Here is a 230,686-nt window from a genome sequence, read left to right on the forward strand (position 1 = left end):
CTTCATATGCTGTCTCCAATCTCCGGGCGGCAGTGCGCTACCCCCGAATTCAATGAGAATGACTGACATACGGGAGGCTAGCGCAATCCCGATTTTCGCGGCCTCCGCGACAAGCAGGAGACAAGTCGAAGACAAGAAATCCCGAAATTCTGCAATGCCTGACGACGGCCGCGCGGAAAGGCCGGTTCTCAGGTGTGTTCCTCCGCCGGAGCGACGTGGCCCCCGCCCCGCACCGACTCCAGCATGCCGTCGCAGTCGCGCCATACGACGAACAGCGCGCAGCCCGGCACCACGGCGAGACCGAGCAGCGGGGCCTGGTTGACGAGCGCCAGGGACACGCCCAGCAGGCCCAGGTTCAGCAGCGCGAGCGGCCAGCGGCGCACCGAGGCGTAGCAGGCCGCGAGCAGGGTGCGCCGGGAGACGGTCGGGTTTTCGGCCGGGTCCTGGGCCAGGCCGGCCATGGCGACGACTCCGGAGCTGAAGGCGAGGAGGATCACCACGGTCAGCAGCGGCGCCAGGGCCGACCCGAGGGCGGATCCCCAGAGGGCGGCCAGGTCGGCGGCCGCTACGGCGACCAGCAGCACGAACGGGGTCCAGCCGAGGAGCGCCCGGGTGAACAGGCGCCGGTAGCCGCGGAACAGGTCGGCCACCGGCGCCCGCTCGTCGTCGGCGGCGCGCCTCAGGTAGGCGAACACCGCGGCGAGCGAGGGACCGGCCCCGAGCGAGAGCAGCCCGAAGAAGACCGGGTACCGCCAGGGTTGGTGTTCGGCGGCCAGGGCCAGCAGCAGCGGCAGGTTGGTGACCGCCATGCCGAGGTTGACCACCAGGACCCGGTGGACATGGGACCAGATGAGATCCCACGAGTCGTGGCCGACGTTCAGCCGGAGCCTGCGGCCGCTCGCCTGCGTACTCGGTGTGCTCATCCCGGCCGCCTCACTTCATCCCGCTGGTGGAGATGCCCTGGACGAAGTACCGCTGGCCGAGCAGGAAGACCACCAGGATCGGCAGGACGGACAGCACCGAGCCGGTCATGATCATCGCGTACTCGGAGCTGTACATGCCCACGAACGACCGCAGGCCGAGCTGCACCGTCCACAGGTTGTTGTCCGTCAGATAGATGAACGGACCCATGTAGTCGTTCCAGGTGTTGACGAAGGTCAGCAGCGCCAGGCTGGCCAGCGCGGGCTTGGACAGCGGCAGCACGATCCGCGCCCAGATGCCGTACTCGCTCAGCCCGTCCAGCCGCGCGGCCTCGCTCATCTCGTCCGGGATGGTCAGGTAGTACTGGCGCATCAGGAAGACGCCGAACGCGCCGAACGCCTGGAGCAGGATCAGCGACAGGTGCGTGTTCACCAGGCCCAGCTTCTGCATGATGATGTACTGCGGCACCATGTACGCCTGCCACGGCACCGCGATGGTGGCGATGTAGGCGAGGAAGACGGCGTCGCGCCCGGGGAAGCGGACCTTGGCGAAGCCGTAGGCCGCGAAGCTCCCGGTCAGCACCTGGAGAGCGGTGATGACGACGCTGAGGAACAGCGAGTTCCCCATGTAGGTCCACAGCGGGACCTCGGTCCAGATGTCGGAGAAGTTCTCCCAGCGGAAGGACTCCGGGATCCACTGGATCGGGACCGTGAAGACCTCGTTGTCCGCCTTCAGCGAGGACACCAGCATCCATATGAACGGCAGCAGGACCGCGGCCGAGAGCACCGTCAGCACCACGTACAGCAGGGCCCGGCCGACGATCCGCCCCGGCCCGCCCGGACCGGCCGGCCCGCCCGGCCCGGCCGGGCCCCGGCGGCGGGGCCCGGCGGGAGCGATGCCGCCGCGGCCACCCGGCCGCGACGACTCGGCCGTCTTGCCGTCCTTCGGCAGCACGGTCGTCTTCATCGCTCGTTCCTCCGCTGGAATCGGAACTGGGTCACGGTGATGATCAGGACGATGAGGAACAACACCAGGGAGATGGCCGAGGAGTAGCCGAACCGGCCCTGGGTGATGCCCTCCCTGAAGATGAGCTGGGACAGCACCAGCGTCGAGCGGCCGGGGCCGCCCTCGGTCATGACCTGGACCAGGTCGAAGACCTTGAAGCTGGAGACGGTCAGCATGACCAGGACGAAGAAGGTCGTCGGCCGCAGGGACGGCACCGTGACATGCCAGAACCGCTTCCAGGCGCCCGCCCCGTCGACCCGTGCGGCCTCGTACAGCTCCGCCGGGATGGCCTGGAGCCCCGCCAGGTACAGCACCATGTAGTAGCCCATGTCCCGCCACACGCTGGTGATGATCACCGCGGGCAGCGCCCAGTCGGTGTCGGTGGTCCACCCCGGCGGATGGGCCATCCCCACGGCCCTCAGCAGCTGGTTCACCGGACCGGCGTCCGGGCTGAACAGCATGTTCCACACCACGGCCACCGCGACCAGCGAGGTGATGTAGGGGAAGAAGAAGGCCGTACGGAAGAAGGCGACACCGCGCAGCTTCTGGTTGAGCAGCACCGCGAGACCCAGGGAGGCCGCCATGGTGAGCGGGATGTGCCCGGCCGCGTACCAGGAGGTGTTGGTCAGCGCCGTCCAGAAGTTGTCGTTGTCCCACATCCGGCGGAAGTTGTCGAACCCGATCCACTGGGGAGTGTTGTACGAGTTCCAGTCGGTGAACGCCAGCAGCAGCGTGGCGACCACCGGGACCAGGGTCAGGGCGGCGAAGCCCAGAAGGTTGGGGAGGATGAAGCTCCAGCCCACCAGCGCGGTGCGCCGCCGTCGCCGCTTGAGCGCCGTAGCGCCGGAGACCTCGCTCATTCGACTTCGGACTTCACACGGGACTCCATCTCCTGGATCCCCTTGTCGATGGACTTCTCACCGGACATCACCAGCTCGTGCTCCTCTTTGAGGATCTGGTCGATGTCCGAGGACTTCGGGCTGACCGGCATCTCCAGCTTGACCTCGTCCGGGCTCATGGCCTTCTTGGACAGGGCGTCGCTCGGCATGCCCTTGACGCCGAAGAAGTTCTTCATGACCGCGGCATCCGTGTAGGACGGAACGACGCCGACCTTGGCGATCGCGGCCGCTCCCTTGGGGCCGGAGGCCCACAGCACGAACTTCTTGGCCGCCTCGGAGTTCCTGGCCTTCTTGTTCACGGCGAAGGCGGTCGGGGAGCCGAAGCTGACCGTCTTACCGCTCGCACTGGTCTGCGGCAGCGGTGCCATGCCCCAGTCGACGTCGTTCTTGCCCTCGGCCTTCAGCTGGAGCAGACGGGCCGCGAGCCAGGTGCCCATGGGCACCATCGCGGTCTTGCGGGTGGAGAACATCGCGTCGTAGGTGGTCTGCTGGGTCTTGGCCGTGGAGAACGGCATGGCGGCGCCGGCCTTCTGGAGGTCCAGGGCCACCTCGTACTGCTTCTTGAAGAACCCGTAGTCACCGCTCAGCTGGTCCCCGCCGGTCTGCGCGGCGGCGATCGCCTGCACCACCGAGCGCCAGGTCTGGTGGTAGGTGCCGTAGACCTTGGAGGAGCCCGAACCGGTGGTGAGCTCCTTGGCCAGGTCGGCGTAGTCGGACCAGGTGAGCTTGGACAGGTCCGCGTCGCTCTTCTTGAGGAGCTCCTTGTTGTAGAAGAGCACCCAGAAGTCCTGCCGGTACGGCAGGGCGTAGTAGTCGCCCTTGAGATCGAAGGCGTCGAGGCCGGAGTACTTGGCCTTGTCGAGCTTGTTGGCGTCGGTGGTGAGCGACTGGAGCTGGCCGCGCGTGCCGTAGCGGGCGTAGTCGGTGACGTTCTTCATGGTCAGCACGTCGGTGCTGTCACCGCCGGAGAGCATGGTGGTGATCTTGTTGGAGTAGTCGGCGGAGAGGATGTCGACCGGCTGCACGTCGATGTCCTTGTTCTCGGCCTCGAAGCCGTCGATCAGCGCCTTGAACTCGGGGGTCTTCTCGTAGTCCCATACCGCGACCTTGACGATGGTCTTGCCGTCGGCGGTCTTGCCGCTGCCGCCGCTGCCGCCGCAGCCGACGGCGAACAGGGACAGCGCGACGGCCGCGGTCAGGCTTCTGACGGCACCTTTGCGGTTGCTTATCACGGGAGCGGCTCCTTGTGATGAGGGGTGTGTTGCGGGGGGCGTTACGGGGGGGTGGGTGTTGCGAGGTGTCCTGGGGGGGCAGGGGTTCAGGCGCTCAGGCCGAGCGCCAGCGCCTCCGCCGTGATCTCGGACTGGAGGGGCTGTCGCGCGATCCACCGGGCCAGCTCGTCCATGGCGTGGTCGGTGAGTCGCCCGATCTCCGTGCCGAGCGAGCCTGCGATATGCGGGGTGATCATCACGCTGGCCTGGCGCCTCAGCGGTGAGTCGAGGGGCAGGGGCTCGGGGTCGGTGACGTCGAGGATGGCGAAGAGGCGTCCGGAGGCGCACTCGGCGGCGAGCGCCTCGGAGTCGATGAGGCTGCCGCGCGCCGTGTTGATCACCGTCGCGTGATCGGGGAGCAGACCGAGCTGGTCGGCGCCGATCAGATGGTGGGTCTCCCGGAGTTCGGGAGCGTGCAGGGACAGTACGTCGACGCGCGGAAGCATCTCCTCCAGCGGGACCAGGGTGGCGCCGGCGCGCTTCACCTCCTCCGCGTCCGCGTAAGGGTCCGCGACCAGGCAGGTGGTGTCCCCGAGGATCTTGAGCAGGTCGACGACCTTGCGGCCGATCCGCGAGAAGCCCACGATCCCCACGGTCCGGCCGAAGTTCGACAGGTCGCCGTACCCCGTCACCGTGCCCCAGCCCTGGTAGGCGCGGTCCTCGTCGGCGGCGAGGAACGGGGCCTTCTTGCCGGCGAAGATGATGGCCGCCAGCGTGTACTCCGCGACCGGGATCGCGTTGGAGTCCGCGCCGCTGGTCACCCGGATCCCGCGGCGCCACACCTCCTCGCCGACCAGGCCCCGTACGCTCCCGGCGCAGTGCAGCACCGCCCGCAGCGCGGGGGCCGCGGCGACCCGCTCCGGCGTCAGCGTCGGCGCGCCCCAGGACGTCAGCATGACCTCCACCTCCGCCAGTCGCGCCCGCACGGCCGGCTGGTCGAGGTCGTCGGCCCAGACCGGGTCGCCCAGGGTCACCAGTTCCGCGAGGCGCGCGAGGCGGGCGGAGTCGAAGTGCGCGTCGAAGCTCTGCCTGTCCATGACGACCAGCGCTTGGGGTTTCGCCTGCACGGGCGTCGAGTCCTTCCCTAGGCCGGTCTGGACCGGCACCGTTGCCATCTGGCGCGAAGTTGTTATGTCCTGCTAAATCCCGTGTTGCGTAGAACACATTGGAACCCGTCGAACACGTTGGAACAGGGATAGTGGTCAGCAGCACAGATTCGCTATAGAGCGAACACAATCGAAGCGATTCGTTCAGACTCGAACAGGCCATCAGGCCGTCGACCGAGGGGGCCCGATGAGCGCAGACCGACCTTTCGCCCTTCAACGCAGGGAACGGCTGATGGACGAGTTGCGCCGGCACGGCACCGTGCGCGTGCGTGACCTCGCCCAAATGCTCGACGTCAGCGAACTGACCGTACGGCGCGACATCACCGCCCTGGCCGCCCGCGGCCTGCTCACCAAGGTGCACGGCGGTGCCACCCTGCCGACCGACCTCGACCAGGCCCCGGCCCGCCGGCCCCGCCCCACGTCGACGCCCTTCACCATCGGCATGGTCGTGCCCTCCCTGGACTTCTACTGGCCGTCGATCGTCAGCGGCGCACGCGCGGCGGCCGCCGGGCTCGGCGTCCAGCTCCAACTGCGCGGGTCGAGCTACAACCAGGCCGAGGACCGCCGCCAGATCAGCCGGCTGATCGAGGCCAAGCAGGTGCAGGGGCTGCTGCTCGCCCCCAACCTCGAGGGCAACGGCGTCGACGAGTTGCTCGACTGGATCGGCAATCTGCCGGTGCCGACCATCCTCGTGGAGCGCCAGACCTCGCAGTGGACGCCGACCCCGCGCCAGTTGGAGTGGGTGCGCAGCGACCACGCGCTCGGCATGGAGATGGCCGTACGCCACCTCCACGAGCACGGCCACCGCCGGATCGGTCTGGTGCTGTCCAAGGGCAGCCCGCACTCGACCCACCTCGCCCAGGGCTGGCTGAAGGCGTGCACGGAACTCGATCTGCCCAGCGAGTTGGTGGTGCGCGAGAGCGTGGCCCTCGACCAGCCCGGCCACCGGCAGATCATCGAGGGCATCCTCGACCGGTGCCGCGGATCCCGGATCACCGCGCTGATCGTGCACAGCGACCCCGACGCGATGTCGGTCGCCCAGTACCTCGCCGAACGGGGGGTCTCGATCCCGGACGACATGGCTCTGGTCAGCTACGACGACGAGGTGGCCCATCTCGCGGAGCCCGCGATGACGGCCGTCCGCCCGCCCAAGGCCCGGGTCGGCCGGGTCGCGGTCGAGATGATGGTGTCCCGGCTCATGGAGGGCAAGCGCCGCCCGGCGCAGCGCGTCGCCATCCTGCCGGAGCTGATCCTCCGCGACTCCTCGGTCAAGCGGGCGCGGGCCGTGTGACGGCGGCCGCCGCGCGCGCTACGGGCCGGAGGGCAGCTCGACCTCGGTGGTGAGGCCGTCCGGCCAGGTCAGCCGGGCCCGGTCGGCGCCGTCGGGCCCTGGGCGGACAAAGACGACGGGGTCGGGCCCGGTCTGGTCTTCGCCCTCACCTTCGAGGGTCACCGCGGCCGCGAGCACCTCGCCGTACGGGACGCCGTCCGTGGCCAGCCACGGCGTCGCGGTCCGGGCGCCGAGAGGGCTGTCGTCCTTCCCGATGGCGACTCCGCCGAGCCGCAGGCCGCATAGCCCGCGTAGCGACGAACGCAACGACGTGGTGCGCGCTTCGGCGTACGGCGCCGCGTCCGCCGGGCCGGCGCCCACCCGGGTCCCGGGCAGGGCGTCGGCGGCGACCGGCCAGCCGCCCATCCGTACGCAGTCCCACGCCGGATCCGGGTCCGGCGCCGGACCGTCCCCCGACGCCGGGGCGTCCACTCGGACGAGCCGGACCTCAACCCCCGCGCGCAGCACCGAGGCCACGGTGACCACGGGCCCGGGCGTCGTCGGCCCGGTCCGGCCGGAGCCGTGGTCGGGCGAGTCGTCGGCGCCGCTGTCGACCCAGCGCACCGGCCCCCGGGAGGCGGCGGCCAGCACACCGCCGGGGAGCTCGCGGGCGAACAGCGTCTCGAACCCGGTGCGGTGGCTGGCCCGGCCGGTGTCGTCGAGCAGCACGACCGCGTTGTCGACCGGGTCCGCCGCCGACGCGGCGGTCAGCGGGGGCACCGTGGCGGTGGAGTAGCCGAGCCGCGCGTACAGCGGCGAGTCCGCGCTGGTGTCGCCGGGACGCGCGTGGTCGGTGCCGTGGTTGAGCACCACCGCGATGCCGTCGCGGCGCCGTGCCGAGACCAGCCACCCGGGGGCCGCGACCACCCGCGCGACGTCCCCCGTCTCCACCGGCAACGGGAGTTCCGGCTCCGTCCACACCGGGTGGTCCGCGGGCAGCATCAGGCCGAGCAGGCCCTTGGCCGCCCAGTACGGCGAGCCGGGCCCGGAGTAGGACTGCCGCATCGTCGGCCAGGCTGCGTGCCAGCCAAGGTTGAGCAGCCCGTCCCGGTCGGGGGCTCCCCGGTCGGTGAAGTGCCGGACGATGCCGGACGCCGCCCGGCGCACCAGTCCGGGCGGCTGCCCGCCCGCCCCCGTCACCGCGCCGACCCAGAAGGGCGCGGCGGCGGCGAAGCGGTAGCTGAGGCTGCGTCCTTGCAGCAGCGGGGAGCCGTCCGCGCCGACCAGGCGCACCGCGTCATCGAGGTAGCGGGCGAGGTCGGCGCCCCAGGTCTCGCGGAGGGCCGGCGGGCACAGGGTGCCGGTGACGTCGAACAGGTGGGTCCACAGCAGCGGGTACAGGTGCAGCGCCCAGCCCGTGTAGTGGTCGAAGGCCCGCTCCTGCCCGTCGCTGAGCCAGCCGCCCGGCCGGCGCAGCGAGGCGTGGACGGCCAGGTCCTCCTCGATGTCGGCGGCCGACCACGGCCCGCCCGCCTCCCGCAGGAACGACTCGACGACGATCCTGAACCAGACCCAGTTGATGGGCGGATAGGGCTGCCCGACGACGGTCCCCAGCCAGGCGACGACCCGCTCGCGCACCCCGTCGTCCAGTTGGTCCCACAGCCAGGGCTTGGTCAGCTGGAGCACCAGGGCGAGGGAGGCGGCCTCGACCTTGGCCTGCCCGAGCTGGTCGGGGCGGGGCCAGGCCTCGGGCGAGTTCGGGTCGGTGCCCGCCGCCAGGCCGCGCGCGTACCGCTCCAGCAGACCGCCGGGGTCCGCGCCCCGCTCCCCCGCGACGCGGAAACCGGCGATCAGGAAGGTGCGGGCGAAGCCCTCCAGGCCGTCGGAGGTCGCACCGTTGCGACTGGCCGGGCCGGGCAGGTCGATCCGGGCCCCCTCCGGGGAGGCGTACGGGTGGGTGGCGGCGAGCATCCGGTCGGCGAGCGCGGTCCAGTGCGCCCTGGTCCAACCGGTGTACGGGGCGAGGTCCCGGTCCTCGTCAGGCGACACTGCTTCCTCCGGAAGTGGGGTTGGTGGGTGGTGGATGGATGGCGTTGCCACCTCACCCCGTGACATAGTCCCGAGTCAACGAATCCGAACAGAACCGATCAGGAGAGATAATGGGCCTGGTAGAGCCGGAGCCGGTTTCCCCCGCGTACCGCTCCCTCCGGAGTCGGCTGGCCCCCGCTCTGAGCCCCTCTTCCGACCCCGATTCACTCGTCGAGCTCCTGCGCGACGCCCCCGCGCGGCTGCCCGTCCCCGACGTCACCGCGCGCCCGGTGTGGGAGGCGGTGGACGCCGCCACGCGCGAGGCGCTGCTGGACGAGGCCGCGGCCGAACTCCGCCGGACCGCACCGGTCCTGACCGCCTCCGCCTGGGCGCGGACGTTCCGCGACGGCGTACGGACCGCGTACGAGGACTCCGCCCGGCGGCTGCGCGAGCGGGCCACGCTGCTCGTGCTCGCCGCCACGCTCACCGGCGAGGTGGCCCCGGCCGACGCCCCGCCCGGGGCCGCCCCGTATCTGGACGCCGCGGCTGACGCGCTGATGGCGCTGGCCGAGACCAGCACCTGGTGCTGGGCGCCGCACGACCGCTTCACCACGGCCCGCGGCGAGGTGCTGCCGGACCCGGACGAGCCGTTCCTCGACCTGGGGGCCGCCGAGGTGGTGTCCCTGCTGGCCTGGGCCGATCACGTACTGGGCCCGCATCTGGACACCCGGGTCCCCGGGCTGCGCAGGCGACTTCGGCGCGAGGCGGACGTGCGGGTGCTGACGCCGTTCGAGCGCACCCGGGACTGGCACTGGATCGGCCTGGACGGGGACGCCCACAACTGGAACCCCTGGATCCATGGGGCGGTGCTCGCCGCGGCCCTCCTGCTGACCGAGGACGAGGAGCGGCGGGCGCGGCTCGTCCGGCTCGTCGTCGAGGGCCTGGACCACTACCTCGCGGTGCTCCCCGACGACGGCGGGATCGACGAGGGCGTCGCCTACTGGTGGCAGGGCGCCGGCCGGCTGCTGGAGGCCCTCGACCTGCTCGCCGACGCCGGCGGCGCCGCGCTCGACGCCCGCGACCTGCCGGTGTTCGGCCCGCTCGGCAAGTTCCCGCACCGCATGCACCTCGCCGGCGACTGGTACGTCAACGCCGGTGACGCCCCCGCCCGCCTGTGGGCCGACCAGCCCTGGCACATGCTCTTCCAGTGGGGCGAGCGGCTGGCCGACCCCGAGATCCGCGCCCACGCCCTGGCCTGCGCCCGCGGCGGCCCGGCGGTACGGCCCCGGGCGGGCCTTGGCCGAGCCCTGGCCGGACTCCGCGACCCCCGCTGGCGCGATGCCCTGGCCACTGTCGATGCGGCTGACGCTGATGCCCCCTGGGCGGCACGGGAGACCTGGCTGCCCCGGGTCCAGGTGCTCGTCGCCAGGGAGGCCGCGGGCACCGCCGCCGGGCTGACCCTGGCGGCGAAGGCGGGACACAACGGCGAGCGCCACAACCACCTCGACGTGGGCTCGTACTGGGTCGCCCTCGACGGCCGCCCGCTGGTCGTCGACATCGGCCAACCCACGTACACCGCGGCCAGCTTCGGCCCCGACCGCTACCAGGCCTGGCCTCTCCAGAGCGCCTGGCACAACGTCCCCGAGCCCGGCGCCCCCCAACAACCGGGCGCCGCCCACGCAGCGCACGACGTACGGGTCGACCTCACCCCCGCCACGGCCGCCCTGCACGCCGAACTCGCCGGGGCATACCCGGCGGGCCTCGTCCAGACCTGGCACCGGTCCCTGCGGCTGATACGCGCCACGCCGGACACCCCGGCCCACGTCCTGATCGAAGACCACTGGACCCCGCACCCCGCCGCCCCGGTACTGCTCCGGCACGTCCTGGCCGGAGACGTCGAACTGGCGGAGGGGCGTGCACAGGTCACCGTCGACGGGCACTCGTTGTTGATCAGCTGGGATCCGGAGCGCGCCACCGCTCAGCTCGAACACCGTGACCTCGACGACCCGTTGCTGCGCGAGTCGTGGGGAGAGCGGCTGACGAGGCTCACCCTGACCGTCACGGCTCCCTCCGCCGGAGAGCCGTTCACCGTCCGCATGGATAGCCTCGGCCAGGTTGCCGAACGGTCTTTTCAGGGTGCCCGCCAGGAGCAGGCCATGAGTGACGGGTAGCCCCCCGTCCCGGAGCGCGGGCATATGCCTTCGCCGCGCGGGTATCCGAGGGAGCGCTCACTGCGGTATCGATTCCGCGCTCGAAGGAGGCCCCATGCTGATGGCACACCCCGCGGTCCTGACACGCGGACGGCTGACGGCGGGAACGGCCTGGCAATGAACGGCATGCCCCCGCGCGAAAGCCCACTCGGGCCACACGATCTCGAGGAAGCGGCCGCCAAGCTGTCCGATCAGCGGGACCGCCTCCGCGCGGAGATCGCCGCCGCGCGGGAAACCGAGTCGGACCTCCGCCGCGACTGCGCCCTGGACGCCGCGGACGTCGGCGCGACCACCCTCGCCATCGAGGAACTGCACACCCGCATCGACACCGCCACCACCCTCCTGGAACGGACCCTCGCCGCGCTCACCCGCATCCAGGACGGCACCTTCGGCACCTGCGCCACCTGCGGCGCCCCCATCGCCCGGGAACGGGTCATGGCCATGCCCCACGCAGAGCGGTGCGTCGCCTGCACCGAGCGGCAGAGTGGGCCCTGAGCGAGGCGCTAGATCTGGCCGAGGTCGATCTCCACCGGGAACGGAGCCGCGACCTTCACCACGCCGGTGAACACGTCCCCGTCCCGATAGGTCCTGGTCGCCGGGTCGAGGACGTAGGTGTACACCAGTGGAACGCCATTGGCGGCCTGCTCAACCCGCCAGTAGAAGGCGATTCCCGCCGTCGCGTACTGCTCCACCTTCACGATCCGGTCAGTGGTCTCCGACCCCGGGGACACGACCTCGACGACCAGCAGCACGTGCTCGGGGCGGGTGGGCGTGATGTCGATCGTTTCCGCGCGGTACACCACGACGTCCGGACGGCGATTGGTGAGCGGCACGTCCTGAAGCCGTACATCGAAGTCCGTATCGGCGTTCCAGTCAGGCCCCGCGGCGACCTCCAGGGCGTTCGCGAGGATCCGGGCCAGGCGGTTGTGCCGCTTGGACGCGCTGGGGCGTACGACGACCATCCCGTCCACGACCTCAATGCCCGCGCACTGCTCCTCGGACCAGGAGTCGTACAGATCGGGCGCGATCTGCTCGCGCATATGCGCCGCCCCGGCCCCGTCAGGCGCTCGCGTCGGGCGCCGCGTCACCCTCGGACTCCGCCGCACTCGCCGGGGTGTCGCTCATGCCGAGGCGCAGGTGCTCCACGTGGTAGAGGGCCTGGTCGAGGAGTTCGGCGACGTGGTTGTCGTACAGCGTGTACACCACGGAACGGCCCTTGCGGGTGCCGGTCACCAGGCCGAGGTTGCGCAGCAGGCGGAGTTGGTGGGAGCAGGCCGACTGCTCCATGCCCACCTCGGCGGCCAGCTCGGTCGCCGCGAGGGGACCCTCGCGCAGCCGGGCGAGGATCAGCAGGCGGGATGGGGTGGCCAGGGCCTGCAAGGTGGTGGCCACCTTGGCGGCGCCGGCCGCGTCCAGGCGCGCACGGGGGACGGTGCTGGCAGGGGATGCGGCTCCATGACCCATGGCGTCATCGTACGACTCCCCGAATGCATGAATCCTTGTTCATCTATTCCTGTTACGGTGGTGACGTCGGATGCGATTACTCCCGCCCGTGAAGGACCACTGCCGCGATGACGTCCACGCTCACCCGCCCCGCCCCCGGCGCCACCCGCGACGCGGTGGCACCCAAGCGCCGTACGCGGATCTTCGCCCTGCCCGAGGCCCGCTGGGCGGCCGCCGCGCTCGCCCTGTTCCTGATCGGGCTGCCGCTGTATCTGCTGGACGCGCCGGGGTGGGCGTGGGGCCCGCTGTTCGCGCTGGTCTACGTCACCGGCGGCTGGGAGCCCGGCTGGGCGGGCCTCCAGGCACTCAAGGACAAGACCCTCGACGTGGACCTGCTCATGGTCGTCGCCGCACTCGGCGCGGCGGCCATCGGCCAGGTACTGGACGGCGCCCTGCTGATCGTCATCTTCGCCACCTCCGGCGCGCTGGAGGCCATCGCCACCGCCCGCACCGCCGACTCCGTACGCGGCCTGCTCGACCTCGCCCCAGCCACCGCCACGCGCCTCGCCGACGACGGCGGGGAGGAGACCGTACCCACCGAGCAGTTGCGCGTGGGCGACACGCTTTTGGTGCGACCCGGGGAGCGCATCGGCGCCGACGGCCGGGTGCTGGACGGGGCGAGCGACGTCGACCAGGCCACCATCACCGGCGAGCCCCTGCCGGTGGCCAAAGAGACCGGCGACGAGGTGTTCGCCGGCACGCTCAACGGCACCGGCGCGCTCCGGGTCAAGGTCGAGCGCGACCCGTCGGACTCGGTGATCGCCCGCATCGTGGCCATGGTCGAGGAGGCCGCCGAAACCAAGGCCCCCACCCAGCTGTTCATCGAGAAGGTCGAGCAGCGCTACAGCCTCGGCATGGTCGCCGCCACGCTCGCGCTGTTCGCGCTCCCTCTTGTCTTCGGCGCCGCCCTGCAACCGACGTTGCTGCGGGCCATGACCTTCATGATCGTCGCGTCTCCCTGCGCGGTGGTGCTGGCCACCATGCCCCCGCTGCTGTCCGCCATCGCCAACGCCGGACGCCACGGCGTACTGGTCAAGTCCGCCGTGGTGATGGAGCGCCTCGGGCAGATCGACGCCGTTGCGCTGGACAAGACCGGCACCCTCACCGAGGGCACCCCGAAGGTCACGGACATCCGCCCGCTGCCCGCCTCCGGCCTCACCGAGGACGCGCTGCTACGGCTCGCGGCGGCGGCCGAGCACCCCAGCGAGCACCCCCTGGCCCGCGCCGTCGTGGACGCCGCCCGCGACCGTGAACTCGCCCTCCCGCCCGCCGAGGACTTCACCTCCGCGCCCGGTACGGGTGTGACCGCTCGTGTCGACGGCAAGACGGTCGCGGTCGGCAGCCCGGCCCGGCTCCTGGACGGCCGCGCCGACCACCCCGCCGCCGCGCTCGCCGAGCAGCTGGAGAGCGAGGGCCGCACCGCCGTCCTGGTACTGGTGGACGGCGCCCCGGTCGGCGTACTGGGCATCGCCGACCGCCTCCGCGACGAGGCCGCCGCCACGGTCACCGCCCTGGCCGCGCTCAGCGGTACGGCGCCGGTCCTGCTCACCGGCGACAACCCGCGCGCCGCCGCGCGTCTGGCCGACGAGGTCGGCATCGCGGACGTACGGGCGGGCCTGCTGCCGCAGGACAAGGTGGCGGCGGTGAAGGAACTGGAGACCGCCGGACGAAAGGTGCTGGTCGTCGGCGACGGCGTCAACGACGCCCCGGCCCTGGCCGCCGCCCACACCGGCATCGCCATGGGCCGCGCGGGCTCCGACCTCGCGCTGGAGACCGCCGACGCGGTGGTCGTACGCGACGAACTGGCCACGATTCCGACTGTGGTCGCGCTCTCCCGCCGCGCCCGCCGCCTGGTGGTACAGAACCTGGTCATCGCCGGGACCTTCATCACGGGCCTAGTCATCTGGGACCTGGCCGGGACCCTGCCCCTGCCGCTGGGTGTCGCGGGCCACGAGGGCTCCACGGTGATTGTCGGCCTCAACGGCCTGCGGCTGCTGGCCGATGGCGCATGGCGCCGCGCCCGGGGTTCGGTGGACGACGCGTAAGCGGCGAGACCGCCCCCGCGCGCTGTTGCGTGCCAGTATGGAAAGTCTCGACGGCGTGAGGGGGCGTCAGGTGAGCACGTGGAAGCGGTGGCTGCTGGCGGGGGTTGCGTCGCTGGCGGTGTTCGGATTGTTCGTGTGGCTGGGCGAGTTGGTGTTGCCCTGGGACCGGCCCGAGCGCATCGGGACGGGCGCGGGGGCGGGGGCTGTGGTGGCCGGGGTGCTGGTGGCGTGGGTGTCCTCGCTGTCCGGGTCCCCGGCTCCGCCGCCGCCCGCGCCGCCGTCGCCTGGGGCGGGGGCGGGTGGGCCTACGGCGTCCGGGGAGCGGTCGGTGGCCGTGGTGGACAACTCGGGTGCCATCGTGACGGGTGACGGAGGCACGGTTCAGCGGTGAGCGAGGAGATCGCGCCGTCCGCGTCTGGGGGCCGCTCGGCTGCGGCGGGGAGCAATTCCGGGGTGGTCGCGACCGGCGATCACAACCAAATCGAGTACCGGACGGTGGTCCTGCCTGCGGGCAGTGTGGGAGCCGCTGCCATACCGGATGACGCGGTAGCGCGCGTGAACAACCTGCCCACGCCGGACAGCGCGGTGTTCCGGGGCCGGGACGAGGCGCTAGCCGCGTTAGAGGCGTTACCGGCGGCTGGGGCGGGGGTGGTGGCGCAGAGTGTGCGGGGGCTGGGCGGGGTGGGCAAAAGCACGCTGGTGCTGCACCACGCCCGGCGGTTCCTGGCGTCGGGCGGTGGGCCTGTGTGGTGGGTTGATGCCGAATCCGCGCCCAAGGTGATGGCGGGGTTGGCCGGGCTGGCGACGGTGCTGAACCCGGTGCATGCGGACCTGCCGTTGGAGGAGGCGGCGCAGTGGGCGGTGGTCTGGCTGCAGGGCCGTAGCGGCTGGCTGCTGGTTCTGGACAACGCGGAGGATCCGGCCGACCTCGACCCGTATCTCGGGCGCCTGACGACCGGGCAGGTCGTGATCACCACACGCCGCGACCTGCCCTGGCGCGACCTGGGTACGCCACTTCGGCTGGACACACTCACCCCCGAGACGGCGGTGGATGTTCTGCGGGAGATCACCGACAGCGCGGACACGGAAGGGCTGGCCAGTCTGGCTGACGAACTCGGTTATCTGCCACTGGCGTTGCAGCAGGCCGGCGCGTATATGACCCAGACCCGCACCAGCCCCGGCGACTACCTCGCACGGCTCCAGCAGGACCCGGCCAGAGTCCTATCCGCCACCGCCCCGGGAGATCCCCAACAGCGCACCATCGCCCAACTGTGGAGCGTCACGCTGAGCGCCGTGGAGACCGCTTGCCCGCTCGCGGTGGACCTGCTGCGCAGCCTGGCGTACTGCGCCCCAGACCCACTGCCCCGTGCTGTGCTGGGCTTCACACCGGAGCTTCGACCTCGCGTCGACCACGCTCTGGGCCTGCTGGCCGCTTACAGCATGATCACCCTCACCGAGACCACCATCACCGTCCACCGCCTCGTCCAGACCGTCGTCCGCGCCACCACACCGCCCGCCACCCCGTCCGCCCGTCCCCAAGGCATCCGCCGACTGCTGTCCCGCCGCAGTGCACCCGCGTCGCCCCACCCCAGCTCCCTCACCCTGGCATTCCTGAGCGCGGCGATGCTGCCCGGCAGCCGCCAGGAGGTCCGAACCCGGCCTTTGCTGCAGGACCTCCTGCCACATATCCAAGCCGTAGTCAGCCACCCTGAGATCAACGACGGCGATCCCGGCCTCGTATTTGTGCTGGCACAGATGGCCTCCTACCTGCGGGCACATGGCCAGGCCGCACAAGCGCTGCCGCTGGCGGAACGGGCACTGGCCATCACCGAGACAGCTCTCGGCCCCAACCGCCCAGCCACCGCCCTCCACCTGAACAACCTCGCCGGCATACTCGGCAACCTGGGCCGACCCGCCGATGCCCTCCCATTAGCAGAGCAGGCACTAGCCATGGCCGAGGCAACCCTCGGCCCCGACCACCCCGACACCGCCACCTGCCTGAAAAACCTCGCCAGCACACTCAGCAACCTGGGGCGACCAGCCGAACCACTGGAAGAACGGGCACTAGGCATGGCCGAGGCAACCCTCGGCCCCGACCACCCCGACACCGCCACCTGCCTGAGTAACCTCGCCAGCACACTCAGCAACCTGGGGCGACCAGCCGAAGCCCTACCACTGGGGGAACGGGCACTGGCCATCACCGAAGCAGCCCTCGGACCCAACCACCCCGACACCGCCCTCCACCTGAACAACCTCGGCAGCACACTCAGCGACCTCGGACGCCATGCCGACGCACTACCACTGGCACAACGGGCATTGGCCATCACCGAAGCCGCCCTCGGCCCCGACCACCCAGGCACCGCAGCCTACTTGAACAACCTCGCGATCCTGCGATGCCGTCTCGCGGACGACGGCGATGACGACGCCTCGGCCTGAGCGGTGCGGCAGGGCCGCGAGTGCCGTGTCTCAAGCGGTGGGGAATGCCCCGGTCCGCAGAGCTGCCGTGAACGAACCCCACGCGGAAGCCGAGAAGACCAGGGCTGGACCCGCCGGGTGCTTGCTGTCCCGGACGGGGACGACACCGGCGGTGGTGGCTATGTCGGGAGCGAACTCAACGCACTGGCCTCCGTTGCCATTGCTGTAGCTGGACTTGACCCATTTGGCGCGGGACAGGTCGAGGGCGGTCCTCATCGGGTGTACTCCTCCATCACTCTGCGGATCACGGCCAGCGACTCATCCGGGTTCAGGGCAGCAGCCCGTAGCCGGTCGTACGTAGCAGTCGCGGGTTCCACTTCTTCCGGTGCATCGATCACCTGACCTGCGATCGCCGTGTCTGTGTAGACGATGTTCGGCCCTTCGTCGAACGCCAGAAGAGTGAAGCTGTCGCCTGCTGGGGGTGCCCCCACCTCGAACGGTAGTACCTGAAGGGTGATGTGTGGGGACTCGGCTTCGGTCAGCAGGTGGGCCAACTGTTCGCTCATGACCTCGGGCCCGCCCACGACTGTGCGTAGACATGCCTCGTTCAGGACGCACCACAGCAGCGGAGGAGCCTCCTTCTCCATCACCTCCCGCCTCCGCAACCGCCCATCAACCAACACATCGATCTTGGCCGCAGACTCTCGTGGTTGGACAGCCTGGAAGACGGCACGCGCATAGTCAGCCGTCTGAAAGATGCCCATGACGAGAGACGCGGAGTAGTCCAGGATTCCTGTTGCCTGCCGCTCCAACTGCACGTACGGCACGAACCACGCCGGATAGCCGTGCAGGCTGGCCCACTCCCGGAGCCGCGCAAACGTGCCCGGCGTACCGAAGACCTCGTCGCAAACCTTGGCGAACGACCGGCTGGCCAGCCTCTCCCCCGCCTCCACCTTCGCCACGTACTGCTGCCCGTAGTTGGCTCGCTCGCCCAGCTCCCGCTGGCTCATCCCCGCCCGCGCCCGCCAGGCCCGTACCTCCTTGCCGAAAAAAGCGGGTCCGCTGACCTGCTCCTGCTCCTCGCTCGTTGCCTCACTCATCGCATGGATCTCCCCTCACCCCAGGCCGACTTGGTGTGCCGCCACCCCTGTTGCCTGCCGCCCCTCAGCGCAACGCTTGGAGTACACACAGTAATTAAAGCCCGCAAGGCATATCCAAGTCAGAAAGATCCACCCAAACTAGCTAACACCGAACAGGCGACCGAATGAACGACCAATGCCCCCAGTGCCGTCACTACCGCGCGCTGCGCGAGCAGGCCAAGCAAGCCGGGGACTACAGCAAGGCGACCGACTACGAGGTGCTGCGCCGACGCCACCCCACCCACGCCGTCTACGTGCCCCGGCAGTCCGGAGGGCGACGCGCATGAACACCGGAAGGACTGCCCCCGGCCTCGGCCAGGAGGCGTACGACCCGATCAGCGACCGCACAGGAGTGGTCCAGGCGATTCACCCCACCACCGAGCTGCTCTTCGACCACAAAATGACGGGCAGCCGCGTCGCCTTCCTGCGCCCCGCCCGGGGCGGCGTCGAGTGGACGGCGGATGCCGCCACCCTCCGATTCCCTCCGGAAGCCAAACCGCGCCCGTGAAACCCTGTACCGCGTGACGGACACGACTCCCTACGACAACGACCGCAACGAGCTCTCCCGGTCCGCCCTGGCGCGCCTGGTAGTGAGTGACCGCGCCGTCGCCCTGGCCCAGACGGCCGGGACGCTCGCGGTGACCCGGTACGACGCGTACACCGGCCCGGGAGGGCGCGCCAGTGAGGCGCTGAGCCTGACCCGGATCGCGGATCGGCTGCTGGCCTACGCCGTCGTGTACGAGCGTGAGCGCGGGAGCAGTTGGGAGGAGATAGCCCAGTACCTGGACTTGGACGCCGTCACGGCGGAGGAGCGCTTCGCGCCCGAGATCGAGCGGTGGAACACGGCGTTCGCCGTGCCGTACCGCTTGGACGAGACCGGGCGCAAGCGCATCCCCAACCTGCCGACGGCGGCATACGACCCCCAAAGCGCCTGCCGACGGCTCGACCTGTGGGCGCACGTGCACCTCACCATCAGTGACAAACACGCCGTGAGTGACGGTCTGCGTCCGAGTTCCCTAAACGACAAGCCCTCCGCCTCGACGGCGCACGACATCGACGGGTGGATCTGCCGGCGGAACTTCTCCCCATTCATGGATTCGTTGTCCCGGTACGTCGGCACGGACTGGGAGCCGACCGACTGGGACGCAGTGGCGCTCAGCCTCGAAGGGACCGACGACAGCGCCCCGGACAACGGCTGGTACGTGCACCCGCTGGCCGGAGCTTGGCAGTCGGTCGAGGTCCGGCTGGCGAACGCCGCCGCGGCGACCGACATGGTGTCCGTCGTCGTCGCGGGTGCCGAGGCCTCCGAGCTGCGCTTGCGGATCGACACCCTGCTGTCCGCCTTCGCCATCGAGCACTGAGCGAGGCCGGATCGAGGCCCGATCCGCCGGATCGCGTCGACGAGTGTCTGTTCGAGGCACTGGTCGAACTACTAGATTTTTCCCCATGCCACCAGCCTCACAGTCACCACCAGCTATCCTCCGCGCTCGGAGGGTGGTCTGGCTGTGTCTTCGCGAGGCCCGCCCCATCGTGCTGGTGGTCTTCCTCGCGCGCTTCGCCGTCGGGGCCCTCGGGGCCGGGTCCGGTGACCGCTTAGGCCAGTTACCTTGGGGCCGGATCGCCCTCGGCGCCCTCGCCTGGTTCTGTGTGACCGCCTCCGCCTATCTGCTCAACGGGGTCATGGACCTCCCGGAGGACCGGGCCAACGGCTCGCGGCGACCACTGGCCTCCGGCGCGCTGCCGGCCCGCGCCGCCCGCTGGGCGATCGCCGCAGCGACCGCGGCCGCTCTTCTTCTCAGCCTCAGTGACCTGGGGCTTTTTCTATGCGTGGGCACGGGCCTGTTCCTCGGCTGGGCCTATTCCGCGCCTCCGCTCAGCGCCAAGCGGCGCAGCTGGTCCTCCTCCGTCACCGTGATCGTCATGGGCCTGTGCACCTACGGCGCCGGGGCGCAGGCCGCGGGCGGTGAGCCGCGACCGGGCTTCTGGCTGTACGCCGTCGTGATGTCGGCCTGGATGGGCCTGGTCGGCGCGATCGCGAAGGATCTGGGCGACATCCCCGGGGACCGGGAGGGCGGCCGCCGCACGCTCGCGGTGGTGCGCGGCGAGAAAGCGGCGCGTACGGTCACGGCGGTCTGCGCGCCGGCGGTGGCCCTGGCGTTCGTCGCGGGCGCCCTCGTATACGACCCGCCGCTGCTGGCCGCGGCCGTGGTGCTGGCGTGCGGTGCCGGCTGGATCTCCTGGTTGTGTCAGCATCCCGCCACCAGACAAGAACGCGCTCCCTACCGGGCCTTCATGGTCTCCCAGTACGTGACCCATCTGGTGATCGCGGCCGTGCTTCTGATCAGCCTTCTGACCGGCTGAAATGAGCGGCTATAGCAGACCGGCGAGGTGCGCGCCCGTGCATCGGGCAAACCTCCCGCTCCGGTTGAGCCGCGCCTGACGCCTCGTTAGCCTGCCCAGTCTGCGGTGCACACCGCCCCTCACCGGGCATGACAAGGACACAGACTCTTCCCCAGCCTCCCCCCACACTCCGTCTCTCCTCAAGGCAGGCAGCATGCTGCGCGGCATCGACGTCAGTTCGCATCAGAGCACATTCGACACGGACGGACTCGCCTTCGTCTTCGTCAAGGCGACTGAGGGCCGTTCGTACATCAACCCACACCAGTCCGCACAGGCGGCCCGCGCCCGCTCGGCGGGGTGCGTGGTCGGCTTCTACCACTTCCTGTGGCCCGGCAACATCGCGGCTCAGGCCGCCTATTTCGTGGAGAAGTGCGCCTCCCAGTCGCACGATCTGCTCGCCGTGGACTGGGAGACCACCTCCGAGGGCACCCACGCGAGCAACGCCGAGAAGGACCGGTTCATAAGGGAGGTCAAGAAGCTCCGCCCGGGCCACCGGGTGCTGCTCTACTGCAACCGCACCTACTGGCTGAACATCGACACCACGTCGTACGCCGGGGACGGGCTGTGGATCGCCGACTACGTGACGGCGGGCGAGCCGCGCATCAAGGCGACGTGGCGGATCCACCAGTACGCCGAGCACCCGGTGGACAAGAACGTGGCGCGCTTCGGCAGCAAGGCCGACCTGGTCGCCTGGGCCCGGAAGGAATAGCAAGAAGGAATCGGGGGTCCGTGCGCCCCGGGGCGCTGTCGGTGGCGGCGCCTACCCTTCCGGTATGAGCTACGCAGACCTGCGCGAACTCCGCAGCGCGCTGACCACCGCGTCGGACATCGCCTTCGCCCTGGACGCCGCGCCCTCCGGGCAGGAGGCCGAGCAGCTCGCCGACGCGCTGCGCCGGGCTCTCGCGGCCGCCGGGGCGCTGGGGGCGGCGCATGGTGCCACGGGCTGCCCGGAGCATCCGCGCGGCGCGGTCGACCCGCTGTACGGGGACAAGGACGACCCGCTGCCGCCGGGATACGGCCGCTGTCTGCTGTGCAACGACCGCCGGCGGCGGGCGAGCGCACAGCGGCGCGGCTGGCGGTGATCCGCCGGCCGCGCCGCACGCACCGCGGTCCCCGGACGCCGGGGCGCCGGGTTCAGTCCTTGTTCTGGGCCGCCCAGAACTCCTCGAAGGAGAGCAGTCCGTCGCCGTTCGAGTCGTGGGAGTTGATCACGGCCTGGGCGACCGGCTCCGTGACGTACGGGTCCCCCAGCTGAGCCATCACGCTCTTGTACTCGGCCGCGCTGATCAGTCCGTCCCCGTTGAGGTCGTACCGCTCGAACGCTTTCCGCGCCGCCTCGATGTCCGCCACGTGATCCGCCCCTTCTGCGCGCTTGTCTGACCCGCACAGATTAGCGGGCCGGGGGCCCTGAGCCCGCGCGGCCGCTGCTCAGGCCGACTTCACCAGGTCGATGTAACGGTCCCAGTCCCAGTACTGGCCGGGGTCGGTGTGGGTGGCGCTCGGCACCTCGTCGTGGCCGATGATGTGGGCCCGGGTCTTGGGCACGCCGTAGCGGTCGCAGACGGCCGCGGTCAGGGCCGCGGAGGAGGCGTACATCTCGTCCGTGAAGTACTCCGGCTTGTCGACCCAGCCCTCGTGCTCGATGCCGATGCTGCGGTTGTTGTAATCCCGGTTCCCCGCGTGCCAGGCGACGTCCTTCTCGCGCACGAACTGGCCGATGTAGCCGTCGGCCGAGGCGACCATGTAGTGCGCGGAAACCTGCTTGGCCGGGTTCTGGAAGATCTTCATCGCGTCCTGGAACGTCTCCTGCGTCACATGGATGACGACGAAGTCGATCGGATACGCGGTGGGGCGGCTGGAGACCCGGTAGTTGGAGGTGCTGGCCGGGATCCAGTGGGTGGGTGGGTAGGCGACGGCCGCGCGATCGCGTCTGGCCTCGGCGTGTGCGGGGGTCGTGGCGGCGGTGAGCCCCGCCGCGGCGGCGCCGAGGTAGGCGCCGGAGCGCAGCAGGGTACGGCGTGACGGGGTGCGGCCGTGCGTTTCCATGGGGGGTCTCCCGGGATCCATAGCCGTGACAGTGGGGGTGTGACGCGCGTAGCGCCGTTCCATGGTGGGGTGTCGACAGGGCCATGCCAAGGATTGCGAGGCAAAGAAAGAATTCGTGTCACGGTATGGACCTCTGAAAATCCGCCTTACGCAAAGACAACGCAAAGGAAATGCCTCACGACTGCCCACCATTACCAAGGCGGGTGTCATACCTCACCTTGGATTGAGTTGGTCGCGGCATCGGGCCTCTGCGATAGTGAAACGGGCGACCCCCATCGACCCGGGCCAGGTCGTTCACCCCTCTGCCACGGATGACACCCCTTTCCATCCGTGGCGCACACGAAAGAGGCCCCGCGTCGTCGCGAACCGACGGCAGGGGCCTCTTCGTCATACGGCGGGCATACGGCAGGCATCCGGCGGGCGCCCCGCCGGGACGGTCAGGGCTCGGTCACCCGCATCTCGAACCAGGTCGTCTTGCCGCGCGGCAGCAGATCCGCCCCCCACCGCTGAGAGAGCAGATCCACCAGCATCAGCCCCCGCCCGCTCGTATCGAGCTCGGCCACCGGCATCAGACAGGGCAGCCCGCGCGACGGATCGCGGACCTCCACCCTGATCCAGCCGCGCCGCCGCAGCATCCGCAGCCCGAAGGTGCGGGCTCCGGTGTGCCGCACGGCATTGCCCACCAGTTCGGATACCAGCAGCACGGTGTATTCGGCCAGCTGATGGGTCAGGCCCCAGTCACGCAGGACGACGTATTCGGCCAGCCGGCGGGCGGTGCCCGCCGATTCCGGACGGGAGGGCAGCCGCACCTCGTCGACCGCGGGATTTCCGAACAGGTCGACCGCCTTGGCGGCCGATTCGTCATCGACGGACGGCGCGCGCCGAGCCGCGGCCGTACTGATGCGCCGCTGCGGCTGCTCCATACCCTCCAAGCCCGCCATGCCCCCCATCATGGCCGCCCGACAGGCCCTTGGGGGCGGAACCGTGGGATTCCGAACACCCGAGCCCTAGGCTCCACAAACCCGGTCCAACATATGCCAGCGGCCGCGAGATGGCCCAAATACCCCACCTGACCAGCGATATCACGCCGCGTATGCGCGATCACCCAGCGTACCGGACCGGGTTGTCCAAGGGTCCGCGAGTGGCCAAACAAATTCGCTCGCACGGGGCATCCGCCGGGCCCGAACCCGCGCGGAAACCCGGCCCGGAACACGCGCGGAAACCCCCGCACAGACCCGGGCGGAAACCCTCGCACAAACCCCGGCGCAAACCCGGTCGGAAACCCGGGCGGCGGCCGCCGCCCGGGCCGCCGCTCACCGGAATTTGGCCTTCCCCGGCCCTTCCTCCACAAAGCTCCGCATCCCGATCTCGCGGTCCTCGGTGGCGAACAGCCCCGCGAACCAGCTGCGTTCGATGGCGAGACCCGTCTCCAGGTCGGTCTCCAGACCCGCGTCCACCGCCTCCTTGGCCGCGCGCAGCGCGATCGCCGGACCCCGCGCCAGCCGGGCCGCCCAGGCGTGCGCCTGCTCGTAGACCTCCTCCGGCGGCACGACGCGATCCACAAGACCGAGCGTCAGCGCCTCGTCGGCCTTGACCTGACGGCCCGTGAAGATGAGGTCCTTGGCGCGGGACGGGCCGATCAGCCGGGCCAGCCGCTGGGTGCCGCCCGCGCCCGGGATCAGGCCGAGCAGGATCTCCGGCTGGCCGAGCTTGGCGTCCTCGCCGGCGATCCGGTAGTCGGCGCACAGCGCCAGCTCGCAGCCGCCGCCGAGGGCGTAGCCGGTGACGGCGGCGACGACGGGCTTGGGGATCCGGGCGACGGCGGTGAAGGAGTCCTGGAGGGCGCGGGACCGGGCCACCATCCCGGCGTGGTCCATGTCCCGCATCTCCTTGATGTCCGCGCCGGCCGCAAACACCTTCTCGCCGCCCCAGATCACCACGGCCCGTACGTCGTCGCGGCCGGTCACCTCCTCGGCGAGCTCCCGCAACCGGTCCTGTGTGGCGATGTCCAGCGCGTTCATGGGCGGGCGGTCCAGCCGGATGGTGCCGACGCCCTCGGCGACCTCGAGGTTCACAGTCATGGCCGCAGGTTAGCGTCCGTTAGCACGCCGCCCACAGACCGGCCGTTTCTCCTACTGGTCGGCCTTCCACTTCGCCCACGACATGTTCCATCCGTTGAGCCCGTTGTCCGGCTGGATGGTCCGGTCGTTCGAGTTCTTCACCACCACCACGTCACCGATGATCGAGTTGCGGAAGAACCAGGCCGCCGGGGTCGACTTGTCGCCGCCGCCCCGCTGGTCGAAGAGGCCGACGCAGCCGTGGCTGACGTTCGCCGAGCCGAAGGTCGGCCGGCCCGCCCAGTAGTTGCCGTGGATGAACGTGCCCGAGGTGGACAGCCGCATCGCGTGCGGCACGTCCTTGATGTCGTACTCGCCGTCGTAACCGACCGTGGCGCCGTTCATCCGGGTCACCGCGAGCCGCTCGCTGATGACCATCTTGCCGTTGTACGTCTCGTAGCCGGGCGCGCCGGAGGTGATGGGGAGGGTCTTGATGGTCTTGCCGTCCCGCTTGATCACCATCTTCTTGCTCTTGGCGTCGACCACGGAGACCTGGCTGCGACCGACGGTGAACTTGACGGTCTTCGTCTGCTCCCCGTACACACCCGGCCGGCCCTCGATGCCGTCGAGGTTCAGCCGGAGGGTGACCTTGGTGCCCGGCGCCCAGTACTTCTCCGGCCGGAAGTCCAGCCGGTCGTTGCCGAACCAGTGGCCCTCGATGGGCACCGACGGGGAGGCCGAGACCTCGATGCCGCGCTCCACGGCCCCGGGGTCGGTGATGCCCCGGGAGAAGCGGATCGAGACCGGCATTCCGACGCCGACCTTGGAGCCGTCCTCCGGTGTGAAGACGCCGAGGAAGGTCTTCTTGGGGCGGAGGGTGGTGAAGGCGGAGTGCTTCGCGGCGGTCAGGCCCTGGGAGTCCTTGGCGACCGCGTCGACCGTGTATGTGGTGTCGGAGCGCAGATGCCGGGCGGGCCGCCAACTGGCGCCGTCCGCGGCGATCTTCCCGTCCACCTCGTTGCCCTTGGCGTCCTTGACCTTGACGGAGGTGAGCCGGCCCTTCTCCGAGGTCACCTTGAGCGCGCCCTGGGTGTCGACGCCCTTCGCCCCGTCCTTGGGCGCGATCGCCACGACGGCGCGCGAGGTCTTGACGCCGCCCCCGCCCTTGTCGCCGTCCTTCTTCTTCCCGTCGTCCGACCCGCCGTCACCGCCGCCGCAGGCGGCCACGAGCAGCAGCATCGCGCCGGTCAGCAGCGCGGGCAGCCCCCTGCGGCCCCGCCTCGTCAACGACCCCATCGGCCCCATCGACCCCGACGGCCCCGATATCGGCTGGTCTTCCACTACGGCTCTCCCCTCACCCCGCGCCGCGTCCCGCGGCACCCCCGAAGACACTGCGCGCATGCGCGCATACGCGCCGGTGACAGGTAATCACATGTCACCGACAATGGGCTGCCGGTCCAATGTCACGGTTGCGTCCCAGGTGGGAGGGGTCAAGACCGCTCAGCCCCGGGCGTGCGGGGCGAAACGTGATGCTTGACCCGATCGCGGGCAGAACAGGTGAGAGGGCGGCAGCACTCCGCGCGGCACGGGACGCCGCGCGGGCTCAGCCGCGAACGCCGGAGGCGCCACGTGTCGAACGCAGCCGACCACAGGACGGCGCACAACGGGCTGCCCAGGCCCCGCTCGGGCGCGGCGGCCATCGAACTCGGCGCCCGCCGCGCGGACTCGGGGCCGCCGCCCGCGCCCGCGGCCCTCCCCGACCCGCACGGCGAGCCCGCCGGGGGCGCCCCGGTGTGGCCGGGCAGCGCGCAGCCGCTCGGGGCGCGGGTGCGGACCGGGCCCGGCGGGGTGGTGGGCACCAACTTCGCGCTGTGGGCCGGGGGCGCGGAGGCCGTGGAGGTGTGCCTGTTCGACGACGACGGCGCCGAGACCCGATGTCCGCTCACCGAGCGGACGCATGAGATCTGGCACGGCTTCGTGCCCGGCGTGCTCCCCGGGCGGCGGTACGGCTACCGGGTGCACGGCCGCTGGGACCCGTGGACCGGCGCCCGCTGGAACCCCGCCAAGCTGCTGCTCGACCCGTACGCCCGCGCCGTGGACGGCGACTTCGGGGGCGCGGGGGTCGTTCCCCGCCCCTGGCACGGCCCCCTGCCGCCCGAGGTCTACGGCCATGTGCGGGACTGGCCGCAGCAGCACATCGCCGACACGGTGCGCGACGACCGCGACTCGGCGCCGTACGTCCCCAAGGGCGTGGTCGTCGGCGACGACGACCCGGGCGGCCCGCCCGACGAGTGGCTCGACGACCGGCGCCCGAAGACCCCCTGGGCCGACACCGTCCTCTACGAACTCCATGTGCGCGGCTTCACCAAGCGCCACCCCGGCATCCCGCCCGAGCTGCGCGGCACCTACGCCGGGCTCGCGCACCCGGCCGCGATCGAGCACCTCACCCGGCTCGGGGTGACGGCCGTGGAGCTGCTGCCGGTGCACCAGTTCGCCCACGAGGACCATCTGCTGCGGCGCGGGCTGCGCAACTACTGGGGCTACAACTCCATCGGCTACTTCGCGCCGCACGGGGCGTACGCGGCGACCGGCACCCGCGGCGCGCAGGTCGGCGAGTTCCGGCGGATGGTGCGCGCGCTGCACGACGCGGGCATCGAGGTGATCCTCGACGTGGTCTACAACCACACCGCCGAGAGCGGTGAGCTGGGGCCCACGCTCTCGCTGCGCGGCATCGACAACCGCGGTTACTACCGCCTCCAGCAGGACCCGCGCCGCTACGCCGACTACACGGGCTGCGGCAACACCCTGCATGTGGTGCGGCCCCACGTACTGCGGCTGATCACGGACTCGCTGCGCTACTGGGTGACCGAGATGGGCGTGGACGGCTTCCGCTTCGACCTCGCCGCCACTCTCGCCCGCTCCGCGCACGACGTGGACATGCTCTCCCCCTTCCTGTCGGTCATCGCCCAGGACCCGGTGCTGCGCCGCGTCAAGCTGATCGCCGAGCCGTGGGACGTGGGCCCCGGCGGCTACCAGGTCGGCGCCTTCCCCCCGCTGTGGACGGAGTGGAACGACCGCTACCGCGACGCGGTGCGCGACTTCTGGCGCGGCGCCCTGCCCGACGTACGCGACCTCGGCACCCGGCTGTCCGGCTCCAGCGACCTGTACGCGTGGGGCGGCCGGGGCCCGTACGCCTCGGTCAACTTCATCACCGCGCACGACGGCTTCACCCTCCGCGACCTGGTGAGCTACGACCGCAAGCACAACGAGGCCAACGGCGAGGGCAACCGCGACGGCACCGACGACAACCGCTCCTGGAACCACGGCGCCGAGGGCGAGACCGAGGACCCGGCCGTACGGGCGCTGCGCCGCCGCCAGCTGCGCAATCTGCTCACCACCCTGCTGCTGTCCACCGGCGTCCCGATGCTGGTCGCGGGCGACGAGATGGGCCGTACCCAGGGCGGCAACAACAACGCGTACTGCCAGGACAACGAGACCGGCTGGCTGGACTGGGCGCTGCTGGAGGACCCGGGCTGGCGCGGGCTCGCCGATCTCACCGCCCGTCTGGTCCGGCTGCGCCGCGACCACCCCGTGCTGCGCCGCAGGACCTTCTTCTCCGGCCGCGCACAGGGCCCCGACGGGCTGCGCGACCTGGCCTGGTTCACCGCGCGGGGCACCGAGATGACCGAGGAGGACTGGTACGCGCCGACCGCCGCGCTCGGCCTGTATCTGTCCGGCCGCCACATCGCGCAGCGCGACGCGCGGGGCGCCCCGGTCACCGACGACAGCTTCCTGGTGCTGCTGCACTCGGGCCCCGCGCCGGTGGACTTCACCCTCCCCGGCCCGCCCTGGGCCGCCTCGTACGAGCTTCTGCTGGACACCTCGCGGGAGGACCAGGACGCGCCCCCGAGCACCCCCCATCGCGCCGGCTCGCCGATCGTGCTCCCTGAGCGCGCGGTGCTGCTCCTACGCGCCGTCACGGCCACGGAGGCGGACCGGAAAACCGAGTGAGCGCTGTCAGTGCCGGACCGTAACCTCGGCAGGTGATGGCTGCGACAGATGAACGACTCAGGGGACCGGAAAGGGAAACGCACCGGAGCGACGCGGAGGGGGAGGCAGAGGGGGAAGCGGGAAGTCCGTCGGCGAGGAACGCGGGGCGCGGGCGCTCGGCCGTGCGCTCCCTCTCGCGCCTGTGGCCGTATCTGCGCCCGGTCAGAGCGCGCTTCTTCACGGCGGCCGGGGTCGCGGTCGTGGCCTCCTGTCTGGGCCTGGTCATCCCGCTCGTGCTGAAGTGGATGGTGGACGGGCCGGTGGCCGACCGGGACCCGGGCGGGGTGTGGCTGGGCGGCGCCCTGCTGCTGGTGCTCGGGATCGCGGAGGCGGGGCTGTTCGGGCTGCGGCGCTGGCTGGTGGGCCGCCCGCTGGCCGCCGTGGAGGCCTCGATGCGCACCGACCTGTACCGGCATCTTCAGCGGCTGCCGGTCTCCTTCCACGACCGCTGGTCGTCCGGGCAGCTGCTCTCGCGTGCGACGACCGACCTGATGCTGCTGCGGATGTTCCTGGCCTTCCCGCTCACCTTCCTGGTGGTCAACGGGGTCACGGTCCTCGCCGGGTTCGCCATCCTGTTCGCGCAGCAGTGGACGCTGGGCCTGGTCCTGCTGCTCCCGGCCGTGCCGCTGGTGATCCTCTGCTCCGTCTTCGAGACGCGGTACGCGGTCGTCGCCCGCGCCGTCCAGGACCAGACGGGCGATCTGACCACGGTGGTCGAGGAGGGGGTGCTCGGCGTCCGTATCGTCAAGGGCTTCGGACGCCACCGCAGCCAGGCCCGCGCGTTCCGGGCGCTGACCGAGCGGGTCCGCTCGACGGAGCTGCGCAAGGCGGGCCTGCTGGCCACGATCTGGGCGGTGATCATGACCCTGCCCGAGCTGGCCATCGGCACGGCCCTGGTCCTCGGCACGGTGCAGGTCGCCAACGACGGACTGTCGGCGGGCACGCTCGTCGCCTTCCTCTCCACGGCGCTGACGCTGCGCTGGCCGGTGGAGTCGCTGGGCTTCATGCTGGCGATGAGCCAGGACGCGGCGACCGCGACGGACCGGTTCTTCGAGGTGATGGACGAGCCGGCGGCCGAGCCGCAGCCCGCGACACAAGATGCCTCCGCGCCGCGGAACGGCAGCGCGCCGAGCAGCGGCGGCGCGCCCCGGGACGGGCTGCGCTTCGCGGGCGTGGAGTTCCGCTACGCGGACGCGCCGCCGGACGCCGCGCCCGTGCTGGCCGGGGTGGATCTGCACATCCGCTCCGGCGAGACGATGGCCCTGGTCGGGGCGACGGGCTCCGGCAAGACCACGCTCACCGCCCTGGTGCCGCGCCTCCACGAGCTGACACACGGCCGGATCACCCTCGACGGACGGGACATCACCGCCCTCCCCCGGGACGAGCTGCGCGAGCTGGTCGCCGTCGCGTTCGAGGAGCCCACGCTCTTCTCGGCGACGGCCGGTGAAAACGTCATGATGGGCGCGGCCGAGGTCACCGAGGCGGATCTCCTGCGGGCGCTCGACGTGGCCCAGGCCGACTTCGTACACGCCCTGCCGAAGGGCACCGACACCCAGGTCGGCGAGCAGGGGCTGAGCCTGTCGGGCGGTCAGCGCCAGCGCCTCGCCCTCGCGCGCGCCGTCGTCGGGCAGCCCCGCTTCCTCATCCTCGACGATCCGCTGTCCGCGCTGGACGTGCACACCGAGGCCCTGGTGGAGGCCGCGCTCCGCCAGGTCCTGGCCACGACGACGGCGCTGGTGGTCGCCCACCGCCCGTCGACGGTGCTGCTCGCCGACCGCGTCGCACTGCTCTCCGAAGGCCGTATCACCGCCGTCGGCACCCACCACCAACTGCTGCGCGACAGCGCGGAGTACCGGTCGCTGATGTCCGGTGACGAACGGGAGGAGGCCCGATGACCCAGACCGCTCCCGGCACCGGAACCGGCACCGGAACCGGCACGAAGGCAGACCGGGCCGTGGACAAGCCCGGGGCGACCCCGGACGGCGACCCCTTCGACCAGGACGTGCTGCCCACCCCGAAGGGCGCCTCCCTCACGCTGCTGCGCTCGCTGCTCGCCCCGCGCCGCGGCCGGGTCTGGTTCGCGGCCGTCCTGCTGCTCCTCCAGCAGGCCGCGGTGCAGGCCGGCCCGCTGCTCGTCGCGTACGCCATCGACACCGCCGTGCCCGCCTTCCGCGACGGCGGCCACGGCCCGCTCATCGCCGTCGGCGTCGCCTACCTCGGCTGCGCGCTGGCCTCCGGGGCGCTCCAGTACACCTTCATCCGCACCTCGGCCCGGATCAGCCAGGACGTGCTGCTCGATCTGCGGGGCAGGATCTTCCGCCATGCGCAGGCGCTCAGCGTGGACTTCCACGAGCGCTACACCTCGGGGCGGCTGATCTCCCGCGCCACCACGGACGTCGAGTCGCTGCGCGAGCTGCTCAACGAGGGGCTGGACGAACTGCTCGGCGTCGTTCTCTCCGGCTTCTACATCTCGGTGATGCTGCTGTATCTGGACTGGGGCCTGGGCGCGGCGGCCGTGCTCTCCTTCTGGCCGCTGTATCTGCTCGTCCGCCGCTTCCAGCGCCGCTCCATGCTCGTCTACCGCAAGCGGTCCACGGCCATCGCCGCCGTCATCGTCAAGTTCACCGAGACCATGAACGGCATCCGGCCGGTGCAGGCGTTCCGCCGCGAGCGGGTCAACGACGCGGACTTCCACGCGCTCAACCACCGCCACGAGCGGGTGAACGGGGACGCGCTCCTGGAGATGGCCCGCTATGTGGTCGGCTCCCGGCTGGTGGCCAACACGGCGGTGGCCGCGATCGTCCTGTGGGGCGCCTACCGGGTGGCCTCCGGGGGCCTGGCGCTGGGCGTGCTGGCCGCGGCCGCGCTGTATCTGCGCAGGCTCTACGACCCCATCGACCGGCTGGGGATGTTCCTGAACTCGTACCAGTCGGCGGCCGCGTCGCTGGAGAAGATCGCGGGCCTGCTCGCCCAGCGGCCCTCGGTGGCCGAGCCCGCCGACCCCAAACCGCTGCCGCCGCGCTCCGCCGAACTGCCCGGCCGCGAGGTGGTCTTCGACGGCGTGCGCTTCGCCTACCGTACGGGCGGCGAGGTGCTGCCCCGCTTCGACCTCACGCTGCCCGCCGGGCAGACGGTGGCCGTGGTGGGCGCGACCGGAGCGGGCAAGTCCACCCTCGCCAAGCTGCTCGCCCGCTTCTACGACCCCACCGGCGGCCGGGTCCTGCTCGACGGCGTGGACCTGCGCGAGCTGGCCACGCCGGAGCTGCGCCGCGGCGTGGTGATGGTCACCCAGGAGGCGTTCCTGTTCTCCGGCACGGTCGCCGACAACATCGCCATCGGCCGCCCCGACGCCACCCGCGCCGAGATCGAGCACGCGGCCAAGGCCATCGGCGCACACGACTTCATCGCCGCCCTGCCCGACGGCTACGACACCGATGTGCGCAAGCGCGGCGGCCGGATCTCGGCGGGCCAGCGCCAGCTCGTGGCCTTCGCCCGGGCGCTGCTCGCCGACCCGTCCGTGCTGATCCTGGACGAGGCGACGTCCTCGCTCGACATCCCGGGCGAGCGCGCGGTGCAGCGCGCCATGCACACGGTGCTGCACGGCCGCACCGCCGTCGTCATCGCGCACCGCCTGTCGACGGTGGAGATCGCCGACCGGGTGCTGGTGATGGCGGACGGCCGGGTCGTCGAGGACGGCTCGCCGCAGCGGCTGATCGCGGGCGAGGGCCGGTTCGCGGCACTGCACCAGGCGTGGCGGGAGAGCCTGGTGTGACCGCCGGCAGTGGGGTGGAGGTGGCGGCGTCGGCGTTCGCGGACGACTTCGCGTACGACCTGGACGCGCCGGGCGAGGCCTCCGGCGAGGCGCTGGATCTCCTGCTCGCCGACCTGGCGGGCGACCAGGCAGGCGACCTGGCGGCCGACCTGGCGCACGACCTGGCAGGTGCCCCGGTCGAGCGTCCGTACGAGTGGCTCGACGCGCTGGCCCTGGCCCTGGAACACGGGGTGGAGCCGGTGCTGCGCCGCGTGGCACACCCGGACCCGCGCATCGGGCGGATCGCCGCGCATGTGCTGGCGTACACGTGCCTGGACGCGGCCGCTCTCGCCGCCCTCCTCCCCCGGCTCCTGGCCTGCTTCGACCGGGTCGAGGACGAAACCGTCCGGGCCGCGCTGCTGTTGGTGATCAGCCGCGCGGCCGGGACCTCCGCGACCTCCGCGACAGCCGACGACCCGGCAGCCCGGATGCTCCGCGAGTGGCTGGCCGCCGCCGACCGGCCGGGGCTGCGGCTGACCGCCGCGCTGGCCCTGGAGCGCGGTGGAGCGTACGACGAGGCCGTCGCCGAGGCCCTGGTGTCGGGGGTGGCCGAGGGCGGCGGCGCGGTGCTGGAGCCGCTGGCCTGGGCGGAGTGGCGCAGTGTGGAATGGCTCGTGGCCTACGCCTTCGAGGAGCGCGCCGGATGGTTCGGACGGAGGTACGCGCCCTCCCCTGAGCGGAAGCGGACCCGGGTGGCGCACATCCTCCGGCTGATCTCCGAGGCGCCCACCCAGCTCGCCGTCGAGATCGCCGGGGGCATGCTCTACGACCGCCCGCGGTCCCAGCCGCTGGCGGCGGCGCTCGGGCGGCTGCTGAGCCACCCCGAACCGGCGCTGCGCTCGGCCGCGTTGTTCGGCCTCGCCCGGCACTACCCGCCGCCCGAGGTCGTGCGCGACGACCTCGCCCGCGCCCAGTCCGACCCGGTGATCGGCTGGAAGGCCTCGGTCACCCTGGGCCGGATGGACGACGCGCGCGCCCTCCCCGCGCTCCTGACGGCCCTGCCCGAACGGCGCAGGGAGGTCTACATCGCCCTGCGCCGGATGAGCGCCCACGCCGAGGTCCTGTTGCCGGCCATTCAGACCCGCCTCGCCGCCCCTGCCGACGAGTTGGAGACCTACGACCTGACCCAGGTGCTGCACGAGTGGGAACACCCGGAGGAGGTGCCGGAACACGGGTGGTGGCTGCCGTACTGAGCCACCGGCACCCGCTCCGCTCAGCTCACCTCCGTGCGTACGAGGCCATCAGCCCGGCGGCGAGCACCGGGTCCACGACCGGCACTCCCAGCCGGTCCTCCAGCAGCGGGCGGATCCCGATCGTGTTCAGGCCGGTGCAGGCCAGCAGCAGGGTGTCCGCGCCCGACTCGACCAGCCCGGCCGCGGCCTCCAGCACCGCCGCGGGGCCCTCGGGGGCCTGAAGGTCCGTCGTACGGTGCACGCCCCGCGGCCGTGCCTCCCCGGCGAAGCGCTCGCCGAGGACCGCGCGCACGGCGGGCGGCGCCTCGTCCCTGATGCCCAGCACCCCGACGCGGCTGCCGAGGCCGAGCGCCACGGCGGCGGCCGCCGAGCCGGCGCCGATCACCGGCACGTCGGCCGCCTCGCGGGTGCGTTCCAGCGCCGGGTCGGCGGCGCAGCTGATGACCAGGGTCCCGGCCCCGTCGGCGGCCAGCTCACGGGCCAGGGCCACGATCTTCGGTTCGGCGCGGCGCTCGGACTCGTCGTCGTGGATGCCGTGCGGCTGCCCGGGGATGCAGCGGGAGACGGCCGGAATGCCGTACCGCTCCTCGATGACCCTGCCGTGGGCCGCCACGGCCGAGGCGTCATCGCTGGTGAGGACGCGGATCACGCCGATGTGCGCGTTCATGAGCCGCTCCCGGGGCGGGCCGCGGACGTCTCGGCGGGGCGGCCGAAGGCGGCCACCACCTCGCCCGCCATGCGGACCGCGATGGCCCTGGCCAGGAGGACGGGGCGGCCGGCGGCGCGGACCGCGGCCTCCCGCATCCGCTCGGTGTAGCCGATGCAGTCCAGGACGATCCAGGAGCTGCCGGCCTCGGCGAGGGCGCGCGCGGCGGCCGCCACCTCGTCCAGGGCCTGCTCGGGCGGCGCGTAGGGATTGGCGGGGGCGGCCCGGACCTCGCCGGACAGCACGTCGGACCAGCGGCGGGTCGCGTCCTCGGCCTGGTCCGGGTGCGGGCAGACGATGCCCACCGGGTCGGAGCCGACGGCCGCCGCGACGCCGCGCAGCACCAGCGGTTCGGCGTACAACAGCGGCCGGTCCGCCCGTACGGCGGGGAAGTGGCCGGTGCACAGCAGCAGGGTCGCGGCGGCGCCGTCCCGCTCCGCGCGGGCGACGGCCCGCTCGATGCGCGGGACCAGCGCGGTGTGGCCGAGCATCACCGAGCCGCCGTCGCGCAGCCGGGTGACCAGCGGGGCCTCGCCGGGCTCGGGGGCGAGCAGCCGGCGGGTCTCCTGCTCGGCGGGGCCGTCGAACCGCTCGCCGTCGAGCGCGCCGTGTTCCACGAGGCGCACCCCCGGCAGCAGTGGTTCGGCGTCGGGCCGCAGGTCGGCGCGCGGGGCCTGGCCGATGGTGACGAGGCCGAGGGCCGGGGCGCTCGGGCGGACGGAGCGGTCCGCCGCGAGCTCCGGCTCCGGCTCCGGCTGCGGGTTCAGGACCGGAGCGGTCACGGGTGGGGCTCCTTCCGTGTGCGGGGCGTGTGGTTACCGGCCACGTGGCGGGTCACAGGGCCTTCGTGAGCTGGCCGACGTCGTTCAGCGAGCTTCCGGCCACCAGGCCCGCGCCCACGAGCGACAGGTCGTTCTCCGACTGCTCGTCGCACTCCTTGCGGGCCTTCGCATCGGTCAGCCCGCGCCGCCGCCACATCGTGTACGCCTGGCGGATGACCAGGGCGCCGAGCACCATCCACCCGGCGTCGGGCGTGGCCACCAGCAGACCGGTGGCCAGCAGGACGCCCATCTGCCGGGACGGGCCGCCGAGGAACTGGATGAGCGCTCCGGGGATCGCCCACAGCAGCATGGTGGTCATGGTGCCGGGCTCCAGGCCGCCCTTGATGGTGGCCACGTACACCTCGGACACCGGCGGCACCCGCCCGTCCGAGAAGAACGACTTCCACGCGACGGCCACCACGACGAGCGCGACACCGAAGCCGACGAGCTGGGCGAGGTACTGCTGGCGCCGCCCCTCGATCTCGAAGGGCTGCCACGGCACGGCGTCCCGGCGCAGCAGCCAGCCGGCCTTGAAGTCGTAGCCGAGGTCGGCGAAGGCGGGGCCGGTGGAGGCCGTGTAGCCGACCATCAGCGCGAGCGGCACGGTCGGGATGTGCAGGACCAGGCCGATGATCAGGAAGATCAGGGTGACCGCGAAGGCCGGGAACCACCCGGAGTGCATGGCCGCCAGCCCCACGATGAGCTGGTGCACGATGGCGGCGATTCCGGCGAGCGCCACCCAGCCGACCAGGGCGGGGACGGACAGCCGGCCGGCCACTCCGCCCGCGACGGCGACCACGATCGCGCCGCACACGAACAGCCCCATGCCCTCCAGCAGACCGCGGCGCAGCTGCGGGGCCTTGACCGTACGCTCGTCGTCATCGGAAGCGGAGACGGTGTCATGGGCGGACGCCGGGCCGTCGCCACGCCCCTTGCGGGTCCGCATCAGCAGCAGCGCCTGGATGAGAGCGACGAGCCCGGCGCCGACCATCAGGCCGTGCGGCACCCGCTCGGCGCCCAGGTCGTAGCCGAAGTCCGGGGCGTACTGGCCGGCGGCCAGCCCGATGCCGAACATCGCGAGCGCCCAGATGTTGCCGAGGAAGCCGACGCCCGCGGCGCTGGTGGGGAACTTGAACAGCGCGCCGACCAGGCCGACGAGCGCGCCCACGCCGAGCACCGCGGCCTTGCGCCCGCCGGTGTCCCCGGCCTTGATGGTCTCGGCCGCGGCGATGCCCGCGGGCCAGGAGCCGGTGGCGGGCAGCAGCTTGGAGTCGAACACCCGGTACAGCACCCAGCTGTCGACGGCCAGCCCGATGACGGCGCCGCCCAGCATGGGCCACACCAGGTCGGTACGGCCCAGGGCGAAGGGCACGGCGATGGGGGTGAGGAGGGAGTTGGCGGCGGCGAAGGTGGAACCGGAGATCGCCGACTGCACCAGGTTCTGCCGGTGCTGGGAGCGCATCCGGGTCAGCATGCCGACCGGGATGCGCCCGATCAGCATCGCCACCAGGGCGCCGATCACGGCCGTGTTGGGGGACACGCCGAGCGAGGTGATCAGCACCATGCCGATCAGGGCGCCGAGGACCGACATCAGGATGGTGATGACGAGGGTGACCGGTTCGAAGGCTCTGGGGTGAGCTTCGACCGGCGCGGAGGTGGCCTCCGCGGCGGTCTGGGTGTTCGGATCGTTCATGGGGACTCCTGGGCGCGTGGGCTCACTGCGCGGGGACGGGCGCCTGAAGGTGGGTCATGGGGCCGTACAGCTCGACCAGGCGCGCGAACTCCTCGTCGTCGAGGAAGCGCGCGACTCCGCGGCCGAACTCCTTGGCGGTCTCGATCGCGAACCGGGCGGCGGCCGCGATGTCGGTCTCGTGGCTGGCGCCGGTGGCGCAGCCGGCCACGGCGGTGGCGGCGGTGATGGCGAGGCCGACGACGGGGGCCTTGGTGGCGACGGCGGGCTGGAGGATGGAGTTGAGGTGGTGCACCCCGTTGCCGTACGGGGTGATGTCCTGCGTGGTGATGGGCAGCACGCGGGCGGGCTCCCCGGTGACGGTCTCCAGGATGGACACCAGGTCCTCGCTCACCCGGAGGATCCAGCCCTCGCGGACGGTCGGCGACAGGGCGAGGCCGCGGTGGTTGAGCAGCCGGTTTCCCTTGGTGGTGTCGATGGAGACGACCGCGTCCATCTCGGGGGAGATCTCCTCGCGGTTGCACACCAGGGTGTCCACCGGGGAGTCCATGAAGGGCACCGGGTCGTGCGGCTGGGTGGGGGCCCATCCGCACACATGGGTGGAGAGGGTCACATCGCCGTCCAGCACGTCGCCGCGGGCGTGCATGTCCAGCAGCTTGGCGGCGGCGGACAGCGCCGCGACCGCCCCGTCGGCGTCGGAGACCAGGCCGATCCGCTCCGGCCGGGCGCCGACTCCGCCGAGCCGGCCGAGGATGCCGAGGGTCGGCGCGTCGCCGCCCGCGGCCCGGCCGCGGCGGCCGGGGACGGTGACGGAGACGAAGTCCGTGCTGCCCTTGTCGCCCTCGACCGTGCGTACCTCGATCCGCGGCGCGGTCGCCGGGTCGGCTCCGGCCGCGGTCTGGACGGCCCGCAGGTGGTCGGCGAGCAGCTCCCCGCTGGTCTGCGGGCGGTCGAGGAGTTCGATGATCTCAAGGACGTGTTTGAGCACGGGGGCCTCTCAGGACGAGCGAGGTCGCGGGTGACGCGGTCGGACAGCCGGTGGTCCGGGCGAGCGGCGATGAGGAGGCCCGGGTTCCGGTCGCCCCAGAGTCAGCCGACCGTTCCGCCGAGCGCAATGTTTTCTCGATATGCGGGAATGTTTACTCTTCCTTCATGGCCGAGCAGTCACCCGTAACCGGTCCGCCGCCTTTGCAGACCGCGGACCGCGTCCTCAATGTCCTGCTGTCCTTCGACCGGGAGCGCCCCGAGTGGGGCGTCACCGAGGTGGCCGCGGAGTTCGGCCTGGACAAGTCGGTCGCGCAGCGGCTGCTGGCCGCGCTGGCGTACCGCGGCTTCCTGGTGTCCGACCAGCGCACCCGCCGCTACCGGCTGGGCCCGGCGGTGTGGCATCTGTCACGTGTGTGGGAGCGCGGCGGCGGCATGGCCAGCCTGGTCCGGCCCACGCTGGAGTCGCTCGCCGAGTCGGTCGGGGTCGGCGCGCTCTTCGCGGTGCCGGACGGGGTCCACATGCGCTGTGTCACGGCCGCGGACGGGGCGACCGGCCCGCTGCGCTACTACGCTCTGGCGGGCGAGCTGTACCCGGCACACGCCGGGGCCACCTCGCGGGCCTACTTCGGTATGCTGCCGCCCGGCGATCGGGCCGTCCTGCTGTACGGCCGCCCGATGGCGCGGTTCAGCGAGAACACGCTGACCGATCCGGTGCGGCTGGAGGAGCGCTTCGCCGAGGTGCGGCGCCTCGGCTACGCGTACTCCGAGGGCGAGTACGATCCGCAGACCGCGGCGCTCGCGGTCCCGGTGCTCGTCGGAAGGCGCCCGGTGGGCACGCTGTCCCTGACCGCGGCCCTCGAGGACCTGCGGGGCCGCCAGGAGGAGCTGACCGGCCCGCTTCAGCAGTACGCCGCGGACCTGGGCAGGCTGCTGACGCCGACCCGCCCGCGGCAGGTGCCGCCGCGCCGCGACGGGCGCTGAGCGGCTGCGCCACATGTGTGGCACCGAGCCGCTGCATCACATTTGTTCTGTCCGTCCCAGAAAGGGCCATCCACCATGCGGTTGCTGCTGCTGTCCAACTCCACCGCCCCCGGGCACGGCTACCTGGAGCACGCGCGGGAGGAGATCGGCGCGCTGCTCGACGGCGTACGCCGGCTGGTGTTCGTGCCGTACGCCCTGGCCGACCGGGACGGCTACACCGCGCAGGTGGCCAAGGCGCTGGAGCCCCTGGGCATCGAGGTGACCGGCGCGCACACCGCCGCCGACCCCGCCGAGCTGATCGGCGGCGCGGAGGCGGTGTTCGTGGGCGGCGGCAACAGCTTCCGGCTGCTGAAGGCCCTGCACGAGCACGGTCTGGTGCGGGCCATCCGCGAGCGGGTGGCGGCGGGCGCGCCGTACATCGGGTCGAGCGCGGGCACCAACATGGCCTGCCCGACCCTGCGCACCACCAACGACATGCCGATCGTGCAGCCGCCCAGCTTCGAGGCCCTGGGCCTGCTGCCCTTCCAGATCAACCCGCACTACCTGGACCCGCGGCCGGACCTCGGCCACATGGGCGAGACGCGGGCCGAGCGGCTGGAGCAGTTCCTGGAGGAGAACGACGTGCCGGTGGTGGGCCTGCGCGAGGGCACATGGCTGAGCAGGGACGCGGACGACCGGCTGACGCTCGGCGGGATCGCGGCCGGAGCCGTCCTGTTCCGCCGTGGCGCGGACCCGGCGGACCGCGTGGAGCCCGTGGAGCTGTCCCCCGGCGCGGACCTGAGCGCCCTGCTGGGCGAGCGCCCGCGGTTCGACAGCCCCGCCGGCTGAGCCACGCGGCTCACTCCCCGACCGTGCCGTCGGCCAGCTCGCGTACGACGTCGAGCCGGCCGGCGTGCCGGGCGTACTCCTGGAGCAGGTGGAAGAGGATCCAGCCGAGCGTCGGGGCATCGGCCTCGGTGGCGAAACGGCCGCCGGTGGGCGCCCGGCGGCCGAGGGGAACGTCCGCCACGGCCCGCCGCGACCAGGCGCACTGCTCCTCGAACCGCGCCCGGACCTGTGCCGGTGACATGTCCTCGGGGACGTGCCAGCGGTCGTCGGGGCCCGGTCGCCCCAGGGCGACTCCACCGGCTCGCCGAGGAACCCCCAGCGCAGCCAGCGCCGTTCGACGTGAGTGAGGTGGTGGAGCAGCTCCAACGGGGTCCAGCCGGAGGGCAGCCGGGAGGTGCGGAGCTCGCTCTCGCCGAGCCCGTCGAGCTTATGGAGCACAACGCTCCGGTAGTAGTCGAGATATGCGTCGAGCATCTCGCGGGTGTCCGCGAGCGAGTGCGGCGGCTCGTCGATGGGTTCACCGGGCTCACCGGGTTCTCCGGGTTCACCGGGTTCACAGGCGTCGGCATGGAGCGATGCTACGGACGGCCGGACGGACGGGCCCCGCCCCATCCGGAATGCGAACGCGCGCCGATTGTCAACGAACGCTTTCCGGCCAAGTTCTTGTCGCGCTCCTGACAGGACTAGTCCACCGATGACACCCTTCCCTCATTCGGCGCACAGCTCCCCCACAGCTCACGGCTGAGCTTCGACACCGTCGGCACCCGCATGCACACCTTCGCACCTTCCCCCCACGCGCTCTGCCCCGTCATGCCCGGGCGGCCTCACCCGGCCGTCCGGTCGTAACCGGTCGCGCCACCGCGCGGCCAGCGCAGAAGGAGTCAGTGTGAGATCGACCTCCCAACGCCCCCACAGACCCCACAGACCCCAGGCATCCCGCAAGCGCGCCGTCGCGAGCGGCGCGCTCGTCGCCGCGGCGGCCATGCTCGCCGTCGGGCTCCAGACCGGCACCGCCGCCGCCCGCCCGGACGGCTCCGCCCCGGCGTCCGGCACCGTCTTCGCCAAGCCGGACCCCGACGCCCTGCCGGTGGCCCTCTCCCCCGCACGGCGCGCCGAACTGATCCGTGAGGCCGACGCCTCGAAGTCCGCCACCGCCAAGTCACTTGGCCTCGGCGCCAAGGAGAAGCTGGTCGTCAGGGACGTCACCAAGGACGCCGACGGCACCCTCCACACCCGCTACGAGCGCACCTACGACGGCCTCCCCGTCCTCGGCGGCGACCTGGTCGTCGACGAGGCGAAGAGCGGCGCCGTACGGTCGGTCGCCAAGGCGACCAAGGCGCCGGTGAAGGTGGACTCCACCACCGCCACCGTCGCCCCCGCCACCGCCGGCAAGGCGGCGGTGAAGTCGGCCGACGCGCAGGGTTCGCGCAAGACGGAGACCGAGCGGGCGCCCCGCAAGGTCATCTGGGCGGCCAAGGGCACGCCCACGCTCGCGTACGAGACGGTCGTCGGCGGCCTCCAGGAGGACGGCACGCCGAACGAGCTGCACGTCATCACCGACGCGAACACCGGCGCCAAGCTCTTCGAGTTCCAGGGCGTCAAGGAGGGCACCGGCAACAGCCAGTACAGCGGGCAGGTCACCCTCGGCACCTCGGGCAGCTCGGGCTCGTACAACCTGACGGACGCCGGCCGCGGCGGCCACAAGACGTACAACCTCAACCGGGGCACCTCCGGGACGGGCACGCTCTTCACCGACGCCGACGACGTCTGGGGCAACGGGACGACGAGCGACGCCGCGACCGCCGGTGTGGACGCGGCCTACGGCGCCGCGCTGACCTGGGACTACTACAAGAACGTCCACGGCCGCACCGGCATCCGGGGCGATGGCGTCGGGGCGTACTCCCGGGTGCACTACAGCAGCAACTACGTCAACGCGTTCTGGCAGGACTCCTGCTTCTGCATGACGTACGGCGACGGCTCCGGCAACGCCAAGCCGCTCACCTCCATCGACGTCGCGGCCCACGAGATGACCCACGGCGTCACCGCCGCCACCGCCAACCTCACCTACAGCGGTGAGTCCGGCGGCCTCAACGAGGCCACCTCGGACATCTTCGCCGCCGCCGTCGAGTTCAACGCCAACAACGCGAACGACCCGGGCGACTACCTGGTCGGCGAGAAGATCGACATCAACGGCAACGGCACCCCGCTGCGCTACATGGACAAGCCCAGCAAGGACGGCGCGTCCAAGGACAACTGGTACTCCGGTGTCGGCAACGTCGATGTGCACTACTCCTCCGGCGTCGCCAACCACTTCTTCTACCTGCTGTCCGAGGGCAGCGGCGCGAAGGTGGTCAACGGCGTCAGCTACGACAGCCCGACCTACGACAACCTGCCGGTCCCCGGCATCGGGCTGGCCAACGCCGAGAAGATCTGGTTCAAGGCGCTGAGCCAGCGCATGACGTCCAACACCAACTACGCGGGGGCGCGGGACGCCACGCTGTGGGCGGCGGGCGAGCTGTTCGGCCAGGCCAGCCCCGAGTACAACACGGTGGCCAACACCTGGGCCGCGGTCAACGTCGGGTCCCGGATCGTCGACGGCGTGTCCATCACCGCGCCCGGCGACCAGACCAGCATCGTCGACCAGGCCGTCAGCCTCCAGATCGCGGCCACCAGCTCCAACCCGGGCGCGCTCACCTACGCCGCCACCGGGCTGCCCGCCGGGCTGTCGATCGACTCCTCGACCGGCGTGATCTCCGGCACCCCGACCACGCTGGGATCCGGCACCGTGACGGTCACCGTGACCGACGCGGCCGGCGAGTCGGCCACGGCCTCCTTCACCTGGACCGTGAACACCACCGGCGGCAACGTCTTCGAGAACACCACGGACGTCCCCATCCCGGACGCGGGCGACGCGGTCACCTCTTCGATCACGGTGAGCCGGGCGGGCAACGCGCCGTCCAACCTCCAGGTGGGCGTGGACATCGTGCACACCTGGCGGGGTGACCTGGTGATCGACCTGCTGGCGCCGGACGGTACGGCGTACCGGCTGAAGAACTCCAGCTCCACGGACTCGGCGGACGACGTGCGGACCACCTACACGGTCGATGCCTCGTCCGAGGTGGCCGTCGGCACCTGGAAGCTGCGGGTGCAGGACGTCGCCGCGCTGGACACGGGCTACATCAACAGCTGGAAGCTGACGTTCTGAACGGGCTGACGTTCTGAACGCTGCGCACATCCGGATGCGGCGCTGAGCCCTCCGGTCAGCGGACAGGCGCCGCCAGGGGTGACTCCGACTCCCCCTGGCGGCGCCTCTTTTGCCGTCACGGGGCGTGCAACTCCACTCCGGATAACGACCCCTCCGATTTCCGAAGACTGTTCAACACTAGACGAACATTTTCCCCTGGACCTGCCCCGAAGCGCGTGACATGTACGCGCCCTGTGTGACAGTCTGCCCACGCGATCGCATCCACACCTCTTGTTCAGGTCCGGGCAGCTCTTCCCCGCCGCCCGGGGCTGACCCCCCACAGCAATGAGGAGTCCGAGTGAGCGTGCGCAAGAGCACGAACCTGCCCATTTCCCCTGCCCATTCCCCCGCCCGCGGCAAGCGCCGCACAGCGGCCACCGCAGGCGCCGCCGTCGCGGCGGCCGCGCTGCTGGCCACCGCCGTCACCACGGGCCAGGCCACCGCCGCAACCACAACCAGCGACGCCAAGGCGCTGGGCCTCGGTGCCAAGGAGAAGCTGGTCGTCAAGGACGTCGTACGGGACGCCGACGGCACCGTCCACACCCGCTACGACCGCACCTACGACGGCCTTCCCGTCCTCGGCGGCGACCTGATCGTCCACAAGTCCGCGAGCGGCACCGTCAAGGGCGTCACCAAGGCCGTCAAGGCCACCCTCGCCGTCCCCTCCACCACGGCCAAGGTGACACCGGCGACCGCTGAGCGGGCCGCGGTCAAGCGCGCCCAGGCGGACGACTCCCGGCGGGCCGCCGCCGACGGCGCCCCGCGCAAGGTGATCTGGGCCGCCACCGGCAAGCCCGTCCTCGCGTACGAAACCGTCGTCGGCGGGGTGCAGAAGGACGGCACCCCCAACCAACTGCACGTCATCACCGACGCGAACACCGGCGCCAAGCTGTACGAGTACCAGGGCATCAAGACCGGCAGCGGCGAGAGCCAGTACAGCGGCAAGGTCGACCTCGGCACCACCCAGGAGGGCAGCGGCTACACCCTCACCGACGCCGACCGCGGCGGCCACCGCACCACCGACCTCAAGGGCGCCGAGTCCGGCGAAGGCGCGGCGTTCACGGACGACGACGACACCTGGGGCAGCGGAGCGCCCGACGACCCGCAGACCGCGGCCGTCGACGCGCACTACGGCGCCGCCCTCACCTGGGACTACTACAAGAACGTGCACGGCCGCGACGGCATCGCGGGCGACGGCAAGGGCGCGTACTCCCGGGTGCACTTCGGCCACGACTACGTCAACGCCTTCTGGGACGACAGCTGCTTCTGCATGACGTACGGCGACGGCCAGGGCGACAAGGCCCCGCTCACCTCGATCGACGTCGCGGCCCACGAGATGACCCACGGCGTCACCTCCGCCACCGCCAACCTTCAGTACAGCGGCGAGTCGGGCGGTCTCAACGAGGCCACCTCCGACATCTTCGCCGCCGCAGTGGAGTTCAACGCGAAGAACGACAGCGACCCCGGGGACTACCTGGTCGGCGAGAAGATAGACATCAACGGCGACGGCACCCCGCTCCGCTACATGGACAAGCCCAGCAAGGACGGCGCGTCCGCGGACAACTGGTCCGACTCCGTCGGCGACTTGGACGTGCATTACTCGTCCGGTGTCGCCAACCACTTCTTCTATCTGCTGTCCGAGGGCAGCGGCGCCAAGGAGGTGGGCGGCGTCCAGTACGACAGCCCGACCGCCGACGGCTCCAAGGTCGAGGGCATCGGCCGCGACAAGGCCGAGAAGATCTGGTTCAAGGCCCTGACCACCTACTTCACCTCCACCACCGACTACCACGCCGCACGCGAGGCGACGCTGAAGGCCGCGAGCGACCTGTACGGGGCGGACAGCCCCGAGTACAAGGGCGTGGATTCGGCGTGGGCCGGAGTGAACGTCAAGCCGTAAAACCGCGTCAAACAATGTGCACCACATAGCCGGTGCCCGGGTCCCGTTCCCGGGCACCGTCATGTTTCCGCACTTTGTTCTGCCGGGTGGCCACTTCGCCACCCGGCACCCCACAGCAACAGGAGACAACGTGACGCAAGGCTCGGCCTCCGGCAGACCCAGCACTTCGCGCATATCCCGCGCCGCGGCGCGGCGGCGCTCCCGCACCGTCGTCGCCGCGGGGGCGGCGACACTCGCCGGAGCCCTGATCGCGGGCGGCGCCACCGCCGGCACCGCGGGCGCGGCCACCCCGCCGCCCCCGCCCACCGCGACGGGCGCCCAGTCCCTCGCCCTCTCCCCCTCCGTCCGCGCGGAGCTGCTGCGCGAGGCCGACGCCGCCACGTCCGGCACCGCCCGCTCCCTCGGGCTCGGCGCCAAGGAGAAGCTGGTCGTCAAGGACGTCGTCAAGGACGCCGACGGCGCCGTCCACACCCGCTACGAGCGCACCTACGACGGCCTCCCCGTCCTCGGCGGCGACCTCGTCGTCCACGAGGCGGCCGACGGTTCGAGCGACGGCGTCACCAAGGCCACCGACGCCACGATCAAGGTGTCCGACACCCGGGCCGCGATCGCCCCGTCCGCCGCCGAGCGGACCGCCGTGAGCGCCGCCAAGGCCGCGGCGGGCGACGAGGCCGACACCACGGCCACGCCCCGCAAGGTGATCTGGGCCGCCTCCGGCAAGCCCGTCCTCGCGTACGAGACCGTGGTCGGCGGCTTCCAGGACGACGGCACGCCCAGCAAGCTGCATGTCATCACCGACGCCGACACCGGCAAGAAGCTCTACGAGTTCCAGGCCGTCCGCAACGGTACGGGCACCGGCCAGCACAACGGCAAGGTCACCGTCGGCTCCACCAAGAGCGGCACCCAGTACCTGCTCAAGGACACCGCGCGCGGTGGCCACATGACCTACAACCTCAAGCACGCCGAAGAGGGCAAGGGGTCGAAGTTCCTGGACGCCGACGACGTCTGGGGCAACGGCAAGCCGACCATCGCGCAGACCGCCGCCGTCGACGCCCACTACGGTGCGGCCAAGACCTGGGACTACTACAAGAAGGTCCTGGGCCGCAACGGCATCAAGAACGACGGCAAGGCCGCCTACTCGCGCGTCCACTTCAGCAACGAGTACGTCAACGCCTTCTGGGACGACGAGTGCTTCTGCATGACGTACGGCGACGGCGAGGGCAACAAGAAGCCGCTCACCTCGCTCGACGTCGCCGGCCACGAGATGAGCCACGGCCTCACCTCCGCCACCGCGAACCTCGAGTACAGCGGGGAGTCGGGCGGCCTCAACGAGGCCACGTCCGACATCTTCGGCACGGCCGTCGAGTTCTACGCCAAGAACCCCAAGGACGCCGGCGACTACCTCATGGGTGAGAAGATCGACATCAACGGGGACGGCACCCCGCTGCGCTACATGGACAAGCCCAGCAAGGACGGCCTGTCCTACGACTACTGGTCCAGCACCATCGGCCAGGACGACCCGCACTTCACGTCCGGGCCCGCCAACCACTTCTTCTACCTGCTCGCCGAGGGCAGCGGCCGCAAGGTCATCAACGACGTGACCTACAACAGCCCGACCAAGGACGGCCGCACCGTCAAGGGCATCGGCCGCGCCAAGGCCGAGAAGATCTGGTACAAGGCGCTGACCACGTACATGACCTCGACCACCAACTACGCCAAGGCGCGCACCGCGACGCTCAAGGCGGCGAAGGCCCTGTACGGCGGGACCAGCGTCGAGTACAAGGCGGTCGACAACGCCTGGGGCGGCATCAACGTGCGGTGACGCACTGAGCCCCGCGCTCGGTGGCCGGGCGGGCGCACCGCCCGCCCGGCCACCGGCGCTCCCCCGGCATCACGCCGCGCCGGACATCCGGGCCCGCAGAGCGGCCCCGGCCCAGCCGAGCACCGGCGCCAGGCTCTCGGGCGCGGGCCAGCCGTTGACCCGCGCGAGCAGCCGCACGTACCGCTCCCGGCGCGGGTCGTCGACGCTCTCCAGCCGGGCCAGCAGCCGGCGCCGCAGCGCGGCGTCGTCCGGTTCGCCGGTCAGCTGCGCGTAGTGCCCCACGAACCCCGCCACGACCGGCTCGGCCTCCCGCGAGTCCGGTTCGACCCCGGCCGCCAGCGCCGGCCCGACCCGCTCCCGTACCACCGCGGCGATGTCCCTGCGCGGCCCCGGCCCCGCGCCGTTGCGCTCGGCCGCCTGCTCCTCGGCCACCCGCCGCATCCCGGCCCGGAACTCCGCATCCCGCGACAGCTCCGCCAACTCCACCCACGCCCGGACCTGCTCGGCCTCCGGGCTCTCGGGCAGCTCGGGCGTCATCGAGCGCCTGACGCCCGCGAACTCCGGATTCGCCGCAAGACCACCGAAGACGGCATCCAGAAACTCCCCGATCAGGCTTCGACGCTCGTCCTCCGAGAGCCTGGCCAATGTGTGCATGAGTGCCATCTCCTCCGTACTCGCCCCGCGCTCCGCCACCGCCGTCAACACCGCCCGCCGCAGTCGCAGCGTCCGGATCTGCACCGCCAGCGCCTCCGCATGCGCCGCCGCGACCTCCGCCGCCGACAGCTCCCGGTCCACGACCTTCCGAACCGTCGCCAGATCCAGCCCCAGCTCGCGCAGCGTCCGCACCAGCTCAAGACGCTCCACGGCATCGGTGTCGTACAGCCGGTATCCGGCCGGGCTCCGGCCCGCCGGCGTCACGATCCCGCGATCGGAGTAGAACCGAATCGTCTTGACCGTGAGCCCGGTCCGCCGCGCCAGCTGACCGATCGAGTAGAGCGTGCCGCCGTCCATGCCCCCTAGCTTCGCGTCTCCCCTTACGGGAGACTCAACCCGGCCGGTCTTCCGTTCGTCGTCCAGCCCTTGCCGGTGCTGAGCACGGTTCACATAGGTTGGGCTCCCCGGAGAGAAGAAGGAACAGGTCAGTGGGCGGAGACGACTCGGTGGCGGCGCTGGCGCCGCTCATGCCGGTGGCGGACGGCGTGGACGAGGGGATCGACTGGGGCGAGATCGAGGGGATCTGGGGGAGACGGTTTCCCTCGGACTACATCCGCTTCATGGAGGTGTACGGGGCGGGGCTGATCAGCGGGGCGGTCGTGGTGCTGCTGCCGGTGCCGCGGCCCGGCACGTACACGGATGCGTCGGGTCTGGGGGACGAGACCGAGAATGCCCGCCTCGCCTGGGAGATGTGCAGGGACGAGGCCGACTTCGCCCTGGACCCCGGGTCCATCGTGGCGTGGGGCGTCACCACCGGCGCCGACATCTATTGCTGGCTGACCACGGACGAGGATCCGGACCGGTGGCCGGTGCTGGTGTGCGGGCGGCACACCAGTCCGTCCTTCCAGGTGCACTCGTTCGGGATGGCCGAGTTTCTTCGGCGGCTCCTCGGCGATGCCGAGTTCCAGGAGGAGACGATCAGCGTGACGCTGCCGGAGGAGGGATCCTTCGTCAACTGGCGCGAGCAGGAGCGCCGCCGCGAGGCGAAGCTGAACCCGGCCACCGGGCGGCCCTGGTACTAGGCACAACTTTTCACCGGGCTTGGCGGTCAAGGTGAACGACTGCCGTACACAGGCCCAACTGCCAGTGCCGAAGCGCCGTGGCCGATGGGCGAACCGACGTACCGGAGAAGGCCTGGATGTCCCGCACCACTCACCCCCGCCTCGCCGCCGTGGCCGCCCTGCTGACCGCCTCGCTGGCGGTGTCCGGCGGCCTCGCCACGCCGGCCGCCGCCACCGTCACTGCCACCGCCACCGCCGCCGCCGCCGCCAAGAGCCCGAGGCCGCCCGTCGTCGACTTCAACGGAGACGGCTACGCGGACCTCGCCGTCTCCGCGCCCGGCGGCACCGTCTCCGGCATTCCGGAGGCGGGCTACATATCGGTCCTGTACGGCTCCGCGGCCGGTGTCGACACCGCGCACCCGAAGCGGATCACGCGGGCGACCACGGGCGTGCCGGGGGACGTCGAGCAGTACGGCGCCTTCGGCCGCACCACGGCCGCACGTGACCTCGACGGCGACGGTTACACCGACCTCGTCGTGGGCGACTACAACGCCCCGGCGGTGCTCTGGGGCTCCGCGAACGGCCTGCGCTCAGGCACCGCGCTCCCCGGACCCGCCGCCACCCTGGCAGCGGGCGACGTCAACGGGGACGGCCACGTCGACCTCGTGACCAAGAACGACCAGGGCCTCCAGGTGCGCTACGGCCCCTTCTCCCGCGCCGCGGTTCCCGCCTCCGCTCAGACGCTCCCCTTCGAGGACGGGGACCACCCCAAGGCCATCGCCGTGGGCGACATGACGGGCGACGGCGCGGACGACATCGTCACGACGCACAGTTCCGACGATGTACCGGGCAAGTCGCGCTTCTGGGCGGGTGGGAAGGACGGCCTCAGCCGCACCTTCAAAACCACCGGCCACCTCACCACCGGCGGAGTCATCGCCGATGTGAACAAGGACGGCTACGGAGACCTCGTCGCCTCGCAGGTCGACCAGGTCTCGGAGGACCGCGACGCCGACGCCGGCACGATCCGCGTCGTCTACGGCTCGGCGTCCGGCCCCTCCACCCGTACCGCGAAGATCACCCAGGAGACGCCGGGCGTCCCCGGCAAGAGCGAGGCGGGCGACCACGACGTCAACTCCGGCGACATGTTCGGCTACTCCCTGGCCGCCGGCGACGTCACCGGCGACGGCTACCCGGACATCGCCGTGGGCGTGCCCGGCGAGGACATCGGCTCGGTCCGCGACACGGGCGCCGTCGTCCTCCTCAAGGGCAGCGCGGCGGGCCTCACCGGCAAGGGCGCGCAGGCCTTCCACCAGTCGACCCCGGGCGTGCCCGGCATCTCCGAGGAGGGCGACTACTTCGGCCGGACGGTGCTCCTCGCCGACGTCAACGCCGACAACCGCGCCGATCTGGTCGTGGCCACTCCTTACGAGGACGGCCGCTACGCGGACTCGGGCGCCGTATGGGTCCTGCGCGGCTCCAGGTCGGGCCTGACCACCGGCAACATCGCCTCATTCGGCCCGCGCGCGCTGGGCGCGCCCGAGAAGGAGGCCCGCTTCGGGGACAGCCTCGCCCGGTAGCGGGCGAGGCTGGGCTGGGCTCGGCTCAGCTCAGCTCGGCTCGGCTCAGCTGTAGAAGTTGCGCTGCCAGCGGTGGTTGGCGAGGGTGGCGAGCTGGGCGGCGGTCAGCGGGCGGCCGTCGCTCAGGGCCGTGTTGCGTTCGACGTTGCGCACGGTGCGCATGCCGGGGATGACGGTGGACACCGCCGGGGAGCTGAGCACGAACCGCAGGGCGGTCTCGGCGATCTCGTCGGGGGCGATGCCGAGGTCGGCGACGATCGCGGACACCCGCTGTTCGACCTGGGCCGGGCGGTCGTCGCGGAAGTAGCGGTTGCGGAAGTCGCCCTCGGGGAACGTCGCGCCGACGGTGATCCGGCCGGTGAGGCCGCCCTCGTCCAGCGCCACCCGCACGATGACGCCGACGCCGTGCTCCACGCAGGCCGGCAGCAGCGTGTCGGCGGGCGCCTGGTCGAAGATGTTGTAGATCACCTGCACGGTGTCCACGACGCCGCTCTCGACGAGCGCGAGGGCGTTGTCGGGCTCGTGGTCGTTGATGGAGACGCCGAACAGCCGGATCTTCCCCTCCTGCTTCAGCTCGGCGATCGTCTCCAGCCAGTCGCCGCGGCCGACCCACTCGTCGCTCCAGACATGGAACTGGAGGACGTCGAAGTGGTCCAGGCCGCTGACGCGCAGGCTGGTCTCCAGGCTTTCGCGGATGTGCGCGCCGGGGAAGGTGTCGGCCGGGTCCAGGCCGTCGGGGGCCGGCCAGACGCGGTTCTTCGGGGGAACCTTGGTCGCGACCAGCACCTCGTCGCCGGAGGCGGCCCGCTCGCGGACGACCCGGCCGACGATCCGCTCGCTCTCACCGTAGCCACGGGCGGTGTCGATGAAGTTCACACCGAGGTCGACGGCACGGTGCAGGGCGCGTACGGATTCGTCCTCGGTGGAACCCACCCAGTTGGACTCTCCGATGCCCCAGGCGCCGTAGCCGATCTCGGACACGGTCACTTCGCTGCGGCCCAGTTCGCGGTAGTGCACCTTTTTCCTCACCCTTCGGTCCGGGAATTACTCCTTGCGGCCGGTCGCGGCGACGGTGACGCCGAGACCGATCATGGCGAGCCCACCGACCCCGCCGACCATGGACAGCCGCTGCGGTGAGCGGGCGAACCAGCCGCGCGCGGTGGCCGCGACCAGGCCCCAGACGCTGTCGGAGGCGATAGCGATGATGTTGAAGACCAGGCCGAGCAGCAGCATCTGAAGCGCGACATGCCCCTGGCCGCGATCGACGAACTGGGGCAGCACGGCGGCGAAGAACACGATGGTCTTGGGGTTCGCCACGCCCACCGCGAACCCCTCCCAGAACGTGCGCAGGACGCCCTGCTCGGCCGGGCCCTCCCCACTGAACGCGGCGCGCAGCGAGCCCCGCTGCCGCACCGCCTTGATCCCGAGGTACACCAGATACGCGGCGCCCACCAGCTTCAGCGCCGTGAACACGAGGACCGAGCGCTCCACGATGGTGCCGACGCCGAGCGCCACGGCCACCACCAGCACATACGCGCCGACCGTGTTCCCCAGGACGGTGGTCAGCGCGGCCCGGCGCCCCTGGGCCAGGGCCCGCCCGATCACGAACAGCACGCTGGGGCCGGGGATCACAATCAGCAGGAACGACATCGCCGCGAAGGCGAGAAGGCGATCAGTGGACACCATGGGCCCATACAAGCACGCCCGGCCCCCGCCCTGGCAGCCCTTTTTCGCGTGGGGGCACAGTCGCGTGGGGGCACAGTCGCGTGGGAGCACAGTCGGGTAGGGCACAGGGTGACTTTCGTCAGGGGCGCGGCGGGTCCGTCGCCGGGGATGCTGGGGCGCATGATCCGGTGGATACGACACGGCGGTGCCGCGCGCACGGCCCTGCTCCTGTGGCTGACGGCCTGCGCGCCCGTCCTGCTGAAGGCCACCTCGGCGAGCGGGCGCGAGCTGTGGGTGCTGCTGGCCGGGTTTCCGCTGCTGGCGGGCGCGGCAGCGGTGGCGCGGACACGGCCACTGGCGGGGCTGGCGGTCGCGGTGGGGCTGAGCCTGGCCCTCAACGTGGAGCTGTACACCTCCTCGTACTGGGCGGCGCTGGCGCTGTGGGGCTGTCTCACGGGGCGGTGGACGGCGGGCGCACGGCCCGCGCTGTGGTTCTTCGCGGCCTGCTCGGTGGCGGGCGCGCTGCTCGCCTGGGTGACGGACTCCGGGGTGTGGGCCTGGTTCACCGCGCTGACCACCCTGCTGTTCAACGTCGTGCTGCCGTGGCTGCTGGGCCGCTACCGCCGCCAGTACGAGCATCTGGTCCGCGCCGGCTGGGAGCTGGCGGACCGGATGGAACGGGAACAGCGGGCCGTCGCCGACCGGGCGCGGCTGCGCGAGCGGTCCCGGATCGCCGGGGACATGCACGACTCGCTCGGCCATGACCTCGCCCTGATCGCGCTGCGCGCCGCGGCCCTCCAGATCGACCCGGAGCTGAGCGACCGCCACCGGGCGGCGGCCGCCGAGCTGCGGGAGGCGGCCGCGGCGGCCACCGGCCAGCTGCGGGACATCATCGGTGTGCTGCGGACCGGGGACGACCCCGCCCCGACGGCCCCCGCCGACGACGGCGTCGGCGCGCTGGTGGAGCGGGCGCGGGCCTCCGGCCTGGCCGTCGAGCTGGAGTACAGGAAGGGGTACGGGAAGGGGTACGGGCACGAGGGCAAGGGGCCCGAGGACAAGGGGCACGACGACAGCGCGGGCGACCCACACCACGAGACCGCCCCCGCCCTGCCGCCGATGGCCGACCGCGCCGTCTACCGCGTCGTCCAGGAGGCGCTGACCAACGCCACCAAGCACGCCCCGGGCGCCGCCGTCCGCGTCCGGCTGGGACGGGACCGCGAGGCGGGCGAGATCGCGGTGTCCGTCGCCAACGGCCCACGCCCGGCCGACGGCACCCCGCCGGATCCGGCCTCGGGCGGCAACGGCCTGGTGGGCCTGGACGAGCGGGTACGGCTGGCCGGCGGGGTGCTGGCCCACGGCCCGTCGCCGGACGGCGGCTTCGAGGTGTCCGCGCGGCTGCCGCTGACCGCCGGCGTCGCGCTCGTCGCCGAGCGGGCGGCGGCCCCGGCGTCCACATCGGCGCGGGAGCTGGCGCGCGCCCGGCAGCGGGTGCGGCGCAGGCTGGTGGAGTCGATCGCGGTGCCGCTGGCCGTGACCGCCGGACTGGCGGTCCTGTGGGGCGGGTTCGCCCTCTATACGCAGTACCACTCGGTGCTGGACCGGGGCACCTACGACCGGCTGCAGATCGGCGAGCCCCGCGCCGACGTCGAGTCGCGCATGCCGCCGTACACGATGGACGGGCCCCCGGACGGCGTCGACGCGCCGCCCCGCGGCTGGGACTGCGCGTACTACTCGGTGCGCCGGTACGAGGGGCGGTCCGCGTACCGGCTGTGCTTCGTGGACGGCCGGCTGATCGCCAAGGACGTGGTCACCAGCCGCCTCTAGGGGGCGAGGGCGGCGGTGCGAACGCGGGCGGCGGCGCGTCCCGCGCCCGGAAATCCGGGGCGGGAAATCCGTGGGGAGGGGCGGCAACCTTTCCGGTCAGAGCGGCGACCACACCCCGACACCCCCCGCACCCCCCACCCCCATCCCCCCATCCCTCCCATCCCCCAGGAGGTCCCGTGGCATCCCCGCACGGTTCGCCCGCCCCCTCCGCCCGCCACCGGGCCAGACGCGTCCGACGCGCCGCGCTCGCCGCGGCCGCCGCCGGGGCGCTGCTCGCCACCGGCCCGGCCACCCTGTCGCACGCCGCCTCCGCCGCCCCCGCCGCCCCCGCCGGCCCCGCCGCCCCCGCGGAGAGCGCCACCCCCAAGGCCGCCATCCAGGCAAGCCAACTGGAGAAGCTCGACCGCGGGCTGGTCAGCGTGCACACCGGCAACGACAACCTGGTCAGCTGGCGCTGGCTGGCCACCGACCCGGACGACGTCACGTTCAACCTCTACCGGGGCAGCGTCAAGGTCAACGCGTCGCCCATCACCACCACCAACTACCTCCACAAGGACGCCCCCAACAGCGCCGACTACACCGTCCGCGCGATCGTGGGCGGCACGGAGCAGGCCGCCTCGCCGAGCGCCATGCAGTTCCGCCCCGGCTACTTCGACGTGCCGATCTCGCCTCCGTCCGGCGGCTCGGACTACACCTACGAGGCCAATGACGCCTCGGTGGGCGACCTGGACGGCGACGGCGACCTCGACATCGTCCTCAAGTGGCAGCCGACGAACGCCAAGGACAACTCGCAGTCCGGCGTCACCGGGAACACCATCGTCGACGGCTACACCCTCCAGGGGCAGCGGCTGTGGCGGATCGACCTGGGCCGCAACATCCGCTCCGGCGCCCACTACACCCAGTTCCAGGTGTTCGACTACGACGGCGACGGCAAGGCCGAGGTCGCGATGAAGACCGCGGACGGCACGGTCGACGGCACCGGCAAGACCATCGGCAACGCCTCCGCCGACTACCGCAACTCCAGTGGCTATGTGCTGGACGGCCCCGAGTTCCTGACCATGTTCAACGGGCAGACGGGCGCGGCGGCCTCCACCGTCGACTATGTCCCGCCGCGCGGCACGGTGTCCTCGTGGGGCGACTCGTACGGCAACCGGGTGGACCGCTTCCTGGCCGGCACCGCCTACCTGGACGGCTCGAAGCCCTCGCTGATCGAGGCGCGCGGCTACTACACCCGTACGGTCATCAGCGCCTGGAACTACAGCGGCGGGCAGCTCACCCGCAAGTGGACGTTCGACACCAACAGCTCCACCAACACCGGCAAGGGCTACGACGGGCAGGGCAACCACGCCCTGGCGATCGGCGACGTGGACTCCGACGGCAGGGACGAGATCGTCTACGGCTCGATGGCCGTGGACGACAACGGCAACGCCCTGTGGACCAACAAGAACGGCCACGGCGACGCGGCCCACCTCGACGACCTCGACCCGTCCCGGCCCGGTCTGGAGTACTTCAAGGTCGACGAGGACTCCTCCAAGCCGTCGTCGTACTTCGCCGACGCCAGGACCGGCCAGGTGCTGTGGTCCACGGGGGCGAACGGCGACAACGGGCGCGGCGTGGCCGGGGACATCTGGGCGGGCAACGACGGCGCCGAGATGTGGTCCGCGAAGGACGACCAGATCCGCGACGAGGGCGGCGGCGCCAAGGGCCGCAAGCCGTCCTCGATCAACTTCCTGTCGTGGTGGGACGGCGACCCGGTGCGCGAGCTGCTGGACGACACGCACATCGACAAGTACGGCCCCTCAGCCGACACCCGGCTGCTGACCGGCTCCGGAGTGCACTCCAACAACGGCACCAAGGCCACCCCGTCGCTGTCCGGCGACATCCTCGGCGACTGGCGCGAGGAGGTGATCTGGCCGACCTCGGACAACAAGGCGCTGCGGATCTACTCCACGCCGTACGAGACCGACCGGAAGATCACCACGCTGCTGCACGACCGGCAGTACCGGACGGCCCTGGCCTGGCAGAACACCGCGTACAACCAGCCGCCGCACCCCAGCTTCTTCATCGGGAACAAGATGGCGACCCCGCCGCGGCCGAAGATCGCCGCGCCCTGAATCGCCGCCCCCTGAACGACCGTCCCCCGCACAGTTCCACTCGCACCTCCCACGCGTCATCGGACACAAGGAGAGTGACATGGCACTACCGGCACCGCGCACCAAGCACCTGAGCAGGAAGCGGGCGATGGCCGGCCTCCTGGGCGCCGCCGCGCTCACCACGGGCGCCATCACCACCGGTCTGACCCTCCCCACCGCCTCGGCCGCCACCTGGCCCTCGCCCAGCGGCACCCCCCAGGCGGTCACCAAGACCATCCCGGTCAGCGGGTCCATGGACGGCGGCATGAAGCGCTACTACGGCTCCGGTGACCTGGGCACCGGCGGCCAGAACGAGGACCAGGACCCGCTCTTCAAGCTCTCCGACGGGGCCACCCTCAAGAACGTGATCCTCGGCGCCCCGGCCGCCGACGGCGTCCACTGTGAGGGCAGCTGCACCCTCCAGAACGTCTGGTGGGAGGACGTCGGCGAGGACGCCGCCACCTTCCGCGGCAGCGGCAAGACGTTCAACGTGATCGGCGGCGGCGCGCGCAAGGCCGCGGACAAGATCTTCCAGTTCAACGGCGGCGGCACGCTGAACATCTCCAACTTCGCCGGCCAGGACTTCAAGACCTTCGTCCGGTCCTGCGGCAACTGTTCCACGCAGTACAAGCGCACCATCAACGTGAGCAACACGGAGCTCACCGCGCCCGGCAGCGTCGGTGGCGGGATCAACACCAACTACGGCGACTCCCTCACGCTGCGCTCGATCACCATCGTCGGCGACAGCAGCAAGAAGATCGTCCCCTGCCAGAAGTACATCGGGAACAACACGGGCGCCGAGCCGACGAAGAACGGCAGCGGCCCGGACGGCACGTACTGCAAGTACTCCACCTCCGACATCACCTACAAGTGATGACGGGCCGGCCCGGCGTGCCTGACCCTGGCAGGGGCAGGCACGCCGGGCCCGGCTGTCGCACACTGAGACCCGTGAACACAGACACGCCACCCGCCGCGCTGGGAGACTTTCTGCGCACCCGCCGCGCCCGCCTGCGCCCCGAGGACGTCGGGCTGGTCTCGTACGGGACCCGCCGCCGCGTGCCCGGGCTGCGCCGCGAGGAGCTGGCGCAGCTGGCCGGGGTGAGCGTGGCCTACTACACGCGGCTGGAGCAGGGCCAGTCGACGGGCGCGTCGGACGGCGTGCTCGACGCGATCGCCCGCGCGCTGCGGCTGAGCCCCGACGAACACGCGCATCTGCGCAATCTGGCCCGCCCGGCACGGGCCGGGCGCCGTCCGGCGCCGCGCGCCGAGGCCGCCAGGCCGAGCACCCGCCGGCTGATCGAGGCGATGGACGGGGTGCCCGCCCTCGTGCTGACGGCCCGCTTCGACGTCCTGGCCTGGAACCCGCTCGGGCACGCCCTGGTCGCCGGACATCTGGCCGCCGACGGCCCGGAGCGCCCCGCCGACCGCCCCAACACCCAGCGGCTGCTGTTCCTGGACCCGCACACCCGCGAGCTCTACCCCGACTGGGAGGGCGAGGCGCGGCGCGCGGTCTCCACGCTCCGGATCGCGGCAGGCGAGTACCCCGACGACCGGCGGCTGGCGGAGCTGATCGGCGAGCTGACCATGAAGAGCGGGGAGTTCGCGGCGCTGTGGTCGCGCCACCCGGTGCGCAAGTGCGCCTTCGGCGGCAAGTCCTTCCACCATCCGCTGGTCGGGCCGCTCGAGCTGACCTTCGAGATGACGCCGCTGCGGGACTCCGCGGGCCAGTGCCTGCTGATGTACGGCGCGGAGCCGGGCTCTCCGTCGGAGGCGGCCCTGCGGCTGCTGGCGGCGAGCGTCGCGTCGCCGACGCCGCCGCCGACAACGACGAGCACGGCCACGGGGCCCGCCACGAGGACGTCGGCGCCGCGCTAGGCCCCGTCCGGGGATCTGTTCCCCACCCCGCCCCTTCCCACAACTGGGGCTCCGCCCCAGCCCCCGGGGGTCCAGGGGCGAAGCCCCTGGAACGGGAAGGGGCGGGGTGGGGTGGGGTGGGGCAGTGTCCCATGTGCGGCTCCGCCGCGTGGGCCCGCCGCAGGCGCCCAACTCCCCCACCAACGACCGGAATTCGACGCAACCCACGCCATGGCCGATCTGGCCGATTCAACCCCCCAAAGCGGTCTTGTCCCGATCCTCCTCCCCACGAGAGGCTGACGCCGTCGAGTTGGGGCTGGGGAGGGGAACGATCCATGCCGCATACGAGTGCCGCCCGCCGGCACCGGGTCTCGGCCGTCGTCGTGGGCCTGGCCACGGCGGTCCTGGCGGCCGCGATGCCGTCGGCCGCGGCCGCCAGGGCGGACGCGGCGGCCACGGCGGACGGCAGCTACATCGTCACGCTGAAGGCGACGGGGGGCCTTCGCGCGGACTCCGAGGGGGGCAGGGAGCTCGCCGCGCGCTACGGGGCGAGAATCAGCCGCACCTACAGCACGGCACTGAACGGCTACGCGGTACGGGCGGACAAGACACAGGCCGAGCGGCTGGCGGCCGACCCGCACATCGCCTCCGTCACACCGGACGCCCGGGTGTCACTGCACACCGAGCGACAGCAACGACAGCAACAACAACAGCGGCAACAGCACCCGCCGTCATGGGGCCTGGACCGGATCGACCAGCCGCAGCGCCCGCTGGACGCCTCGTACGCCTGGCCGCGCAGCGCCGGGCGCGGCACGACGATCTACGTACTGGACACCGGTGTGCGCACCACTCACCGGGACTTCGGCGGGCGCGCCCGCTCGGGCTGGGACTTCGTGGACGACGACCCGGTCGCGGAGGACGACAACGGCCATGGCACCCACGTCGCGGCCACCGCCGCGGGGACGGAGTACGGGGTGGCGAAGAAGGCGGAGATCGTCGCCGTACGGGTGCTGGACGACAGGGGCGAGGGCACCACCGCCCAGGTGCTGGCCGGCCTCGACTGGGTGATGAAACACGCCCACAAGCCCGCTGTGGTCAATCTGAGCCTGGGCTCCACGCTGCCCGACCCAGTCCCCGAGTGGGACGAGGCGGTGCGGTCGGGCATCGCGTCCGGCCTCACCTTCACCGTCGCGGCGGGCAATGAGGACCGGTCCGCGGGCGCGTACTCGCCGGGCCGGGTGGAGGGGGCGGTCACGGTGGGCGCGACGGACCGGGACGACCGGCGCGCGGCCCTCTCCAACTGGGGCCCGACGGTTGACCTGTTCGCGCCCGGGGAGCGGATCGTCTCGGCGTCGAACGCGAGCGACACGGCGACGAGAGTCATGTCGGGCACCTCGATGGCCGCCCCGCACGCGGCCGGTGCGGCCGCGCTGTATCTCGCGGACCATCCGCGGGCGACTCCGGCCGAGGTGAGCGCGGCGCTGATCGCCCACGCCGCCAAGGGCAAGGTGCGCGATCCCGGAACCGGATCGCCGAACCTCCTGCTCCAGACGCATAACTGACATGGCGACAACTAGGAGGCTATAGCGGCGGATTTTTCCCCACCCCGCCCCTTCCCGCAGTGTCGAGCCCCTGCCGATGTGCGGCTCCGCCGCGTGGCAGGGGCTGCGCCCCAGACCCCGGGGCCCAGGGGCGAAGCCCCTGCCACGCGGCGGAGCCGCACATGGACAGGGGCCGGGAAGGGGCGGGGTGGGGTGGGGCGGGGTGGGGAATCTGCACCGATGCGCGGCCCCGCGCGATTCCTGTTTCAGGAAGCGCGCGGGGCCGAGCGCGTTACGCACGGGAAGTTAACGGGAACCCGGATTGTCCCCCCTCGCCGCATGGGAAGGCTTTCCGAACACGCCCCCCATGGCCGACCCCATCCGCCCACCAGAGTGAACGCGGACAGGAGCTGTCATGCCCGCAACCCGCCGCAAGGCGGCACAACCGATACAAAGGACAAAAGCCGCCAAAGCATATACGCCCGCAACGCCGTCAGGTGATCCTATGATCGGTCGCATCCCCGTCCTGGACATCCGCCCGCTCATCGACTGCGGCCGCCGCCCCGCGAAGGCGGTGGTGGGCGAGACCTTCCAAGTCAGCGCCACCGTGTTCCGGGAGGGCCACGACGCGGTCAGGGCCAATGTCGTGCTGCGCGACCCGGCCGGGCGCTCGGGCCCCTGGACACCGATGCGCGAACTCGCCCCCGGCACCGACCGCTGGGGCGCCGATGTCACCCCGACCTCGCCCGGCCGCTGGTCGTACACGGTCGAGGCATGGAGCGACCCGATCGGCACCTGGCGCCATCACGCCACCATCAAGATCCCCGCCGGGATCGACACCGATCTGGTCCTGGAGGAGGGCGCGCGGCTGCATGAGAGAGCCGCGGGGGCCGTCCCCAAGAGCGACGGCCGGGAGTCGGTGCTGCGCGCCGTCGACGGACTGCGCGACGAGCGGCGCCCGGTGGCCGACCGGCTCGCCGCCGCCCTCGCCCCCGAGGTCGCCGAGGTCCTCGGCCGCCACCCGCTGCGCGAGCTGGTCACCGCCTCCCGTCCGATGCCGCTCCTGGTGGAGCGGGAGCGCGCGCTGTTCGGGTCCTGGTACGAGCTGTTCCCGCGCTCGGAGGGGGCCAGGGTCGCCGAGGACCGGCGGCCGGTGAGCGGCACCCTGCGCACCGCGGCCGAGCGGCTGCCCGCCGTCGCGGCCGCGGGCTTCGACGTGGTGTACCTCCCGCCGATCCACCCCATCGGCAGCTCATTCCGCAAGGGCCCCAACAACGCGCTCTCCGCGGGCCCGTACGACGTCGGCTCCCCCTGGGCCATCGGCTCCGCCGACGGCGGCCACGACGCGGTCCACCCCGACCTCGGTACCCTCGCCGACTTCGACCACTTCGTGGCCCGCGCCCGCGAGCTGCGCATGGAGGTCGCGCTCGACTTCGCCCTCCAGTGCTCGCCCGACCACCCCTGGGTGAACAAGCACCCGGAGTGGTTCCACCGGCGGGCCGACGGCACCATCGCGTACGCCGAGAACCCGCCCAAGAAGTACCAGGACATCTACCCGATCGCGTTCGACACGGACTTCACGGGGCTGGTCCGCGAGACCGAGCGGGTGCTGCGCTTCTGGATGTCCCGCGGCGTGCGGATCTTCCGGGTGGACAACCCGCACACCAAGCCCGTGGTCTTCTGGGAGAAGGTGATCGGCGACATCAACCGGACCGACCCCGACGTCATCTTCCTCGCCGAGGCCTTCACCCGGCCGGCCATGATGCACACCCTCGGCGCCGTCGGCTTCCAGCAGTCGTACACGTACTTCACCTGGCGGAACACCAAACAGGAGCTCACCGACTACCTCACCGAGCTGTCCGGCGAGGCGGCCGGGTCCATGCGGCCCAATCTCTTCGTCAACACCCCGGACATCCTGCACGCCCACCTCCAGCAGGGCGGCCGCCCCGCCTTCGAGGCGCGGGCCGTGCTGGCCGCCACCCTCTCCCCCACCTGGGGCGTCTACGCGGGCTTCGAGCTGTGCGAGAACACCCCGCTGCGCCCCGGCAGCGAGGAGTACCTGGACTCCGAGAAGTACCAGCTGCGGCCGCGCGACTGGGCGGCCGCCGAGCGCGCGGGGCGCACCATCACACCGCTGCTCACCTGTCTGAACCGGCTGCGGCGTCGCCAGCCCGCCCTGCGGCAGCTGCGCAACCTGCGATTCCACCACGCCGACAACGACTCTGTCATCGCCTACTCGAAGCGAACGGGCGACTCGTGCGTGCTGACGGTCGTCAACCTGGACCCCCACCACACCCAGGAGGCGACGGTCTCGTTGGACATGCCGGAACTCGGCCTCGACTGGCATGAGTCCGCCCCGGTGCGCGACGAGCTCACCGGCGAGACCTATCACTGGGGCAGGGACAACTATGTGCGCCTGGAGCCGGGCCGTCCGATGGCTCCCGCGCATGTGCTGTCCCTGCGACCGTCCTCACCGATCGGAGGGTCACCCACATCATGATCTTCAACGAGCCCGTCCCGGATAAGTTCGAGGACACTCCGGCCAAGGACCGCGATCCCGACTGGTTCAAGCGCGCCGTCTTCTACGAGGTGCTGGTGCGCTCCTTCCAGGACAGCAACGGCGACGGCGTCGGCGACCTCAAGGGGCTCACGGCCAAACTCGACTATCTCCAGTGGCTGGGCGTGGACTGCCTCTGGCTGCCGCCCTTCTTCGCCTCCCCGCTGCGCGACGGCGGCTACGACGTGTCCGACTACACCGCCGTGCTGCCGGAGTTCGGGGACCTCGCCGACTTCGTCGAGTTCGTGGACGCCGCCCATCAGCGCGGGATGCGGGTGATCATCGACTTCGTCATGAACCACACCAGCGATCAGCACCCGTGGTTCCAGGAGTCCCGCACCGACCCGGACGGGCCGTACGGCGACTACTACATGTGGGCCGACGACGACAAGCAGTACCAGGACGCCCGGATCATCTTCATCGACACCGAGACCTCCAACTGGACCTTTGACCCGGTACGCAAGCAGTACTACTGGCACCGCTTCTTCGCGCACCAGCCGGACCTCAACTTCGAGAACCCCGCCGTCCAGGAGGAGGTACTGGCCGCCCTGCGCTTCTGGCTGGACCTGGGCATCGACGGTTTCCGGCTGGACGCCGTCCCATATCTGTACGCGGAGGAGGGCACCGACTGCGAGAACCTGCCCCGCACCCACGAGATGCTGAGGCGGGTCCGCGCCGAGATCGACGCCCACTACCCGGACACCGTGCTGCTCGCCGAGGCCAACCAGTGGCCAGAAGACGTCGTCGACTACTTCGGCGACTTCACCAAGGGCGGCGACGAGTGCCACATGGCCTTCCACTTCCCGGTCATGCCGCGCATCTTCATGGCCGTGCGGCGCGAATCCCGCTACCCGGTCTCGGAGATCCTCGCCAAGACCCCCGCCATCCCCTCCGGCTGCCAGTGGGGCATCTTCCTGCGCAACCACGACGAGCTGACGCTGGAGATGGTCACCGACGAAGAGCGCGACTACATGTACGCGGAGTACGCCAAGGACCCCAGAATGCGGGCCAACATCGGCATCCGCAGACGACTGGCGTCCCTGCTGGACAACGACCGCAACCAGATCGAGCTGTTCACCGCGCTGCTGCTGTCCCTGCCCGGCTCACCGATCCTCTACTACGGCGACGAGATCGGCATGGGCGACAACATCTGGCTCGGCGACCGCGACGCCGTGCGCACCCCCATGCAGTGGACCCCCGACCGCAACGCGGGCTTCTCCTCCTGCGACCCCGGCCGGCTGTTCCTGCCCACGATCATGGACCCGGTCTACGGCTACCAGGTCACCAACGTCGAAGCGGCCATGAGCAGCCCCTCCTCGCTGCTCCACTGGACCCGCCGGATGATCGAGATCCGCAAGCAGAACCCCGCCTTCGGGCTCGGCTCCTTCACCGAGCTGTCCTCCTCCAACCCCGCCGTCCTCGCCTTTCTGCGCGAGGCGCCGCCGACGGAGGACGGCGGGGACGACCTCGTGCTGTGCGTGCACAACTTCTCGCGCTTCGCCCAGCCCACCGAGCTCGATCTCCAGGCCTTCACCGGCCGCCACCCGGTCGAGCTGATCGGCGGTGTCCGCTTCCCCGCCATCGGAGAGCTCCCGTATCTGCTGACGCTCGCCGGCCACGGCTTCTACTGGTTCCGGCTGCGAGCGGGCGACGCGGCGGGGCACTGAACGGACTGACCTCCCGGGCGCGCCGCTCTCGTCCGTACGCGCCCATCCCGGGCGCGTACGGGCGTTTTCGGCACCACATCATGGGCAGCCTCCCTACTACCACACGGGCGGAGCCGATCGCGTACTCCGTACTGCTCCGTACTCCTCCGTACCGCTCCGTACTCGCCGTACGGACGATCCTCGCCCGACACGTCCCGCACCGTCGCACAGTCAATGCCGCAATCCGGGACACTTTGCCCTGATCTGTCGTGTGCCCGGGGAAAGGACGCGACGCCATGCCGGAAGCTTCATTCTCCCGGGGGGCACAGCACCCGCCGACGGCTGTACCGCGGGCCGACCCCCCGCCGTCCCCTACCCGTGTCACTCGCGCCAGCGCGGCCACGGGCCCCAGCGGGCTGCTCGCCTCCCTCGCCCCCCTGCTCACGGAATGGCTGCCCCGACAGCGCTGGTTCGCGGGCAAGGGCCGCCCCGTCACCGGCTTCGCGCTCGTCTCCGCGACCGAACTGCTGCCGTGCGCGACCGGCGGCACCACGCCCGGCCTGCTCCATCTCCTGGTCCGCGCCCAGCAGCCCGAGCCGCCCGGCCACCGCCACGGCTCCGGCTGCGGGCACCGGCGCGGCGCGGCGGCCAGCGACTGCTACCAGCTCCTCCTCGGGGTGCGCGCCACCCTCCCGCCCCGGCTCGCCCCCGCCCTCATCGGCCGCCCGAGCGGCGGGCCGCTGCACGGCCTGACCGTCTACGAGGCGCTGCTCGACCCCCGCCTCGCCACGCTCCTCCTCGAACGGCTGCGGATGCCCGGCACCCTCGGGCCGCTGCGCTTCTTGTGCGAGCCGTCCGCGGCCATCCCCTCGGGGCTCGCGCCCCGGCTGCTGACCACCGAGCAGTCCAACTCCTCGGTGATCTACGGAGATACGTATATCCTCAAGCTCTTCCGCCGGGTGAGCCCCGGCACCAACCCCGACCTCGAGCTGCCCCTGGCCCTCGCCCAGACGGGCTGCACCCGGGTGCCCGCCCCGGCCGCCTGGTTCGAGGCCGCCCCGCCCACCGAGGGCGCGGGCCCGCGCGCCGATCCCTTCACCCTCGGCGTGCTCCAGCCCTATCTCGCCGGCTCCACCGACGGCTGGCAGCTCGCCCTCGACGCGCTGACCACCGGGGACGACTTCACCGAGGCCGCACACGCCCTCGGCCGGGCCACCGCCGAGGTCCATCTGGCGATGGCCCGCACGCTGCCCACCTCTGTTCTGCGCAGGCCCCAGATCGAACATCTGGCGGCCGTGATGTCCGAGCGCCTGGACTCGGCCGCCGCGGCCGTACCCGCCCTCCACCCCTACCGCGCCGCGCTGCACACCGCGTACGAGGACCTGGCCGCGCTCGGCCGCGCCGGGCGCACCTGGACGGCCCAGCGCATCCACGGCGATCTGCACCTGGGCCAGGTGCTGCGGCAGTCCGCCGGGGGCGGCACCGGCAGGGATGGAGGCTGTGGTGGGGGCAGTGACGGGGCCGGGGGCGGGGTGCGCTGGTCCCTGATCGACTTCGAGGGCGAGCCCTCGCGCCCGCTCGACGAACGCCGCCGCCCGCAGCCACCGGTGCGCGACATCGCGGGCATGCTCCGCTCGTTCGACTACGCGGCGGCCGTGGGCGGCCACGACAGCCCCCCGGACTGGGCCGGCCGCACCCGGGCCGCGTACTGCGCGGGCTACGCGGAGGCGTCGGGCACCGACCCGCGCGACGAACCGGAGCTGCTGCGGGCCCATGAGACCGACAAGGCGGTGTACGAGGTGGTCTACGAGGCCCGCCACCGCCCCGAGTGGCTGCCCGTCCCCATGTCCGCCATCCGCCGTCTGGCGGCCGCCCGCACCTGACACACACCCAGTCCCCTGGGAGGACACCCCCGTGACCGCACGTCCGCCCTCCGACCAGACCCCGCCCGACCAGCCCCCGCCCCACCCGTCCGCACCACTCCCGCCGGTCCCCGCCACCTTCCGCCCGGACGCCGCCCACCGCGCCGCCGCGCACGGCCCAGGAGACGGCCCCATGTCCCGCTCCTCGTACACCGCCCCGCCCACCCCCCGGGCGCCCAGGCCCGACCCCGCCGACCCGCCGACCGCCGGCCCACCGACCGCCGACCGACCGACCGCCGACCCGCCGCGGGCCGAGGCCACGCCGCGCCCGGAGCCCACGCCCTGCCGCGAGGCCGCGCCGCACTCCGGCGGAGGTGTGCGCGCCGCGGCGCCGCTCGGGGACACCGACCGGGAGCGGCTGCTCTCCGGCTCCCACCACGACCCGCACGCCCTCCTCGGCGCCCACCCCGTGCGCGGCGGAATCCTCTTCCGCGCGCTGCACCCGTACGCCCGGTCCGTGGCCGTCACCGCCACCGGGCTGAGCGCCCGGCTGCGGCCCGAGGGGGACGGGCTGTTCTCCGGGGTGATCCCGCTCCGGGAGATCCCCGACTACCGACTGCTGGTCGACTACGAGAACGGGGAGGACAGGGGGTACGGGGACAGGGACGGGCGGCACGACCCGTACCGCTTCCTCCCCGCCCTCGGCGAGCTCGATCTGCATCTGATCGGCGAGGGCCGTCACGAGGAGCTGTGGCGCGCGCTGGGCGCGCATCCGATGACGCACCAGGGCGTGGCCGGGACGCGGTTCACGGTGTGGGCGCCGGACGCGCGCGGGGTGCGCGTGGCCGGGGACTTCAACTACTGGGACGGCACCGCCTTCCCGATGCGCTCGCTCGGCGGCAGCGGCGTATGGGAGCTGTTCCTGCCCGGCGTGGGCGAGGGCGCGGTGTACAAGTTCGACATCACCCGCCCGGACGGGAGCCACACCCAGCGGGCCGACCCCATGGCGCGCCGCACCGAGTGCCCGCCCGCCACCGCCTCGATCGTGCACACCTCCCACCACGAGTGGCGCGACGAGGAGTGGCTGGCGCGCCGGGCGGGGCAGCGCGTCCACGAGTCCCCGTTCTCGGTGTACGAGGTGCATCTGCCCTCGTGGCGACCGGGCCTGAGCTACCGCCGGCTGGCCGAGCAGCTCCCCGCGTACGTCAAGGACCTCGGCTTCACGCATGTCGAGCTGATGCCGGTGGCCGAGCATCCCTTCGGCGGCTCGTGGGGCTACCAGGTCACCGGCTTCTACGCGCCCACCGCCAGGCTCGGCACCCCCGACGACTTCAAGTACCTGGTGGACGCCCTGCACCAGGCGGGCATCGGGGTGCTGGTCGACTGGGTGCCCGCGCACTTCCCCCGGGACGACTGGGCGCTCGCCGAGTTCGACGGCAGGCCGCTGTACGAGCCCGCCGACCCGGCCCGGGCCGCGCACCCGGACTGGGGCACGCTGGAGTTCGACTACGGCCGCACGGAGGTGCGCAACTTCCTGGTGGCGAACGCCGTGTACTGGTGCGAGGAGTTCCATGTGGACGGCCTGCGGGTGGACGCCGTGGCCTCCATGCTCTACCTCGACTACTCCCGCGAGCCGGGCCAGTGGACACCCAACGTCCACGGCGGCCGGGAGAACCTGGACGCGGTCGCCTTCCTCCAGGAGATGAACGCCACCGTCTACCGCCGCTGCCCCGGTGTGCTGACAATCGCCGAGGAGTCCACCGCCTGGGACGGCGTCACCCGGGCCACCCACCACATCGGCGCCAGCGGCTTCGGCGGCCTCGGCTTCGGGCTGAAGTGGAACATGGGGTGGATGCACGACTCGCTCGGCTACATCGGCCACGAGCCGGTGCACCGCAAGTACCACCACCACGAGATGACGTTCTCGATGGTGTACGCGTACAGCGAGAACTACGTGCTGCCCATCTCGCACGACGAGGTGGTGCACGGCAAACGGTCGCTGGTGTCGAAGATGCCCGGCGACTGGTGGCAGCAGCGCGCCGACCACCGCGCCTACCTGGGCTTCATGTGGGCGCACCCGGGCAAGCAACTCCTCTTCATGGGGCAGGAGTTCGCGCAGGGCGCGGAGTGGTCGGAGAGCCACGGCCCGGACTGGTGGCTGCTCGACCCCTCGTACGCCGCCGAGCCCGACCACCGTGGCGTACGCGACCTGGTGCGCGAGCTGAACCGGGCGTACCGGGCCACGCCCGCGCTGTGGCAGCGGGACACCGTCCCGGAGGGGTTCGCCTGGGTCGAGGGCGACGCGCGCGAGGACAATGTCTTCGCGTTCCTGCGCTTCGCCGCGGACGGTTCGCCGCTGCTGGCCATCAGCAACTTCTCGCCCGTCGTACGCCCCGACTACCGCGTCGGCGTGCCCGACCGGTTCCCCCTGTGGTGCGAGGTGCTGAACACCGATGACGCCCGCTACGGCGGCAGCGGCGTGGCCAACCCGGAACCGCTCAAGGCCGAGCCCACCGCCTCGCACGGGCGGCCCGCGAGCATCCTGCCGGTGCTCCCGCCGCTGGCCACGGTCTGGCTGCGGCCCGCCTGACGTCGGCGCGGCGCTCCCCTAGGCCGCCGCCCCGCCCTCAGGCCGCCGGCCCGCCGTCAGGCCGCCGCCGCCCGGCCCGGTTCCGCCAGTGTCGCCGACGCCGCCGCCTCCAGTACGGCCACCCGCTCGGCCGGGGACGGGACGCGGCGCATGGCGGCGCTCAGCCGGGCGGCGGCCCGCGCATGGCGGGGGTCGTCCAGCAGCGCCTCCACGGCCTCGCCGATGACGGCCGGGTCGGCCTGTCGCTCCGGGGGCGGGAGCAGCCCGGCGCCGGCGTTCCGCAGCCGCTCGCCGATCTCGGCGGTGACCGGGATCCGCGGCAGCACCAGCTGCGGCACCCCGGCCGCCGCCGCGGTGAGGCCGGTGCCCGAGCCGCCGTGGTGGACGACGGCGGCGCAGGTGGGCAGCAGCTCCGACATGGGCAGGCCGGCGGCCACCCGCACCCGGTCCGGCAGCCCGTCCAGCCGCCCGGCCAGCCGCCCGGCCTGGTCCGCGTCCACGGCCAGCACCACCTCCAGGCCCCGGCCGGCCAGCGCGTGCGCGGCGCCGGTCAGCAGGTCCGGGGGCGCGCCTGGGCCCGTCTTGGCCGCGGACGCCCCCGCGGTGACGCACACCCGGGGCCGGGAGCGCTCCTCGACCACCCAACGGGGCACCACTCCGCGGCCGTTGCACGGGATGTAGCGCACCCCGACGCGGTGCCGGGGCGGCCCGGGGTCGGGCAGCCGCAGCGCGGGCGGGCAGGGGTCGAACCAGGCGGTCGGCCCGTCGCGGGGCTCCACGTCCAGGTCGGTGAACAGCCGGGTGTAGCCGGGGAGCGGGCGGGCCCCGAGGTCCTCGTTCTCCACCCGCATGACGGTCGCGGACCCCCAGGTGTGGCCAAAGGCCGGCACGCCGACCGCGGCGGCGGCCACCGTGCCCGCGTAGGCCAGCGTGTCGTGGACGACCACGTCCGGGCGCCAGTGGCGCGCGAAGGCGACGAGCTCGGCGCCCATCGCGCGGGCCACCGCGAACTGCTTGTCGGCCAGGGCCGCCAGCACCGCGCGCTGCCCGGCGTCCAGCAGCTCCGGGCGGGCCGCCCAGCCCTCGGGCCAGCGGCCCGGGGAGCGCCAGGGCGCCAGGTCGGCGCGGTTTCTGATCTGGTCCACGGCCACGTCCCGCCCGACCGGTACCGCGGTCAGACCGCTGCGGGTCACCGCCGCCGCGCACGGCGGCGGCGCGGCGATCCGTACCTCGTGCCCCGCGGCCTGGCAGGCCCAGGCGAGCGGGACGAGGCTGAGCAGATGGGTCGGTTCGGCCCAGGTCACGAAGAGCGCACGCATGGCGGCGAGGTTCGCGCCACACCCTCGTACGGCCCTCGTACGGTCCTTGTACGGCCCTCGGACAGCCCTCGGACAGCCCTCGCACCGTGGTCGAACGCGCCCCTCGACCACCCTGCGATCCATGGTCGAGAGCCCCCCGCGAGGCTGTGCCGCCCCTCAACGCGGGAGAGGAACAACGACATGAACGAGACCGCACCGGTCGTGGTGGTCGCCCACTTCGAACTCGCCGACGCGTGCGAGCAGAACGCCGACGCTTTCGAGAAGGCATTCGCCCAGTACTGGGACTACTGCGCCGACCAGGACGGCTTTCTGCGCGCGCTGCTCCTGCGGTCGCCGGACAGCCTCGGCAGCCAGGTGATCCTCACCGAATGGCGCGACGCGCTCGCCTACAAGGCGGCGGTGTCCTCCCCGGCCTTCTATGTGTGCGCGGGCGCGGAGCTGCTGGACCTCGCCGACCTCGACAACGACCACGGGAAGGTGCTGGCGGCCGCGGGTGGGGGCGGCCAGGACGGCGGTGGGGGTGGGCAGGACGCCGGCGGAGGCGGTCAGGACGGCGGGGGCGGCGGCCCACGGTGCGTGCTGACGACGTACACCCTGCGCGAAGGCGCCGCCGCCGGGGAACTGGAGCGGGCGCTGGGCGCGGAGCTCGGCGACGTGGCACGCCAGCCCGGCTTCAGCCGCGGCTCGGTCATCGCCTCGGCGCGCCGCGCGGGCCGGTACACGGCCGTCGTACGGACGGAGGACGCGGCCCGCGCGGTGGCCCGGCTCTCCGCGGCCCGGGCGGACGCGGACCACGTGACGCGGGTGTACGACGTCATCGCGCAGAGCCCCGCCCCGGCCGCGGAGAACGGGACTGCCGCCCGCTGAGCGCGGTCAGCCCACCAGCCGCTCCAGGTCGGCGACGATCTGGGGCGGTGCGGGCAGCCGCCGCATCTCGCGGCTCAGCTCACCGGCGGCCTTGGCGTAGCCGGGCTCGTCCAGCAGGGCGGTCAGGGCCTCGCGCAGCCGCTCCGGGTCGTCCTGGGCCGCCGCGTCGTCGAAGGTGATGCCCGCGCCCGCGGCGGCGATCCGGTCGCCCGCGTCGAACATGTCGGTCAGCTGGGGCAGCACGAGCTGGGGCAGGCCGAAGGCGGTCGCGGTCAGCGCGGTGCCCGCGCCGCCGTGGTGAACCATCGCGTCACAGGTGCCGAGGAACAGATGGAGCGGGGTGGGGTCGATCAGCCGCACATTGGACGGCACCGGACCGACGCGCTCGCGGTACGCCTCGTCGATGGTTGCGAGCGCCTCGACGTCCCCCAGCCCGTCGAAGGCCCGCAGCAGCCGCCGCACATGTGGGATGCCGCCCAGCTCCAGCGTGCGCACCCCCAGGGACACGGCCACCCGCCGCTTCCCCGGACTCCGCCGGTCCGCGCGCAGCCAGGACGGCACCGGGCCGCTGCCGTTGGACGGGATGTAGCGCACCGGGGTGCCCGGCAGCGCGTCCGGGAGCTGAAGCACCGGCGGGCACGGGTCGAGCAGCACCGCCGGGTCGGGCAGCCCCTCGAGCCCCAGGCGCCGGCACACGCCCTGGAGGGCGAGCCGGGCCGCGGGGTACGCGCCGGCCGTGTACGGGTCGACGCCCCAGCGGTGCTGCACCGCCGGTACGCCCAGCACCCCGGCCACGATCGGCGCGCCGAACTCCAGCATGTCGGAGACGACGAGGTCGGGGCGGAACACGCGGGCGAAGTCGAGGTAGTCCGGCAGCACATACCGGGTGTGCGACATCCACACCCGCGTGGATCCCACCACCTCCTCGGGCGTGGGGCGGCCGCGCGTCTCGATGAGCCGCTTCCCTTCCGGGAGCGTGGCCCGCAGAATCTCGTCGGCGTGGAACCACTCGCCCATGGTCACGGTGGACAGCCCGGCCGAGCGGACCGTACCCGTCACATCCGGCTGCCCGGCGAACAGCACCTCGTGGCCCGCCGAGCGCAGCGCCCAGGCCAGCGGCACCAGGGGCTGGACATGGGTCGAGACGGGCGTGGACAGCATCAGGACACGCATCCGGACTCCTCCGTCCTCTCGGACTCACCGATCCCCGCCGCCCCCGCCGATCCCGCCGCCCCGGCTGCCCCCGTCGATCCCGTCGCCCCCGCGACGAGCTGTTCGAGGTCCGCGGCGACGCGCGCGGGCGAGGGCATCCGCCGTACCACCGCGGCCAGTTCGGCGGCGGCCGCGCGGTAGCCGTCCTCCGCGAGCAGCGCGCCGAGCGCCTCGCGCACCCGCCGCGGATCGTCCTGGTCCGCCGCGCGCTCGACGCCGATCCCCGCGCCGACGGCGGCCACCGCGTCGCCCGCGGCGAACTGGTCCATGATCTGCGGCAGTACGAGCTGCGGCAGGCCCGCGGCGGTGGCGGTCATCGCGGTGCCGCAGCCCCCGTGGTGGACGATCACGTCGCAGGTGTCCAGGAACAGGCTCAGCGGCGTCGGATCGACGACACGTACCGCGTCCGGCAGGTCGCCGAGGCGCGGCTGAAGGCTCGGGTCGACGGTCACCACGGCCTCGGTGTCCGGCAGCCCGTCGAAGGCCGCCAGCACGTGGCGCAGCAGCGGCATCCCGTTCAGCAGCAGCGTCTGCTGCCCGAAGGTGACGCACACCCGCCGCGCCGCGCGCCGTCGGCGTACCCACTCGGGCCTGGTGCCCCGGCCGTTGAAGGCCACGAAGCGGATGGGCGTGCCGGGCGCGGCGTCCGGGACCTGGAGCACCGGTGGACACGGGTCGAGGACGAGCGTGGGCTCCGGCAGCCCGTCAAGACCCAGCCTGCGGCACAGCCCGTCGAGGAACACCTCCGCTATCGGCCGGGCCGGGCCGCTGAGCGGGTCCACGCCCCAGCGGTGCCGTACGGAGGGCACCCCGAGCACCCCGGCCACCACGGGCGCGGCGAAGTCGAGCTGCTCCCCGACGACCAGGTCCGGCCGCCAGTCGCGGGCCACTTCCAGATAGGCGGGGATCAGATAGCGGGCGTGGACGGCGACCGCCTTGGCGTTGCCCGCCAGGGCCATCCGGTTGTCCCGGCCCAGGGCCTGAAGCGGCCGGACCCCGGGCGGCAGATACGGCTCCAGCCAGTCGTTGTGGTGGAACCAGCCGCCCACACACACGCTGTCGAGCCCGGCCGCGTGCGCCATGTCCTGGACGTCGGGCTGCCCGGCCACCAGCACCTCGTGGCCCGCGGCCCGCAGCGCCCAGGCGAGCGGCACCATCGGGGGCAGGTGGGTGGGCATGGGCGTGGTCATCATCAGTACACGCATGGCCGGGAGTGTGCGCACCGGGCGTCGAGCCGGTCTCGCGGGCGGCTCGACGCCCGCTCGGCTCCGGTCCGCCCGGGTACACGGTGGCCCGCGACGGCCCACCGGGGTACGCGGCAGCCCCGCCACCCTCCTTCGAGGGGCGCTCGACCGCGCCCCTTAATCCTCCTCGCGGAGCGAAGAGGAAGGAACCCCGCTGATGCGCGTGCTGTTCACCGTGTCCGACTGGCCCAGCCACTGGTTCTCGATGGTGCCGCTCGGCTGGGCGCTACAGGCCGCCGGCCACGAGGTACGAGTCGTCTGCCCGCCCGCCCAGGCCGAGCCGCTCTCCCGGGCCGGACTGATGCCGGTCCCCGTCCTGGAGAAGGAGTGCGGCGACATCCTGGCGCGGATCGGCAACTTCTCCGACGCGCAGCTGGGCCGCTGGCCCTTCGCCGAGCTGCCGCCGCACCCGGTGACCGGTGAGCCCATCGCCTCGTTGGACGACTTCGAACCGGTCACCTGGCTCGGCGAGAACCGGAAGCAACTGGCCGCCGCCTCGCGCCGCAGCACCGACGCCGCCGTGGAGTTCGCCCGCCGGTGGCGACCGCGGCTCGTGGTGCACGACCTGCTGAGCCTGGAGGGGCCGCTCACCGGAAAGGTGCTCGGCGTGCCCTCGCTGCTCCATCTGTGGGGGCCGTTCGCCCAGCACGACGGGGATCTGGGACCAGGGCTCCTCCCCATCGACTTCAGCCGCGCGTTCCGCCGCCATGGCCTGACCGCGCTGCTGCCCGACACCTACGAGCACGTCATCGACCCCTGCCCGGTGAGCGTGGCACCGCCGCTCGGCGCGGCCCGGCGCCATCCGGTGCGCCATGTGCCGTACAACGGTCCCGGGGTCATGCCGACGTGGCTGCCGACGCTGCCGACGCCCGGCGAACGGCCCCGGGTGTGTGTGGTGTGGAGTACGGCGGTGACCGGGATGTTCGGGCCGTCCACCTTCCCGGTGCCGAGGGTGGTGGAGGCGCTGGCGGCCCTGGACGTGGAGGTGCTCATCACCGTCACCGGCTCCGACCGGGAGCGCATCGGCGAACTCCCGCCCGGGATGCGGCTCCTGGAGCTGACCCCGCTCCAGTTGCTGCTGCCCGCCTGCGACCTGGTGATCCACCATGGCGGGGGCGGCTGCGCCATGACCGCGCTCGCCGCCGGCATCCCTCAGCTGATGCTGTCCAACGGCTGGGACCAGGGCACCATCGCCAACCGGATCGCGGCCTCGGGAGCCGGCCTGGCCATGCCCAACGCGGCCGCGGACCCGGCGGCGATCCGCGCCGCCGCCACCGCACTGCTGGGGGGCGACGGCACGCACCGGGCGGTCGCGAAGCGGCTGCGGCAGGAGATGGAGTCGCAGCCCGACCCCGCCGAGCTGGTGACGTCCCTGTGCGAACTCGCCGAGGGCGCCGCCCTCGCGGCGCGCTGAGCCGGTCGTGACCCCGCGTCTTACGGTCGTGGTGCTGGGCGGCACCGGCTTCCTCGGCCGGCATATCCGCGAGGCGTTCGAGACGGACGGCGCCCATGTGCTCGGCGTCTCCAGGAGCGCCCCCGTACGGCTCGAACTGACCCGGGCGTCCACGGACCGGCTGCGTGGACTGTTCGCGGAGGCGGACGCGGACGTCGTCGTGAACGCCACGGGCCTGATCTGGGGCGCGGACGAAGCCGAGCTGACGGCGGTGAACGCGACCGCGGTCGCCCGGCTGGTCGAAGCAGTCGCGGGCCTGAACCGGAGGGTCCGCCTGGTCCACCTGGGCAGCGTCCACGAGTACGGCCCGGTCCCGCCCGGCACCGGGATCACCGAGGACGTTCCCCAGGAACCCGCCACCGTCTACGGCCGCTCCAAGCTGCTCGGCAGCCGCGCGGTGCTGGACGCGGCACACGCCGGGGCGGTGGACGGCACGGTGCTGCGGATCGCCAACGTCTACGGGCCCGGCGCCCCGCGCGCCAGTGTGCTGGGCGGCGTCGCCCACCATCTGGCCGCCATCGCGCGCGGGCGGAAGACGGCCGGTGGGCCGGGTGACGCGCCGGGCGGCGCGCCGGGCGGCGGGCCTGTCGCTCCGCTGCGGCTGGCCCCGATGGACGTACGGCGGGACTTCGTGGACGTGCGGGACGTCGCCGAGGCGGTGCTGGCGGCCACGTCGGCGCCGTCGGTCAGCGGTCAGGCCGTCAACATCGGCCGTGGCCAGGCGGTCGGCGTCCGCCCGCTCGTCGATCGCATGATCGCGCTCAGCGGGCTCGCCGTCCCGGTGCTCGAGGAACCGCGCGATGACGCGCGCCGGCCGGACGCCGAGTGGCAGCGGATGGACATCTCCAGGGCGCGGCGGCTGCTGGGTTGGCAGCCACGGCGCGGTGTGGACGAGTCGCTGCGCGACCAGCTCGCGGCCCAACTCGCAGGCGTGTGAGCGGGCGGGGGCACACGGAGGGTTGAGATACGCGGGCGCGGCTTCACCAAGGCGTGTCTCCATCAAGGCGTGTCTCCATCAAGGTGCGCCTTCATCAAGTAAACGCGCGCGTGCCATTGACTGCCTCACCGTGTGCACCTACATAAGCGTGAGAGCGCTCTCATCCCCGCGACACCCCCCAGCACCCCCAGCACCCCCAGCACCCACCAGCACCCCCACGGAGCTTCTGGAGGTCGTTCCCCGTGAGCACACGCACGAGCACCAGACCCAGGGCACCCCTCACCGCCGCGCTGGCCGTCGCCGCACTCGCGCTGGCCGCCCTCGCCACGCTGTTCGGCACCTCGCCCGCGCGGGGCGACGTGCCGCCCGCCGCCGGCTGGAACCTGCAATGGAGCGATGACTTCAACGGCTCCGCGAACACGCTGCCGTCCTCCGCCAACTGGCAGATAGACACCGGCCACGCCTACCCCGGCGGCCCGGGCAACTGGGGCACCGGCGAGATCCAGAACTACACCGACTCCACCAGCAACCTCAGCCTCGACGGCAGCGGCAACCTCCGCATCACCCCGCTCCGCGACGGCGCGGGCAACTGGACCTCGGCCCGCGTCGAGACCAAGCGCGCCGACTTCAAGGCCCCGGCGGGCGGCGTGCTGCGCATCGAGGGCCGTATCCAGATGCCGAACGTCACCGGCAACGCCGCGCTCGGCTACTGGCCCGCCTTCTGGGCGCTCGGCAGTCCGTACCGGGGCAACTACTGGAACTGGCCCGGCATCGGCGAGTTCGACATCATGGAGAACGTCAACGGCATCAACTCCGTCTGGGGAGTGCTCCACTGCGGCGTCAACCCGGGCGGGCCCTGCAACGAGACCACCGGCGTCGGCGCCAGCCGCCCCTGCCCCGGCGCGAGCTGCCAGTCCGCCTTCCACACGTACCGCTTCGAGTGGGACCGCTCCACCACACCCAACCAGCTGCGCTGGTACGTGGACGACCAGCAGTTCCACAGCGTCAGCCAGAACAGCGTCGACGCCGCCACCTGGTCGAACATGACCGACCACGCCGGCTACTTCATCCTGCTGAACGTCGCGGTCGGCGGTGCCTTCCCCGACGGCGTCCACGGCTCGGCCACCCCCACCGCCGCCACCGACCCCGGCCACCCCATGCTCGTCGACTACGTCGCGGTCTGGACCCGCGGCGGCGGCACCACCGACCCGCCCACCGACCCGCCGACCGGCTCCGCCACCCGCTACCTGGGCAGCGGCGGGGCCCTCGGCGCCGCGTCCTCCTCCGCGTCCGCCGCGACCATCGCCTCGGCGGGCGGCGCCAACCACGACGGCACGCCCACCCAGCCCCAGACCTTCACCGCCTCCGGGCTGAACGCCACCTACAACGGCGGCGCCACGCAGTTCGACCTGTTCGTGGACGCGGGCACCACCGTGGCCAACGGCCAGCAGGTCCGTATCTCCTACGACCTCACCGGCGACGGCAGCTGGGACCGCACCGAGACCTACCAGTACTTCGCCACCGACCCCGTCGCGGGCTACGAGCACTACACCCAGGCCCGCGGGCTGAAGTCCGCCAGCGGCTCGCTCGGGAACCTGGCCAACGGCAAGGTACGGGTCGAGGTCTGGAACGCCATCGGCAACGGCACCAGCACCCTCGGGACGGGCAACCAGTCGTACGTCCGGATCCCGTTCGGCTGACCTCCTCCGGCTGAACTCCGTAACGCAGGCGCGCTACCCGAGCCGGCCGAGTTCCTCGCGGACCCGGTCGGCGTCGGGGTGGCCGAGCGCGTCGAACATGGTCAGCGCCTCCTGCCAGGTGTCCCGGGCGCCGGGGACGTCCCCCGCGGCCAGCTGGGCGCTGCCCAGGCGGTACGTGGTCTCGGCCGCCCTGACCCGCTCGCCGCGCTCGCGGCGCAGCTCCACGGCGTTCCGGAAGCAGACGATGGCCTGCTCGTGGTCCCCGAGGCGGTGGTGGGCGTAGCCGAGGCTGTCCCAGGCGGCCGAGGCGCCGCGCCCGTCGTGTGCCTCCCGCAGCATCCGCAGCGCCTTCTCGCAGTGGATCAGGGTCTGCTGGTACTGGCCGACCATGGCGTACGCCCAGCCGACGTTGTTCAGCGCGTACGCCTCCCCGCTGCGCTGGCCGACCTCCCGGTACAGCTCGAGGGTGCGCTGCGCGTGGTACAGCCCCTCCTCGTGGCGGCCCTGCCGCTCGCCCGCCAGGTTGAGCGCGACATGGATGAGGGCCTGACCGGCCGCGTTGCCGGTCCTGCCGTGCAGGTCCAGGGCGCACATCAGGTGGTCGCGGGCCCGGTCGTAGCGGGCCATGCGCAGATCGGCGAGGCCGAGGCCGTGGTGGGCGTGCGCCTGCCCGGTCAGGTTGTCCGTACGCTGCGCCGCGTCGAGCGCCACGGTGTGCACGACGCCCTGGTCGTGCCAGTGTCCGAGCTGGTCCAGGAACTCGGCGAGCGACCAGGCCAGTTGCCAGGCGTGGGGCTCGAATCCGCTCTCCGCGGCCTGCTGCTGCGCGGCGACCAGCACCGGATGCCCGACGGTGAACCAGGTCAGCGCCTCGCCGTAGTCCGCGAACGGCTCGGTGCTGACGCCGGGCTGCGCGGCGGGGAGGGTGAGCGGCGTGCGCTGCGGGGTGAACACACGCCCGGCGGCGACGGCGGTGTGGAGGTAGTGGTCGAGCGTCCGGTGCAGCGCGGCGCGCCGGTCGGCCTCGGAGTCATACGCCTCGGCCAGCTCGGTGGCGTAGGCGCGCAGCAGGTCGTGCAGCGCGTACTGGCCCGGGCTGCGCTCGGTGAGCAGGTGGGCCCGGGTCAGCTGGATCAGCAGCCGACGGGCCTGGGGCACGGGCAGCGCCACGAGGCTGGCCGCGGCGACGGCCGAGATGTCCGGTCCTGGATGCACGCCCAGCAGCCGGAACAGCCGTGCGGCGTCGGTGCCGAGGGTGTGGTACGACCACGAGAACACCGCCCGGACGTCGGTGGTGGCGTCACCGCCGTCGAACGCGTCCAGGCTGCCGCGGGCGTCGTGCAGTTCGCGGGCGAGGGCCGCGAGGGAGAAGCGGGGGTGGGTGGCGGCGCGGGCGGCGACGATGGCCAGCGCGAGGGGCAGCCCCGCGCACACCGTGATGACGTCCTCCACCGCCTCCGGCTCGGCCGCCACCCGCTCGGCGCCCAGCCGGCGGGCGAGCAGCCCGCGCGCCTCGACGCGGTCGAGCAGATCCAGCGGCAGCGGCTGGGCCTGCTCGGCGACGACCAGCCCGGTGAGCTCGTTACGGCTGGTCAGCAGCACCAGACAGCCCGGCGATCCGGGCAACAGGGGACGGACCTGATCGGCGTCGCGGGCGTTGTCGAGCAGGATCAGCACCCGTCTGCCGGTTAACAGACTGCGGTACAGGGCGGTCTGGGCCTCGACGGTCGCCGGTATCCGGTGCGCGGGCACCTGGAAGGCGTCCAGGAAGCCGCGCACCGCCTCGGAGGGCGTCATCGCCGAGCCGGTGGGGCCGAAGCCGCGGAGGTTCACATACAGCTGGCCGTCGGGGAAGCGGTCGCGGACCCGGTGGGCCCAGTGCACGGCGAGCGTGGTCTTGCCGAGACCGCCGCTGCCCGCGATCACAGAGATCAGCGCCGCGGTGCGCGCCTGCCCGCCCCAGGCCCCGAGGGCCGGCCGCAGCAGCGCGTCCAGACCGGCCAGCTCCCGCTCCCGCCCCGTGAAGTGGACGACATCGGCCGGGAGTTGCTGCGGCACCGCGACCTCGGCGGGCGGGGAGGACGGCTGGGGGGAGGGGTGGGGCGGCGCGGACGAGGCGTCCTCCGGGGCGGAGGCCAACCGGTCCGCGTCGGCCTGTTCGAGAATGGTGGGCGGGACGGGTGGGGCCGGCGGCACCGGCGAGGCGGGCTGGACCGGCTGTTCGGGCGAGGTGACTTGGGCGGGTGGCGCAGCCGGAGCGTCCAGCACCCGCCGGTGCAGCCGCTGGAGGTCGTCCCCCGGCTCGATGCCCAGCTCGTCGACGTACCGCTGCCGCGTACCGCGGAAGAGCGCGAGCGCGTCGGCCCGGCGGCCGCTCCGGTTCAGCGCCTCCATCAGCAGCCCCACCGACCGCTCCCGCAACGGGTGCTCCGCCACCAGAGGGGACAGCACGGCGACCGCCTCCTGGTGACGCCCCGAGCGCAGATCGATCGCGGCGCACTCCTCCATCGCGGCGCGCCGCTCCTCCTCGAGGCCCGCCCCGACGGTCTCGGTCAGCCAACCGCCCGTGACGTCCGCGAGCGCGGGGCCGCGCCACATCTGGAGCGCCGCGCGCAGCAGTTCACCGGCCGGGCCGTCGCCGACCGTCCGGGCCTCGCGCACCAGTTCCCGGAACCGGTGCAGATCCACCCGCAGGTGGTCGACGGCGAGACAGTAGCCCTGGGCGGAGGTGGTCAGCTCGGTGTCGGGCAGCGGGGCCAGGATCCTGCGGAGCTTGGATATCTGGACCTGTACGGCGTTGCGCGCCGACCCCGGCGGGTCCTCGCCCCATACGGCCATGACCAGCCGGTCCACCGGGACCACGCGCCCCGGCTCCAGCAGCAACATCGCGAGGACGGACCGCTGTTGGGCGGCGGTGGGGCCGAGACCCAGCTCGCCCTGCCATATCCCGACCGGGCCCAGCAGACGAAACTCGGTCCCGTGGTGCACGCGCTTCCCCCGTCGGTACCTGAGATTCCCTGCGGCCATCTCGCAGCCTACCCACAGCCACAGGTCAACGCCGCATCAGCGGGAGATCAGCGGCCCGTTGCACTCTACGGGCAATGAGGGCGCCGCGGCGCACCCACGCTCACGTCCGGCGCAGACCCCGCTGGATGGGGAGCCCGCGGTAACGGGGAGCCCTCTCGACCCATACACACGGGGGCGGCATGGGGGGCTTGACTCGCGTATCGACCGCCAGACCGGCCGAACAGGCCAGACCGCGCCGGACGAGTGGCCGATACCACCGGGCCTTGGCCGCCGGACTCCTCGCGGTCGGCTTCCTCGGGGCGGCCGGCTACAAGGCCGAGGCGGCTAGAAGCGCGCCATCAGGCGGCGCAACGGCGAAAGGGCAGCTCATGACGGCTACGGGACAGACTCGCATCATTCCTCGGATAGGCGACCTCGTGTACGACATCGAGCGCGAGGCCACCGGCCGCGTCGCCTACATCGACACCGGCGGGAACGTCGCCTGGGTCAAGCCCCAGGACGACGGCCCCGAATGGACCGCGCTCCCGGAACAGCTGCGGCCGATCATCGACGGCGAACGCTGAGGCGCCTCCCTCGAGCCCTCCTTCGCAGCAAGCGCTTAACTCCCGCTGATGTCCGGCTGATGTCGGCCAGGTGACGTAAGCGCCCACGTTCGCCCGCGTCTTCCACGGGGGGAGGCGCGGGACTCTCGTCCGTCAGCCCGCCGGTACCGCTCGCTCAGCCGGTACCGCTCGCTCAGCACACCTCGCGGTACGGGACTTCCGGGATGTACGTCTTCCAGTCGGCGCGGGAGAGCCCGCCCCCGGCGCGCTCACAGACGGCGGCGGTGACGCGGTCGGGGTCGACGGCGAACTTCTGGAGCGGCACGTGTTCGCCCGCGACCAGCAGGGTCCTGCCGTCCTCACTGAAGGACAGGGCCCGGACCCCGTCGCCCGCGGTGAGCAGAGCGGACCCCAGCGGACGGCTGGAAGCAGCGTCCCACAGCCGCACCGTGCCATTTTCGCCCGCCACGGCCAGGACCTTGCCGTCGGGCGAGTAGGCCAGAGCCACAACGGACTCGGCGGTCTCGCGCCCCTCGCCGGTGAGCGTCCCCGCGACGGCGCCCAGACGCCGCGTCGCGTCGCCATCCCACAGCGTCACCTGCCCCGAGTCCGTGCCGAGGGCCAGCTGTTCACCGTCAGGGCTGTAGACCAGCGCGTAGACCGGATCCTGGGAACGGTTTGACTGGAGCGGGCGGCCTGAGGGAAGGGTGAAGCGTTCCCCGGACGCCGTGGTGACCAGCCGCCCGTCGGGCCGCACCGCCAGGGCGGAGGAGTCGGGGAAGGCCACCGTGAAGTCGCCGAAACCGCCATTGCCGAAACCACCGCTGATGACGTCTGCCAGCCCGTTCGCCCGTCGCGTCACCTTGGTGCGGCTGCGGATTCCCCAGAGCTCCAGGGTCTCCGAAAAGCGCCGGTAGGCGATCAGGGTCCGGCCGTCCGGAGTCAGCGCGATGGAGTTGACGGCCGGCTCGTCCTTGCCCTTCGGGGTGAGAACGAGGTCAGCCGTCCTGCGGCCCTCGCGCACGTCCCACAGCGTGACTCGCTCCACTCCGTGCCGGTCGGCGGCGGCGTCCCGCCGGCCGAACCCATAGGCGAAGGTCTGGCCGTCCGCGCTGAACGCCATGAGCGGTACGCAGTACTGGCCCTTGCCCCCCGGATGACCGGTGGTCCGGCAGTCGGCCGAGGGCAGGGCTGCCGCTGCCGATGTCCCGCCGCCGGTGCGCCGCAGCTCGATCCGTTCGCGCTCACCCGACTTCCGTACCTCCGCGATACGGATCGCGCCGGGGGCGAACAGGACCTCGCCATCCCGCTTCGGCCCCCATCCCGAGGACATGGCGCCGCCCAGGTGGAGGGTGCGCACCGCGTTGCCCGCCATGCCGTCCCCCTCCTGGTACCGGATCACACCACGGTCGGCGTCCAGCCGGAGACCGGCGATCCGCCGACCGGCCAGCGGGTACCGGTAAACCGGCCTGGCCGGGCTGTCGACCCGCCACACCAGGATCTCCTCATCGTCCGTGGCCGCGAGCAACCGCCCGTCGCCGCTGAAGGTGAGGTGCTGAAGCCCGGCATGGGTGATGCCCGGCAGTTCCCGGCCGGAGGCCAGCTCCCAGCCGCGTACCCCCTTCGCGGTGCTGATCAGCAGCCTCGTGCCGTCCGGAGTGAGCAAGAGCTCCGAGCCGTCGGTTTCTTCGGCCGGAGCACAGACCAGGCGCGAGACGGTGGACGGAAGCGTACGGATCCGGCGGTGCGCACGAACGTCCCACACCTCGAGCTCATTCTGGTCCGAGCACTCCGCCAACCTCCGGTCGTCCGCGCTGAGCGTCGGCTGCTGCGCGCTCTCGCTGGGGCGCCGGAGCAGAACACGCCGGTGCCGGATGTCCCACAGCCGGAGCCACTGCTCGTCCTCTATGAGCAGGGTGCGCCCGCTCGCCCCGAAGTAGACGTCCCGCGCCACGGATTGGATGCGAGGGCCGATGGGCTTGCCGGAGACACGGTCCCGCAGTTGGAGACCGGTCTCCGCGTCCGTCACGACCTGCCGCCCGTCCGGGGAGACGGCCGACGTGGTCTCCAACTCGTCACTCGTCTTGAAGGAGCTGGTCCGGCGGTGTGTGGCCAGGTCCCAGCCGAACACCTGGCCGTCCGCCCCTGACGTCACGAGCGTACGGCCGTCGGCGCTCAACAACCCGAAGTCCGTCGCATCGCCGCCCGTGGTGGTGAAAGTGTCCCGCTCGCGCTGCGCCATCGCCCCCAGCAGCGCCGATCTCGCCTCCACCGTGTGGCTGACGTTCCACGCCGCCGCGCTCAGCCGCAACGCCGTCACCGGATCCGCGCGCCGCATGTTCTGCGCGACGGACGAGATCCGCCGGGACACGGCCTCCGCGCGCCGCTGCTCCCCCGTCCGGTTCTGCTGCCACGCCACCACCCCCGCCACGAGCGCCAGCACCACCAGCACCGCCACCGAACCCACGAACGTGCGCACCCGTCGGCGCTCCCGCGTGCCCGCGGCCCGGCCGGCGGACAGGAAGTCGCGCTCGACGGCAGTGAGTTCGGCCGATCCGCCGGGCTCGCCGAACGCCTCCCACGCCTCCGCCAGCCGCGCGCCCCGGTAGAGCGCGCCGGGTTCCCGTCCCAGCTCCTCCCAGGTCCGGGCGGCCTCGGTCAGCCTGCGGTGGATGCGCAGCCGCTGGCGGTCCTCGTCGATCCAGCCGCGCAGCCGTGGCCAGGCCGTGATGAGCGCCTCGTGGGCGAGGTCGACCGTGCCCTCGTCGAGCGTGACGAGCCGTGCCCGTACGAGGCGTTCCAGCACGAGCGCGGTGTCGCCCGAGCCGGAGTCGGAGCCGGAGCCCGGGCCGGAGTCGGAGCCGGGAGGTGTGCCGGGGGGTGTGCCGGAGGGTGCGTCGGGGGGCGTTCCGGGGCCCAGCCCCAGCTCCTCCCGGTCGACCGGGCGCCGGGTGTCCTGCGCCCCCTCCCCCGGCGTGATCAGCCGCAGCATGATCCGCCGGGCGGCCTCCGCCTGCTCCTCGCTGAGCTCCCCGTACACCCGCTCCGCGGTCAGCGCGATCGCCCCGTGGACGCCGCCCGCCGCCTCGTACGACTCCACGGTCAGCGCCCGGCTCCGGCGGCGGCGCCAGGTCTCCAGCAGGGCGTGGGACATCAGGGGCAGGCCGCCGGGTTCGTCGACGACCTCCTCGACGACCCTGGCGGTCAGCGCCCGCTCGACGATCAGCCCGTCCGCCGCCGCCGGCTTGACGATCGCCTCCCGCAGCTCCGCCCGCCCCATCGGCCCGACCAGCAGGGTGGCGCCGCGCAGCGCGGCCGTCAGCTCCCGGTGTTCGGCGCAGCGGCCGAAGAAGTCGGCCCGTACGCCGATGACCACGCGCAGCCGACTGCCCTCGTCCCGGGCGGACAGCAGCCGTTCGATGAATCCGGCGCGCTCCGCCGGGTCCTGGCAGAGGGTGAAGACCTCCTCGAACTGGTCGACCACCAGCCAGGTATCCCCGTCTCCGCCCTTCGGCCCGAGCGCGTCGGCGTGGGTGCGCAGCGGGCGGTCGCCGGGGGTGAGGACGCGGATCACGGACGGGCGCGGCAGCGGCTCCGCCGCGCCGTCGCGCAGGGCCGGGATCAGACCCGCTCGCAGCAGCGAGGACTTTCCGCTGCCCGAGGGGCCGAAGACGGCGGCGAACCTGCTCTCTCCCACCAGCTCCAGCAGATCCGCGACGAGTTGGTCCCGGCCGAAGAACCGCTCGTGGTCGCCCGGCTCGAAGCGGGCCAGTCCGCGGTAGGGCGGGGTGGCGTCGTCGTCCTCGCGCGGGAGGCCGGTCGCCTCCTCCGCCGCCTCGCGCCAGCGCGCCTCCCAGGCGGCCCGGTCGGCCGCGTCCCCGCCGCACGCCTCCACGTACGCGAGCGTGACCGGCAGCGAGGGGAGTTGCTCTCCCGCGGCGGCCCGGGACAGCGTGGTGATCGAGTACGGAACCCGATGCGCCATCGCCCGGTAGGTCGGTCCGCCCGCCTCGCTCCTCAGCTTGCGCAGCTCGTACGCGAATCGCTGGACCGGACCCGCGCTCGGATCCAGCGGACTCTCCCGGCGGCCCATGTCCCATCCCCCCACCTCGACGGCCTGGTCCGGCCCAGACGGTACTCCCTTTGTTTCGAACCTCTTTGTTTCGAACCCCTTTGTTTCAACCGCCCTTGTTTCAACCGCCCTTGTTTCGACTGCCTTTGTTTCGAGTGCCTTTGTTTCGTGGGGAGACGGGGCTGCCGAACAACCGCCGGACCGCTGAAGTGGACCGTGTGCACCGGACGGTGCCGGGCCGCACCAAGGCTCCGTACGCCTTTCGCGGGGGTGAGGGCGTACGGGGACGGCCGCACACAGGAAGCCACACACAGGAAAGGGAGGTGGGCTGATGCCTCTTTGGGGGCGGATCGCCACGGCGGTCATGGGGGCCGTCCTCTTGGCCGCCCCGTTCCTCCCCTTCGTCCCGGGGATCCACGCGGAGGCGGCGACGGGGGTCGTGCACTTTCCCGCCGGGTTCTCGGGCGGGGCGTGAACGCGAGCGGCCCTGCCCCGATGCGAGGGGCAGGGCCGCGAGGCCGTGCGAGGGGGCCGGAGTGGCCCGCGGGTCAGATGGCCGCGTGCTTCTTGGTGGTGTCCACGTGAGCATCGTCGTCCGCGTCGTCCGTGCTGTGCGGCGAGTGGTCGTCGACGAGTGTGGTCTCGTCGAACGGCAGCCGCCCGGCGAGCACCTCCTGCATGCGCTCCTTGTCGATCTCCTTGGTCCAGGTGCCGACCAGGACGGTCGCGACCGCGTTGCCCGCGAAGTTGGTGAGGGCGCGCGCCTCGCTCATGAAGCGGTCGATGCCGACGATCAGGCCGACGCCGTCCACCAGGTCCGGCCGGTGCGACTGGAGACCGCCGGCCAGGGTGGCCATGCCGGCGCCGGTCACGCCCGCCGCACCCTTCGACGCGATGATCATGAACGCCAGCAGGGAGATCTGCTCGCCGATCGAGAGCGGGTTGCCCATGGCCTCGGCGATGAACAGCGAGGACATGGTCAGGTAGATCGCGGTGCCGTCCAGGTTGAAGGAGTAGCCGGTCGGCACGGTGATGCCCACGACGGGCTGGCTGACGCCCGCGTGCTCCATCTTGGCGATCAGGCGCGGCAGCGCGGACTCGGACGACGAGGTCGACACGATCAGCAGGAACTCGCGGGCCAGGTACTTCAGCAGCGCGAAAATGCTGATGCCCGCGACCAGCCGCAGGACCGTGCCGAGCACGAGGAACACGAACAGCGCACAGGTGATGTAGAAGCCGATCATGATGATGGCCAGCGACTTCAGCGCGTCCACGCCCGTCTCGCCGACCACCCCGGCTATCGCGCCGAAGGCACCCACCGGCGCCGCCCACATGATCATGGACAGCACACGGAACACCAGCCGCTGTATGTGGCCGATCCCGCGCAGCACCGGCTCGCCGCTCTTGCCCATGGCCTGGAGCGCGAAGCCGACCAGCAGCGCGATCAGCAGGGTCTGGAGCACCTCGGGCGCGGTGAAGGCGGAGACCATCGTGGTCGGGATGATGCCGAGCAGGAAGTCGGTCGTGGACTCGTGGGCGCCCGCCGCCTGGCCCTGTCCGGCCTTCGCCGCCTCGCTGGTCAGGTGCAGGGTGCTGCCCGGCTCGATGATGTTGCCGACGACCAGGCCGATGGCGAGCGCGACGGTCGACATCGCCAGGAAGTAGCCGAGTGCCAGGCCGCCGACCTTGCCGACCTTCGCGGCCTTCCGCACCGAGCCGACGCCGAGCACGATCGTGCAGAAGATGATCGGCGAGATCATCATCTTGATCAGATTCACAAAGCCGGTGCCGATCGGCTTCAGCTCCACCGCGGTATCGGGGGCGACGAAGCCCACCAGGATGCCGAGCGCGACCGCGCCGATCACCGCGAGGTAGAGGTAGTGAATCTTGTCCTTCTTCGTCCGCCCGGCATCCGTCTGTCCGGACGCGGAAGGCGAGGTCTGCGCAGCCACGGTGCTGCCTCCTTCTGCTCTGCCGTCCAGCTGTCCCGGCTGATGCGTCGTGCGGCTCGCACTTCGCCCTGGACGGTCCCGAGGACTATGCACCCCGCCTGTGATGGCGGTCACCCTTCCGTTCATTTCGTTCACGAAACGGTCATGTGCACACTGTGTGGCATGCGCGTCCCCCGTCCCCGGAGTCTGGCAGGCCAGCTGTTCGCGATGCAGGTCGTCCTGGTCGCCGCCGTGGTCGCCGGGTGCGCGATCTTCTCGTACGTCACCGGCCGGAGCCAGGCGGAGGAGTCCGCGCGCCGCCAGGCCACCGCCGCCGCGACCGCCGTCGCCGACTCCCCGACCGTCGCCGAGGCCGTACGGTCCCCCGACCCCACCGCCCGGCTCCAGCCGTACGCCGAGCAGGTGCGCCGCGACACCGGTGTCGCCTTCGTCACCATCATGAATACGCGAGGGATCCGCTGGACGCATCCCGACCCGGCTCGCATAGGAGAGACGTTCCTCGGCAACACCGGGCCCGCGCTGCACGGCCAGATCTTCGACGAGACGTACACCGGCACCCTGGGCGCCTCCGTGCGCGTGGTGGCCCCGGTGCGCGACGCACAGGCCGGCGGCAAGATCACCGCGCTGGTCAGCGCGGGGATCACCGTCGACACCATCAGCGCGCAGGTGCGCCGCCAGATGCTGGCGCTGCTCGTCGTCGCGTTCGCCGCGCTGTCGCTCGGCGGCATCGGCACCTATGTCATCAACGCCCGGCTGCGCCGCCACACCCACGGCATGAACGCCGCCGAGCTGAGCCGGATGCACGACTACCACCAGGCCGCGCTGCACGCCGTCCGCGAAGGGCTGCTGATGCTGGACGGCCGGCGGCGGATCGCGCTGATCAACGACGCCGGGCGGGAGCTGCTCGGGCTGTCCGGGAACCCGGTCGGCCGCTACGTCTCCGGCCTCGGGCTGCCCCCGCCGCTGACCGGCGCCCTGCTGTCCGCCGAACCGCGGGTGGACGAGCTGCACCTGACCGCCGAGCGGGTCGTGGTCGTCAACACCTCCCCGGTCAGCAGCGGAGAGCAGCGCGGCACGGTCGTGACGCTGCGCGACCACACCGAACTCCAGGCGTTGTCCGGCGAGTTGGACTCGGTACGCGGCATCACCGAGGCGCTCCGCTCCCAGGCCCACGAGGCTGCCAACCGGCTGCACACCGTCGTCTCGCTGATCGAGCTGGGGCGGGCCGAGGAGGCGGTCGACTTCGCGACCGCCGAGCTGGAGCTGGCGCAGGCGCTGACCGACCAGGTCGTGGGGGCGGTCGCCGAGCCGGTGCTGGCCGCGCTGCTGCTGGGCAAGGCGGCGCAGGCCAATGAGCGCGGTGTGGAGCTCGTCCTCGCCCCGGACAGCCGCATCGACGACGGGCTGCTCCCGCCCGCCCTTCCCGCCCGCGACCTGGTGACGATCCTCGGCAATCTCATCGACAACGCGACGGACGCCGCCGCCGAGGGCGCCGGCCGCGGCGCTGCCCGCAGCGCCCGGGTCACGGTCACAGCGCGCGCCATCGCCGACGAGCTGACGCTGCGCGTGAGCGACACGGGCCCCGGTCTTGACCCGGCGACGGCCGAGGCGGCCTTCGGGCGCGGCTGGAGCACCAAGTCCCCGGGCCGCGGGCTGGGGCTGGCGCTGGTGCGGCAGGCGGCGCGGCGCAACGGCGGGACGGTCGAGGTGTCCCGGGCGGTGGACGGCGGCGCCGAGTTCACGGTCCACCTGCCCCTGGCAGAATCCCGGGCCGAACCCGAACTCGTGCCCGTGCCCGTGCCCGTGCCCAGACTCGAACCCGGACCCGATCCCGGACCCGGACCCGGACTCGAACCCGCGCCCGGACCCCAGCCCGATCCCGATCCCGGCCCCCAGCCCGATCCCGTACCCCACCTCGAACCCGCACCCCGCGATGAGCCCGCACCCCGGGACGAAACCGCGCCCCGAGAGGAAACCGCCCGATGAGCCCGTCGCAGGCGAACCCGGACCGGCCCGCGCCGATCCGGGTCCTCGTCGTCGAGGACGACCCGGTCGCCGCAGACGCGCACCGGATGTATGTCGAGCGCGTCCCCGGCTTCACTGTGGTCGGCTCGGCGCGGACGCGCGGCGACGCACAGCGCCAGTTGGAGCGCACACCCGCCGACCTTCTGCTGCTGGATCTGTATTTGCCCGATGGACACGGTCTCCAGCTCGTCCGGGGGCTGCGTGCGGCAGGTCACACCACGGACGTCATAGCGGTGACCTCGGCCCGAGACCTCGCGGTGGTCCGGGAGGGCGTCTCGCTCGGGGTCGTCCAGTACGTGCTCAAGCCGTTCACATTCGCAACGCTACGGGACCGGCTGCTGCGCTACGCCGAGTTCCGCGCGAGCGTGGGCGAGGCCAGCGGCCAGGACGAGGTGGACCGCGCGCTGGCCGCGCTGCGCGCACCGCAGCCGGCCGAGCTGCCCAAGGGGCTGACCCCGGCCACCCTCCAGGCCGTGACCGACACGCTGCGCGCCGCCGAGGGCGGGATCTCCGCCACCGCGACGGCGGAGGCGGTGGGCATCTCGCGGATCACCGCGCGCCGGTATCTGGAGCACCTGGTGGACGCGGGGCGCGCGGCGCGGGCGCCGCAGTACGGACAGGTCGGCCGCCCGGAGCTGGTCTATCGCTGGCTGAGCACGCAATAGGAAACTTTCCTATCCACCATCTTGTCGATGCGGCATCGACTCGCTAGCGTTCACATCCGCAACCCCGCCCAACAGACAGTTGTTCGGTGCACGTATGCTCCCCTCTCGTCCTTGTTGCGTGTGTTGTCCGGAGGACTCCCCCCATGAAGAACATGTCCAAGCGCACCCGCAGGCTCGCGCTCACCGCGACCTGCGCGCTCATAGCCACGGGCGGCGCGGCGACCCTCGCCGCCACCGGCGCCCAGGCCGCACCCACCGCCCCCACCGCCGCGAGCGCCCCAAGCGCGGCCGCGGCGGCCAGCGGCCAGACCGGCCCGTACCTCTACCTCGGCTGGGGCAGCCCGCCCAAGGCCACCGATGTGATGTCGGCCACCGGCACCACCCAGTTCACGATGGCCTTCATCCTCTCGGACGGCGGCTGCAACCCGAAGTGGGACGGCTCCCGCGCGCTGACCGGCGGCAACGACCAGTCCACGATCAACTCCATACGCTCGGCCGGCGGCGATGTCACGGTGTCCTTCGGCGGCTGGAGCGGCAACAAGCTCGGCGAGAAGTGCTCCTCCGCCTCCGCCCTCGCGGGCGCGTACCAGAAGGTGATCGACGCCTACAAGCTCAAGTCGATCGACATCGACATCGAGGCGAGCGAGTTCGAGAACGCGACGGTCCGGCAGCGGGTGATCGACGCGCTGAAGATCGTCAAGCAGAAGAACAGCGGCATCAAGGTGTACGTCACCTTCGGCACGACCACCAGCGGCCCGGACTCCAACGGCAAGGACCTCATCAAGCGCGGCGCCGCGGCCGGCGTCGACGTGGACGGCTGGGCCGTCATGCCGTTCGACTTCGGCCAGGGCTCCGTCGACATGGCGGCGGCCACCAAGTCGGCGGTCGACGGCCTGAAGAACAGCGTCGCGAGCGCGTACGGGCTGTCCTCCGACGACGCGTACCGCAAGGTCGGCTTCTCCTCCATGAACGGCAAGACCGATGTCGCGGGTGAGACGGTGACCCTCGACAACTTCAAGTCCGTGGTCTCGTACGCCAAGAGCCACCACCTGGCCCGGGTCAGCTTCTGGTCGCTCAACCGCGACCGCAAGTGCGGCTCCGGCGGGGACGCGGACGCGTGCAGCGGCATCGACCAGGGGACGTACGACTTCACCAAGGTGCTTGCGGGCTACACCGGCTGAGCACGCGGGCCGCCGAGCCGGGCGCCACCCGGGCTCACGACCACCGAGCTGACGTTCGATCAAGGACGTTCCTGGTCAAGGGGATTGACCTTGTAATGGGCCCGACCGTACGGTCGGCCCGCAGCCCCAGAGGCCAGCAAGGAGGTCGTGCCCGTGCGCCACACCGCCCCACTGATCCTCACAGCCGTCACCCTCGTCGCCGCCGCAGGACTCACTGCCTGCGGCGGCGGCTCGGGCAGCGACCCGGACACCGTCAAGGTCGCCTACAAGCGCAGCACCGACAACAAGATCAGATTCCAGGACAACTATCTCGCCGGAGTGAAGAGAGAGTTCGAGAAGGCGAACCCCGGCAAGAAGGTCAAGCTGATCCCGATCCAGGCCCAGGACAACGACTACGCCACCAAGGTCCAGCAGATGATGCGGTCCCCCAAGACCGCGCCGGACCTGGTCTACGAGGACACCTTCCGGATCAACTCCGACATCAAGGCGGGCTATCTGCGCCCCCTCGACGACTATCTGGCCAAGTGGCAGACCTGGGACCAGTTCGTCGACACCGCGAAGGCCGCGGCCAAGGCGGAGGACGGCAAGACGTACGGCATCCCGGACGGCACCGACACCCGCGGCCTGTGGTTCAACAAGGACATCTTCGCCAAGGCCGGGCTGCCGGCCGACTGGCAGCCCGGGAGCTGGGACGAGATCCTCGCCGCGGCCCGCACGATCAAGGAGAAGGTCCCCGGCGTCACCCCGCTCAACGTCTACACCGGCAAGGCCCCGGGCGAGACCTCCGTCATGCAGAGCTTCGAGATGCTGCTGTACGGGACGGGCGAGAACCCGCTGTACGACCCGAAGGCGAAGAAGTGGGTCACCGGCGGCCAGGGGTTCAAGGACGCCCTGAGCTTCATCAAGACCGTCTACTCCGAGAAGCTGGGCCCCGATGTCTCCGACGCCCTCGACCCCAACGTCGGCACCACCGTCTACAGCGAGTGGCTGCCCGAGGGCAAGCTCGCCATCGACCTCGACGGCTCCTGGCTCGGCCAGAACTGGCTGAAGACCGGCGGCAAGCCATGGCCCGAGTGGTCCAAGACCCTCGGCCAGGCGCCCATGCCCACCCAGAACGGCCAGGCCCCCGGCAAGGTCAGCATGTCCGGCGGCTGGACCTGGGCGATCACCGCCAAAGGCAAGAACCCCGACCTGGCCTGGAAGTTCGTCGAGCAGCTCCAGACCAAGAAGAACGCCACCGAATGGTGCGTGACCGGCGCGCAGATCGCGGTCCGCGACGACGTCGCGAAGGACCAGCGCTATCTGTCCTCCATGCCGGGCATCGACTTCTTCACCGGCCTGGTGAAGTACACCCACTACCGGCCCGCGCTCCCCGTCTACCCCCAGGTCTCCACCGCGATCGGCGAGGCCATGGAGTCGGTGACCACGGGTGACGCCTCCCCCGACAAGTCGGCCAAGTCGTACGACGACCAGCTGAAGTCGATCGCCGACGGCGCCACGGTGGCCAAGGGCTGATGGCGACCGCGACCAAGGTGGCGGCGGCCCCGGCGCGCTCCGGGCGCCGCCGCCCCCTGCGCCACCGCCCCCTGCGCTGGCTCCCGCTCGCCCCGGCGACGGTGCTCCTGCTGCTCTTCCTCGGCGGCCCGATCGGCTACTGCGTCTACATCGCCTTCACCAACATGCAGCTGACCGGCGCCTCCACCACGGACTTCGTCGGCCTCGACAACTTCCGGCGCGCCTTCGCGGACGACGACTTCCGCAACGCGGTGGTCCTCACGCTCGTCTTCACCCTGCTGTCCTCGCTGATCGGCCAGAACACCCTGGGCCTGGCCCTGGCCACCGCCATGCAGCGCGCCTCCAAGCCGGTACGGACCATCACCGGCTCGATCGTCATCGCGGCGTGGGTGGTACCCGAGGTCGTCGCGGGCTTTCTGCTGTACGCGTTCTTCCGCCGCGAGGGCACGCTCAACGCCATCCTGGACTGGCTGCACCTGCCGTCCCAGAACTGGCTCTTCACCCTCCCCATCATCGCCGTCTCCTTCGCCAACGTCTGGCGCGGCACGGCCTTCTCGATGCTCGTCTACTCCGCCGCGCTCTCCGAGATCCCCAAGGAGATCAACGAGGCCGCGGAGGTCGACGGTGCGAGCGGGCCGCGCCGCTTCTGGCACATCACCCTGCCGATGATCCGCCGCTCCATCGGCACGAACCTGATGCTCAACACCCTCCAGACGCTGTCCGTCTTCGGCCTCATCTGGGCCATGACCCGAGGCGGCCCCGGCAACCGGAGCCAGACCCTCCCGGTCTTCATGTACGACCAGGCGTTCAACAAGTCGCTGATCGGCTACGGCACGGCGGTGGCCCTGTTGCTGCTGCTGGTGGGCGCGCTGTTCTCGCTGGTCTACCTGCGGTTGATGCGCGACGAGGTGTGAACGACGGCCTCCCGGAAGGCGGCCCATGCGGCGGGCGCCACGCGCAGTATGGGGCCTTCCGGGCGCTTGGAGTCGCGTATCGCGACGGTGTCGGGGTGGTTGGTGGCCACCTCGACGCACTCTTCTGTTGCGTTGCTGTAGCTCGACTTGCGGAAAGCGAAGGCTGTCACGGCTCATAGCTCCTTGACGAGAGTCGAGATGAAGGCTCGGGACTCGGCCTCGGGGAGAGCGCGCCGGGCCGTCTCCTCGAACAGTCTTACGTGCTGCGCAGCGCCGTCGCCACCCTCAACCCATGCCGTGGACAACGCCACCTCCGCATAGACCACATCCATCGAGCCCGGCTCGGCGAACGAGATGACGTTGAAGGAGCCCGCGAACGCTGGGACGAGCCCGGCGCTGAAGGGGAGAACCTGGATGGTGACGTTGGGGCGCTCGCCCCAGTCGAGAAGGCTCGTCAGCTGCTCCCGGGCCATGTCGGGTTCGGCACCGGCGATGCGCAGCGCGGCCTCCGGGATGACCGCCCAGAGGGAGAGCGGCGCTTCCCCGGAAAGCCTCTGCTGGCGCGCGGCTCTGGAGGCCACAAACTCCTCGGTCTGATCGGGGTGCTCGTCCGAGAACTTCGAGCGGCGCAGCGACCGGGCGTAGGCCACGGTCTGGAGCAGGCCCGGGATGAAGGACACCTGCCATGTCTTGATCGAGGTGGCGGCGTTCTCCAGAGGCACGTACTCCCTCATGTTCTTGGAGAGCGGGACGTTGTTCCACCACCCCTTGGCCTTGCGGCGCTCGCGATCGATACGAGCCAACTCCAGGAGCGCGCCGACCGCCTCCGGCGCGGACACGCCGTACAACTCGCACAGCGTCCGGATATCCGGCTCGCGCATGGGAACCCAGCCGCTCTCCATCTTGGCGATCTTCCCGGTCGACGCGGTGATGGCTTTCGCGGCTTGTACTTGCGTCAGACCCGCCCGGGTCCGCAGCAGCAGGAGTTCCCCACCGAGCTTGCGTCCCAGGACTGTTGAGACGCGATTCTCCTGCACAGCCTCTGCCATCTGACAACCTCCCTGATTCACGCACAGTGTGGGCCCCTGCACAGTCCGCACGCAAGATCGGTTACAAATTTCCCGGGCTCGGTTGAAACGATCCCCAGAGAGGAGCTACGGTCCGTGATGAACCGATCGCGCAGCGAGTCGACTCGCGCGCTCAGGCCCCAAACCGCCTGCTGGAGGTGTGCGATGGCATTCGCGCCCCAAGACCCACGGATCCCGGACCCCAACGACCCCGTCGTCCATCACGACCGCGTCGACTACGCCCCATTCCCCAAAAGCGTGACCGTCGCCCGCCGCTACGCCGCCAAGCTGGTCGCCCACTGGGGCTACCCCGCTCTCGCGAACGACACGGCGCTCATCGTCTCCGAGCTGGCCAGCAACGCCGTGCTGCACGGTGGCGTCCCGGGGCGTCACTTCCGCATCCAGCTCACCCTCACCAAGACCCTCCTGCGCATCGCCGTCTCCGACGCCAAGGGCGAACGCCTCCCCCGGCCGCGCCGGCCCGCCCCCGACGACAAATTCGGACGCGGGCTCCTCATCGTCCGCGCTCTGGCGACCCGCTGGGGCGTGCGGGAGCGAACCGTGGGCAAGGAAGTCTGGGTCGAACTCGACCTGGCGACCTGCCCGGTCGAGCACTGACCAGACCTTCCGAGAAAGGGGCACGCATGCCGCCGGAACCGCAGTCGATGGACCTGGAGGCCTACACAGCCAGGGCGCACCACGGGCCCTGCTTCGTGTGCGCTTTCGTGTCGGGGGACCCCGACTACGCACATCACACGGTCTTCGAGGACGACGACCACGTCGCCTTCCTCGACCGGTGGCCCACCCTGACCGGCAAGGTTCTGGTCGCCCCGAAGAGACACATCGAGCACGTCGTCCGTGACCTCGACCCGGAGGCCTACGGACGGCTCATGCTGGTGGTGCGGGAGGTCGCCCTCGCCGTGGAGGACTGCGTGGGCGCCGAGCGGACGTACCTCTACTCCCTGGGCAGCCAGCAAGGGAACGCCCATCTGCACTGGCACATCGCCGGGCTGCCGCCGGGCACCCCGTACGAGCGGCAGCAGTTCGCGGCGCTGATGACCGAGAACGGCGTGCTGGCCATGGCCCCCGAGGAAGCCTCCGCCATGGCCGAGCGCATCCGTGACCGCATCGCGGCGAGGGGCGGGCTCAACGCACCAGGTAGGGGCTGAAGTGCTCCGCGACGTCATCGGCGATGGCCATGGCGTCGCGGGAACCGTCGACTTCCAGTACGCGGATACCCAGCCCACGGGCGGTACGCACAGCCTCCTCGGCGATGAGACGGTCACGGGCCAGGCGGTTGGCCTGCGCCCTGGCCGGGTCGCTGACGGAGTGATCGAGCGCGGCGGCCCGGGGCAGTACGCGAACTTGGTGTTCGCGAAACTCGGGTGTGGGCACCATGACGATCATCCGGCGCGGTGAGTCGATGATGGGCGCGACGAGCTCGGGGCGGAGGCCCCAGCCCTCGGCGATGATCGGCCGCCCGGAGACCAGCGCGCGCAGATCGTCCAGCGTCCATTCGAAGCGGACCGGGAAGTCGGCCAGGGTCCGGGCGGCCATCGCCTCGGGGGTGGTGTTGACCCACACCTCGTCCAGGTCGGGATCGGCGGCGGGCTCGCCGAGGCCGATGCGACGTGCGAGGCGACGATCGTTGTGCGCGCGGGCGTCGTGGTAGTCGTAGTGATAGGCGGTGATGCCGTATCTGGCCGCCAGGATTCGAGCGACGGTCGATTTTCCGGCCCACTGGCCGCCGCAGATCCATAAGGCCTGATGCAAGGTGCCCAACGGGTCCCACACTTCGCCGCCGGTGTCGAGGTCATGGCTGGTCATGCGATGCCCTTCTACGCCTGTCGTCGCCGTCGTCATCTGCCGACCCCGACCCCGACCCCGACCCGCTAAGCCGCAGGCGAGTGCGGGTTTCGTCTCGCGTCTTCGGCGCAAAGTCGTGGGCTGCGGGGTTCGCGGGGTGGGGTGGCTATTCGAGGTAGTTGTGGGGTGGGTTGGTGTAGGTGTGGCCGGTGGGTGCGGTCCAGGTGGTGATCCCGGTGTCAGGGTCGCGGGTGACTCGCCATCCCGGGTAGTGGGTCTTCATCAGGTGATGCCGCCGACACAGCGGGCCCAGGTTCTCCGGGACGGTCTGTCCTCCGGCCTCGGGGTTGTCGTGGTTGAAGGGCCGGACGTGGTCGAGGTCGCAGCGGTGGGCGGGCATCTGGCAGGTGGGGAAGGTGCACCGGCCGTCCCGGGCAATCACATGCCGCTCCGTCTCCGCCGTCGGCTTGTACGTCGCCGGATCCGTCTTGACCAGCATCCCGGTCTTCGGCTCGATGATCAGACGCCGCCAGATCGTCCCCTCGGCGAACGCGATCTCCCTCGCCTGCCCCGCGGTGATCGGCCCGTACCCCTTCAACTGCGCAGGCTCCTCACTCTCCCCGATCAGCACATCCAGCGGAACGGTGACCTGCACAACTGCCGCCGACCGACCACCCGAACCCTGCTCCCTCGCGCTGCCGGTGCCGCCGGCGCCGACGGTGCTTGTGGCGGTGGTGCGGTTGACGACCAGGTCGAACAGGGCGTCCACCCGCTTCTGCTCCAGCGTCCGCCCCTCATCCGGCAGAGTCGCCGCATGCGCGTCCACGGCCTGATTCATACGAGCGGCCTGCTCGGCCGGCAGGATCGCGCCCCACATAGCCATCCCGTCGGCCTGCGCGTAGTGGACCATCTGCCGCTCGCGCTTACGCTTGCGATGCCGCTCCTCCGCCCCGTGCGGGTCGGCCCGGACAATCTCCCGGGCCAGCACCCGGCGGGTCTGGCCGGTGGCCAGGCGGGGCATCTTCCCGGCCACAGCGGCTTCGACCTCCGCGGCAAGCAGCGGGTCGAGGACGCCGCAGGCCTCGGTGACGGCGACGGCCTGCATGTAGCAGATCTCCCCGCGCTCCAGCAGCCCCAACGTGGTCGGGTAGTGGCTGTCGAGCTCCCGGGCCACTTGCAGCCGCTTGGCCGCCGTCGTCCCCGACAGCTTCAGCGCACAGGCCACTTCCTCACACGCGAAGTTCCACTCACCCTCCATGCTCTCGCTCCACTTCCCCTCCGGCAGCGCGGCCTGCGCGTCAGCATCCAGCGCGGCCAGGATGTGGACCTGCTGCGCCTGGATCCACGCCGTGTGCCGCTCAAGGGCCTTGAGTGCATCGATACGGCCGGTGTGGGACAGCTTCTCCGGATCCAGCAGCGGCAGCGCAACCGCGGTCGGCGGCCCCGGAGCCATGTCGGCAAGGTAAGCGGCCCATTCGTCCGGCGTCCCCGGAACCAACGCCGAGGCCACAGACGAAACCGGTGCCGGTTCCGGTTCCGGTTCCAGTTGCGGTGCCGAGCGAGCGGTCTGCGTAACAGTGGTCGTAGCGTTGCCCCCCACGGCGATCACCCCCCAGTGATGCGCTCAACGCCCGCCTCCCCCAGCGGGCTCAACACCTCCATTCTCTCTCACTCTCCGTAACACGGCCAGGTCACAACCCCCAACTCCACTCCTTCGAGTGACTGTTCGGAACCCGGAACTCCACCCACACCCTCCACCCACACCCACCCGCCGACCACCGCACCGACCCCGCCACCACCACCAGCCGCAGCAGTACCAGACGGCAACGGCACCGGCCCGCCCCCTCCCTCCCCGCTGCCAGCCGCTTTGCGCCGTAGGCGCGAGACGGTGCGTGCGCTCGACGACCGGAGAATGCCGCTCGGCGGCTCACTCGTGAAGCCAGAAGCCCGTTCGCTTCAGCCACAGGTCGAGCAGGGCGGCGTCCCCGTGGATCTCGGTCCGCTCGTCGACGGGTCGGCCGTAGACGAACAGCAACAGGTCGGCAACCGGGCCACGGACGGTGACGGCCGCGTCCGCATCGCCGCCGCCACGCTGCCACTGGGGGACGTCGCCGGTGAGGTCGACGAGCCACTCCCCGGCCGGGTCGTCGGTGGCCCGGAAGCAGAGCGTGCGGCCGGCGCCGAGCAGCGGTTCCGCGTCCGTGGGGTCGTACGCCTCGGGGACCGTGCCGAAGCCCATCCACTCGTCGAGGCCGTCGCGCGCCACCGCCGCGTCCACCTCGTAGGCGACCCCCACGGTCCGGGCGGCGTCGGCGCGGTGGACGACGGTCTCGAACAGCATGCGCCGCGCCCAGAACACGATGGGCTGGTCGGGCACCACGGTCCATAGGCGGGTGTCGGGGCCGGCCTCGGTCAGGTGGTCCGTGAGCAGCCGCGCGCCCTCGGCGAGCCAGGCGTCGACCACGGCCATGTCCTTGTCGCCGTAATGGAAGACGTCGTTGACCTGGTCCTCCGGGACCTGCTCGGTGGCCCGGGTGCGGACGATGGTCTCCACCCAGCGATGGGCTCCGCTGACGTGCCGTAACAGCTGGCCAAGGTTCCACTCGGGGCAGGTTGACACGTGGACGGTCGGGTCGGCGTCCTTCACCAGGGCGCGCAGCGAGTCGGTCTGGGTGAGGATTTCGGCGCAGTAGCGGTCAAGGTTCCAGTCAGACATGCGGCCAGGCTACGAGGCGCGGGGCGGCGGGGCGAGGGCGTCTTCCGACCGAGCCGATGGGCCGCGCGCCCTGGTCCCCAGGTCCCCTGACACTCCGTTCTCCCGGCCGACGACCACACGTTCCGTCCGTGTCCACAATGCGGTGACGGTCAAACAAAGGAGCCGAACATGTCGTACCCCGAGCCCCGCTATCTCGGCGAGAACGGCGAGGTCAACGCGGTGTACAGGCCGGTGGACACCCAGCCGGAGCTGGACTCCCCCTCGGGCAACCGAACGCACTACCTGGCCACGCACGCCTCCACCGGGGGTGAATTCGGGCTGTACCGGGTTGACATGGGACCCAGGTCGCCAGGCCCCAGCACCCACTTCCACCGCTCCATCTCGGAGTCCTTCTTCATCCTGTCGGGGGCGGTGCGGCTGTACGACGGCGACCACTGGATCACGGCGCGCTCGGGGGACTTCCTGTATGTGCCGGTCGGCGGGTTGCACGCGTTCAAGAACGACTCCGACGACCCGGCGTCCCTGCTGCTGCTCTTCTCCCCGGGCGCACCGCGCGAGGAGTACTTCGAGCAGGTCGCGGAGATGACGCGGCGCGGCGGCAAGGAGCTCGAGGAGTTCCGTATCCGCCACGACAGCTTCTTCGTGGACTGAGGTCTCCGAAGCCGCACGTGACAGCAGTCTTCCCCCCACGGCCGGGCGGGCGGTTTGATGTACGGAACGCTGATCGACTGCGCTCGCAGGCGCGAGGAGGTCCGAGGTTGTCCGCACTCTCCGGCCGCACCTTGTCCCGTCCGGCCAAGTCCGCCCCGCTCAGTTCCCGCAGATCCGGCAGATCCCGCAGATCCCGCAACGCCGCCCCCCGGACCGCCTGGTCCCCCCGCACCCGCCGCCGACTGGCCGCCGACGCCGCCCTGCTCGTCGTCGCCGCGGCCTTCGTGCTGCCCCTGGCCTGGCTGATCCTGGCCTCGGTGGACGGCGAGGCGACCTTGCGCGTCTCCGCCCCCGGCTCCCCCACCCTGGACAACTTCCAGGCGGTGTGGACGGACGAGATCACCTTCACGCCGATGCTGAACAGCCTGATGCTGTGCGGCGGGGCCACCATCCTGACCGTGGCGTGCGCGGCGCTGGCCGCCTATCCGCTCTCCCGGTTCCGCTCCCGCCTCGTACGCCCGTACCTGCTGACGATCCTGTTCAGCACCTGTCTGCCGATCACCGCGATCATGGTCCCGGTCTACGGCCTGTTCGTCCAGGTCGACCTCATCGACACGATGTACGGGACGGCCCTGTTCCTGGCCGCCTCGCAACTTCCCTTCGCCATCTGGCTGATGAAGAACTTCATGGACGGGGTGCCGATCATCCTGGAGGAGGCCGCGTGGACGGACGGCGCGTCCTGGCTCCAGAGCCTGACGCGCGTCATCCTCCCCCTGATGGGGCCGGGCATCACGGTCGTGATGATCTACAGCTTCATCATGATGTGGGGCAACTTCTTCGTGCCCTTCATGCTGCTGCTCACGCCCGAGCAACTTCCGGCGTCCGTCAGCATCTTCACCTTCTTCGGCAACTACGGCCAGGTCGTCTACGGCCAGCTGGCCGCCTTCTCGATCCTCTACTCGACCCCCGTGATCCTCCTGTACGTGCTGATCGCCCGCCGGATGGGCGGCGGCTTCGCGCTGGGCGGGGCTGTCAAGGGGTGACGGCGGTGGGTGACGGGTCGTGAGAAAATCCGCTGTTACGGCGGTGAGCGAGCGAGGGGGCGCGCACATGGAGCAGGTGGAGATCGGCTTCCGTTTCGACGAGGGGGACGACGAGGGCGAGGCCCTGCGGTCGCTGTACCGGCATCTCTACCGGGATGACTCCCTGGAGCGGACGTCCACGGTCGAGCTGCGGGAGGCCCCGCCTCTGCCTCTGGAAGGCGCCATGGGCGGCGTCTGGGACACGGTGAACATCGTGCTGACGCACGCCACCGCGCTGTCCAGCCTGGCGGTGTCCGTGGCGGCCTGGCGCCAGAGCCGACCGTCCACGCCGCCCCTGAACGCCCAGTCGAACGGGACCACGGTCACCGTGCGGACCGACGACCCGGAGGCCGTGCGCCGGCTGCTGGAGGCCCTGAACACCGCCGACAACACCGATTCCGGCGACTCCGGCGACTCGTCGGAGGGCTGAAGGCGTGCACCTGCCAGACCCGGCCACCTCGCGGGCGGTGCTGATCGGCGTCCATGACTTCGATCATCTGCCGCCGTTGAAGTCCGTGGCCAACAACCTCAACCGGCTGCGCGACGCGCTGACCGATCCCGAGCTGTGGGGACTGCCCAAGGAGCACTGCCAGGTGATCCCCCAGCCGCGCTACGTCCATGAGGTCATGGGCGCGATCGCCAAGGCGGCGGACGAGGCGAAGGACACACTCTTCGTCTACTACGCCGGACACGGGCTGACGGACCCGGATGCCGTGGACCCCTCGGACCAGCTCTACCTGGCGCTGTCCGAATCCAAGCGCACCGAACTGTACTTGTCCTTGCGCTACCGGGACGTGCGCAAAGAGCTGCTGAAACCTCGCCAGGCGCGGCGCAAGATCGTGGTGCTCGACTGCTGCCACAGCGGTCACGCCGCAACCGTCATGGGGTCGTCCGAGCTCCAGGAAGAGGCAGAGATCGAGGGCGCATACGTTCTCACCTCCTCCGGTTCCAACGCCGTTTCGTTCGCGCCACCGGACGCGGAGCTGACGGTCTTCACCGGCGAATTGCTGTCACTGATCGAGGAAGGTGTGCCGGGCGGCCCCGAACTGCTCACCGTGGAGGACCTGTTCCGGAAGGTCCGGCAGGCGACCATCCGCAAGAACCTCCCGGCCCCGCGCAAGCTGGCGACCGACTCGGCCGACCAGGTCCCCCTGGTACGCAACCGCGCCTATGTACCCGAACTGCCCCCGGCCGTCCCCGCCGTCGATCACGACCGCACACCGGCCGTCCGGCTGAACCGGTTCGACCTGGACCGCCTGGTCGAGCAGCAGAAGAGCAGGGCGAACAGCTTCCCGTACGAGGATCTGCTGGAGGGAGAGCGCCGCCCCCTCTTCACCGAGGTGTACGTACGCCAGCAGATGTCCGCGCAGGGCATGGACGGGGACCTGCGGGCGGAGCGGGCATCGGACCCGGCGCGGCACGGCGACTGGTCCCGGGCGCGGGAGCGGGAGGAGCGGCGGGCCGAGGCGGGCGCTCCGACGGCGGACGGCAAACGGGACCGCCGGGTCTCCCAGTCCCTGAAGTCCGTACTGGCGTCACCGGAGCACCTGCTGGTCACCGGTGGACCCGGCATGGGCAAGTCGTCCCTCATCAGCCAGCTGCCCAGAGAGCTGCCGGAGAACGCCGTCCCCATCCGGGTCACCGCCAGGCACCTCGCCCCCCACGCGGCCAAGCACAAGCCCTGGCAGGAGGCGATTGCCGCCGCTGTCGAGGACGATCTGCTCCCGGCGGGGCTGCGGCGGCTGCCGGACCGGCCCACGCCGGACGGGCAGTGGGTGATCCTCATCGACGCGCTCGACGAGGTCTCCGGTGTCCGGGACCGGGGGGATCTGGTCGACTGGATCGACACCGTTCTGCGCCGGCAGGACCTGCCGTTCCGGATGATCCTCACCAGCCGTCCGCCGACTCCGGCCGACCGGCGCCGGCTGATCCACGCTGGCATGGTCCACTACACCCTGGAGCCGTTCACCGCCGACGGACTGAAGCGCTTCGCCGAGGGGTGGTTCCACGACTGCCCCGAGCCCGGTCAGGCGGAGCGGTTCCTGGCCCAGCTCCGCGACGGTCATCTCCTCGACGTGGCCAAGGTACCGCTGCTCGCCACCATCGCCGCGATCGTCTTCGAGAGCTCTCCGGACACCCCGCTGCCCAAGCAGCGGTTCGGCCTGTACGAGCAGTTCCTGACCCATCTGGCGGAGGGCCGGAGCAGCAGGAGGGTCGGTGCGGGCCTGCGGAAACTGCTCGATGGACTGCCCCACGGCGAGCGGCTGGCCGACGAGGTCCGGGCTCGCCGCCTGTGGCTCGGACAGCGGCTGGCGGTGGCGGCGTCCGAGGGCGAGACGGATCTGCTGCACCATGCGGACGCCTGGGTGCGAGAGCTCGCCGAGGAGTTGGAAGCGCCCATTCCGCGCACGCCCACATGGCGCGCGATCCCGTTGTCCCTCGCCGAGTACACCGGGCTGGTCACCCGTGACGGCGGCAACAACGTCCGCTTCTGGCACCTGTCGTTCGCCGAGCATCTGGCGGCGCAGGTGCATGAGCGGGACCTCCCGGACGAGTTCGATCCCAAGGCGGAGGTCTGGAGTTCCTGGCTCGCCCGTATCTTCGACGGCGCCGGGCAGGAGGAGGTCGCACGGCTCGTACTGGTCCGGCACACCCACAGCCATCAGGACAGCGCCCTGCTCCCCTGGCTCCAGCAGCAGACGGACCACCATCAGGCGCTCGTCGGCGAGCTGCTGCTGCGCGGCGCGAAGGCCGCGGACTCGGTGCTCGACGCCTTCTGCGACGGGCTCCGCCGGGTGCTGTTCGTACCCGGGGACGAGCGCTACGACGACATGCTGACCACGGCGGCACTGCTGGGCGACCCCAAGGTGTCGGCCACCCTCGCCTCGGTCATGACGAACGAGTCCAAACCGACCACGGCACGCGTCGCCGCGGCCCAGCTGCTCAGCGAACGCAGCGGGCCCACGGCAGCGGCGGCGGTGGAATATCTGTGGACCGTCATCGACGACCCGCATCTCACGGACGCCGATCGGGTACGCGGCGCCGCCGCGGTCGCCCGAACCCAGCACTCCTCGCGGGAGCGCGCGGCCGAAACCCTGCTGGAGACGGCACGAGACGAACGGGTCCACATCGCGCAGCGCCGGTCGGCGGCCGAAGCCCTGGCGAGCCTGGGGGGTGACCATGTTCCCCATGCTCAGGAATGTCTGCTGGCTCTCATGCACAGCCCCGACGCCTACGTCTACCACTGCGTCGCCATCGCGGAAGCACTGGCCAAGCTCTCCTCCGCCTCCTTCAACCGTGCGGTGTCCACGCTTGAAGAGGCCGCCGAGGACCCAGGGACGTCCGTCAGCGACCGGATCGACCTCCTGCTTGCCATCGCCGAGCTGGACCATGGCCGCAGGCCTTGGATCGTCGATGTGCTCGATGACCTGTTGAGCTCGACTCGGACCCACGCCGACGTTCGGGCACAGGCCGCCGCGGCACTCGCGGTCGTCGCACCGGACCGTGCCGGCCTGGCTGTTGGAGTCCTCTGGAATCTGGTCAGAAACCCACGCCTCGACGTGAGCGTCCGCATCGACACGGCCGAACGGCTGGCCGAGGTCGACGCCGCACAGCGGACAGACCTGGCGGATGAGCTGTTCCAACTGGCTCGATCTGCGCACTGCGACGTGTCGCAGAGAATCAACGCGGCGGTGAAGTCCGCATCGATGGCGCCTCCCAGGAGAGGCCGCTGCATGGACCTGCTCATGGTGACCGCACAGGACACGACCCAGGACCTGGATGATCGGCTCGTAGCGATCTCCCACTTGAGCAAAATGAACCCGCAGAACACCGAGCAGCTCGCTCCAGTGCTGCAAGAGGCCCTGAGCGCCCCGGGCCTGCACCCTGGCACACGGGCGAAGGCCGCTCGCCAGCTCGGAACGCTCGGCGGCAGCCACCGTGCGGGCGCGATCGAGATGCTGAGCGAGAGAATCCAGACGCCGACGACGCGGCTGGAGGAGTCCTTGGAGTTCGCCAAGGTCCTGGCACAACTCGCGCCCGAGCGGGCCGATGAGGTCGAAGCCGTGCTTGTGCGAGTGCTGGAAGCTCCCGTCCTCAATTCGTTCGAGCGCAGGGCTGCCGCGCAAGCCCTCGCCGACCTGATACCGCAGGCACGGCCCCGTGTTGTGGAGACACTGCTGCGCCGGGCGGCCAGGGAGGAAGATGGGTTCGAAGCCCGGTGGACGGTGCGCGCCACGGTCGACATCGACCCGGGGCAACGCGAGAAGGCGGTCGAGATTGTGCGCACCCGGCTGACCGCACCCGGCGCGACGGCGAGCGACCGCAAGTGGTGTGCCCGAACGCTGGCCGAATTGGGTGGCGCTCAGGGGCGCACAGAGGTCATACGAACTCTCACAGCCCGCGTCACCGACACCGCTCTCGATACCCCGGCACGGCTCGATGCCGCAGACGACTTGGCCTGGGTCGACCCCAAGGCGGTGAAGTCTGTCGCCGACACCCTGCTGGCCCTCGCCGCCGACGAAACCTGCCCAACGAAGTACCGCGTCCAGGCGGCCACTCAGATCGGAGGGCTCGGCCGGGCCCACCATGAGTCGGCCAAGAAACACCTCGAGGCGATCGCCGCCGACGAACGATGCGACGTGACCGAGCGGGAGACGGCGCAGGAAGAGCTGCGAAAACTACAGGACGTCCCGCCGCCCGTGGCCCCGGCCTGAGCGGCGGGCCTGAACGGCGGGCCGCCGTCAGCGGCCAGGTACGGCCGGCGCCCCGCACCCGTGGCTGCGCGCCGAGGCCTCCGCGAAGGCCTTGAGGGCGGCGCGCTCGTAGGCCAGGTCCGGCTCCCGGCGGGTGTCGTCCTTGGTGCTGTCCGCACGCACCAGGAACAGCGCGTCCTCGGCGTTGTCCGGGCAGGAGGCGCTGGCCCAGTGGGCGCTCTGGCCCAGCCGGCCCGAGGGTTCCTCGGAGGGGTAGGGGCCGTCCAGGCCCCGGTCGGCGCTGTACTCGGCGCGGGCCTCCTCGGCGTACGGGCCGTAGTACGCGTCGAGGCGGTAGCGCGGCGAGCCGTCGCGCGCGCCGAGGGCGCAGGACTCGCGCGGCGCGCCGTCGCGGGCGGTCTCCCGGGCCGTGGACACCGCGGAGCGGGCGGCCGTCGGGACGGCCCCGCAGGTGCCGTCGGCGCCCAGCAGCGGCTCGTACTCGTCCTTGTTGACCGGCAGGCCCACCGTGTCGACCGGCTTGCCCAGGCGGGCGCCGCAGCCCCAGTGGTCGTTGGCCGCCTCGGCGGTGGCGGTCGCGGTGCGTACGTAGGCGGGGCGGGCGGCCGGGTCGTCGAGGGTGCCGCCGATGAGATCCGTCTCGACGGTGATCAGCAGGCTGCTGCCGCCCTTGGGGCAGTTGAGCACCACGGCGGTGGTCGCCTCGCCGTCCTCCCTGTCGTCCGGGCGCTCGTTGGCCGTGCCGAAGAGCCCGGACCAGCCGTGGCCGAGGGGGACCGCGAGGGCGTTCTCCGTGGGGACGGAGGTGTATATCCCGTCGAAGCCGTGCCGGGTAGGGGGCCGTGGCGCGCCCTCGATGGTCACCTTGACGCTGCCCTTGCCGTCGGCCTCCACCTGGCACTGTACGGAGAGGGTGTTGGCCACGCCCTCATCGTTCTTGCCGTCGGCTTTGAGGTCGGCGTCGAAGGTGCCCTTGGAGCGGTTGCTGACGCTGATCTCGCCGTCGCCGAGCACCGCGCGGACTTCGTCCACGGCCAGCACCCCGTCGCAGGCCGCGTCGAGCGCGCGGTCGTCGCTGCCGGCCATCCAGACGATCGTGCCCGTCAGCGCGGCCAGCGCCAGCACGGCGGCCCCGAGGCCCCACCGGCGACGGCGGGTCAGCCACCCGCCGAGTCGCAGTCTGCTCAGTGCCATTCCTCGACCTCTCCCAGAACCTTCGTGTCGCGGCACCCCGCCGACTTCGGCCAGCCGTCCGCGGCACTCAGATAGCGGTCAAGCACCGAGCGCGCGGCGCGGGAGAGCGCGGCGCGGTCCTTGGCGCCCAGGGTCGCCGTATCGCCGTCCTCGATCACGATCGAGGGCTGCACCGAGACGCGGTGGTAGGTCTCGCGGCCGCCGCACACCGAGCGTGCCCACAGGGCGAGTTGGGGGTCATTGACGTAGGAGGAGATACGGTCCTCGCCCTTGCCGTCGGCCGTCCCGCCGCCCGTGGGCTTCCCGCGGTCCTGGGACACCCCCCACCCCGGCACATGGCCCTCGCGCTCGTACGAGTTGTACGCGGTCCGGCCGAAGATGCCCGCCCAGCTCGCCGCATCGACGCCGGTGACCTGCCAGTCCTCCGGGCTCTCCAAGTCGTTCTGCTCGGCCTCCGAGTCCCAGACGCCCTGACAGGCGTTCACCACGCCGGACTCCCGGAGGTCGCCGAGCGTGGTCCAGGTGCCGGGCATCACCTCGGGGAGCGACCGGGCGTTGATCCAGCCGCACTTGCGCAGGCCGCGGCCGGGCTCCACGATGCGGTCGGTCGGCGAGTCATCCTCATGTTCGTGGGTGTCCAGCACCCGGGTCGGAGCCTTGAGCGGGTCGCTGCCGCAGCCCTGCGCCTCGGTGATGGCGTTCGCGACATGCACGGCGGTACGGAAGCCGGTGAGCGCGGCGGCCCGTTCGGCCCTGGCCTCCTCCTCGCGCCCGGCGCGGGTGTCGGCGGCGTCGTGCTCGCCGTCGGTGACGAGCGCGGACACATACAGGTCGGTCGTGGGCCGGACCCGGCCGCGCAGGCCGTCCACGCACTCGGCTACCACCCAGGCGCCGCTCTCGCCGTACTGGCCGGTGGTTCCCGGGGCCACGTACGTCCCCTCCGCGGCTCTGCCCTTTCCGAGGAGGTCCTCGGTCTCCATGCCCTCGGGTATGTCGGAGACGAGCGCCTCGGCGTGGACGGTGACGCTGTAGCCCTCTCCCCAGGACAGCTCGCAGTTCAGCAGCGAGCGGCTCTCCTGGTCGGGTTCGAGCATCGTGCCGTGCTGGCTGAGCTCGCCCGCCTGGCCGTCGCGGACGAGACCCTTCAGGTCCGCGTACGGGAGGGTGCCGTCGCACGCCTTTCTCAACTGGGCGCGGTTGGCCGCGAGATGGCCACCCTTGTCGCTGTCGCGGTTCGCGATGACGAAGACCGCGACCAGGGCCATGACAAGCACTACCAGGGCCGTGTAGCGCAGCCACACGCGAGCCCATAAACGACGCATCCCGCCCCCGCTCCCTCTTCCCCCTTGATCAGATGATCAGATGATCAAGTGATCAGCCGATCCGCCTTGATCAAGCCGGGAGAGTACCAGAGCGTCCGCGGTGGGAGCCTGGGTCAGTAGACCGACTCCGCCTCGTCCATGCGGTGCACGGGGACCGTCTTGAGCTCGGTGACCGCCTCCGCGATCGGCACCATCTTGATGTCCGTGCCGCGCAGCGCGGTCATCATCCCGAAGTCGCCGCGGTGGGCGGCCTCGACGGCGTGCCAGCCGAAGCGGGTGGCCAGGACCCGGTCGTACGCGGTCGGGGTGCCGCCGCGCTGGACGTGGCCGAGGATGACCGGGCGGGCCTCCTTGCCCAGCCGCCGCTCGAGCTCGGCCGCCAGGCGGTTGCCGATGCCGGTGAACCGCTCGTGGCCGTACTGGTCGATCGCGCCCTTCTTGTACTCCATCGTGCCCTCGGCGGGGTGCGCGCCTTCGGCGACACAGATGACCGCGAACTTCTTGCCGCGGGAGAAGCGCTCCTCGACCATCTTCACCAGCGCGTCGATCTCGAACGGCCGCTCCGGCAGGCAGATGCCGTGCGCGCCGCCCGCCATGCCGGACTCCAGCGCGATCCAGCCCGCGTGGCGCCCCATGACCTCGACGACCATGACCCGCTGGTGCGACTCGGCGGTGGTCTTGAGCCGGTCCATGGCCTCGGTGGCGACGCCGACGGCGGTGTCGAAGCCGAAGGTGCGGTCGGTGGAGGAGATGTCGTTGTCGATGGTCTTGGGCACGCCGACGATGGGCAGCCCGGCGTCGGAGAGCATCCGGGCGGCGGTGAGCGTGCCCTCGCCGCCGATCGGGATCAGCACGTCGATGCCGTAGTCGCGGGCGTGGTCCTTGGAGGTCTCACAGGCCTCGCGCAGCCGGGCCCGCTCCAGGCGGGAGGAGCCGAGGATGGTGCCGCCGCGGGCGAGGATGCCGCTCACGGCGTCCAGGTCGAGCTTGCGGTGGCGGCCGTCGAGGAGCCCCTTGAAGCCGTCCTCGAAGCCGATGACCTCGTCTCCGTGTCCGACCACGGCCCGGTGGACGACCGAGCGGATCACAGCGTTCAGGCCGGGGCAGTCGCCGCCTGCGGTGAGAACTCCGATGCGCATCGTGCTGTGTCTCCTGCTGCGTACGGGTAAGTGTGAGCCAGTCCGATTGTTCCACGGGCCTGGCGGTGCCATGTCCCTGCATACCCGACTCCGCCCCCGGCTCCAACCCCCGCTCCGGCCTGACTCCGGATCGGGCCCTGGAACCTGCCCCGGAACATGGCCCCGACCAGGCCCCGGACCCGGCCCCTGAGCCGGCCCCGGACCGGGCGAGCGCCCTATCGATGGCCGCAGGTATTGTCAAGGGGACAGGGCCGCCAATACGGCCGTTTTCAGGAGTTTCGACCGGAAACAACCGGAAACAACCGGACGCACCCACCGCACCGGACGCAGTCGACAAGGATCGGAGAGCAGGGCGTGACGCGCAGCGTGTACGTGACCGGGATCGAACGCGGCGACGGCCGCCAGGTCGTCGAGCTGGGGGTCATGGAGCTCCTGACCCGCCATGTCGACCGGGTCGGCGTCTTCCGCCCCCTGGTGCACGACAACCCCGACCGCCTCTTCGACCTCCTGCGGTCCCGCTACCGGCTGGGCCAGTCCCCCGAGTCCGTCTTCGGGATCACCTACGAGGAGGCGTCCGCCCTCCAGGCCGAGCAGGGCACCGACGAGCTGGTGGCGCACCTGGTCGGCCGCTTCCACGAGGTGGCCCGGGACTACGAGTACGTCCTCGTCCTGGGCAGCGACTACGCCGCGACCAGCCTCCCCGACGAGCTGGGGCTGAACGCGCGGCTGGCCAACGAGTTCGGCGCCTCGGTGATCACCGTCGTGGGCGGCCAGGACCAGAGCGCCGAGTCCGTGGGCGCCGAGGCGCACAACGCCTACCGCGCCTACGACGCGCAGGGCTGCGACGTCGTCGCCGTCGTGGTGAACCGGGTGGCCCCCGGCGACCGGGAGGCCGTGGCCGAGCGGCTGAGCGGCCGCCTCCCCGTCCCCTGCTACGCGCTGCCGGAGGACGCCTCGCTCTCCGCGCCCACCGTCTCCCAGGTGGTGCGCACCCTGGACGCCGAGCTGCTGCTCGGCGACCACGCGGGGCTGTCCCGGGACGTGCGGGACTTCGTCTTCGGCGGCGCCATGCTGCCCAGCTTCCTGCCCGCACTGACCGAGGGCTGCCTGGTGGTGACCCCCGGCGACCGCGCCGACCTGATCATCGGGGCGCTCGCGGCGCACAGCGCGGGGGCCCCGCCCATCGCCGGGGTGCTGCTCACCCTGGACGAGCGGCCGGGCCCGGACATCCTGGCGCTGGCCTCCCGGCTGGCCCCGGGCACCCCGGTGGCGGCCGTGGCGGGCGGCAGCTTCCCGACCGCGGCCGAGCTGTTCGCGCTGGAGGGCAAGCTCACCGCGGGCTCGCCGCGCAAGGCCGAGATCGCGATCGGCCTGTTCGAGCGGCACGTGGACACCGCGGAGCTGACCAACCGGATCTCGGTCGCCCGTTCCGGCCGGGTCACCCCGATGATGTTCGAGCACGAGCTGATCGAGCGGTCCCGCGCCAACCGCCGCCGGGTCGTCCTCCCCGAGGGCACCGAGGAGCGGGTGCTGCGCGCCGCCGATGTGCTGCTGCGCCGCGATGTGTGCGACCTCACGCTGCTGGGCGCGGAGGACGTGGTGCGCAAGCGCGCCGCCGAGCTGGGCATCCAGCTCGCGGACGCGCAGATCATCGACCCGCAGACCTCGCCGCTGCGCGACCGCTTCGCCGAGCTGTACGCGGAGCTGCGCGCCCACAAGGGCGTCTCCTACGAGCTGGCCTACGACGTGGTCGCCGACGTCTCGTACTTCGGCACGCTGATGGTGCAGGAGGGCCTGGCCGACGGCATGGTCTCCGGCGCCGTGCACTCCACCGCGGCCACCATCCGGCCCGCGTTCGAGATCATCAAGACCGCGCCGGGCGCCCAGATCGTCTCCTCGGTCTTCTTCATGTGCCTGGCCGACCGGGTGCTGGTGTACGGCGACTGCGCGGTCAACCCGGACCCGGACGCCGAGCAGCTCGCGGACATCGCCATCCAGTCGGCCACCACGGCCGCCCAGTTCGGCGTGGAGCCGCGGATCGCGATGCTCTCGTACTCCACCGGCACCTCCGGGTCCGGCGTGGACGTCGACAAGGTGCGCAAGGCGACCGAGCTGGTCCGCGAGCGCCGCCCGGACCTGCTGGTCGAGGGCCCGATCCAGTACGACGCCGCGGTGGACGCGGCCGTCGCGGCGACCAAACTGCCGGACTCCGAGGTGGCGGGCAAGGCCACGGTCCTGGTCTTCCCGGACCTGAACACCGGCAACAACACCTACAAGGCGGTGCAGCGCTCGGCGGGCGCGGTCGCGGTCGGCCCGGTGCTCCAGGGGCTGCGCAAGCCGGTGAACGACCTCTCCCGCGGGGCGCTGGTCCAGGACATCGTCAACACCGTCTCGATCACCGCCGTCCAGGCCCAGACGCCCACCCCCGCCTCCCCCGCACAGAAAGCACCCACCGCGTGAACGGCTCCCGAGTCCTCGTTCTCAACTCCGGCTCCTCGTCGGTCAAGTACCAGCTGCTCGACATGGCCGACGGCAGCCGGCTCGCCTCCGGCATCGTGGAGCGGATCGGGGAGGGCCCCGTCGCCGACCACTCGGCCGCCCTCAAGCAGGTCGCCGAGGAGCTGGCCGGGCAGGGCCTCGGCCTGGACTCGCCCGCGCTGGCGGCGGTCGGCCACCGGGTGGTGCACGGCGGCACCCGGTTCACCGAGCCGACCCTGATCACCGACGAGGTGGTCGAGGAGATCGAGAAGCTGGTGCCGCTGGCCCCGCTGCACAACCCGGCGAACGTCACCGGGATCAAGGTGGCCCGCGCGCTGCGCCCGGACCTGCCGCAGGTGGCGGTCTTCGACACCGCGTTCCACTCCACGATGCCGGAGGAGGCGGCGCGCTACGCCATCGACCGGGCGACCGCCGACCGGTACGGGGTGCGGCGCTACGGCTTCCACGGCACCTCGCACGCGTTCGTCTCCCGGGCCACCGCCGCGCTGCTGGGCCGGGACGTCTCCGACGTCAACACGATCGTGCTGCACCTGGGCAACGGCGCCAGCGCCTCCGCCGTGCGCGGCGGGGTGTGCGTGGACACCTCGATGGGGCTCACCCCGCTGGAGGGCCTGGTCATGGGGACCCGCTCCGGGGACCTGGACCCGGCGGCGATCTTCCACCTGGCCCGGGTCGGCGGGCTGTCGGTCGACGAGATCGACACCCTGCTGAACAAGCGCAGCGGGCTGCTGGGGCTGTGCGGGGACAACGACATGCGCGAGATCGGCCGCCGGATGGGCGAGGGGGACCCGGAGGCGCAGCTGGCCTTCGACGTCTACATCCACCGGCTGCGCAAGTATGTGGGCGCGTACACCGCCGCGCTGGGGCGGGTGGACGCGATCGCCTTCACCGCGGGCGTCGGGGAGAACTCCCCGGCGGTGCGGGAGGCGGCGATGCGCGGCCTGCCCGCGTTCGGCATCGAGGTGGACGCGGTCCGCAACGCGGTGCGCGGCTCCTCGGCGCGGCTGATCTCCACGGAGGCCAGCCGGGTCGCGGTGGCCGTGGTGCCGACCGACGAGGAGCTGGAGATAGCGAGCCAGGCGTACGAACTGGTCGCTGCCTAGCCTCCTGGTCACCGGCCGGCCTCCGGCTCTTCCGCCGTGCTTGCCCAGGCATTGCACCGGCGTACATAAGCTTAAAAATTCCGCTCCGAAACAAACCGATAGGATCTGCCTCATGCGCCGTTCCAAAATCGTCTGCACTCTGGGCCCCGCCGTCGACTCCTACGACCAGCTGAAGTCGCTGATCGAGGCCGGGATGAACGTGGCCCGATTCAACATGAGCCATGGGAGCCACACGGAGCACGAGGAGCGGTATCACCGCGTCCGCAAGGCCTCCGAGGAGACCGGGCGCGCGGTCGGCGTGCTCGCCGACCTCCAGGGCCCCAAGATCCGGCTGGAGACCTTCGCCGACGGCCCGGTGGAGCTGGTGCGCGGTGACGAGTTCACCATCACCACCGAGGACGTGCCGGGCGACCGCACGATCTGCGGCACCACGTACAAGGGGCTGCCGGGCGATGTCTCCAAGGGCGACCAGGTCCTGATCAACGACGGCAACGTCGAGCTGCGGGTCACCGCGGTCGAGGGCACCCGGGTCAAGACGATCGTCATCGAGGGCGGGGTGATCTCCGACCACAAGGGGATCAACCTGCCGGGCGCGGCGGTCAATGTGCCCGCGCTGTCCGAGAAGGACATCGTGGACCTGAAGTTCGCGCTGGCGATGGGGTGCGACATGGTCGCGCTGTCCTTCGTCCGGGACGCCGCCGACGTCCGCGATGTGCACCGCGTCATGGACGAGGTGGGGCACCGGGTGCCGGTGATCGCCAAGGTTGAGAAGCCGCAGGCGGTCGCCAACATGGAGTCGGTCGTCGCGGCCTTCGACGGCGTCATGGTGGCCCGCGGCGACCTGGCCGTCGAGTATCCGCTCGAGAAGGTCCCGATGGTGCAGAAGCGCCTGATCGAGCTGTGCCGCCGGAACGCCAAGCCGGTGATCGTCGCGACCCAGATGATGGAGTCGATGATCACCAACTCGCGTCCGACCCGCGCCGAGGCGTCCGACGTCGCCAACGCGATCCTGGACGGCGCCGACGCGGTCATGCTGTCCGCGGAGTCCTCCGTCGGCGCGTACCCGCTGGAGACGGTCAAGACGATGTCCCGCATCGTCCAGGCCGCCGAGCAGGAGCTGCTCTCGCGCGGCCTCCAGCCGCTGGTCCCCGGCAAGAAGCCGCGTACGCAGGGCGGCTCGGTCGCCCGTGCGGCCTGCGAGATCGCCGACTTCCTGGACGCCGAGTCGCTGGTGGCCTTCACCCAGTCCGGCGACACCGCCCGCCGGCTGTCCCGCTACCGGGCCCAGCAGCCGATCCTGGCCTTCACCACCGACGTGGCCACCCGCAACCAGCTGACGCTCAGCTGGGGCGTGGAGTCGTTCGTGGTGCCGTATGTGGAGCACACCGACGCGATGGTGGACCTCGTGGACGCCGAGCTGTCGAAGCTGGGCCGCTACAACGAAGGCGCTACCATGATCATCACGGCCGGTTCGCCCCCCGGCGTCTCCGGCACCACCAACATGGTCCGGGTGCACCACCTGGGCGGCGAGGGCAAGTAACGCGCCCGGCTGACGAGCGACCGGCCGCTCGAACAGGCGGGCTGACGCGCCGGTGGGCACCGCCCCGACTGGGGTGGTGCCCACCGGCGTTCGCCCTCCCGGAGGAGGGCTGTGCGGCTCCCGAACGGGTCTGTGTCCCGGGGTTAATCCCCCGTCTTGTAGAGGTGCATGCCGGGGATGGTCAGGTCGCCGCCGAACTGGCCGGCCTGCGTGACCGTCACATCGGTGAAGAACACCTCGGGGAGGTTGATCGGCGGCGGGCTCTTCGGGCTGAAGGTGATCGGGATGATCCCCAGCAGATTGCCCGACAGCTCCTCGGTGTACATGGTGATCGGGCCGTTGTTGAAGGTCGAGGTGGAGCCCTCGCGCGCGGCCACGTGGTTGGTCGTCCCGCCGGTCCCGACCGTCAGCTGGTGCAGATCCTTGATCTCAATGCCGGAGGCCGTGAACTTGAGGACCTTCTTGACCTGCCCGCTGTACGTCTTGACCTCGACGATGCCCTTGTAGTCCAGGCCGTGCAGGGTCAGCAGGGTGCTCTTGAGGGTCCAGGGGTCCTCGGGCACCAGGGCGGCGGTCGGCTCGGTCTCGGCGTTGTCGTACGCCTCGGCGTCGAACGTCGGGCAGGGGAACGGCTCCTTGCCGCTCTTGTTCCCGTCCTCGGCCTTGGGGGAGGACGAGGAGCTGGGGCCGGGCGACGGAGTGGAGCCGTCGGCCTTGTCCTCGGCGTCCTTGGCGTCCTCGGTCTTGTCCTTGGCCTTGTCCTTGGACTCGGCCTTGTCCTCGGCCTTGGACTCGTCCTTGTCGGCGGTGTCCTTCGCCTTGTCGGCCGCGTCTTCGGTGGGGTCGGCGGTCTTGCCCGACGATCCGGTCGAGGAGTCCGACGGGGTCGGCGTGGTGCTCGGCTCGGCCGTCTCGTCCTTGTCGTCACCGCCCCCGGTGAAGATGTCCTTGAGCGCGTCCCCGAGGCCCAGCGGGTCGAGCGGGTTCTTGGTCTTGGTCGCGGACGGGCTCGGTGAGGCGGAGGGCGTCTCCGGCGTCGCGTCGTCCGTCGCGTCGTCCGCCTTGTCGCCCGTCTTGGTGCCGGACGTGGCCGACGGGGTCGGCGTGTCGCCGGGCTCGGAGCCCTTGTCGTCCGAGCTCTTGCCCTCAGAAGTCTTGTCCTCGGAACCCTCTGAGCCCTTGGAACCCTCGGAGTCCTTCGAGCCCTTGGAGTCCTTGTCCTTGGAGTCCTTGGACGTCTCGCCGGCCTCGTCGGTGCTCTTCTGGTCCTTGGCGTCGTCCTTGTCGGCCTCATCCGACTGGGAGACGCACGGCCCGGGCTTGTAGCGGTCCTCGGCCCGGGAGGTCGCCTGGGCGAGCTGCGGGGTCAGCCCCATGCCCATCAGCACGGCCGTCGGCATGGCGGCGAGCGCTATCGCCTTGCCGGCGGGCATGTGCAGGCGGGTGAGCATCGACTTCTTGGGGGCCGCGTGCCGCGGCCCCGTTCTCGCCTTGCGTGGACTGCTGACGCTCGCACCCTCCGACTCGTCTTGTTCACCCCGCACGGTGCCTCCCATCCCTGGATTCCTGGTCCCGCGCGGCCCCCGCGACGGCCGGCTCCGGCTCGCCGCCGCCCGCGCCGTCTCCAGCGTCCGCGTCGTCCACGCCGTCCGAACTGCCCGTGGGTGCGGGCCCCGCGTCCTTCGCCGGCTGCTCGGTGGGCGTCTCACCCGGCGCCCAGGCGACGCTCATCCCGCCGCCGAACAGGGTGAGCAGGAAGCCCACCAGGATTCCCCCGAAGTTGGCCACGGGGATCGAGACCAGGCCGAGCAGGATGGTGGCGACTCCCGCGAAGACCCGCACGATGGGCTGGAACCACATGGTCAGGCCCAGCACGACCAGCAGGACGCCGATAATCAGCGCGCCGGACCCCGTGGTGGTCGACATCCGGACGGTCATCTGGCCCAAGGTGATGTTGGCATACGGCAGGTACCCGATCGGCAGCCCGGCCAATATGGTGAAGAGCCCTGCCCAGAACGGGCGTTGCCAGCGCCAATGCCTGAAAGCCAGGCGCAGACGGCTGATACGGTCACGCGCCCCCGGCGACTCGGCACTCAATGAAAACAGCTCCCTGGGGCCGGCGATCTGGACGATCGCAAGTGTTCTGATGCGGTACTGACAGTCGCGGTGCCGGTGCCCCGACGCCGCTGAGCGATCCCGGGTGAGGGGCGGCTGACACGGCCCCCCACCCGATCAACGGGTCAGAAGCACTCCTTGCCCTTGCCACTGCCCTTGTAGATCTTCATAGAAAGGCCGGGGAGCTTGAACGTGCCCGCATTGGTCGCCCATGCGGTCTGCTCGACATCGGTCAGCAACGCCGTGTCGGCTTCCTGGCCGAAGGAACCGGGGTCCTTCTTGTTCGAGTCGTTCGTCGGCCCCTTGGACGTGTCGCCGGCCGCCACGCCGATGTTGATGTTGCCGAAGACGGCGTCAGCCTTGAGCTGGTCGAGGTCGATGAAGAGGTTCTTCGCGACCACCTTCCTGCCGTCGCCGCCGGCCTCCAGCCTCAGCGTGACATCGCCGAAGAGCGGGACCGGGACCACCACCGACTGGCACAGGCTTTCGATCTTGGCGCTCTTGAACGCCGACACGGCGACGGGAATCTTCTTGCCCCCGTGCTGGGTGTCAAGCGTGCCGTACTGGACAAAGCCCCTGCCGTCGAGCTCTTTCACCTTCACCTTGAACTGCTGGCCGGACACACTGAACGAGGCCGCGAGCGCACCCTGCGCGACGGCTACACCGATCACCGCCGTGGCAGCGACGCTCGGCACCATGACGACGGCGAACCGCTTCCATCTGGTCCCGCCACGAGCCTGGGACTCCATGACTTTCCTCCTTCTCGGACGTACATCTCCGGCTGGGGCCGCGGCCCGAGCCTGGGATGGGAGAAGTGCTACGTCCTCGGGAAGGAGAGCGCCCACGTCTCGCAGGCGCGTACCGCACCCGAAACACCGGCGATCACCCCCGAGCGACAACCACTGGGCCACGCCTTTCGCGCAACCTCCTGGACAGGCCCTGCCGGTAGGCAGGGACCCCCCTGTCCACGGCCGGCGCCACTGCCGCCGGCCTACTCGGTGGGGACCCATCACACCGACCGCGCCGACCGGATGCCGGACTGAGGGGATGGACCGAGCTTGGCCGATCGTGGTCCATTTACGGGCGGGTGCACAAGGGGTTCGTTACCAGCGAGTAACGGGCGGATAACCGTACTGCGGCAGGCCGGTAGAGACCGGGCACTCAGGGTCGCCGTCACATGACCGGAAAGAGGGGGCAATTCGTGCCATGACCGGACAACGAACTGCCGTTTACTTACTGCCAGTTACAGCGACCGCGATTACCAAGTTTTGGTAAAGCGCGGTCGCTTCTCTGTTTGAGATGGCAAGAGATCAGAACAGTACGCGAGCCAGCGCACCGCGCGCCGCGACCACTCTGGGGTCATCCGCGCCGATCACCTCGAAGAGCTCCAGCAAGTGGACCCGTACCGCCTCCCGGTCCTCGCCGACCGTCCGCCGGACCGCGTCGACCAACCGCCCGAAGGCGTCCTCCACATGACCCCCCACCAGGTCGAGATCCGCGGCCGCGATCTGCGCCGCCGGGTCCGCCGGATTGTCGGCCGCCGCCTTGCGCACCACCTGGGCATCGGCCCCCTGTACCCGGCTCAGCAACTCGGCCTGCGCCAGGCCCAGCTTGGCCTCGGTGTTGCCGGGGTCGTCGGCCAGCACATTGCGGTACGCCTGCACCGCACCGCCGAGATCGCCCGCGTCCAGCGCCTCGTGTGCCGCCGCGAGCGCGCTGTCGTACGGGGTGGCGGGCTGCTGCGCGACCGGCTCATCGTCCTCGGCGCCCGCGTCCGTCGCCGGGGCGCCCACGATGCCGAACTGCTGCTCCGCCGCCAGGATCAACTGGTCCAGCACCTGCCGGATCTGGGCCTCGGGCGCGGCGCCCTGGAAGAGGGGCACCGGCTGGCCGGCGACGACCGCGAACACGGCGGGGATGCCCTGCACCCCGAACTGCTGGAAGAGCATCTGGTTGGCGTCGACGTCGATCTTCGCCAGGACGAACCGGCCCGCGTACTCCCCCGTCAGCCGCTCGAGGACCGGACCGAGCTGCTTGCACGGCTCGCACCACTCGGCCCAGAAGTCGATGACGACCGGTACTTCGGTGGAGCGCTGGAGGACCTCCTGCTGGAATCCCGCCTCGTCGACGTCGAAGATCAGACGGGTGGGCACCGCGGTGCCCGTGCGGGCCGCCTCGGCCCGCGCCTTCTCCGCCTTCTGCTTCGCTTCTCCGGCCGCCTTCACCGCGGCGAGGTCGACCACTCCACTCATGGACATGTTCCGTGGCTGCATGGTCCTATCCTCCCCTCTTCCCGCGGTGAATGGAAAAGCGCACACCCTTACGCTACGAGCCGTAGCGTAACTGGAAGCGCCCTCGGAGATCCAGGGGCCAAAGCGGGCGTACGGGTAGGGTCACGGGCATGAGCCCGCCAACGCGGCGCACCGGCCGCCCCCGTAGTGCCGAGGCCGACCGCGCGATCCTCGGCGCGACGCGGGCCGCCCTGGTCGAGCTCGGCTGGCCCAAGCTGACGATGGGCGATGTCGCGGCCCGGGCGGGTGTGGCCAAGACCACCCTCTACCGCCGCTGGGCGAACAAGAGCGAGCTGGTGGTGGACGCGGTGGCGGCCCTCCTCGACGAGGAGATGGAACTGCCCGACCTGGGGTCGCTGCGCGCCGATGTGGAGGAGACGGTGCTCCGGTTCGCCGCGCTGCTGGACCGGCCGGAGGCCAGGACCTCGCTGATGGCCGTGGTCGCCGAGGCCACCCACGACGAGGCGCTGCGGCAGCGGATCCGCTCCGTGATCGTCGACCGGCAGAAGCGGCTGGTGCTGCTGGGCCGCGAGCGGGCCCAGGCCCGCGGCGAGCTGCCGCGCGAGGCCGACACCGCCGCGGCGGCCCGCAGCGCGGACCTGATATTCGACGTGATCGCCGGCGCGGTGGTGCACCGGACGCTGGTGAGCGCCGATGTCGTGGACGAGCTCTGGGCGCGCGACTTCGCGGAACTGCTGCTCCGCGGCTTCCCCGCCATCGTCCAGAAGCCGGCCGGCCCCACCCAGAAGCCAGCCGGCCCCGCTCAGAAGCCGGCCGGCTCCGTGTAGACGCCCCACTCCTCGCGCAGCGCGCCGCAGATCTCGCCGAGGGTCGCCTCCGCCCGGACGGCCTCCATCATGGGCCCGATCATGTTCGAGCCGTCACGGGCCGCGGCCAGCATGTCCTTCAGGGCGGCGGACACCCGGGCGTCGTCGCGGGCCTCCTTGCGGGCGGCGAGCACCCGCACCTGCTCGCGCTCGACCTCGTGGCCGACCCGCAGGATCTCCAGGTCGCCGGTGACCGAGCCCTCGTGGCAGTTGACGCCGACGATCTTCTTGTCGCCCTTCTCCAGCGCCCGCTGGTACTGGAAGGCCGACTCGGCGATCTCGCCGGTGAACCAGCCGTCCTCGATGCCGCGCAGGATGCCGGAGGTGATGGGCCCGATGGGGTGCTGCCCGTCGGCCCCCTCACCCTGTGAACCCAAGTCCCGGCGGCCGCGCTCCTTGATCCGCTCGAAGATCTTCTCGGCGTCGGCCTCGAGGCGGTCGGTCAGCGCCTCGACGTACCAGGAACCGCCCAGCGGGTCGGCGACGTTGAGGATGCCGGTCTCCTCCATCAGCACCTGCTGGGTGCGCAGGGCGATCTCGGCAGCCTGCTCGCTGGGCAGCGCGAGCGTCTCGTCCAAGGCGTTGGTGTGCAGCGAGTTGGTGCCGCCGAGCACCGCGGACAGCGCCTCCACGGCGGTGCGCACCACGTTGTTGTACGGCTGCTGCGCGGTGAGCGAGACCCCGGCGGTCTGGGTGTGGAACCGCAGCCACTGCGCCTTCTCGGTCTTCGCCCCGTACACATCCCGCATCCAGCGGGCCCAGATCCGGCGGGCCGCGCGGAACTTGGCGATCTCCTCGAAGAACTCGATGTGGGCGTCGAAGAAGAAGGACAGGCCGGGCGCGAAGGTGTCGATGTCGAGCCCGCGCGATAGCCCCAGCTCGACGTAGCCGAAGCCGTCGGCGAGGGTGTACGCGAGCTCCTGGGCGGCCGTGGACCCGGCCTCACGGATGTGGTAGCCGGAGACGGACAGCGGCTTGTACGCGGGGATGGAGTGCACGCAGTGCTCCATCAGGTCGCCGATCAGGCGCAGATGCGGCTCGGGCTGGAAGAGCCACTCCTTCTGCGCGATGTACTCCTTGAAGATGTCCGTCTGGAGGGTGCCGTTCAGCACGGAGGGGTCCACGCCCTGGCGCTCGGCGGCGACCAGGTACATGCAGAAGACGGGGACGGCGGGGCCGCTGATCGTCATCGAGGTGGTGACGTCGCCGAGCGGGATGTCCTTGAAGAGGAGCTCCATGTCGGCGGCGGAGTCGACGGCGACGCCGCAGTGGCCGACCTCGCCCAGCGAGCGCGGGTCGTCGGAGTCGCGCCCCATCAGCGTGGGCATGTCGAAGGCCACCGAGAGCCCGCCGCCGCCCGCCTTGAGGATCATCTTGTAGCGCTCGTTGGTCTGCTCGGCGTTTCCGAAGCCCGCGAACTGGCGGATGGTCCAGGCGCGGCCGCGGTAGCCGGTGGCGTACAGCCCGCGGGTGTAGGGGAACTCGCCGGGCCAGCCGATGCGCTCGAAGCCCGCCACGGTGTCGCCGGGGGCGGGTCCGTAGACCGGGTCCACAGGATCCCCGGACAAGCTCGTGAAGGCTGCCTCGCGCTTGCGGGCGGCGTCGTACCGGGCCTGCCAGCGCCGGCGGCCCTCCTCAATGCCTTCGGCGTCCATGGCTACAAATTTACTAGGATGTCCAACTATGTGTCGACGCGACACGGGCCTCAGCAGCCCATTCGGGTCAGCCGCGCAGCGCCCGCAGGCCGGCGCCGGCCGCCCACGCAAAACGCTCGGCCGGGAAACCCCGGCCGAGCGCCTCGCGAGGGGGTGGTTCAGGCCTGGGCGGGCTCCGGCTCGGCGCCGCTGACCAGCGGCTCGATCTCGGCCACGACCTTGCGCTCGACGAAGAAGACCGCCGTGGGGACGGTGCCGGCGAGCAGCACCCAGGCCAGCTTGCCGAAGGGCCACTTCGCCTTGGAGCCGAGGTCGAAGGCGAAGACCAGGTAGAGGACGTACAGCCAGCCGTGTGCGATACCGACGACGCTGACGAAGCCGGACGCGCCGTCCACGTCCAGCAGGTACTTGGCGATCACGCCGATCGTGAGCAGGATCAGCAGGACGCCGGTGACATAGGCCATGGTCCGGTAGCGCGTCAATACGCTTCGCTTCATGACGTTGAGCGTAACCGTCCGTTCCGGGGCGATCTTCGCCGCCCCCGCCGGTGCCGCTCCCCCGTCACACCTCGTCGAAGTCTCCCGCCGCGACGCGCAGCGGCCGCAGCAGCTCGAAGATGCCCGAGCAGTCCTCGGCGTCGTACACCCCGAGGCCGAAGTCCATGGCCATCAGGTCGCGGGTGGCCGACTCCACCACCTCACGGCCCCGGTCGGTGATCGAGGCGAGCGTGCCGCGGCCGTCGTTCGGGTTCGGCCGCTTGGCCACCAGACCGGACCTGACCAGCCGGTCCACGGTGTTGGTGACCGAGGTCGGGTGGACCATCAGCCGCTCGCCGATCTTGGACATGGTCAGCTCACCGGCCTGGGAGAAGGTGAGCAGCACCAGCGCCTCGTAGCGGGCGAAGGTCAGCCCGTACGGCTTGACCACCGCGTCGACCTGGCCGAGCAGAATCTGCTGGGCCCGCATGATCGAGGTGATCGCGGCCATCGACGGCACGGACCCCCACCGTCGCTTCCACAGTTCGTCTGCGCGAGCGATGGGGTCGAAGGAGAGGCTGAGCGGCTTGGGCACGTTACCGACCCTACCGGCCGGTCATATCGTGGTCAGCCCGGTCTCACGTTTCGAGCGGGGCGGGCCGGCCGGGAGTGTTGCCGCGCCGCACCATCACCACCACCAGCAGCGAACACACGGTGCCTGACACCCCCGCCGCGGTGACCACCAGGTGCACCGGAGCCACCTCGGCGACCGCGCCCGCCGCCGCCATGCCCAGGCCCTGCGCGGTCATCAGCCCCGCCGTCAGCAGCGTCATCGCGCGTCCCCGCAGCTCCTCCGGCACGGCCGCGATGAACCACTGGTCGAGGCCGAGGCTGTACGACATGCCACAGCCCGTCGCCACCTGGAGCGCCAGCGCCCAGCCGAAGGAGGGCTCGAAGACGTACCCCAGGGACGGCAGCATGCACAGCACCGCCACCACCAGGGTCAGCCGCGCCCGGCCGGCCGGGCCGAGCAGGGTGCCCGCCAGGGTCTCGCTGACGAGCGCGCCGATCGGCATCCCGCACATCAGCAGCCCGAGCCCGGTCGAGCCGAGGCCCAGACCGTCGGAGTACGGGGTCATCAGCGCCTCCGACATCACCACGAACGTCGGCGGCACCCAGTTCAGCAGGAACAGCGCCCGGATCCGCGGGACGGCGGCCAGCTGCCGGATACCGCGCAGCGAGTCGCCGAGCAGCGCGCCGCGCCGGCCGTCCGCACGGGCCGGACGGCGGCGGGTGCCCAGCCGCAGCACCAGCGCCGACGCCACGAACGACGCCGCCGTGATCGCGAGCACCGCGCGCGGCGAGACCGCGGTCAGCAGCAGCCCGCCCGCGGCGAACCCGGCGAGCTGCGCGCCCTGCGCGGTGAGCCGGATGACGGACCGGCCGAGCACGAACAGATCGCCCTTCCCCAGGATGTCGCCGAGGGTCGCGGCCCGCGTCCCGCTGAACACCGGAGAGATCACGGCGGGCACACAGCGCAGCACCAGCAGCAGCCCGACGGGCATGCCCGGCACCACCATCGCGGCCACGCACAGGGCGCTGGCCAGATCGCACACGACGAGCACCCGGCGGGCGGGGTAGCGGTCGGCGACCGCGGACAGCAGGGTGCCGCCGATGACGTACGGCAGCAGCGCGAAGGCGAAGGCCAGCGCGGACAGCAGCGGCGAGCCGGTGGCCCGGTAGACCAGGACGGACAGCGCGATCCCGCAGACCACCTCGCCGAGCATCGACAGCAGATGCGCGACGAACACGGCCCTGAACTCGCGCACCGCGAAGACGGCGGAGTAGCCGACGCTTTCCGGGCGGGGTTCCGGGAGAGCGGGTCCCTCCGCGCACTCGGCCGCGGGCTCGGGTCCGGAGGCGTCTGCGGCGGGGCGCGCAGGGGTGGGGTCCGTCGTCCCGGACCCGGAAGGCGTTGGCATGGCGGCAGCGTGCCCGAGGCGATCCGGGGGGCTCTAGTGTTTCGCCCTGGGGCGAATCTTCAGGGGGACCTGTGCCACTCCACATGAGCTTCGGAACCGACGACTTACTGCGCTGCCGGTTCGCGATTTCGCCGCTGTGCCAGACGCACGAGGCGGTGCGGACGCTGCTGCGCTCCGAGCGGCACGGCTATCACCTGCCGTGGCTGCGCCGGATCCGCTCGGCCGTGGCCGGGCTCGACCTGTCCCTGCTCGCGCTGTTCATCCCCGTCCGCGGCTACACCCCGGACTTTCTGGGTCCGCCGCCGGCGGTGCCGTATCCCTCGTTCGAGGAGGAGCTGGCGCGGCTGCGGGCGACCGAGCCGGAGGCGGCCCGCCGGGAGATGTCCCTTTCCCTGGCCGACACGCCGGGGGCCGCCGAGTCCGCGGTCGGGCGCTCGGTGCTGGAGGACCCGGCGCGGGCGGTGGAGCTGCTCGCCGATCTGACCGAGCGGGCCTGGCACGCGCTGCTCGAGCCGGACTGGCCGCGGGTGCGCGACCTGTTGGAGGCCGATGTGGCCTATCGGGCCCGGCAGCTGGCGGACGGCGGCCTCGAGCGGCTCTTCGCCGATCTGCGCCCCTCGGTGTCCTGGGCCGATGGGCGGCTCACGGTCCGCACCCGCGCCGGGGGCCCGGAGGTGCAGGAGCTCGACGGCCGGGGCCTGCTGCTGATGCCGAGCGTGTTCGTCTGGCCGGACGTGGTGAGCGGCTTCGCGCCGCCCTGGCAGCCGACGGTGATCTATCCGGCGCGCGGGGTGGGCGGGCTCTGGCAGGAGTCCGCGGAGGGCGCGGCGGACGCGCTCGTACGGCTCCTCGGCGCCAACCGCGCGGCCGTTCTGAGCGCCCTGGAGGAGCCCGCCACGACGACGGCGCTGGCCCAGCGGCTGGGCCTGGCGCCGTCGTCGGTGTCGGCGCACCTGGGGGTACTGCGCGCGGCCGGCCTGCTGACGTCGCGCCGCGACGGCCATCGGGTGCTGTACGAGCGCACGCCGCTCGGAATCGCGCTGCTGGGCGGCGACGCGGCCTAGCAGCGCGCGCTCCGTACGACTGCGTCTGCGGCTGCGGCTGCGGCTGCGGCTACGGCTACGGCTACGGCTACGGCTACGGCTAAGCGGACAGGTGCCGCTCGACCGTCTCGACCTTCGAGGTGAGTCCGTCCGTGACGCCCGGGCGGATGTCCGCCTTGAGGACCACGGACACCCGCGGCGCCCGGGCCTCCACGGCCGCGACCGCCCGCTTGACGACGTCCATGACCTCGTCCCACTCGCCCTCGACGGAGGTGAACATCGCGTCCGTACGGTTCGGCAGGCCCGACTCGCGCACCACCCGCACCGCGTCCGCGACGTACTCCCCCACGTCCTCGCCGACGCCGAGCGGCGTCACGGAGAAGGCGACGATCATGCGTTGACCACGCCCTCACGGCGCGCCCGGTCGGCGATCACGCTGGCCTCCGCCTCCCGCTTGAGCATGCGCTCGGCGAAGAAGCCGCCGGTCGGCAGGACGGACAGCGCGAAGTAGAGCGCGGCGGTCTTGCCGCTCCACTTGGCGCGCTTCCAGGCGTCCAGCCAGAAGACCAGGTACAGGATGAAGAGGACGCCGTGCACCATCCCCATCACCGGGACCGCGTTGAAGTCGGTGGTGCGCTTGAGCACCGAGCAGACCAGCAGCAGGAGGAAGGAGACGGCCTCGGGCGCGGAGACCAGGCGGAGCCGCCGCAGTGCGGTGGCGGTCTTGAAGTCCACGGGAGCAGCACCTTTAGGGAGAGGACGGGGAATCACGGGCGGAGAGCTTGTGAAGTGATGCACAAACTCTCCTCGCATTGTCGCAGCCTCGTAACCGATCACCGCGCCGGGGTCCGGCTGTCCCTGTTCCGAGGCGTTCGGTCCCGATAACGTCAGATCCGTGGCTCAGTTTCGGCTCCAGGGGAGCAAGGTGCTCGCCGTCGACATGACCGGCGATTCCGTGAAGGCCAAGAACGGCTCGATGGTCGCGTACGAGGGGGAGATGACCTTCAAGAAGAAAACCGGCGGCGGGGAAGGGCTGCGCGGAATGGTGACCCGGCGGCTCACCGGCGAGCAGATGGAGGTCATGGAGGTGAAGGGGCACGGCACGTGCTACTTCGCCGACCGGGCGAGCGAGATCAGCCTGGTGTCGCTGCATGGCGACACGCTCTATGTGGAGGCCAGCAATTTGCTGTGCACGGACTCCGCGCTGCGCACCGGGACCTCCTTCACCGGGCTGCGCGGCTCGTCCCAGGGCAACGGCCTGTTCACCACCACCGTCGAGGGCACCGGGCAGGCGGCCATCCTCTCCGACGGCACGGCGGTGGTGCTGCGCGTCACCCCGGAGCTGCCGCTCCAGGTCGACCCGGGCGCGTATATCGCCCATACGGGGAAGCTCAAGCAGCACTTCCAGTCCGGGGTGAACTTCCGCACGCTCATAGGCGAGGGCTCGGGCGAGGCGTTCCAGATCCGCTTCGAGGGCGAGGGACTGGTGTACGTACAGCCCAGCGAGCGCAACACGATCGGCGGTGACGTGTGAGCGACGCACGCGCGGCCGCCGGGCCGCAGGAGACGACGAAAGTCGCGCCTCTGCGCCGCGCGGGCGGAGAAGCGAACGAATTGAGGCGAGTGTGATGCCGTTCAACGTCCTCAACTCCCGCATGGTCGAGGCGCAGGTGCTGCCCGGCCAGACGCTCTTCAGCCAGCGCGGCGCGATGCTGGCCTACCGGGGCGAGGTGCGGTTCACGCCCAGCATCACCGGCGGGCAGCGCGGGGTGATGGGCATGATCGGCCGCCGGGTCGCGGGCGAGTCGACCCCGCTGATGACCGTCGAGGGCAGCGGCACGGTGATGTTCGGCCACGGCGGCCACCATGTCGAGGTCGTCCATATGGCCGGCGACAAGCTCTATGTCGAGTCGGACCGGCTGCTCGCCTTCGACGGGTCGCTGCGCCAGGGCACAATGTTCATGGGATCGCAGGGCGGGGTGATGGGCATCGTGCGCGGCCAGGTCACCGGCCAGGGGCTGTTCACCACCACCCTCGAGGGGCATGGCTCGGCGGCGGTCATGGCGCACGGCGGCGTCATCCAGCTGCCGATCGCGCCCGGCCGCCCGGTCCATGTCGACCCGCAGGCGTATGTCGCCCACCGCGGCGAGGTGCGCAACAAGCTCTCGGCCGCGCTCGGCTGGCGCGAGATGGTCGGCCGCGGCTCGGGAGAGGCCTTCCAGCTGGAGCTCTCGGGCACCGGCATGGTGTATGTCCAGGCATCGGAGGAGAAGCTGTGAACGGCCCGGTCATTCATGACGCGTACACCCTCCCGGTCGACGACAACATCAATCCGTACGCCTTCAGCGTGGAGCTCAACGGCCAGTGGTTCCTCCAGAAGGGGAAGATGATCGCCTACTACGGGCGGATCGACTTCCAGGGCGTGGGCCTGGGCCGGCTGGACCACCTCATCGCGCACAGCTTCCACTCCCCGATGCACGCCGCTGACTGGGTGGTGGCCGAGGGGCAGGGCAAGATGGTGCTCGCGGACCGGGCCTTCGACGTCAACTCCTACGACCTCGACGACGGCAATCTCACCATCCGGTCGGGAAATCTGCTCGCCTTCCAGCCCTCGCTCTCCCTCAAGCAGTCGATCGTCCCGGGCTTTCTCACCCTGATCGGCACCGGCAAGTTCGTCGCGGCCTCCAACGGCCCGGTGGTCTTCATGGAGCCGCCGATCCGGGTGGACCCGCAGGCCCTCGTCGGCTGGGCGGACTGCCCGACGCCCAATCACCACTACGATCACGACTATCTGCGGGGCGTCCTCGGCGGGATCCGCGCACACACCGGCATCGGGGGGACGTCTGGCGAGGAGCACCAGTTCGAGTTCGTCGGCGCGGGGACGGTACTGCTCCAGTCGACGGAAGAAGTCCTCGACGAGGTGCCGATAGGGAGCACGGGGGGCACCGGTTCGTGAGCGCAAGCATGCGGAGTGTAACCTCGAACAGGTGACCTCATATCCATTGGTTCGAAATTCAACTTCTATAGGTAGAATGCTTCCCATGGAGACCGAGAACGGCACGCGCTGGCTCAGCGACGAGGAACAGCGCGCCTGGCGCATCCATCTGGACGTCAGCCGGCTGCTGACCTACCAACTCGAACGAGACCTCCAGCCGTTCGGCTTGACCATGAACGATTACGAGATCCTGGTCAACCTCTCGGAGTCCGAGGGCCACCGGCTGCGCATGAGCGACCTCGCCGCCGCCACCCTCCAGTCCAAGAGCCGCCTCTCCCACCAGATCACCCGGATGGAGAACGCCGGCCTCGTCCGCCGCGAGCACTGCGAGTCCGACCGGCGCGGGCTCTACGCGGTGCTCACCGAAAGCGGCTGGGAGACCATGCGCAAGGTCGCGCCGCACCACGTCGAGTCGGTGCGCAAGCACTTCATCGACCTGCTCTCCCCGGAAGCGCTCGAAGCCGTCCACGACTCCCTGAACCCGATCGCCGACCACCTGCGCGCCCAGCGCGGCCGCGTCTAGCTCACAGGCGCCTTCCGGGGCAGCCGCACCGCGAACAGCGCGCCGCCGCCCGGCGCGGTCCGCACGTCCAGCCGTCCGCCGTGCCGCAGCACCACGTCGCGCGCGATGGCGAGGCCGAGCCCGGCCCCGCCGTCGTCGCGGCTGCGGGCGTCGTCGAGCCGCACGAACCGCTCGAAGATGCGCTCCCGCTCCTCCTCGGGCACCCCGCTCCCGTCGTCGGCGACCTCCACGACCCCCCAGCCGCCCTCCTCCCGCACCGCCACCCGCACCTCGCTCCGGGCGTGCCGCTGCGCGTTGTCCACCAGGTTCCCCAGCACCCGCGCCAGCTGCCCGCGCGCCCCCACCACCTCCACCGCCCCCAACTCGCACCGCACCGCCACCCGGTCCCCCACCCGCTGCGCCAACTCCTCCCGCACCAGCTCCGCGAGCGCCACCCGCGCCCCCGAGGGCCGCTCCCCGGCGTCCAGCCGGGCCAGCAGCAGCAGATCGGCGGCCAGCCGCTGAAGCCGCACCACGTCCTCCACCGCGCCGTCCACATCAAGCAGCCCCGGATGCGCGGCGCCCACCTCCAACTGCGTCCGCAACGACGCGATGGGGCTGCGCAGCTCATGGGAGGCGTCGGCGACGAACGCCCGCTGCCGTGCCACGGCCCCCTCCAGCGCCGCGAGCGTCTCATTGGTCGTACGCGCCAGCCGGGCCACCTCGTCCCGCGATCGGGGCACCGGCACCCGCCGGGACAGATCCGTACTGGCCGTTATGGCCGCCATCTCCCGGCGGATCGCCTCCACCGGCCGCAGGGCACGCCGGGTCACCAGCCAGGTCACCGCCGCCACCACCGCCGACAGCAGCGGCAGCCCGAGCAGCATCGCGTCCCGCACCGAGTCGACCGTGCCGGTGGCCAGCGAGGCGCCCGCGTACACCGTGACGGACTCCTCCGTCGGGGTGGTCGCCCGCACCGCGGCCCACACGTAGTCCGCCTCGCGCCCGTCCACCCGGGCGGTGCCCTCGGTGAACCGGGGCTTCTGGGCCTCCACCCTCCCCGCGTCGTCCTCGTCCTCCACCTCGAGCTCCACCGGCACCACCGAACGGCTCCCCGCCCCCGTCACGGCCTCCAGATCGTCGCTCACCGCCCGCACCCGCCCCTGCCCGTCCATGATCTGCACGGGGTCCTCGCCCAGCTCCAGCCCGTCGAACCGCGCCCCGGCCGCGACCCGCGAGGCCACCGCGCGGGCATGCACCTCGGCCCGCAGCTGGGCCTGCTCCGACAGATTCGCCCGCAGCACCCCCAGCACCGCGAGCCCCGCGGCGACCAGGGCCCCGGCCACCACCAGCGTCGCCCCCACCGCGGCCCGCGTCCGGACCGAGCCGCTACGCACGCCCCACCAGCCGGTACCCGGCCCCCCGCACGGTCTCGATGACCCCGGCCCCGAGCTTCCGCCGCAGGGCGCTCACATACACCTCGACGATGTTGGGGTCGCCCTCGTACGCGAAGTCCCACACATGCTCGAGGATCTCCGCCTTCGACACGATCTCTCCGGGCCGCACCACCAACTGCTCCAGCACGGAGAACTCCTTGGCGGTCAACGCGGCCTCACACCCGTCCCGCTCCACCCGCCGAGCCCCCCGGTCCACCACCAGATCCCCCACCCGCACCACCGGCGAGGCGCCCTGCCCCCGCCGCCGCAGCAGCGCCCGCACCCGCGCGAGCAGCACCACGTACGAGAACGGCTTGGTCAGATAGTCGTCCGCGCCCGTGTCGAGCCCCTCGGCCTCGTCGTACTCCCCGTCCTTCGCCGTCAGCATCAGGATCGGCACCTCGCACCCGGCGGCCCGCAGCGCGCCGCAGACGCGGTAGCCGTTCATCCCCGGCAGCATGATGTCGAGCACGACCAGGTCGTACGTCCCCTCCTGGGCCCGGTGCAGCCCCTCCCGGCCGTCGTGCACCACATCCACGGCGAATCCCTCCGCCATGAGCCCCTTGGCCAGCGACACCGCGAGCCGCCGCTCGTCCTCCACAATCAGCAAACGCATGGGGAGAGCGTCCCAAAGACAACCTGAAGATCCCTTCAGGCGACTTCAGCCTGGCTTCAGCCCCACTCCGCCACCGTAATTCCCGTCAACACAACTGGGGAGGAACCCACATGAAGCGCATGCCCATCATCGCCGCCCTGGCCGCCGCGTCCCTGGCCACCGCCTCGGCCCTGACGGTCGCCACCGCTACCGCGGCCCCTCGCCCCTCGGCGACATCGAAGTCCACGTCACTCATCCAGGCGGCAGAGGCTGCGGTCAAGGCAGTGCCGGGCACGGTGGCTTCCGTCGAGCGCGACGACGACCGGCCCGGCTGGGAGGTGGAGATCCTCGGCAAGGACAACGCGTGGCACGAGGTCAAGGTCGGGGCGAACGGCCAGGTCCTGGGCCAGAAGCTCGACAAGGACGAAGACGACCGGAAGGAGGCCACCGTGCTGCGCACCGCCAAGGTCGGCGCCGTGGCCGCGGCGGAGCGGGTCAAGGGCACGGTGACCTCCGTGGAACTGGACGACAAGGCCTGGGAGGTCGAGCTCGCGGGCAAGTTCCGCGAAGTGAACGTCAACCCGCAGACCGGCGCAGTCACCCAGTCACACGAGGACGACCAGCACGGGGACGACCACCACGAGGGCGACCACCACGGGGACGACCACCACGAGGACGAAGACTGACCCGGGTCGCTTGACGCCTGCGGCGAGCTCTTCCCCTCCCCGCCCCTTCCCACGACTGGGGCTTCGCCCCAGACCCCGGGGGCGGGACAGGGGAAAGCGCCGATACGCGGCTCGCCGACGGCGTGATGTACTGCACAGGTGACCGATTACGACGTACTGCGCGTCTTCTGCGGCCCCGACGGCCGCCACGGCAACACGCTCGGTGTCATACGCCAAAGCGGCGCGGGCACGGCCGAACGCCAGGCCATCGCGCGGGAGCTGGGCTTCAGCGAGACCGTGTTCGTCGACGACCCCGAGCGCGGCGTCATCGACATCTACACACCGACGCTGCGGCTGCCGTTCGCCGGGCACCCGTGCGTGGGCGCGGCCTGGCTGCTCGACGTGCCGGAACTGGTCACACCCGCGGGCCTGGTGGGCGCCAGGCTCGAAGGGGAGTTCAACTGGATCGAGGCGCGCCCCGAGTGGGCGCCGCCCCGCACGCTACGTCGCTACAACGAAGCCGCCGAGGTGGACGCCCTGCCGGTGCCGGCGCCGGGCGAGTGGATCTACGCATGGGCGTGGGAGGACGAGGCGGCCGGCCGGATCAGGGCACGCGCCTTCCCCGGGCGCGGCGACGGCATCGACGAGGACGAGGCAACAGGCGCGGCGGCGCTGCTGCTGACGGCCCATCTGGGCCGCGCGCTGAACATCGCCCAGGGGCGCGGCTCGCAGATCCTGACGGCACCACGGCCGGACGGCCTGATAGACGTGGGCGGCCGCGTACTCCTCGAAGGAACGAGCAGGCTGTAGCCGCCAAGCGGCGGGAGGGGGTGGGGGTGCAGGGGTGGTGCCCTGGACGCTTACGCATATGTGTGGCGCCAAGTTCCGGGTAACACCACGCTTCCGGGCACCGGCGCCGTAAATATGCGGTCCAGGGTGACAGCCCCGGAGGCCCCGCCCCCGCACCACCCACGAACAGCAGGCGCACCACCCACCGGACCCGCACAAGAAACGCACCCGACCGCACCCGACCGCACCCCGAGCTCACCCCGAGGTGACCCCCACCACCAGCTCATCCGCCGCCGCATAGGCATCCAGCTCCCCGGCGGCCACGCGCTCGGCCAGCGCGCCCAGCCGGCGGTCGCCGTGCAGGTCGCCGATCCGGGCGCGGAGCGCCGTCACGGCGATGGTCTCGACCTCGCCCGCCGCCCGCCGCAGCCGCCGCTCCGCCAGCACCCCGTGCTCCTCCATCCACGCCCGGTGCTTCTCCAGGGCCTCGACCACCTCGTCGACGCCCTCGCCCCGCGCCGCCACCGTCTTCACGATCGGCGGCCGCCAGTCGCCCGGAGCGCGGGCCTCGCCGAGGCCCAGCATGTGCCCCAGCTCGCGGGCCGTCGCATCGGCGCCGTCCCGGTCGGCCTTGTTGACCACGTACACATCGCCGATCTCCAGGATCCCGGCCTTGGCCGCCTGGATCCCGTCGCCCATCCCGGGCGCGAGCATCACCACGCTCGTATCGGCCTGCGCCGCGATCTCGACCTCGGACTGCCCGACGCCCACGGTCTCCACCAGCACCACATCGCACCCGGCCGCGTCGAGCACCCGGATCGCCTGCGGGGCGGCCCAGGCGAGCCCGCCCAGGTGCCCGCGGGTGGCCATGGAGCGGATGTAGACGCCGGGGTCCGAGGCGTGCTCGGACATCCGCACCCGGTCCCCGAGGAGCGCGCCGCCGGAGAAGGGCGAGGAGGGGTCCACGGCGAGCACCCCCACCCGCTTCCCGGCCTTGCGGTACGCGGTGACCAGCGCCGAGGTCGACGTGGACTTGCCGACCCCGGGCGAGCCGGTCACCCCGACGACGTACGCGCCCCCGGCCAGCGGAGCGAGCGCGGCCATGACCTCGCGCAGCTGCGGTGAGTCGCCCTCGATCAAAGAGATAAGCCGGGCCACCGCGCGGGGCCGTCCCTGCCGCGCCTGCTCCACCAGCGTGGACACATCAGCCATCGCCGCCGCGCTCCCTTCCGTCCACACGCCCGAGGCCCCGAGCACTACCTGCAACGCCCGAGCACCACCTACAACGCCCGAGCACCACCTACGACGAGCGCGGCACCCGCAGGATCAACGCGTCCCCCTGCCCACCCCCACCACACAGCGCCGCCGCGCCCACGCCACCGCCGCGCCGCACCAGCTCCAGGGCCAGGTGCAGCACGATGCGCGCGCCCGACATCCCGATCGGATGCCCGAGGGCGATCGCGCCGCCGTTCACATTCACCTTTTCGGAGGAAACTCCAAGATCCTTCATTGACTGGACCGCGACCGCCGCGAACGCCTCGTTGATCTCGATCAGATCAAGATCCGAGACCTCGAGCCCCTCCTTCCCCAGCGCGTGCGCGATCGCGTTGGACGGCTGCGACTGGAGGGAGTTGTCGGGTCCGGCCACATTCCCGTGGGCCCCGATCTCCGCGATCCACTCGAGCTCCAGCTCCTCCGCCTTGGCCTTGCTCATCACGACCACGGCGGCCGCCCCGTCCGAGATCTGCGACGACGTCCCGGCGGTGATCGTCCCGTCCTTGGCGAAGGCGGGCCGCAGCTTGCCGAGCGACTCCGCGGTGGTCTCCGCGCGGATGCCCTCGTCCTTGTTGAAGACGACCGGGTCGCCCTTGCGCTGCGAGATCTCCACGGGGGTGATCTCGGCGTCGAACAGGCCGTTCTTCTGGGCCGCGGCGGCCCGCTGGTGGGAGAGCGCGGCGACCTCGTCCTGCTCGGGCCGCAGGATGCCCAGCCGGGTGTTGTGCTTCTCGGTCGACTCGCCCATGGCGATGCCCTCGAAGGAGTCGGTGAGCCCGTCGTGGGCCATGGCGTCGAGCATCCCGACCGCGCCGTACTTGTAGCCCTCCCGGGACTTGGGCAGCAGGTGGGGGGCGTTGGTCATGGACTCCTGGCCGCCCGCGACCACGATGTCGAACTCGCCGGCCCGGATCAGCTGGTCGGCCAGCGCGATGGCGTCGAGCCCGGACAGGCAGACCTTGTTGATGGTCAGCGCGGGCACCGCCATGGGGATGCCGGCCTTGACCGCGGCCTGCCGGGCGGGGATCTGCCCGGCGCCCGCCTGGAGCACCTGCCCCATGATCACGTACTCCACCTGCTCGCCGCCGATCCCGGCCCGCTCCAGCGCCGCCTTGATCGCGATCCCGCCGAGCTCCGCTCCGGAGAACGACCGCAGGCTGCCGAGCAGCCGCCCCATCGGCGTGCGCGCGCCCGCCACGATCACAGATGTCCGAGTCATGGTGCGTCCTCCAGAGGAGAAGGAAGTTAACGAGGGTTATCGTCAATGTACTGACGAGTACCCGCCCGGTCACCGGGCCATCAGTGTGATCGCGCGCACGTTGCGTAACCAGCCGTGTGGGCGGTGCACTGGAACCATGCTGACCAGAATCGACCACATCGGGATCGCCTGCTTCGACCTCGACAAGACCGTCGAGTTCTACCGTGCCACGTATGGCTTCGAGGTGTTCCATACCGAGACCAACGAGGAGCAGGGGGTCCGCGAGGCCATGCTCAAGATCAACGAGACCTCGGACGGCGGGGCCTCGTACCTCCAGCTCCTGGAGCCCGTCCGGGAGGACTCGGCCGTCGGAAAGTGGCTGGCCAAGAACGGCGAGGGGGTGCACCACATCGCCTTCGGGACGGCGGACGTGGACACCGACTCCGAGGCCATCCGGGACAAGGGCATCCGGGTGCTGTACGAGGAGCCCCGCCGCGGCTCGATGGGCTCCCGGATCACATTCCTGCACCCCAAGGACTGTCACGGCGTGCTCACCGAGCTCGTCACGGCGGGAGCCGCACACACCCCCGAGGGCCACTCCGAAGCCCACTCCGCGGACCAGCCCGAGAACCCGTCCGAGAACCCGCCCGAGACCCCGCCCGCAGACCACTGACCTCAGCAAACCCCCGGCCGGACCCGCCTACCCGACCGAAGCGACCCGCACAAGCGGGAGCGAGGAAGTCCACCACTCAAGCGGACCACTGACCTTCCGCTTCCCCGGCCGGTAGAGTGCAACCTCGGCCGGGGTACGGGAACGAGATCGGAAAGGATCAGGGTCCGGCCCAGGCATTGCCGATGATCTGACACCATTTCTTCGGAAGGGCTAGCTCCGGTCCGGCCGCCACGGCCGGGCGCCAGGTCGGGACCGCGAGGTGCCACGTGGCACCCCCAGGTACGGAGTCGGCCGCCACCGCGACCAGGGGACGGATGGGACCGCGCAGTGCGGGGCTACGACCGCTACGAGCCTGACGACCACCTCTCGAAGTTCGAGGCCGAGATGGAGCGGCTGAAGACCGAGCGGGAGAAGGCCGTCCAGCACGCCGACGACCTCGGCTACCAAGTCGAGGTGCTGCGCGCCAAGCTGCACGAGGCGCGCCGCAATCTCGCGAGCCGCCCTGCCTACGACAGCGCCAACCTCGGCTACCAGGCAGAGCAGTTGCTGCGCAATGCGCAGGTCCAGGCGGAGCAGCTGCGCGCCGACGCCGAGCGCGAGGTGCGCGAGACCCGGGCCCAGACCCAGCGGCTGCTCCAGGAGCAGGCCGAGCGGCAGGCCCGGCTCGAAGCCGAGCTGCACGCCGAGGCGGTCACGCGCCGTCAGCGGCTGGACCAGGAGCTCTCCGAGCGCCGTGCCACCGTCGAGTCGCACGTCAACGAGAACGTCGCGTGGGCCGAGCAGTTGCGGGCCCGGACCGAGGCGCAGGCGCGCCGGCTCATGGACGAGTCCCGGGCCGAGGCCGAGCAGGCGCTGACCGCCGCCCGCGCCGAGGCCCAGCGGCTGGCCGACCAGACCCGCGACCGGCTCGGCTCGGAGGCGGAGTCGGCCCGCTCGGAGGCCGAAGGGATCCTGCGCCGCGCCCGTACCGAGGCCGAGCGGCTGGTGAACACGGCCGGCGCCCAGGCGCAGGAGGCCAGCCACCACGCGGAGCAGCTGCGCACCTCCACCGCCTCCGAGTCCGACCAGGCTCGCCGGCAGGCCACCGAGCTGACCCGGGCGGCCGAGCTGCGCATCCAGGAGGCCGAGACGTCGCTGCGCGAGGCGCGCCTCGAGGCCGAGAAGGTGCTCGCGGAGGCCAAGGAGGCGGCGGAGAAGCGGCTGTCGGCCGCCGAGACGGACAACGAGCAGCGCACCCGCACCGCGAAGGCGGAGATCGCCCGGCTGGTCGGGGAGGCCACCAAGGAGGCCGACGCGCTGCGCGCCGAGGCCGAGCAGGTGCGGGACGACTCCCGCGCCGAGGCCGAGCGGCTGCTCGCCGAGGCCGAGGACACGGCGCGCGCCAAGGTCGCCGAGGACTCGGCGGCCCAGCTGGCCAAGGCCGCCCGCAGCGCCGAGGAGGTGCTGACCAAGGCCTCGGAGAACGCGCAGGCCACCACGAAGGCGGCGGCCGACGAGGCGGAGCGGATCCGGGGCAAGGCGGAGGCCGAGGCGGACCGGCTGCGGGCCGAGGCGCACGACACCGCCGCGCAGCTGAAGGGCGCGGCGAAGGACGACACCAAGGAGTACCGCGCCAAGACCGTCGAGCTCCAGGAGGAGGCCCGCCGGCTGCGCGGCGAGGCCGAGCAGCTGCGCGCGGAGGCGGTGGCCGAGGGCGAGCGGATCCGCGCCGAGGCCCGCCGGGAGGCGGTCCAGCAGATCGAGGAGGCGGCGACCACCGCCGAGGACCTGCTGGCCAAGGCGAAGACCGGCGCCGAGGAGACCCGCGCGGGCGCGACCGCCGAGAGCGAGCGGGTGCGGACCGAGGCGATCGAGCGGGCCGCGTCGCTGCGCCGGCAGGCCGACGAGGCGCTGGAGCGCGCCCGCGGCGAGGCCGAGGAGCTGGTGACCTCGGCCGAGACGCAGGCCGAGCAGGTCAGGACGGAGGCGGCGGGCGCGGCCCGGCGGACCCGCGAGGAGGCCGAGGCGGCCGCCGCCGACCGCCGCGCGGAGGCCGAGGCCCAGCTGGCCCGGCTGCAAGGGGAGGCCGAGCAGCGGCTCGCCTCGGCCGACCAGGCGCTGCGGGACGCCCGTGAGGAGGCCGAGCGGCTGCGCCGGGAGGCGTCCGACGACACGGAGCGGCTGCGCGCCGAGTCCGCCGAGCGGCTGGCCGCGCTGCGGCAGCAGGCCGAGGCGGAGGCGGACCGGCTGCGCGACGAGGCGGTCGCGGACGCGTCGAACATGCGTGCCGAGGGCGAGTCGGTCGCGGTGCGGCTGCGCGGCGAGGCCGCCGCGGAGGCCGAGCGGCTGCGCACCGAGGCGCAGGACACGGCCGACCGGGTGCGGGCGGAGGCCAACGCGGCGGCCGAGCGGATCGGGGCCGAGGCCGCCGAGGCGCTGGCGGCCGCGCAGGAGGAGGCGGCCCGCCGCCGCCGCGAGGCCGAGGAGACGCTGGGCGACGCCCGCGACGAGGCCCAGCGCGAGCGCAGCCTGGCGCATGAGCAGAGCGAGGAGCTGCTGGCCGCCGCCCGCAACCGGGTCACCGAGGCGCAGGCCGAGGCGCAGCGGCTGGCCGAGGAGGCCGAGCGGCACGCGGCGGAGCTGGTGGCCGCCGCCGAGCAGACCGCGCAGCAGGTGCGGGACTCGGTCGCTGGGCTGCACGAGCAGGCCGAGGCGGAGATCACGGGGCTGCGTACGGCGGCCGAGCACGCGGCGGACCGGACCCGCCACGAGGCCCAGGCGGAGGCGGACCGGGTCCGCGGGGACGCGCACGCCGAGCGGGAGCGGGCCGCCGAGGACGCGATGCGGCTGCGGCGCGAGGCCCATGAGGAGTCGGAGGCCGCCAAGGCGCTCGCGGAGCGCACGGTCTCGGAGGCCATCGGAGAGGCGGACCGGCTCTCCGCCCAGGCCCGGGAGGAGGCCAACCGGCGCCGCTCGGACGCCGCCGAGCAGGCGGACCGGCTGGTCACCGAGGCCACGAGCGAGTCCGAGCGGCTGCGCGCCGAGGCCCAGGATGTCCTGGACGACGCGCGGCGGAGCGCCAACAAGCAGCGCAGCGAGGCCGCCGAGCAGGCCGACACGCTGGTCACCGGCGCGACCGAGGAGGCCCAGCGGCTGGTCTCGGAGGCCAATGCGCGGGCGCAGCAGCTGCGTACGGAGGCGTCCGACGCCCGGGCGACGGCCGAGCAGGACGCGGCGCGCACCCGGGCCCAGGCCCGCGGGGACGCCAACAACATCCGCTCGGAGGCGGCCGGGCAGGCCGACCGGCTGATCACCGAGTCCACGAGGGAGGCCGAGCGGCTGCTGGCGGACGCCGGCGCGGAGGCCGAGCGGCTGCGCACCGAGGCGTCGGAGACGGTGGGTTCGGCGCAGCAGCACGCGGCGCGCACCCGCGCGGACGCGGAGCGGGTGGCCGCCGAGGCGTCGGCGGAGGCGGAGCGGGTCCGCGCCAAGGCGCAGTCCGAGGCCGAGCGCATGGTCGACGGCGCACGCGAGGACGCCAACAAGCGGCGCTCGGATGCCGCGAACCAGGTCGACCGGCTGATCACCGAGTCCACGGCGGAGGCGGACCGGCTGACGAAGGAGGCGCGGGAGGCCGCGCTGCGGTCCGCGACCGCCGCCGAGGAGCAGGCCGACATGATGGTCGGCGCCGCCCGCAAGGAGGCCGACCGGCTCGTCGGCGAGGCGACCTCGCAGGCGAACAGCCTGGTGGAGAAGGCCCGTACGGACTCCGACACGATGCTCGGCGAGGCCCGGGGCGACGCGACCGCCATCCGGGACCGGGCCGAGGAGCTGCGGACCCGGGCCGAGGCCGATGTCGAGGAGCTGCACCAGCGGGCCCGCCGGGAGTCCGCGGAGCAGATGAAGTCGACGGGCGAGCGGGTGGACAAGCTGGTCGCCGCCGCGACCGCGCAGCTGGTGAAGGCCGAGGAGAAGGCCAAGACGCTGGTCTCGGACGCCAACAGCGAGGCCAGCCGGGTCCGTATCGCCGCCGTGAAGAAGGCCGAGTCGCTGCTGAAGGAGGCCGAGCAGAAGCAGGCGGACGCCACGCGGGACGCGGACCGCAGGCGCGCCGAGGCGGAGGCCGAGGCCAAGCGGATCGTGGACGACGGCAAGCGGGAGCTGGAGCTGCTCAAGCGGCGTCAGGAGGACATCAACGCGGAGATCTCCCGTGTCCAGGACGTGCTTGCGGCGTTGGAGTCCTTTGAGGCCCCCGCGTCCGGGGGCAGCTCGGGCGGAAACTCGGGAAGGAACGAGAGCGGTGGGGTGAAGACGGCGGCCGGTGCCGGGACGCGGTCGAGCGGCAAGCGCTCGGACGGCTGATCGGTCCTGGGGGCGGGTGCTGCCGAATCGTAGTGTTCGTGGGCGGGGGCGCTAGAGACACACCCCGTGTCGTGTCCGTATCATCCCGACGAGTGACAAGCCGTCTGGCTGTCTGCCACTCAAAAGGCTGGACATTCTCCAGATCAAACGGACGTTGACTCGATGACACGCCGTTTGGCCCCCTAGGATTCCCTCTATCACCTCACCGGTCTCTTTCGACAGGAACCCCATGAGCGACACTTCCTCCCCCTTCGGCTTCGAGCTCGTGCGGCGTGGGTACGACCGCGGTCAGGTGGACGACCGCATTACCAAGCTCGTCGCCGACCGTGACAGTGCACTGGCCCGCATCACCTCTCTGGAAAAGCGCATCGAGGAGCTGCACCTCGAGACGCAGAACGCCCAGGCCCAGATCACCGACGCGGAGCCGTCCTACGCGGGGCTCGGCGCGCGCGTCGAGAAGATCCTCCGTCTCGCCGAGGAGGAGGCCAAGGACCTGCGCGAGGAGGCCCGCCGGGCCGCCGAACAGCACCGTGAGCTCGCCGAGTCGGCGGCCCAGCAGGTGCGCAACGACGCGGAGTCCTTCGCCGCCGAGCGCAAGGCGAAGGCGGAGGACGACGGCGCGCGTATCGTCGAGAAGGCCAAGGGCGACGCGGCGACGCTGCGCCAGGAGGCTCAGAAGGACGCGCAGCAGAAGCGCGAGGAGGCCGACTCCCTCTTCGAGGAGACCCGCGCCAAGGCCGCCCAGGCCGCCGCGGACTTCGAGACGAACCTCGCCAAGCGCCGCGAGCAGTCCGAGCGCGACCTGGCCTCCCGTCAGGCCAAGGCCGAGAAGCGACTGGCGGAGATCGAGCACCGGGCGGAGCAGCTGCGCCTGGAGGCCGAGAAGCTGCGTACGGACGCCGAGCGCCGCGCCCGCCAGACGGTGGAGACCGCGCAGCGCCAGGCCGAGGACATCGTGGCCGACGCCAACGCCAAGGCGGACCGCATCCGCAGCGAATCCGAGCGCGAGCTGGCGGCGCTCACCAACCGCCGCGACAGCATCAACGCCCAGCTGACCAACGTCCGCGAGATGCTGGCCACGCTGACCGGTGCCGCGGTGGCCGCGGCCGGCTCCCCCACCGAGGACGAGCCGATCTCGCGTGGTGTCCCGGCCCAGCAGACCCGCTGACGCCAGGACTTCCTGACGTCGGATCACGCGCTCATCTCGTGCCCCGCGCCCGCCTCGTGCGGCGCGGGGCACGCGCATGACGGCGCGTCGGCCGCGGGCGCTACCGGCGCCCTGCGTCCTGGGGCCGTACGGCTCCTTACAGCTGCGCGACGGGCGGACGACGTCTTACGGGCGTGCGGCCGTGGCGCGTAGCCTCCCCGTGTGACCGACCGCACCCTCGCCGCCCTGGGGTTCGCCGATGTGCCGGCGATACGGCCGCTGACCTATCCCGGCCGGCCCGTGACCGCGCCCGCGCTTCTCGCGGGGGGTGAACTGTGGGAGTTGACGCCCGGTCCGGGCGGGCCGGGCGGCTGGCCGGTGCCCGGGGCGCCCTTCGACCCGCCGGGCGAACCGCTCGACGCCGTGCTGGCGCGGCTCGGCCATGCGCCGTCGGGGCAGCGCCATCCGGTCATCGCGGTCGGCTCCAACGCCTCGCCCGCGCAGCTGCACCACAAACTGACGGCGCTCGGGCATCCCGCCGCCGTGCCGATGGTGCCGGTGCGGGTGCGCGGCATAGCGGTGGGCTGCTCGGCGCACATCGGACGGTACGGGTATGTCGCCGCCGCGCCGTACGCGGACCCGGCGGCCGAGACCCCGCTGGTGGTCAGCTGGCTCGACGGCGACCAGCTGGCGTCGGTGGACGCCACCGAGTTCCCCAACTACCGGCGCGTCCTGCTGCCCGGCACGAGCTTCCCGATGGTGCTGCCGTCCGGGGAGCCGCTGGGCGGCGCGTATCTCTACATCAGCGTGCGGGGTGTGCTCGCGGGCCCCGACGGCGCGCCGGACCGCCCCTCCGGCAGGCCGCGGCCGGGCGGCGGCGACCAAGGCGCTCTGCTGGCGGGGCTGCTGGCGTCCTCGGCGCGGCTGCGGGACCTGCTGGGGCCGGACCCGCGGGCCTGGATCCGGCGCGCGGCGGCGGACCGTACGGTGCGGGAGGCGGCGGCCTCGGTGCTTGCGGCGGAGGGGTGGGTGCTACGGGGTTACGATCCGCTCTCGACTCTCGCTTAACGGGAACCGCCGCCGCACGGTTATTCTCCTTACCCGCACGGGGGCACGCGCCCCGGACGCATCGCACGAGGGGCGGAGAATGATCGAGGCAGTCGGCCTGACGAAGCGCTATGGCGCCAAGACGGCCGTGTACAACCTGTCGTTCCAGGTGCGGCCGGGCACGGTGACCGGCTTCCTGGGACCCAACGGATCCGGCAAATCGACCACGATGCGCATGATCCTGGGGCTGGACGAGCCCACCGCCGGCCATGTCACCGTGGGCGGCTACCCCTTCCGCCGGCTGCCCAACGCCCCCCGGCAGGTCGGCGCCCTCCTCGACGCGAAGGCCGTGCACGGCGGCCGCAGCGCGCGCCAGCATCTGCTGTGCCTGGCCCAGCTGTCCGGCATTCCGGCCCGCAGGGTCGACGAGGTGCTGGGCGTGGTCGGGCTCCAGAGCGTGGCGAGGAAGCGGTCCAAGGGGTTCTCGCTGGGCATGGGGCAGCGGCTGGGCATCGCGGCCGCGCTGCTGGGCGACCCGCAGGTGCTGCTCTTCGACGAGCCGGTGAACGGCCTGGACCCGGAGGGCATCCTGTGGGTCCGCAACCTCATGAAGCAGCTGGCGTCCGAGGGCCGCACGGTCTTCGTCTCCAGCCACCTGATGAGCGAGATGGCGCTGACCGCCGAGCGCCTGATCGTGATCGGGCGCGGGCAGCTGCTCGCCGACATGAGCGTCAAGGACTTCATCTCCTACAACTCCGCGGACTTCGCGCGGGTCCGCACCCCCGACGGGGAGCCGGACCAGCGCGAGAAGCTGACCGCCGCGCTGAGCGAGGCGGGCGGCCAGGTGCTGCCGGAGCAGGACGGCGCGCTGCGGGTGACCGGGCTGCCGCTGCCTCGGATCAGCGACCTGGCCCATGGCGCGGACGTCCGCCTGTGGGAGCTCTCCCCGCACCAGGCGTCGCTGGAGGAGGCGTACATGCGGATGACGCAGGGCGCCGTGGACTACCGCTCGACCGCCGACCAGCGGGCGGGGCTCCAGGAGGCAGTGCCGGGCATGGCCCCGCAGGGCGCGTACGGCTACGCCCCGCCGACCGCGGGCGGCGTGCCCGGTGGCTATCCGCCCATGGGCGCCATGCCGGGCTACAACCCTCCGCCCGCGCCCGGCCAGCCCGCGCCGGGCCAGCCCGCGCCGGGCCAGCCCGCGCCGGGTCAGGCCCCCTGGCAGCCGCAGCAGCTCCCGGCCGCGCAGGGCGCGCCCGCCGCGCCGCAGGCTCCCGCCGCTCCCCCGGCTCCGGCCGCCGCGCCGGCCCCCGCCGACATGAACAAGCGCGACAGCGAGGACGCCCGATGACCACGCCTTACCAGCAGCCGGCCCAGGCGTCCCAGCCGCCCACCCCGCCGCAGCCGCCCCAGCAGGCGCCTCAGCAGCCGCCTCAGCAGCAGCCGGGCGCGCCGGGCATGCCGGCCGCCCCGCAGCAGACGCCGCACCCGCAGGCCCAGCAGTACGCGCCGCAGCAGGCGGCACAGCCCGGCATGCAGGCCGTGCCGGGGATGCCGGGCGCGCCGCAGCAGCCCTACGCCTCCGCCGCCCCCGTCGCCGGATACACCTCGCCGATCCCGATCCGGCGCACGCACCTGGGGAATGCGCTCTCCTCCGAGTGGACCAAGATCAAGTCGGTGCGCTCGACGATCTGGACGCTGAGCGTCATGGTCGCGCTGGTCATCGGCATCGGGCTGCTCGTGGCCTCGGGCACCAAGGACAGCGACTACTCCAGCACCCCCACCACCATCCCCGGCCTGTTCGGCACGCTGCTGGGCCAGCTGTGCATCGTCACGCTCGGCGTGCTCGTCGTCACCTCCGAGTACGGCACCGGGATGATCCGCACCACCTTCACCGCCTCGCCGCAGCGTTCGCGCGTGCTGACCGCCAAGGCCCTCGTCTTCTTCCTGGTGTCCTTTGTGACCACGACCGCCGCGCTCGCGTTCGTGGCCTTTGTGAGCACAGGGATGCACAACGGGACGGGCGTCCAGGAGCCGACGAGCAAGCAGCTGGTCGGGGCGACCCTGGGGGCCGGGCTGTATGTCTCGCTGCTCGGGCTGCTGTCGCTCGCGGTCGGCAGCATGCTGCGGCACTCCGCGGGCGCGATCACCGCGATGCTCGGTGTGGTGCTGCTGCCCGCCATCCTCCCCGCCTTCCTGATGATGTCGAGCAGCCTTCAGACGCTGGGCGAGAAGATGCAGAAGTATTCCTCGCCCCAGTCGCTGGCCGCGCTCTTCCAGGTCGACGACAGTCTCGGGACCGGATGGTCGCAGGTGGGGATGCTGGCCGGGGTCACGGCCGCGGCGTTCATCGCGGCGTACGCGCTGCTGGAGAAGCGCGACGTGTGATGGGCTGATCCCCCGGTCAATACCTCGGTGCGTTACGGGACCGCTGGAGCTTCGCGCTCCGGCGGTCTCGCGCGTTCCAGCAGGACTTGTGCCAGTGGCGGCGGTCGTCCACGCCGCTGTGCTGCTGCCAGGCCACGATGTGCGGCACACCGGGCGGGATCTCCTGGTCGCAGCCGGGGCAGCGGTAGTGCTTGGCGGCGGCGCCACCGCCGACCTGGCGCACCACCCACTCCTCGCCCTGCCAGTTCTGGGTCGACTCCAGCCCATAGCGGTCCGCGCGGTCTTCGTCTTGGCTGCCGACCGGCTTCTCTCCGCCTCGCGGGCGGTTTCGGCGTGGGGACACGGGGCACCTCGAAGGACGCTGGGAGCTACTGGCTGTGACCAGCGTACGCGTTACCGTCACGGTCCCGGAAAGCCGTGTCCACAACCGTCCTCCGATCATCATGAGAATTTCTTGCCAGGCCGTGCCTTTGGCACGTGTCAGGCGTTATTGCCTGTGCGGGGGAGGGTGCCCATGTCGGCGGCGGCGGCCGCAAGAGGAGGCAGATGGCAATGCGCGTGGGGGCTTTCATCCTCGCCGCTCAATTCCCGGGTCAGGGCCAGGGGGAGGCGCTGCACCGGGCGGTACGGTCCGCGCAACTCTCCGAGGAGTCGGGGCTGGACGCGGTATGGCTCGCCGAACACCACTTCGTTCCGTACGGGGTGTGCCCGTCGGCGGTCACGCTCGCCGCGCTGCTGCTCGGCCGTACCCGCAGGATAGGCGTCGGCACGGCGGTCAGCGTCCTGCCGACCGCGCATCCGGTCGCGCTGGGTGAGCAGGCGGCGCTGCTCCACCTCGTCTCCGGGGGGCGCTTCACGCTGGGGGTCGGCCGGGGCGGGCCCTGGGTCGACCTGGAGGTGTTCGGCACCGGTCTGCGGGCGTACGAGCGGGACTTCCCCGAATCGCTGGACCTGCTGCTGCGCTGGCTGCGCGAGCCGCGGGTGGCCGCGGCGGGCGAAAGGTTCGTCTTCCGCGAGGTGCCGGTCGTACCGCGCCCCGACGAGGCGCTGCGTGTCGAGGCGCTGCGTGTCGAGGCCCTGGGGAACGAAGCGCAGGGCGCACCCGGCCCCCAGGTGATCGTGGCCTGTACCTCACCGGGAAGTGTGCGGCTGGCCGCCGAGCGCGCGTTGCCCATGATGCTGGGGATGCACTGTGGGGACGATGAGAAAGCCGAGGCGGTCACGTTGTGGCGAGATTCCGCGCTCGCGGCGGGCCACTCCCCCGAGAAGGTGGCGGCGGTGGCGGCCGAGCATGTCTCGGCGGGGGTGGTGCAGGTCGCGGACGCCCGCCCCGCGGCGGTGGAGACCCTCGTCAAGGCCATGCCCGGCTGGCTGCGCCAGGGGCTCGACGCGCATGTGACGGTGGACGGACGGCCGCGCCGGATGCGCGACCCGCTGGCCTATGCCGAGCTGCTGTGCGGGCTGCACCCGGTCGGGCCGCCCCGGCTGTGCGCGGACCGGCTGGCGGCGACGGCGGAGCGCACCGGCATCCGCCGCTTCGCGCTGCTGGTCGAGGGCTCGGGAGACCTGGCGACCACGGAGGAGAACGTGCGCCGGCTGGGCGCCGAGGTGCTGCCGCTCCTGCGCTGAAGACCTCCGCCGCACCGAGGACCTCCGCGCTCAGGACACCTCCCCCTCATGGAGCGGCAGCGGACACTCGGGTCAGCAGTCGCGCAGCTCGGGGGACTGGTTCAGCAGCTGCCCGCGCGTCGACGTGAAGCGGGCGAGTCTCTCGTCAACCGACGGGTCCAGCGGGAACACCGCCACGCGGTGGCAGTTCTGGAAGGCGAGCCGAACCCCGAAGTGGCGCTGGAGCGCACCTCGTATCGCGTCACTCGCGAGCGCCCGCAGCAGCTGGCCGCGGGCCTGCTCGTCCGGCGGCGGCGTCTGGTTGTCGGCGAATTCCCCGCCGTCGACCTTCAACTGGGCCACCAGCGAGCTGATCATCTCCCATGCGTAGGGAAGGGAGGTCCGGACGCAGTCGACGAAGTCGGCTTCGTCGACCTCGCCTCGCTCGGCCTGTGCAAGGAGGGCCGGTGAGACGTCGAGCGACATGGAATCTCCTCTCGCGACCCCGGGGACCGGGGTCTCAGGGACGGATGAGCGGACGGCGACGGAGCGTACCCGTATGACGACCGCCCGCTTCAACGGTAATTCGGCCACTGCGGGCGCACCAGGAGAATGCGTTCACAACCAGCCACTCTCGAAGGGGGCCATGGTCGGGCGAATCGCGTAGGCCACCCGCCGTCGAGTAGCGTTGCCGACCATGCGTCTCGTCATCGCCCGTTGCTCCGTGGACTACGCCGGCCGGCTCACGGCCCACCTCCCCTCGGCACCCCGTCTGATCCTCGTGAAGGCCGACGGCAGTGTCTCGATCCACGCGGACGACCGGGCCTACAAACCCCTCAACTGGATGTCTCCGCCGTGCACCCTCAAGGAGGGCGACGGCGATGTGTGGACGGTGGTGAACAAGGCCGGCGAGAAGCTCATCATCACCATGGAGGAAGTGCTGCACGACTCCTCGCACGAACTCGGCGTGGACCCCGGTCTGATCAAGGACGGGGTGGAGGCGCACCTCCAGGAGTTGCTGGCCGACCGTATCGAGACACTTGGCGATGGCTGGACGCTTATTCGGCGTGAATACCCCACTGCCATTGGCCCCGTGGACATTCTCTGCCGGGACTCCGACGGCGCCACCGTCGCGGTGGAGATCAAGCGGCGGGGGGAGATCGACGGTGTGGAGCAGCTCACCCGCTATCTGGAACTCCTCAACCGCGATCCGCTGCTGGCGCCGGTGAAGGGGATCTTCGCGGCGCAGGAGATCAAGCCCCAGGCGCGGGTGCTGGCGACGGACCGCGGCATCGGCTGCGTCGTGCTGGACTACGACGCGCTGCGCGGCATCGAGGACGACAAGCTGCGGCTGTTCTGACCCCGCGGCCGATTCGGCCCGCAACGCGCCGCGGCGCGGTCCGGCATCGCCGGGCCGCGCCGCGTGCTGTATGCCGCCATCGCGCCTTACGCCGACACGTTCGCCGAGGACGCCGAAGACCCCGGCGAGGTCGGGGGGGTGCTCGCCGTGGTCGCCGGTCCGCTGGCCGTGTTGGTGGTGTCGCCGCCGGGGCTCGTGGTGGAGCTGGTGGGCGGAGTGGTGGGCGGGGTGGTCGGGGGCGTCTTGGTGGGCGTCGGCGGGGTGGTCGGCGGCGTCGTCGGGCGGTGGGTCGGGGGGCGCGTGGTGGGCCCGGACGAGGACGGGGACGGCGGCTCGGTCGTGGGCGATGCCTCGCCGCTGGACGACGGGGCGGTCGGGCTCTCGGAGGCGCTGGGCGAGTCGCTGCCGAGCGTGGACGGGGCCGTGGGCGTCCCGGGGGCGCTGCTGGGGCCCGGCTGCCCGCTCTCGCCCGCGTCACTCGTGGGCTCCTCGGCGGTCAGCCCTTTGTCGTCGTCCTTCCGGGAGGACGACTGGCCGGGCTTGACGGTGTCGGTGGAGCCCTTGTCCCCGTCGCCCGAGGCGATACCGAGGGCCACCACCGTGCCGAGGACGGCCACGAGCAGGGCGCCCGCGCCCGCCGCGAGCAGATTGCGCCGGGTGCGGGGGAGCGCCGCGATGCGGCGGCCCAGCGGGGTCCGGCCGCCGCCCTGGCGGCCCGCACCGGCTCCGCCGCCCTTGCCCTCGGGGCCGCCCGCGCCGGCCCCGCCGATCGCGGCGAGCACATCGGTGCGGTCGATGCGCGTGGTCGTCTCGACCCGCGGCGTGACGACCGTGATCTCCGTGTCGGCCGGGTCCGGCCGCCCCGCGGACACCCCGCCGAGCGGCGCGGCCGACGTGTCGTGGCGCGCGTCCAGGCCCTCCTCGCCCGCCCCCGTACGGCCGCCGGGCGCGGCGAAGACGCCGGGGCCCGCCGAGCCGCGGGTGCGGTCGGTGACCAGGGCCAGGGCGCGCCGGCCCGCGACCGTGCCGCGCTTGTCGGCCAGCACGCCGCGCAGCCCGATGGACGCCTCGAGTTCGGCCCGCGCCCGGTCCGGATTGCCCGTACACAGGGCGAGGACGCCCAGCTCGTGGTGGAAGTACGCCTCCTCGGCGATCTGCCCCGCCAGCCGTGCGGCCTCCTGGCCGTGGCGCAGGGCGCGCTCCCAGGCGCCCCAGTGCAGCGCGGCGGCGAAGGCGGGGGTGGCGCTGCGGGCCAGCAGCACGGCGGTCTCGGCGCGGCCCGGCTCGCGGGCGGCGACCAGGGCGGCCATGGCGGTGAGGATCGCGTCGGCCTCGACGGCGACCCGCTCCGGGGCGACCGAGGGATGGCCGGTCCACCAGGCGTAGTGCTGGGCGACGGCGCTCGCCCGCTCGGACTGCCCGTCCGCGTAGCCGTCGGCGGCCAGTTGGTCGGCCACGCCGACCGCCAGCCGGTAGTGCGGCCCGGCGGGCGTGACCAGGCCGCCGGCGATCAGCTCGCCCAGCGCGGTGTCGGCGTGGGTGTCCCCGGCCAGCGCGGGCAGATGCGACTGGTGCGGGCACTCGCCGCCGAGCGCGACCGCGAACCGCAGGGTGTCGCGGGCCGCTTCGCTCAGCCGGGAGGCGATCAGCGCGACGGGGGCCGCGCCCTCGGCGAGCGTCGGCAGCGGGATGTCGCGTGCCCCGGCCCCGTCCGAGTGCCCGGCGGTGCCCGAGGCGTCGGCAGGGCCCATGGCGTCAGAAGAAACCGCCTCCTCCTCGGGAGCGGCCTGTTCGGCGCGCAGCGCGTCGCGCTGCCGCAGCAGCGCTCCCGCCTGGACGAACCGCAGCGGCAGCCCCTCGGACTCGAACCACAGGTCCGCGGCCCAGCCCCGCTCGTCCTCCGCCAACGGGCGCCGTACGGCCCGCTCCAGCAGATCCAGGGACCCGCTGCGGCTCAGCCCGGCGAGGAAGACCTCCTCGAGGTGCGAGTCGGCGGAGGGCGCCGCGACGGAGGGGGTGGCCGAGATCAGGAAGGCGCACTCGGGCGTCGCGTCCAGGAACTCGTCCAGCGCGGCGCCGCCGAACTCGATGTCGTCCAGGACGACGACCGCGCCGACCTCCGCGACCGCCGCCAACAGCTCCGTGCGGTCGGGTCGGTACAGGGGGGCGCGGTAGACCGCCGCGTACAGCTCGTACAGGAGGTCGGTGGGGGTGCGGCGGTAGCCGGAGAGGCGGATCACCCCGTCGGGCGCCAGGGTCTCGCAGTCCGCGGCGACGGCGTCCAGCAGCGTGCTGCGGCCCGCGCCGGAGGGCCCGGTGACCCGCACCGAACGGCCGCGGGCGAGGAGCCGCGTGAGGCGCTCGCGCTCCAGCACCGGCACCTCGAAGCGCACCGCGCCCGCGGGCAGCGGCGGGGCGGCGGCGCGGCGCAGCTCGGCGCGCTCGTCGGGGCCGCGGCGCTCGGGGAAGTCGGGCCGCTCTCCGGGCGGGCAGGGCTCGATCTCGCTGCCGTCGACCGGGTTGATCGTCAGCAGGTAGTCGCCGGAGACCAGCTGGACCGTGCGCACGGGCGGGGGCGTGGGCCGGTGGCCCTCGGCCGGGCGCGGGGCCGGGCGCGGGGTCGGGTGGTCACGACCGGGCTCCTCCGGTCTGTGGTTCGTCGGATCCATGGTGAAAGCCCCCCAGGTGCGTGGCGTTCTGTCCGGCTTCCGGCCTGTCCGCACGCTCGCCTTGCCGTCTCGTCCGGTGCGGTGCCCGCCGTAGGGAATGGTGTCCGGCGGAGTGACCGAACCCTAGATCTCCACACAGTATCCACCGACGGGAAGGGGTTTCGCGCCGCCCCGCGCCCCGTCCCGGAGCCTTCACGCCATCTGACGGCCCGCTACGTTCCCGCACTCACACGCGCGGCAGCGACTCCACTTCGAGTCCGCCCTCGATGGCCAGGATCCGGTGCAGCCGGGTGGCCACGAGCAGCCGCTGCATCTGGGGCGGCACCCCGCGCAGCACCAGCCGCCGGCCCGCTCGGCCGGCCTTCCGGTGCGCCCCCATGATCACGCCGAGCCCGGTGGCGTCCCAGGAGTCGAGCTCGGTCAGGTCGAGTACGAGGTCCCCGCCGCCGGATTCAAGGGCGGTGTGCAAGGCCGTACGGGCGTCCGCCGCGCTCCGGACGTCGAGTCGGCCCCCGACGGCGAGCTCGGCGTGGTCGCCCCTGATATACATATGCGCTCCCCAATGTGGCGCTCCCCCAGCTCTCGTCGGCGGGGGCGCCCCCTGTCTCCCATTTGTCAATCTGGTCTACCGAATTGACTGTGTCTCATGCGGTGAAGTTGCCGCTTGTAAGCGAACCGATACCGAATTCACCCGCAAGGGTGCGTCTGCCCCCGATTGCGTTTGAGATGTGCGTCAGGGGCAGATAGAGCGTCCATGCCGGGCCGGATCGGTGCCGCCGGGTCGGTACCGGCGGGTCGGTACCGGCAGCCAGTACCGGCGGTCAGTAGCGGTAGAACCCGCCGCCGCTCTTGCGTCCGATGTCCCCGGCGTCGACCATGCGGCGCATGATCTCCGGCGGCGCGAACTTCTCGTCCTGGGACTCGGTGTAGATGTTCTCCGCGGCGTGCAGCAGGATGTCCACGCCGGTCAGGTCGGCCGTCGCGAGGGGTCCCATCGCATGGCCGAAGCCCAGCTTGCAGGCGATGTCGATGTCCTCGGCGGTGGCCACCCCGGACTCGTACAGCTTGGCCGCCTCGACGACGAGCGCGGAGATCAGCCGGGTGGTGACAAACCCCGCGACGTCGCGGTTGACGACGATGCAGGTCTTGCCGACGCCCTCGGCGAACTCCCGGGCGGCGGCGAGGGTTTCGTCGCTGGTCTTGTATCCGCGCACCAGCTCGCACAGCTGCATCATCGGCACGGGCGAGAAGAAGTGGGTGCCGACGACCCGCTCGGGGCGCTCGGTGGCCGCCGCGATCTTGGTGATCGGGATGGCGGAGGTGTTGGAGGCGAGGATCGTCTCGTCCTTGACCAGGCCGTCGAGCGTACGGAAGATCTCCCGCTTGACCTCGATCTTCTCGAAGACGGCCTCCACGACGACATCCGCGTCGGCGGCGGCGTCCAGGTCGGTCGTGGTGGTGATGCGCGCCAGCGCCTGCTCGGCGGCCTCCGCCTCGAGCTTGCCCTTGGCGACGAACTTCTCGTACGAGGCCCGGATGGCGTCGGTGCCGCGGCGCAGCGCCTCGTCGGTCACGTCACGGAGCACCACGTCCCAGCCCGCCTGGGCGGAGACCTGCGCGATGCCGGATCCCATGAGTCCGGCACCGATGACCGCGAGCTTCCTGGCCACGTCCACGTCCTTTCGTACTTTGAGTAACTGACGCCAATGGCCGGACCTTAACGCCCGTTCACCCCTTGTGGCAGCCCCTAGTAAGGCGCGTCACGGTGTGTTCTTCACCGCATAGTTGAGAACGCTCTCACTGAGGAGCGACTCCATGACGTCGATCTGCCGCAGCAGCTCCGCGGAGAGCTGCTCGGGGGTGCCGCCCGTGGCATGGCAGCGCGCGATGTTGCGGTGGACGGCGTTCTGCATGCCGACGAGCTGGTGGGCGATGAACTCGGGCGTCGGGTCGTCCGCGGCGGCGCCGGTCTCCTCCCGCAGGGTGGTGGCCAGCCGGTCGACGATCTGGCCCTGCATCCGCAGCAGCCGGGCCATCAGCGTCGGCGACTCCTGGATGACCTGCATGAAGCGTGCGTAGCCCGGGTCCATCCCGGCGTACGGGTTGCGCTCCGCGACGTCCTGGCGCAGCCGGTCCAGCACCGCCCGCACCGCCGGCACGCCCTCTCCGCGCTCCCGGACGAGCCGCGAGGGGCGTTCGACGACCTCGTCCTCGCGGTCGAACAGGAGGTCTTCCTTGGCGGGGAAGTAGTTGTAGACGGTGTTGACCGAGACGTCCGCGACCTCGGCGACCGCCGCGATCGTGACCGCCTCGAAGCCGTGTTCCAGGAACAGCGCGGTGGCCATGTCCGAGATGCGCTGCTTGACCTGCCGCTTCTTCCGCTCCCTGAGTCCTTCCGCCATGGCCTCATCCTAGCTTCGATGGAGCCTCTTAATTTTTGGGGTCGTTGCAAAATTTAAGTCTCCCTGCTTTTCTAGGCGCATGCCTGTCATCAGCACGGCCGGGCTCGCCCGGACCTTCCAGACCAAGCACGGCCCCGTCGAGGCCGTACGCGGCATCGACCTCACCGTCCGGCCGGGCGAGATCCTCGGCTTCCTCGGCCCCAACGGCGCGGGCAAGACCACGACCCTGCGCATGCTCACCACGCTGCTCCCGCCCACCGGCGGGGCCGCGACCGTCGCCGGGCACGACCTCGCCCGCGACCCGGCGGGGGTGCGCCGGAAGATCGGGTACGTCGCCCAGTCCGGCGGCGTCGACCCGTCCGTCTCCGTCCGCGAGGAACTCACCACCCAGGGCCGCCTCTACCGGCTCGGCAAGGCCGAGGCGGCCGCCCGCGCCGAGGAACTCGCCGCCGACCTCGGCCTGACCGAGCTGCTGGACCGCAAGTGCGGCGCCCTGTCCGGCGGGCAGCGGCGCCGCCTCGACATCGCCATGGGCCTCACCCACCGCCCCGCCGTCCTCTTCCTCGACGAGCCGACCACCGGGCTCGACCCGGGCAGCCGCGCCGACCTGTGGGAGCTGATCCGACGCCTGCGCGCTCCTCTCCCCGCTCAGTCTCAGGGCGCTCCAACGCACGGGCTTCCCTCGTCACTGCTCGCTCCTTCGTCGCTGCGCGGCTCCTCAGTCCAGCCCGCGCAGCGCCCCGAGACACGCTCACCCGGGCACGCCATGACGGTCTTCCTGACCACCCACTACCTCGACGAGGCGGAGGCGCTCGCCGACCGGCTCGTCATCGTCGACAAGGGCACGGTGGTCGCCGAGGGCACCGCGGCGCGGCTCAAGGCCGAGTACGGCGGATCGCCGGACGCCACCCTCCAGGACGCCTTCATCGCCATCACCGGGCGCGGCGCACAGCGGCCCGACCCCGACCCCGCCCCCATCGCCGTCTGACGACCCAGGAGCCTTACGCCGTGTCCAACCTGCTCTCCGACACCGGCCTGATCTTCGGCCGCTATCTGCGCCAGGCCATGAACTCCAAGGTCGCCGTGGCCTTCGGGCTGCTCCAGCCCATGTTCTACCTCGTCTTCTTCGGCCCCCTGCTGCGCGACGTCCCGCTCGGCGGCGAGGGCGACTCCTGGCAGACGCTGGTCCCCGGACTGCTCATCCAGCTCGGCCTGTTCAGCGCCGCGTTCGCGGGCTTCGGTATCCTCCTGGAGAAGCAGTTCGGGGTGATCGAGCGGATGCGGGTCACCCCCGTCAGCCGGCTCGCGCTGCTGCTGGGCCGCGCGCTCAAGGACGTGGTCCAACTGCTGGTCCAGTCGCTGGTGCTGGTGATCGCCGCCGTCCCGCTGGGGCTGCGCGCCCCGGTGCTCGGGGTGGTCGTCGGCTTCGTCTTCGTCGGCCTGCTCACCATCTCGCTGGCCTCGCTGTCGTACGCGCTGGCCATGCGGGTCGACGGCCCGCAGGGGTTCGCCCCGGTCATCAGCACCGTCAACATGCCCGCGATGCTGCTCTCCGGCATCCTGCTGCCGATGGCCCTGGCCCCGGGCTGGCTGGACGCCGTCTCGCGCTGTGTGCCGTTCCGCTACCTCGTGGACGCGGTGCGCGCCGCGTACGTCGGGGACTACGGCTGGGACACGGTCGGTGTCGGCGCGCTGGTCGGGCTCGCCCTGTGCGCGGTGTCCATGACGATCGGCACTCGGGTGTTCCGCAAGGCCGGGGCGTAGCGACCGTTCTCCAGCCCCCGCGCGTAGGCTCGGACGCATGGTCAGACTCACCCGCATCTATACGCGCACCGGGGACAAGGGCACCACGACCCTCGGCGACATGAGCCGCACCGCCAAGACGGATCCGCGGATCGCCGCATACGCCGACGCGAACGAGGCGAACGCCGCGATCGGGGTGGCCATCGCGCTGGGGGCGCTGCCCCCACAGATCGTCAACGTGCTGGTCCGCGTCCAGAACGACCTGTTCGACGTGGGCGCGGACCTGTCCACCCCGGTCGTCGAGAACCCCGAGCACCCGCCGCTGCGCGTCGAACAGAGCTATATCGACAAGCTGGAGGCGGACTGCGACCTCTTCCTCGAAGGGCTGGAGAAGCTGCGCAGCTTCATCCTCCCCGGCGGCACGCCCGGCGCGGCCCTGCTGCACCAGGCGTGCACCGTCGTACGCCGGGCCGAGCGCTCGACGTGGGCGGCGTTCGACGAGTACGGGGAGTCCATGAACCCGCTCGCCGCCACCTATCTCAACCGCCTCTCCGACCTGCTGTTCATCCTGGCCCGGGAGGCCAACAAGGAGGTCGGGGACGTGCTGTGGGTACCCGGCGAGAACCGCTGATCAGGATTTGGTGAGGGACCGGGGCCGGCCCCGGTCCCTCTCTTCCGCTTGCTTCTTGTCCTTGGGCGGCCAGACCGTGTAGCAGACGGCGACCAGCAGGTGGATGCCCGCGACCGTCAGCATCTGCCCCTGCCACGCCACCATCGGTTCGCTGCGGTCCCCGTCGCCGATCAGCCAGATGCACGCCTGGAGCACGGCCACCGCGATCACCGCGGCGATCAGCGTCATCCGCCACAGCCGCCACTCGTGCCTCACCCGCGCCGCACCGTACTTGGGCGGCTTGACCGGGGGCGGCCCACCCGCGAACCGGTGGGCGAAGCGCCCGTCCGCCCAATTGATCATGTAGTGCCCGTACGCGATGGAGAAGCCCAGGTAGACCGCGGCCAGCCCATGCGCGGTCGACGGCTCGGCGCCCCGCCGCAGATCGATCACGGTCGCGGTCAGCAGCACCACGTCCAGCAGTGGCACACAGGCCAGCAGCGCCGCCCCGGCCCGCGGCTTCCGCAGGACGTACCGCACACACAGGCCGCCGAGCAGCACCACCCAGAAGCCGACCTCGCTGGCGACGATCAGTCCCACGATCACGGCCCGTTCTCCCTTCTCCTGCCCGTCTCCCCTACCGTCCCGCGAGATCCGGGCCGCCGCGTCGTCGGCGACGACGAGACCGGACTGCATCCTTCGATGTACGGCGGCGCGGCCCGGGCCCGTCGGGAAGGGGACGCAGGCCCAGCGGCGGCGTGTTGTGATGGACCCATGCCGTCCCGCCTTCCGGCGCCGCACCGCGTCGACGTCGCCATCGCCGTAGGCGGGCTGTTGGGCGGGCTGCTGCTGATGGGTCTCGGGCTGCGCGGCGGGGTGTATCTGGGCGAGCTGTCGCCCATCACGCTGCCCCCGTGGTCGACGGTCACCGCGCTGGCCGCCATGGCGGCCGCCGAACTGCTGCGCCGCATGGCCCCGGGCACCGCCCTGGCGCTCGGCACCGCCGCCCTCGCCGTGGACCTGTGCGGCGGCTCGCTCATCGCGACCGTCCTGATGTACACGGACCTGGTGTACGCGGCGGTCCTCTACGGACCGCCCTCCCTGGCCCGGCGGCTGCCGCCCGCGTCTGTGGCGACCACCGTGGTCGCCACGGTCGTGCCGCTGGCACTGCTGCGCACCCCCGAGTCGCTGTTCATCGGCCTGGTCACCGCCCTGCTCACCTTCGCCCCGGCCGGCACCGGGGCGATCGTGCGCAATCACCAGGAGGCCGCCGAGGCCGCCCGGCTGGAGGCCGAGCGGACGGCCCTGCTGGCCGAGCTGGACCGGCGGGAGGCCGTGGTGGCCGAGCGCGCCCGCATGGCCCGCGAGCTGCACGACCGGGTCGCCGGCCATCTGTCGGCCATCGCCATCCACTCCACCGCCGCGCTGTCCCTGGGGGACGCCGCCGCGACGGACGACGCGCTCGGCGTCATCCGGGAGAACAGCGTGCGGGGCCTGGCCGAGATGCGTCAGCTGATCGAGCTGCTGCGCGACGCGGGCGGGGCGACGGAGCCCACCGCGGCGCCCACCCTCGACGCCCTCGACGCGCTGATCGAACGCGCCCGCGCGGACGCCCCCGCCGTCAGCGGGCTGAAGTTCGCGCTGCGCGACGAGCGCGCGCCGGGCGCAGCGCTTCCCGCGCCGGTCGAGCTCGCCGCGTACCGCATCGTCCAGGAGTCGCTGACCAACGCGCTCAAGCACGCGGCCCCCGGCGAGGTGACCGTACGCCTCGGCCATGGCGCCGACGGTCCGGCCGGGGCCGGCGTCCTGGAGGTCGGCGTCACCAGCCCGTTCGACACCCGCCCCGGACCCCGCGCGCCCGGCTCCGGCATGGGCGTCATCGGGATGCGGGAGCGCGTCTCCCTGCTCGGCGGCACCCTCGAAGCCGGCCCGCACCCCGAGCCGGCCGGACCGGTGTGGCGGGTACGGGCGGCGCTGCCCCTCGACGGCAAAGGAGCCCTGACACAGTGAACGCACCGCGGCCTCAGGGGGAGGCTGAATCGTCCAGGGTCCGCGTCCTGGTCGCGGAGGACCAGTCGGCCGTACGGGCCGGGCTGGTGCTCATCCTGCGCTCCGCCCCCGACATCGAGGTGATCGCGGAGGCGGCCGACGGCGAGCAGGCCGTCCGCCTGACCCGGGAGCTGCGGCCCGACCTGGTGCTGATGGACGTTCAGATGCCGCGTCTGGACGGGGTCTCGGCCACCCGCGAGATCGTCGCCGAGCAGCTGGCCGACGTACTGGTCCTGACCACCTTCGACCTCGACGAGTATGTCTTCGGCGCCCTGCGCGCCGGGGCGGCCGGCTTCCTTCTCAAGGACAGCGACGCGGCGGGCCTGCTGGAGGCCGTACGGACGGTGGCCCGCGGCGAGGGCATGATCGCCCCGGCCGTGACCCGCCGTCTGATCGCCGAGTTCGCCCGGCCGAACCCCGCGCCGGCCGCCGCCACCGCCGACCCGGCGGCGCTCGCCTCCCTCACCCCGCGCGAGCGGGAGGTGCTGGGCGCACTGGGCCGGGGCCTGTCCAACGCCGAGATCGCCGATCACCTCGCCATGGCGGAGGCCACCGTGAAGACCCACGTCAGCAGGGTGCTCGGCAAGCTGGGGCTGCGCAGCCGGGTGCAGGCGGCGGTGCTGGCCCAGGAGCTGGGCGGAGTCGGCTGACCCCACAGAGGGTGGGGAGCCGCGGCGCAGAGCTCGGGGGAAGACTTCCGCGCCGCGGCCGTACCAGGAGGGAAAGCAAGCGATATCGGCACGCCATACGCAGGCGCACGCCATATGAAGCGAAAGCCTTTCCCCCGCGCCGCCGGACCGAAAACAAGATCGAATGCGGCTACGCCCCGATCGTGCCACATCCACGACGAGCGCAGAACGCATTCCACCGTGAGCCATATCACGCCCATCCAGTGGACACGAAACAACAAAATGGGCCCCCTTCTTTCAGGCGACCCATTAAGAGAATTCAAAACCTATGCCACATTCACCCGCTGGCCGGGCGGGGCGGCCTCCAGCCAGGCCAGAAAGCCGGTCAGCGCGTCCTCGCTCATCGCCAGCTCCAGCCGGGTGCCGCTGTGCAGACAGGCCAGCACCACCGCGTCGGAGAGCAGCGCCAGTTCCTCCTCGCCCTTCGGCGTACGCCGCTCCAGCACCTCGATCGAGGCGCGCTCCAGGACCCGGCGCGGTCTGGGCGCGTAGGAGAAGACCCGGAACCACTCGATCCGGTCACCGTTGTAGCGAGCGACGCCGTACACCCAGCCCTTGCCGCTGGGTTCCGGCTCGGCCTCGGGGCCGGGCGCGTCCCAGCGCAGTGAGCAGTCAAAGGTTCCGCCGGACCGCTGGATCAGCCGCCGCCGCAGACCGAAGACGAAGAGTCCCACGACCACCAGCGCTACGACCACGCCGCACACAAGCAGAGCGAGGGCCATCTTCACCGACCTCCTCGCGTCATCCGGAAAAACCGCACCTGCATCGCCTCAGCCGCGGACCGGCGCAGGGAAGTTCCCACGCGGCCCGCGGCTGAGGGTTTCGACCGTTCGTGACAGGCTTCAGTGCGCTCCCGCCACCGCGCGCAGCCGGACGTCGGCACGCCGCTCGGCGGCGGCGTCAGCCTCTGCCTTGGCACGCTCCAGCGCCCGCTCCGCCCGCTTGACATCGATCTCGTCGGACAGCTCCGCGATCTCGGCGAGCAGCGAGAGCTTGTCGTCCGAGAACGAGATGAACCCACCGTGCACCGCGACGACGACCGTTCCGCCCTCGCTCGTGCGGATGGTCACCGGGCCGGACTCCAGCACACCGAGCAGCGGCTGGTGGCCGGGCATGACGCCGATGTCACCGGATGTGGTGCGCGCGATGACCAAGGAGGCCTTGCCGGACCAGACACTACGGTCCGCCGCGACCAGCTCGACATGCAGCTCAGCAGCCAACGTGGCTCCTCGGGTCTTCACCTGCCGGGTGCGACAGGGCTTTCGTCAAAGGATAACGGGCGTACGGAGAGGGGTGGGACGCGGCCCACCCCTCTCCGGTTGACCTCGGGCTTATCGAAGGTCCAGCTTCAAGAAGGCCAGGCTTCTTCAGAAGACCGGACTTCCGGAAGACCGGGCTTCAGGAGACGCCCAGCTCCTTGGCCTTGGCCTTCAGGTCGTCCAGGCCACCGCACATGAAGAACGCCTGCTCCGGGAAGTGGTCGAACTCACCGTCGGCGATCGCGTTGAACGCGGCGATGGACTCGTCCAGCGGCACGTCCGAGCCGTCGACGCCGGTGAACTGCTTCGCCGCGTGGGTGTTCTGCGACAGGAAGCGCTCGATACGGCGGGCGCGGAAGACGGTGAGCTTGTCTTCCTCGCCGAGCTCGTCGATGCCCAGGATGTTGATGATGTCCTGGAGGTCCTTGTACTTCTGGAGGATGGACTTGACCCGCGAGGCGCAGTCGTAGTGCTCCTGCGAGATGTAACGCGGGTCCAGGATCCGGGAGGTGGAGTCCAGCGGGTCCACCGCCGGGTAGATGCCCTTCTCCGAGATCGGACGGGAGAGCACCGTCGTCGCGTCGAGGTGCGCGAAGGTGGTCGCCGGGGCCGGGTCGGTCAGGTCGTCCGCGGGGACGTAGATCGCCTGCATGGAGGTGATCGAGTGACCGCGGGTCGAGGTGATGCGCTCCTGGAGGATGCCCATCTCGTCGGCCAGGTTCGGCTGGTAGCCCACCGCGGAGGGCATACGGCCGAGCAGCGTCGAGACCTCGGAACCGGCCTGGGTGAAGCGGAAGATGTTGTCGATGAAGAACAGCACGTCCTGCTTCTGCACATCGCGGAAGTACTCCGCCATGGTCAGACCGGCCAGGGCGACCCGCAGACGGGTGCCCGGGGGCTCGTCCATCTGGCCGAAGACCAGCGCGGTCTGCGGGAGAACGCCGGACTCGGCCATCTCCTCGATCAGGTCGTTGCCCTCACGGGTGCGCTCGCCGACGCCGGCGAACACGGAAACGCCCTCGTGCAGCTTGGCCACACGCATGATCATTTCCTGGATGAGGACGGTCTTGCCGACACCCGCGCCGCCGAACAGACCGATCTTGCCGCCCTTGACGTACGGGGTCAGCAGGTCGACGACCTTCAGGCCGGTCTCGAACATCTCGGTCTTGGACTCGAGCTGGTCGAAGGCCGGGGCCTTGCGGTGGATGGACCAGCGCTCGGTGACCTCGGACTCGGCCTCGGGCTCGTTGAGGATCTTGCCCAGGGTGTTGAACACCCGGCCCTTGGTGACATCGCCGACCGGGACGGTGATGCCGTCGCCGGTGTCGGTCACCAGGGCCTGGCGGACCAGACCGTCGGTGGGCTCCATCGAGATGGCGCGAACCACGCCCTCACCGAGGTGCTGGGCGACCTCGAGGGTGAGCGTCTTGGTCTTGCCCTCCTCGGAGGGGTCCGCGACCTCGACGTTCAGTGCGTTGTAGATTTCCGGCATCGCGTCGACGGGGAACTCCACGTCGACGACCGGGCCGATGACCCGCGCGACGCGGCCAGTGGCCACGCCGGCAGGAGCGGTCGGCTCAACAGTGGTGGTCATAGTTGTCAGTCACTCCCCGCAGAGGCGTCGGCCAGGGCACTCGCGCCACCGACGATCTCGCTGATTTCCTGGGTGATTTCGGCCTGGCGGGCCGCGTTGGCAAGCCGCGAGAGCGACTTGATGAGCTCTTCGGCGTTGTCGGTCGCCGACTTCATCGCCCGGCGGGTGGCCGCGTGCTTGGACGCTGCCGCCTGGAGCAGGGCGTTGTAGATACGGGACTCGACGTACCGCGGCAGCAGCGCGTCGAGCACCTCCTCCGCCGACGGCTCGAACTCGTACAGCGGCGCGATGACATCCTTCGCCGCCGTCTCCTCCGCCGTCTTCTCCATGCTCAGCGGCAGCAGCCGGTTGTCGACCGGCGTCTGCGTCAGCATCGAGACGAACTCGGTGTAGACGATGTGCAGCTCGTCCACGCCGCCCTCGGCGGTGTCCTGCTGCACGGCCTCGATCAGCGGGCCCGCGATCTTCTTGGCGTCCGCGTAGGTCGGGTTGTCGGTGAACCCGGTCCACGACTCCGTGACCTTGTACTCACGGAAGCCGTAGTAGGCGACACCCTTGCGGCCGACGATGTAGGTGTCGACCTCCTTGCCCTGCTCGGTGAGGGCCTTGGTGGCCTGCTCGGCCGCCTTGATCACGTTCGCCGAGTAGCCGCCGGCCAGGCCGCGGTCGCTGGTGATGAGCAGCAGCGCGGCCCGGGTCGGGGTCTCCGCCTCGGTGGTGAGCGGGTGCTTGGTGGTGGAGCCGGTGGCCACCGCGCCCACCGCCCGGGTGAGCTCACTGGCGTACGGAGTCGACGCGGCCACCTGGCGCTGCGCCTTGACGACGCGCGAGGCGGCGATCATCTCCATCGCCTTGGTGATCTTCTTGGTCGCAGAGATGGACTTGATCCGCCTCTTGTAGACCCGGAGTTGGGCACCCATGCTCAGCCCTCGCCCAGCAGCTTGCCGTCCGAGGTCTCGAACTGGCGCTTGAAGCTGTCGACGGCCTCGCCGAGCGCGCCGATGGTGTCATCGGACATCTTGCCGCCCTCGATGATGCTGGTCATCAGGCCCTTGTGCTCACGGTGCAGGTAGTCGTGCAGCTCGCTCTCGAAGCGGCGGATGTCCCCGACCGGAACGTCGTCCATCTTGCCGGTGGTGCCGGCCCAGATGGAGACGACCTGGTCCTCGGTGGCGAACGGGGCGTACTGCGGCTGCTTGAGCAGCTCGACCATGCGCGAACCGCGCTCCAGCGAGGCCTTGGAGGCCGCGTCCAGGTCGGAACCGAAGGCGGCGAACGCCTCGAGCTCACGGAACTGGGCGAGGTCCACCCGGAGCCGGCCGGAGACCTGCCGCATGGCCCGGTGCTGGGCCGAGCCACCGACGCGGGAGACCGAGATACCGACGTTCAGAGCCGGGCGCTGGCCGGCGTTGAACAGGTCGGACTCCAGGAAGCACTGGCCGTCGGTGATGGAGATGACGTTGGTCGGGATGAACGCCGAGACGTCGTTGGCCTTGGTCTCGACGATCGGCAGACCGGTCATCGAGCCGGAACCCATCTCGTCGGAGAGCTTGGCGCAGCGCTCCAGCAGCCGGGAGTGCAGGTAGAAGACGTCACCGGGGTACGCCTCGCGGCCCGGCGGACGGCGCAGCAGCAGCGAGACGGCGCGGTAGGCGTCGGCCTGCTTGGACAGGTCGTCGAAGACGATCAGGACGTGCTTGCCCTGGTACATCCAGTGCTGGCCGATGGCCGAGCCGGTGTAGGGGGCCAGGTACTTGAAGCCCGCCGGGTCGGACGCCGGGGCGGCGACGATCGTCGTGTACTCCAGGGCGCCGGCCTCCTCCAGCGCGGCGCGCACGCTGGCGATGGTGGAGCCCTTCTGGCCGATGGCGACGTAGATGCAGCGGACCTGCTTCTTCGGGTCGCCGGAGCGCCAGTTGTCACGCTGGTTGATGATCGTGTCGACGGACAGCGCGGTCTTGCCGGTCTGCCGGTCGCCGATGATCAGCTGACGCTGGCCGCGGCCGATCGGGGTCATCGCGTCGACGGCCTTGTAGCCGGTCTCCATCGGCTCGTGGACCGACTTGCGGTCCATGACCGTGGGGGCCTGAAGCTCGAGGGCGCGGCGGCCCTCGGTCTCGATCTCGCCGAGGCCGTCGATCGGGTTGCCCAGCGGGTCGACGACGCGGCCGAGGTAGCCCTCGCCGACGGCGACCGAGAGCACCTCGCCGGTGCGCTGCACCTGCTGGCCCTCTTCGATGCCGCTGAACTCACCGAGGACGACCGCGCCGATCTCGCGCTCCTCGAGGTTGAGGGCGAGGCCGAGGGTGCCGTCCTCGAACTTCAGCAGCTCGTTCGCCATGGCCGAGGGAAGACCTTCGACCTTCGCGATGCCGTCGCCGGCGACGGTGACCGTACCGACCTCCTCGCGCGAGGCCGCGTCCGGCTTGTACGCCTGGACAAAGTTCTCCAGTGCGTCCCGGATCTCCTCCGGCCGGATCGTGAGCTCCGCCATCTGGGTTCCCTGCTCTCCTTGTTGGGCCCGAAGTATCTGACTACGGCCCAACTCGGGCCGCTTACATGCTTGTTGAGTTGGCTTTTGAGTTGGTACGGCCGGGTCAGCCGGCCATCCGCCGGGCCGCCTCGTCCAGGCGCTCGGCGATGGTGCCGTCGATGATCTCGTCGCCGATGCGTACCTCGATCCCGCCGCGGACCGCGGGGTCCACATCCAGGTTGAGGTGCACCTTGTGGCCGTACAGCTTCGCCAGAGCCGCACCGAGACGCTGCTTGTGCCGGTCGCTGAGCGGCACAGCCGACGTCACCACCGCGACCAGGCGGTCGCGGCGGGTCGCGGCGAGCCGCGAGAGGCCCTCGAGCCCCGCTTCCAGGCTACGTCCCCGCGGCTGAGTCACAAGACGGCTGACCAGCCGCTCGGTGGCCGGATTGGTCCGGCCGCCCAGCAGCTCGCGCACCAGCGCGACCTTGGCCGAGGTGGTCGCGACCCGGTCGGTCAGCGCGGACCGCAGCTCGGTGGAGGAGGAGATGATCCGGCCGAACCGGAACAGCTCGTCCTCGACGTCGTCCAGGGCACCGGCCCGCTGGGCCGCGACGAGGTCGGCGGAGGACGCCAGCTCCTCGATCGCGTCCACCAGGTCGCGCGAGCGCGACCAGCGGGACCGGACCATTCCGGACACCAGGTCGACGGTCTCGCCGCCGACCTGCCCGGTCAGCAGGCGCGCGGCCAGCTCGGCCTTGGCCTCGCCGGGCTGCGCCGGGTCGGTGAGGACCCGGCGCAGCGAGACCTCGCGGTCGAGCAGCGCGGTGACGGCGGCCAGGTCGTCCGCGAGCTTCACGGCGTCGACGGAGACGCTGTCCGTCAGCGCGTCGAAGCGCTCGCGTGCGGCGGCCTGTGCCTCCCGGCTCGCTCCGTTCATCGGCCGGCCTCGGCCTTCGTCTCGGCCGCGGCGTCAGCCTTCGTCTCGAGCTCGTCGAGGAACCGGTCGATGACGCGGCCCTGGCGGGCGACGTCCTCGAGGGACTCGCCGACGATCTTGCCGGCCAGGTCGGTGGCGAGCTTGCCCACGTCCTGGCGCAGCGTCTGCGCCGCCTGCTTGCGGTCGGCCTCGATCTGGGCGTGGCCGGCGGCGATGATCTCCTCACGCTGCCGCTGGCCTTCCGCGCGCATCTCGGCGATGAGCGCGGCACCCTGCTCCTGCGCCTCCTGGCGCAGTCGCGCGGCCTCGTGACGGGCGTCGGCGAGCTGGGCGCGGTAGTCCTCGAGGACCTGCTGGGCCTCGGCCTTGCGCGCGTCGGCCTCCTCCATGCCGCCCTCGATCGCCGCACGGCGCTCGTCCAGAACCCGGTTGATGTTCGGGAGGAGCTTCTTGCCGAGGAAGAAGAAGACGATGGCGAAGGCGATGAGGCCGATGACGAGTTCGGGAATCGGCGGGATGAGCGGGTTCTCCGGCTTGTCAGCCGCCAGGGTCACCAGGGCGTTCACATCATTGCCTTTCGTCCGGGGGACCGGTCAGCCGCCGCGGTCACTTGTAGGGGTAGACGAACGGCATGACCAGACCGATCAGGGCGAGCGCCTCACAGAGAACGAAGCCGAGGATCTGGTTGGCGCGGATCAGACCGGCCGCCTCGGGCTGCCGGGCAAGCGCCTGGGTGCCGTTGCCGAAGATGATGCCGACGCCCACGCCGGGGCCGATGGCCGCGAGGCCGTAGCCGATCGAACCGAGGTTGCCCTTGAGCTGGACAGCGTCGGCAGCGAGGGTCTGGAGAGCGGACATGCCGTTTCTTCCTTCTCTTTCACGGACCGGTGGGGGTTGGCCACCGGACGCCTGTTTGGGACGGGACTGGCCGGTGGCTCAGTGGTGCTCGGCGAGAGCGCCCTGGATGTAGGCGCAGGCCAGCAGGACGAAGACGTAGGCCTGAAGGGCCTGGATGAACAGCTCGAAGGCGGTCATCGCGATGACCATCACGAACGAGACGCTCGCGTAGGCGATGCCGATGCCGTTCAGCAGGTACCAGCTGGCGATCGTGAAGATCAGCAGCAGCACGTGACCCGCGAACATGTTGGCGAACAGCCGGACGGCGTGGGTGAACGGCCGGATGATCAGGTTGGAGAGCAGCTCCAGGGCCATGACCAGCGGCAGCACCGCGCCCAGCGACTTGTCGTAGCCGCTGATGTTCTTCAGACCACCGACGAAGCCGTGCTTCCGGAAGGTCAGGCTCACCCACAGGATGTAGACGATCGCTGCGAGGCCGGCCGGGAAGGCGATGATCGACGTCACCGGGAACTGGGCGACCGGAATGATCGACCAGAGGTTCATGATCCAGACAAAGAAGAACAGCGAGACCATGAGGGGGACGTACTTGTCGCCCTCCTTCTTGCCCAGGGCCTCGTAGACGATGCCGCGGCGCACGACGTCATAGCCCGCCTCGCCGATCAGCTGGAGCTTGCCGGGGACGACCTTGGCCCGGCCGAAGGCGGCCCAGAAGAAGCCCACCACGACCACGGTGCTCAGGAGCGCCAGCAGCATCGGCTTGTTGATCTCGAAGCCGCCGATCGTGGCGATCGGCTCGAACGTGAACGAGTGGAGCCCGGGGGCCGGGAAGCCGCACCCTTCGAAGATGTGGCAATCGGTCTCGAAGGCGAGCGTCTGGTCAGGACTCACCGCGAGCTCCTTCAGCGTGGCGCATGGGTACGGCAACCTCGTTGTGTCGGCGCGGCACATGGCCACGGAACGGCACTGGACTGGTCTTACGAATGTGGGGGCGGCTTGTCGGCACAAGTCCGGTGTAGTCGGTGGGCAGCAGCTGCATGGGCCGCCGATTCCGTCCCGTGGAATCCGGGGGTTCAGCCGCCTGCGCCCGCTGTGCCTCAGATGGCACCGGACGATAGCAGGTGAGCGGACGTGCCCTTATACCGGCCCTACAGCTCACGATGGAGACCCGGCGGGAGAAGCCTTCTTCTCCCCCGCCGGGTTCCGTTCGTCTTCCGCTTCCGGCTGCACGTAAAAGATCTTGGCCTTCATGTGCGCGCGGGTCTGCGCGGTGATCCACGTCAGCGTCGCGGCGAGCAGCGCGAAGGCGAAGGCCCTGGTGTTGAACAGCGTGGTGTCCTTGAAGATGGCGAGTACCAATGCCATCAGCAGGAACTGCACGGCATAGAGCGCGAGACCCATCATCTGGAAGATCTGCGGAAGCTTGTTCGCGGTGCGCACCAGCACGATCAGGTCGACGGTCATGATCGCGGTTACCAGGATCGCCCCGAACGCGGCTCCCAACGCGCCTTTGCCACCGGCGAGTACGGCACCGACGACAACGGCGGCGGCGCCGACGGCTGCGGTGGGCACGGCACACTGCAGGAGCGTTCGGGCGTCGTTGGACTGCATGAAAGGGTTCTCCGGCAAGAGTCGGAAGCAACGGTTCGTCGTTGACGAGCGTATCCCCGGAAGTGAAAGGAACCTCACGACGAAGGACAGTCGCACTACGGCCCTTCGGCTCTGGCACCGGGTTTTCGTGAACGGTATCACAAACTATTTGATGAGGTCTTTACCTGCCGAATGTGCTGCACGTCACACGGGAGGGTGAGCCAACCTATCATGCGTTGACGACTGCGAACCGCCCTTTATGGGGCTGTTGCCCGGAAAGCGATAACGGGAAGGCGAAATCGGAAATTGATCACTCGGAGCGCTCGGCGGACCTCACCGAGAGCTACCGATCTTGCCCCGCTGGGTGAAGCGGGAGCGGTCGCCGATCGCGGTGGCCCCATTGATCCCCGCCGGGATCCGGCCCACCGGCTCGCACCCCGGCGCGGGCTCCGGCTCTGCGTCCGGCGCTCCGGCGGATGCCTCCCGCGCGATCTCCCGCGAGGCCGCGGCGACCGGGCCCTTGCGGCGGCGGTACCGCGGCGGAACGAAACTCTCCGCCCAGCGCGGCACCCGCGGGGTGAAGCGCGGCAGCAGCAGGAGGACCAGCCCCGTCGCGCTCAGCGCGACGATCGAGAGCACGAACCACATGCTGACCGAGTTCACCGAGTACGCCACCGCGCCGAAGGCGATCAGCGCCGACCAGAAGTACATGATCAGCACCGCGCGGCTGTGCGAGTGGCCGATCTCCAGCAGTCGGTGGTGCAGATGGCCGCGGTCCGCGGCGAACGGCGACTGGCCCCGCCAGGTGCGGCGGACGATGGCCAGCACCAGGTCGGCGAACGGCACCGCGATCACGGTCAGCGGCAGCAGCAGCGGGATGTAGACCGGGACGGTGGCGTGCACCGCGGCGGTCTCGGAGCCGGCCCACAGCCTCAGCGAGTCCGGGTCCACCTGGCCCGTGACCGAGATCGCGCCCGCCGCCAGCACCAGGCCGATCAGCATCGAGCCGGAGTCGCCCATGAAGATCCGGGCGGGGTGGATGTTGTGCGGCAGAAAGCCCAGGCACATCCCCATCAGGATGGCGGCGAACAGGGTCGCGGGGGCGGCCGACTCCAGCCCGTGGCCGTACCACATGCGGTACGCGTACATGAAGAACGCGGCGGCCGCGATGCACACCATGCCGGAGGCCAGGCCGTCCAGGCCGTCCACGAAGTTCACCGCGTTGATGGTGATCACCACGAGCGCGACCGTGAGCAGCGTGCCCTGCCAGGGCGTCAGCGACACCGGGCCCACCCCGGGCACCGGCAGCCACAGGATGGTGAGGCCCTGGAGCACCATCACACCGGCGGCGATCATCTGGCCGCCCAGCTTGATCAGCGCGTCCACGCCCCACTTGTCGTCCAGCACCCCCAGCAGCCAGATGAGCCCCGCCCCTGACAGCAGCGCGCGCGGCTCGTTGGACAGCTCGAAGGCGCCCTTGAGATTGGTCAGATGCGCGGCCACCAACAGCCCCGCGCACAGCCCGCCGAACATCGCGATACCGCCGAGCCGCGGTGTGGGCTCGCGGTGCACATCGCGCGCGCGGATCTCCGGCATCGCGCCCACCACAATGGCGAACTTACGAACCGGCCCGGTCAGCAGATAGGTGACCGCGGCCGTGATGCACAGAGTCAGCAGATATTCACGCACAGACTGCCCCACAGATGTCGCCGGCCATCTCAGCAACACACACTAGCCGCCTCCGAGGAGTGAGACGGGCCATCGAGGAGGACGTCGGCCTTCCCCGAGTCGGTTCCGGCAAACGCCACGGCGAAGCCGGACGGGACGCATTTCCCGGCGGAACGGACGATCAGGACGACCGGGCCGGTTCGGGCATGGGGTGGCTCCCCCGCTGAATCTCCTCCAATACCCGCACCGCGTTCTCCGCTCCCCTCTCCCCTTTCTCCCCTTTCTCTCCTTCGGCCTTCCGGGCCAGCCGGGCCATCCGGTCGACGGTTCGGGCGATCGCCGGGTCGGTCAGGGCCGTGTCGATGGCGGCGGCGAGGGCGTCCGCGGTGAGATCGCGCTGTTTCAGGGGCGGCGGGGCGACGCCGAGGTCACGCAGGTGGTTCCCCCACATCACCTGATCCTTGTGGAACGGGCAGGTCACCTGCGGGATGCCGGCCTCCAGGGCCACATTGTGGGTGCCGGGCCCACCGGCGTGCACCGCGGCGCGCACCCGGGGGAACAGCCAGTCATAGGGGATGTCGTTCTCGACCCGGATGTGCCGAGGGGGGTCGGCGATGCTGATTCCGCCCCAGCCCGTGACCACCACCGCGCGCACTCCGGTACGCCGCACGGCTTCGAGGACCAGCTGCCCGGTGGCCTCGGGGTCGGTGCCCGAGAGGCTGGCGAAGCCGATGAACACGGGCTTGTCGCCGTCCTCCAGGAAACGCACCAGCTCGGGGGCGGGCCGCCAGCCGTCCTGCCGCGGAAGCGACCAGAAGCCGGTGGTGTGCACCCAGGCGGGCCAGTCCGGCGCCGGCTCGATCACATGAGGGCTGAAGCCGTGCAGGACGGGGGCGGGACTTCCGTCGGCGCGGAACCGGGAATCCAGAAACCCCTCCCGGGGCGGAAGCCCGAGGGTCTTCTCCCGCCAGGTCGAGATCAGGTCGACGAGCAGCGGCTTGAGGGGCTGCCGGGCGGCCCTCTCGTGCTGTTCCAGGTTGTCCGGCCGGGCGTCGAAGGTGCCGATCTCGCTGGGGTACCGGCGGGAGGCGACAAAGTGCGGATAGAGCGTGGCCAGCACGTGCGGGACGCCCAGCTTCTCCGCGATCTGATGCATCACCTGGCGCGAGTGATGGGAGTGGACCACGATGTCGGCCCCGCCCCGGGCCGCGTCCCACAGCTGCTGAAGCAGCACGGGATACGTCTTGGGCATGAATTCGTTGAATATCTTCTCGCGGGCCTTGCGGTACTCGCCGATCTCGCTCTCCGGCCGGTCGCTGTGCAGCAGAATTCTGCGGACATCGGGCCTGGAGAGGATTTTCACGCCTTCATCGGTCAGTGGCTCGAATCGCACGCCGTAGGCGGCCGCGAAGGTGGCGTACATCTGCGGTCCGACCAGCGTGGCGGAGTGGCCCGCCCGATTGAGGGCGTGGGCCAGGGCGAGATATGGCTGGAGGTCCCCACGGGTGCCGTGGCAGTAGATCAGCGCCTTCACGCTCAAAGCCTAGGCCGGGTCCTGGACGGCCGGCTAAACGCGGTCTGGACGCGGCAAGCTGCCTCTTGCCCGCCCGCGCCGCGCCCCGCGACGATGCGTGAATTCGGACGCGACGGACCGGACGCGACAGAAGGGGACCCGCTCCATGAAGGCGCTGGTGTACTGCCATGGAAGCCGAGGCGACGTCGAGCCGTATCTGGCCCTGGCGTATGCGCTCAACGAGGCGGGACATACGGCCGTGCTGGCCGCCCCCGCAGTTTTCGCGCCCTTCGCCGCCGCCTACGGAGTGGAATTCGCCCCGCTGGACGACTGGGCGGTGACCTTGTGGCGGCGCCCCGAAATCCGGCAGCTGCGGTGGACGAGCGATCAGCGGACCCCCGAGACGGAGGCGAAGCGGGCCGCCATCCGGAAAGAGGCGACCGACCGCTATCCGGTGCTGCTGCGCGACATGTGGGAGGCGGCCGCGGCCCACGCGGACGGGCTCGACGTCATCATCCACTCCCAGGCGTCCCGCGAGCAGATCGCCCAGATAGCGGAGCGCCTCGGCGTCCCGAATGTGCTGGCCGTCCTCTATCCGAACTTCGTCGTCTCCCGGGACTATCCGGCCTTCGGCCGTATCTCGGAGGTCTTCAGCGACCGGGAGGACCTGCGCGGCACGGATCCGAAGACCTATATCTCGCCGGAGCTCATCGGGATGATCGCGCACTGGCGGACGGAGACGCTCGGGTTGCCGCCCAGGGAGGGATTCCTGGACTTCCGGCACCGCGCCGACGGAAGCCCGACCCCGGTGCTGCACATCTTCAGCCCGCAGGTCCTCGCGCCGGCCGCCGACTGGCCCGACTGGGTCCACACCCATGGGTTCTGGCATCTGCCGCCCGCGCCCGGCTGGCAGCCGCCGGGCGATCTGATGCGCTTTCTCGACACGGGGGACACCCCGCTCTTCATCGGCTACGGATCCACCCTGAGCCCGGACCCGCGGGCGAACGCGCGTGCCGTCCTGAGCGCGCTCCGCGAGACCGGGCACCGCGCCGTGGTCGTCGAGGGCTGGGGAGGGATCGAGGTCACCGACGCCCCGGACCGGGTCATGGTGGTCAAGGACGTGCCGTACGCCTGGCTGCTGCCCCGGGTGCGGGCGGCCGTGCACGCGGGCGGGCCCGGCACCTACAACGCGGCGCTGCTGGCCGGCGTCCCCCAGGTGATCTGCGCGCTCGAGACGAGCCAGCGGATGTGGGGGGACCATCTGCACCGGCTGGGGGTCGCCCCGGCCCCCATGATGCAGCGCGAGCTGACCGCGGAAACCCTCGCGGCGGCCGTCCGCGAGGCCGTCACCGACCCCCTGATCACGGCCGCCGCGGCCCGGATGGGGGAGGCGCTGCGGGCGGAGGACGGGCCGGGGGCGGCGGTCAGGGTGCTGGCGGAGATCGCGGGGTGAGCCCCCTCCCCCGCCCGCGGGACCCGGTCAGGTCCAGGAGACCACCGTGCGCTCGTCGGTGAACCCGAGGATGCCCGCCAGCGTGGTGCGCCTGCTGCCGGCGCTGGTGTTGGGCTCCACGGCGTGGACGTGGGAACCGTTGAAGACGTACACGTCCCCGGCGTGGATGTCGATCTCCTGGCGCCCGATGCCCTCCAGCATCCGGGGCGGATACGGCGAGCCGGTGTAGTGCAGCCCGAGCCGCCGCTTGCAGGCGTCGTCCGGCTGGATGTTCCAGACCAGCAGCCGGCCGCCGTCGCCGTTCTCCAGGCAGATGTTGAGGGCCGTGACCCGGTGGTCGAGCACCCGCTGGATCTCGAAGTCCGCCTGCCGCGGCTCGGTGCACTGGGAGCGGTCCTCGTGCGGGTCCAGGGCGTAGCGCCCGTCGCCGTGCCAGGACCGCAGCAGCGCGCGGCACGCCCGGCGGCCGTCGTGCTCGGCCTGTCGCACGGTCACCCCGTCGGGGGCGAGCGCCTCGGCCAGTCCCTGGTAGAAGGCGGTCAGCGGGTCGCCGGGGAGGTCGAGCACCCGGTCCAGCGCCGCGGCGGTCCGCTCGGACTCCTCGAGGTAGTCGGCGGTCGTCTTGTGGTAGTGGTACGTGCCCAGGTAGTAGCTCGGGGCCTCGGTGCTGCGCCGCAGCCGGTCGGGGCTGGCCCAGAACCTGGCCGACAGCTCGGCGCAGAGCGTGGGGCCCACCATGCCGCGGAAGACGACGCCCGCGCTGGTGCCCCGCAGGACATCGATCACGGCTTCGGGGCGGAACTCCTGGTACTCGCGGAAGGCGAAGTACCCGGCTTCACCGCTCCAGCCGGTGAGCCTCTCGTCGCCGCTCATGCCGTCAGCCGCTCATCCGCTCGATGAGGCTCTTGGGGCGCATATCCGTCCAGTGCTCCTCGATGTAGTCCAGGCACGCCTGGCGGCTGTCCTCGGGATGGGCGACCGTCCAGCCCTCGGGCACCTCGACGAATTGCGGCCACAGCGAGTGCTGTCCCTCGTGATTGACCAGAACCACATACCGGCCGTCGGGGTTCTCGAACGGGTTCGTCATCCGGCCTCTCCTCAACGTCCGGGAATTTATGCGGCGCTACTTCCACTGAACACCGGATAATGCCCTGGGAATGCCCGGACGGACTGTACTCGACCTATACGTGAAACTGCCCTCGGCCGCGCTCGGATGTTCTTCGCGGATAGCAGCGGATAGCATCTGGCACGGCCGGGAACCGGGTTGTAGGCTGCGGCTGCTGTCACACAGGAATGTTTTACGCCCGGATATCGACCCTGGGAGTGCCGTGAAACGGGGAATCGGCGATCTCGCGCTGTTCGGAGGGCGACCCGCCTTCCTGCATCCGTTATATGTGAGCTCTCCCGGTCCGGTGGACCGTGGCCGGCTGTTCGACCGAATCAACTGGGCGCTGGACAACCGGTGGCTCTCCAATGGCGGGCCGCTGGCCCTGGAATTCGAGGGGCGAATAGCCGAGCTGGCGGGCGTACGCAACTGCGTCTCCGCCTGCAATGCCACCGTCGGGCTCCAGCTGCTGTGCCAGGCGGCGGAGCTCACCGGCGAGGTCATCATGCCCTCGCTGACCTTCGTCGCGACGGCGCACGCGGTGCGCTGGATCGGGCTCGACCCGGTCTTCGTGGACATCGACCCACTGACCGGCCAGGTGGATCCCGCCTGTGTGGCCGAGGCGATCGGGCCGCGGACCTCCGCGATCCTGGCGGTCCATCTGTGGGGGCGGGCCTGTCCGGCGGAGGAGCTGGAGAAGATCGCCGCGGCGCACGGTCTGCCCCTGTTCTTCGACTCCGCCCACGCCATCGGCTGCACCGCGGGCGGCCGCCCCATCGGCGGCTTCGGCACCGCGGAGGTCTTCAGCTTCCACGCCACCAAGGTGGTCAACGGCTTCGAGGGCGGAGCGATCGTCACCGACGACGACGCGTTCGCGCAGCGCCTGCGCTCGCTTCAGAACTTCGGCATCGGACTGCCCCCGGGCGGCAGCCCGGCGGGAGGGACCAACGGCAAGATGAGTGAGGCGTCCGCCGCCATGGCGCTCACCTCGCTCGACGCCTTCGAGCAGGCCGTCGAGTGCAACCGGGCCAACTTCGAGACCTACCTCACGGAGCTGGCCGCGACGCCCGGCATCTTCGTGATGCCGCACGACCGGCGTGAGTCCAACAACTACCAGTATCTGATCGTCGAGCTCGACGAGGACCTGACGGGCCTCGGCCGGGATCTGCTCCTCGAGCTGCTGCGGGCCGAGAACGTCGTGGCCAAGCCGTACTTCTCCCCCGCCTGCCACCAGTTGGAGCCCTACGCGTCCGGGCAGCCGGTCCGTCTGCCGCACACCGAGCGGCTGGCCTCGCGGGTGCTCGCCCTGCCCACGGGCTCGTCCGTCTCCCGCGAGAGCATCCGGCGCATCTGCGACGTCATACGGCTGGCCGTCGCCAAAGGCCCGGAAGTAACCGCCCGTCGGCAGAAGGGGTGACCGAGATGACGGTGGCAAGCGACCCGAGGGCGGAGGCCGTCGCGCGCTGCGCGGCCCCCGGCGGCGACCGGGAGGAGGCCGCCGCGGCCGTGCGGCGGCTGCTGGTGGCCGGCGGCCACTGCCCGCCGGACGAGGCGGACGCCGCCGCCGCGCGGCTGGTGGGCCTGGCCCGGCGCTACGGGAGCCATCCGTTCACCACGCTGGAGGAGGCGCGGCGCGAACTGAGCCTGGACCGGGAGGCGTTCCGCCGGCTGCTGGGGCTGTTCGGCCGCCTTCCCCAGCTGCGCTCCGCGGTGCTCGCGGGGCCCGCCGGGAAGTACTGGTCCAACACCCTGCTGCCGCTGGAGGAGCGCGGGGTGCTGGACGCGGCCTTGGCGGGCAAGCCCCGTTTCCCGCATATCGTGGGCCTGTATCCGGGGCCGACCTGCATGTTCCGCTGCCACTTCTGCGTCCGGGTGACCGGGGCCCGCTATCCGCATGCCGCGCTCGCGGACGGAAACGAGGCGCTGGCCGCGGTCATCGACGAGATGCCCGCCGACAACCCCCAGGGGCTCTATGTCTCCGGCGGGCTCGAACCGCTCACCAACCCCGGTCTCGGCGCCCTGATCAGCCGGGCGGCCGCCCGCGGCTTCTCGATGACCCTGTACTCCAATTGCTTCGCGCTGACCGAGAAGGCGCTCGGCGGGGAGTCCGGGCTGTGGGATCTGGGCGCCGTCCGGACCTCGCTGTACGGCCTGACCGACGACGAGTACGAGGCCACCACCGGAAAGCGGCACGCGTTCCGCCGGGTCGAGGCCAACCTGCGGCGCTTCCAGCGGATGCGCGCCGAGCGCGAGCGGCCGGTGCGGCTGGGGCTGAACCACATCGTGCTGCCGGGGCGCGCGCGACGCCTGCTGGACCTGGTGGACTTCATCGCGGAGCTGGACGCCGCGGCGCCCGAGCGGCCGGTGGACTTCCTGAATCTGCGCGAGGACTACAGCGGCAGGGCCGACGGCGCCCTGTCCCCCCGGGAGCGTGCCGAACTCCGGGAGATCCTGCTGGAGTTCGAGGAGAAGGTGCGGCGGGTGACGCCCACGCTGGACGTGGACTACGGCTACGCCCTGCACGCGCTGAAGTCCGGGGCCGACGCCGAGTTGGTGCGCGTCCGCCCGGAGACCATGCGGCCCGCCGCGCACCCTCAGGTCGCCGTGCAGGTCGATGTGGCGGGCGATGTCTACCTGTACCGCGAGGCGGGCTTCCCCGGCCTGCCCGGGGCCGATCGCTACATCGCCGGGCGGGTGGGGCCCGGCTCCTCGCTGTCGGGTGTCGTGGAGCGCTTTGTGACCCAGCGGGTCCAGGTCGCTCCGAGGCCGGGCGACGAGTACTTCATGGACGGCTTCGACCAGGTGGTGGCGGCCCGGCTGAACCAGTTGGAGGCCGATATCGGCGCCGGGTGGCGGGAGGAGCGCGGGTTTCTGCGCTGAGCCGCGCCGAGACACGGCTCAGGTTCCCGACAGCCGCGCCACGACGGGCTCGAACTCCTCCGCCCGCGCGGCGGGCACCACCCAGTAACTGATGCCGAACCGCTCCCGCCGGGCCCGCAGCCGGTCGCAGATCTCCGGAACCTCGCCCGCGAGCACCACGGGCGAGTCGAGGACCTCGGCCGGCGGCAGCCCGAAGGCCGGGGCCAGCACCCGCTCGGCGTGGTCCCGGCTGTCGCGGACCACGGCGGCGGCGGTGAGCAGGCACTGGAGCTCCAGCTCGGCCAGCCGGTCCCCGGCGTCCTCGCGGATCCAGCGCACCCGCGCATCGAAGCGCTCGGCGCTCGCGTTGGCGCCGAGCGGGACGTCCTTGCGGGCGGAGGAGAGCTGAGCGGTCAGGGAGACGATGTCCGCGTGGCGCACCGCGGTCCGCAGCATGGTCCGGCCGCCGCCGCCCATGACCCACCGGGCCGGGGCGGGGCGCGGCTCGCCGATGGCGCCGGTGACCGAGCAGGCGCCCTTGTCCCACAGCTCCCGCACGATGTGGACGGTCTCCTCCAGCCGGGCGATCCGGGTGGCCGGGGGGTCCATGGGCACCCCGGCGCGCTCGAAGTCGGCGGCGAGCCACCCGGCTCCCAGGCCGATCTCCAGCCTCCCGGGCGCCGCCTGGTCCAGCGTCGCCAGCTCCTTGAACAGCACGGCGGGACGGCGCAGATCGGCCGCGAGCATCAGGGTCCCCAGCGTGAGGCGCGAGGTCCACCCGGCCGCCAGCGCCAGGGAGACCAGCGGTCCCCACCGGTGGTCCAGATGGTCGGGCACCAGCAGGGAGGAGTAGCCGGTCTCCTCGGCCCGCCGGACCAGCCGGCGGAAGGCGGCCAGATCGGGGAACGCTCCGGCCAGGACGCCGAAGCGGAACGGGCGGTGGGCGGTCATGGCCCGGTCCTTTCTGGCGGCTGGTCAGGGCATCCCGGTCAGGCCGGGCCCGGGTGCGTTCACCAGCACCGCGGTGTTCCCCGCCGGGTGTTTGTTCTCGTACACGAGCTGGTGCGCGGCGCCGATCTCCTGGAACGGCGTCACCTGGCTCATGCACGGGTCGATCCGGCCCGAGGCCACCAGGTTGATGATCGCCCGGGTCTCCCGCACATTGGCCGCGTGCGAGCCCTGGAGGCGCTTTTGGAACATCCACAGGAAGCGCAGGTCGATATCGCCGTTGTAGCCGCTGGTGCCGGCGCAGGTGACCACCATCCCGGCGTTGTCGCAGACGTACACGGAGGTGGCGAGGGTGTCCCGGCCGGGGTGTTCCAGCACGATGCGCGGCGAGCGGCGCTCGCCCAGCACCTCCCAGATCCTGCGCCCGAAGGCCCGCGCCCCTTCCAGCCAGGACTGGAACGCCGCGGTGTCCTCGGCGTCCGGGAGCCGGCCCCAGTGGTCGAACTCGCGCCGGTTGATCACCCCGTGGGCGCCCAGCCGCAGACAGTGGTCGGCCTTGGCCTCGTCGGAGACCACGGCGACCGGAATCCCCCCGAAGTGCCGCACGATCTGGATCGCCATGGAGCCCAGGCCCCCGGAGCCGCCCCAGATCAGCACGGGATCGCCCGGCTGCACGGTGTGCGGCGCCCAGCCGCTCAGCTGACGGTAGGAGGTGGAGCCGCCGCCGAGGAAACAGCCGGCCTCCTCCCAGGTCAGATGGTCCGGCTTGGGGTGGCACTGGTACTCGTCGACCACCGTGAACTGGGCGAAGGAGCCGAAGTTCAGCTCGTATCCCCAGGCGCGCTGGCTGGTGGAGGCCGTGGGGTCGGTGCCCATGCGGATGTCGGGCGCCGACTCGTCCCAGCGCACCCCGCCCACGATCACCTGGTCGCCCACCCGGAACTGGGTGACGCCCTCGCCGACCGCCCACACCACGCCCGCCCCTTCGGAGCCCGCGATGTGGAAGTCGTGCGGATCGCCCTTCTTCCGCCGGGCCGCGATGACGTCGGCGGGGGTGCCGAGCGCGGCCCACACGCCGTTGTAGTTGACCCCGGCCGCCATCACCATCAGCAGGATCTGGCCCCGGCCCACCGGGGGCACCTCGACCTGCTCGATCTCGATCGCGTCGGCGGGCCTGCCGTAGCGGTGCCGCCGGATCAGCGCCGCGTGCATATAGCGGGGCACCTCGCCGAGCGGCGGCATCTCGCCGAGCGCGTAGATCTCCCGTCCCATCAGGCCTCCTTCTCGGTTCGGTGGTGACGCGGGTCCTGGAGGCGGGCGGTGACGAGCCGGCCGATCTCGGCGAGCGGTTCCGGCAGCATCATGTCCTCGTGCCGGCAGCGGACCCGGTGGCCGAGCACCCGCCCCCGGACGTAGGGGCGCCAGCGTTCGCTGCCGTCGTCGGCGCCGTCCCCGCCGTCCGGGCGGGCGGCGACGAGCAGCGCGTCGCCGTGGAAGACGCCGGGCCTGAAGGCGTGCCGCAGGGCCACGTGGTCCCCGAAGGCCCGCAGGATGGTCTCCAGGTTGCCGGCCAGCAGGCCGGTGAGCGGATTGCCCTGGGCGCGCAGCGTCTGTGCGACCGCCTCCCGGGTCAGCGGCTCACCGGGCCGTGGCGCATCGCCGTGGGCGGTGGCTCCCGGGGCGACGACCTCCAGCAGGGCCCGCATCAGATCGTTGTCCGCCTCCCCGTCCTCGTCCGCGCGGTCCCCGTCGGACGGGGCGGTGACCTCCGCGACCGGGTACGCGTCCAGCATCGCCAGCAGCCCCACCTCCTCGCCCTGTTCCTGGAGCCGGGTCGCCACGGCGTGGGCGACGAGACCGCCGAAGGACCAGCCGAGGAGGTGGTACGGCCCGCTGGGCGCCACGCTCCTGATCCGCTCCAGGAAGTCGGCGGCGATCTCCTCGATGTCCGCGGGCCGGTAGCCCGGCGTGCCGAAGGCGCGCGCCTGGAGTCCGTACACCGGGTGTTCCGGCGGCAGATGGCGCAGCAGTCCGGCGTAGCGCCAGCTCAGGCCGCCACCGGCGTGGAAGCAGAAGACCGGGGGACGGCTGCCCGTGGTCCGCAGCGGCAGCAGCACCTCCAGGCCGTTGCGCTCGTCCGGTCCGAGCCCGGCCTCCAGCCGCTGCGCGAGCCCGCCGGGGGTCGGCGCGGTGAACAGCGCCTGCATGCCGAGGCGGGAGCCGAGCGTGGTGCGGATGCGGCTGATGAGCGCGGCCGCGGTCAGCGAGTTGCCGCCGAGCAGGAAGAAGTCGTCGTCGATGCCGACCTCGGGGACGCCGAGCGCGTCGGCGAACAGCCCGCACAGCACCTCCTCCTGGGGGCTGCGCGGCCGGCGGGCCGGCTCCGTGTGGTACTCGGGGGCCGGGAGGGCCGAGCGGTCCAGCTTGGTGTGGTCCGTCAGCGGCAGCGCGTCGAGCACGACCAGGGCGGAGGGCACCATGAAGTCCGGGAGCCGCCCGGCGAGCCGGGCCCGCAGCGCGGCGGGGTCCGGGGCCGGGGAGCCGGAGTCCGGCACCACATAGCCGACCAGGCGCTTGTCGCCGGGCCGGTCCTCCCGTACGAGGGCGACCGCCTGGCCGATGCCGCCGCAGGAGCTGAGGGCGATCTCCACCTCGCGCAGCTCCACCCGGAAGCCGCGCAGTTTGACCTGCTCGTCGGCCCGGCCCGCGAACTCCATGAGGCCGTCCGCGCGCCATCGCACCAGGTCGCCGGTGCGGTACATCCGGGTGCCGGGCGGGCCGAAGGGGTCGGCGACGAAGCGCTCGGCGGTCATGGCCGGGTTGTTCTCGTAGCCGCGGGCCACCCCGGAGCCGGCCAGATACAGCTCCCCGACCACCCCGACGGGCAGCGGCTCGAGGCAGGGGCTGAGGACGTAGGCGCGGGTGCCGTCCAGCGGGCGGCCGATGGGCACGCTCTCGGGCACCGGGTCACCGGCGCGCATCGAGTGCCGGGTGGAGAACACGGTGGTCTCGGTGGGCCCGTAGCCCGCGGTGACCCAGGTGTCGGGGCAGTGGGCGAGCGCCTTGCGGACGGCGTACGCGGGCACCACGTCGCCGCCGGTACGGACCTCCCGCAGCCCGGCGAAGCACTCCGGGTGCTCCTCGGCGAGCAGCCGGAACAGCCCGCCCGAGGCCCACAGCCCGGTGATCCGCTCCGTGACCACCAGCTCCGCGAGGGCGTCCAGGTCGAGCCTGCCGGGCGGGGCGACCACGATCTCGCCGTGGTTCAGCAGCGGGACCCACCACTCCAGGGTGGAGGCGTCCCAGGCGTGCGGGGAGTGGAAGAGGACCTTGTGGGCCGGGTCCAGCCGCCACCACTGGTCGTCCGCCAGCTCCACCACGTTCTGGTGGGTGACCGCCACGCCCTTGGGGGTGCCGGTGGAGCCCGAGGTGTAGATGACGTACGCCAGTTGGCCGGGGTCCACGGTGACCTCGGGCGGGGTCGGGGCCTGGGCGGCGAGCCCGGGATCCGCGTCCACGGCGACCGTTGTGACCCCGTCCGCGGGCTCGGCCGCCCAGGTCTCGGCGCGCACCCGGTCGGTCAGCAGCACCGGCGCGGCCGTCTCGGCCAGCAGCAGCCGCAGCCGCTCCCGGGGGTGGTCGGGCTCCAGCGGCACATAGACCGCCCCGGCCTTGAGGACGGCCAGCACCGCGACGATCAGGTCGGGGCCGCGGTCGAGCTCCACCGCGACCCGGGTCTCCCGGCGCACGCCGAGCTCCACCAGGAGCCGGGCCAGCCGGTTGGCCCGCTGGTCCAGCTCGCGGTAGGTCAGCCGAAGGTCGCCGTGGCGGACGGCGGTGTCGTCGGGGCCCCGACCCACCGCGTCGGCGAATCTCCGGTGGATCGTCATCGGCCCCGGGGGCGGCGGCGCTTCGGCGCCGTTCCACCCGTCGACCAGCTGCCGCCGCTCGTCCGGGCCGAGGACGCCGATCCGGCCGACCGGCCGGTCCGGGTCCGCGCCGACCACCTCCAACACGCGTACCAGCCGGTCCAGCAGCTCCTCGGCGGCGGCGCGGTCGAACAGCTCGGGCCGGTAGTCGAGCCGCAGCCGCAGCCCGGCCGGTGCCAGGACGGCGACCAGGGCCAGCGGGTAGTGCGCCGCGGCGCGGCTCTCCGAGGCGGTGGCGCGCGGCCCGGTGGCGGGCTGGTCGCCGGCCGGGGCGACCGGGAAGTTCTCGTACACGACCAGGGTGTCGAACAGCTCGCCGAGCCCTGCGAGTTGCTGGACGCGGGCCAGTCCGAGCTGGTGGTGGGCGCTGAGGGCGGACTGCTCCTCCTGGAGCCGGGCCACCGCCGACCGCCAGCTCCGGGCCGGGTCCAGCCTGACCCGTACCGGGAGGGTGTTGATGAACAGGCCGACCATGGACTCGATCCCGGGGATCTCCGGGGGGCGGCCGGAGACGGTCGTCCCGAAGACCACGTCGTCGCGGCCGAGCAGCCGTCCGATCAGCACCGCCCACGCCCCCTGGAGGATCGTGTTGACGGTGACCGCGGCGTCGGCCGCGTGGTCCCGCAGCGCCGCCGTGAGCGGGGGCGGCAGCAGGCGGACCACGGTCTCGGGCGCCCGGTCCGGGGGGCCGGCGTCCGCGGGTGCCAGCAGGGTGGGCTCGGTCAGCCCGGCCAGGGCCCGGCGCCAGGCGTCCTCGGCCGCCGCGGGGTCCTGGGCGGCGAGCCAGGTCAGATAGTTCCGGTACGGCACCGCCGGGGGCAGGGCCGCCGGGTCGGCGCGGTGGTGGTAGAGCGTGATCAGGTCCCGCAGGAAGATCGGTACGGACCAGCCGTCGAGCAGGATGTGGTGTTTGAGGACCAGCAGCCGGTGCCGCTCGTCCTCGACCCGGATCAGCCAGAACCGCAGCAGCGGCGGGCGGCCGGGGTCGAAGCGGTGGTGACGGGCCCGCTCGGTGAGCCGGTCCAGTTCGGCCCCGCGCTCGGGCTCGGCCAGCCCGGACAGGTCCGTCTCCTCCCAGGCGAGCTCGGCCTGGCGCGGAATGATCTGCACCGCGTCGCCCGCGGCCCGGTGGCGGAAGCGGGCGCGCAGATTCGGGTGGCGCTCCAGCACGGCCCGCGCCGCGGCCCGCAGCGCGGGGCCGTCCAGCGGGCCCTCCAGGTCCAGCCTCATGTGCATGGTGTAGACGTCGGGGCCGGTGTCGGCGTACAGGGCGTGGAACAACAGCCCTTCCTGGAGCGGGGAGAGCGGCAGCACGTCCGCCACCCCGCCGGGCTCCGCCTCCCAGGTGTCGATCTCGGCCTGGGTGGCCCGGACCAGGGGGAGATCGGCGGGGACGAGTCCGCCGGCGCCCGGGCGGCGTGCCCCGTCGGCCAGCGCGCGCAGCGCGGTGAGCCAGGTGTCGGCCAGGTCCTGGATCTGGGCCGCGGTGAACAGGGCGCCCGGCCAGGAGCAGTTGACGCTCAGCCGCGGCCCGTCCGGGCTGTCCCGGGTGACCGCGCCGATCTCCAGGGCGTGGGCGAAGGGCAGTTCGCCGTCGGACGGGTCGAGACGGACCTGGGGGTGTGCGGCGACCGACCATCCGGCGGGTTCGGGGTTCTCGTCGAGCCCGCCGCCGTTCATCCGGCCCAGGTAGTTGAATCCGATCTGCGGGGTGCCGTACTGGGCGAGCAGCGCGGCGGTGTCCGGGTTGAGATAGCGCAGCAGCCCGTATCCGAGGCCGTTGTCGGGGAGTTCCCTGATCCGGCTCTTGATCCGCTTCAGGACGGCCACGGTGGCCCGGCCCCCGGCGAGCGCCTCGTCCAGGTCCACCTCCCCGGGGTCAAGCCGGAGCGGGTGGATGCTGGTGAACCAGCCGACGGTGCGGGAGAGGTCCACCTCGTCGGCGATCTGCTCCCGGCCGTGTCCCTCGACGTCGACCAGGAGGGTACGGCCGTCACCCCAGCCGTGGCGCTCCCGCCAGCGGGCCACGGCGAGCGTGAGGCCGGTCAGCAGGATCTCGTTCATCCGGGCCCGGTAGGTCTCCGGTGCGGCGGTCAGCAGGGCGTCGGTGATGTCCGCGGGGACGGTCACGGTCAGGTGCTCGGCCGTGGCCCGGGTGTCCCGGGTGCGGCGGAACGTCTCGGCCCCGAGGCGGGGATCGGGCCCGTCCAGCATGTCCGTCCACAGCTCCAGCTCCGCGGCCCGCTCCGGGCTCTGGGCCTCGGCGAGGAGCAGCTGCGCCCAGCGGCGCAGCGAGGTGCCGACCGGGGCCGGCCGGGGCGTCCCGCCGTCTTCGGCGGTCCGCCAGGCGGTCACCAGGTCGGGCACCAGGACGCGCCAGGACACCCCGTCCACGACCAGGTGGTGGGCGATCAGCAGCAGGCGGCCCGGCCGGTCGTCCCCGGCGTCGAACCAGACCACCTGGAGGAGCGACCCGGCCTCCGGGTCCAGGCGCAGCCGCGCGGCCTCGCCCTCCGCGGCCACCACGGCGGACAGCTCCGCGGAGCCGTCCGGGTGGCCGCCGATGTCCACCCGCCGTATGCGGTCCTCGGCCCGTACGCTGCCCGGCGGAGTGACCTTGAGCCCCCAGGTGACGCCCGTCGGGGCGCCGACGAGGACCGCGCGCAGCGCGTCGTGGTGGTCGAGCAGGCACTGCACGGCGGCCGTGAGCGCGGGGAGTCCCAGGGGCGGGACGGCCAGCAGCACCGACTGGTTGAGGTGCGCCACGGGTCCGCGCCGCTGGGCGAGCCAGCGCATGACGGGGGTCGGCGGCACGGCGCCCACGCCGTCGCCCCGGGGCTCCTCCGCCCGCTGCTCGGGCTCGCGTACGGCGGCGGCCAGTTCGGCCACGGTCTGGTGGCGGAAGAGGTCGCGGGGGGTGAGGACCAGGCCGGCCCGGCGGGCCCGGCTGGCGGCCTGGAGGGCGGCGATGCTGTCCCCGCCGAGGGCGAAGAAGTTGTCGTCGGGCCCGACCCGCGGCAGGCCGAGGACGTCGGCGACGACCTGGCACAGGATGTCCTCCGGGCGGGTGCCGGGGCGGGGTCCCGCGTCGGCCTCCGGCGGTGTCCGCCGCGGTGCCGGCGGCGCGGGCAGCGCCTTGTGGTCCACTTTGCCGTTCACCGTCAGCGGTATGCGCTCCAGCGTCATCAGCGCCGTCGGAACCATGTAGTCGGGCAGCAGCTCCGCCAGCCGGGTGCGGAGCCGCGCGGCGTCGGCCCCGGCGCCCGGGGCCGGCCGCAGATACCCCACCAGACGCCTGTGGCCGGGCTGGTCCTCCCGTACGGTCACGACCGCCTGGGCCACCTCCGGGAGGGACTCCAACGCGGTCTGGACCTCGCCCAGTTCGATGCGGTATCCGCGGATCTTGACCTGGCCGTCGGCGCGGCCGACGAACTCCAGCTGCCCGTCGGCCCGCCACCGTACGAGGTCGCCCGTGCGGTACATGCGGTCCCCGGCGGGCCCGAAGGGGTCCGCCACGAACCGCTCCGCCGTCAGCCCGGCACGCCCCAGATACCCCCGGGCCACGCCGGCTCCCGACACGTACAGCTCGCCGGGGACCCCGGGCGGGACCGGCCGCAGCAGGTCGTCCAGGACGTAGGTGCGCAGGTTGGGGAGCGGGCCGCCGATCGGCGGTATCCCGTCCACGGCCGGAAGCGGACCGGCCATGGTGCACGAGACGGTGGTCTCCGTGGGCCCGTACGCGTTGAACATCCGCCGGCCGGAGGCCCACTTGGGCACCAGACCCGGCTGGGCCGCCTCGCCCGCGATCACCAGGTTCACCACGGACGGCAGGCTGTCGGCGGGCAGCCGGGTGAGGATCGCCGGCGGCAGCGTGGCGTGGGTGATCCCGTAGCGCCGGATCAGCTCGGGCAGTTGGTCCGCCTGGGCGAGCATGTCGGCCGGGCCCAGCACCAGGCAGGCCCCCGCGCTCAGCGGCGTACAGATCTCGGACATGGCGGCGTCGAAGCTCAGCGACGCGAACTGGAGCGCCCGGCTGCCCGGCCCCATCCCGTACGTCCCGATCCTGGCCAGCACGATGTTGGGGATGGAGCGGTGCTCCACGACCACGCCTTTCGGGCGCCCGGTGGAGCCCGAGGTGTAGATGACATACGCCGGGGTGCGGGGGGTCAGCGGTGCCCGGCGGTCCGCGTCGGTGAGGTCCGTGCCCGACAGGCTCAGCGACTCCTCCACCGTGGCCGGGCTGTCCAGGACGACCCGCGTGCCGGGCGCCTGCTCGGGCAGGGTGTCCGCCGTCCCGGCCGTGGTCACCAGGAGTTCCGGGCGGGCGTCGGCCAGCATGTAGGCGATCCGGTCGGCCGGGTACGCGCTGTCCACCGGCACATAGGCCGCGCCGGACTTCAGCACCGCGAGCACGGCGACGATCATCTCCACGGAGCGCGGCACCATCAGCGCCACCCGCCGCTCCGGACCCGCGCCCCGCGCGACCAGCAGCCGGGCCAGGCGGTTGGCGCGCGTGTTCAGCTCCGCGTACGAGACGGTGGTGTCCCCGCACCGCACGGCCGGGGCGCCGGGGGTGCGCGCCGCCTGCTCCTCGAACATCCGCGGCAGCAGCGCGCCGGGCAGCGGCCGGGCGGTGTCGTTCCAGCCGTGGAGCAGCTGTCGGCGTTCCGCCGGGGCCAGGATCTCCACCTCGCCGATCGGGCGGCCCGGGTCGGCGACGACGGCGGTGAGCAGCCGGACGAACCGCGCCGCCAGCGCGGCCGCCGTGGCCGGTTCGAACAGGTCGAGCGCATAGGCGAGGGATCCGGTCAGACCCGCGGGGGCGCCCTCGGCCGAGCGCCGCTCGCGCAGCCGCACGGACAGGTCGAACTTCGCCCTCCCGGGGCCTTCCACGGGCGCGTCCATGCCGTCGTCGGCGTCCTCGCCGGCGTCCTCGTCAACTGCGCTCAGCCCGGGCAGCGCCGCGTCGGGGCGGGCGAAGTTGTCCAGCACCAGGGCCACCTGGAACAGCGGGTGGTACGCGGGCGACCGCGCCGGGGCGGCCGCGTCCACCACCCGCTCGAAGGGCACGTCCTGATGCGCGTACGCCGCCAGGTCCGTCTGCCGCACGCGGTCCAGCAGCTCCTGGAACGAGGGGTTGCCGGAGGTGTCGGTCCGCAGCACCAGCATGGTGGTGAAGAGGCCGACCAGGCCGTCCAGCGCCTCGTCGCCGCGCCCGGCCAGCGCGGTGCCGAGGGGGAGGTCCTCGCCCGCCCCCGACCGGGTCAGCACGGCGGCGAGCGCCGCCTGGAGCACCATGAACGCCGTGGCCCCGCGCGAGCGCGCCAGCGCCAGCACCGCCCGGTGCAGCGCGGCGTCCAGCTCGAAGGGCACCACGCCGCCGCGGTGGCTGGGCTCGGGGGGCCGGGGCCGGTCGGCGGGCAGGGCGAGCTGCTCGGGGAGGCCGGCCAGGGTCCGGGCCCAGTAGGCGAGTTGCCGTGACATCTCGCTGTCCGGGTCGCCGGCGTCGCCCAGCAGCTCCCGCTGCCAGAGCGCGTAGTCGGCGTACTGGACGGGCAACGGCGCCCAGCCGGGCGCCTCGCCGGCCAGCCGGGCGGTGTAGGCGGTGGCCAGATCGCGCAGCAGCGGCCGGACGGACCCGGCGTCACCGGCGATGTGGTGCACCACCAGCACCAGGACGTGTTCGCGCGGTCCCAGCACCAGCAGCGTCGCCCTGAGCGGGGGCTCGGCGGTGAGCGTGAAGCCCCCGCCGCGCGCGGCGGCGATCGCCCGGTCCAGGCCGTCCCGCGACCCGACCTCGACCGTCCGCAGCAGCGGGCCGGGCACCTCGGCGGGGTCCAGCACCCGCTGGCAGGGCTCGCCGTCGGTCTCGGGGAAGACGGTCCGCAGGCTCTCGTGACGGGCCACCACATCGCCCAGCGCGGCCCCCAGCGCCGCCCGGTCCAGCTCCCCGCGCAACCGCGCCACCAGGGGAATGGTGTACAGCGGGCCGGTCTCCCCCAGCCCGTTCAGCACCCACAGCCCGCGCTGGGCGAACGACAGGGGCAGCACATCCGGCCGCGGCCGGGGCGCGGGCCGCCGCCGGGCGGAGGCGGCCCGGCCCGCGTACGCCGCCAGACCCGCGACGGTGGGCGCCTCGAACACGGCCCGGATCGGCAGCTCGACCCCCAGCGCGGCACGGACGCGCGCCACCAGCCGGGTGGCCAGCAGCGAATGGCCGCCCAGGTCGAAGAAGTCGTCGTCGGCTCCGACCCCGGGCACGCCGAGGACATCGGCGAACAGCCGGACCAGGATCTCCTCCTGAGGGGTACGGGGGGCCGTGCGCGCCGCGTCGCCCGCCTCCGGCGCCGGCAGCGCCCCGCGGTCGGTCTTGCCGTTCGGCGTCAGCGGGACGGCGTCCAGCGCCACCACCACCGAGGGCACCAGGTGGGCCGGCAGCCGGGCGGCCAGGGCCTCGCGCGCCGCCCGCGGGCCGCCCTCGTCCGCCCCTCCCACCACGTACCCGACGAGCCGGGGGTGGCCGTCCGGGCCCGGCAGCACCGCGGCGACGGCGTCCGTCACGCCCGGCAGGGCGCGCAGATACGCCTCCACCTCGCCCAGTTCGATCCGATGGCCGCGGACCTTGACCTGGTCGTCGGCGCGGCCGGCGAACTCCAGCGCACCGCCGGCCGACCAGCGCGCGAGGTCGCCCGTGCGGTACATCCGCGCCCCGGCCGGCCCGTACGGGTCGGCCACGAACCGTGTGCCGGTCAGGCCCGGCCGGCCCAGGTAGCCGCGGGCCACACCGTCGCCCGCCAGGTACAGCTCGCCCGCGACACCGTCCGGCACCGGGCGCAGCCTCGCGTCCAGCACATAGCAGCGGGTGTTGGCCAGCGGTGTGCCGAGGGGCGGCGGCCCGTCGGCGCACTCGGCCGCCACGGGCGCGCTCGTGGACCAGATGGTGGTCTCCGTCGGCCCGTACATGTTCCGTACCGAGGCGGCCCGGCCCGCCAGCGCCGACGCCAGCGAGGAGTCCAGCGCCTCGCCGCCGACCAGCGCCCGGAGGCCGTCGACGGCCTCCGGGTCGGCGTCCAGCAGCGCGCGCCACAGGCTGGGCGTCGCCTGCATCACCGACCCGGCCCGCGCGCGCAGTTCGCGGCCGAGCTCGCGCGGGTCGCGCACCACGTCACGCTCGACCACCACCACCCGGGCGCCCGAGACCAGGGGCAGGAACACCTCCAGCAGAGCGATGTCGAACCCGAACGTGGTCACCGCCAGCCAGCTGTCGCCCGGCGCCACCGCCACCGACGGGGCCACCGCCGACACGAGATTGCGCAGCGCCCCGTGGGAGACGACCACGCCCTTGGGCCGCCCGGTCGACCCCGAGGTGTACAGCACATACGCCGGGTGGTCGGGCCGCACCGCGACCGCGGGCGACGGCCGCTCGGCGGGCTCCACCTCGTCGAGCACCACCACCGGTACGCCCAGATCTTGGGGCAGCCGCGGCACCGCCGCGCGCACCGTCAGCACCACGGCGGGCGCCGCGTCGCCGAGGACGAACCTCACCCGCCCGGCCGGGAAGTCCAGGTCGACCGGCAGGAACGCGGCGCCCGCCCGGCCCGCGGCGACCATGGCCACCACCGCGTCCACCGAGCGCGGCACGGCCAGCGCCACCACCGACTCCGGGCCGACGCCCCGCGCGGCCAGCAGGCGCGCCACGCCGTTCGCGCGGGCGGAGAGCTGCGCGTACGAGAGGGTGACGCCCCGGCACGACACGGCGGCGGCCTCCGGCGTACGGGCCGCCTGAGCCTCGATCAGCGCCGGTATCAGGGGCGACGGCTGCTGTGCGGCCGTGTCGTTGCGGCCGTACAGCAGCCGCTGCCGCTCACCGACGTCCAGGATCTCGATGTCCGCGATCCGCACGTCGGGCCCGTCCGCCACGGCACGCAGCACCCGCTCCAGACGCTCCAGCACCGAGGCGGCCGTGGCCGCGTCGAACAGCTCGGTGGAGTAGTCGACCACGCCCTCGAGACCGCCCGGTTCGCCGCTCGGCGTGTGCAGCTCGCCGAGGCCGAAGGACAGGTCGAACCGGGCCCACCGGCTCTCGCCCGGCACGCCGGCGACGGCCAGGCCCGGCAGCGCGAGCTCCGCGGCCCGGGTGCTCCGCACCGTCAGCATCACCTGGAACAGCGGGTGACGGGTCAGCGACCGCCGTGGGTTGACCTCCTCGACCAGCCGCTCGAACGGCAGGTCGAGGTGGTCGTACGCGGCGAGGTCCGTCGCCCTGACGCGGTCCAGCAACTCGCGGAAGGTGGGGGCGCCGGAGGTGTCCGTGCGCAGCACCAGCGTGTTGAGGAAGAAGCCCACCGCCCTGTCCAGGGCCGCGTCGCCGCGCCCGGCCACGGGGGTGCCGATGGGGATGTCCTCGCCCGCGCCGAGCCGGGTCAGCGTCGCCGCCAGGGCCGCCTGCACCACCATGAACAGGCTGGCGCCGCTCTCCCGGGCGAGCGCCAGCAGCCGGCCGTGCAGCTCGGCGTCGAGGAAGAAGCGGAGCCCCGCGCCCCGCTGGGGGCCCGAGGCGGGGCGGGGCCGGTCGGTGGGCAGGGCGAGCTCCTCGGGCAGGCCCGCCAGGGCGCCCGTCCAGTAGGCCAGTTGGCGGGAGAGCTCGCTGTCGGCATCGCCCGACTCGCCGAGGAGTTCGCGCTGCCACAGGGCGTAGTCGGCGTACTGGACCGGCAGCGGCGCCCAGGCGGGGGCCTCGCCGCCGCGCCGCGCCGCGTAGGCCGAGGCCAAGTCGGTGGCGAGGGCCTCGATCGACCAGGCGTCGCCCGCGATGTGGTGCAACACCACGACCAGGGCGTGTTCCCGGGGCCTCAGTGTCAGCAGCGTGGCCCGCAGCGGGGGCTCCGAGGTCAGGTCGAAGCCCTCCCCGACGAGGGGGGAGACGGCCGCGGCCACGCGGCTGTCGTCGGTGTCCGCGGTGCCGGGTATGTGGGCGGTCCGCAGGCGCGGGCCGGGCACCTCGGCCGGGGTCAGCACCCGCTGGCGGGGCTCGCCGTCCGTCGCGGGGAAGACGGTCCGCAGGCTCTCGTGGCGGGCCACCACATCGCCCAGGGCGGCCTCCAGCGCCGCCCGGTCCAGCTCACCGCGCAGCCGCACCGTCAACGCCAGGTTGTACAACGGGCTCGCCGGATCGAGCCGGTTGAGGAACCACAGGCGGCGCTGGGCGAAGGACAGCGGAATCGCGTCCGGCCGGGGGCGCGGCGTCAGCGCCGCGCGCGCCGCGGTCCGGCCACCGTCCAGGCGTGGCGCCAGACCGGCCACCGTCGGCGTCTCGAACAGCGCGCGGATGGGCAGCGTCGCCCCGAGCGTGGCGCGGATGCGGGACAGCAGCCGGATGGCGAGCAGCGAATGGCCGCCCAGGTCGAAGAAGCCGTCGTCGATCCCCACCCGCGCCACGCCCAGCACCTCGGCGAACAGCCCGCACAGGATCTCCTCCCGGGGGGTGCGCGGCCCCCGGCCGGCCCCGGCCGCCTCGGGCGCGGGCAGCGCGCCCCGGTCGACCTTGCCGTGGGGCGTCAGCGGCAGCGAGTCCAGCACCACCACGGCGGACGGCACCAGGTACTCCGGCAGCACCGACGCCAGCTCGCGGCGCGCCGCCGCCGCGGCCACGCTCGCGCCCGGGGCGGGCACGGCGTACGCGACCAGCCGCCGGTCTCCGGGCGTGTCCTCCCGTACGAGGGCGACGGCCCGGTCCACCCCGGGCAGCGCGGCGACCGCCGCCTCGACCTCGCCCGGCTCGATCCGGTAGCCGCGCACCTTCACCTGATCATCGGCCCGGCCGAGGAACTCCACCACGCCGGCGCGCGTCCAGCGGGCGAGGTCCCCGGTGCGGTACATCCGCGATCCCGGCGGGCCGAACGGATCCGCCACGAACCGCTCGGCCGTCAGCCCCGGACGGCCCCAGTACCCGCGCGCCACGCCACGGCCGGCCACATACAGCTCCCCCGGAACGCCGTCCGGCACCGGGGACAGCCGCGCGTCCAGGACGTATACCCGGGTGTTCCACATGGGCCGGCCCAGCGGCACCGCGCCGTCCGAGAGCACCGCCCCCGCCGGAATCCGGTGATCCAGACAGCCCACCGTGGCCTCCGTCGGGCCGTAGTGGTTGACCACCTCGACGCCCGGATGCCGGGCCCGCCACGCGGACAGCCGACCACCGCTCAGCGCCTCGCCCCCGATGACCAGCTGCCCCGTGGGCGAACAGGCCTCGGGCAACTCCTGAAGGACCGGCAGATGGCTCGGCGTCACCTTCGCGAACGTCACCCCGCCCGGCACCGAAAGACGCTCATCCAAATCCGCGACCACCAGACAGCCACCCGCCGCCAACGTCCCGTACAACCCCGTCAACCCCAAGTCGAACGACAGCGGCGAATGCAACAACGTCCGCCCCGCCAAACCCGGATACGCCACCACACACCGCACCACGTAATCCACCAACGAACCCTGCTCCACCACCACCCCCTTCGGCCGCCCCGTCGAACCCGACGTATAGACCACATACGCCACATCGCCCGCCGACACCCGCACACCCGGGTCCTCGTCGCTCGCCTCCGCCAGCGCCACCACCGTCTCCGGCGCATCCAGCACCAGCGCCCGGGTCGCCCCCCACACCGGCTCCACCCCGGCGCGGGTCACCACCAGCGACGGCCGCGCGTCCGCCAGGACCAGGGCCAGCCGCGCCCCCGGGGAGTCCGGGTCCAGCGGTACGTACGCCGCCCCGGCCTTCTGCACCGCCACCATCGCCACCACCGCGTCCGCGGAACGCGGCAGCGCCAGCGCCACCAGCGACCCGGCGCCCACCCCCTGGCCGCGGATCACCCGCGCCAGCCGGTTCGCCCGCGCGTCCAGCTCGGCGTAGGTCAGCGCACCGGCCGGGCCCGACGGGCCGCTCACCACCGCCGGCGCCTCCGGCGCCGCCGCCACCCGCTCCTGGAACACCTCCAGGAACGACCCCGCCGCCACCTCGTGCCCGGTGTCGTTCCGCAGCGACAGCGCCTCGTCCCGCTCGGCCGCGTCCAGCAGTTCCACCCGGCCGATCCGCAGCCCCGGATCGGCCGCCACTGACTCCAGGAACCTCACGAGCCGCGCCGCGAGCGCCTCCACCGTCTCCCGGTCGAACAGATCGGCCGCGTAGGTGATGGTCCCGGCGATGCCAGCCGGGGCGCCGTCCTCGGCACGGTGCTGCGCCGCCTGCACCAGGAGGTCGAACTTGGCCCGGCCCGCCTGTTCGGCCAGCGGGGTGTCCACGCCGCCCTCGCTGGTCAGGCCGTCGAGCCGCACCCGTTCGCGGTCGAAGTCGTCCAGCACCAGGCGGACCTGGAACAGCGGGTGGTACGCCAGCGAACGCTCCGGGTTGACCTCCTCCACCAGCCGCTCGAACGGCAGGTCCTGGTGGTCGTACGCGGCCAGGTCCGTCTCCCGCACCCGGGCGAGCAGGTCGCGGAAGGTCGGGTCGCCGGAGGTGTCCGTGCGCAGCACCAGCGTGTTGACGAAGAAGCCCACCAGCCGGTCCAGCGCGGCGTCGTCGCGCCCGGCCGCGGGGGTGCCGATCGGGATGTCCTCGCCCGCGCCGAGCCGGGTCAGCAGCGCGGCCAGCGCCGCCTGGACCACCATGAACGGTGTCGTGGCGGTGGCACGGGCCAGCTTCAGCAGCGCGGAGTGCGGTTCGGGGGCGACCGTGAACGGCACCACGCCGCCCTGGTGGGTGCCGGCGTCCGGCCGGGGGCGGTCGGTGGGCAGCGTCAGTTTCCGGGGCGCCCCGGCCAGGGCGCCCTTCCAGTAGGCGAGTTGGCGGGACAGCTCGCTGTCGGGGTCGCCGTCGTCGCCGAGGAGTTCGCGCTGCCACAGGGTGTAGTCGGCGTACTGGACCGGCAGCGGGTCCCAGCCAGGGGCCTCGCCGCCGCGCCGCGCCGCGTACGCGGCGGCCAGGTCGGCGGCGAGCGGGCCGACGGACCACGCGTCGCCCGCGATGTGGTGCAACACCACCACCAGGACGTGTTCCTGAGGATTCAGCGCCAGCAGCGTCGCGCGCAGCGGCGGCTGCGCGGTGAGGTCGAAGCCGGTCCGTACGGAGTCGACCGCCGTGGCGAGCTCGCTCTCGGCCACGTCGAGAGTGCGCAGCAACGGGGTGGGCAGCTCCTGGACGTCGAGCACCCGCTGGCGGGGCTCCCCGTCGACGGCGGGAAACACCGTCCGCAGGCTCTCGTGGCGGGCCACCACATCGCCCAGGGCGGCCTCCAGCGCCGCCCGGTCCAGCTCGCCGCGCAGCCGCACCGTCAACGCCAGGTTGTACAACGGGCTGGCCGGATCGAGGCGGTTGAGGAACCACAGGTGCCGCTGGGCGAAGGACAGCGGAATCGCGTCCGGTCGCGGGCGGGGTGTCAGCGGCGCCCGCGCCTCGGTCCTGCCGCCGTCCAGGCGGGGCGCCAGACCGGCCACCGTGGGCGACTCGAACAGCGCGCGGATCGGCAGGTCCGCGCCGAGCGTGGCGCGGATCCGCGCCATCAGCCGGGTGGCGAGCAGCGAGTGGCCGCCCAGGTCGAAGAAGCCGTCGTCGATCCCCACCCGGGCCACGCCCAGCACCTGGGCGAACAGCCCGCACAGGATCTCCTCGCGCGCCGTGCGCGGCCCCCGGCCGGCCCCGGCCGCCTCGGGCGCGGGCAGCGCCTTGCGGTCCACCTTGCCGTTCGGGGTCAGCGGGAGGGAGTCCAGGCCGACCACCACCGAGGGGACCAGATACTCCGGCAGGACGGAGCCCAGGGCCCGCCGGATCTCCCCGGGGTCCGCCGCCCCCACCACATAGCCGACGAGCCGGGGCCGCCCCTCGGGGCCGGGGACGGCGGCCGCCACCGCGTCGGTCACCCCGGGCCGGGCGCGCAGATACGCCTCGACCTCGCCGAGTTCGATCCGGTGGCCGCGGACCTTGACCTGGTCGTCGGCGCGGCCGAGGAACTCCAGCGCGCCCCGCCCCGTCCAGCGCACCACATCGCCGGTGCGGTACATCCTCGCCCCCGGCGGGCCGAACGGATCCGCCACAAACCGCTCACCCGTCAGTCCGGGCCGCCCCAGGTACCCCCGCGCCACCCCCGCACCCGCCACATACAGCTCCCCCGCCACCCCGTCCGGCGCCAGGCGCAGCCCCTGGTCCAGCACATACACCCGGGTGTTCGCCAGCGGCCGGCCGATCGCCACCGGGCCGCCCGCCTCGACCGGCGCGCTCGCCGACCAGATGGTGGTCTCCGTCGGCCCGTACATGTTGCGCACCCACACCGCGCGCGAGGCCAGCCCCGAGGCCAGCGTCCCGTCCAGCGCCTCGCCGCCGACCAGCACCCGCAGCCCCGCCACCGCTTCCGGGTCCGCCTCCAGCAGCGCCCGCCACAGGCTCGGCGTGGCCTGCATCACCGTCACGCCCCGCTCCCGCACCGTCCGGCCCAGCGCCACGGGGTCGCGCACCACCTCACGGCCCGCCACCACCACCTCGGCGCCGGACAGCAGCGGCAGGAACACCTCCAGCAGCGAGATGTCGAACCCGAAGGTCGTCACCGCCAGCCACCGGTCGCCCGGCACCGGCTCCACCGGCGACATCGCCGCTAGCAGGTTGCGCAGCGCCCCGTGCGACACCACGACACCCTTCGGACGCCCCGTCGAGCCCGAGGTGTACAGCACATACGCCGGGTGGCCTGGCGCCACCGCCACCGGGGGCAGCGGCTCCCCGTCCGCGTCCTCGATCAACACGACCGGGACGTCCAGGTCCGCGGGCAGCCGGTCACGCGCCTCACGGGTGGTCACCACCACGGCGGGGGACGCGTCGTGGAGCACATACGCCACGCGCTCGGCCGGGAAGTCCACGTCCACGGGCAGAAACGCCGCCCCCGCCGTCATGACGCCCGCCATCGCCACCACCGCGGCCGCCGAACGCGGCACCAGCAGCGCCACCACCGACTCCGGGCCGGCCCCGTGCCCGGCGAGCAGCCCGGCCACCGCGCGCGCCCGCGCGTCCAGCTCCGCGTACGACAGCGCCGCTTCCCCATCGGACACCGCCACCGCATCCGGCGTACGGTCCGCCTGGGCCCGCAGCAGCGCGGGCACCAGCGGCGGCGGCAGCTCGCGCGCGGTGTCGTTGCGGCGCAGCAGCAGCCGCTCCCGCTCGGCCGCGCCCAGCACGTCGATGTCCCCGAGCATGAGATCCGGCGTCGCCACCGCAGCGCGCAGCACCCGCTCCAGGCGGGCCGCCACCGACTCGGCCATGGAGCGGTCGAGCAGGTCGGACCGGTGGTCCACCCGCATCCGCAGCCCGTCCGGCGAGGGCGCCACGACGAGCGTCAGCGGATAGTGCGTGGCGTCCCGGCCCTTGGCGCCCACCAGCCGCAGACCGGAGTCCAGGCGGGCGGCCGTGGCGGGGTCCACGGGGAAGTTCTCGACGATCAGCGTGGTGTCGAACAGCTCGCCGACCCCGGTGAGGGCCTGGATGTCACTGAGGCCGAGGTACTGGTGGGGTCCCAGGTCCGACTGTTCGTTCTGAAGCCGCACCAGGGCCTTGGCGAAGGGCTCGGAGCCCGGGAGCCTGACCCGCACCGGAACGGTGTTGATGAACAGTCCGACCATGGACTCCACGCCGGGCACCTCGGCGGGCCGGCCGGAGACGGTCGCGCCGAACACCACGTCGTCCCGCCCGGTCAGCCGCCCCAGTACCACGGCCCAGGCCAGCTGGAGCACCGTGTTCAGCGTCACCGCGTGCCCGGCCGCCAGCCGCCGCACGGCGTCCGCGAGGTCGGCGGGCAGCAGCGTCTCGACGCGGTCCGGCATGCGCTGCGCCCGGCCCGGCTCGGCCGGGGTCAGCCGGGTGGGTTCGCCCACCCCGTCCAGCGCCTTGCGCCAGGCCTGCTCGCCGGCCGGGCGGTCCTGCCCGGCCAGCCACCGCAGATAGTCGCGGTACGGGGTGACGGGCGGCAGGGCGTCCTCGCCCCGCTCGTAGACGGTGAACAGCTCCCGCAGCACCAGGGGCGTCGACCAGCCGTCCAGCAGGATGTGATGGTTGGTGATCACCAGGCGGTGCCGCTCGGGCCCCTGGCGGATCAGCAGGGCGCGCAGCAGCGGGGGTTCGGCCAGGTCGAACCGCTCGGTGCGGTCCCGGTCCGCGAGCCGGGCCGCCTCCGCCTCGCGCCGTGCCGCGTCCAGCCCGGCGAGGTCCGCCTCGCGCCAGCCCGCCTCGGCCCGGCCCGGGATGAACTGGACCGGCTTGCCCGAACGCAGGGCGCGGAACCCGGCCCGGAGGTTGGGGTGGCGCCGCAGCAGCGCGGCCAGCGCGGCCTTCAGCCGGGGCGCGTCCAGCGGTCCGGCGAGGTCGACGGCGAGCTGGACGGTGTAGACGTCCTCGCCCTCGTCCTCACCCGCGTAGAGGGAGTGGAACAGCAGGCCTTCCTGGAGCGGGGACAGCAGCAGGACGCCCTCCAGCCCGGACGACGGCTTCCCCTCCGGTCGGACGTTACGGGTCACGTCACTTCCTCCAGTCAGCTTCGAGCTCGCCGAGCTCATCGAGCTCGTCCGGGTCCAGGTCCACCAGGGAGGTGTCGGGTGAGGTGCGGCCGTTCGCCTCGGGCCGGGAGGTGGCGGGGTGGGCGGTGGCGGGGCGGGCGGTGGCGGGGCGGGCGGTGGCGTAGGACGTCAGGGCGTCCAGGGCGGTGAACCACAGGTCGGTCAGCTCCCGGACCGCGGACTCCTCGAACAGCCCGGCGGGCCAGGTCCAGGTGACGTTCAGCCGGGGGCCCTCGGGCCCGTCGTGGACGACCGCGTTGAGTTCCAGGGCGTGGGCGAAGGGCAGGTCCGGGTCGGCGGGCGCCACCCGTACGTCCTCGGGGGCCGCGCCCCACTCGGCGGGCCCGCTCTCGGGGCGGACGCGCCCCAGGTAGTTGAACCCGATCTGCGGGGCGGGGGCCGCGGCCAGCTCGGCGGAGGCCACGGGGTTGAGATGGCGCAGCAGCCCGTACCCGACGCCCTTGCCGGGCAGGGCGCGCACCTGCTCCCGTACCCGCGCCGGCGCGCCGCCCGCGGCCGCGCCCCCGGCGCGGAACTCCGCCCAGCCGACGCCGGCGTCGATCCGCAGCGGATGCATGGCGGTGAACCAGCCGACCGTCCGGGAGAGTTCGGCCCCCTCGCCCTCGCCCCGGCCGTGGCCCTCCAGATCGACCAGCACCGGGCCGTCCGCGCCACCGCGGCGCCGCCGCCACTCCGCGACGGCCGTCGCGAACGCGGTGAGCAGCACCTCGTCCGCCGCCGCGCCCGTCGCGCCGGGCACGGCCGTCAGCAGCGGCCCGGTGCGCTCGGGCGGCAGCACGGCCCGGTGGCGGCGGAGCGTCCGGTGGGTGTCGACGGCCGGGTCCAGCGGCCGGTCGGACAGCAGCGGGTCCGGGTCCCCTGCCATCCGCCGCCACAGCGGGAGTTCGGCTTCGACGGCCTCGCTCCCGGCCCGCCGGGGCAGCTCTCGCGCCCAGGTGCGGAAGGAGGTGCGCACAGGCCGGAGCGCCGCCTCCCGCCCGGCCGTGGCGGCCGACCAGCAGTCCATCAGGTCGGGGAGGAGGATGCGCCACGAGACCCCGTCGACCACCAGGTGGTGGGCCATCACCAGCAGCCGTCCGGGCCGCAGGTCCCCGGCGTCGAACCAGACCACCCTGACCATCGCGCCCGCGTCCGGCGCCAGTTCCCGGCGGGCCGCCTCGGCGTGCTCGGCCAGCACGGGCGCGAGCCGCCCCTCCGGGCGGTCCGCGATGTCGACCCGGCGCACACAGCCCGCCGCGTCCACCGCCCCGGCCGGGGGCACCTCGAGACGCCAGGGCCCCTCGCCCGACCGGTCGAGCCGGGCGCGCAGCACGGCGTGCCGGTCCAGGACCGCTTGTACGGCGGTGCCCAGCGCGTCCTGGGTGAGCCCCGGGGCCACGCGGAGCAGCACGGACTGGTTGAACCCGGCCACCGGGCCGCCCAGCTCCCTCAGCCACTCCATGATCGGGGTGGCCTGGACGGTGCCGGTGCCGTCGTCGGCCGCGGGTGCATCGGGGTCCTCGTCCGCCGCGGTGGCGGCGAGCGCGAGCTCCGCGGGGGTCTGGTGCAGGAACACATCGCGCGCGCTGATCGCCAGCCCCGCCTGCCGCGCCCGGCTGACCAGCTGGATGGAGCCGATGCTGTCGCCGCCGAGCACGAAGAAGTTGTCGTCGGCGAAGACCTCGGGGGCGCCCAGCAGCTCCGCGAACAGCGAGCACAGCAGCCGTTCCCGGTCGTCCCGCGGCCCCCGGCCACCGCCGCCGCCGTAGTCGGGCACGGGCAGTGCGGAGCGGTCCAGCTTGCCGCTGCGCCCCAGCGGCAGGGCCGCCATCGGGACGAACACCGCGGGCACCATGTAGTCCGGCAGCAGCGCGCCCACATGCTCGGCCAGCGCGGCGGTGTCCAGCGCGGTGCCGGCGGCGGGCACGGCGTAGGCGGCCAGCCGCCGGTCCCCCGGCCGGTCCTCGCGGACGACCACGACGGCCTGGGCCACGCCGGGGAACGACGCGACCGCCGCCTCGACCTCCCCCAGTTCGATCCGGAAACCCCGCACCTTGACCTGGGCGTCGGCGCGGCCCGCGAACTCCAGGGCGCCGCCGGGGCGCCACCACACGCGGTCGCCGGTGCGGTACATGCGCGAGGACGGGGGCCCGAAGGGGTCGGCGACAAAGCGCTCGGCGGTCTGCCCCGGCCGCCCGTGGTAGCCGCGGGCCACGCCCTCGCCGGCCACGTACAGCTCTCCGGTGACGCCGGGCGGCACGGGCCGCAGCCGCTCGTCGAGGACGTACACCCGGGTGTTGTCCAGGGGCCGTCCGATGGGGATGGCCGCGCGGCGCCCCTCGACGTCCTCGCGGGTCAGCTCGTGGTGGATGACGCACTGGGTGCACTCGGTGGGTCCGTAGGTGTTGGTCAGCCGGGCCCCGGGGACGCGGTCCATGACCTTGCGGGCGGCCACGGCCGAGACGGCGTCACCGCCGACGTAGATGTCCCTCAGGCCGTCGAAGCTCTCCAGGTGGTTCTCGGCGAGCAGCCGGAAGACGCCCTCGCTGAACAGCCCGGCGGTGACCCGGTGTTCGGCCATGGTGCGGGCGAGGGCCGCGATGTCGGTGGCCTCGCCGTCGTACGCGACGATCCGGCCGCCCGTCAGCAGCGGCCCCCACAGCTCGTAGGTCGAGGCGTCGAACGACACCGGCAGGTGCATCAGCATCCGGTCCTCGGCGGTGTGCCCCCACCAGCGGTCCAGGACCATGTCGACGACACTGCGGTGGGAGACCGCCACGCCCTTGGGCTCACCGGTGGAGCCCGAGGTGTGGATGATGTACGCGAGGCCGCCGGGCGGCACGGCGGGCGCCGGTTCCGTCCGCCCCGTCCCGCCACGCGGCGGAGCCGCACATCGGAACGGCGCCGCGCCCGCGCCGTCGGCCAGGACGAGCGAGGCGTGGCCGGACGGGACGCGCGGGGCGGTCCGTGCGTCGGCGACCACCGCCACCGCCTGGGTGCCGGTGAGGATGTGCCGCAGCCGGGCCTCGGGGCTGCGGGCGTCCAGCGGTACGTACACCGCTCCCGCCTTGGCCACGGCGAGCACGGCCACCACGTGGTCGGCCCGCCGCTCCAGCAGCAGCGCCACCCGGTCCTCCCAGCCGACGCCCCGGGCCAGCAGCGCGGCGCACAGCTCGTCGGAGCGCGCGTCGAGCTGCTGGTACGTCAGGCGCAGCTCCCCCTGGACCAGCGCGGTGGCGTGCGGGGTACGGGCCGCCTGCCGGCGGAACAGCTCGGGCAGGGAGGCGTCCGGCAGGGCGTGCGCGGTGTCGTTGCGGACGACCAGCAGCTCGTGCAGCTCCTCCTCGGACAGCACCGGAAGCGCGCCGATGGGGCGATCCGGGTCCGCGACCGCCGCGCTGACCAGCCGGACCAGCCGGGCCGCCCAGGTCTCCATGGTGGCGCGGTCGAACAGGTCGGCGGCGTACCGGATCTGTCCCCGGATGCCCTCGGGGGCGCCGACGCCGTCAGCACCCTCCTCTGAATAGTGCTCGGTCAGGCTGAACGACATGTCGAACCGGGCCACGGGGGCCTCGGCCCCTTCCACCCGCCCGCGCAGACCGGGCAGATCGAGCTCCAGCCGGTCCGTGTTGCGCAGGATGAGCATCACCTGGAACAGCGGGTGCCGGGCGAGCGAGCGCTTCGGGTTGACCTCCTCCACCAGCCGCTCGAACGGCAGGTCCTGGTGGTCGTACGCGGCCAGGTCCGTCTCCCGCACCCGGGCGAGCAGGTCCCGGAAACTCGGGTCGCCGGAGGTGTCCGTGCGCAGCACCAGCGTGTTGACGAAGAAGCCCACCAGCTCGTCGAGGGCATGGTCGGTGCGGCCCGCGCTGGGGGCGCCGAGCGGGATGTCGGTACCCGCGCCCAGCCGGGTCAGCAGCGTGGCGAGAGCGGCCTGGAGCACCATGAAGACGCTGACCCCGCTCGCCTTGGCGAGGGCCACGACGCCCGCGTGCGCCTCGGCGCCGAGCGCCACCGGCACCCGGTCGCCCCGGTAGCTGGCGGCCTCGGGGCGGGGCCGGTCGGTGGGGTACGCCAGCTCCTCCGGCAGGCCCTCCAGCGCGGCCGCCCAGTGGCGCAGTTGCCGGGAGAACTCGCTGTCGGGGTCGGTGTCGTCGCCGAGGAGTTCACGCTGCCAGAGGGTGTAGTCGGCGTACTGGACCGGCAGCGGCGGCCGGCCCGGCTGTGCCTCGCCGCCCAGGCGCGCCGCATACGCCTGTGACAGGTCGCGCAACAGCGGGGCGTGCGACCAGCCGTCACCGGTGATGTGGTGCATGACGACCACCAGCGCGGCGGTGTCGCCGCAGACCAGCAGCCTGGTCCTCAGCGGCGGCCGGCTGACGAGGTCGAAGCCCTCGGTGACGGCCGCGTGGACGGCGCCCGGCAGCTCGTCCGGGGCGACCTCGGACTCCTCCAGTTCGGGCATGCCCGGCTCGGGGTCCAGGACCCGCTGGAACGGCACGCCGTCGACGGCGGGGAAGACGGTGCGCAGGGTCTCGTGCCGGGCGACCACGTCGCGCAGGGCCGCGCGCAGGGCGGGCCGGTCGATGTGCCCGGTGAGCCGCAGCACGAGCGGGATGTTGTAGGTGGCGCTCGGCCCTTCCATCTGGTTGATGAACCACAGGCGGCGCTGGGCGAAGGACAGCGGTACGGTCTCGGGCCGCGGCCGGGCCGCCAGGGCGGGCCGGGCGGGCGCCTCGCCGTCCAGGCGTGGCGCGAGCCCGCGGACGGTCGGGGCCTCGAACACGACGCGCAGCGGCACGTCCACCCCGAGGGCGGCACGGATGCGGGACACCAGCCGGGTGGCGAGCAGCGAGTGGCCGCCGAGGTCGAAGAAGCCGTCGTCGACGCCGACCCGGGCCACGCCGAGGACGTCCGCGAACAGCCCGCACAGGATCTCCTCCCGGGCGGTACGGGCCGTCCGGGAGGCGCTGACCGACACCTCGGGCGCGGGCAGCGCGCCCCTGTCCACCTTGCCGTTCGGGGTGAGCGGCAGCGCGTCCAGGACGACCAGCGCGGGCCTGGCGTAGTCGGGCAGCCGGGCGGCCACCCAGGCGGCCAGCGCGGCCGGGTCCAAAGCCGCGCCGGTCCCGGCGGCGGGTACGGCGTAGGCGACCAGCCGCCGGTCGTCCGCCCGGTCCTCGCGGACGAGGGCCACGGCCCGGTCCACCCCGGGGAACGACGCGACCGCCGCCTCGACCTCGCCCGGTTCGATCCGGTAGCCGCGCACCTTCACCTGGTCATCGGCCCGGCCCGCGAACTCCAGCACGCCCGCGCCCGTCCAGCGGGCGAGGTCCCCGGTGCGGTACATCCGGGACCCGGGCGGCCCGAAGGGATCCGCGACAAACCGCTCCCCGGTCTGCCCGGGCAGGTTCAGATAGCCCCGGGCCACGCCGGTGCCCGCGATGTACAACTCGCCCACCACGTTGTCCGGCACCGGGGACAGCCCCGCGTCCAGGACGTACACCCGGGTGTTCCACATGGGCCGGCCGACCGGCACCGGGCCGTCCGCCAGCACCGCCCCCGTCGGAATCCGGTGATCCAGACAACCCACCGTGGCCTCCGTCGGACCATAGTGGTTGACCACCTCGACACCCGGATGCCGGGCCCGCCACGACGCCAGCCGGGCACCACTCAGCGCCTCCCCGCCGATGACCAGCTCCCCCGTGGGCGAACAGGCATCCGGCAGCTCCTGAAGCACCGGCAAATGGCTCGGCGTCACCTTCGCGAACGTCACCCCACCCGGCACCGAAAGCCGCTCATCCAAATCCGCGACCACCAGACAGCCACCCGCCGCCAACGCCCCGTACAACCCCGTCAACCCCAAGTCGAACGACAACGGCGAATGCAACAACGTCCGCCCCGCCAAACCCGGATACGCCACCACACACCGCACCACGTAATCCACCAACGAACCCTGCTCCACCACCACCCCCTTCGGCCGCCCCGTCGAACCCGACGTATAGACCACATACGCCGCATCGCGTGCCGACCCCTCCACCCCGGGGTCCTTATCGCTCGCCTCCGCCAGCGCCGCCACCGTCTCCGCCGCGTCCAGCGCCACCACCTCGGCGGGTCCCGCGGGCGGCGCCGCCCCGTCCAGGGACAGCACCAGCGACGGCCGCGCGTCCGCCAGCAGCAGCCCCGTCCGCGACCCCGGCTGCTCCGGGTCCACCGGTACGTACGCCGCCCCGGCCTTCTGCACCGCCACCATCGCCACCACCGCGTCCGCGGAACGCGGCAGCGCCAGCGCCACCAGCGACCCGGCGCCGACGCCCCGGTCCAGCAGCAGCCGGGCCAGCCGGTTCGCGCGGGCGTCGAGCTGCCCGTACGTCAGCCGCAGCGCGCCGCACACCACGGCGGGCGCGTCGGGGGCGGCCGCCACCCGCGCCCGGAACAGCTCCGGGAACGTCGCCTCCGGCACCGCGCGCGCCGTGGCGTTGCGCTCCGTCAGCACCAGCTCGCGCTCGGCGGCGCCCAGCAGCTCCACCGCGCCGATCGGCCGGTCCGGGTCGGCCACCACCGCCTCCAGCAGCCGCACGAACCGAGCGGACACCGCCTGTGCCGACGCCCGGTCGAACACCTCGGCCGAGTAGCCCACCAGCGCCTCGACGCCGGCCGGTTCGCCCCGGTCGTCGTACCGCTCGGAGACGCTGAACTGGAGGTCCAGCTTGGCCAGGTCGGGGTCGTACGGCAGGACATCGGCGTCGAGCCCCGGGAGGGCGAAGCGGGCGCGGTCCAGGTTCTGGAGGAGCAGCTTCACCTGGAACAGGGGGTGGCGGCCGGGAACACGCCGGGGGTTGAGCGCCGCGACCAGCCGCTCGAACGGCAGGTCCTGGTGGGCGAAGGCGGCGATGTCGGTGCGCCGCACCCGGCGCAGCAGCTCGCCGAAGGAGGGGTCGCCCGAGGTGTCGGCGCGCAGCACGAGCGAGTTGACGAAGTAGCCCACCAGCTCGTCCAGGGCGTCGTCGCCGCGGCCGAACACCGAGGTGCCGATGGGGATGTCGGTGCCCGCGCCGAGCCGGGTGAGCAGGGCCGCGAGGGCGGCGTGGAACACCATGAACGGGGTCGTCGCGGTCGCCCGGGCCAGCCGCACCACCGCGCGGTGGGTCTCGGCGCTCACCTCGAACGGGACCACCCCGCCCCGCAGGCCGTCCGCCGCCGCCGGCCGCGGCCGGTCGGTGGGCAGCCGCAGCTCGTCCGGCAGCCCGGCGAGGGTGTCCTTCCAGTAGGCGAACTGGCGGGAGATCTCACTGCCCTGGTCCGCCTCGTCCCCCAGCAGTGCCCGCTGCCACAGGGTGTAGTCGGCGTACTGCACGGGCAGCGGCTCCCAGGCCGGGGCCTCGCCCCGCAGGGCCGCCCGGTACGCGAGGGACAGATCGCGGGCGAGCGGCGCCGCGGACCAGCCGTCGCTGGCGATGTGGTGGGCGACGACGACCAGGATGTGCTCGCGCGCGCCGAGGACCAGCAGCGTCACCCGCAGCGGCGGCTCGTGGGCGACGTCGAATCCGGCGCCGGCCGCGGCGGCGATCAGCGCGCGCACACCCTCGTCGTCCTCGCCCTCCGCGGCCACGACGGACACGGCGGGCGCGGCGTCCGCGGGGTCGAGCACGACCTGCCGGGGGACGCCGTCGGCCTCGGGGAACACGGTGCGCAGGCTCTCGTGGCGGGCCACCACATCGCCCAGCGCGGCCCCCAGCGCGGCGATGTCGAGCCGGCCCGACAGGCGGACCACCAGCGGGACGTTGTAGGTGCCCCGGCCGGTCTCCAGCCGGTTGATGAACCACATGCCGCGCTGCACATACGACAGCGGCAGCACCTCGGGCCGGTCCCGGCGCACCAGGCCGGGGCGGGCGGGTCCGGCGGCCCCCAGGCGCCCGGCGAGCGCGGCGGGGGTGGGCGCCTCGAACAGCGTGGCGACCTCCACCTCCACGCCGAGGGCCGCGCGGACGCGGGACACCAGCCGGGTGGCCAGCAGGGAGTGCCCGCCCAGGCCGAAGAAGTCCGCGTCGGCTCCGACCCGTTCCAGCCCCAGCGCCTCGGCGAACAGCGCGCACAGGATCTCCTCCTGCGGGGTGCGCGGCTCCCGGTTCACGGTGCCGGGGAGGTCCGGCACCGGCAGCGCCTTGCGGTCCACCTTGCCGTTCCCGGTCAGCGGGACGGCGTCCAGCGCCACGACGGCCGACGGCACCAGATGGTCGGGCAGCGCGGCGGCGAGCGCCTCCCGCACCTGGCGGGGACTCGCCTGACCGACCACGTACCCGACGAGCCGGGGGTGGCCCCCGGGTCCCGGCACCACGGACGCCACCGCGTCCGTCACCCCGGGCAGCCCGCGCAGCCCGGCCTCGACCTCGCCCAGCTCGATCCTCCGGCCGCGGATCTTGATCTGGGTGTCCCGGCGGCCCAGGAACTCGAGCTGCCCGTCCGGCAGATACCGCACCCGGTCGCCGGTGCGGTACAGCCGGCCGCCGGGCGCGGCGGCGGGGTCGGCGAAGGGGTCGGCCACAAAGGTGTGCGCGGTCCTGGCCGGGTCGCCCAGATATCCGCGGCCGACGCCCACGCCCGCCACGTACAGATCGCCGACGACGCCCACGGGGACGGGCTGGAGCTCGTCGCTGAGCACATACAGCCGGGTGTTGCGGATGGCCCGCCCGATCGGGGACGTGGTGCGGCCGGGGTCGCTGGCGATGACCGCGTGCGTGACGTCGTCGGAGCACTCGGTGGGGCCGTAGGCGTTGACGACCGGGACGCCGGGGAAGCGGGCGAACCAGCGGCGGCACAGTTCGCCGGGCAGCTCCTCGCCGGTGACGACCAGCCACCTCAGGGACGGCAGGGCGGGCAGGGGCTCGCCGTCGTCCCAGGCGTCCAGCGCCGCGCGCAGCAGCGAGGGCACCACTTCCAGGACGGTGACCTCCGCGCGGGTCACCAGCCGGAACAGGCCCGGAGGGTCGGCCGCGAGCCGCTGGGAGACCGCGAGGGCGCGGCCGCCGACGACCAGCGGGGCGAGCATCTGCCACACGGAGATGTCGAAGGTCAGCGGGGCGTTGGCCACCACCGTGTCCGCGGCGGTGAGGCCGAGGTCCGCCACCTTGGCCGACAGGTGGTTGTTCATCCCCCGGTGGTGGACCATCGCCCCCTTGGGGCGGCCGGTGGAGCCGGAGGTGAAGATGACATAGGCGAGCTGGTCGGCGGGCGGCGCGCCCCCGGCGGCCCCGGGCCCGTTCCCGTACGCGGCCTCGTACACGTCCTCGCCCGTGTCCGCGTCCTCGTCCGCGTCCTCGTCCGGGCCGAGCGGAAGCACATCAACCACCCCGCCGGATGTCCCACCGGACGCTTCCGCCGCCTTGGCGGCCGCCTCCCGGTGCCCCGGCCCGGCCAGCAGCCACCGCGCCCCGGCGTCGGCCAGCGCGGCCACGGAGCGCTCGGTGGGCGCGCCGGTGTCCAGCGGCAGATACGCGGCCCCGGCCGCCAGCGCGCCCAGCAGCGCGGCCACCGCCCAGCGGCCCCGGTCCGCCAGGACGGCGACCACCGCGTCGGGGCCCGCGCCCGACGCCCGCAGCCGCCGGGCCAGCCGATCGGCGTGGACGACGAGTTCGCCGTAGCCGAGGTCTCCGTCGTCGTCGGTGACCGCGACGGCGTCCGGCCGGTCCGCCGCCAGTTCCCGCACCCGGCCCACCACGTCGCGCAGGGACTCGGGTGCGGCGGTGTCGTTCCAGCCCGTCAGCAGCCTGCGGTATTCGTCGTCGGCGAGGATCCGGGCGCCCGCGACGGGCGCGTCCGGGTCGGCCGTGGCCGCGCCCAGCAGGCGGCCGTAGCGCCGCAGCAGCTCCCTGGCGGTGGACTCCTCGAAGACATCGGCGCGGTACTCGAGCGCCACCAGGATCCCGTCCGCCGCTCCTTCGGGGGTGAAGCGTTCCCGGACGTTGAACGACAGGTCGAACTTGGCGGTGCCCGTGGGCACGTCCAGCAGCCCCAGCCGGAGCCCGTCCAGCTCGGGCGGCGTCCGGTGCGAGCTGTCCATGGCCAGCATGACCTGGAACAGCGGGTGCCGGGCCGCCGAGCGCGGCGGGTTGAGCGCCTCCACGAGCCGTTCGAACGGCAGGTCCTGGTGGGCGTAGTCGGCCAGGTCGGCCTCCCGCACCCGGGCGAGAAGCTCACGGAACGTCGGCGCGCCCGAAGTGTCGGTGCGCAGCACCACGGTGTTGACGAACAGTCCGACCAGGTCCTCCAGCGCCTCGTCGCCGCGCCCGGCCACGGGCACGCCGAGCGCGATGTCCTCCCCGGCGCCGAGCCTGCTCAGCAGCGCCGCCAGCGCCGCCTGGAGCGCCATGAAGGTACTGGCGCCGCATCCCCTGGCGAACTCGCCAACCCCGCGGTGGAGCGCGGCGTCGAGATCGAGGCTGACCAGGGCGGCCGGCGCGGTGGCGACCCGGTCCGGGTGCGGCCGGTCGAAGGGCAGGTCGAGCGGGCCGGGCAGGGAGGCCAGCCGCTCCTTCCAGTAGGCCGTCTGCCGCGCCGCGTCGCTCGCCGGGTCCGCGCCGTCGCCCAGGGTGCGCCGCTGCCAGGCCGCGTAGTCGGCGTACTGCACGGGCAGCGGCGGGAGTTCGTGCGCCCGCCCGGCCCGGCGGGCCCGGTAGGCGGCCGCGAGGTCGCGCAGCAGCGGGCCGTAGGACTCCGCGTCGGCCGCGATGTGGTGCACCAGCAGCAGCAGGACGTGCCGTCGCGCCGCCGTCCGGAACAGCCGGGTCCGCAGCGGCGGCTCGGTGGCCAGGTCGAAGGGGCGGGCCACGGCCGTGGCCAGTTCCTCGCGCAGCCGCGCCTCGTCGCAGGCCACGGTGGTCAGCCCGGGGTGGGCGCCGGGCGGCAGGATGCGCTGGACCGGTACGCCCGCGCGATCCGGGTAGACGGTGCGCAGGGTCTCATGGCGGTCGGCGAGGTCGCCGAGGGCCGCGGCCAGCGCGTCGGGGTCGAGGTCGCCGTCGAGGGTGAGGACCAGCGGGATGTGGTACGCGGCGCTGGGGCCCTCCAGCCGGCTCAGGAACCACAGCCGCGCTTGCGCGTAGGAGAGTTCGAGCTCGCCGTCGCGGGGCACCGGGACCGGTCCGGGACGGACGGGCTTCCCCCCGCCCGATTCCGCGCCGTCCGGTTCCGCGCCGCCCGGTTCCGCGCCGCCCGGTTCCGCGCCGCCCGGTTCCGCTTCCTCGCCGCCCGGTTCCTCGCCGCCCAGCTCCGCCGCGAGCCGGCGCACGGTGGGGGCGCGGAAGACCACGTCGACCCCGCACTCGGCCCCCAGCCGGGAGCGGATCCGCTGCATCAGCCGGGCGACCAGCAGGGAGTGCCCGCCGAGTTGGAAGAAGTCGTCGTCGATGCCGACGGCCTCGACGCCGAGCACCTCGGCGAAGAACCCGCACAACGCCCGCTCCCGCTCGGTGCGGGGCGGGGTGACGGTCCGTTCGGCCGCCGCGGACGGGTCCGGCAGCGCCTTGCGGTCGATCTTGCCGTTGGGGGTGACCGGCAGCGCGTCGAGCACCGTGAAGGTGGCGGGCACCAGATAGCCGGGCAGCCCGCTCTCCAGTGCCCCGCGTATCGCAGCCGGATCCGGTTCCGCCCCGGGGGCCGGTACGAGGTAGGCGGCCAGGGACGGCTCGCCGTCCGGCTCCTGACGGATCACCACGGCGGCCTGGCCGACGGCGGGCAGCTTCAACAGGGCGGCCTCCGCCTCGCCGGGCTCCACCCGGTAGCCGCGGATCTTGACCTGGTCGTCGGCGCGGCCCAGGAACTCCAGCGCCCCGTCCGGGCGCCGCCGGACCAGGTCGCCGGTGCGGTACATGCGCTCGCCAGGGGACCCGAAGGGGTTGGCGACAAAGCGCTCGGCCGTCAGCGCGTACCGCCCCAGATACCCCCGGGCGACGCCGGCGCCGGCCACGTACAGCTCGCCGGGGACGCCGGGCGGCACCGGGGCGAGCCCGGCGTCGAGCACATAGCCCCGGGTGCCGGGGATGGGCTCGCCGATGGGCGGCCGCTCCGGCCCCGACAGCGGCCCGCTCATCGTGGCGACCACCGTGGCCTCGGTGGGCCCGTAGGCGTTGACCAGCAGCCGCTCCGCCGACCAGCGCTCGGCCAGCTCGGCCGGGCACGCCTCGCCGCCCACGTACAGGGCCATGTCGTCGGGGAGGTCGCCGCGGGGGTCCATGACGGCCAGTGAGGACGGCGGCAGCAGCGCGTGGGTGATGCGCGCCCGGCGGGTGAAGGCCGCCAGCGGAGGTCCGGGCAGCAGCTTCTCCGCCGGGGCCGGCACCAGGGTCGCCCCGGACAGCAGCCCCATGCACAGCTCGGAGACGGCCGCGTCGAACCCCATGGACGCGAACTGGAGCACCCGGCTGCCGGGCCCGATCCCCAGGCGCCCGGCCAGCGCCCCGGCCAGCGCCGGGATGCCGCGGTGGGTGACCACCACGCCCTTGGGCGTGCCGGTGGAGCCCGAGGTGTAGATGACGTACGCGGGCCGGTCCGCGGTCAGTGGCGCGGTGCGCTCCGCGTCGGTGAGGTCGCCGTCCGGCAGGTCGGCCAGGGCCCGCGCGGTGGCGGGCACGTCGAGGATCAGCGGCGCACGGCCGGCGGCCGCGGCCAGGTGGGCGGTGGCGGCGTGCGCCAGGACGCATGCGGGCGCGGAGTCGCTCAGGAGGTGGTCGACGCGCTCGGCCGGATAGCCGGGGTCGATCGGCACATAGGCGGCGCCCGCCTTCATCACCCCGAGCGCGGCGGTCACATGGTCCGCCGAGCGGGGCAGCAGCAGCGCCACCCGGTCCTCCGGGCCCACGCCCCGGCCGGCCAGCAGCCGGGCGAGCCGGTTGGCCCGCCGGTTCAGCTCCGCATAGCCGATCGAGGCGCCCTCGTACTCGACGGCGGGGGCGTCCGGCGCGCTGCGGACCCGCTCCTCGAACAGGCCGGGCAGGGTCGGCCCCGGGGCCGGGTGGGCCACCGCCTCGTCCGGCGGGGCGACGGCGGCGCGGAGTTCGTCGTCGCTGAGCAGCGCCACCCGGGCCAGCGGGGTGGCCGGCTCCGCCAGAGCCCGGGCGATCCGGCCGACGAACCGCACATAGCGGTCCTGGTGCGCGGCGAGTTCGGCGGGGCCGTACAGCTCGGGGTGGGCGTCGAAGTCGACCCGGATGCCGCGGTCGCCGACCCGGTCGTAGACCGAGATCGCCAGGTCCTGGATGAGCCGCAGCGACATGTTGTGCGCGTCGGCCCGGCTGTCGGCGAAGCACAGGTCGTAGTCGAAGGGCACGACGTTGAGCAGTGGCCCGAAGTACCTGCGCTGGTCGCCTCGCAGGCCGAGGTCACGGCGCAGGTCCTCGCCCCGGTAGCGCTGGTGGGCGAGCACCCCGCGCAGCGCCGTGCGGGTGCGCTCCAGCAGCCCGCCCACGGTGGTGCCGGGGGCGACCTCGACCCGCAGCGGCAGCACGTTGGCGGCCATGCCGGGGACGTTGCGGGAGGCCCCGCCGGGGCGGGCGGTCACCGAAAGGCCCAGCACCACCTCGGCGGATCCGGTCATCCGGTGCATATAGGCCGTCGTGGCGGCGACCAGGATCCGGGACCGGGAGACCCCGGCGCGCTCGGCCGCCCGGTCCAGGTCGCGCCGTGTCCCGTCGGGCAGCCGGGCGCTGCGGCGGAGGAAGTCGGGGGTGGGCCGCAGCGGGTGCGGGGACAGCGCGCCGGGCTCGGGCCGGCCGTCGTACGTCCGGCGCCAGAACTCCCGGTCCTCGCGGAGGGCTTCCGAGTCGCGGTAGGCGGAGTCGGCGGCGAGCAGGGTGCGCACCGACTCGAACGGGGTGGCGTCCGGGGCGGCGCCGGCCGCGAGCGCGCTGTAGACGTGCGCGACCCTGCGGACGAACAGGGAGGCGCCCACGCCGTCCAACAGGATGTGGTGGTAGGCGTGGTACCAGAACCAGCGGTCGGCGGCGACGCGGAACAGGGCGTAGGTGAACAGCGAGGAGCCGGTGAGGTCGATCTTCCTGCGCAGATCCCGGCCCATCCACTCCTCGGCGGCCCGCCGGGGGTCCGGCTCCGCCGAGACGTCGACGATCCGCAGTTGCCACCGGGGCTCGGGCCCCACCACCTGGCGGGGTCCGTCCTCGGTGTCCAGGAACCTGAGGTGCAGGGCGTCCGCCTCGGTGACCACCTGACGCAGCGCCCGCTCGAATATGCCGGGGTCGACCGGGCCGTGGATTTCCAGATACTCCGCCGCCCGGAAGATGGGGCTGTCGGGGTCGACCCGCTGGGCGAACCACACCCCCGCCTGCGCGCCGGTCAGCGGAAGTGATTCCTTTTCACCACATGCTTCACCGCACGCTTCACCACCAGATTCACCGCACGCTGCACCATCAGCTTCACCCTCGACTTCTCCACCAGCGAAAGCCTGAGATCCGGCCATGACTCCTCGACTCCTCGCCATTCACCTGCGGATGGGGGCGGGGCAGGCCGGGCGGGAGGGAATTCCGGGCATGACGGTTCTCCGCGCGGCCGTCAGGAATCGCCGGGCGGTTCTCCGTCCGTGCTGTGCCTGCCTGGTTTACGCCTGGTTTACCGGACACTATCCAGGCCCTTCGCGGCCCGGCTGGACCGGCCCTGTACGGATATCTGCCGGGCGGCCGAAGATTGAGATTCAACCTCTCCAAGATCAATTCGGGCTCGCTTCGTCGGTTCTCCGGACAGCGAGGCGGCCCTCGCGCGATCGTGTCGCCGAGCGACCGGTCACCTCGCTGGCGGAACTGTCACTGGAACCGGTGTTGTTCCGGATCTTCGGCACTTTCCGTGAAGCGGACGATCTTGGGTTCCTGGCAGCGCGTTGTCAGTGGCTGAAGGCACGCTGCTCGCATGGATCACTCTTCGCGTGCTGTGTCTCGTTCAAGCCAGAAGTCTGCGGGCTGGGTGGAGTCCACGGGTGGCCCGTTGATCGCCGTGCCTGTGTCCGTTCTTGCGGAATGGGGTGGCTGTTCGGAGAACTGGGGCGAGGAATCGGGAGCCGTGGAGGATTACGACCGGGCTTGCGCTGTCGAGGGCTGGGCCGGACTGCTTGATGTCGGCTCGAGCGATGTCCAGGCCCTGGTCCTCGCGGACGAGCCCGCCACCAGCCGCTACCTGCCCGAGCAGCAGGTGTTTGTGCGCTGGCTGGCCGCCGACTCGGAGGGCGAGTTGGTTGCCGCAGCGCAGGCCGTCCTGGCCGATCCCGGCATCGAGTGGGAAGACGTCGGCGTCTGGGAGACGGACGGGCCGACCGTGCTCATGGATTCCACCACGCCGGGAGCCGAACTCAACCAGGAGTACCCGGAGGGCGACCTGCCTGAGCAGGCTCCGGTTGCTCTGCCGGCTGGCCGGTGGCGAGTCCGTGCGGTTCACACGACGGGCGAATTCCCCTGGGTCGGTGTCGTCAAGCTGCTGCCCGAAGCGCCGTCCTGAGTGGCGACGGGAGGCAGTGGTGGGGTGCGGTCAGCGAGCGAGGAGGATGCGTCTGCGGAGTAGGTCGAAGCCGGCCCGGCCATAGTGCTGGCGCTTGAGGAACTTGATTCTCGTGACGGTTGCCCTCCACGACACCTGAGTTCAGGGGCAGGGTGAGGTCGGCGGTGACGGCGTCGAGGTCCTTGCGTAGCCCGTTGGCGAAGGTGCGAGCCTCCTTGGCCTGGGACGCATCGGCCTCAGCAAGGCAGTCGCCAAGGCGGTGCCCGTCGCGACGGCGGAGGAACCGCTTGTGGACCGTTACGCCGGGCCAGGGTGTTGAGGAAGCGGCGGACGCTCTTGCGGCAAGTGCCGAAGAGCTGGTGTCCCGCCCGCGGACGGGCGGCGCCCTACTGCCAAGAGGTGCGAGCTCGCGGCCAGCAGTTCCGGGTATGGCTCGGCCATGCGCGCGGCGGTCAGGGCCGACGCGAACAGCGGCGTATCGACCAGGGATTCACCGGTGTGCTGCTCTGCCGCCTTCAGCATCGCCCACGTAGGGCCCTCAATGCCGAATACCTGAGCCTCGAACCCCGCGTCCTTCACTTCTTCGAGCAGCTGCTCGCCGGTGTGGAAGTAGGCCGCGGTGAAGCCCCTCTTCCCGTCGTGCACCTGAGTCCGGAGGATGTTCCCGATGTTCTCCTGCATCCGCTCCTTGTACAGGTGCGCGAACGCCGTGTGCTCAAAGAGGCTCGCGTAGCGGTTGATCCCGGCGGCAGCGAGCAGCCCCCCGGGGCGCAGGACACGGTACGCCTCGGCGAGAGCCCGATCCCGCTCGTCGCGCTCCAGGAGGTGGTAGAGAGGGCCGAGCAGGAGGACAACGTCGTAGGACTCGCTCTCTGCTGTGAGCTCCCGGGCGTCGCCCATTTCGGCTGTGCACCCCTCGATGCGCTTCGCCTGCTCAATGTGTCGGGGGACGGGGTCGACAAGGTGGACACGGTAGCCGTCCTCGGCCAGCCAGCGGGCGTGCGCGCCCGGGCCGCTGCCGACGTCGAGGATCCGCGCCGGGGCAGGGGGCAGATGGCGGCGCAGGAGTTCCTGTGTCCGCACCATCTCCAGTCTGCCGTCTGCCGAAGACGACAGCCGCGCGGCCTCGTCGATGACGGATGCATAGAAGGTCATGACTTCGGGGGCTATCCGGTGAGCCGTCATGACCGCATTGTGACTGCACTGGGGTGCCTGGGTCCGCTTTCCGGGTAACGTGCCCGGTCAACCGGTCCTCTATGTGGGAGCAGTCATGCCGCAGCTGAAGTACGAACAAATCGCCGATTACCTCCGAGCACGCATCACCGAAGGCGAGTTCGGCCCGGGCGATCTCCTCCCCTCCAGCCGTGAGCTGACCGAGCAGTTCGGCGTGTCCCGGGCCACCGTGATCAAGGCGATGGATGTCCTGCGCAACGACGGTGCGGTCGTCGCTCGTCAAGGCGCGGGCTTCACGGTCGTCGAGACTCCCGTGGCCCGTCCGGCCGGACGCCGGAGTTCTCACGATCGGGTGACACACGGGCGCCCCTACGAGCGGTTGGGCGTGCCGACCAAGGAGGTTCCGCCCCAGCGGGTCGCAGAAGCCATGCAACTCCCGGAGGGTGCTCGCGCGCTACGCCGGGCTCGGCTCGTGCTTCTTGACGACGGAGGGCCGTTCACGCTCGTTATCGCATGGTTTCCCTTGGACGTTGCGGATGCCTGCCCGCGGCTCGGGATGAAGGGGCCGATCGCAGAGGGGACGACGAACTACGTTGCCCGCTGCATTGGCCGGTCTCCCATGAGGGGAGTCGACGTCCACACGGTGCGGCTGGCGGCAAAGGAAGAGGCGGAGTTGCTGAGGTTGTCCCAGCCCGCAGCGGTGGCGGTCACCTTGCACACGGCCTACGACCAAGATGGGCGCGCCCTGGTCTGCGAAGAGGGCGTGACATCGGGCGATCTGTGGGAGTTGACGGACAGCTACACGATGGTGGCGTCGAGTTGACGACCCGCTTGACTGGACCGGTCAACCGGTCCAATGTGTAGAGGGTTGCACACGCTCCCTCACATATTGGAGCCGACCATGACCAGAGCCCTGCCATGGGCACCGTCGAGCGGATACGACGTCAAGGTCTTACCAGCGGGTACCTGGTGGGACGCCGTCAGGGCCTCAGGGCTCGTCGGCGAGCACGCGCTGAAACTGCTCGGGGACGAGTCCGGCGCCGTGATCCAGGACAAGCACGGCCCTCTGTACTGGCTTGTGGAGCCGGGCTCCGCCCACGGCTGGGACGTCCGGCAGGTGCATGTACTCGGCGCGGCTACCGCAGGTGCAAGCTACATCGGTGTACCGCCGGCGCACTGGACGGGTCCGCCGGGCATCCATTGGCGCATCCCAGTGGGCCCGGGCCGTTACCTCACCGACGCCGCGCTGTTGCGCCGGGCGCTCGCCCTGGCCGCCCTTGCCGAGCTCAGCCCCGGTGAGGACGCCGGCCGGTGACATCTCGGATCTGCGCCCGCTGCGACAAACCAACCAACGAGCCGGTCATCGTGGGGCACGTGCACTCCGCCAGCTGCGGCGGCCGCACTGCCTACGCGTGCCCCAGCTGCGCGCCGAGCTTCCCGAAGCAGCAGGACCCGCTCGCCGAACTCGCCGCCCTCCGCCACGCCCGAGAACGGGGCCGGTCATGAGCGCGCCGACTGAGCACATCCCGGCCTGCTGCTGGTGCCGGAAGACGGGCCCGGGACTGGGGCGGCAGTACCTGCCCGCACCATCCGGGCCAGGATGGATCCGGTACGTGTGCGAGGTGTGCGCTGCACTGCCGTCGAACCCAGAGCGCATCCCGGCCGGCGTCGCCCGGGTGCTGGCGCTGCGGACGGCCCGTATGGGGAGGGCATCCTGACCGTCCCGGTCGGCGCCCGACACATGTCCCCGTACTGCGCCCTGTACACCGCCGAGCCGGACACCACGCCCGCCGAGATCCACGCATTCTGCAAAGGACCGGGGGAGGTCCGGGCGGCGCCCATACCGCCCGCGACCCGGGGCGCGCTCATCTTCACCGTTCGCTGTGACTGCGGCTGCCATCAGGCCCCGCCCATCGAGGCGCAGAAGGCGAACGCCACATAGACCCCCTGCCTATCCGGGGCAGGGCCTCGCCCCGGCCTCCCGCTTGCAGGCCAGTGGCCGGGACGAGCACCGCGCAACCAGCGCGGGGGACACCCCTGCGCGCATGAACCCACAGGAGCCCCCATGCGATTACAGCATGTCGTCCGCCAGGACCCGGAGGACGGCGACACCATGCCGGACACGGACGTCCCGACCCCGGGCGGCCAGACTCCCGGCGACTCGGACGACGGCCGCCAGTACGCGAGGTAGCCGACGCCAGGCGCCGTAGGCAGACGACGGCCCCGTCCTCGGACGGTCCACTGCCCGGACAAGGACGGGCCGTTCCCGCCCCCGCAGGAGGTACTCCCGCATGACAGCACTGCTCCCGCCCATGCCGGATCACTGGCACTGCTACCGCTGGTCCGGAGAGCGACGTATGTACGACGACGAGTCCGCGCGCAGGCCGCCCCATCTCGTCGTCCAGGACATCTCGCCCCAGGAGTGGAGGCAGATCGCGGCTGCCTCGCCGGCCTTCATGGCGAGCGAGGTACCGCCGCTGGAGGTACCGCACTGGCTGCTCCGCCCAGCCAGGATGATCAAGGCCACCTTCCAGGAGCCGGAGAAAGCCTTGGCCTGGTACCAGGACCAGGTCGCCGAGTTGACCCCCTCCTTCATGACGGACCACGACAAGGACCCCACTCGGCAAGCCGAACGGTTCGCTGCCGCGAGGGACCGGCTCAGCTGGGGCGGGGACGTCGTGGGCGGCTGGTATCTGCGCGGTACCGGGTTCGCCTCGGTGCAGCTGGTGGCGTGCGGCGCGAATCGGACCCGTCCGGCGATCCCCTGCCCGATCAGCTGATGCGCGAAGTAACGGACCCCACAAAGTAGTCGCTGACAAGAGACTTGCCTGCCCAAGGTCGCTCAGTCGGACATGGCCACGAGAATGCGCCGCGGCCCGGTGTAGGCACGGCGCCCGTGGGCCACCGCCACATTGTCGACGAGCAGCAGATCGCCGGCCCGCCAGTCGACATCGACCGCCAGCCGCATCCCGGTCTCCTGGACATGGGTGATGTAGTCGGCCGGGATCGGGCTGCCGTCGGCGAACACGACGTTCTGCGGCAGCTCTTCCTCGGGCAGCAGGTCCGCGAGCATCGCCGCGTCCTCTCCCAGCCCGGCCGGGTGCCACTGGTCGGCCTGGTTGAACCACACCTCCGCGCCCGTGACGGGGTGTTTCAGCGTGGCCTGCCGGAGCTGGGTCACCCGCAGCGAACCGTCCGGCCGCCACTCCCAGTCCGCGGCCGCGCCCTCCAGGAACGCCTCGGCCCCGGCCCGGTCCTCGGTCTCGAAGGTCTGCTGCCAGCTCTTGCCGAAACCCATGCCGTCGTGCAGGTTCTGGGTGTAGCGGACGCCGGGGGCGAAGGCCGCGCGGACCTCGGGGTCCAGGGACTCCAGCCACAGCACCCCGTCGACCAGGGGGGTCGCCCCGCCGGTGTCCGGCGCGCGCTCGCAGTGGAAGAGGATCCGCGCGGGCCAGGTGTGGCTGTAGGACATCTCGTTGTGCATCGAGATCTCGTAGGCGGGCGGGTACTCGGTGGAGGTGTAGACGTTGCGCCCCACCTTGGTGCGCGGCGAGTTGCCGTGCACGTACGCCAGCCGGTGGGGCAACAGGTCGTCGGCGGCCCGGTCGTAGGTGTCGGGGGTGATCCCGAAGCCACGGAAGACCACGGCCCTCTCGCGCGTCAGCAGCTCGGCGAGGTCGGTTTCCCGCAGATACTCCCGCAGTCCGTCCGGGGTCGCCGGGGCGCCGGTGCCGCCGGGGTCGACCACCGCGGGCCGCCAGGCCGGGTCGGTTGTCACCGTGATTCCTCCTTGGTGTTCGTCGAGGGCTCCGTCGGGGGTTCGGGGGCCGCGGGGGCCGGCGCCCGTCGGCTGCGGAAGGCCGCCACCGCCTCCTGGACGTCCGGTGAGCCGGCGGCCACCACCTGTGTCGACGCCTCCCGCTCCAGGGCGACGGCGAGGGAGGGGGCGTCCGTGTTGGACTGGAGGATCCGCTTGGTCAGGGCCAGCGCGACCGGGCTGTTGGCGGCGATCCGCTCCGCCAGGTCCAGGGCCGCTGCGCGCAGCTCCGACGGGTCGGTCACCCGGCTCGCGAGGCCGCGGGCGAGGGCCTCGTCCGCGTCGACGGGCCGGCCGGTGAGCATCAGCTCCGAGGCGTAGCCGTAGCCGGCGATCCGCGGCAGCAGCCAGGAGGCCCCCATGTCCCCGCCGGACAGGCCCATCCGTACGAAGGAGGCGCGCAGCCGGGCCCGCGAGGTCAGCACCCGGACATCGGCGGCCAGCGCGAGGGACAGCCCGGCGCCGACCGCGGCCCCGTCCACGGCGGCGACCACCGGCTGCGGCAGGTCGCGCAGCGCGGTCACCGCCGCCCCCTGCCGCTCCAGCAGGGCGAGCAGTTCGGCGGGGGGCAGCGCCGCGATGCGGCCCACTTCGTCGATGTCGTAGCCGGCGCAGAAGTCCTCGCCCTCTCCGGTCAGGACCAGGACCCGCGCCGAGGAGTCCTGCCTGAGTCCGGCGCACAGCTCGCTCAGCGCGCGGAAGGTGTCCTCGGTCAGGGCGTTCATCCGGTGCGGCCGGTTCAGGGCCGCGACCACGACCCCGGGGCGCGGGCGGGTCAGCAGGAGGGGCGAGCCGACGGCGTGGTTCACGGGGCGCTCCTCATACCAGCGGGGTGAAGAAGAAGGTGTCCCGCCGGGCGAAGCGCCCGTCGTCGGCGAGCTCGAAGAAATCCGCGAAACGCACCCGCACCGACCTCCCGTCCTTCAGCAGCCCTTCGAAGTCGCCGTGCACCGCGACCCGGCCCGGCTCGGCCACCACATCGCGCAGGAAGTGCTTGCCGGACACGATGACGCGGTCGTTCCGGTAGAAGGCCTCCAGGTCCCCCATCCCGCGCATCGGCGGATAGCCGGGACGCTCGTACACGGCGTCCGCCGTGAACAGCGACACCAGGCCCGGAATGTCGTCCCGGTCCACCAGGTCGTAATACCGCTCGACGCGCCGTATGGACTCCTCGGCAACTGTGGTGCGCTCTGCCCTGGTCATACGAAGGACACCCCGTTCTTCCTCGCTCCGGTGAGGTGGCGCGCCACGAAGGCCAGCGACGCGGGCAGGGCGCGGTTCACGAAGTCCAGGTCGTGACCGCCCGGCCGCTCGTGGTACTCCGGGCTCCAGCCCCCGTTCCGCAGGGCGTCGCGCACCCGTCGGTTCACCTGGATCATGCGGTCGTAGTCCCCGGTGCCCACGTCCAGGTAGAGCGCGGGCCGGGGGGCGGGCTCCCGGCCGATGAGCCGGTACGGGTCGTACCGCCGCCGGGTGGCGCTCCCGGGCGGGCCCCAGACCCGCCCGTGGCTCTCCTCGGTGGGCATCACGAAGCCGGGGTCCGCGCGGTGCGCGGCGTAGGGGTCACCGCGCCGCAGCGGCGCCTCGAAGGCACCGGCGTGCGAGGCCACGGCGCCGAACACCGAGGGGTGGCGCAGGGCCAGGAACAGCGCGGCGGCCCCGCCCATGGAGAAGCCGCCGACGGCGCGGGCCGAGCGCTCGGCGCGGGTGTTGAACCCGGCGTCCACGGCCGGTACGAGATCCTGGAGCAGGTAGTCCTCGTAGCGGAGCCCGGCGTGGTCGTTGATGAACCACCGGCGCCCGCTCTCCGGCAGCACCACGATCAGCCGGCTGTCCCGCACCAGCTCCACCAGGGCGGTGCGCAGCAGCCAGGTGTCCCGGCCGCCGCCGTATCCGTGCAGCAGATACAGCACCGGATGCCCCGGGCCGCGGGCCGCGTATCCGGCGGGCAGCACGATGTTGACCCGCTTGCCCCGGCCCAGCGCCCCGCTGGGCCACTGCCGCGTCACGACCTCGACGGGCACGGCGCCTCCCGGTCTCGTTCCGCCGCCGCGGCCAGCGCGCGCCGGTCGGCCTTGCCCGTCGAGGTGCGGACGAGGTCGGCCACCAGCCGGAACCTGGCCGGGACCATGTAGCGGGGCAGCGTGTCCAGGCAGTGGCGGCGCAGCCGGGCCTCGTCCGGCGACCGGCCGGCGGCGGGCACCACATACGCCTCCAGCCGGAGCCCGGCGTCGGGGTCGGCGCCGTCCGGGGCCGTGACGCACACGGCCTCGTGCACCTCGGGCAGGGCCAGCAGCGCGGCCTCGATCTCGGCCGGTTCGATCCGGTAGCCGCGCACCTTGACCATGTGGTCGCGGCGGCCGACGAAGCGGTAGCCGTCCGCACCCTCGTGGCGTACCAGGTCACCGGTGGCATGGGCGCGCACGGGCGGTGCGCCGTGGTCGGCCGTGCCCCAGTAGCCGAGCATCACCGAGTCGCCCTCGACGACCAGTTCGCCCTCGGCGCCCGGGGTCCCCCGAACTGGCCGGCCGTCGGCGCCGACCAGCCGGACGGTCGCGTACGGGCAGGGTCGGCCGATGGGCGGGGGCGCCGTGCGTCCCGGCGCCAGGTCGGCGTCGGTGACCCGGTGGTAGGTGCAGACGTTGGTCTCGGTGGGGCCGTAGAGGTTGTACAGCCCGGCGTCCGGCAGTGCCGCGCGCAGCCGCCGCAGATGCTTGACGGGGAACTCCTCGCCCGCGAAGAGGACTCGGCGCAGCGGGGAGGAGCTGAGCTGCTGATGGTTCCGCGCGTCCAGCATCCGGGTCAGCGCCCCCGGCACCGAGTACCAGACGGTGATCCGCTCTTCGGCCACCAGCCTGTTCAGCGCCACGCCGAGGGCCTTGTGGTGCTCGGGGACCAGCACCAGGCAGGCCCCGGCGGCGGCCGCCGCGAAGACGTCGAGGACGGACAGGTCGAAGTGGAGGGGGGCGTGTGAGGACAGCCGGTCCCGGTGGGTGATCCCGAATTCCCCGACGGCCCAGTCGACGAAGGCCAGCGCGTTGCGATGGGAGAGCATCACGCCCTTGGGCGCCCCGGTGGAGCCGGAGGTGTACAGCACATAGGCCAGGTCTCCCGGGTCCACCGGCACCGGCGGTAGGCCGTCGGGGAGCGGCCGTTCCACCGCCTGCCGCCAGCCGATGACCTCGGCGGGGGCGTCCGGCGGCGCCTCGTCGAGCAGCACCACCGGGCCGGGCGCGGGCCGCCGCGCGGTGCCGGGGCCGGGGCCGGGGCCGGTCAGCGTGGCGAGCCTGACGCTGTCGGTGACCAGGCAGCTCACCGCGCAGTCGCCGAGGATGTACGCGGCGCGGGCCGGGGGCGCGGCCGGGTCCACCGGCACATAGGCGGCCCCGCACCTGAGCACCGCGTGGACGGCGACGATGGTCTCGGCCGACTTGACCGCCCACAGCCCCACCCGGTCCCCCGGGCCCACCCCGGCCTCCCGCAGGGTGGCGGCGAGCGCGTCGGCGGCCCGGTCGAGCGCGGCGTAGTCCAGCGAGTTCCCGCGGTGCCGGACGGCCTCGGCCCGCGGGTGGCGGGCCACCGTCCGCGCCAGCCGGTCAACGAGCGTCGCCACGGCCCTCACCCCCCGCCGCCCGGGCCGGTGCGGCGCGCCGCGCGCGGGCCGTGATCCCCATCTTCTCGGCCATCACCCGGCGTTGCATGTCCGAGGTGCCGGAGGAGATCCGGGTGCCGAGGGCGTCGCGGAGGTTCCGTTCGGCATCGGTGCCGGTGGTGTAGCCGAGCCCGCCGTACACCTGCATGGCGTCCAGGAAGGTCTGGACGGCGGCTTCGCTGGTGCGCAGCTGGGCCGCCTCCGGGAAGACGGAGGAGATGCCCTGCTCGAGGTCCCAGGCCGCCCGGTAGGTGAGCAGCCGGGCCTCCTCCAGCCGGACGCGCATGTCCACGATGCGGTGGGAGACCGCGTCGTTGCGGCCGATGGTCCGGCCGAACTGGACCCGGCTCCTGGCGTGGGCGACGCAGTCCTCGATCTGGCGCCGCATGGTGCCCAGCATCGGTGCCAGGATCAGGGAGCGCTCCCAGGCCATCGTCCGGGCCAGGATGCGCGAGCCCTGCTTCTCGGCGCCCAGCCGGCGGCTCGCCGGCACCCGGCAGTCCTGGAGGGTGATCTCGCCCCAGGGCGCGGTGCGCAGCCCGGTCTTCTCCGGGCCCGGCTCCACCGTCAGCCCTTCCTGGCCCCGTTCGACCAGGAAGGCGGTCACCCCGGTGAAGCCGAGGCCGGGATCGACGGTGGCGTGGACGATGAAGAGGTCGGCGATGGGCGCGTTGGTGACGAAGCGCTTGGTGCCGCTGAGCAGATAGGTGTCGCCGTCGCGGCGGGCCCGTGCGGTCAGCGCGAGGGCGTCCGACCCCGCCTCGGCCTCGGTGATCGCATGGGCCCCCACCAGCCGGCCGTCGCCGAGCGCGGGCAGGTAGCGGCGCTTCTGCTCGGGGGTGCCGAACTCCCTGACCGGCAGCTCGACCGCCCACAGGTGGGCGCCGAGCGCGATCAGCAGCCCGTTGTCCCGGCAGCCGTGGCCCAGGCCCTCCAGCGCGTACGCGCACGCGAGCGGGGACAGCCCGGGCCCCCCGTACTCCTGGGGCAGGGGCAGGGCGAGGACCCCGGCCTCCGCGCACCGCTGCCAGTCCCCCGGCTCCAGGCTCTGCGACCGCTCCCGCGCGGCCACTTCCTCGCCGAGCTTCTCCCCGAGGTCATGCAGGCGCTCGTGCAGGGCCCGCTGCTCCTCGGTCCAGTCGAGGTTCATGAGGTCGCGCCGGCGGAAAGGACCTCGGGCAGGGCGGCGAGCGAGGCGGCGATCCGCTCGTCGGAGACGGTGTGGTCCTCCAGGCTCCCCGCCAGGTACTGGTCGTAGGCGGACAGGTCGAGCAGCCCGTGGCCGCTGATGTTGCACAGGATGACCGTGGACCTGCGCTCCTCGCGGGCCCGCACCGCCTCGTCGATGACCGCGCGGACCGCGTGGGCGGACTCGGGGGCCGGTACGACGCTCTCGGTGCGGGCGAACAGCGCGCCCGCCTCGAACACGGCGTTCTGGCCGTACGCCACGGCCTCCATCCACCCGCGCTCGTACAACGCGCTGACCAGGGGCGCGGCGCCGTGGTAGCGCAGGCCGCCGGCGTGCAGGCCGGGCGCGACGAAGGTGTGTCCGAGGGTGTACATCTTGGTCAGCGGCGTGGTGCCGGAGACGTCGTTGTAGTCCCAGGCGTAGCGGCCCCGGGTCATCTTGGGGCAGGCGTCGGGTTCCACGGCGATCAGCCGGGTGGCGGCGCCGGTGCGCAGCCGTTCCCGGTGGAAGGGGAACGCCAGGCCGGCGAAGTTGCTGCCCGCTCCCATCGAGGCGACCACGACATCGGGGAACTCACCGGTCAGTTCCATCTGGCGCAGTGCCTCCTCGCCGATGACCGTCTGGTGCAGCAGGACGTGGTTCTCGCCGCTGCCGACCGCGAAGCGGGCGTCGTCCGCCCGGCGGGCGTGCTCCAGGGCCTCGGCGTTGGCGATGGCCAGGCTGCCGTCGCTGTCCGGGGACGCGGCCAGCACCGCGCGCCCGGCCTCGGTGTCCGGGCTGGGGCTGGGGATCACCCGGGCGCCGTTCAGCCCCATCAGCACCCGGCGGTACGGCTTCTGCCGGTAGCTGCACCGGACCATGAAGACGGTGCACTCGAGATCCATCGACTGACAGGCCATCGCCAGCGCGGTGCCCCACTGTCCGGCCCCGGTGCCGGTGGTCAGCCGCCGCACCCCGGCCTTCTTGTAGAAGTACGCCTGGGCCAGCGCCGAGTTGAGCTTGTGGCTGCCGGCCGCGTTGGTGCCCTCGTACTTGTAGTAGATGTGCGCCGGCGTCTCCAGGGCGGCTTCGAGGCCGCGGGCCCGCACCAGGGGCGTGGGCCGCCAGCGCTGGTACGCCTCGCGCACCTCGGCCGGGATCTCCACGAAGCGCTCCCGGCCGACGCTGCCCCGGTACATGGACAGCGGGATGTTGGGTGCCTGCCGGTTCGGCTCGTCGGTGCGGTCGGGGCGGTCGGGGCGTGCCCGGCGCACCTCGGCGACCGGTACGTCGAGGTCGGCGAGGATGTTGTACCAGTGCGTGGGGACATCGCTCTCGTCCATCAGGAACCGGTTGCGGACCGCCTTCACGCCTCGCCCTCCGTCCGCGGACCGCCGACCTGGTCCTGGACCAGCCGCAGCAGGTCGCCGACGGTGACCAGGTCCGCCTCCATGACGTCCTCGTCCTCGATATGGCGGCCGAACTCCTCCTCCACCGCGACCAACAGCTGGAGCAGGTTCAGCGAATCGAGCTGAATCGTCGGCGAGTAGAGCGGGATATCGGGGGTGATCTCCTCCGGGTTCAACCGCAGATCCAGGACATCGACCATGATCTTGCGCACCCGGTCCGCGATCTCGTCGTCGGTGCAGTTCATTCAGGACTCCTTGGACTCGTACCGAATCCGCCGGGTCCGCGCACAGGTTCGTTCGACAGCGCGTATGCCGGAACTCGGCACAAGGAATACCGGGCGCGGACTGCTTCGACATCTGCTTCGACATCAAAAACGCGGTTCGGCACCCTGAGGCGGGCAGACAAGGGCCAGTCTTTTCCGGCTCCGTACCCTAGCCGGTCCTCGGCGTTCAGTCACCGCCCGAAGGCCGGGGGGCAGTTTTCCATACAGCTTGCTTCCAGGCTGCCGATGTCCGCGTCCGTAAGGTGGCTTTGCTCGACTTCCAGCACGCGAACCGGTACACACATCGGCGACCGGTAAAGGAGCCGCTGCCCAGCCATGGAATCCCTTCCGTTTGAGTCGATATACGTCGGCGGTCAATGGATTCAACCGGATACCCGGAAGACCATCGCCGTAGAGAACCCCGCCACGGAAGAGGTCGTGGCCAAGGTACCCGCCTGCGGACGGGATGATGTCCGGCGTGCGGTGGAATCGGCCCGGGCCGCCTTTCCGGAATGGTCGGCCACCGACGCCGCGACCCGAGCCGAGACGCTCACCTCGCTGCGCGACGCGCTGGTGAAGAACCAAGAGGAATTGTCCGAGCTGATCACCAAAGAAATGGGCTCGCCGATCGCCTTCTCCCGGCGGGTGCAGGTGGGCCTTCCGGTCAAGGCGCTGGAGGGCTACGCCGGGGCGCTGGCCTCGGCCACGGCCGAGGAGCGCATCGGCCATTCCCTGGTGGTCAGGGAGGCGGCCGGGGTGGTGGCCGCCGTCACCCCGTGGAACTATCCGCTGCACCAGGCGGTCGCCAAGATCGGCGCGGCGCTCGCCGCCGGATGCACGGTGGTGCTGAAACCGAGCGAACTCGCCCCCCTGTCCGCCTGTTTCCTGGCCACGCTCATCGACGGGCTCGGGCTGCCGGCCGGGACGTTCAACCTGGTGCAGGGCGAGGGCCGGGCCGCGGGCCAGGCCCTGGTCACGGACGAGGGCGCCGATGTGATCTCCTTCACCGGCTCGGTCCGGGTGGGCCGGGAGGTCGGGGCCGCGGCGGGCCAGGCGGTCAAGCGGGTCTGCCTGGAGCTGGGCGGCAAGTCCGCCACGCTGGTGCTGGACGGCGCCGACCTGGCCGCCGCCGTACGGGACGGGGTCCGCGGCGCCCTGCTCAACGCGGGCCAGACCTGCTCGGCGCGCACCCGGCTGCTGGTTCCCCGGTCCCGGCTCGAGGACGCCGTGGACGTGGCGCGTTCCGTGGTCGCCCAGTACGTACCGGGCGACCCGACGGACCCGGACTGTGCGCTGGGCCCGCTGATCTCCGCCGCCCAGGCCGACCACGTACGGGAGAGGCTGTACCGCGCGGCGGACCGCGGGGCGCGGCGGGTGGCCGGGCCCGATCCCGACGCGGTGCCGACGGTGGGCCACTACGTGGCGCCGAGCGTCTGGACGGACCTCGCGCCCAGCGCTCCGCTGGCCCGCGAGGAAATCTTCGGCCCGGTGCTGGTGGTGCTGCCCTTCGAGGACGAGGACGAGGCGGTGTCCATCGCCAACGGCACGCCCTACGGCCTGGCGGCGACGGTCTGGGCGGGCGACACCGAGCACGCCGCCGCGGTGGCCCGCCGGCTTCGGGCCGGTCAGGTCGATCTGAACGCCGCGAAGTTCAACCCCGCGGCCCCGTTCGGCGGCTACGGGCTCTCCGGTGTGGGGCGCGAGCTCGGGCGCCACGGCATCCAGGAGTTCCAGGAGGTCAAGTCCCTCCAGTTCCCCGCCTGACCCCGCGGCCGGCCTGCGCCGGACCTCCCGGCCCCAGCGGCCCCTCAACCACGGGTGGCATCGTGACTCTCCAATATCCGCCGATCCGCGCGGACTTCCCCGCCGAGATCAGCCCCTTCGTGGACCAGGTGGAGGACAGCACCCGCGCCTTCGTGCGCCGGTTCGGCCTGGTCCCCGACGAGGCGTCCCGGCTCCACCACGAGCGGTCGCTGCTCGGCACGCTGATGTCCCGTGCCTACCCGCACGCGGAGCCGACCGAGCTGGCCCTGGTGACGGACTGGATCAGCTGCATGCTGGTCCTCGACGACCAGTTCGACGAGACCGACCTGGGCCTCGCGCCCGAGCGGCTGCGCCTGGTGTGCGACGCGGTGCTCGGCTGGCTGACCCCCGACGGCAGCGTGGCCAAGGCCCCGTCCGCCGCCACCGCCGCCGAGCACTCCCTCCTCGCCGTCTTCCGGCCCGCCTTCGCCGACCTGTGGCGCCGCACCCGCCCGTACACCTCGGACACCTGGCGGATCCGGATGGCCGGGCACATCGCCGCCTTCTTCGAGGTGTGCGTGTGGGAGGCGGAGAACCGCCGCGCGGGGCGCGTCCCGGGCCTGGAGGAGTACATCCGGATGCGCGGCCGGGCCCTGATGCCGTATCTGGACCTCATCGAGGTGACCACGCACGCCGAGGTCCCCCCGGAGATCTACCGGCTCCCGGAGTTCACCGAGCTGAACCAGTCGCTGTCCGACGCCGATCTGTGGACCAACGACCTGTTCTCCTGCGAGAAGGAGGACCTGCTGGGCGACCCGCACAATCTGGTCCTGGTCCACCGGCACGCCCACGGCACCGATCTCCAGACCTCCGCCGACGCGGTCGGGGCGATGATCCAGGGCCGCTTCGACCGCTTCACCGAGCTCAGCCGCGCCTTCCCCGCCGTCCCGCTGGGAGACGGGCTCGACCCGGACCTGACACGGATGCTGCGCCGCCATGTCGCCGGACTGCGCAGCTGGCTCAGCGGCCAGCTCCAGTGGCGCTACGAAACCCTGCGCTTCGACCCCGGCCGGCCCGAGGTGATCAGCGCCACCGGCTCCACTCCGCTGTAACCCGATTCCTCAACCGCCCTCCCCTGTGCCCTTCCCCTGGGCCCTCCCCCTGTGCCCTCTCCTGTGATCGAGGTACGGAATGCGAGCCCGGTACGCCACGCTGAGACGGCTACAGACCCTTGATCCCAAGTCGGACCACCAGAGAATCCACCGGATATCCTCCGACACCGAATTCCCCTGGGACTACGGCCGGGGCCTGGAAGTGGCCATCTGGCGCACCTGCTGCGTGCCCGGCATCTCCGAGACCCTCGACGGCAGCGGCGAGTTCGCGCTGCGGGCGCAGAAGCGCTACGACGACACCCGCATCCTGCTGGGCGAGATGGTCCGCGGCGGCTATGACTCCGACCGCGGCCGCGAGGCGCTGCGCCAGATCAACCGGGCGCACCGCCACTACGACATCGCCAACGACGACATGCTCTATGTGCTGTCGACGTTCGTCTTCGAGCCGGTCCGCTGGATCGACCGCTGGGCCTGGCGCCCGGTCAGCGAGACCGAGCGGCTGGCCGCGTTCTACTTCTACGTCGAGGTCGGGCGGCGGATGAACATCCGGTCGCTGCCGACCGACTACGCCGAGTTCGAGCGGTTCAACCGGGCGTACGAGCGCGAGCGGTTCCGCCCGGCCGCGTCCAACCACCGCGTCGGCGCCTCGGTGATGAGGCTCTACTCCTCCTGGTATCCGCGGCCGGTGGCCCGCCTGGTGGCCGCCACCCTGCCGTGCCGCCTGGACGCCCACGCCCGCTGGGCGCTGGGCATGGCCGTCCCGCCGCTGTGGGCGACGGCCGTCCACGGGACGGCCCTGCGCGCCCACGCGCGGGCCGAGCGGCTCGCCCCGGCCCTGATGGCCCGGCTGATGACCCGGCCCACGGCCAGGACGTACCCCGGCTATCCCAAGGGCTATCGCATCGGTGACATCGGCCCCGGCCACGCGGTCCTCGCCGCGTCGGGCGCCGAGAGCACGGGGGCTGATCACCGATGACCGACGTCGCGCCCGCACCGGAGGCCACCGGCCGTACGGCGGACCTCCGGGGCACCCCGCTGCGGCCGGTCCGGATCCCGCTCGGCGGCGGGCGGACGGCCCGTATCTGGCTGAAGCTGGAGGCGCACCAGCCGTTCGGCTCCATCAAGGCCCGTACCGCCGAGGCGCTGCTCGACCACCTGGAGGCGGCCGGGGCGCTGCGGCCCGGGCGGCGGGTCGTCGAGTCCACCTCCGGCAACCTGGGCATCGCGCTCGCCGGGCTCTGCGCGGCCCGCGGCTACCGGTGCACGCTGATCGTGGAGCCGACCACGCCGGGCAGCAGCATCGACCGGATGACCGCCTACGGGGCCGAGGTGGTGACCGTCGCCGAGGTGCCCGGCGGCCGGACGGTCGACGCCCGGCTGGAGGCGGTGCGCGAGATCCTGCGCCGCGACGGCGGCGCGGTGTGGACCAATCAGTACGAGAGCCCGGCCAACCCCCGCGTGCACGCCACCCGGACCGCGGCCGAGCTGGTACGGGACGCGCCGCGGGGGCGCTTCGACGCGGTCGCCGTCGCGGTCTCCACCGGGGGCACGCTCGCCGGTGTCGCCGAGTGCTTCCGGGACCGGCTGCCGGACGCCCGGATCATCGCCGTGGACGCGGTGGGCTCGGCCGCCCTGGGCGGCGCCCCCGCCGACCGCCCGTTCAAGCTCGCCGGGTTCGGCTCCGGGCGGGTCTCCGGGTTCGTACGGCCCCGCCACTTCGACCACCGCGCCCTCCTCAGGGACGAGGACGCCGCCGCGGCCTGCGCCCGGATCCGGCGGCGCACCGGGATCTCGCTCGGCGGCAGCGCGGGCGCCGCGGTGCTGGCCGCGACCGTCCACGCCGCCCGCGACCCGGCCCTGCGCGAGCTGGCCTGCGTCTGCCCCGACAGCGGCGAGAAGTACGCCGAACTCACCGACGGCGGCGAGGGCGGCGGCCCGGGCGCGCCGCCGGGGGCTCTCCCGGAGATCTCGGCGGCGCTGGCGCTGCTGGAGGGCGCCCGCCCGGAGGAGACGCACGATGTCCCACCGGCCGACTAGGAGACTGATGGAACCGACAACGGGGTGGCCCGGCCTGGCCGGGGTCCGGGTGCTCGACCTGTCACGGCTGCTGCCCGGGGGCTTCGCCACGTCGCTGCTGGCCGACCTCGGCGCCGACGTCATCAAAGTCGAGAGCCCCGACCGGGGCGACTACGGACGGCTGGTGGACCCGGACACCTTCGCCGCCCTCAACCGCAACAAGCGCTCGGTGATCCTCGATCCGCGCGAGGACGCCGGCCGCGAAACACTCCTACGCCTGGTAGCGGCCAGCGACGCGGTGGTGGAGAGCCACCGCCCCGGGGTCATGGAGAGCATGGGGCTCGGCTACGAGCGGCTGCGCGCCGCCAACCCGCGCGTGGTGCTCTGCTCGATCACCGGCTTCGGCCAGACCGGCCCGTACGCCTCGCGGCCCGGACACGACGTCAACTTCCTGGCGCTGTCCGGCTTCTTCGCGGTGCCGCACCGCCCGGAGGGGCCGGTCGACCGGGTGGGGGTGCGCGTCGCGGACATGTCGGGCGCCATGTACGCGGCGCTGTCCACGGTCGTGGCGGTCTTCGGGGCCCGGGCCACCGGTGCGGGCCAGCACCTGGACGTCTCCCTGCACGAGGCGGCCGCCGGCTGGGCGGCTCCGCTGGCCCTGCCGCTGTCGGGCCGTGACGCCGCCGAGAGCCCGCTCGTCACCGGGGACAACGATGTGTTCGTCCTGGCCGACGGGCGCCGGCTCGCCTTCGCCACCTTCGAGGACAAGTTCTGGCGCGCCTTCCGGCTGCGCTTCGCCGGCGAGTTCCCGGCGCTCGCCGACGACGCGTACGACCGCCGGGCCGACCGCACCCGGGCCAAGGGCGAGGTGCGCTCCCTGCTGACGGAGGTCTTCGCCCAGCGCGACCTCGCCTGGTGGTCGGCGGCCCTCGCCGAGCTGGACGTCCCCTGGGCCCCGGTCTACGAGTCGGCGGCCGAGTTCCTGGCCGACCCGCATGTCGCGGCCCGCGGCCTGGTGGGGACCGTACCGGGCTCGGCGGCCGACGGCCCCCGCAGACAGGTCCGGTTCCCCGTGCTCTTCGGGGCGGGGCTCGAATCCCTGCGCGGCGCGGCCCCCGCACACGGTGAGCACACCGCCGAAGTCCTCGCCGACACCGTCCCCCCGAGGAGCCCCAGTGCCCCATGACCCCGCCGCCAACCCCATCGCCAACCCCGCAGCCGCCCCGCGCGGGCACGCCCCCCTGCTCACCGCCTCGTACCGCCCCGCGGACACCGCGGCCCCGCTCTACCGGCACACGGTCGGACAGCTTCTGCGCGCCACCGCCGCCCGGCGCCCGGAGGCGATCGCCCTGACCGGCATCCCGGACGACGGGAGCGGGCCGCGCCGCTGGACGTACGCCGAACTGCTCGCGGAGGCGGAGAGCATCGCCGCCGGCATCCGCGAGCGGGTCCCGCTGGGCGGCCGGGTCGCCGTCTGGGCGCCGAGCGTCCCCGAGTGGCCCCTCGTCGAGTACGCCGCGGCGCTCGCCGGAGTCACCCTGGTGACGCTGAACCCCACGCTGCGCGCCGGGGAGCTGACGCACGCGCTGGGCGTCAGCGAGACCGAGATGCTGATCCACGCGGACCGCAGCCGCGCCTACGACATGGCCGCCGTGGTGTCCGGCGCCGCCGCCTCCCTGCCCCGGCTGCGGCACATCGTCTCCCTGTCCGACTGGGAGGAGCTGCGGGGCAGCGCCGCCCTCCCCGCCGAGCACGACATCGCCGCGGCCCGCGTCCCCGCCCAGCTCCAGTTCACCTCGGGCACCACCGGCGCCCCCAAGGCCGTACTGCTGTCCCACCGGTCGGTGCTCAACGTCTCGCGGCTGACCTTCGAGGCGCTCCGGGTCCGCGACACGGCCGAGGTCGTCTCGCCGCTGCCCATGTTCCACACGGCCGGCTGTGTCATCTCCTGTCTGGGACCGCTGTGGAGCGGCGGCACGTTCACGCTCATGGAGCGCTTCGACCCCAAGGTGCTCCTCGAGGTGCTGCGGCGGACCCCGGGCGCCGTGCTGACCAGCGTCCCGACCGTGCTCGCCGCCCTCAACGAGGCCGCCCGCGGGGCCCCCGACCTCCCCCCGCTGTCCGCCGTCCTCACCGGCGCGGCCCCGGTGCGCGCCCAGCTCATCGCGGAGACCGAGGAGTTGTTCTCGACCACCGTGTTCAACCTGTACGGGCAGACCGAACTCGCCTCCGTGCTCACCCTCACCCGGCCCGACGACCCCCTGGAGCTGAAGACGACCACCGTCGGCCGGCCGCTTCCGCACGTCGAATGCAAGATCGTCCACCCCGGCTCGGGCCGGGTGCAGCCGCTCGGCGTCACGGGCGAGATCTGCGCCCGGGGCTACCAGCAGATGGTCGCCTACTACGGGGACCCCGGGGCGACCGCCCGCAAGGTGGACGCGGACGGCTGGCTGCACACCGGCGATCTCGGCTCGATGGACGCCACCGGAACGCTGCGGCTGGAGGGCCGGCGCAGCGATCTCATCATCCGGGGCGGCGAGAACATCTCCCCCGTCTCCATCGAGGACGTCCTCACCGCCCTGCCCGGGGTGAAGGAGGCCGTCGTGGTGGGCCTCCCCGACGAGGTCTGGGGGCAGGTGGTGGCGGCGGTCCTCCAGACCGAGCCGGGCGCGGCCGTCGACCTGGAGGACGTCATGGCGCTGTGCGCGGAGCGGCTCTCCCCGTACAAGATCCCCGTCCGCTGGTTCACGGCCAGGGACCTTCCGCTGACCGCCTCCGGGAAGATCCAGCGGTTCCGGGTGCTGGAACTCGCCGTCGAGGGCGCCTTCCGCCGGCTCGGCGGCGCCGAAGGAGATGGACTGTGAAGATCTCCATGCAGCTCCGGTACGAAGGGGGCGCCGCCGCTGTCGTGGCCGCCGCCGACCAGGTCGCCGAGCTGGAGCGGGCGGGTCTCGACCTCGTCTGGGTGCCCGAGGCGTACGCCTTCGACGCGCCCAGCTTCATGGGATACCTCGCCGCCCGCACCAGCCGGGTGGAGATCGGGACCGGCATCCTCTCCGTCTTCACCCGCACCCCCGCGCTGCTGGCGATGACCGCCGCCGGGGTGGACGCCCTGTCGGGGGGCCGCTGCCACCTGGGCCTCGGCACCTCGGGACCGGGCGTCGTCGAAGGGCTGCACGGCGTCCCGTACGCCGAGCCGCTGGCCCGCACCCGGGAGACCGTCGAGGTGCTGCGCGCCTTCTGGAAACGGGACAGGCCGGTGACGTACGACGGCCGGGTGCTGCGGCTCCCGCTGCCGCCGCCCGACGGCGGGGGCGAGGGCGGCGGCACGGGCCTCGGGGTCCCGATGAGGCTGCTGACGCCGCCCGTCCGGCCCGCCGTGCCGGTCTGGGTGGCGGCGCTGGGCCCGAGGAACGTCCGGCTGACCGCCGAGGTCGCCGACGGCTGGCTGCCGATGTTCTTCGTCCCCGAGCGGTACGAGGAGATCTGGGGCGCCGAGCTGCGGGCGGGAGCGGCCGCCCGGGACCCCCGGCTGGGGCCGCTGCGCGTCTCCGCCGGTGGTCTGCTGGCCATCGCCCCCCACGCGGCCCGCGAGCGCGACCGGGCCCGCGGGCAGCTCGCGCTGTTCATCGGCGGGATGGGCGCGCCGGGGCACAACTACTACTACGACCTGGTCTGCCGGTACGGCTACGCCGCCGAGGCCGCGGCCGTCGCGCGGCTCTACCGCGCGGGCGACCGCGCGGGAGCGGCGGCGGCCGTCCCCGCCGAGCTGCTGGAGGCCACCACCCTCTGCGGCCCGGAGAGCTACATCAAGGACCGGATCGACGCCTACCGGGCGGCCGGGGTGACGCATCTCCAGGTCCAGCCGGTGCCCGGGGAGGGCCGGACGCCGGCCGCGCAGGTGGCGCGCCTGGCGGAGCTGTGCGCCTGACGACCCGGCCCGGCGGGCCACGATCAGGCGCCGCCGACCTCCCCGGGCGCTGCCAGGAGCGCCTCGAGTCCGAACTCGCGCGCGGCCGCCATCGCGTCCTCGGCCACCTGAGGCGGGAGGTCCCGGCCGTAGCGGTCCAGGTACTGGGCCAGATACTCCGGATCGTCCTTGAGGAAGGGAAAGTCGGTCGGGACCATGTGGCGCATCGCCAGCAGCGGCACCGGGCTGCGCAACGGGCGGAAGCCGGGGTTCCACAGCCCGGGCTTGGCGGGCGGCCCGTCATGGAACTCACCGATCATCAGGCCGTGTGAGACATAGTCGACCTTCAGCAGGTCCTGTGCCCCGTCGATGATGCCGGACACCTTGTCCGGGGGCAGTTCCGGGAACAGCACCAGGATGGTCGTGTAGTGGGCCGCGGCCCCGCTCTCGGCGGCGAGTTCGATGAACCAGTCGCGGTACTCGCGCAGCGAGTCGGCGACCTCCGTCACATCGCCCGGCACGCCGGGCTGCACCGCCAGATAGAACAGACCCTTGTGCATCGAGGTCTTTACAAAGGGACAGACATGCCCTCGTCTCCCTATATCAGGGTGCGGCCGGGAAAGATACGTGGACGCCCACTCGATGACCTCGCGAATCGGCTTCTCATAAGCAACCGAAACCGGGACGGGCAGCACATCGCGCCCCATATCGCCCAACTCAATCAGCGTTAACCCCGACTTGCCCGCATGACTCAACATACCCCAATCACCCCCGCGCAAGTAAATTCTCGGCGACCGCGCCAGGCACAAACAATGCGGCGATGGATCCGGGGTCGACATTCATATATGCGGAACCCATCTGCGGCAGGTATTGTCACGGAGTTGCTTCACGCGCGTAACGGGATGCTACAGACACTTTCCAACGGCACACTTGACATGCCCTATACGCGTGATCTGCCTCTTTCCCACCACCACTCCGGCATGTGGAATACAGAGCGAGCAAGCGTCGCCTGCCGGACCTCGACCACGGTGTGGAACCAGGCGGCCGCAGCAAGTTCCGCAACGCATCCGGGCGGGCCGCTCGCCTTGCGTTACGGCGTACCGGAAAGGCAATTGCGAAAACGGGGGCAGTCAGTGGCAAACGTACACAGAGCCATTCCCGGCCACCCCGGCCACCTGGGCGAGGTGGTCAGGGACGCCAGAGACCGGGCTCGGCTGAGCCAACGCGCCGTGGCCGAGAGATCCGGCGTCAGCCTGCGAACTCTTCGTGAGATCGAAAGCGGCCGGGTCCGTATGCCCCGGCTTCGCTCCATAGAGCGCCTGGCGGAAACGTTACAGGATTCCCGGCTCCTCGAGCACGGGGCCACCTGTGCGCCCGGGGACGATATCGCCTACGGACACGAGGACCATCTGATATTGCGGGTACTGGGACCGCTCAGCGCCACTCGCGGTCACTCCGTACTCAATGCCGGAACCCCGATGCAGCAGAGCCTCCTCGGTTTGCTGGCCCTTCACGCGAACCGCAGCGTATCGCAGGAGGAAATGGCACACATCCTGTGGGGAGAGGAGCCGCCCAACTCTTTTCACCAGCTCATTCACACCTATGTTTCGCGGCTGCGCGCCCTGCTCACGGCACACCAGGACCCGGAGACCGGGACGCCGTCGATCGTGCGCCGAAACGCGGGTTACGAGCTGCGTATCGAGGCCCAATGCCTTGACCTCCTCCAGTTCCGGGAACTGACCCGGCGGGCCGAATACGCGCGCCTCAGCGGCGACCTCACGCTCGAAGTACAGCTGCTGCGGGACTCCTTGCAAATGTGGTCGGGCCTG

Annotated in this window: 175 protein-coding genes and 2 pseudogenes (2 of these 177 running past the window's edge); 88 read left to right on the top strand and 89 right to left on the bottom strand. The window is 72.2% G+C overall.

Features of this window, described 5'->3' with window-relative positions; translation table 11 throughout:
• The 6 genes from ABTY62_RS12830 to ABTY62_RS12855 all read right to left on the bottom strand — a co-directional run.
• Positions 1–6: the beginning of a hypothetical protein gene (locus ABTY62_RS12830; RefSeq protein ID WP_352129447.1), read on the bottom strand. It extends 225 nt beyond the left edge of the window; only the first 6 of its 231 coding nucleotides appear in the window; it begins with the start codon at positions 4–6; the stop codon falls past the left edge of the window.
• Positions 7–188: 182 nt separating this feature from the next.
• Positions 189–923 carry a DUF624 domain-containing protein gene (locus ABTY62_RS12835; protein ID WP_352129448.1) on the bottom strand — a complete coding sequence of 245 codons (735 nt, stop codon included), beginning with the start codon at positions 921–923 and terminating at the stop codon, positions 189–191.
• Between the two features lie 10 nt (positions 924–933).
• Positions 934–1,887 carry a carbohydrate ABC transporter permease gene (locus tag ABTY62_RS12840; protein ID WP_352129449.1) on the bottom strand — a complete coding sequence of 318 codons (954 nt, stop codon included), beginning with the start codon at positions 1,885–1,887 and terminating at the stop codon, positions 934–936.
• Entirely contained in the window at positions 1,884–2,786 is a 903-nt protein-coding gene (locus ABTY62_RS12845) for a carbohydrate ABC transporter permease (RefSeq protein WP_352129450.1), read from the bottom strand. Before ABTY62_RS12845 ends, ABTY62_RS12840 begins: the two co-directional genes overlap by 4 nt.
• Positions 2,783–4,057, bottom strand: coding sequence for an ABC transporter substrate-binding protein (locus ABTY62_RS12850; RefSeq protein WP_352129451.1), 1,275 nt, complete (start codon positions 4,055–4,057; stop codon positions 2,783–2,785). The genes ABTY62_RS12845 and ABTY62_RS12850 overlap by 4 nt, the downstream gene beginning before the upstream one ends.
• Positions 4,058–4,143: 86 nt before the next feature.
• Positions 4,144–5,163, bottom strand: a complete 1,020-nt coding sequence (locus ABTY62_RS12855; protein ID WP_352129452.1) for a hydroxyacid dehydrogenase — start codon at positions 5,161–5,163, stop codon at positions 4,144–4,146.
• A 226-nt stretch (positions 5,164–5,389) separates the two neighbouring features.
• Here ABTY62_RS12855 and ABTY62_RS12860 point away from each other — a divergent pair, with 226 nt between their 5' ends.
• Positions 5,390–6,493 (top strand): substrate-binding domain-containing protein, encoded by a 1,104-nt coding sequence (locus ABTY62_RS12860; protein ID WP_352129453.1) that lies wholly within the window; start codon positions 5,390–5,392, stop codon positions 6,491–6,493.
• Positions 6,494–6,511: 18 nt separating this feature from the next.
• On the opposite strand, the gene ABTY62_RS12865 is transcribed toward ABTY62_RS12860, so the two are convergent.
• Positions 6,512–8,521 carry a DUF2264 domain-containing protein gene (locus ABTY62_RS12865; protein WP_352129454.1) on the bottom strand — a complete coding sequence of 670 codons (2,010 nt, stop codon included), beginning with the start codon at positions 8,519–8,521 and terminating at the stop codon, positions 6,512–6,514.
• A gap of 110 nt (positions 8,522–8,631) precedes the next feature.
• On the opposite strand from ABTY62_RS12865, the gene ABTY62_RS12870 reads away from it, so the two are divergent.
• Positions 8,632–10,671 (top strand): heparinase II/III domain-containing protein, encoded by a 2,040-nt coding sequence (locus tag ABTY62_RS12870; protein WP_352129455.1) that lies wholly within the window; start codon positions 8,632–8,634, stop codon positions 10,669–10,671.
• A gap of 165 nt (positions 10,672–10,836) precedes the next feature.
• Positions 10,837–11,205 carry a TraR/DksA family transcriptional regulator gene (locus ABTY62_RS12875; protein ID WP_352129456.1) on the top strand — a complete coding sequence of 123 codons (369 nt, stop codon included), beginning with the start codon at positions 10,837–10,839 and terminating at the stop codon, positions 11,203–11,205.
• Between the two features lie 8 nt (positions 11,206–11,213).
• Here ABTY62_RS12875 and ABTY62_RS12880 read toward each other — a convergent pair whose 3' ends face one another.
• Both ABTY62_RS12880 and ABTY62_RS12885 read right to left on the bottom strand, forming a co-directional pair.
• Entirely contained in the window at positions 11,214–11,750 is a 537-nt protein-coding gene (locus ABTY62_RS12880; RefSeq protein ID WP_352129457.1) for a Uma2 family endonuclease, read from the bottom strand.
• A gap of 19 nt (positions 11,751–11,769) precedes the next feature.
• Positions 11,770–12,174, bottom strand: coding sequence for an ArsR/SmtB family transcription factor (locus tag ABTY62_RS12885; RefSeq protein ID WP_352129458.1), 405 nt, complete (start codon positions 12,172–12,174; stop codon positions 11,770–11,772).
• 107 nt (positions 12,175–12,281) lie between these two features.
• Here ABTY62_RS12885 and ABTY62_RS12890 point away from each other — a divergent pair, with 107 nt between their 5' ends.
• Positions 12,282–14,258, top strand: a complete 1,977-nt coding sequence (locus ABTY62_RS12890; RefSeq protein WP_352129459.1) for a heavy metal translocating P-type ATPase — start codon at positions 12,282–12,284, stop codon at positions 14,256–14,258.
• A 66-nt stretch (positions 14,259–14,324) separates the two neighbouring features.
• On the opposite strand, the gene ABTY62_RS12895 is transcribed toward ABTY62_RS12890, so the two are convergent.
• Positions 14,325–14,615 (bottom strand): hypothetical protein, encoded by a 291-nt coding sequence (locus tag ABTY62_RS12895; RefSeq protein ID WP_352129460.1) that lies wholly within the window; start codon positions 14,613–14,615, stop codon positions 14,325–14,327.
• Between the two features lie 30 nt (positions 14,616–14,645).
• Between ABTY62_RS12895 and ABTY62_RS12900 the strand changes: the two genes are divergently transcribed.
• Entirely contained in the window at positions 14,646–16,694 is a 2,049-nt protein-coding gene (locus ABTY62_RS12900) for a tetratricopeptide repeat protein (protein ID WP_352129461.1), read from the top strand.
• Between the two features lie 30 nt (positions 16,695–16,724).
• Here the strand turns inward: ABTY62_RS12900 and ABTY62_RS12905 are convergent, their stop codons facing one another.
• Both ABTY62_RS12905 and ABTY62_RS12910 read right to left on the bottom strand, forming a co-directional pair.
• Positions 16,725–16,949, bottom strand: a complete 225-nt coding sequence (locus ABTY62_RS12905) for a DUF397 domain-containing protein (RefSeq protein WP_352129462.1) — start codon at positions 16,947–16,949, stop codon at positions 16,725–16,727.
• Positions 16,946–17,773 (bottom strand): helix-turn-helix domain-containing protein, encoded by an 828-nt coding sequence (locus ABTY62_RS12910; RefSeq protein WP_352129463.1) that lies wholly within the window; start codon positions 17,771–17,773, stop codon positions 16,946–16,948. The genes ABTY62_RS12905 and ABTY62_RS12910 overlap by 4 nt, the downstream gene beginning before the upstream one ends.
• Before the next feature lie 164 nt (positions 17,774–17,937).
• Here ABTY62_RS12910 and ABTY62_RS12915 point away from each other — a divergent pair, with 164 nt between their 5' ends.
• The 6 genes from ABTY62_RS12915 (at position 17,938) to ABTY62_RS12940 (ending at position 21,294) form a co-directional block, all read left to right on the top strand.
• Positions 17,938–18,099 carry a hypothetical protein gene (locus ABTY62_RS12915; RefSeq protein WP_352129464.1) on the top strand — a complete coding sequence of 54 codons (162 nt, stop codon included), beginning with the start codon at positions 17,938–17,940 and terminating at the stop codon, positions 18,097–18,099.
• Complete coding sequence (locus tag ABTY62_RS12920; RefSeq protein WP_352129465.1) at positions 18,096–18,320, top strand: hypothetical protein; 225 nt, start codon at positions 18,096–18,098, stop codon at positions 18,318–18,320. Before ABTY62_RS12915 ends, ABTY62_RS12920 begins: the two co-directional genes overlap by 4 nt.
• 13 nt (positions 18,321–18,333) lie before the next feature.
• The gene (locus ABTY62_RS12925) at positions 18,334–19,173 is read left to right on the top strand and encodes a hypothetical protein (RefSeq protein WP_352129466.1); all 840 of its coding nucleotides are present in this window, start codon (positions 18,334–18,336) and stop codon (positions 19,171–19,173) included.
• 133 nt (positions 19,174–19,306) lie between these two features.
• Positions 19,307–20,173, top strand: coding sequence for a UbiA family prenyltransferase (locus ABTY62_RS12930; RefSeq protein ID WP_352129467.1), 867 nt, complete (start codon positions 19,307–19,309; stop codon positions 20,171–20,173).
• Between the two features lie 193 nt (positions 20,174–20,366).
• A complete protein-coding gene (locus tag ABTY62_RS12935; RefSeq protein ID WP_352129468.1) occupies positions 20,367–20,921 on the top strand; it encodes a GH25 family lysozyme in 555 nt (184 codons plus the stop codon).
• Between the two features lie 64 nt (positions 20,922–20,985).
• A complete protein-coding gene (locus tag ABTY62_RS12940) occupies positions 20,986–21,294 on the top strand; it encodes a hypothetical protein (protein WP_352129469.1) in 309 nt (102 codons plus the stop codon).
• A 52-nt stretch (positions 21,295–21,346) separates the two neighbouring features.
• Here the strand turns inward: ABTY62_RS12940 and ABTY62_RS12945 are convergent, their stop codons facing one another.
• The 5 genes from ABTY62_RS12945 to ABTY62_RS12965 form a co-directional block, all read right to left on the bottom strand.
• Entirely contained in the window at positions 21,347–21,562 is a 216-nt protein-coding gene (locus tag ABTY62_RS12945; RefSeq protein ID WP_352129470.1) for an EF-hand domain-containing protein, read from the bottom strand.
• A gap of 78 nt (positions 21,563–21,640) precedes the next feature.
• Complete coding sequence (locus tag ABTY62_RS12950; RefSeq protein ID WP_352129471.1) at positions 21,641–22,258, bottom strand: N-acetylmuramoyl-L-alanine amidase; 618 nt, start codon at positions 22,256–22,258, stop codon at positions 21,641–21,643.
• A 437-nt stretch (positions 22,259–22,695) separates the two neighbouring features.
• Positions 22,696–23,199 (bottom strand): ATP-binding protein, encoded by a 504-nt coding sequence (locus tag ABTY62_RS12955; RefSeq protein WP_352129472.1) that lies wholly within the window; start codon positions 23,197–23,199, stop codon positions 22,696–22,698.
• Between the two features lie 372 nt (positions 23,200–23,571).
• The gene (locus tag ABTY62_RS12960) at positions 23,572–24,339 is read right to left on the bottom strand and encodes an enoyl-CoA hydratase/isomerase family protein (protein ID WP_352129473.1); all 768 of its coding nucleotides are present in this window, start codon (positions 24,337–24,339) and stop codon (positions 23,572–23,574) included.
• Between the two features lie 51 nt (positions 24,340–24,390).
• The gene (locus tag ABTY62_RS12965) at positions 24,391–25,611 is read right to left on the bottom strand and encodes a L,D-transpeptidase (protein WP_352129474.1); all 1,221 of its coding nucleotides are present in this window, start codon (positions 25,609–25,611) and stop codon (positions 24,391–24,393) included.
• Positions 25,612–25,944: 333 nt separating this feature from the next.
• Between ABTY62_RS12965 and glgX the strand changes: the two genes are divergently transcribed.
• The 4 genes from glgX (at position 25,945) to ABTY62_RS12985 (ending at position 33,369) form a co-directional block, all read left to right on the top strand.
• Positions 25,945–28,326 (top strand): glycogen debranching protein GlgX, encoded by a 2,382-nt coding sequence (glgX, locus tag ABTY62_RS12970; RefSeq protein ID WP_352129475.1) that lies wholly within the window; start codon positions 25,945–25,947, stop codon positions 28,324–28,326.
• Between the two features lie 161 nt (positions 28,327–28,487).
• Complete coding sequence (locus tag ABTY62_RS12975) at positions 28,488–30,260, top strand: ABC transporter ATP-binding protein (RefSeq protein WP_502997449.1); 1,773 nt, start codon at positions 28,488–28,490, stop codon at positions 30,258–30,260.
• Positions 30,257–32,137, top strand: coding sequence for an ABC transporter ATP-binding protein (locus ABTY62_RS12980; RefSeq protein ID WP_352129477.1), 1,881 nt, complete (start codon positions 30,257–30,259; stop codon positions 32,135–32,137). The genes ABTY62_RS12975 and ABTY62_RS12980 overlap by 4 nt, the downstream gene beginning before the upstream one ends.
• Positions 32,134–33,369: a HEAT repeat domain-containing protein gene (locus ABTY62_RS12985; protein ID WP_352129478.1), complete on the top strand. Its 1,236-nt coding sequence runs from the start codon at positions 32,134–32,136 to the stop codon at positions 33,367–33,369. Before ABTY62_RS12980 ends, ABTY62_RS12985 begins: the two co-directional genes overlap by 4 nt.
• A 25-nt stretch (positions 33,370–33,394) precedes the next feature.
• On the opposite strand, the gene ABTY62_RS12990 is transcribed toward ABTY62_RS12985, so the two are convergent.
• Genes ABTY62_RS12990 through ABTY62_RS13005 form a run of 4 tightly spaced genes read right to left on the bottom strand, consistent with a single transcriptional unit; the run spans position 33,395 to position 37,574 of the window.
• Positions 33,395–34,036: an aspartate/glutamate racemase family protein gene (locus ABTY62_RS12990; RefSeq protein WP_352129479.1), complete on the bottom strand. Its 642-nt coding sequence runs from the start codon at positions 34,034–34,036 to the stop codon at positions 33,395–33,397.
• Complete coding sequence (locus ABTY62_RS12995; RefSeq protein ID WP_352129480.1) at positions 34,033–34,857, bottom strand: AroM family protein; 825 nt, start codon at positions 34,855–34,857, stop codon at positions 34,033–34,035. Before ABTY62_RS12995 ends, ABTY62_RS12990 begins: the two co-directional genes overlap by 4 nt.
• A 52-nt stretch (positions 34,858–34,909) precedes the next feature.
• Positions 34,910–36,589, bottom strand: coding sequence for an OPT family oligopeptide transporter (locus tag ABTY62_RS13000; protein ID WP_352129481.1), 1,680 nt, complete (start codon positions 36,587–36,589; stop codon positions 34,910–34,912).
• Positions 36,590–36,611: 22 nt separating this feature from the next.
• Positions 36,612–37,574, bottom strand: coding sequence for a DUF1177 domain-containing protein (locus ABTY62_RS13005; protein ID WP_311730378.1), 963 nt, complete (start codon positions 37,572–37,574; stop codon positions 36,612–36,614).
• A gap of 164 nt (positions 37,575–37,738) precedes the next feature.
• On the opposite strand from ABTY62_RS13005, the gene ABTY62_RS13010 reads away from it, so the two are divergent.
• Together ABTY62_RS13010 and pepE are read left to right on the top strand one after the other, a co-directional pair.
• A complete protein-coding gene (locus tag ABTY62_RS13010; RefSeq protein WP_352129482.1) occupies positions 37,739–38,554 on the top strand; it encodes an IclR family transcriptional regulator in 816 nt (271 codons plus the stop codon).
• A 75-nt stretch (positions 38,555–38,629) separates the two neighbouring features.
• Positions 38,630–39,382: a dipeptidase PepE gene (gene pepE / locus ABTY62_RS13015; protein WP_352129483.1), complete on the top strand. Its 753-nt coding sequence runs from the start codon at positions 38,630–38,632 to the stop codon at positions 39,380–39,382.
• A gap of 10 nt (positions 39,383–39,392) precedes the next feature.
• Here pepE and ABTY62_RS13020 read toward each other — a convergent pair.
• Positions 39,393–39,856, bottom strand: a pseudogene (locus tag ABTY62_RS13020) (DinB family protein).
• 508 nt (positions 39,857–40,364) lie between these two features.
• Between ABTY62_RS13020 and ABTY62_RS13025 the strand changes: the two are divergent.
• The 3 genes from ABTY62_RS13025 to ABTY62_RS13035 all read left to right on the top strand — a co-directional run bounded on the left by ABTY62_RS13025 (position 40,365) and on the right by ABTY62_RS13035 (position 46,345).
• Complete coding sequence (locus tag ABTY62_RS13025; protein ID WP_352129631.1) at positions 40,365–42,587, top strand: M4 family metallopeptidase; 2,223 nt, start codon at positions 40,365–40,367, stop codon at positions 42,585–42,587.
• Positions 42,588–42,930: 343 nt separating this feature from the next.
• Positions 42,931–44,523 carry a M4 family metallopeptidase gene (locus tag ABTY62_RS13030; protein ID WP_352129484.1) on the top strand — a complete coding sequence of 531 codons (1,593 nt, stop codon included), beginning with the start codon at positions 42,931–42,933 and terminating at the stop codon, positions 44,521–44,523.
• Positions 44,524–44,695: 172 nt separating this feature from the next.
• Positions 44,696–46,345 carry a M4 family metallopeptidase gene (locus ABTY62_RS13035; RefSeq protein WP_502997455.1) on the top strand — a complete coding sequence of 550 codons (1,650 nt, stop codon included), beginning with the start codon at positions 44,696–44,698 and terminating at the stop codon, positions 46,343–46,345.
• 69 nt (positions 46,346–46,414) lie between these two features.
• On the opposite strand, the gene ABTY62_RS13040 is transcribed toward ABTY62_RS13035, so the two are convergent.
• On the bottom strand, positions 46,415–47,356 hold the full coding sequence (locus ABTY62_RS13040; RefSeq protein WP_352129486.1) for a MerR family transcriptional regulator: 942 nt from the start codon (positions 47,354–47,356) through the stop codon (positions 46,415–46,417).
• A 131-nt stretch (positions 47,357–47,487) separates the two neighbouring features.
• Between ABTY62_RS13040 and ABTY62_RS13045 the strand changes: the two genes are divergently transcribed.
• Both ABTY62_RS13045 and ABTY62_RS13050 read left to right on the top strand, forming a co-directional pair.
• Positions 47,488–48,081, top strand: a complete 594-nt coding sequence (locus tag ABTY62_RS13045; RefSeq protein ID WP_352129487.1) for an SMI1/KNR4 family protein — start codon at positions 47,488–47,490, stop codon at positions 48,079–48,081.
• A gap of 116 nt (positions 48,082–48,197) precedes the next feature.
• Positions 48,198–49,637 carry an FG-GAP-like repeat-containing protein gene (locus ABTY62_RS13050; RefSeq protein ID WP_352129488.1) on the top strand — a complete coding sequence of 480 codons (1,440 nt, stop codon included), beginning with the start codon at positions 48,198–48,200 and terminating at the stop codon, positions 49,635–49,637.
• Positions 49,638–49,682: 45 nt separating this feature from the next.
• Here the strand turns inward: ABTY62_RS13050 and ABTY62_RS13055 are convergent, their stop codons facing one another.
• Positions 49,683–50,654 (bottom strand): aldo/keto reductase, encoded by a 972-nt coding sequence (locus ABTY62_RS13055; RefSeq protein ID WP_352129489.1) that lies wholly within the window; start codon positions 50,652–50,654, stop codon positions 49,683–49,685.
• A gap of 27 nt (positions 50,655–50,681) precedes the next feature.
• On the bottom strand, positions 50,682–51,323 hold the full coding sequence (locus tag ABTY62_RS13060; protein ID WP_352129490.1) for a LysE family translocator: 642 nt from the start codon (positions 51,321–51,323) through the stop codon (positions 50,682–50,684).
• A gap of 159 nt (positions 51,324–51,482) precedes the next feature.
• Between ABTY62_RS13060 and ABTY62_RS13065 the strand changes: the two genes are divergently transcribed.
• The 9 genes from ABTY62_RS13065 to glgB all read left to right on the top strand — a co-directional run bounded on the left by ABTY62_RS13065 (position 51,483) and on the right by glgB (position 67,308).
• Positions 51,483–53,126 (top strand): histidine kinase, encoded by a 1,644-nt coding sequence (locus ABTY62_RS13065; protein WP_352129491.1) that lies wholly within the window; start codon positions 51,483–51,485, stop codon positions 53,124–53,126.
• Positions 53,127–53,302: 176 nt separating this feature from the next.
• Complete coding sequence (locus tag ABTY62_RS13070; protein ID WP_352129492.1) at positions 53,303–55,240, top strand: rhamnogalacturonan lyase; 1,938 nt, start codon at positions 53,303–53,305, stop codon at positions 55,238–55,240.
• A gap of 79 nt (positions 55,241–55,319) precedes the next feature.
• Complete coding sequence (locus ABTY62_RS13075) at positions 55,320–56,132, top strand: pectate lyase (protein WP_352129493.1); 813 nt, start codon at positions 55,320–55,322, stop codon at positions 56,130–56,132.
• A 74-nt stretch (positions 56,133–56,206) separates the two neighbouring features.
• Positions 56,207–57,133 carry a helix-turn-helix domain-containing protein gene (locus ABTY62_RS13080; RefSeq protein ID WP_352129494.1) on the top strand — a complete coding sequence of 309 codons (927 nt, stop codon included), beginning with the start codon at positions 56,207–56,209 and terminating at the stop codon, positions 57,131–57,133.
• 314 nt (positions 57,134–57,447) lie between these two features.
• The gene (locus tag ABTY62_RS13085) at positions 57,448–58,674 is read left to right on the top strand and encodes a S8 family peptidase (RefSeq protein ID WP_352129495.1); all 1,227 of its coding nucleotides are present in this window, start codon (positions 57,448–57,450) and stop codon (positions 58,672–58,674) included.
• Between the two features lie 484 nt (positions 58,675–59,158).
• The gene (locus ABTY62_RS13090) at positions 59,159–61,153 is read left to right on the top strand and encodes an alpha-1,4-glucan--maltose-1-phosphate maltosyltransferase (RefSeq protein ID WP_352129496.1); all 1,995 of its coding nucleotides are present in this window, start codon (positions 59,159–59,161) and stop codon (positions 61,151–61,153) included.
• Positions 61,150–62,877 (top strand): maltose alpha-D-glucosyltransferase, encoded by a 1,728-nt coding sequence (gene treS / locus ABTY62_RS13095; protein WP_352129497.1) that lies wholly within the window; start codon positions 61,150–61,152, stop codon positions 62,875–62,877. The genes ABTY62_RS13090 and treS overlap by 4 nt, the downstream gene beginning before the upstream one ends.
• A 275-nt stretch (positions 62,878–63,152) precedes the next feature.
• Positions 63,153–64,739: a maltokinase N-terminal cap-like domain-containing protein gene (locus tag ABTY62_RS13100; RefSeq protein ID WP_352129498.1), complete on the top strand. Its 1,587-nt coding sequence runs from the start codon at positions 63,153–63,155 to the stop codon at positions 64,737–64,739.
• 31 nt (positions 64,740–64,770) lie between these two features.
• Positions 64,771–67,308, top strand: a complete 2,538-nt coding sequence (gene glgB, locus ABTY62_RS13105) for a 1,4-alpha-glucan branching enzyme (RefSeq protein ID WP_502997450.1) — start codon at positions 64,771–64,773, stop codon at positions 67,306–67,308.
• A gap of 56 nt (positions 67,309–67,364) precedes the next feature.
• Here glgB and ABTY62_RS13110 read toward each other — a convergent pair whose 3' ends face one another.
• Complete coding sequence (locus ABTY62_RS13110) at positions 67,365–68,627, bottom strand: nucleotide disphospho-sugar-binding domain-containing protein (protein WP_352129500.1); 1,263 nt, start codon at positions 68,625–68,627, stop codon at positions 67,365–67,367.
• A 180-nt stretch (positions 68,628–68,807) separates the two neighbouring features.
• On the opposite strand from ABTY62_RS13110, the gene ABTY62_RS13115 reads away from it, so the two are divergent.
• Positions 68,808–69,494: an antibiotic biosynthesis monooxygenase family protein gene (locus tag ABTY62_RS13115; RefSeq protein ID WP_352129501.1), complete on the top strand. Its 687-nt coding sequence runs from the start codon at positions 68,808–68,810 to the stop codon at positions 69,492–69,494.
• Between the two features lie 6 nt (positions 69,495–69,500).
• On the opposite strand, the gene ABTY62_RS13120 is transcribed toward ABTY62_RS13115, so the two are convergent.
• Entirely contained in the window at positions 69,501–70,667 is a 1,167-nt protein-coding gene (locus tag ABTY62_RS13120; RefSeq protein WP_352129502.1) for a nucleotide disphospho-sugar-binding domain-containing protein, read from the bottom strand.
• The gene (locus ABTY62_RS13125) at positions 70,655–71,911 is read right to left on the bottom strand and encodes a nucleotide disphospho-sugar-binding domain-containing protein (RefSeq protein ID WP_352129503.1); all 1,257 of its coding nucleotides are present in this window, start codon (positions 71,909–71,911) and stop codon (positions 70,655–70,657) included. Before ABTY62_RS13125 ends, ABTY62_RS13120 begins: the two co-directional genes overlap by 13 nt.
• A 196-nt stretch (positions 71,912–72,107) precedes the next feature.
• Between ABTY62_RS13125 and ABTY62_RS13130 the strand changes: the two genes are divergently transcribed.
• The 3 genes from ABTY62_RS13130 to ABTY62_RS13140 all read left to right on the top strand — a co-directional run bounded on the left by ABTY62_RS13130 (position 72,108) and on the right by ABTY62_RS13140 (position 76,040).
• On the top strand, positions 72,108–73,364 hold the full coding sequence (locus ABTY62_RS13130; protein ID WP_352129504.1) for a nucleotide disphospho-sugar-binding domain-containing protein: 1,257 nt from the start codon (positions 72,108–72,110) through the stop codon (positions 73,362–73,364).
• Positions 73,365–73,371: 7 nt separating this feature from the next.
• Entirely contained in the window at positions 73,372–74,340 is a 969-nt protein-coding gene (locus ABTY62_RS13135; protein ID WP_352129505.1) for an NAD-dependent epimerase/dehydratase family protein, read from the top strand.
• Between the two features lie 242 nt (positions 74,341–74,582).
• Complete coding sequence (locus ABTY62_RS13140) at positions 74,583–76,040, top strand: glycoside hydrolase family 16 protein (protein WP_502997451.1); 1,458 nt, start codon at positions 74,583–74,585, stop codon at positions 76,038–76,040.
• Between the two features lie 33 nt (positions 76,041–76,073).
• Here ABTY62_RS13140 and ABTY62_RS13145 read toward each other — a convergent pair whose 3' ends face one another.
• A complete protein-coding gene (locus tag ABTY62_RS13145) occupies positions 76,074–79,028 on the bottom strand; it encodes an AfsR/SARP family transcriptional regulator (RefSeq protein ID WP_352129506.1) in 2,955 nt (984 codons plus the stop codon).
• A 302-nt stretch (positions 79,029–79,330) separates the two neighbouring features.
• Here ABTY62_RS13145 and ABTY62_RS13150 point away from each other — a divergent pair, with 302 nt between their 5' ends.
• A complete protein-coding gene (locus tag ABTY62_RS13150; protein WP_352129507.1) occupies positions 79,331–79,630 on the top strand; it encodes a hypothetical protein in 300 nt (99 codons plus the stop codon).
• A gap of 172 nt (positions 79,631–79,802) precedes the next feature.
• Here the strand turns inward: ABTY62_RS13150 and ABTY62_RS13155 are convergent, their stop codons facing one another.
• Entirely contained in the window at positions 79,803–83,702 is a 3,900-nt protein-coding gene (locus ABTY62_RS13155) for an NACHT and WD repeat domain-containing protein (RefSeq protein WP_352129508.1), read from the bottom strand.
• A 310-nt stretch (positions 83,703–84,012) separates the two neighbouring features.
• Between ABTY62_RS13155 and ABTY62_RS13160 the strand changes: the two genes are divergently transcribed.
• On the top strand, positions 84,013–84,156 hold the full coding sequence (locus ABTY62_RS13160; RefSeq protein WP_352129509.1) for a hypothetical protein: 144 nt from the start codon (positions 84,013–84,015) through the stop codon (positions 84,154–84,156).
• A 73-nt stretch (positions 84,157–84,229) separates the two neighbouring features.
• Here the strand turns inward: ABTY62_RS13160 and ABTY62_RS13165 are convergent, their stop codons facing one another.
• The gene (locus tag ABTY62_RS13165; RefSeq protein ID WP_352129510.1) at positions 84,230–85,633 is read right to left on the bottom strand and encodes a cation:dicarboxylate symporter family transporter; all 1,404 of its coding nucleotides are present in this window, start codon (positions 85,631–85,633) and stop codon (positions 84,230–84,232) included.
• Positions 85,634–85,795: 162 nt separating this feature from the next.
• Here ABTY62_RS13165 and ABTY62_RS13170 point away from each other — a divergent pair, with 162 nt between their 5' ends.
• The 5 genes from ABTY62_RS13170 (at position 85,796) to ABTY62_RS13190 (ending at position 91,933) form a co-directional block, all read left to right on the top strand.
• Positions 85,796–87,619, top strand: coding sequence for a sensor histidine kinase (locus tag ABTY62_RS13170; protein WP_352129511.1), 1,824 nt, complete (start codon positions 85,796–85,798; stop codon positions 87,617–87,619).
• A complete protein-coding gene (locus tag ABTY62_RS13175; protein ID WP_352129512.1) occupies positions 87,616–88,323 on the top strand; it encodes a response regulator in 708 nt (235 codons plus the stop codon). Before ABTY62_RS13170 ends, ABTY62_RS13175 begins: the two co-directional genes overlap by 4 nt.
• A gap of 143 nt (positions 88,324–88,466) precedes the next feature.
• The gene (locus tag ABTY62_RS13180; protein WP_352129513.1) at positions 88,467–89,504 is read left to right on the top strand and encodes a chitinase; all 1,038 of its coding nucleotides are present in this window, start codon (positions 88,467–88,469) and stop codon (positions 89,502–89,504) included.
• A gap of 153 nt (positions 89,505–89,657) precedes the next feature.
• Positions 89,658–91,019, top strand: coding sequence for an extracellular solute-binding protein (locus ABTY62_RS13185; RefSeq protein WP_352129514.1), 1,362 nt, complete (start codon positions 89,658–89,660; stop codon positions 91,017–91,019).
• The gene (locus ABTY62_RS13190; protein ID WP_352129515.1) at positions 91,019–91,933 is read left to right on the top strand and encodes a carbohydrate ABC transporter permease; all 915 of its coding nucleotides are present in this window, start codon (positions 91,019–91,021) and stop codon (positions 91,931–91,933) included. The genes ABTY62_RS13185 and ABTY62_RS13190 overlap by 1 nt, the downstream gene beginning before the upstream one ends.
• On the opposite strand, the gene ABTY62_RS13195 is transcribed toward ABTY62_RS13190, so the two are convergent.
• Together ABTY62_RS13195 and ABTY62_RS13200 are read right to left on the bottom strand one after the other, a co-directional pair.
• On the bottom strand, positions 91,903–92,103 hold the full coding sequence (locus tag ABTY62_RS13195) for a DUF397 domain-containing protein (RefSeq protein ID WP_352129516.1): 201 nt from the start codon (positions 92,101–92,103) through the stop codon (positions 91,903–91,905). The two genes, ABTY62_RS13190 and ABTY62_RS13195, sit on opposite strands and share 31 nt — an antisense overlap.
• A 3-nt stretch (positions 92,104–92,106) precedes the next feature.
• On the bottom strand, positions 92,107–92,982 hold the full coding sequence (locus tag ABTY62_RS13200; protein ID WP_352129517.1) for a helix-turn-helix domain-containing protein: 876 nt from the start codon (positions 92,980–92,982) through the stop codon (positions 92,107–92,109).
• Positions 92,983–93,165: 183 nt separating this feature from the next.
• Between ABTY62_RS13200 and ABTY62_RS13205 the strand changes: the two genes are divergently transcribed.
• Both ABTY62_RS13205 and ABTY62_RS13210 read left to right on the top strand, forming a co-directional pair.
• Entirely contained in the window at positions 93,166–93,618 is a 453-nt protein-coding gene (locus ABTY62_RS13205) for an ATP-binding protein (protein ID WP_352129518.1), read from the top strand.
• Positions 93,619–93,644: 26 nt separating this feature from the next.
• Positions 93,645–94,169, top strand: a complete 525-nt coding sequence (locus ABTY62_RS13210) for an HIT family protein (RefSeq protein WP_352129519.1) — start codon at positions 93,645–93,647, stop codon at positions 94,167–94,169.
• On the opposite strand, the gene ABTY62_RS13215 is transcribed toward ABTY62_RS13210, so the two are convergent.
• The 3 genes from ABTY62_RS13215 to ABTY62_RS13225 form a co-directional block, all read right to left on the bottom strand.
• On the bottom strand, positions 94,147–94,863 hold the full coding sequence (locus ABTY62_RS13215) for a hypothetical protein (RefSeq protein WP_352129520.1): 717 nt from the start codon (positions 94,861–94,863) through the stop codon (positions 94,147–94,149). The genes ABTY62_RS13210 and ABTY62_RS13215 overlap by 23 nt on opposite strands.
• Before the next feature lie 109 nt (positions 94,864–94,972).
• A complete protein-coding gene (locus ABTY62_RS13220) occupies positions 94,973–96,259 on the bottom strand; it encodes an HNH endonuclease signature motif containing protein (RefSeq protein WP_352129521.1) in 1,287 nt (428 codons plus the stop codon).
• Positions 96,260–96,733: 474 nt separating this feature from the next.
• Entirely contained in the window at positions 96,734–97,522 is a 789-nt protein-coding gene (locus ABTY62_RS13225; RefSeq protein ID WP_352129522.1) for a maleylpyruvate isomerase family mycothiol-dependent enzyme, read from the bottom strand.
• A 168-nt stretch (positions 97,523–97,690) separates the two neighbouring features.
• Between ABTY62_RS13225 and ABTY62_RS13230 the strand changes: the two genes are divergently transcribed.
• The 4 genes from ABTY62_RS13230 (at position 97,691) to ABTY62_RS13245 (ending at position 103,970) form a co-directional block, all read left to right on the top strand.
• Positions 97,691–98,173 (top strand): cupin domain-containing protein, encoded by a 483-nt coding sequence (locus ABTY62_RS13230; RefSeq protein WP_352129523.1) that lies wholly within the window; start codon positions 97,691–97,693, stop codon positions 98,171–98,173.
• A gap of 107 nt (positions 98,174–98,280) precedes the next feature.
• The gene (locus tag ABTY62_RS13235) at positions 98,281–99,216 is read left to right on the top strand and encodes a carbohydrate ABC transporter permease (protein WP_502997452.1); all 936 of its coding nucleotides are present in this window, start codon (positions 98,281–98,283) and stop codon (positions 99,214–99,216) included.
• A gap of 67 nt (positions 99,217–99,283) precedes the next feature.
• Positions 99,284–99,685, top strand: coding sequence for an effector-associated constant component EACC1 (locus ABTY62_RS13240; protein ID WP_352129524.1), 402 nt, complete (start codon positions 99,284–99,286; stop codon positions 99,683–99,685).
• Between the two features lie 4 nt (positions 99,686–99,689).
• Positions 99,690–103,970: a caspase, EACC1-associated type gene (locus ABTY62_RS13245; RefSeq protein ID WP_352129525.1), complete on the top strand. Its 4,281-nt coding sequence runs from the start codon at positions 99,690–99,692 to the stop codon at positions 103,968–103,970.
• Between the two features lie 27 nt (positions 103,971–103,997).
• On the opposite strand, the gene ABTY62_RS13250 is transcribed toward ABTY62_RS13245, so the two are convergent.
• The 3 genes from ABTY62_RS13250 to ABTY62_RS13260 all read right to left on the bottom strand — a co-directional run bounded on the left by ABTY62_RS13250 (position 103,998) and on the right by ABTY62_RS13260 (position 107,625).
• Positions 103,998–105,164 carry a hypothetical protein gene (locus ABTY62_RS13250; protein ID WP_352129526.1) on the bottom strand — a complete coding sequence of 389 codons (1,167 nt, stop codon included), beginning with the start codon at positions 105,162–105,164 and terminating at the stop codon, positions 103,998–104,000.
• The gene (locus ABTY62_RS13255; protein ID WP_352129527.1) at positions 105,155–106,486 is read right to left on the bottom strand and encodes a hypothetical protein; all 1,332 of its coding nucleotides are present in this window, start codon (positions 106,484–106,486) and stop codon (positions 105,155–105,157) included. The genes ABTY62_RS13250 and ABTY62_RS13255 overlap by 10 nt, the downstream gene beginning before the upstream one ends.
• A 113-nt stretch (positions 106,487–106,599) precedes the next feature.
• Complete coding sequence (locus ABTY62_RS13260; protein ID WP_311727954.1) at positions 106,600–107,625, bottom strand: 6-phosphofructokinase; 1,026 nt, start codon at positions 107,623–107,625, stop codon at positions 106,600–106,602.
• A gap of 354 nt (positions 107,626–107,979) precedes the next feature.
• Here ABTY62_RS13260 and pta point away from each other — a divergent pair, with 354 nt between their 5' ends.
• The 3 genes from pta (at position 107,980) to pyk (ending at position 112,767) form a co-directional block, all read left to right on the top strand.
• A complete protein-coding gene (gene pta, locus ABTY62_RS13265) occupies positions 107,980–110,085 on the top strand; it encodes a phosphate acetyltransferase (protein ID WP_352129528.1) in 2,106 nt (701 codons plus the stop codon).
• Positions 110,082–111,227, top strand: coding sequence for an acetate kinase (locus ABTY62_RS13270; RefSeq protein ID WP_352129529.1), 1,146 nt, complete (start codon positions 110,082–110,084; stop codon positions 111,225–111,227). Before pta ends, ABTY62_RS13270 begins: the two co-directional genes overlap by 4 nt.
• Positions 111,228–111,339: 112 nt before the next feature.
• Positions 111,340–112,767 (top strand): pyruvate kinase, encoded by a 1,428-nt coding sequence (gene pyk, locus ABTY62_RS13275; RefSeq protein ID WP_352129530.1) that lies wholly within the window; start codon positions 111,340–111,342, stop codon positions 112,765–112,767.
• A 143-nt stretch (positions 112,768–112,910) separates the two neighbouring features.
• Here pyk and ABTY62_RS13280 read toward each other — a convergent pair whose 3' ends face one another.
• From ABTY62_RS13280 to ABTY62_RS13295, 4 genes are all read right to left on the bottom strand, one after another.
• Positions 112,911–114,311, bottom strand: a complete 1,401-nt coding sequence (locus tag ABTY62_RS13280) for an ICP22 family protein (RefSeq protein ID WP_502997453.1) — start codon at positions 114,309–114,311, stop codon at positions 112,911–112,913.
• The gene (locus ABTY62_RS13285) at positions 114,301–114,864 is read right to left on the bottom strand and encodes a DUF6114 domain-containing protein (protein ID WP_352129531.1); all 564 of its coding nucleotides are present in this window, start codon (positions 114,862–114,864) and stop codon (positions 114,301–114,303) included. Before ABTY62_RS13285 ends, ABTY62_RS13280 begins: the two co-directional genes overlap by 11 nt.
• Before the next feature lie 143 nt (positions 114,865–115,007).
• Positions 115,008–115,631, bottom strand: a complete 624-nt coding sequence (locus ABTY62_RS13290) for a DUF6230 family protein (RefSeq protein ID WP_352129532.1) — start codon at positions 115,629–115,631, stop codon at positions 115,008–115,010.
• Between the two features lie 561 nt (positions 115,632–116,192).
• A complete protein-coding gene (locus ABTY62_RS13295) occupies positions 116,193–117,155 on the bottom strand; it encodes a tetratricopeptide repeat protein (protein ID WP_352129533.1) in 963 nt (320 codons plus the stop codon).
• 128 nt (positions 117,156–117,283) lie between these two features.
• On the opposite strand from ABTY62_RS13295, the gene ABTY62_RS13300 reads away from it, so the two are divergent.
• Positions 117,284–117,961, top strand: coding sequence for a TetR/AcrR family transcriptional regulator (locus ABTY62_RS13300; protein ID WP_352129534.1), 678 nt, complete (start codon positions 117,284–117,286; stop codon positions 117,959–117,961).
• Here the strand turns inward: ABTY62_RS13300 and icmA are convergent.
• The 4 genes from icmA to ABTY62_RS13320 form a co-directional block, all read right to left on the bottom strand.
• Positions 117,937–119,655 carry a coenzyme B12-dependent isobutyryl-CoA mutase large subunit gene (icmA, locus tag ABTY62_RS13305; RefSeq protein WP_352129535.1) on the bottom strand — a complete coding sequence of 573 codons (1,719 nt, stop codon included), beginning with the start codon at positions 119,653–119,655 and terminating at the stop codon, positions 117,937–117,939. The genes ABTY62_RS13300 and icmA overlap by 25 nt on opposite strands.
• Positions 119,656–119,813: 158 nt before the next feature.
• Entirely contained in the window at positions 119,814–120,152 is a 339-nt protein-coding gene (locus tag ABTY62_RS13310) for a DUF3817 domain-containing protein (RefSeq protein WP_352129536.1), read from the bottom strand.
• Positions 120,153–120,216: 64 nt separating this feature from the next.
• Complete coding sequence (locus ABTY62_RS13315) at positions 120,217–120,726, bottom strand: MarR family transcriptional regulator (RefSeq protein ID WP_352129537.1); 510 nt, start codon at positions 120,724–120,726, stop codon at positions 120,217–120,219.
• A gap of 43 nt (positions 120,727–120,769) precedes the next feature.
• The gene (locus ABTY62_RS13320) at positions 120,770–122,113 is read right to left on the bottom strand and encodes an MFS transporter (protein WP_352129538.1); all 1,344 of its coding nucleotides are present in this window, start codon (positions 122,111–122,113) and stop codon (positions 120,770–120,772) included.
• Between the two features lie 71 nt (positions 122,114–122,184).
• On the opposite strand from ABTY62_RS13320, the gene ABTY62_RS13325 reads away from it, so the two are divergent.
• On the top strand, positions 122,185–123,177 hold the full coding sequence (locus ABTY62_RS13325; protein ID WP_352129539.1) for an ArsR/SmtB family transcription factor: 993 nt from the start codon (positions 122,185–122,187) through the stop codon (positions 123,175–123,177).
• A gap of 79 nt (positions 123,178–123,256) precedes the next feature.
• Here ABTY62_RS13325 and ABTY62_RS13330 read toward each other — a convergent pair whose 3' ends face one another.
• Together ABTY62_RS13330 and ABTY62_RS13335 are read right to left on the bottom strand one after the other, a co-directional pair.
• The gene (locus tag ABTY62_RS13330) at positions 123,257–123,550 is read right to left on the bottom strand and encodes an MTH1187 family thiamine-binding protein (RefSeq protein WP_054233191.1); all 294 of its coding nucleotides are present in this window, start codon (positions 123,548–123,550) and stop codon (positions 123,257–123,259) included.
• The gene (locus ABTY62_RS13335; RefSeq protein ID WP_352129540.1) at positions 123,547–123,891 is read right to left on the bottom strand and encodes a DUF3817 domain-containing protein; all 345 of its coding nucleotides are present in this window, start codon (positions 123,889–123,891) and stop codon (positions 123,547–123,549) included. Before ABTY62_RS13335 ends, ABTY62_RS13330 begins: the two co-directional genes overlap by 4 nt.
• 160 nt (positions 123,892–124,051) lie before the next feature.
• On the opposite strand from ABTY62_RS13335, the gene ABTY62_RS13340 reads away from it, so the two are divergent.
• The 4 genes from ABTY62_RS13340 (at position 124,052) to ABTY62_RS13355 (ending at position 126,674) form a co-directional block, all read left to right on the top strand.
• A complete protein-coding gene (locus tag ABTY62_RS13340; RefSeq protein ID WP_352129541.1) occupies positions 124,052–124,690 on the top strand; it encodes an AIM24 family protein in 639 nt (212 codons plus the stop codon).
• Positions 124,691–124,784: 94 nt separating this feature from the next.
• On the top strand, positions 124,785–125,435 hold the full coding sequence (locus tag ABTY62_RS13345) for an AIM24 family protein (protein ID WP_352129542.1): 651 nt from the start codon (positions 124,785–124,787) through the stop codon (positions 125,433–125,435).
• A complete protein-coding gene (locus ABTY62_RS13350; RefSeq protein WP_311727934.1) occupies positions 125,432–126,112 on the top strand; it encodes an AIM24 family protein in 681 nt (226 codons plus the stop codon). The genes ABTY62_RS13345 and ABTY62_RS13350 overlap by 4 nt, the downstream gene beginning before the upstream one ends.
• An 85-nt stretch (positions 126,113–126,197) precedes the next feature.
• Positions 126,198–126,674, top strand: a complete 477-nt coding sequence (locus tag ABTY62_RS13355; RefSeq protein WP_311727933.1) for a MarR family winged helix-turn-helix transcriptional regulator — start codon at positions 126,198–126,200, stop codon at positions 126,672–126,674.
• Here ABTY62_RS13355 and ABTY62_RS13360 read toward each other — a convergent pair.
• Together ABTY62_RS13360 and ABTY62_RS13365 are read right to left on the bottom strand one after the other, a co-directional pair.
• Entirely contained in the window at positions 126,671–128,050 is a 1,380-nt protein-coding gene (locus ABTY62_RS13360; RefSeq protein WP_352129543.1) for a sensor histidine kinase, read from the bottom strand. The two genes, ABTY62_RS13355 and ABTY62_RS13360, sit on opposite strands and share 4 nt — an antisense overlap.
• Positions 128,043–128,705 carry a response regulator transcription factor gene (locus tag ABTY62_RS13365; protein ID WP_311727931.1) on the bottom strand — a complete coding sequence of 221 codons (663 nt, stop codon included), beginning with the start codon at positions 128,703–128,705 and terminating at the stop codon, positions 128,043–128,045. Before ABTY62_RS13365 ends, ABTY62_RS13360 begins: the two co-directional genes overlap by 8 nt.
• Before the next feature lie 110 nt (positions 128,706–128,815).
• Here ABTY62_RS13365 and ABTY62_RS13370 point away from each other — a divergent pair, with 110 nt between their 5' ends.
• Positions 128,816–129,370, top strand: coding sequence for a PepSY domain-containing protein (locus tag ABTY62_RS13370; RefSeq protein WP_352129544.1), 555 nt, complete (start codon positions 128,816–128,818; stop codon positions 129,368–129,370).
• Positions 129,371–129,508: 138 nt separating this feature from the next.
• Positions 129,509–130,159, top strand: coding sequence for a PhzF family phenazine biosynthesis protein (locus ABTY62_RS13375; RefSeq protein WP_352129545.1), 651 nt, complete (start codon positions 129,509–129,511; stop codon positions 130,157–130,159).
• Between the two features lie 234 nt (positions 130,160–130,393).
• Here the strand turns inward: ABTY62_RS13375 and meaB are convergent, their stop codons facing one another.
• Both meaB and ABTY62_RS13385 read right to left on the bottom strand, forming a co-directional pair.
• Positions 130,394–131,350 carry a methylmalonyl Co-A mutase-associated GTPase MeaB gene (gene meaB / locus ABTY62_RS13380; protein WP_352129546.1) on the bottom strand — a complete coding sequence of 319 codons (957 nt, stop codon included), beginning with the start codon at positions 131,348–131,350 and terminating at the stop codon, positions 130,394–130,396.
• A gap of 88 nt (positions 131,351–131,438) precedes the next feature.
• Positions 131,439–132,632: an acetyl-CoA C-acetyltransferase gene (locus ABTY62_RS13385; protein ID WP_352129547.1), complete on the bottom strand. Its 1,194-nt coding sequence runs from the start codon at positions 132,630–132,632 to the stop codon at positions 131,439–131,441.
• Positions 132,633–132,768: 136 nt separating this feature from the next.
• Here ABTY62_RS13385 and mce point away from each other — a divergent pair, with 136 nt between their 5' ends.
• The 6 genes from mce (at position 132,769) to ABTY62_RS13415 (ending at position 142,207) form a co-directional block, all read left to right on the top strand.
• Entirely contained in the window at positions 132,769–133,284 is a 516-nt protein-coding gene (mce, locus tag ABTY62_RS13390; RefSeq protein ID WP_352129548.1) for a methylmalonyl-CoA epimerase, read from the top strand.
• A 327-nt stretch (positions 133,285–133,611) separates the two neighbouring features.
• Complete coding sequence (scy, locus tag ABTY62_RS13395) at positions 133,612–137,625, top strand: polarized growth protein Scy (RefSeq protein ID WP_352129549.1); 4,014 nt, start codon at positions 133,612–133,614, stop codon at positions 137,623–137,625.
• Positions 137,626–137,854: 229 nt separating this feature from the next.
• Positions 137,855–138,793: a coiled-coil domain-containing protein gene (locus ABTY62_RS13400; protein WP_352129550.1), complete on the top strand. Its 939-nt coding sequence runs from the start codon at positions 137,855–137,857 to the stop codon at positions 138,791–138,793.
• 201 nt (positions 138,794–138,994) lie between these two features.
• Positions 138,995–139,840, top strand: coding sequence for a hypothetical protein (locus ABTY62_RS13405; protein WP_352129551.1), 846 nt, complete (start codon positions 138,995–138,997; stop codon positions 139,838–139,840).
• Between the two features lie 79 nt (positions 139,841–139,919).
• Positions 139,920–141,170, top strand: a complete 1,251-nt coding sequence (locus ABTY62_RS13410) for an ABC transporter ATP-binding protein (RefSeq protein WP_352129552.1) — start codon at positions 139,920–139,922, stop codon at positions 141,168–141,170.
• Positions 141,167–142,207: an ABC transporter permease gene (locus ABTY62_RS13415; RefSeq protein ID WP_352129553.1), complete on the top strand. Its 1,041-nt coding sequence runs from the start codon at positions 141,167–141,169 to the stop codon at positions 142,205–142,207. Before ABTY62_RS13410 ends, ABTY62_RS13415 begins: the two co-directional genes overlap by 4 nt.
• 16 nt (positions 142,208–142,223) lie before the next feature.
• Here the strand turns inward: ABTY62_RS13415 and ABTY62_RS13420 are convergent, their stop codons facing one another.
• The gene (locus tag ABTY62_RS13420; protein WP_352129554.1) at positions 142,224–142,550 is read right to left on the bottom strand and encodes an Rv1322 family protein; all 327 of its coding nucleotides are present in this window, start codon (positions 142,548–142,550) and stop codon (positions 142,224–142,226) included.
• 209 nt (positions 142,551–142,759) lie between these two features.
• Between ABTY62_RS13420 and ABTY62_RS13425 the strand changes: the two genes are divergently transcribed.
• A complete protein-coding gene (locus ABTY62_RS13425) occupies positions 142,760–143,836 on the top strand; it encodes an LLM class flavin-dependent oxidoreductase (protein WP_352129555.1) in 1,077 nt (358 codons plus the stop codon).
• Positions 143,837–143,908: 72 nt separating this feature from the next.
• On the opposite strand, the gene ABTY62_RS13430 is transcribed toward ABTY62_RS13425, so the two are convergent.
• Positions 143,909–144,301 carry an SCO5389 family protein gene (locus ABTY62_RS13430; RefSeq protein WP_352129556.1) on the bottom strand — a complete coding sequence of 131 codons (393 nt, stop codon included), beginning with the start codon at positions 144,299–144,301 and terminating at the stop codon, positions 143,909–143,911.
• Between the two features lie 211 nt (positions 144,302–144,512).
• Between ABTY62_RS13430 and nucS the strand changes: the two genes are divergently transcribed.
• Entirely contained in the window at positions 144,513–145,175 is a 663-nt protein-coding gene (nucS, locus tag ABTY62_RS13435) for an endonuclease NucS (protein ID WP_311727917.1), read from the top strand.
• A gap of 86 nt (positions 145,176–145,261) precedes the next feature.
• Here the strand turns inward: nucS and ABTY62_RS13440 are convergent, their stop codons facing one another.
• The 4 genes from ABTY62_RS13440 to ABTY62_RS13455 all read right to left on the bottom strand — a co-directional run bounded on the left by ABTY62_RS13440 (position 145,262) and on the right by ABTY62_RS13455 (position 150,246).
• Positions 145,262–147,844, bottom strand: coding sequence for an ATP-binding protein (locus tag ABTY62_RS13440; RefSeq protein WP_352129557.1), 2,583 nt, complete (start codon positions 147,842–147,844; stop codon positions 145,262–145,264).
• A 226-nt stretch (positions 147,845–148,070) separates the two neighbouring features.
• Positions 148,071–148,394 (bottom strand): STAS domain-containing protein, encoded by a 324-nt coding sequence (locus tag ABTY62_RS13445; protein WP_311727915.1) that lies wholly within the window; start codon positions 148,392–148,394, stop codon positions 148,071–148,073.
• A 271-nt stretch (positions 148,395–148,665) separates the two neighbouring features.
• Positions 148,666–149,514: a 3-hydroxyacyl-CoA dehydrogenase family protein gene (locus ABTY62_RS13450; protein WP_311727912.1), complete on the bottom strand. Its 849-nt coding sequence runs from the start codon at positions 149,512–149,514 to the stop codon at positions 148,666–148,668.
• Between the two features lie 90 nt (positions 149,515–149,604).
• The gene (locus ABTY62_RS13455) at positions 149,605–150,246 is read right to left on the bottom strand and encodes a TetR/AcrR family transcriptional regulator (RefSeq protein ID WP_311727911.1); all 642 of its coding nucleotides are present in this window, start codon (positions 150,244–150,246) and stop codon (positions 149,605–149,607) included.
• Between the two features lie 79 nt (positions 150,247–150,325).
• Here ABTY62_RS13455 and ABTY62_RS13460 point away from each other — a divergent pair, with 79 nt between their 5' ends.
• Genes ABTY62_RS13460 through ABTY62_RS13470 form a run of 3 tightly spaced genes read left to right on the top strand, consistent with a single transcriptional unit; the run spans position 150,326 to position 152,620 of the window.
• Positions 150,326–151,234, top strand: coding sequence for an ABC transporter ATP-binding protein (locus ABTY62_RS13460; protein ID WP_352129558.1), 909 nt, complete (start codon positions 150,326–150,328; stop codon positions 151,232–151,234).
• 20 nt (positions 151,235–151,254) lie between these two features.
• Positions 151,255–152,010 carry an ABC transporter permease gene (locus tag ABTY62_RS13465; protein WP_352129559.1) on the top strand — a complete coding sequence of 252 codons (756 nt, stop codon included), beginning with the start codon at positions 151,255–151,257 and terminating at the stop codon, positions 152,008–152,010.
• Between the two features lie 37 nt (positions 152,011–152,047).
• The gene (locus tag ABTY62_RS13470; protein ID WP_352129560.1) at positions 152,048–152,620 is read left to right on the top strand and encodes a cob(I)yrinic acid a,c-diamide adenosyltransferase; all 573 of its coding nucleotides are present in this window, start codon (positions 152,048–152,050) and stop codon (positions 152,618–152,620) included.
• Here the strand turns inward: ABTY62_RS13470 and ABTY62_RS13475 are convergent, their stop codons facing one another.
• Positions 152,621–153,295, bottom strand: a complete 675-nt coding sequence (locus tag ABTY62_RS13475) for a hypothetical protein (RefSeq protein WP_352129561.1) — start codon at positions 153,293–153,295, stop codon at positions 152,621–152,623. It lies immediately after the preceding gene.
• Between the two features lie 78 nt (positions 153,296–153,373).
• On the opposite strand from ABTY62_RS13475, the gene ABTY62_RS13480 reads away from it, so the two are divergent.
• Positions 153,374–154,609, top strand: a complete 1,236-nt coding sequence (locus ABTY62_RS13480) for a sensor histidine kinase (RefSeq protein ID WP_352129562.1) — start codon at positions 153,374–153,376, stop codon at positions 154,607–154,609.
• Complete coding sequence (locus ABTY62_RS13485; RefSeq protein ID WP_352129563.1) at positions 154,606–155,298, top strand: response regulator; 693 nt, start codon at positions 154,606–154,608, stop codon at positions 155,296–155,298. Before ABTY62_RS13480 ends, ABTY62_RS13485 begins: the two co-directional genes overlap by 4 nt.
• A 305-nt stretch (positions 155,299–155,603) precedes the next feature.
• On the opposite strand, the gene ABTY62_RS13490 is transcribed toward ABTY62_RS13485, so the two are convergent.
• The 12 genes from ABTY62_RS13490 to ABTY62_RS13545 form a co-directional block, all read right to left on the bottom strand.
• Positions 155,604–156,059, bottom strand: a complete 456-nt coding sequence (locus ABTY62_RS13490) for a DUF2550 domain-containing protein (RefSeq protein ID WP_311727904.1) — start codon at positions 156,057–156,059, stop codon at positions 155,604–155,606.
• Between the two features lie 120 nt (positions 156,060–156,179).
• Positions 156,180–156,557, bottom strand: coding sequence for a F0F1 ATP synthase subunit epsilon (locus ABTY62_RS13495; protein WP_311727903.1), 378 nt, complete (start codon positions 156,555–156,557; stop codon positions 156,180–156,182).
• Positions 156,558–156,735: 178 nt separating this feature from the next.
• Positions 156,736–158,190: a F0F1 ATP synthase subunit beta gene (gene atpD / locus ABTY62_RS13500; protein ID WP_352129564.1), complete on the bottom strand. Its 1,455-nt coding sequence runs from the start codon at positions 158,188–158,190 to the stop codon at positions 156,736–156,738.
• A 5-nt stretch (positions 158,191–158,195) separates the two neighbouring features.
• The gene (locus ABTY62_RS13505; RefSeq protein WP_352129565.1) at positions 158,196–159,110 is read right to left on the bottom strand and encodes a F0F1 ATP synthase subunit gamma; all 915 of its coding nucleotides are present in this window, start codon (positions 159,108–159,110) and stop codon (positions 158,196–158,198) included.
• 2 nt (positions 159,111–159,112) lie between these two features.
• Entirely contained in the window at positions 159,113–160,684 is a 1,572-nt protein-coding gene (atpA, locus tag ABTY62_RS13510) for a F0F1 ATP synthase subunit alpha (RefSeq protein WP_352129566.1), read from the bottom strand.
• Positions 160,685–160,787: 103 nt separating this feature from the next.
• Positions 160,788–161,603 carry a F0F1 ATP synthase subunit delta gene (locus tag ABTY62_RS13515; RefSeq protein ID WP_352129567.1) on the bottom strand — a complete coding sequence of 272 codons (816 nt, stop codon included), beginning with the start codon at positions 161,601–161,603 and terminating at the stop codon, positions 160,788–160,790.
• Positions 161,600–162,169, bottom strand: a complete 570-nt coding sequence (locus ABTY62_RS13520; RefSeq protein WP_311727897.1) for a F0F1 ATP synthase subunit B — start codon at positions 162,167–162,169, stop codon at positions 161,600–161,602. The genes ABTY62_RS13515 and ABTY62_RS13520 overlap by 4 nt, the downstream gene beginning before the upstream one ends.
• Before the next feature lie 40 nt (positions 162,170–162,209).
• Positions 162,210–162,461 (bottom strand): ATP synthase subunit C-like protein, encoded by a 252-nt coding sequence (locus ABTY62_RS13525; protein WP_311727896.1) that lies wholly within the window; start codon positions 162,459–162,461, stop codon positions 162,210–162,212.
• A gap of 78 nt (positions 162,462–162,539) precedes the next feature.
• A complete protein-coding gene (gene atpB / locus ABTY62_RS13530; RefSeq protein ID WP_311727895.1) occupies positions 162,540–163,349 on the bottom strand; it encodes a F0F1 ATP synthase subunit A in 810 nt (269 codons plus the stop codon).
• 264 nt (positions 163,350–163,613) lie between these two features.
• Entirely contained in the window at positions 163,614–164,069 is a 456-nt protein-coding gene (locus tag ABTY62_RS13535; protein ID WP_352129568.1) for a Cg1360 family ATP-synthase-associated protein, read from the bottom strand.
• A gap of 312 nt (positions 164,070–164,381) precedes the next feature.
• Positions 164,382–165,749: an MraY family glycosyltransferase gene (locus ABTY62_RS13540; protein ID WP_352129569.1), complete on the bottom strand. Its 1,368-nt coding sequence runs from the start codon at positions 165,747–165,749 to the stop codon at positions 164,382–164,384.
• Between the two features lie 148 nt (positions 165,750–165,897).
• Entirely contained in the window at positions 165,898–167,250 is a 1,353-nt protein-coding gene (locus ABTY62_RS13545) for a glycosyltransferase (protein ID WP_352129570.1), read from the bottom strand.
• A 145-nt stretch (positions 167,251–167,395) separates the two neighbouring features.
• Here ABTY62_RS13545 and ABTY62_RS13550 point away from each other — a divergent pair, with 145 nt between their 5' ends.
• Entirely contained in the window at positions 167,396–168,682 is a 1,287-nt protein-coding gene (locus ABTY62_RS13550) for a glycosyltransferase (protein WP_352129571.1), read from the top strand.
• A gap of 27 nt (positions 168,683–168,709) precedes the next feature.
• Here the strand turns inward: ABTY62_RS13550 and ABTY62_RS13555 are convergent, their stop codons facing one another.
• Together ABTY62_RS13555 and ABTY62_RS13560 are read right to left on the bottom strand one after the other, a co-directional pair.
• Entirely contained in the window at positions 168,710–169,555 is an 846-nt protein-coding gene (locus ABTY62_RS13555) for a 2OG-Fe(II)-dependent halogenase WelO5 family protein (RefSeq protein ID WP_352129572.1), read from the bottom strand.
• Positions 169,556–169,559: 4 nt separating this feature from the next.
• The gene (locus ABTY62_RS13560; RefSeq protein ID WP_352129573.1) at positions 169,560–169,769 is read right to left on the bottom strand and encodes an MbtH family protein; all 210 of its coding nucleotides are present in this window, start codon (positions 169,767–169,769) and stop codon (positions 169,560–169,562) included.
• A gap of 307 nt (positions 169,770–170,076) precedes the next feature.
• Here ABTY62_RS13560 and ABTY62_RS13565 point away from each other — a divergent pair, with 307 nt between their 5' ends.
• Complete coding sequence (locus ABTY62_RS13565) at positions 170,077–171,204, top strand: aminotransferase class I/II-fold pyridoxal phosphate-dependent enzyme (RefSeq protein WP_352129574.1); 1,128 nt, start codon at positions 170,077–170,079, stop codon at positions 171,202–171,204.
• 5 nt (positions 171,205–171,209) lie between these two features.
• Positions 171,210–172,667, top strand: a complete 1,458-nt coding sequence (desII, locus tag ABTY62_RS13570) for a dTDP-4-amino-4,6-dideoxy-D-glucose ammonia-lyase (RefSeq protein ID WP_352129575.1) — start codon at positions 171,210–171,212, stop codon at positions 172,665–172,667.
• Between the two features lie 18 nt (positions 172,668–172,685).
• On the opposite strand, the gene ABTY62_RS13575 is transcribed toward desII, so the two are convergent.
• From ABTY62_RS13575 to ABTY62_RS13590, 4 genes are read right to left on the bottom strand one after another with little or no spacing between them, the layout of a single operon-like run.
• Positions 172,686–173,597, bottom strand: a complete 912-nt coding sequence (locus ABTY62_RS13575) for a TIGR03621 family F420-dependent LLM class oxidoreductase (RefSeq protein WP_352129576.1) — start codon at positions 173,595–173,597, stop codon at positions 172,686–172,688.
• 24 nt (positions 173,598–173,621) lie between these two features.
• On the bottom strand, positions 173,622–174,866 hold the full coding sequence (gene ccrA / locus ABTY62_RS13580) for a crotonyl-CoA carboxylase/reductase (protein ID WP_352129577.1): 1,245 nt from the start codon (positions 174,864–174,866) through the stop codon (positions 173,622–173,624).
• Positions 174,866–193,060, bottom strand: coding sequence for a non-ribosomal peptide synthase/polyketide synthase (locus ABTY62_RS13585; RefSeq protein WP_352129578.1), 18,195 nt, complete (start codon positions 193,058–193,060; stop codon positions 174,866–174,868). The genes ccrA and ABTY62_RS13585 overlap by 1 nt, the downstream gene beginning before the upstream one ends.
• 1 nt (position 193,061) lies before the next feature.
• On the bottom strand, positions 193,062–207,428 hold the full coding sequence (locus ABTY62_RS13590) for a non-ribosomal peptide synthetase (protein ID WP_352129579.1): 14,367 nt from the start codon (positions 207,426–207,428) through the stop codon (positions 193,062–193,064).
• A 584-nt stretch (positions 207,429–208,012) separates the two neighbouring features.
• On the opposite strand from ABTY62_RS13590, the gene ABTY62_RS13595 reads away from it, so the two are divergent.
• Positions 208,013–208,594, top strand: a complete 582-nt coding sequence (locus ABTY62_RS13595; RefSeq protein WP_352129580.1) for an Imm21 family immunity protein — start codon at positions 208,013–208,015, stop codon at positions 208,592–208,594.
• A 30-nt stretch (positions 208,595–208,624) separates the two neighbouring features.
• Here ABTY62_RS13595 and ABTY62_RS13600 read toward each other — a convergent pair.
• Positions 208,625–208,796: pseudogene (locus tag ABTY62_RS13600) on the bottom strand (ISL3 family transposase); the annotation flags it as partial.
• 95 nt (positions 208,797–208,891) lie between these two features.
• The gene (locus ABTY62_RS13605) at positions 208,892–209,779 is read right to left on the bottom strand and encodes a class I SAM-dependent methyltransferase (protein ID WP_352129581.1); all 888 of its coding nucleotides are present in this window, start codon (positions 209,777–209,779) and stop codon (positions 208,892–208,894) included.
• Positions 209,780–209,864: 85 nt separating this feature from the next.
• On the opposite strand from ABTY62_RS13605, the gene ABTY62_RS13610 reads away from it, so the two are divergent.
• The 4 genes from ABTY62_RS13610 to ABTY62_RS13625 all read left to right on the top strand — a co-directional run bounded on the left by ABTY62_RS13610 (position 209,865) and on the right by ABTY62_RS13625 (position 212,547).
• The gene (locus ABTY62_RS13610) at positions 209,865–210,590 is read left to right on the top strand and encodes a GntR family transcriptional regulator (protein WP_352129582.1); all 726 of its coding nucleotides are present in this window, start codon (positions 209,865–209,867) and stop codon (positions 210,588–210,590) included.
• Positions 210,591–210,668: 78 nt separating this feature from the next.
• The gene (locus tag ABTY62_RS13615; protein WP_352129583.1) at positions 210,669–211,082 is read left to right on the top strand and encodes a hypothetical protein; all 414 of its coding nucleotides are present in this window, start codon (positions 210,669–210,671) and stop codon (positions 211,080–211,082) included.
• Positions 211,083–211,832: 750 nt separating this feature from the next.
• Positions 211,833–211,958, top strand: a complete 126-nt coding sequence (locus ABTY62_RS13620) for a hypothetical protein (RefSeq protein ID WP_352129584.1) — start codon at positions 211,833–211,835, stop codon at positions 211,956–211,958.
• Positions 211,959–212,058: 100 nt separating this feature from the next.
• Positions 212,059–212,547, top strand: coding sequence for a hypothetical protein (locus tag ABTY62_RS13625; protein WP_352129585.1), 489 nt, complete (start codon positions 212,059–212,061; stop codon positions 212,545–212,547).
• A 62-nt stretch (positions 212,548–212,609) separates the two neighbouring features.
• On the opposite strand, the gene ABTY62_RS13630 is transcribed toward ABTY62_RS13625, so the two are convergent.
• From ABTY62_RS13630 to ABTY62_RS13665, 8 genes are read right to left on the bottom strand one after another with little or no spacing between them, the layout of a single operon-like run.
• Positions 212,610–213,545 carry a TauD/TfdA family dioxygenase gene (locus ABTY62_RS13630; protein ID WP_352129586.1) on the bottom strand — a complete coding sequence of 312 codons (936 nt, stop codon included), beginning with the start codon at positions 213,543–213,545 and terminating at the stop codon, positions 212,610–212,612.
• Entirely contained in the window at positions 213,542–214,393 is an 852-nt protein-coding gene (locus tag ABTY62_RS13635; RefSeq protein WP_352129587.1) for an enoyl-CoA hydratase/isomerase family protein, read from the bottom strand. The genes ABTY62_RS13630 and ABTY62_RS13635 overlap by 4 nt, the downstream gene beginning before the upstream one ends.
• A gap of 10 nt (positions 214,394–214,403) precedes the next feature.
• Positions 214,404–214,787: a nuclear transport factor 2 family protein gene (locus ABTY62_RS13640; RefSeq protein ID WP_352129588.1), complete on the bottom strand. Its 384-nt coding sequence runs from the start codon at positions 214,785–214,787 to the stop codon at positions 214,404–214,406.
• Positions 214,784–215,608, bottom strand: a complete 825-nt coding sequence (locus ABTY62_RS13645; RefSeq protein WP_352129589.1) for an alpha/beta hydrolase — start codon at positions 215,606–215,608, stop codon at positions 214,784–214,786. Before ABTY62_RS13645 ends, ABTY62_RS13640 begins: the two co-directional genes overlap by 4 nt.
• The gene (locus ABTY62_RS13650; protein ID WP_352129590.1) at positions 215,590–217,197 is read right to left on the bottom strand and encodes an amino acid adenylation domain-containing protein; all 1,608 of its coding nucleotides are present in this window, start codon (positions 217,195–217,197) and stop codon (positions 215,590–215,592) included. The genes ABTY62_RS13645 and ABTY62_RS13650 overlap by 19 nt, the downstream gene beginning before the upstream one ends.
• Positions 217,181–218,386, bottom strand: coding sequence for an acyl-CoA dehydrogenase family protein (locus tag ABTY62_RS13655; protein ID WP_352129591.1), 1,206 nt, complete (start codon positions 218,384–218,386; stop codon positions 217,181–217,183). Before ABTY62_RS13655 ends, ABTY62_RS13650 begins: the two co-directional genes overlap by 17 nt.
• Positions 218,383–219,774 carry a TrpB-like pyridoxal phosphate-dependent enzyme gene (locus tag ABTY62_RS13660; protein WP_352129592.1) on the bottom strand — a complete coding sequence of 464 codons (1,392 nt, stop codon included), beginning with the start codon at positions 219,772–219,774 and terminating at the stop codon, positions 218,383–218,385. Before ABTY62_RS13660 ends, ABTY62_RS13655 begins: the two co-directional genes overlap by 4 nt.
• Positions 219,771–220,058 (bottom strand): phosphopantetheine-binding protein, encoded by a 288-nt coding sequence (locus ABTY62_RS13665; RefSeq protein ID WP_352129593.1) that lies wholly within the window; start codon positions 220,056–220,058, stop codon positions 219,771–219,773. Before ABTY62_RS13665 ends, ABTY62_RS13660 begins: the two co-directional genes overlap by 4 nt.
• 354 nt (positions 220,059–220,412) lie before the next feature.
• Between ABTY62_RS13665 and ABTY62_RS13670 the strand changes: the two genes are divergently transcribed.
• The 7 genes from ABTY62_RS13670 (at position 220,413) to ABTY62_RS13700 (ending at position 228,878) form a co-directional block, all read left to right on the top strand.
• Entirely contained in the window at positions 220,413–221,840 is a 1,428-nt protein-coding gene (locus ABTY62_RS13670; RefSeq protein ID WP_352129594.1) for an aldehyde dehydrogenase family protein, read from the top strand.
• 62 nt (positions 221,841–221,902) lie between these two features.
• Positions 221,903–222,931 (top strand): terpene synthase family protein, encoded by a 1,029-nt coding sequence (locus ABTY62_RS13675; protein ID WP_352129595.1) that lies wholly within the window; start codon positions 221,903–221,905, stop codon positions 222,929–222,931.
• A gap of 79 nt (positions 222,932–223,010) precedes the next feature.
• Entirely contained in the window at positions 223,011–223,907 is an 897-nt protein-coding gene (locus ABTY62_RS13680) for an oxygenase MpaB family protein (RefSeq protein ID WP_352129596.1), read from the top strand.
• Positions 223,904–224,968 carry a PLP-dependent cysteine synthase family protein gene (locus tag ABTY62_RS13685; RefSeq protein WP_352129597.1) on the top strand — a complete coding sequence of 355 codons (1,065 nt, stop codon included), beginning with the start codon at positions 223,904–223,906 and terminating at the stop codon, positions 224,966–224,968. Before ABTY62_RS13680 ends, ABTY62_RS13685 begins: the two co-directional genes overlap by 4 nt.
• Positions 224,969–224,975: 7 nt before the next feature.
• Complete coding sequence (locus ABTY62_RS13690) at positions 224,976–226,133, top strand: CaiB/BaiF CoA transferase family protein (RefSeq protein ID WP_352129598.1); 1,158 nt, start codon at positions 224,976–224,978, stop codon at positions 226,131–226,133.
• Positions 226,123–227,811, top strand: coding sequence for a class I adenylate-forming enzyme family protein (locus tag ABTY62_RS13695; protein WP_352129599.1), 1,689 nt, complete (start codon positions 226,123–226,125; stop codon positions 227,809–227,811). The genes ABTY62_RS13690 and ABTY62_RS13695 overlap by 11 nt, the downstream gene beginning before the upstream one ends.
• Positions 227,808–228,878, top strand: a complete 1,071-nt coding sequence (locus tag ABTY62_RS13700) for an LLM class F420-dependent oxidoreductase (RefSeq protein ID WP_502997454.1) — start codon at positions 227,808–227,810, stop codon at positions 228,876–228,878. The genes ABTY62_RS13695 and ABTY62_RS13700 overlap by 4 nt, the downstream gene beginning before the upstream one ends.
• A gap of 23 nt (positions 228,879–228,901) precedes the next feature.
• Here ABTY62_RS13700 and ABTY62_RS13705 read toward each other — a convergent pair whose 3' ends face one another.
• A complete protein-coding gene (locus tag ABTY62_RS13705) occupies positions 228,902–229,696 on the bottom strand; it encodes a DUF6875 domain-containing protein (protein WP_352129600.1) in 795 nt (264 codons plus the stop codon).
• 141 nt (positions 229,697–229,837) lie between these two features.
• Between ABTY62_RS13705 and ABTY62_RS13710 the strand changes: the two genes are divergently transcribed.
• Positions 229,838–230,686, top strand: partial view of a BTAD domain-containing putative transcriptional regulator gene (locus tag ABTY62_RS13710; RefSeq protein ID WP_352129601.1) — the start only. 1,377 nt of this gene lie beyond the right edge of the window; the window shows 849 of its 2,226 coding nt (coding positions 1–849); the start codon lies at positions 229,838–229,840; its stop codon lies off the right edge, out of view.

The organism is Streptomyces sp. NPDC097640, from assembly GCF_040302705.1.
In the GTDB taxonomy this organism is placed as follows: Bacteria; Actinomycetota; Actinomycetes; order Streptomycetales; family Streptomycetaceae; genus Streptomyces.

What these genes read in the sequence shown, in the direction of transcription:
- ABTY62_RS13050 (WP_352129488.1), top strand. Translation starts at nt 48,198, where the DNA reads ATGTCCCGCACCACTCACCCCCGCCTCGCCGCCGTGGCCGCCCTGCTG.
- nucS (WP_311727917.1), top strand. Translation starts at nt 144,513, where the DNA reads ATGCGTCTCGTCATCGCCCGTTGCTCCGTGGACTACGCCGGCCGGCTC.
- ABTY62_RS12870 (WP_352129455.1), top strand. Translation starts at nt 8,632, where the DNA reads ATGGGCCTGGTAGAGCCGGAGCCGGTTTCCCCCGCGTACCGCTCCCTC.
- ABTY62_RS13620 (WP_352129584.1), top strand. Translation starts at nt 211,833, where the DNA reads ATGCGATTACAGCATGTCGTCCGCCAGGACCCGGAGGACGGCGACACC.
- ABTY62_RS13425 (WP_352129555.1), top strand. Translation starts at nt 142,760, where the DNA reads ATGCGCGTGGGGGCTTTCATCCTCGCCGCTCAATTCCCGGGTCAGGGC.
- ABTY62_RS13670 (WP_352129594.1), top strand. Translation starts at nt 220,413, where the DNA reads ATGGAATCCCTTCCGTTTGAGTCGATATACGTCGGCGGTCAATGGATT.
- ABTY62_RS12835 (WP_352129448.1), bottom strand. Translation starts at nt 923, where the DNA reads ATGAGCACACCGAGTACGCAGGCGAGCGGCCGCAGGCTCCGGCTGAAC.
- ABTY62_RS13260 (WP_311727954.1), bottom strand. Translation starts at nt 107,625, where the DNA reads ATGCGCATCGGAGTTCTCACCGCAGGCGGCGACTGCCCCGGCCTGAAC.
- ABTY62_RS12955 (WP_352129472.1), bottom strand. Translation starts at nt 23,199, where the DNA reads ATGGCGGGCTTGGAGGGTATGGAGCAGCCGCAGCGGCGCATCAGTACG.
- ABTY62_RS12890 (WP_352129459.1), top strand. Translation starts at nt 12,282, where the DNA reads ATGACGTCCACGCTCACCCGCCCCGCCCCCGGCGCCACCCGCGACGCG.
- ABTY62_RS13615 (WP_352129583.1), top strand. Translation starts at nt 210,669, where the DNA reads ATGACCAGAGCCCTGCCATGGGCACCGTCGAGCGGATACGACGTCAAG.
- ABTY62_RS13470 (WP_352129560.1), top strand. Translation starts at nt 152,048, where the DNA reads ATGGTCAGACTCACCCGCATCTATACGCGCACCGGGGACAAGGGCACC.
- ABTY62_RS13505 (WP_352129565.1), bottom strand. Translation starts at nt 159,110, where the DNA reads ATGGGTGCCCAACTCCGGGTCTACAAGAGGCGGATCAAGTCCATCTCT.
- ABTY62_RS13220 (WP_352129521.1), bottom strand. Translation starts at nt 96,259, where the DNA reads ATGGCTCCGGGGCCGCCGACCGCGGTTGCGCTGCCGCTGCTGGATCCG.
- ABTY62_RS12965 (WP_352129474.1), bottom strand. Translation starts at nt 25,611, where the DNA reads ATGGGGTCGTTGACGAGGCGGGGCCGCAGGGGGCTGCCCGCGCTGCTG.
- ABTY62_RS13370 (WP_352129544.1), top strand. Translation starts at nt 128,816, where the DNA reads ATGAAGCGCATGCCCATCATCGCCGCCCTGGCCGCCGCGTCCCTGGCC.
- ABTY62_RS13110 (WP_352129500.1), bottom strand. Translation starts at nt 68,627, where the DNA reads ATGCGTGCGCTCTTCGTGACCTGGGCCGAACCGACCCATCTGCTCAGC.
- ABTY62_RS13175 (WP_352129512.1), top strand. Translation starts at nt 87,616, where the DNA reads ATGAGCCCGTCGCAGGCGAACCCGGACCGGCCCGCGCCGATCCGGGTC.
- ABTY62_RS13445 (WP_311727915.1), bottom strand. Translation starts at nt 148,394, where the DNA reads ATGTATATCAGGGGCGACCACGCCGAGCTCGCCGTCGGGGGCCGACTC.
- ABTY62_RS13610 (WP_352129582.1), top strand. Translation starts at nt 209,865, where the DNA reads ATGCCGCAGCTGAAGTACGAACAAATCGCCGATTACCTCCGAGCACGC.
- ABTY62_RS12960 (WP_352129473.1), bottom strand. Translation starts at nt 24,339, where the DNA reads ATGACTGTGAACCTCGAGGTCGCCGAGGGCGTCGGCACCATCCGGCTG.
- pyk (WP_352129530.1), top strand. Translation starts at nt 111,340, where the DNA reads ATGCGCCGTTCCAAAATCGTCTGCACTCTGGGCCCCGCCGTCGACTCC.
- ABTY62_RS13535 (WP_352129568.1), bottom strand. Translation starts at nt 164,069, where the DNA reads ATGCAGTCCAACGACGCCCGAACGCTCCTGCAGTGTGCCGTGCCCACC.
- pepE (WP_352129483.1), top strand. Translation starts at nt 38,630, where the DNA reads ATGCGGTTGCTGCTGCTGTCCAACTCCACCGCCCCCGGGCACGGCTAC.
- ABTY62_RS13685 (WP_352129597.1), top strand. Translation starts at nt 223,904, where the DNA reads ATGACCGACGTCGCGCCCGCACCGGAGGCCACCGGCCGTACGGCGGAC.
- ABTY62_RS13190 (WP_352129515.1), top strand. Translation starts at nt 91,019, where the DNA reads ATGGCGACCGCGACCAAGGTGGCGGCGGCCCCGGCGCGCTCCGGGCGC.
- ABTY62_RS13410 (WP_352129552.1), top strand. Translation starts at nt 139,920, where the DNA reads ATGATCGAGGCAGTCGGCCTGACGAAGCGCTATGGCGCCAAGACGGCC.
- ABTY62_RS12940 (WP_352129469.1), top strand. Translation starts at nt 20,986, where the DNA reads ATGAGCTACGCAGACCTGCGCGAACTCCGCAGCGCGCTGACCACCGCG.
- ABTY62_RS13155 (WP_352129508.1), bottom strand. Translation starts at nt 83,702, where the DNA reads ATGGGCCGCCGGGAGAGTCCGCTGGATCCGAGCGCGGGTCCGGTCCAG.
- ABTY62_RS12840 (WP_352129449.1), bottom strand. Translation starts at nt 1,887, where the DNA reads ATGAAGACGACCGTGCTGCCGAAGGACGGCAAGACGGCCGAGTCGTCG.
- ABTY62_RS13550 (WP_352129571.1), top strand. Translation starts at nt 167,396, where the DNA reads ATGAAGGCGCTGGTGTACTGCCATGGAAGCCGAGGCGACGTCGAGCCG.
- ABTY62_RS13480 (WP_352129562.1), top strand. Translation starts at nt 153,374, where the DNA reads ATGCCGTCCCGCCTTCCGGCGCCGCACCGCGTCGACGTCGCCATCGCC.
- ABTY62_RS12935 (WP_352129468.1), top strand. Translation starts at nt 20,367, where the DNA reads ATGCTGCGCGGCATCGACGTCAGTTCGCATCAGAGCACATTCGACACG.
- ABTY62_RS13560 (WP_352129573.1), bottom strand. Translation starts at nt 169,769, where the DNA reads ATGACGAACCCGTTCGAGAACCCCGACGGCCGGTATGTGGTTCTGGTC.
- ABTY62_RS13455 (WP_311727911.1), bottom strand. Translation starts at nt 150,246, where the DNA reads ATGGCGGAAGGACTCAGGGAGCGGAAGAAGCGGCAGGTCAAGCAGCGC.
- ABTY62_RS13440 (WP_352129557.1), bottom strand. Translation starts at nt 147,844, where the DNA reads ATGGATCCGACGAACCACAGACCGGAGGAGCCCGGTCGTGACCACCCG.
- ABTY62_RS13575 (WP_352129576.1), bottom strand. Translation starts at nt 173,597, where the DNA reads ATGACCGCCCACCGCCCGTTCCGCTTCGGCGTCCTGGCCGGAGCGTTC.
- ABTY62_RS13605 (WP_352129581.1), bottom strand. Translation starts at nt 209,779, where the DNA reads ATGACGGCTCACCGGATAGCCCCCGAAGTCATGACCTTCTATGCATCC.
- ABTY62_RS12920 (WP_352129465.1), top strand. Translation starts at nt 18,096, where the DNA reads ATGAACACCGGAAGGACTGCCCCCGGCCTCGGCCAGGAGGCGTACGAC.
- ABTY62_RS13180 (WP_352129513.1), top strand. Translation starts at nt 88,467, where the DNA reads ATGAAGAACATGTCCAAGCGCACCCGCAGGCTCGCGCTCACCGCGACC.
- ABTY62_RS13460 (WP_352129558.1), top strand. Translation starts at nt 150,326, where the DNA reads ATGCCTGTCATCAGCACGGCCGGGCTCGCCCGGACCTTCCAGACCAAG.
- ABTY62_RS13595 (WP_352129580.1), top strand. Translation starts at nt 208,013, where the DNA reads ATGGATCACTCTTCGCGTGCTGTGTCTCGTTCAAGCCAGAAGTCTGCG.
- ABTY62_RS13130 (WP_352129504.1), top strand. Translation starts at nt 72,108, where the DNA reads ATGCGCGTGCTGTTCACCGTGTCCGACTGGCCCAGCCACTGGTTCTCG.
- ABTY62_RS12885 (WP_352129458.1), bottom strand. Translation starts at nt 12,174, where the DNA reads ATGGGTCATGGAGCCGCATCCCCTGCCAGCACCGTCCCCCGTGCGCGC.
- meaB (WP_352129546.1), bottom strand. Translation starts at nt 131,350, where the DNA reads ATGGCTGATGTGTCCACGCTGGTGGAGCAGGCGCGGCAGGGACGGCCC.
- ABTY62_RS13680 (WP_352129596.1), top strand. Translation starts at nt 223,011, where the DNA reads ATGCGAGCCCGGTACGCCACGCTGAGACGGCTACAGACCCTTGATCCC.
- ABTY62_RS13160 (WP_352129509.1), top strand. Translation starts at nt 84,013, where the DNA reads ATGCCTCTTTGGGGGCGGATCGCCACGGCGGTCATGGGGGCCGTCCTC.
- mce (WP_352129548.1), top strand. Translation starts at nt 132,769, where the DNA reads ATGCTGACCAGAATCGACCACATCGGGATCGCCTGCTTCGACCTCGAC.
- treS (WP_352129497.1), top strand. Translation starts at nt 61,150, where the DNA reads ATGATCTTCAACGAGCCCGTCCCGGATAAGTTCGAGGACACTCCGGCC.
- ABTY62_RS13705 (WP_352129600.1), bottom strand. Translation starts at nt 229,696, where the DNA reads ATGTCGACCCCGGATCCATCGCCGCATTGTTTGTGCCTGGCGCGGTCG.
- ABTY62_RS13400 (WP_352129550.1), top strand. Translation starts at nt 137,855, where the DNA reads ATGAGCGACACTTCCTCCCCCTTCGGCTTCGAGCTCGTGCGGCGTGGG.
- ABTY62_RS12905 (WP_352129462.1), bottom strand. Translation starts at nt 16,949, where the DNA reads ATGAGGACCGCCCTCGACCTGTCCCGCGCCAAATGGGTCAAGTCCAGC.
- ABTY62_RS13490 (WP_311727904.1), bottom strand. Translation starts at nt 156,059, where the DNA reads ATGGCCCTCGCTCTGCTTGTGTGCGGCGTGGTCGTAGCGCTGGTGGTC.
- atpA (WP_352129566.1), bottom strand. Translation starts at nt 160,684, where the DNA reads ATGGCGGAGCTCACGATCCGGCCGGAGGAGATCCGGGACGCACTGGAG.
- ABTY62_RS12980 (WP_352129477.1), top strand. Translation starts at nt 30,257, where the DNA reads ATGACCCAGACCGCTCCCGGCACCGGAACCGGCACCGGAACCGGCACG.
- ABTY62_RS13040 (WP_352129486.1), bottom strand. Translation starts at nt 47,356, where the DNA reads ATGGACGGCGGCACGCTCTACTCGATCGGTCAGCTGGCGCGGCGGACC.
- ABTY62_RS13555 (WP_352129572.1), bottom strand. Translation starts at nt 169,555, where the DNA reads ATGAGCGGCGACGAGAGGCTCACCGGCTGGAGCGGTGAAGCCGGGTAC.
- ABTY62_RS13295 (WP_352129533.1), bottom strand. Translation starts at nt 117,155, where the DNA reads ATGCAGCCACGGAACATGTCCATGAGTGGAGTGGTCGACCTCGCCGCG.
- ABTY62_RS13625 (WP_352129585.1), top strand. Translation starts at nt 212,059, where the DNA reads ATGACAGCACTGCTCCCGCCCATGCCGGATCACTGGCACTGCTACCGC.
- ABTY62_RS13065 (WP_352129491.1), top strand. Translation starts at nt 51,483, where the DNA reads ATGATCCGGTGGATACGACACGGCGGTGCCGCGCGCACGGCCCTGCTC.
- ABTY62_RS13120 (WP_352129502.1), bottom strand. Translation starts at nt 70,667, where the DNA reads ATGCGTGTCCTGATGCTGTCCACGCCCGTCTCGACCCATGTCCAGCCC.
- ABTY62_RS13115 (WP_352129501.1), top strand. Translation starts at nt 68,808, where the DNA reads ATGAACGAGACCGCACCGGTCGTGGTGGTCGCCCACTTCGAACTCGCC.
- ABTY62_RS13125 (WP_352129503.1), bottom strand. Translation starts at nt 71,911, where the DNA reads ATGCGTGTACTGATGATGACCACGCCCATGCCCACCCACCTGCCCCCG.
- ABTY62_RS13475 (WP_352129561.1), bottom strand. Translation starts at nt 153,295, where the DNA reads ATGCAGTCCGGTCTCGTCGTCGCCGACGACGCGGCGGCCCGGATCTCG.
- ABTY62_RS13090 (WP_352129496.1), top strand. Translation starts at nt 59,159, where the DNA reads ATGATCGGTCGCATCCCCGTCCTGGACATCCGCCCGCTCATCGACTGC.
- ABTY62_RS13075 (WP_352129493.1), top strand. Translation starts at nt 55,320, where the DNA reads ATGGCACTACCGGCACCGCGCACCAAGCACCTGAGCAGGAAGCGGGCG.
- ABTY62_RS13525 (WP_311727896.1), bottom strand. Translation starts at nt 162,461, where the DNA reads ATGTCCGCTCTCCAGACCCTCGCTGCCGACGCTGTCCAGCTCAAGGGC.
- ABTY62_RS13215 (WP_352129520.1), bottom strand. Translation starts at nt 94,863, where the DNA reads ATGACGACGGCGACGACAGGCGTAGAAGGGCATCGCATGACCAGCCAT.
- ABTY62_RS13345 (WP_352129542.1), top strand. Translation starts at nt 124,785, where the DNA reads ATGCCGTTCAACGTCCTCAACTCCCGCATGGTCGAGGCGCAGGTGCTG.
- ABTY62_RS13085 (WP_352129495.1), top strand. Translation starts at nt 57,448, where the DNA reads ATGCCGCATACGAGTGCCGCCCGCCGGCACCGGGTCTCGGCCGTCGTC.
- ABTY62_RS13200 (WP_352129517.1), bottom strand. Translation starts at nt 92,982, where the DNA reads ATGGCAGAGGCTGTGCAGGAGAATCGCGTCTCAACAGTCCTGGGACGC.
- ABTY62_RS12845 (WP_352129450.1), bottom strand. Translation starts at nt 2,786, where the DNA reads ATGAGCGAGGTCTCCGGCGCTACGGCGCTCAAGCGGCGACGGCGGCGC.
- ABTY62_RS13255 (WP_352129527.1), bottom strand. Translation starts at nt 106,486, where the DNA reads ATGCGTCGTTTATGGGCTCGCGTGTGGCTGCGCTACACGGCCCTGGTA.
- ABTY62_RS12915 (WP_352129464.1), top strand. Translation starts at nt 17,938, where the DNA reads ATGAACGACCAATGCCCCCAGTGCCGTCACTACCGCGCGCTGCGCGAG.
- desII (WP_352129575.1), top strand. Translation starts at nt 171,210, where the DNA reads ATGACGGTGGCAAGCGACCCGAGGGCGGAGGCCGTCGCGCGCTGCGCG.
- ABTY62_RS13010 (WP_352129482.1), top strand. Translation starts at nt 37,739, where the DNA reads ATGGCCGAGCAGTCACCCGTAACCGGTCCGCCGCCTTTGCAGACCGCG.
- ABTY62_RS13100 (WP_352129498.1), top strand. Translation starts at nt 63,153, where the DNA reads ATGCCGGAAGCTTCATTCTCCCGGGGGGCACAGCACCCGCCGACGGCT.
- ABTY62_RS13515 (WP_352129567.1), bottom strand. Translation starts at nt 161,603, where the DNA reads ATGAACGGAGCGAGCCGGGAGGCACAGGCCGCCGCACGCGAGCGCTTC.
- ABTY62_RS12875 (WP_352129456.1), top strand. Translation starts at nt 10,837, where the DNA reads ATGCCCCCGCGCGAAAGCCCACTCGGGCCACACGATCTCGAGGAAGCG.
- ABTY62_RS12990 (WP_352129479.1), bottom strand. Translation starts at nt 34,036, where the DNA reads ATGAACGCGCACATCGGCGTGATCCGCGTCCTCACCAGCGATGACGCC.
- ABTY62_RS13025 (WP_352129631.1), top strand. Translation starts at nt 40,365, where the DNA reads ATGCTCGCCGTCGGGCTCCAGACCGGCACCGCCGCCGCCCGCCCGGAC.
- ABTY62_RS13365 (WP_311727931.1), bottom strand. Translation starts at nt 128,705, where the DNA reads ATGCGTTTGCTGATTGTGGAGGACGAGCGGCGGCTCGCGGTGTCGCTG.
- ABTY62_RS12910 (WP_352129463.1), bottom strand. Translation starts at nt 17,773, where the DNA reads ATGAGTGAGGCAACGAGCGAGGAGCAGGAGCAGGTCAGCGGACCCGCT.
- ABTY62_RS13210 (WP_352129519.1), top strand. Translation starts at nt 93,645, where the DNA reads ATGCCGCCGGAACCGCAGTCGATGGACCTGGAGGCCTACACAGCCAGG.
- ABTY62_RS13240 (WP_352129524.1), top strand. Translation starts at nt 99,284, where the DNA reads ATGGAGCAGGTGGAGATCGGCTTCCGTTTCGACGAGGGGGACGACGAG.
- ABTY62_RS13250 (WP_352129526.1), bottom strand. Translation starts at nt 105,164, where the DNA reads ATGGCACTGAGCAGACTGCGACTCGGCGGGTGGCTGACCCGCCGTCGC.
- ABTY62_RS13205 (WP_352129518.1), top strand. Translation starts at nt 93,166, where the DNA reads ATGGCATTCGCGCCCCAAGACCCACGGATCCCGGACCCCAACGACCCC.
- ABTY62_RS13060 (WP_352129490.1), bottom strand. Translation starts at nt 51,323, where the DNA reads ATGGTGTCCACTGATCGCCTTCTCGCCTTCGCGGCGATGTCGTTCCTG.
- ABTY62_RS13320 (WP_352129538.1), bottom strand. Translation starts at nt 122,113, where the DNA reads ATGCCAACGCCTTCCGGGTCCGGGACGACGGACCCCACCCCTGCGCGC.
- icmA (WP_352129535.1), bottom strand. Translation starts at nt 119,655, where the DNA reads ATGGACGCCGAAGGCATTGAGGAGGGCCGCCGGCGCTGGCAGGCCCGG.
- ABTY62_RS13230 (WP_352129523.1), top strand. Translation starts at nt 97,691, where the DNA reads ATGTCGTACCCCGAGCCCCGCTATCTCGGCGAGAACGGCGAGGTCAAC.
- ABTY62_RS12860 (WP_352129453.1), top strand. Translation starts at nt 5,390, where the DNA reads ATGAGCGCAGACCGACCTTTCGCCCTTCAACGCAGGGAACGGCTGATG.
- ABTY62_RS13310 (WP_352129536.1), bottom strand. Translation starts at nt 120,152, where the DNA reads ATGAAGCGAAGCGTATTGACGCGCTACCGGACCATGGCCTATGTCACC.
- ABTY62_RS13430 (WP_352129556.1), bottom strand. Translation starts at nt 144,301, where the DNA reads ATGTCGCTCGACGTCTCACCGGCCCTCCTTGCACAGGCCGAGCGAGGC.
- ABTY62_RS13355 (WP_311727933.1), top strand. Translation starts at nt 126,198, where the DNA reads ATGGAGACCGAGAACGGCACGCGCTGGCTCAGCGACGAGGAACAGCGC.
- ABTY62_RS13170 (WP_352129511.1), top strand. Translation starts at nt 85,796, where the DNA reads ATGCGCGTCCCCCGTCCCCGGAGTCTGGCAGGCCAGCTGTTCGCGATG.
- ABTY62_RS13300 (WP_352129534.1), top strand. Translation starts at nt 117,284, where the DNA reads ATGAGCCCGCCAACGCGGCGCACCGGCCGCCCCCGTAGTGCCGAGGCC.
- ABTY62_RS12950 (WP_352129471.1), bottom strand. Translation starts at nt 22,258, where the DNA reads ATGGAAACGCACGGCCGCACCCCGTCACGCCGTACCCTGCTGCGCTCC.
- ABTY62_RS13665 (WP_352129593.1), bottom strand. Translation starts at nt 220,058, where the DNA reads ATGAACTGCACCGACGACGAGATCGCGGACCGGGTGCGCAAGATCATG.
- ABTY62_RS13330 (WP_054233191.1), bottom strand. Translation starts at nt 123,550, where the DNA reads ATGATCGTCGCCTTCTCCGTGACGCCGCTCGGCGTCGGCGAGGACGTG.
- ABTY62_RS13385 (WP_352129547.1), bottom strand. Translation starts at nt 132,632, where the DNA reads ATGACTCGGACATCTGTGATCGTGGCGGGCGCGCGCACGCCGATGGGG.
- ABTY62_RS13225 (WP_352129522.1), bottom strand. Translation starts at nt 97,522, where the DNA reads ATGTCTGACTGGAACCTTGACCGCTACTGCGCCGAAATCCTCACCCAG.
- ABTY62_RS12880 (WP_352129457.1), bottom strand. Translation starts at nt 11,750, where the DNA reads ATGCGCGAGCAGATCGCGCCCGATCTGTACGACTCCTGGTCCGAGGAG.
- ABTY62_RS13640 (WP_352129588.1), bottom strand. Translation starts at nt 214,787, where the DNA reads ATGACCAGGGCAGAGCGCACCACAGTTGCCGAGGAGTCCATACGGCGC.
- ABTY62_RS13655 (WP_352129591.1), bottom strand. Translation starts at nt 218,386, where the DNA reads ATGAACCTCGACTGGACCGAGGAGCAGCGGGCCCTGCACGAGCGCCTG.
- ABTY62_RS13415 (WP_352129553.1), top strand. Translation starts at nt 141,167, where the DNA reads ATGACCACGCCTTACCAGCAGCCGGCCCAGGCGTCCCAGCCGCCCACC.
- ccrA (WP_352129577.1), bottom strand. Translation starts at nt 174,866, where the DNA reads ATGGGACGGGAGATCTACGCGCTCGGCGAGATGCCGCCGCTCGGCGAG.
- ABTY62_RS12895 (WP_352129460.1), bottom strand. Translation starts at nt 14,615, where the DNA reads ATGGCACCCGAGTTGTCCACCACGGCCACCGACCGCTCCCCGGACGCC.
- ABTY62_RS13000 (WP_352129481.1), bottom strand. Translation starts at nt 36,589, where the DNA reads ATGAACGATCCGAACACCCAGACCGCCGCGGAGGCCACCTCCGCGCCG.
- ABTY62_RS13290 (WP_352129532.1), bottom strand. Translation starts at nt 115,631, where the DNA reads ATGGAGTCCCAGGCTCGTGGCGGGACCAGATGGAAGCGGTTCGCCGTC.
- atpD (WP_352129564.1), bottom strand. Translation starts at nt 158,190, where the DNA reads ATGACCACCACTGTTGAGCCGACCGCTCCTGCCGGCGTGGCCACTGGC.
- ABTY62_RS13690 (WP_352129598.1), top strand. Translation starts at nt 224,976, where the DNA reads ATGGAACCGACAACGGGGTGGCCCGGCCTGGCCGGGGTCCGGGTGCTC.